The organism is Tolypothrix campylonemoides VB511288_2 (genome assembly GCF_045999855.1).
Lineage (GTDB): Bacteria > Cyanobacteriota > Cyanobacteriia > Cyanobacteriales > Nostocaceae > Scytonema > Scytonema bouteillei_A.
Genome location: NZ_JBFPMW010000003.1, coordinates 692,055 through 922,740, shown reverse-complemented (window position 1 = coordinate 922,740; position 230,686 = coordinate 692,055). Strand labels below are relative to the sequence as shown.

Below are 230,686 nucleotides of genomic sequence, written 5' to 3'. Positions count from 1 at the left end.
AGTTACAAAATTAATGGAGAATTTGGGGAGCCTATCTACATTTCAGCTGATAGAGAAAATCCATTTGTTCCTAATAATCCTGTATGGAATGCACATTTTGTTGGTAGAGAAAAGGAATTACAGTATATCCGTGAAGAAATTCATCAACAACATTTTCTACTTTTTGGTCCTCGACGGATTGGAAAAACATCTTTATTATTTCAATTAAAGGAAGAGTTAAAAGAAGGTTATATTCCGATTTATATATCTCTGCAAACGTTTAATTTTAATGTAATAGATAGTGCCTCACTTTTTGATGAAATTTTAAAGAAAGTAGCGATTGAACTACTAGAAATTAAAAAAATATTTTATTTTCATTTAGAAACTATTGATAATAAAATCCGGTATATTAAAAATTGTCTTGAAGATGAAAAGGTTGTCCTCCTGATAGACGAAATGGATGTAGGGCAAGGAGTAGAAAATTTTAATATTTTTTTGGAGCAGATGCGAGTCATAATGCAACAAGAAGGTTGGCTTCGTATTATATTGTCTTCCGGTCCATTCATTACCCGAAACTTAATTGATCCTCAGTCTCCTCTTTTTAATATGGTAAGTCATATTTCTGTAAATCGCCTTACAACAGAAGCCGCAGAAAAATTACTTCGACTTGCAGAGGATCAAGATATTGTATTTGAAGAAGATGTAATTAGAGATTGTTTACAATGGACTGGTAATCTTCCTTTATATCTTCAAATTTTAGGAGATCATATATATCAGTGTTTTAAAAATAAGAATATTTCAGAGCGAAGAGTTTCACAAAAAAATCTTATTCAAATCCAACAAATAATGAGAAATGATATTGTTGAGTGGGAACGTATGTGGAATATGTTAAACAATATTGAAAAAGCTATTATTGCCTTCTGCGCTTACCAGGATGACTTAATAGATATTCGTGAAGTTAAATACAATATTGAAAAAATTGTCAGTAATAATATTGCTTTTAAAGTCATTAGGGAAGGTCTAAATAACTTAGTTTGGTTTGGCCTTTTAGTTGAAGAAGAACATGGATATAAATTGACAGCTAAACTTATTCAAGACTGGTTAACTAATCAATTATATTATCCAGAAGAAATACAAGAATTGTTTATTGGATACTAACAATGAAATTAACCGAGAATCAAAATGCTCTGATTGAGTTTTTCGATCCAACAAGACCTGTAACATTGCCTCAAAACTTGAAGGGAAGAGAAAATGAATTAAAAGAGGGTTGGTTTCATCTTTTAAATGGAGAATGTTTTATTGTTCAAGGAACTCGAAGAATTGGAAAAACTTCATTTCTTTATTGCCTTAAAACATGGTGTTTAGAACAAGGTAAAAAGTGTGCTTATATATCCTTTCAGAGGATACCACAATATAATAGTTCAGCTTTTGTTTATTATCTAATTCAACAACTATGTTTAACATTTCAAATTACATATCTTGGATTATCCGAATATGAATTACTTAATTCACTTAAAGAATTAAGTAGAATTATTGAAAAACAACTAGATTATAATGAACGTATTATAGTTTTAATAGATGAATTTCAGGTTACAGAAGATTTAACAAAAAATGAAAAAACTATATTTTATAATCAACTGAGAAACGTTATTGATGAACGTCCTATACATACTGAATTAAATAAGTTTGTTTTTGTAATTGCAACATCTCAAAGCATATCGGAATTAAGCACTGGTATTTCATCGACTCTGGCATCATCTTTTTCAAGAAATTTTATATTGCAAACAATTTCCAATCATAGTTGTAGAGATTTAATTAGTCAACCTTTCAGTAATATTATTTTAATTGAAAAAAGAATTATCGATCTTATTATCTATGAATCTGGTGGCCATCCATATCTTATAAAATTGTTAATACATAATACTATAACTAAGAATATAGAGGTTATTTTTTCAGGTTCAATACACTATGATTTTTATAAATTAATTGAAATTCAGATACAAGCATTAGTTCAAGATTTAACACACCATCATTTTCAAATGCTTAAAGAGCTTTTAAAAGAGCACGAGTTATTCATTCTATATGAATTCTGCCAATTAACACATATTAATTTACTCGATCTTCGTAGAAAAGTTTCAGAGACCAATCAAAATAATGAATTTTCTTCTGTTAGAAAAACATTAGATAACCTTGAAAACTTAAAAATCCTTCGTAAGGAAAAAAATTTATATTACTTCTCTAACCAAATTTATAAAAAATGGTTTTCTTATTTTTTTAAACAATACTATGAAGATTACATTTCATTAAATAGTTTATGCAAGCAAGAAGATTTTGAGAGTAATAGCAAAATTTCAATTTTATTCCTATGTGCAGAGCCAGCGACTTCTACTAGAATACGTCTGTGTGAAGAAATACGTGAAATTAAAGAAAAACTACAGCTAGCAAAATTACGTAATCGATTTGAATTGAATGAGTATATGGCTGTACGGGCTATTGACCTAACACAAGCATTGTTGGACACAAATCCACAAATTGTTCACTTTTCTGGACATGGTATGATCGAAGGTACATTATGCTTCGAGGATAAATTAGGCAGAGTTCACTTAGTTGAGTCGGAAGCTCTTTCTGAAATGTTCAAGCAGTTTTCTGGTAAAGTGAAATGTGTAATTTTAAATTCATGCTACTCTAAAATTCAAGCTGAAGCTATTGCAAAATATATTGAATATGTAATTGGTATGAGCCAAGTAATTAGCGATCCAGCTGCCATAGCCTTTGCTACAGGTTTCTATCAAGCATTAGGTGCAGGACGATCAATTGAAGAAGCGTATAACTTTGGTTGCGTACAAATTAGACTACAGGGGATTTCTGAACATTTAACACCAGTTCTTATTAAATTTAACTTTCCTCCAAGCACAAATACTTAACTCTTTTCTAGAAAGACTTTCAAGGCTTTGTTAAATTGCTTGTAATGGATACAAATTGTCAAAGTGTGTGATTCTCTTTCAGGAGCTATTTCTATAATCTTTCCATTCAGCAACTCAAGGTGACGTTGTTCCAAAATTCCGGCTGCAATCATTCGGTGGTAATCTTCAATTGTCCACTTTGCAGTTGTTAAGGTCAGGGTTAATACCTCCGCATACCAGGGGAACGCTTTGCATCTTCCACTTTTATCCTACTTTGCTTTTTAGTTAAAATCCCCTGAGACAATGTCCATGTCTCAGGGGTGGAACCAAAAGGTTTCAAATCTTTCAGTTTTATATTCACGATTTCTGCCGAGTTAATTTCCGGTTCCTGCAAATTCATTCTTTAAGTCGTGGTGTTTTACCTCTAAACTACCGGAGCATTATTGTGGAGCTCCGGACGAGATTTGAACCCGTGTCCCACTGACGTTAATTTACAGGGATTGATGCAGAATGTGAAGTTTTACAGTAAGCTTGGAGCAATAACCTAAAACTAAACGTGAAACTAACTGTGTCGGGGAGTGCCTTTACCATTTGGCTATCCCTCGTTCAATAAAATCGAGGGAGTAGGACTCGAACCTACAAATACTCCTATAGACACTGAAACTAAATTTGTGCTCCATCTATATTCTATCTGATATTTGAGGGAGCGAACAAGTAACCAAAAATAGAACGAGCAACATGATTTTGTTGCGTCACTTCTAAACTATTTGCTTGTTCTCTAGCAAAAATGACCTCCTGCATTAATCTATCTACTCTTCGTAACAGTTCGTTTTGTCTGGCTGGGGAAATAGCCCCAGAAAACTTAACAGTTCGCCACGTTCCTTCTGGAACATCCTCAGAGGATTCCTTGACTTGTGCGGGATGTTCTTTCGTAGCTTCGTACAGCACGACTGGTTTAACAATTTTTTTGGTTTTTGTCGTGAATTTGGCTTCTGTGGCAAAGCATTCTTGCTGTGGATCGTAAATCCAAGATTCACTAGTATCCAAGACAGGTAGAGATGAGATGAACGTTTTAATATCAACTAACTGCTTTTCTAAAAACAACAGGTAAGAAACAGGAACTTCCCTAAGGATTGTAGTTCCATCAACGACTATATCAGCCTTAGCTTGAGAATTAGACCAGTCTTGAGTAGCACATAAATTAAACAATTCAGAACAAGCTTGTTCAAATTGACTGAGTAAATCTTCTGCTTTCAACTGCAGTGTTTGGTTTTCTGGAGGATAGACAAAACCATCTTCAGCCACTGGAGAAAAAGTGCGAGAAATACCTTGAAACATTGCACTTTTCTGAATAAGGTGATAAACGGCTGTTTTGGCTTTTGTCGAATTGGCTTTAATGGTTTGCAAAACTGCAATCACTTGATTTAGTTTCATTTTCTCCTCCAAGAATAAATATTAAAATAAAGAAAAAACACCGAGGATGCGCCCCATTGTGGCTATACAAGCTCATTCCGCGCAGGTGGGCTTTATTTGTCTAGCCTGAAAATTCTATTTTGAGAGCAATTTGTACGCATAGGAATGCTCTCAATAATTATAAGTTGCTTATCTACGTCTATGTGGAAATACGTAATAATAAAAAAAATATAATAATTCGCTACACTTATTGTCAGAGCTTTGTTTGTTTTACCTCATAACTTGTTGTATTTGTAGTATACATAGTACAAGATAAAATAGCAAGTACTGTTTGGTATGGTTGAACTGACGGCAATGTTCGGATAAACCCAATGTAGCGGCACTCACAGCAGTCGCATTGCTAGCGATCGCCTAGCAAACTTAATAAAGCAAAGGAGAATTCTCTATGCTTTTAAAAACTTGGAGTTTCATCACCATTATCCTATCTGCTCTTGTAACGGGAATGGCGCTGTGCCATGCGCTAGAACTCCCAGCCAAAATGCAATACTCTGCAACGCAATACATTGCAATTCAAAACAGCCTGTATGTCGCATTTGGACCTCCGAATATCGGCACATTCATTGAACTGGCTGCACCCCTCGCAACGATCGCCCTGACTGTTCTTGTTCGCAAAAGTCGTCCCGCTTTTCAACTTGCACTAATTGCTGTAGCATTCATGCTACTGGCATTTCCTGTCCTCTTTTTTGCATTTACAGAACCTGCAAATACAGTCATTCGTAATGCAACACCTGAAACTATTCCAGCAAACTGGGAACAACTTCGCGATCGGTGGGAATATTCACATCTAGCACGATTTTTCTGTCATTTAATTGCGTTTAGTGCGCTTGTGCTTTCTATCTTAGTGGAAACCTCTGCAGATCGCAGGCGAAGTCTTACTCAAAAACCGCTCCCAAATACTTCTTCCTAATCCACGGAATCTTCCTTGTTGAGATCTCAAATAGGACTGCTATAGAATTGCCGCAGCCATCCTAAATCCTGCATGAAAAATTTTAAGTACTGTAGAGAGGATATTGCCTACCACGTATGGCTTTTGGTAGGCAGTTCCTTATTTTTTTCTTTAAATAAAATTTATAGGTTTTTTAAAAAATTTAATATTATTTAATGAAGCGATAAATTAGTATTAACGGATACCCTATATTTTATTAGTAACTGTTTATGAGAAAACGAAATCTAAGACGTAAGAGACAAGGGTATTTGTTAGCCATAATAATAGCTTTAGGAATAAGCGGTCTATCGTTATACATTATTTTTATAACCGATATTATTAGAGCAAGAATTATCGATAGTAATAATTTAGAGAAAGCTTTTGAAATTCAAAGAGAAAAACAATTATACGATCCTAATTTTGTACCTAAAGTTGTTATCCAAAGAGGTCGTGAATCTGAGAAAGGATTTGATTTGAAATGTCTAACTTGGTCTACCAATAAAGTCGTGAGTGGTTGGACTAGAGACAAGCGAGATAGCGATTTTTTTATAGATTATTATGTACCTCCAAAAAAAGATGCCATTATTTGTGTATCTCCAGCTTTAGCAACCGCATTAACCGCTGCAACCAGCAAACCATTTGTCTATGAAGCTTACCCAACTGATTACGGTGTACGTATTCGTATCATCATTGGTGCTTCTGAAGTACGAGAAATGTGTCAGAGGTTGACAGGTGATATCAATTGTGCAAATTTTTTCCTGTCAAAAGAAGCAACTGTACGGTATGAGCCATAGCTCCCCTCTTGTGGTAGTTTAAAGTTAACTTCATATTTTGCAACATCTCACTTTAACCTTTATGACTGGAGAGAACAACCTTGGGAATAGAACTACGGAGTTTCGTATTTCTCGACAGCCTGCAGCCTCAACATGCGGCATATATGGGAGCAGTCGCTCAAGGTTTCTTGCCATTACCGGGAGATACATCATTGTGGATTGAAATTTCTCCTGGAATTGAAATTAATCGGATTACAGATGTAGCACTCAAAGCCGCTTCTGTGCGTCCTGGAGTACAAGTCGTCGAACGATTGTACGGTCTGCTAGAAGTTCATTCTGCTTCTCAAGGCGAAACACGAGCTGCGGGACAAGCTATTTTAGCGGCGCTAGGAGTCCGAAAGGAAGAATGTCTCAAACCACGGGTTGTTTCCAGCCAAATTATCCGCAACATAGATGCTTATCAAACACAACTTATCAACCGCACGCGAAAGGGGCAACTTCTACTAGCCGGACACACGCTATATGTCTTAGAAGTTGAGCCGGCTGCTTATGCTGCTCTTGCTGCAAATGAAGCCGAGAAAGCAGCATCGATTAATATCCTGGAGGTTCAAGCTGTAGGGAGCTTTGGACGTTTGTACTTGGGTGGACAAGAACGGGATATTTTAGCAGGTGCGGCGGGGGCTTTAACGGCAATAGAAAATGTAGCAGGTCGGACAAATCCTAAGGGTGGGCGTCAGGAGTAACAAGGAAATGGCAAATCAAAGGCATCTGGAGCTACTGAAAGCGGGTGCAGCAACATGGATGGAATGGCGAGAAAAATACCCTGCTGTTGAACCTGATTTGAGTGGTGCTGACCTTCAAGGGCTTGACTTGAGCAAAGTTAATTTCAGTCATGCTTCTCTTGTAGGAGTCAACCTAAGTGGTTCCGATCTCAGTGGTGCTATTTTTTATAGATCTAACCTCAGGGAAGCTACGTTAAGAGAGGCGAAATTAAGTGTTGCTAACTTGAGTGGTGCTCGATTAATACAGGCAGATCTCAGTGATGCCAATCTGATTGGCTCTGACTTAAGTGAAGCAAATTTTAAAGACGCCGCGATCGCAGACGCTAACCTAATTGGTACTGACTTAAGAGGTGCTAATTTAAGAGGTGCTGATTTGGGTAATGCAAAGCTCATTCGGACGAACCTCAGTTTTGCCAACTTAATCGCCGTCAACTTAACTGGTGCAGATCTCAGTCATGCCAATTTATATGAAGCAGAAGTGATGGGAGCTTATCTTTATAAAACTGACTTTTATAAAAGTAACCTCAGCAAAGCTCACTTAAGTGGTGCATATTTAGTCAGGGCTAATTTGAGTGAGGCTGACTTAGATCGAGCTGACTTAAGATGGGCTAACCTTAAAGGAGCAAATTTAACTAAAGCGAATCTTAGAAGCGCTAACCTGAGAGGGGCTAACTTGAGTGGAGTGAATTTTCAGGAAGCACTTATGCCGGAATCTTAACCAGTTCATACCAAATCCGTTCTTATACCTCTTAGCCCTAGCGATTGGAAATCGCGGCTATACAAACGAAGTCCGCTTGCGCGGACTAAATTATAAAGGGGGTACAAAACGCGGATTTAGTATCAATACTACTTCTGTTGATGTGCTGTAATTTCATCAAGCAAAGCCTCATCTGAATAAGAAGTTTCCCATTCACTCGGTAGTTCGAGCCGTACTGATTGAGCAGCGCCACTTGGAGTGCAGACAATCCACAATGTGTCTCGTGCTTCGTTTACCCGAGCAGCAGCTTGGTTTTCTGCCTTATCGGAAAGACCAGCATATGCTTGAACGCAACTCCAAGTAATTCCATCAGCATCGGTAACTTCTCGCGCCATTACTAGACCTCTTGTCGTTTTGCTTTGATTCGTTTATTTTCCCAAGTTTAAATTTGATATACATACCTCTAGAGTCTTAGCAGTACAAATTGGTCTATCCGCCAATATTGCAACCAAGTGATTGGCAAACAAGAACTCTGCGATCGCCATCACTACTATTCAGTGACAAAGATCACTCAATAGCGGTACCAGTAACACTACCAGTGGTGTTTATATGTTGCATTCTGGTAATAGAGGAATTACTGTAGTGCAACTAAAGTCTCAGTATTTTCTATCGTATATATGTACTAAGTAAGATTTATCTTAATTTTTTCTAGATTAATGTACTGTTAATAACATATAAAAAATTATTATTATGAATAAATATATACAAATACAACTAAAATTAAACACATTTAACTTCCTAAAGTTAAGCTTGATAGCGCTGGCAGTATTGTTTTCCTTTGGAACCTATACTCGAGCAAATGCTGAATCAGAGTCAGGAGTGGAAGTTATCTCTATTCCTCCGCAAGAAGCATATTATACGGAAGAGAAGATTGAAGACAGTTCTAGTGGCGATCGTTCTAAAGTAGAAAATAAAAATACCTCAGATAACAACAATTTCTACGTGCCAGACAATGTGGAAGATAGTCAAAATGTCAATATAGCCAATTCTTCTGTACCACGTATTCTTCCGATTCCTGCTGATAGTTAATTGAGGCTTACGGAAACGGCTAACACTGTTCTTTTTTGGAATGATTTGATAACATTCGTAGGGGCGCAAGGTCTTGCGCCCCTACGAGTCTTTTGAAAATTTTTGCAAAATTAGGTTCTAAACAGTTTTTGGTATAGTTGGGAGCTGACTTTTCACCGGATGTGGAAAAGAAGGAGTGGTTCGCATTCGTAACAAGTTAAAAGCAAGTGTCTTTTGTCAATACGTCTAAATGTAGGAATAAATTTAATAATAATAATCAATCGAAACGATAGGGGCAGAGACATTGAACAGCCGCCTCTCCCCCTCCTGTCAGTATAATCATTCTTTTCCGTAGCTATCTTTACTTAGTCTACAATTTCAGTTTTGATGCAAAAGGCTTATTAGAAGCTTATCAAGGAGGGCGGAGATTACAGCTTATTTATCTACTGAATGACTAATCTGATTTTTATAGTAAAAATATAGGCTTAATTACTGACATTGTTAATTTTGTTAGCTAAATTCATCATATAAATGGTTCCAGCATTGGAGGTCGAACCATGCCTGACGGGGATATTGTTCACGGGCTTTCAGGACTTTATCAGAAGCCATATCAAAGACTTTGTGAAGCAAAGTTTGATCTGAATGTATGTGTCTGAATAACGATACAAGGTTGAGGAAAAACATCATGGCTACCAACATCCTGAATAACATTGATCTGGGAACATTAGGAGAACTCCTACAACAAGCCCGTAAAAAATGTGGCATGACTCAGGCTGATGCAGCCAAGGTAATTGATGCTGCACGCACCACTATGATTGCAATTGAGAAAGGAGAACGCCGTCTCAAAGCCAATGAACTGATTAAACTGGCTCGTGCTTACGGACGTTCTGTGGGTGACTTTGTTCGTCCACGCCCAGTGGTGCAACCCTTTGAAGTACAGTTTCGAGCAGTTTATCAACGCAGTCAGGAAGAACAGATAGAAATTGAGGCATTCATCCTGCAATTAGAGGAATTATGCCAAAATTATTTAGAGCTTGAGAAGATTATGGACGCGCCGCTACCAAGAAACTATCCTCTTGAGTATCAGGTAGCAGATATGCCCATCAAATCTGCTGCGGAGAGTATAGCAGTGGCAGAACGTCAACGGCTCGGTTTAGGTGATGCTCCTATTCCCCAATTGCGGGACATCTTAGAGCAAGACGTTGGTTTACGTATCTTCTATTTGCAGATGCCACAAAAATTTTCAGAAGTGTATAGCTATAACGAGCAAGTAGGTGGTTGCATGGCTATCAATGCTAACCATCCAGAGGAGCGAAGACGCTGGTCAATGGCGCATGGATACCTTCATTTTTTGGCACATCGGCAAAAGCCTGAATTCCATTTTGATGGACAGTATCAAAGATTTCCCGAAAGTGAACAACTAGCGGAAACTTTCCCCAAATATTTCCTCATGCCCACAAGTAGTTTGCTTAAACGGTTCAATGATATGTACCGTACACATGGCAAATTCACCCCGACTAATTTATTTACACTAGCGCATTACTATGGAGTGTCCGTAGAAGCATTAGTTTATCGGTTAGAGGAAATGGAACTTTTACAGTCAGGAACTTGGGATAAATTGCAATATCGGGGTTTAAAAGTCAGAAAGGTACAGGAGGAACTGGGTTTAGAACAGATTCCGCAAAGGATTGATATGATGCCTTTGCACTATCAACATCTAGCAATTGAAGCACTAGATCGAGGTTTAATTACAGAAGGACGTTTTGCTGAATTTCTCCATGTTGACCGCTTAGAAGCTCGCCGCATCGCAGAAGCATTACGGAAGTATTCAAGCGGAATGATGGAGGAAGACACAGATTTTGATTTGCGTCAAATCCAAACAGGTGAGAAGTGAAGACAGTTTATGCAAATTACTCACTCTTACATTCTGCTTGATGCTTGTTGCGTTCTCAACCTTTGTGCGTCGGGTCAATTTTTAGCTCTCAGGGCAATTGACACTCTTTGGGATGCTCCCTTAAACAAGGGCCAAATAATTCCACAGTTGAACGATGCATGACCCCTGCCTCCGCTCAAACATATCGGCCATCGAATGTGTACACAAAGTAGCTAAATCACGGGACAGTTTTAATTGAATAACTGCCAATTTTCCAGGTAGTTCCAATAAAACTTTAGATTCTCCAGTTGCTAAATTCAGAGATTTTACTTTACCTTCTAGTCCGCAAGAGAGTAAAACGTTGCGCTGCCAGTCAAAAGCAATATCATAAGTTCTTGCCATTCTGTTAGGTGGATCGCCAAAAGTAACGACTTCACTAGAAGAAGCGACGACAGGGAGTGGCAATTTCGTCTTTGAAGAGAAAATTTCATTCCACTCAAATACTCGTACTCCTTGAGCCATTGCACAGAACAACCAACGCCCATCCGGGCTAAAGTCCATTTTGACAATGATATCGCTGTCATGAAAAGCATTTACCCCTTCACCTCGTTCGACACTCGCCCGCCATGCTTTCTTATCTAATGCTGCAGTTGATAAGACTTTAATGACTTTTTGAGTATTCAAATCAACAATAGCTAATTTTGATTCTCGCTCATCAGCCACTAGGTAGCGTCCGTTCGGATGAATTGCAATTTTAGATCCATGCCCAACTTTAATTGCTGCAATATCTTGTGAATTTTTGATAGAACTAAGGATAATCTCATCCCGCAAACGGCTGATAAGTATTTCCTCATTAGCACTTAATTGAACAATGTCAGTAGCTCGACTAAGAGGAATCATTTTGAGCAATTGTTTTTTTTCTAAGTCAAATACAGCTGCTTGCAAAGATTCACTTACATGACCTACGGTCAAAAACTTTCCAGATGGACTAACTTGCATCACATAAGCATTTTGTTCTAGTGGCAGCTCAATATTTTTTGGCTCATTATTCCAAGGAGCAGTATAGTGTTTTATTTCCAGAGGTTGATTCCACAGTCCACACCAACCTATAAAAAATCCATCCATCGGATCGGGAACAGAAATTGGTTCCTGTAAAAATTGCCCCTTTGGTGTAGGACGGGAGATTGTCAATAATAAGAGCCCCGATCTATTTAATTGAGTGAATACTTCATCTATCTTGGCTTTTTCTCTCTCCTTATGCGCTAATTCAATAGAGAGGTCTGGAACATGAATGAATTCTTCTCGGCGTTCAATATTTTCATCTTCCCCATCTTGAAGATATTCATAGCAAGTTGCAGCATTACTGATATTTAAAAGTTGGGCAAAGCTAGAAAATTGTATTGCTGCTGCAAAGCTTTTATCATCGATTAACTCTCTCATATCGGGATACTTTGAAAGATTTTGTAACCTTTGCAATAGTTCTAGGCTTCTTGGAGAGAGTTCTTCACCATCTTTTAGAAAGGGAATTTTCAAAAGTTCAGAAATATGTTCAATAGTTGTTTGATTGTTGGGGAGTTCAGCGAGTAAATCAGTAAATACTTCCGGCTTACCAGTTAATCTTAATTTTTCTTCTCTAGATATAGTTCCAAAATATTCTGGTGAGGAACTATATGTATCCATTAACTGATGTTTTCTATAATATTCGTAATAAAAAAAATCATCATGGTAAAGAATCAGATTAAGCAAATGACCGGAAAATTGCTTTGCGAGAACTGAAACAACTATAGGATTTTGCCCTTTTTCTGAAGAATAAACACTAATCCAACCGTTAATACATGGAGAAATTAAAAATTTTAGTTTTTCTTGTGCAGCCAGCTTTTTTACAATTTCTGTAATTTGCTCTGTTTGAGTTGAGCGAATGTGAATAGAACCGTAAAAGCTGCCCATATAAATTTTTAAAAGCTAAGTGGCTAACAAAGTTTTAACAAATATGTTTACCAACTGCCACCTCCACCTCCGCCATCACTCATTCCACCACCAAAATCGCTACCGCTACTGTAGCTTCCGCCAGAGTCACTACCCCAACTGCTGCTAGATTCACTACTCCAACTGCTGCTAGATTCACTACTACTGTAGCTATCTCCAAAGTCAGTACTCCAGCTTTCCTCAGAATCAGCAACAGAAACATCTGATTCTACTGCCGAACGAGATGATTTTGCTCTAGAACCTGTACTGCTTGTGTAAGTACGAATGTGTATTGTTGTTTCAGTCAGTTCTGGGTAGCAGGTAGCACAGTACCAACCAATTCGTTCTGTTTTATGAGATTGGGATGTTGCAGGGCTACCGCTTTTCGATCGCACTAAATCTCCCAGTATCAGATAAGGTCTTAGTTGTTTACCTCTAATTGCGGTCATTGGATTGCGACAGTTAGCACAGTGAACGGGACAATGTTTTTGTTCTGCAACACCATGCGATCGCCCTTGAGGCAAAATAAGAAGCGCATTCTTAGGAAGTTCCAGTGGCGGAATAGTTTCCTGGATATCGTTAGTGTATCCGCAACAATGGCACTCTTGTCTGACTCCACATTTACCTGCTTGCGTCCAAGTAGGCTCTTGTAGAACCTTTGAAGAACTTCGGACAACTGTTAACTCTTGGCAATTTGAGCAATTATCAAAAGAATTTTTGAAGGCAAAAGATGAATGTTGGTCTTGAATGTATGACTGTAAGTAAATTCCAGGTGGTGATAAGTGAGGTTGACATTTCGAGCACAACCAACCTTCAAAAGTGACACTACCTAGTTTTGCCGCTACCTGTTCTGCAGGTGTGAGGTACGTTGACAGCTTGTTCTTTGGAATAGGTTTCATGAGTTTGTGACAGCGATCGCACTGATATGTGGGACGAAAACTAAATCTTTTCCCTAACTGTTGAATTATCGGTATTATTCCCCAGAAAGCACGAGCATTTTGCACGGCAAACAGTTGCAAGGCAAACGGCACAGATGCTGTAGGTAATAAAGATGCGTTTTCCAAACTTGCATCGATTGCTCCTAGGGAGAAAAACATAACAATTGCTAACACCGTCATCCCTGTTAGAACCCAAAGGGACGAGCCAATCTCTTTTCGATCTCTAAAGATATTTATGCAGATAGCACCTGAAATTGAAGCTAAAGCCATCGCCCCACAAACTAATGGGAAGGGAAAGAATACAACAGCAGTCACTATAGTGAAAAAAAGACTAAATATTTTGGCTTGCCTGTATGGTAAAAAGTACAACAGACAAAGCCAAATGGCTTCCCCAAGTACAATTGCAGAATCCAGCCTACCTGCTTGATGTTCCTTTACAATCTGCCATCCCAAGCTATAAAATAGAGCAAATATTAAATTAACAAAGCTAATCACTAACAACCATTGACCTAGAGATGGCACCTCTGATGGCTGTGATAGAGACTGTGACTGACTGTGTTCGATGGCGCTAAAGCGCGATCGCCCGTCTGGTGGTTTAACTCCTAGAATTCGAGGATGACGGCTAAGTAGGAACAATCTACCCCCAAACCCAATAAATCCAACCCAACCCAAGCTCCCGACAATCCAAATATATCCAGGAACAGCAGGTAAATTGTTTTGATGTGAGTTAGATTGGGGGTGCGATAGATTTGTATGGGATATTTCTGCTAGTGTTGTGACAAGATTTTCTGTTCCCTTTAAAATCCCGGCTTCTGGATCTCCTTGTTGAAAACGGGGAATAATATCAGTTTCAATAATCTGTTGAATTTTGCGATCGCTCAGGCTTTTCTGCAAACCAGAACCCCTTTCAATTTCAACACGGCGATCTCGTGTTGATATCAAAAACAATACACCATTATTCTTATTTTTTTTGCCAATTCCCCAAGTATTGAATAACTCAGTTGCGAAAGCCTTAGGAGAAGTAGCAGGCTGAGTCTCCAAAACGGTTACTACCGCTATTTCAGTACTATTTTTGGCCTCTAAGTTAGAAATCATTGTGTTCAGTTGTACTTCTGCTTCGGGGCTGAGGATATTTGCCATATCCGTCACCCAACCTCCATATTGCTGTCGGGGATTGGGAATATCCTGTATTTGTAGTGCGTAGCTGACTGGAGGATATAGGATGAGGAACAAGCACAACGTACCGATCCAAAGAATTGGCTTAAGAGATTTAACTAACAATTTTTTTAACTCTTCTGTTGCAACTACTTTAGCTATTAAAGAATACAAATCTAAATAGAAGATTTACTGAAATCTCTGATAAATGAAAAGCAGTAGTTTGCCCGACCTCGTTCCCATGCTCCGCCTGGGAATACCTTCAAGCGAGGCTCCGCCGCCTGTTGTATCTAGAGTATTTATATCAAGGGTCTACCCCGATGAATTGGGTGATGAAGCAGATATAGTATTGTGCTTCCGGTAATAACTCCAAAGACGAGTCCTCCAACAATAGCTCCCGTAATCCAATCTACATTTCGACTTACTATCACGCCTGAGACAATACTAACGGCTGTACCGAGCGGATTAAACACAATCCACCAGTTTGCTTTAGTACTGAGTTCTCTCAACACAAACCATTGAGCTAGAGCCAGTACCACTCCAAATAAAATTGCTCCTAAAAGTACACGCAATATCAGAAATGAAATTTCATTTTGGAATAGAGCCGGAAATTTATCTGTATATTCGATTCTTGCGATCGCTTGCTGTATTAAAGAACCACCTATAGCCCAACCAATCACCCAACCAATAGGTGTTGCCAATAGCCACCAGAAGATTTTAGCAATTCGTTTTCTAAGTCCCCACCATTGGGCTACACCAGTTACAATTCCTCCAACTACAATACCAAAAAAAGCACTTCCAATACCATGAATACTAGTAATAAAACTTATAGCACTACCTATAGAAGTAAATAATATCCATTGCAGCCAAAATACTTTCTCTGTCACTAAGATAACAGTAAAAAATTCTTGTAAATTTCGATTAAAACCGATTCGAGAAGGATGACTTGAGTTAGCTTGGGGTTCATATCTGTTGGGCTTGCTCTCTGTCTTATTTTTTGATTCTTGTTTGTAGAGAACTGGGATTAAGTCTTTTTGAATATTTTCTAATTGTATTTCTACGCAAGCAAACTCGTAAGCATCCTCGAATGAACGCCCTGCTCCTAACGCTCTATAAAAACCGACAGCAAATGTAATTCCAGCTTGGTCTCCAATAGCTTGACTCATGCCAATAACATAAGGAATATGCTCGGCAATAACTCTTGCTTGAGCTTTTGAATAGCAAGCATTCAAAACTACACACTTCACCTGCTTATTGACTAACTTAAACAGATTAGCTAGTGCAACAGTTTGTACGGGTTGAGTTTGTCCTAAAACATTTTCAAAACACAGTTCTCCCGTATTTATACCATGTCCGGAGAAGTGAACAATCTGAGGTTCAGTATCAAAAATTGCTTGAGTAACGTCTCCCGGACGCACAGATTCCCGAGATTCTAAGACAAAATTGTCTCGTTGTTTGGAGAGTTGAAGCTTTTCGCGAATATTACGTAACTCTTGCCCTAACCGGAGTCGAGTAGAGTCACTAGGATCGGCTGCTAGGAATAGAATTTTTACCTTATCCATTAGAGAATTAACACAAAGTTTAATGTCCTTACGTATAGATGCTCCATCACTCACCTTGCAACTACGTTCTTAATCGATGATTTAGTAAGGTAATTATATTAGTATACGCAAAAAGTATGTTTTTGGTTGAGAGCATCCGAATTTGGAAAAAACATACTTGTGATTGAAATCACGCCTATACAGACTAAGTCCGCCTGCGCGGACTTATTTAAAGCCTGCGTAGGCAGGCTTTCTTTGTATAGACCCAGAATTCTATTCTGAGGGTAAATAGCAAATTTGGGATGCTCCCTTTTGGTTTCCGTGTATAAAACCTTTAACAAACCTGCTAAGAATTTTTAAAGGAAGAGGAATGACTTCTGCACTTGTCGTTCTTTCGTCAGAAGGTGATAATTAACGCTGTTAGATGTGGTGCATGGAGAAGGATATTTATGGAGCACAACTTTCAAGAGCTAGCCGAACTTTATAAAAATGCTCTCTTCAACGATGTACTTCCATTTTGGGAAAAATATTCGATTGACCGAGAGTACGGCGGTTATTTTACCTGCATCGATCGCTTTGGAAAAGTTTACGACACCGATAAGTTTATCTGGCTGCAAAACCGTCAGGTATGGACTTTTTCCAAATTGTACAACCAGCTAGAAAAGCGAGAATCCTGGTTGAACATTGCCAGCAATGGTGCTCGTTTTCTTGCTCAACACGGTCGGGATGATGATGGTAACTGGTACTTTGCGCTGACCCGTGAAGGAAATCCTTTAGTTCAGCCTTACAATATCTTTTCTGATTGCTTTGCAGCAATGGCTTTTAGTCAATATGCTCTTGCCTCTGGTGAAGATTGGGCAAAAGATGTGGCTGTGCAAGCTTACAATAATGTTTTACGCCGTAAGGACAACCCCAAGGGTAAGTATAACAAGACATATCCGGGTACGCGATCGCTCAAATCTTTGGCAGTACCCATGATATTAGCTAATCTCACTCTAGAAATGGAATGGTTGCTGCCAAGCGAAACTCTAGAGAACGTGCTTAACTCTACTGTTCGGGAAGTAATAACCGACTTTCTAGACTCACAACGGGGACTTATGTATGAAAATATTGCTCCCGATGGTTCCCATGTAGATTCTTTTGATGGTCGTCTAATTAATCCCGGTCACGGGATAGAAGCGATGTGGTTCATTATGGATATTGCCCATCGGCGCAACGACATAACAGTCATTAACCAAGCTGTGGATGTCGTGCTAAACATCCTTAACTTTGCTTGGGACTCTGAATACGGGGGATTGTATTATTTTATGGATGCAGATGGTCATCCCCCACAACAGTTGGAATGGGATCAAAAACTGTGGTGGGTGCATTTGGAGTCTTTGGTTGCACTGGTTATGGGTTATCGCCTGACGGGACGTGAGACATGTTGGGAGTGGTACCAAAAAATGCACGATTACACCTGGTCGCATTTTGCCGATCCAGAATATGGTGAGTGGTTTGGCTACCTCAACCGTCGAGGAGAAGTCCTGTTAAACCTCAAAGGTGGCAAGTGGAAAGGCTGTTTCCACGTACCCCGTGCTTTATACCTTTGCTGGCAGCAGTTTGAAGCTTTGCTCTGAACTTAGCATGAGTATCGTTTATGGTTATGTTTAATAAAACCAATCTTAAAAAAACTGCTCTAACAGTGGCACTTACCCGAATAAAGTTGTATATTTTGGAAATTATTCTTATAAAGGATAATGAGTAAAAATTTGTACTCGCGCAAGCTGGGGGTATAAGAGGGGCAGTATTTAACAATACTTAAAGATAAATAATTCTGAAGAATGACCACTTACTCAAATTTTTAGGTTACATTTAACCTAATGTTAACCTCTTGGCTGGATTAGGCTATCGGGTATAATGACCAAAACGAAAAGTAGTCGCAAGAGATTAAGTCCTGGGTTGCAAAAATCTGATGACTTAGTCTCTTCTCATCTGAAAGGCGATGAAGTGAAGAAAGATACAGAACAATCTGTTGGACAGTCAACAGAGCAATTGTCTTTAGACGAGTTGCAAATTATCCATGCAACATCAGGGCGTGTTCGAGTCCGTGCTATTGACGGGGGCAATAACTCAAAACTTGACACTATCTGCCAAAGTTTACATCGGCGAGATGGTATCAAGGAAGTTTATGTCAATGAGCGAACGGGCAGTTTGGTCATTAACTTTGATGAGCAGAGGCTGTCTTTGTCCCAAGTAATGGAGTTGCTCCAGTCATTTGGTGTAGAGCAGCCGTCTCACCATGAAAGCAAGACAGACCCTTTTGCTGCTTGGAAATCTCTAGATTTCTGGAAAGAACAGGGAATTTCGTTTATTCCCTTGTTTGCCGGATTAGCGGTCACCAGAAGGTTGGGGATCGTGGGTTTTGCTGCATTTCCTGTATACTTCATTACAGCAAATGCAACCCGTCGTGTCATAAGCTATGTAGAATCACAATTTTCAGCAGCAGAAAAAAGCCCATCTTCAAAAGATGGAGATAATACTGCAGTAAAACTCAATAAACTCGACCAATCGTTGTTATCAGAAGTGGAGCAAACATCTACAAACAGAGCAGCCCAGTCTGCAAAAATTACTTACAATGTCGTTCATGCCATTCCGGGACGCATCAGGTTTAATGTACCCCGCGTTGCTCGCGATCGCGCCTATGCTAAGCGACTTGAGAGATTGCTGAAGACAGACTCTTACGTGACGACTGTGCGAGTGAGTTGCGATGCGGCTTCGGTTGCTATTGGCTACGGAAATAGTCAAATACCAGTTTCTTACTGGGCGAATTTGATGCAGTTGGCTGATGAGACAATCCCGCAAACAGCTCCTGTAAAGACTCCAATTGAGCAACAACTTCCAGAACCACAGCAGCAGTCTACCCAATCGACACTATCCATAAGGACAAACGAGGAAGGAGTTTTGGAAGTCGTCGGTCTGTGGTCTGATTATAAAACTCCAGCTCTATCTGCAGCGCTATCCTTCATGGCTAACTTTCCATTAGATATGGTTTCATAAGAGTTTTGGAACGAATCATATTAAAGTGTTTGGTTAGTTAGAACTGTGGCTAGCAGGAACCAATTCTTAGAGCCTGGAAAAGAAGCGAAAATTTTGCAAAAATTCTATACTGACGGTACCGGAAGGGGAAGAAATATCTTCCTCCTATGAGTGTCCCGTTGAGTAGGCTCTAGAAAATCAAAAAGTTGAACGTCTTTATTTTTTTATGCGAGCGAAGAAATGGCAGAACTTAGTGTGCAAATACCAACCTCCAGATTTCATCTTGCTGAAGTAGCGCTACCTGAAAGAAATGGGAAAGCTGCTTTAAAAGAGAAAAATGGACACGCACCAACTCAGATTTCCAAAGTCCAGCACAATGTGGTGCATGCAGTTCCGGGACGGTTGAGGTTGCGAGTACCTCGCCTCCGTTATGATAAGGATTACGCACAGCGCCTCCAATCCTTGTTAGAAGCTGACGCCCTGTTTTCAAGTGTACGTATTAAGCCTACAGCGTCTTCACTAGCAGTAACTTATAAAATTGGTAAAGCCACGGAAGGCAAAATCCGATCGCATCTAAGTTATTTGCTTCAAGCAGCGAGTGACGTTATTGTTCTCAAGCCTTCCACTTTAAAAAAAGCTGCTGAAAGCGAGACAGAAAAACCTTGGCCTGGGATGCAACTCTCAGCTTTGACAACAGTTTTAGCCGTGCTAGCAGGACCTTTTGGGCTACCGATTCCACCCCTGATGATAGCAGCGACTATAGCAGTTACGACATTGCCTGTAGTCCAACGAGCTTGGGAAGGAATTACGGTAGAAAAGAAATTCAATATTGACTTTCTGGATTTTATGGCGATCGCCATCACAACGCTTCAAGGTCAATTTCTGACACCTGCACTCATGCTGGGGTTGATTGAAATTGGCGAGAATATACGCGATCGCACGGCTCGCTCGTCTGCCCAACAAACCTTAGATCTGTTAAGTTCCCTCGGACAGTTCGCCTGGATAGAACGTGATGGAGAGAAAGTCCAAATCCCCATCCAAGACGTGCAAAAAGGGGATACGGTAATCGTTTATCCCGGCGAACAAGTACCTGTTGATGGTACCATCGTGCGTGGAAAAGCATTACTAGACGAGCAAAAACTGACTGGAGAATCCATGCCAGTCTTAAAGAAGAAAGGACAAACCGTCTATGCTTCAACCCTAGTGAGGGAGGGACGAGTTTATATCCTGACAGAGCGGGTCGGTAACGACACTTGTGCTGGACAGAGCATTCAATTAATGCAACAAGCACCCGTTCACGATACCCGAATGGAAAACTACGCTGCAAAAATTGCCCAGAAAGCTGTATTGCCAACTTTACTACTGGGTGGGATTGTGTTTGCCACAACTCGCAACCCAGCAAGAGCCGCCAGCGTCTTAACCCTTGACTTTGCAACTGGAATCAGGGTATCGGTACCAACCACTGTTTTAGCAGCATTAACTTATGCAGCACGACGGGGCGTTCTCATTCGCAGCGGAAGGGCATTGGAAAAACTTGCAGAGATAGATACTGTTGTTTTTGATAAGACAGGCACTTTGACCAGAGGTGAAGCTACTGTCGTTCATGTAGAAAGTCTCAACCCAAATACTTCACCAACACGAGTACTGCAACTAGCAGCTGCAGCCGAACAACGTCTGACCCATCCAGTAGCAGAAGCGATCGTGCGCTATGCAGAAGAACAGAAAATCGAAATTCCTGCCCGTGGCAAGTGGGACTATCAACTTGGTTTGGGTGTACGGGCAGAGATTGATGGAGAAACCGTTTATGTTGGTAGCGAGCGCCTTCTAGAACAAGTTGGCATTGCAATGGAACAGCTTGACGGCAACGAAAAGAAAGCAACCTCAACAATTTATGTAGCAAGCAACGGTCAACTGCAAGGTATAATAAAATATAGTGACGTACTCCGTTCAGAAAGTCGGGAAGTTATTGCAAAACTGTTAACAGTCGAAGGTGTGGAGGTCCACATGCTAACTGGAGATAACAGGCAGACCGCTAGCGTTGTTGCTGCTGAACTTGGTATTGCCCCAACCCATACCCATGCAGAAGCTTTTCCCGAGCAGAAAGCAACAGTTGTCCGCGAACTACACGAACAAGGGAAAACAGTTGCGTTTGTTGGCGATGGTATCAATGATTCGCCCGCTTTAGCATACGCTGATGTTTCTGTTTCTTTTGCCAATGGCTCTGACATTGCCCGTGAAACAGCAGATGTAGTACTGATGCAGAATGACCTGCACGGTTTGCTAGAGGGAATTGAGATTGCTCGTAAAGCCAAGCAGCTCATTCAGCAAAATACAGCTATGATTGCTGTTCCCAATTTAGCCGCCTTAGTCGTGGCAGTTTTATTTGGTCTTAACCCCCTAGCAGCAACGATGGTGAACAACGGTTCGACAGTTGTTGCAGGAGTTAACGGTTTGCGTCCAATTTTGAGAAGTCGCGACCGCAAAACTCTCCCCGCAGCTAGATGAGATGGTTGTGGTAACAAGAGTACCTTAGTGTGTTTTACTAATTCCTGGAGGAAATAATCATGGCACCAAAAATTACTGATTTTGTTGAAGACGCAGGCGCACCCGGAATCATCGCCGGTATTGGTGCAGTCCTTCTTGCACCTGTCGTTATTCCTGTCGTTGCTGGAATTGGTAAGCCAATAGCCAAGTCTATTATTAAGAGTGGACTTGTTCTTTTTGAAAAAAGCAAAGGCGCTGTTGCAGAACTCGGCGAAAGCTGGGAAGACATGGTTGCTGAAGCAAGAGCAGAACTAGCTGAAGGCAGACAATTGCCAGCAGTTGATGTTGCAGGAACATCAGTTGATAATTCTGATAACGGTTTGTAAGTACCCCATCCCCAACTCTACTCGGTTGAGGGAGAAGGAAACCAGAGCGCTGACCTTTATACCCTCATTCCCATCTCGCCATCGCCACTTGGGAATGTTTTCACCCTTACCCCCTCGTTCCCAGGCTCCGCCTGGGAATGTCTTAGTCAAGGCTCCGCCTCCCCCAATTTTTTGCCTGTTAATTTGCTTGTTAAAAAGCCCTCCATGTATTGGGAAAAAAGAAATTGAATAACAACGGTTACACTCATCTAACTGAAATGCCAAAAATAATCCAAGAAGAATGTAGGAAAAAATCTACATCTCAACCCATATATACAAAAGTTGTCAGTTCTACTCCAGGGCGATTGCGTTTGAGAGTAGCCTCTCGCTACCGTCAATCGGGAGATATAGAGCGCATTGCAAACGCCTTACAAGCTCAACCAAATATTAATCAAGTCAGAACTAATATTCAAAATGGCAGTATCGTTATACAGCACGATACACAAGATGACAGCTTTGAAAATGTTCTCGCAACTTTAAAAGATTTAGGCATTATATTTGGTGATATAGCAGTAGGAAAATCTGAGGCTGCAGCAGGGGTATCTGATGCTGTGGTGGACTTGAATAAGCGGGTGAGAAAAGCAACAAATAACTCTGTTGATTTGCGATTCCTTTTTCCTTTAGGTTTGGGCATTCTTTCCATTCGGAAATTACTTGTGAGCGGGCTACAGTTCGAGATTATTCCCTGGTATGTATTGGCATGGTACGCCTTTGATAGCTTTATTAAACTCCACGGGATGACCCAGCACTCAACAAACGAGTCAGAAAATTAAGATAATTTTCCTGAGAAGTAGACAAAAATGGCTAATGGCTAATGGCTAATGGCTAACTACCAGTGGAACAATAGTATCGTTCTCCTAATTTCCATAGCTTCAAAGAAACGATCAGAAAAAGAATACCTGCTAGTGGCGAGACGTAACAAAACCATAAAGGTATTAAAAAAGCACGTTCTTTTTCCAGCACTGCTACCAAAGGAAAATAGCTGACACAACCAAAGGGTATCAAGAAAGTAAAGAATCGCTGAAACCACTTGCCATAAATTGAAAGAGGATACTGAGCAGTTTCCACTCCTCCATAAGTGAGGATATTCATAATTTCAAGAGACTCAATAGTCCAAAAGGTAAGCGTTGCTTGTATGATAACAATGCCAACAAAGAGTGCAACACTGCCAATAAATGAAGAGCCTAAAAGCCACAATGTTTTCACAGTAAAAGGAATATGGAGAGTTGAAAGCGACCACCCCATGACTACCAATCCTTGAGAAAATCGTCCTATTCGTTTCAAGGTAAATTCCATTCCTAAAAGTTGAAGTACGGTTGTGCGCGGACGCAGAAGCAAACGGTCGAAGTCACCGTTTTTAATGATTTTTGTGAAGGAATCAAATCCCCGTCCGAGAGCATCAGCACAGGCAAAAGAAATATTAATCGTGCCATAAAATAAAGCAATTTCGGCAAGAGTCCACGTACCAATACTGTTAAAACGAGTAAAAAGCGCCCATATTCCCAAAAATTCAATAACAGTTCCTAAAAATTGCCCTAAGACTTGAAGCCAGAAGGAAACTTTATACTGCATTTGCGACTTAAAAGATACAGAGATATATCGAAGGTAAAGTAAAAAATTATTCACCATTCACCCACCTTGAATAACAAGCTTTTTTACACCATAGTTCACTAAAAAACGTCCAAAGATAATAATAACAACTATCCAAAAAAATTGATGAAGCAATACATTAAACAATTCGTTTGGTGGGAGATTACCAGTAAAAAGACGAAAAGGTTTATCTAGAAGCCCTGAGAAGGGAAGGAAATTTAAAAACGGTTTGAGCCATTCAGGGAAAAGTGGCAGGGGAATAATCATTCCAGAAAAAATAGAAATCAGAGTGGGAAGTACACTATTGATTCCCTCACCAGAAATTGTCCACATCATTGAAACAGTTAGAAGCATTGTTATTGCAGATGAAAGCAGAATTGCACCAATAAAGGAGAGAAAAAAAGCAACTCCTGCAGCAAAGGAGGATGGCAAAAAAAGCGATCGCTCCGAAAACCCTAAAATGGGAAAAAGCAATATTGTGATACTAAGAAGTGGAATACCACGAAGTATCAGGGGTGCTGTACGAAGTGCTAAAGCGCGAGCCAACCAATAGTTATAAAGGTCAGTGGGTCGAAGAAGATCGTACCCCACCCCACCAGAACGGATGAGTTCTTGAATTTCTCTATCACCTCCCCAAGGGACGATCGCTATCAAAAACGCTTGTCCGAGCCACACGTATCCTGTAGCCTCGCGGAGAGTCATAGGTTGAGCGGAGATTGCATGAGTGAAAAATGCCTCAAGAACCATAACTTTTACAAAACCCCAAAAAAGTTGAGTTCCAACCCCTGCTAAAGCAGCAGTACGATACTGCAACAGAAGCGCAAATCTTGCAACAAACAATGACCAATATGCTTTCATATATGTTTTTCTTTGGTAATCTTAACGTTTCGTCGCTTTTAAGATACAGTAGATAAGTATAGATATGACTGAGTGCAGCCACTTCAGGTAGAATCGGGTCAGTAAACTATCCATTTGATGTCAAAATTCCTTCAGAGTTTGCGTACAGTTCGGCAATTATCTCCTCAATAGGTGGATTTTCAACGAAAAGATCCTCTACTTCGTATTTTGATGTAACCTGGGCAATTAGGGACGCAGCAGAAAGCTTTGCGGGATCGAAGGCAAGAGTTACGGTACGTCCTTCCTTGGAAATGATACTGACCCCTTCTTCCTCAAAGCAAAAATCATCCTTTATCAAGTCAATTCTTAAGTACCGACGTGAGGAAACTTGAGAACGCAACTTTGCGAGAGAACCGTCACAAAGAATCTCACCACCACCAATAATAATGACGCGATCGCACAACGCCTCAATATCATCCATATCATGAGTTGTCAGGATGGTAGTGACTTGATGGGTTTTGTTCAGCGTTTTGACAAATTTTCGTACTGCAAGCTTTGAAACTGCATCCAACCCTATAGTAGGTTCATCAAGAAAAAGAATCTCAGGTCTGTGAAGCATTGCAGCTGCAAAGTCACAGCGCATTCTTTGACCGAGGCTTAACTGTCTTACAGGAGTGGAGAGAAAGCTAGAAAGGTCGAGCAAATCGATCATTTCTGCTCGTGTCTTGAGATACTCTGAATGGGGAATGCAATAGATATCTCGAAGCAAGTCAAAAGACTCAATCGCAGGTAAATCCCACCACAGTTGCGTTCGCTGACCAAATACAACACCAATACGACCAACGTGCTCTATTCTATCTGTCCAGGGAGTTCGTCCGTTAATTATGCATTTTCCACCAGAGGGTACTAAAATACCACTTAAAATCTTAATGGTCGTTGATTTACCTGCTCCATTTGGACCTATATATCCTACAAGTTCTCCCTTCTCTAAGGAAAACGAAACTCCTTTCAATGCATGGACTTCTTTGGTTTTTCGCTGCACGAGCCCTCGTATTGAACCGAGAATACCAGAGGAGCGTTCGGAAATAAAGAAAGTCTTCTTGAGGTCTTCAACAAGAATGTGAGACATAATATGACTGGTTTGCGATCGTTTGAAAGAGTGTTATACCATATTGGATTTTAGATTAGCTAAACTTGACCGAGCTAAAGTTTAGTAACAGCGATCGCAGGGATAAGTTATTGCTGGCTCAGAGGATGTAGAGCTATTTTTTTCAAATAGAATTGCTCTCAAGCAAGTGTTAAGTTCGTCCAGCTAAACTTGCAACGACTGTGACTAACTCCGCAGGTTCAACGGGTTTGGGCAAATGTATTTGAAAACCTTCTTGTAAAGCTCGCAATCTGTCCTCTGTTCGAGCGTAAGCTGTTAATGCAGCCGCCGGAATTTTTGCACCTTGTTCGGAAAGCGGAATTTTGCCAGTCCGTTCGAGCGATCGCACTTCACGAATCAGGGTATAACCATCTTCATTTGGCATACCTATATCGCTTACCAAAACATCCGGTCTCCATTGTGCAATCACTTCTAACGCTTCCCGTACACATCCCACTGCTTTGACTTCAGCTTGACACTGTTGCAACACGATACTTAAAAAATCACGGGTGTCCGTTTCGTCATCTACAACAAGTACCCGAATACCCAGGAGGGAGGGTGTGGCGGTAAAAGTTCCCCTTGTCTCCCTATCTGCTTGTCCCCTTATCTCCCTGTCTTCCTCATCTTTCTTACCCAAAAGGGGTAGCTTGACTGTAAAAGTAGTACCTTGTCCTTTACCGGGACTTTCTACACTCACGATCCCACCATGTAGTTCTACTAAATGACTGACAATTGCTAATCCCAAACCCAATCCGCCAAAAGATCTTGTTGTAGAACTATCAGCTTGACGAAAACGGTCAAAGACGTATGGAAGAAAATCAGGACAAATACCAATACCCGTATCGCTAACCTGAATTTGGACATAGGACAATGGGAATTGGGAATTTAAGTCGCGCAACGATTCCTTATGCTTTACAACTGACAAGCGAACTTCAACATGACCCCCCTGAGATGTAAATTTTATGGCATTGGATAGTAAATTCCATATAATTTGTTGCAATCGTTCGCTATCACCAATGACTGTAAATTGGGAACTGAGGGCTGGGGACAGAGAAGTGAGTGATGGGTTACGAATGTCATTGTAGGAAGCCCCCTTCATATTTAAGCAACTAGCTTGGTTGCGAAATTTCTGCGTATTTTCTTCCCGATCGCCAGTCTCCTGTCCTGTCTCCCCTAAAACATAAAACTTTAAATCGATCTCTTTTGTCTCAGCTGCTAAACGAACTGTTTCCAGTGCAGTTTCAATAATAGACACTAGGTTGCAAGGACGAACATTAAGGCGTAATTTGCCTCTAATCATCCGCGAAATATCTAACAAATCTTCTATCAGTTGTGTTTGCGCTTTGGCATTGCGCTCAATAGTCTCTAATGCTTTTGATACTTTGGTTTCATCAAGTTGGCGTCGAGAACGCAACAACTGCGTCCAACCAAGAATTGCATTGAGGGGCGATCGCAATTCGTGAGATAGAATTGCCAAAAATTCATCTTTCATGCGATTTGCTTCTTTGAGTTGCTCTGTTTGCTGTTGCAAAGAAGCTATGAGCTTTGCACGTTCCATTGCAATAGCAATTTGATCGCAAACTGCTTGCATCATCCCCATTTCATTTTGGGTAAATTTCACCCGAGTAAGACTGCCAAAAGCAAGAGTTCCTAAAAGCTGTCCCTGAGCTATGAGAGGATAACTGTAATATGCCGTAATTCCAATAGAGCGGAGAAATTCTGTTTTTGTGTCAGTTAATTGCTGTACGTTTTCTAAGGCTATTGGTTGGCGTTGTTGCGATACCGTTCCACTCACTCCTTGACCAAATTCCAGCCACTCAATTTCTTTGACTTGTTCTTCAGAAACCCCTGTATAAGATGCTAGCTGTAAAATCTGTTTATCCTCATAAACTAAATAATTAAAATACGTATCCAAGCGAATTTGTTGTGCAAGTTTTTTAAACAAACTATCAATAAGTGCTACAGGTTGTTGGCTTGAGAGTAAATCGCTGGCTGTACCAAACAATAGCTGAAGTCTCTTGTAACCCAGCGACAGTGCTTTTTCCACCTGTTTTAAGTTAGTAATTTCTTGAAACACCAAAACACAGGTTGCAGGATAACCGTGCATAGCTGGTAAAGTATCGGCAAATATCAGTAGCGAGCGAATCCCTACTGGTGTATGCCAATCCAATTCAAATCCTTCAATACGTTCGCCGCGAGCCACTCTCACCCCAGGTGCTTCCTCTAGTGGAATGGGATTTCCCGCAGCATCAGTGGCATAATAGTATGTTTTGTAATCTTCCTGCGATTCTGCTTTGGGAAATTTGCCTCCAGCCACTTTATCAGCCGCAACGTTTGCAAAAGTCACTTTTGCAGTTCCCGGTTCTATCAACAGCATTGGCATTGGCATAAGATTGAGCAAATCTTCCAGCCATTTTTGTTGGTTGCGGAGCGTTTCTTCTACCTGTTTGCGTTCTGTAATATCATTTGTAAAAGCCAGAATTTGTTCGATGTTTCCCTTTTTATCTAATAGCGGTAAATATTTTATTTCTGTCGTAAATTCTCCGTAATCAGGTAAGTTCATTACGACTTCTATTTTTTGTAACGTTTTTGTTTCCTGCGCTTGAATCAAAGTGGAAAGGTAAGGTTTTGTCACGTCTGGTGGAAAGAGTTCCTCGTCTGTTCTACCAATTATTTCTTCTTTTGGCTTCTTAATACGCTGTAATGCTGCGGCATTAACAAACTCTAATTGCCGTTTACCATTGTAGATAGCAAAAACATCTGGGATATTATCTAGTGCTAATCGAAACCGTTCTTCACTTTGCCGTAATGCTTGCTCTACCTGCTTGCGAACGCTTAAATCTAGAATAAATGCAACGGATTCTTCTCGATTTTCTCCAACTAAGGTATAACCAACCAAAACTGGTATGCGGCTCCCATCTGTACGAATATATTCTTTTTCGTAAGGTGTACAAGCTCCTTTGGAGATCGCTTCAGAAATCCGTTCTGCATCTAAAGGTAAATATTCTGGCGGAGTAATATCAGTCCATTTAATTTTGTCTGCTTGTAAATCTTCTCTTGTATAGCCAATCATCCGCAAAAATTCGTCGTTAGCGTTGCGGACGCGACCGTGAATATCGCCAAAGAGAATGCCAATAACGTTAGAATCTACAAAGCTACTGAGTTTTTCTTCATTGACCTTCAGAGCTTGTTGGACGCGATCGCGTTGCTTCCCCAATTTTTCTAAAGCCGCTGCACTTTCCCATATCAATACACAAAAGCTGACAATTAGGACAACCACAAGCAAGGATACCGCCAATTCTGGTTCATACCACCTTGCTCTCAACCCTTGTAAAGCGATCCATCCCAGGACTAAAGGGACTGCGATCGCCGCTAACAGTAATCGACGTGCTAGCACACCACTATAGGTATCGCTAGTTATTAACCGCATCAACCCTTCATTGGGATGAACGGCTAAAATCCCAACGCAAAGCACTGTAACTATCAGTGCAGTATTCAGTGCCATTCCCTCATCTTGGGATGGAAAACTGTATAATATACTGACTCCGTAAGCATACCCAATAATAACCTGTAGGGATATTAAAGCAGCGATAAGGCTAAAGACTTGGGCATACCAATAGTTGCGACGGGTTTTGGGTTGATTCACCAGTTCCAAAGCCCTGCCAAGAACTATAAAGTTTAGTGCTGTATTTATGCCCATCCCTTCCCAATGGATTACCCCCAAACCATTTAGGAAGTCGCTATGCAGCAGTGCATCCACTCTCAAATCCCAGTGGAATACGTAGTGACTGACTCTCAACAAACCAATTGTTAGAACTACGATCGCACAGACTTTACTAATGACAGTCAGAGCAATTGTCTCTTTTTTGTCTCTTTCTTCTTTTAAGGACAGCCATAGAGATATACCAGATAAAAAGAAGCAAACTGCTGTATCAACCTCCATACTTCCCGTACCGAAAGAGAGGAACGATGTCAGCCACTTTTGATTCAACCACCAGCCAATAAATACCAATAAACCAAAGCTAGCAGCGATCGCACTTGCAGCCCGTGCAACCACTGAATGTGAAGAGAGTTGGTGTGAACTTTGTTGGTGCAAGCGACTTACTCTTAACATTTAAGGCTTTATTACCGCTATAGTCTGATACGGTAATTCAAGCGTTTTTTAAATATAAATCCATTTTTATTCTATATTCCCTGACATTTCCTTTTATTTACATCTATCTTTTTACAGATTGTTTTTTCGGCTTTTTTATGTATTAAAAGCCGAACTTTCAGAGCAAAAGGCAGAAGGTCGTTGAAGATCTAACTGTTAGCGACAGTAAGCATAGCAATTTAGTTCCAATACAAACGACTTCTACCCTTTACGCTGCTTTTTGCAACTCTTCAAGTCGAGCGAAAACTTCTTTACTATGGGTAGCAGGATTCACTTTCACAAAAGTCTCGCGCAAGACACCATTTGGATCGATGATAAAACTGTGGCGTACTGACACAAAGCTCATCCAGGAACCGTAGGCTTTGCTAACTGCACCAGTGGTATCAGCCAACAAGGGGAATTTTAAACCTTCTGAATCACAAAATTCAGCATGAGAATTGACATCATCAGCGCTTACACCAACAATCTGAGCGTTTTTTTGGAGATACTTTGGCAAGTCTTGCTGAAAGCGACGGGCTTCTATAGTACAGCCAGGAGTAAAATCTTTGGGATAGAAGTAAAGTACCACCCACTTACCACGTAGCTCGGCGAGAGAAAGTTTGCCATCACCAGTATTGGTTGGCAGTGTAAAATCAGGTGCCGGTTGATTAATGACTGGAAGTTTGCCACCAAGGGCATTAGCAACTGGGGCAAAATTCAACCAACTGATGATAGCAAAACAGCTAGCAAATAATATGTTCAAAAAAGTGCGGCGAGAAATCATAATGATTTATACCAGAAACACAACTTAATATAAGTTTACAATTTCTGGTCGCCATTCTGAGAGTCTCAAGATTCCGAAGCAGTCTCTACAGGTTCAATGTACTGACTATCAAGGAGAAAAGCGCCCCTTGCAAAGCGAACACCCCAGTATCCACCAGGACGACGGTCAATAACTATACCTTCTTCCCCAATGCGAATAACATCAGGAGGGCGCAGCATGGGCATGGGTTCGGCAGTTTTTACGTAAGGTGGTAGTGATACAATGCGTACTTTACTACCTACAGCAAATTCTTTGGACATAATGTTGAGTTAATTGCTAATGGCTAATTGCTAATGGCTAATTGCTAATTGTCCACTAATTATTAACTATTAGCCTAACTATTAGCCATTAGCCCTCCCTTGTATCTCAGTAGCGAAAATGCTATGTGCAAGGCACACGCTAAGCGCAAAGCGCACGCTCCGCGATGCCGAAGGCTATGCCCGCAGGGCTATACGCCCTCCCTTGTTCGCCAGTTGCCAGGGTGCGGGAAACCCGCCTGTAGCACTGGACTCACCATTAGCCATTAGCCATTAGCTATTAGCCATTAGCCATATTATGGTGCTTGCCAAATTTTTTGATGGTACTTTTCTATATCTGCATAAGGATCTTCGGGTGGATGGGTATGGTCGTCAGTGTGATGGTGGTGATGGTGGTCATGAGTGTGGGAATGCTCGTGTTTGTTATTTGCTAAAGCAGATAGACGGAATTTACACATCTCACAATTCATTTGTACTTGTTCTAGTTGAGTTTCAATTTCTCTTTCTCTCAGTACGGACAGGAGAACTGGATGTAATCCCATCTCTGGTAGACAAGTTATGGAAATATCTGGATGTTGCTCTTGCTGTTGAGCGGTGATATTAAATATCTTTTTTACTAATGCCCCTGTAAATAGGAAGTATGGCAAAACGATAATGCGTTTGGGCTGATAAAGCCGTGCGCGGGAAAATCCTTCTTCTAACCTGGGGTGGGTAATGCCAATAAAGCAGGTTTCTACGGTGGAGTAACCGCTTCCTTCCCAAAGAATGCGAGCGAGTTTGCATACGTCTCCATTAGCGTCGGGATCGCTCGAACCACGTCCAACAAATAAGAGAACGGTATCAGAACGCGATATTTGTTCGGGGTTGTGTTCGGGTTTGTCAAGTTCAGCTAGACGCGATCGCCACAGATCTACAATTACAGGAGTAATGCCAAAATGACGCCCGTAGTGAAACTTTAACTGTGGATGTCGGGATTTAGCACGATCGAGTTCATTTGTGACATCAAATTTATTATGGCGTGCAGCAAATAACAGTATGGGCAATACCGTCAGTTCAGTGTAACCTTGTGCCACACATTGGTCTATACCTTGCTGAATGGAAGGAACAGTCAGTTCCAAAAAGCAAGGCAAAACTGGACGTGATGTATCTAAAGCTTGGTAAAGAGTCGCAAAATCTAATAAAGCTTGTCTTCCTTCTTCATCCCTAGTACCGTGTCCAACCATTAACAAAGGACGTTGTATTGGTAGGGGTAACAGTTTTAGACTTTGAGCAGTTGAAGATTCTGAATAAAAGTGATTTGGAGTATTGGTGGTCAGCATCCAGTTATAAGGCTCCCTTCCCGTGCTACGCAGGAAATAGAGTGAGCAGGTAATAAATAGGCGTTCTGGCTAACGCAATTTTGGATTTTAGATGGCAATAATCTAAAATCTAAAATTCGTTTACAGCTGCGGCACAGCCCCGGACTTGCACCGGAGTTTCCCTATTCTGTTACAGTTCACGTTTGCTTTGCTATCTTAGCCGATCTAACTGAGTAACAAAATACGGGGGGAGGGGAGAGAATAAATATTGACGTACACGCCAAAGGCAAATATTAAAAATGCGAGTAAAATTTTAATCGCTTATGGAATAAATACGTATCACATATTATGTCTAATTTAACTCTACCGTTCGCTTCTGTCTACGGACCTGTAAAATCTTGGCGGTTTGGGCGATCGCTTGGCATCGATCCTATTGGTTGTATCTCAACTTGTTCTTTCAATTGTGCTTACTGTCAACTCGGGGAGATCGAAGTTCGCACCATCAAGCGTCAAATATTTGTTCCTACAGAGCAAATTGTTCGGGACTTACAAGCTTTTAAACCTTGGGAATTTGATGTTGTGACTTTAAGCGGGAGTGGCGAACCGACTCTAGCACTAAATTTAGAAGAAATTCTTACCGCTGTTAAAGAGATAACGCAACGACCTACAGTTGTGTTAACAAATAGCACTTTGCTCAACAGTTCAGAAGTGCGATCGGCTCTTACCCTAGCAGATACGGTTGCAGCTAAGTTAGATGCTATTTTATTAGAGCAATTGCAAAGGGTTAATCGCCATGTAGAGGGTGTAGATCTATCGTCTATTTTAGCTGGGCTGGAAAAATTTCACCAAGAGTACCAAGGAAGCCTAACTATCCAAACTACGATCTTATTTCCTTGGTCTTTGGAAGAACGCCTTGCTTACATTGATTTAGTACAGCACTTAGAGCCAGATGAAATTCAACTGAATACTCCTACACGTCCTCGACCATTAGTTCATCAATTAGAAGCACGAGGTAATGATACCGAATCTCTTCCTTATTCAACAAGAACTCTCAAACAAGTGAGTGCAACTTTTTTACAAACATTTGCGGTTCAGATTGAGGAAGCGACTGAGATTCCCGTGCGTGTTACACCTGTTGCTCCTTTGTGACCTATACCTACTCCGTGGGAACTCCAAAGCCAGCAGTTAAGGCAACTGTGGGGGATTTCCCCCGTTGTAGCACCAGGCGTCGCAAAGAATGCAAAAAATGTTGACTTTTTTTACATTCTCTCTAAAACATTGATTCCTAGTAAGGATAATCCAAGCTTCAAAGTTCTAGCTGTCACGTCACACAGTATGAGTCGCGATGTTCGCACGGGTTCTTCAGATTTCAGAACTGGGCAATTTTCAAAGAATTGATTGTACTTTTGGCTCAACTGATACAAATACTCGCACAACCGATTTGGCAGCAAATCTTTTTCAACTTCAGCCAGGACTTCATCTAACTGTAACAAATGTTTTGCTAAATTCAGTTCTAATTCTTCTTGCAGAATAATTGGTACATCTGCTCTGAGTTTGTCATAGTCAATGTTACCTTCACGGCTAATGCCTTGAGTTCTGACGTAAGCATAGAGCATATATGGTGCCGTGTTGCCTTTTAAAGCTAACATCTTTTCATAACTAAAAATATAGTTACTGGTACGGTTTTGGCTAAGGTCAGCATATTTAACAGCACTAACGCCAACTATCTGCGCTACGTCAGCAATGAATTCTTCTTTTTCTTGCCGTCCTTCTTCTTTGAGTCTGTATTCTAAATCTTTACGAGCGTGAGCGATCGCTCCATCTAATAAATCTCGCAACTTTACTGCTTCCCCAGAACGAGTTTTCAATTTTTGACCATCTTCTCCAAGTACTAAACCAAAGGGGGTGTGAACGAACTCGACATTGTCTGTAATCCAACCCGCTTTTCTTCCTACTTGAAAAATTTGGGCGAAGTGGTTGGTTTGTTCTGCACCTACTGGATAAATGACTTGTTGCACTTTCTCGACCTGAACCCGGTGGCGAATTGCTGCTAAGTCTGTAGCCGCGTAGTTGTAACCTCCATCGGATTTTTGCACAATTAAAGGTAAAGGTTCGCCTTCCCTATTTGTAAAACCGTCAAGAAAAACGCATTTTGCTCCTTGGTTTTCTACCAACAGACCTTGTTTATCAAGTTCTTCTACTACTTGGGGTAGTAAAGCGTTATAGAAAGACTCCCCCCTTTCAATAAAGGGAGCAATTCCTAACAAATCGTATATGACTTGGTATGCTCTGCTGGAGAGTTGACAGACAATTTTCCACGCTAGTAAAGTTTTTTCGTCACCAGCTTGTAGTTTGACAACTGATTGGTGTGCTGCTTTGCGGAAATCTTCGTCTGCATCAAACCGTTTTTTTGCTTCTCGGTAAAATGAGGATAAGTCGCCTAGGTTGAGCGTTTCAGTGGTTGTTAAAGCTTCCGGATATGCTTCTTCTAAATAAGCAATCAACATTCCAAAGGGTGTTCCCCAGTCACCTACATGACTGATCCGCAAAACTTCATGACCCATGAATTCTACAATTCGAGCAAGGCAATCTCCAATAATTGCCGGTCGTAAATGCCCTACGTGCATTTCTTTAGCAATATTTGGGCTGGGATAATCTACAATAACTCGCTTGGGATTCTTAGCTGGTGCTACTCCCAGTCTCGGATCGGCTTGAATGGCTTTGAGCTGTTCTACCAGGTATTCTGTTTCTAGCTTGAGATTGATAAATCCAGGACCTGCTATCTCTGGGGGTTTGCAAATACCTGTTAGGTCTAGTTTGCCAACAATTTGTTGTGCGATCGCTCTTGGCTGCTGTCCCAACTGTTTTGCTAGGGATAATGCAACATTTGCCTGGTAGTCTCCAAATTTTGGATTGCTAGCAGGTACTAATATTGGGTCTGCTTTCGCATACTCAGCGCCGAAAGCTGCGGCTAAAGCCTCTTGTAATTTCAGTTTTAGTTTTTCTTGTGTAGCTTTCATAGATGAATTTTTATACTCCAGAGAGAGATTTTCTCTCCAACTATAGGTTTTATCTGCTCGCAGACAATTTTTTGGGGAATTATTTGATTTTCATGCTTAAATCCAACCAACAGGATTGGGTCACGGGCGCACTACTCGAAATGTAGTCTACACCTGTCTCAGCTACAGGACGAATAGTTTCTAAAGTAATGTTGCCAGAAGCTTCTATTTTAACGCGGCTGTCATGTTGCCGAATACGGGAAACTGCCTGACGCATCAAATCAACCGACATATTATCTAACATAATGATGTCCGCACCATATTGTAATGCTTCTTTGACTTGATCTAAATTTTCAGTTTCTACTTCTATTGTTAGGGGATAGGGAATTTGGTGGCGTATGCGGGATATTGCTTTCCCAATTCCTCCTGCTGCTGCAATGTGATTGTCTTTGATCATGACGGCGTCATCTAAACCCATCCTGTGATTGACTGCTCCTCCTACGGCGATCGCATATTTTTCTAAAAGTCTCAACCCAGGTGTTGTTTTGCGCGTATCTACCAACTTGGTTGGGAGGTCAGCTATTTTCTCAACATATTTCCTTGTTAGGGTAGCTATGCCACTCAGACGCATAACTATATTAAGTGCAACTCGTTCACCCGTAAGCAGCGCATCTAAAGGTCCATTGATTTCAGCAACAACGTCTCCTCGTGCTCGACTTTCGCCTTCAGCCACAACTGGCACAAAATGGATTTTTTCGTTCAATAGATTGAACACTTTTGCTGCTATGGGTAACCCAGCAATGACTCCATCGGCTTTCGCTACCCAATTTGCCTGTCCTTCTTCACCATCAAGCAGTGCTTGTGTTGTGCGATCGCCTCGACCAATATCTTCTAATAACCACTCGCGCAGTAACGGTTCTAGCACTATTGTTGGTGGCAGTATTCCTAATTTATTCACGACTTTCAAATTTCCTCTAGCTCTGTCAAAATTACTTTACCCTAAAACCCTTCTCCTACGAGGCTTTCGGCCATATCAAAAAAATTTTTCAAAAAATCTTCAAAAAAATGTTGACAGTAGGAAGTGAGGTCGCTAATATAAAAAAGTGCCTGATGAGGCGGGCGCACAAACGAGCGACGCCAAAAGGTGCCGAACCTTGAAAATTCTATAGTTTGAAAGCAATTATACAGCTTTTACTTGGCGTAAGTAAAGAATAAACCCGTAGTTGAAGGGAAAAATTCAACAAAGAGCTAAACAAACACTTCAAAACGGAGAGTTTGATCCTGGCTCAGGATGAACGCTGGCGGTATGCTTAACACATGCAAGTCGAACGGTCTCTTCGGAGATAGTGGCGGACGGGTGAGTAACGCGTGAGAATCTGGCTTCAGGTCCGGGACAACAGTTGGAAACGGCTGCTAATACCGGATGTGCCCATGGGTGAAAGGCTAGCTGCCTGGAGATGAGCTCGCGTCCGATTAGTTAGTTGGTGTGGTAAGAGCGCACCAAGACGGCGATCGGTAGCTGGTCTGAGAGGACGATCAGCCACACTGGAACTGAGACACGGTCCAGACTCCTACGGGAGGCAGCAGTGGGGAATTTTCCGCAATGGGCGAAAGCCTGACGGAGCAATACCGCGTGAGGGAGGAAGGCTCTTGGGTTGTAAACCTCTTTTCTCAGGGAATAATAAGTTGAAGGTACCTGAGGAATAAGCATCGGCTAACTCCGTGCCAGCAGCCGCGGTAATACGGAGGATGCAAGCGTTATCCGGAATGATTGGGCGTAAAGCGTCCGCAGGTGGTTTATCAAGTCTGCTGTCAAAGCGTCTGGCTTAACTAGATAAAGGCAGTGGAAACTGAGAGACTGGAGTATGGTAGGGGTAGAGGGAATTCCCGGTGTAGCGGTGAAATGCGTAGAGATCGGGAAGAACACCGGTGGCGAAAGCGCTCTGCTGGACCATAACTGACACTGAGGGACGAAAGCTAGGGGAGCGAATGGGATTAGATACCCCAGTAGTCCTAGCCGTAAACGATGGATACTAGGCGTTACGCGTATCGACCCGCGTAGTGCCGGAGCCAACGCGTTAAGTATCCCGCCTGGGGAGTACGCACGCAAGTGTGAAACTCAAAGGAATTGACGGGGGCCCGCACAAGCGGTGGAGTATGTGGTTTAATTCGATGCAACGCGAAGAACCTTACCAGGGCTTGACATGTCGCGAATCCCGATGAAAGTTGGGAGTGCCTTAGGGAGCGCGAACACAGGTGGTGCATGGCTGTCGTCAGCTCGTGTCGTGAGATGTTGGGTTAAGTCCCGCAACGAGCGCAACCCTCGTACTTAGTTGCCATCATTAAGTTGGGAACTCTAAGAAGACTGCCGGTGACAAACCGGAGGAAGGTGGGGATGACGTCAAGTCAGCATGCCCCTTACGTCCTGGGCTACACACGTACTACAATGCTGTGGACAGAGGGCAGCAAGCTAGTGATAGCAAGCAAATCTCACAAACCACGGCTCAGTTCAGATCGCAGGCTGCAACTCGCCTGCGTGAAGGTGGAATCGCTAGTAATTGCAGGTCAGCATACTGCAGTGAATTCGTTCCCGGGCCTTGTACACACCGCCCGTCACACCATGGAAGCTGGTAGTGCCCGAAGTCGTTACTCTAACCATTCGTGGAGGAGGATGCCGAAGGCAGGACTGGTGACTGGGGTGAAGTCGTAACAAGGTAGCCGTACCGGAAGGTGTGGCTGGATCACCTCCTTTTAGGGAGACCAACTCAATTATGAATGATAAATTATGAATGATGAAATTCACAATTCACACTTCATAATTCAGAATTCATAATTCAGAAATCCTAGGTCGTGCGCGGAAGTAGAAGCAGCTTTCAAACTAGAATTCTCGGTTCGATTTCGGGCTATTAGCTCAGGTGGTTAGAGCGCACCCCTGATAAGGGTGAGGTCCCTGGTTCGAGTCCAGGATGGCCCACCTGAAAGAATTATGAATGATGAAGGATGAAGGATGAATTGACAATTCAGAATTTAGAATTTAGAATTCATAATTTCCTGGGGGTATAGCTCAGTTGGTAGAGCGCCTGCTTTGCAAGCAGGATGTCAGGAGTTCGAGTCTCCTTACCTCCACCTACCGCAGAAAATTGCCAAAAAAGACGAGTCAGAGAAAGCAGAAAAGGAAGACGAGTCAAAGGGGCTTGAAAGCGGAAAAACGGAAGAAAAGAAATGGAAAAATTCTAGCACCGTGATATCAAAGATATCAGACTGCTGGAAATGCTCCAGCTAGAACCTTGAAAACTGCATAGAGAAGCGAAAGTAACTGAAAGCTAAAAGCTAAAAGCTAATGGCTAATGGCTAATGGAAATTAGCGATGAGCAGTTAGCATTCAGCAATAGTGGTCAAGAGAAGAAGGGCTCATGGTGGATACCTAGGCACACAGAGGCGAAGAAGGACGTGGTTACCAACGAAAAGCTCCGGGGAGCAGGAAGCATGCAGTGAGCCGGAGATGTCCGAATGGGGCAACCCAATAACGAAAGAGCGAACCCAGTGAATTGAAACATCTTAGTAGCTGGAGGAAAAGAAATCAATAGAGATTCCCTCAGTAGTGGTGAGCGAAAGGGGAAGAGCCTAAACCAAAGTGCATGCATTTTGGGGTAGTGGGACAGCGAAATCGAATCTAGCGGTTAGGCGAAGCAGCGAAATACTGCACCAAAGAAGGTGAAAGTCCTGTAGTCGAAAGCTTAAGGATAGTAGCTGAATCCCGAGTAGCATGGGGCACGAGGAATCCCATGTGAATCAGCGAGGACCATCTCGTAAGGCTAAATACTACTGTGTGACCGATAGCGAACAAGTACCGCGAGGGAAAGGTGAAAAGAACCCCGTTGAGGGGAGTGAAATAGAACATGAAACCGTGAGCCTACAAGCAGTGGGAGTCCGATTCAACGGATGACCGCGTGCCTGTTGAAGAATGAGCCGGCGAGTTATAGGTACTGGTAGGTTAAGTTTGTTGACGAAGCCAAAGCGAAAGCGAGTCTGAAAAGGGCGCGTTATCAGTATTTATAGACCCGAACCCGGGTGATCTAACCATGTCCAGGATGAAGCTTGGGTAACACCAAGTGGAGGTCCGAACCGACCGATGTTGAAAAATCGGCGGATGAGGTGTGGTTAGGGGTGAAATGCCAATCGAACTCGGAGCTAGCTGGTTCTCCCCGAAATGTGTTGAGGCGCAGCGGTAACGGAAAAACTGAGGGGTAAAGCACTATTTCGGTGCGGGCTGGGAGACCGGTACCAAATCGAGATAAACTCTGAATACTCAGTGGAGAGTTACCAGTGAGACGGTGGGGGATAAGCTTCATCGTCAAGAGGGAAACAGCCCAGACCACCAGCTAAGGTCCCGAAATCATCGCTAAGTGGCAAAGGAGGTGGGAGTGCAAAGACAACCAGGAGGTTTGCCTAGAAGCAGCCATCCTTGAAAGAGTGCGTAATAGCTCACTGGTCAAGCGCTCCTGCGCCGAAAATGAATGGGACTAAGCGATGTACCGAAGCTGTGGATTTAGCAAGCCATCATTTAGCATACAGCCTCTTTTGGAAGACAGAGGGAGAGAGTGAGAGAGTGAGAGAGTGAGGGAACGAAGAATAGTTCCTCCCTCCCTCCCTCCCTCCTTCACTCCCTCGCTCCGCTCCAGAAGGTTGCATGCTAAGTGATGAGATTGTTAACTGGTAGGGGAGCGTTCCGTGGTAGGTAGAAGCAGTAGCGGCAAGCAGCTGTGGACGAGACGGAAGTGAGAATGTCGGCTTGAGTAGCGCAAACTAGGGTAAGAATCCCTAGCCCCGAAACCCCAAGGGTTCCAGAGGCAGGTTCGTCCACTCTGGGTTAGTCGGGACCTAAGGCGAGGCCGAAAGGCGTAGTCGATGGACAGAGGGTGAACAATCCCTCACTTTGATGTGGGAGTCAACGTAAGACGCATGAAAGATAGCAACGCCCTGAATGGATTGGGAGGTGTCTAAGGATGCCGAGTTGTAAATGATAGTGCCAAGAAAAGCTACGTTGGTGATGAAAACATCAAACCCGTACTCGAAACCGACACAGGTGGGGAAGTTGAGAAAACTCAGGGGCGCGAGATAACTCTCTCTAAGGAACTCGGCAAAATGGCCCCGTAACTTCGGAAGAAGGGGTGCCCACGCAAGTGGGTCGCAGTGAAGAGATCCAGGCGACTGTTTACCAAAAACACAGGTCTCCGCAAACAAGCAATTGGAAGTATGGGGGCTGACGCCTGCCCAGTGCCGGAAGGTTAAGGAAGTTGGTCAGGGGGAAACCCTAAAGCTGACGACTGAAGCCCCGGTGAACGGCGGCCGTAACTATAACGGTCCTAAGGTAGCGAAATTCCTTGTCGGGTAAGTTCCGACCCGCACGAAAGGCGTAACGATCTGGATGGTGTCTCAGAGAGAGACTCGGCGAAATAGGAATGTCTGTGAAGATACGGACTACCTGCACCAGGACAGAAAGACCCTATGAAGCTTTACTGTAGTCTGGAATTGGGTCCGGGCTTGGCTTGCGCAGGATAGGTGGGAGGCACTGAAGTATCCCTTGTGGGGGATACCGAGCCAACGGTGAGATACCACTCTGGCGAAGCTAGGATTCTAACCCACGATTGTCTATCCAATCGGGAGACAGTTTCAGATGGGCAGTTTGACTGGGGCGGTCGCCTCCTAAAAGGTAACGGAGGCGCACAAAGGTTCCCTCAGCACGCTTGGAAACCGTGCGTTGAGTGTAAAGGCAATAAGGGAGCTTGACTGTAAGAGCTACAACTCGAACAGGGTGGAAACACGGTCTTAGTGATCCGACGGCGCAGTATGGAATGGCCGTCGCTCAACGGATAAAAGTTACTCTAGGGATAACAGGCTGATCTCCCCCAAGAGTCCACATCGACGGGGAGGTTTGGCACCTCGATGTCGGCTCATCGCAACCTGGGGCGGAAGTACGTCCCAAGGGTTGGGCTGTTCGCCCATTAAAGCGGTACGTGAGCTGGGTTCAGAACGTCGTGAGACAGTTCGGTCCATATCCGGTGCAGGCGCAAGAGCATTGAGAGGAGTCCTCCTTAGTACGAGAGGACCGGGAGGAACGCACCGCTGGTGTACCAGTTATCACGCCCGTGGTAGACGCTGGGTAGCCAAGTGCGGAGCGGATAACCGCTGAAAGCATCTAAGTGGGAAGCCCACCTCAAGATGAGTGCTCTGACTACTACAAGTAGGTAAGGTCACAGGTAGAACACCTGTTCATAGGCAGTCGGTGTACGTGCAGTAATGTACTTAGCCAAGTTGTCCTAACAGACCGAGGTCTTGACCTCATCTCAATGATGAATTCTGAATGATGAATGATGACAATCTTCTTCAATTCACAATTCACACTTGTTTCGCTTTTCTGTGCAGTCTTCAGGGTTTTGAATTCCACGATGAGCCTTCCTTTTGATGAAGTTCATCATTCATAATTCATCATTCATCATTCATTCCTGGTGCCTATGGCTCAGTGGTCCCACTCTGATTCCATCCCGAACTCAGTTGTGAAACATTGATGCGGCGACGATAGTTGGCGGGTTGCCGCCTGCTAAAATAGCTCGGTGCCAGGTTGATTTTCATCGAAGAAGCCCTTCCTAAATTAGGAAGGGCTTCTTTTTAAGCACAGTACTTACATAAGTACTTACAAGGTTAAGGTTGTTGGAAATCAGCTTCCAATCGCGGGCGGTATGCCTGTTTTCAGAATTAAGCTACGGTTATTTCAGACGATAGGTAGACATCTTGGATGAGGTGAAATAGCTTCACACCTTCCTCAAAAGGACGTTGAAATGCCTTTCTACCGGAAATTAGCCCCGTTCCACCAGCGCGTTTGTTGATAATAGCTGTGCGAACTGCTTCTGCAAAGTCATTTTTACCAGAAGCCCCTCCAGAATTAATTAGCCCTGCACGCCCGCAGTAACAATTTAAAACTTGGTAACGTGTCAAATCAATTGGATGGTCTGTGGTTAAGTCAGTATAGACTCGCTCACTGCTTTTACCGTAACTTTTTCCAGTACCTTGGGCAACGGCTCCATACCCATTGTTGTTTTCTGGTAGTTTTTGTTTTATGATGTCAGCTTCAATCGTTACTCCCAAATGATTTGCCTGTCCTGTTAAATCAGCAGCTAGGTGATAATCTTGGTCTTGCTTGAAGGCATTATTTCGCAAATAACACCATAGAATAGTTACCATTCCTAACTCATGAGCTCGTTTAAAAGCGTGGCTGATTTCCTGAATTTGTCTGGTAGACTGGTCTGAACCGAAATAAATTGTTGCACCAACTGCAACTGCACCCAAATTCCAAGCTTGTTCAACTGAGGCAAACAGAATCTGGTCAAATTGATTGGGATACGTCAACAGTTCGTTATGGTTGATTTTGACAATCAACGGAATTTTGTGAGCATATTTGCGTGAAACAGCGCCCAATACTCCTAGAGTTGTAGCAACAGCGTTACAACCTCCTTCTATCGCTAGCTTGACAATATTTTCTGGGTCAAAGTAGATAGGATTGGGCGCGAAAGATGCACCCGCTGAGTGTTCAATTCCTTGATCTACAGGGAGAATCGATAAATACCCAGTGTTAGCAAGGCGTCCGGTAGAATAAAGGGTCTGCAAATTCCGCAAAACTTGAGGGTTACGATCGCTACTCAGCCAAACTCGGTCTACAAAGTCCGGTCCAGGTAAGTGTAATAAATCTTTAGAAACTTTTGCCTTATGAGTGAGCAAGTCCTCAGCTTCTTTACCCAATAGGGACTCAATAAAATTGGGCGCAGACAGCGTTGTTGTCATTAGGGTTTCCTCAGGGAATTTACAAGCGTGTCTTTGCCTTTATGATAGCTTTTAGAAGAATAAAGTATAAAAATTTTCTAAGACATAACCATGTATATTTCTTACTATATATAAATCCTTGATACTTTATATATCATTCTTGACAAAAGTGCGATCGCGTCCGTTTCTTTTAGCATGGTTGAGAGCTTCTTCTGCTGCATTTACCAAAATACTTGGTGACTGTTGCATTTGAGGAACTATAGAAGCGACTCCCAGAGTAACAGTAACAACACTAGCAGTCAGCCCGTAGATTGACTCATCATGAGCAAGAGCTAACTTTTTGACTTGTTTTCGGATTTTTTCAGCAGTTTTTAAAGCTATAGGAGCTGTTATCTTTGGTAAAATGACAGCAAACTCTGTACCTTTGTAACGAGCTGGTATTGCCGAAGTAGAATCATTAAAACTTTCAAGAACTTGGGAAATCACGTTAGCAATAAGTCGCAAACAATCGTTTCCTGCTTCTTGACCGTGAGAGGTGTTATAACTCTTAAAGTCATCGATTTCTAATAAAATCAGAGATAGGGGTTTGTTTTCTAAAGCTAATTGTTGCCACTGTTCTTGCAAAGAAGTGTTAAAGTAACGTTTATTTGCGAGTTCGGTAATTTCGTCTGTAATAGATATGCGCTGTAATTCTTGAATTTGTCTTTGCAAATGTTCAATCTGTTCTTGCCAATTCCACTTGCAGAGATTTTGAGTCGCAAAGTACTGCCGATATAAATCGCATGAAACCGTACACTGATTTCTGACTAATTTCACTAAGCCCATGCTTTCTAACTTGTATGCTAATATGTGATCTAATTCTACACTTGTAGTAGAAGCAATCACCTGCCCAAATGCTCCTGCTAATTCTGGGGATTTTTGCAAAATTCCTAGCTGTCGGCGTAAGTGTGCGCTATAAATTCCAGTCATTGTAGGCGCTTCTTGTAATAAGTTTTCTAGGCTTAGATTTGGAGCAGTCAATAAATGGTAAATAGCCAATCGCACGAGATAGGGGTGTCCTCCCACCATTGCTTGTAAAGAGCGTGCATTTTTTACACCTTCCTCATTTGTCCAATTGAGTCCGTATCGTCGTGCCAAATCCTGAACTTGCTCTAAATTAAACTCTGGTAAATGAACTGATAATCCAACATTAAAAGGGGATTCATTAATATTTAATTCAGTATAAAACTCTGTAGAAGAAACTACAAATAATCGAAGATTTTGCCAAATTTCCCATTGTTTTGCTTGTTCGTGCCACGAGCGCAGTAAAGAAAAAAAATCTTGGCAAATTCGGGGATATTCAAAAATACAATTAACCTCATTCAAGACTAACACTAATGGTCTTTGAATAGTTTGTAATAAATATTTTTGAAAATAAATAGTACAGCTAACCTTAGAACCTATATCTTCATCCCAATACTCATTAAGGTTTGAATTAAGTTGCAATTGTTGGCTTGCGTTAGCACAAAACCAACGCAAAAATTTCTCTAAAGTTGTAAAAACTTCTTCTTCTGCTTGCTCAAAATTGATGTAGATAGTCTTATAACCTAGATAGCGAGCATAATTCATAAGGCGGAGAGTGAAGGAAGTTTTACCCATCTTTCTAGGGGCTTGCATCCGAATTACACTTCCCGGTCTCATAATTTCTTGATATGTTAATTCCTCAACTGAGTAATGACTGATATAATAAGGGGAATTCAGGGGTTCGGGATCGCAGGGAAATTCAATGGTGGCTGAAAACTGCATTTGATCTCAACTCCAGATAATTAGTTATTACTAAAGCAACTATGCACGTGGTTTGAACATTTTCCTGTTCTTTGCTCTACAGTCATAATGATGAGTACCCTAGTAGACGTAATGTAGCGAGCCCAACTCTCCATAATATTCTTATCATCAAATGGGTATCAATCATTGAGAGGCTACACAGATGCTTTTCTTGGAGATATATCTATCTTTAGGTGTATTGAACCTATAAGCAATCTGCCTAAAGATAGATTTAAAATAGAAAATGAGTCAAATGCTAGGTGCGATCGCAGGTGATATCATTGGCTCTGTTTATGAAGCCAACAATATCAAAACGAAAGATTTTCCTCTTTTGCAAAGTGAGTGCCGTTTTACGGATGATACTGTGCTGACAGTTGCGGTTGCTGATACTATCTTGAACGAGGATTTATCTGTTGGCAGCAGCAAATACATTGATAAATTTAAGTCTTACTACCGTCGCTATCCCTTAGCTGGTTACGGGGGAACCTTTAAAATGTGGGCGGGATCGAGCAGCAGAGAACCCTACAACAGTTGGGGTAACGGTTCGGCAATGCGAGTCAGTTCTATTGGATTTGCTTTTAACGATCTCGATATTGTGTTACAAGAAGCACGGCATAGCGCTGAGGTAACCCACAACCATCCGGAAGGTATTAAAGGTGCTCAAGCAACTGCAACTGCTATCTTTCAAGCGCGGATGGGTCATAATAAAAACTCTATCAAGTCTTATATAGAAACTCATTTTGGATACGATCTCGGTCAAACTCTTGACCAAATAAGACCGAATTACCGATTCGATGTTTCTTGTCAGGGGTCTGTTCCCCAAGCCATCATCGCCTTTTTAGAATCCACTGATTTTGAAGATGCTATCCGCAATGCTATCTCTATTGGTGGTGACAGTGATACTATTGCTTGCATTACAGGTGGTATTGCTCAAGCTTTTTATGGTGGTGTACCAACAGAAATCTCTCAATGGGTGTTCGAGCGTCTAGATGAACATTTACGCAGTGTTACCCAACAGTTTATGTCCCAATACTGTTTATAAATAATGCCAACTCGAAGCAAAACCAAAGCCACTGTTTGGCTTATAGAAAACGGTAAAGTGCGATCGCGTTCCGATCAACTTGCAACCGAAGAACCGTTGGAAATTCGCCTTGCATTTCCACGTCAAACAGTTGCGGTAACGATGCGAACCCCCGGAGCAGATTTTGAACTCGCTGCTGGATTTCTTTACACCGAGGGAGTCATTGGCTGTAGAGAAGATATCCAACGCATAAGCTATTGCGTAGATAACTTGGTAGATGGAGAACAACGCTACAACATTGTCAACGTTACCCTTCGAGAAGGATTGAATCCCGATCTACAGCCGCTACAAAGGCATTTTTATACAACAAGTGCTTGTGGAGTTTGCGGTAAAGCCAGTCTTGAAGCCTTGCGTTTGCGTAATTACTCGCCTATTCCTACAGGGTTAGCAGTTGCATCTGACATCATTTACACATTACCTAATAAACTCAGAGCAGCCCAGAGTGTGTTTGATGCAACAGGTGGTCTCCATGCAGCTGCTTTGTTCGATACTCAAGGACAACTGCTAACCATACGTGAAGATGTCGGACGCCACAATGCATTAGATAAGCTAATAGGTTCAGCTTTGCTTAACGGGGAATTGCCTTTGAACGATCGTATTGTCATGGTCAGCGGACGTTCTAGTTTTGAAATTTTGCAAAAGTCTACAGCAGCTGGAGTTCCTATTGTCTGTTCTGTTTCTGCGCCTAGCAGTTTGGCTGTGTCAATAGCAAAGGAATTTGGAATCGCTTTAATCGGATTTTTGCGAGGCGAAAAGTTTAATGTATATGCTGGGTTGGAAAAAATACGATGAATCCCCCCCAATTTACTGACGCATTTGTGACTCTGGCAACTGTTCATTTTGACACTATCGTCAGTTTCTATACCCAATTTCTAGGTATACAACCAACAAGTCTTATTCCAAATGTTTATGCAGAATTTCAACTTAGGGGCTTAAAACTAGGTATTTTCCAACCAAAAAATTTAGATTCGTCTGAATTTGAAAACTCTGAAAAAAGTAAGATGAGCTTGTGTTTGGAGGTGCGGAACTTGGAGAGTGCGATCGCACATTTAACTGCATTAGGTTACCCCCCAACAGGAGAGATAAAAACTGCATCCCATGGAAGAGAAATTTATGCTTATGACCCCGAAAGCAATCGGTTAATTCTGCATCAATCTACCGTTCTTTCTGTTGAATTCCTTTCTGACTCACACCAGTAACAGAACCGCTTCCTCCAAACACAGAATCACTAACGTGTCCGGCTAAACTTTTGCTTGGTCACCAAACAAAATTTTGAGTTGTTCGGACAAATCTTCAGGGGATACATCCTCTTGATGCGTCGCAATCCACCAATGATTTCCGCTTAAATCTTTTAACCCTGCTTGGCGATCGCCCCAGAACTCATCTTTCGGTTCCATCAGTGAAGTACCACCTGCTTCGATCGCACTTTCGTAAGTTGCATCAGTATTCTCAACGTACAGATAAATCGAACTTGGCATTGGCTGAAACTCACCCGTCGCTTCACTCAGCATGATGAGCGAATCACCTATTTTAACCTCAGCATAGATGATACAGCCTTCTGGATTTTGGATGCGACGAATTTCCCGAGCTTCAAACGCCTGCTTGAGAAACTCAATTAAGGTTGCGGCTCCTTTTACGACAAGGGATGGCGTAACAGTGTGAAAACCTTCAGGGATTGGTTTGACTGCCATAATTATTGCCTCTGACAATAATTTAGTACACCTCTATGTTAGTACAAATGTATTAATAAATCTACAATCTTAAAAGACAGGCGATCGCGAGTCCTACAAGTTGGGAAAGTTGGAGTATTTTTTTTGTTGGAAGGCGGTTGTCGCCACCTTTAACTGCGAAAAACCCGCAATAGCATTCTTCAATGGCTACATTAGAAGATACAAGAAAGAAAAGTCGTTTTTTGCTTTTATTGACCAGGTACTCTTACACAATGATGAGTGAAGCAGTTATTATTTCCGATAACCCCTTACTAAAAGGTTCTGGCTTACCACCTTTTACACAAATACAACCAGAGCAGGTTGTACCAGCTTTTAACCAATTGCTGGCAGAAATAGACAAAGAACTCGTAACACTAGAAGCTAACGTTGAGCCTACATGGAGTGGTTTAGTAGAACCTCTAGAAAATCTCACAGAACGTTTGTACTGGAGTTGGGGTATTGTCAGTCATCTTATGGGTGTAAAAAATAGCCCCGAATTGCGCGAAGCGTTTGAAACTGTACAACCACAGGTGATACAGTTCTCGAACAAGCTCAGCCAAAGCCAACCAATTTACAACGCTTTCAAAGCACTCCACGCCAGTGATACTTGGGCAACTTTAAACACAGCCCAACAACGTATTGTAGAATCTGCTATTCGAGACGCAGAACTTGCAGGTGTTGGCTTGCAGGGAGAGGCAAGAGAGCGTTTTAATGCCATTCAGATGGAGTTGGCAGAAATATCTACTAAATTTTCCAACCATCTGCTTGATGCGACTAAAGCTTTTAGCTTGACTTTAACAACTCAAGCAGAAATTGATGGTTTACCCCCCAGCTTACTTAGCTTAGCGGCACAAGCTGCACGCTCTGCAGGAGAAGAGAACGCTACGACAGAAAATGGTCCTTGGCGCATTACTTTGGACGCCCCCAGTTATGTGCCTTTTATGCAACACAGTACCCGACGGGACTTAAGGGAAAAGCTGTACAAAGCTTTTATCGCCCGTGCTTCATCAGGTGAGTTGGATAATAACCCGCTGATTGAGCGCATATTGGAACTGCGTCAAGAACTTGCAGAGTTGCTGGGTTACCAGACCTATGCTGAATTAAGCCTAGCTAGTAAGATGGCTCCTAACGTCAAAGCAGTAGAGTCTTTGTTAGAAGAATTGCGTTCTCGCAGTTATGACGCTGCTTTGAAGGAATTGGATGAACTCAAAGCGTTTGCTGCATCTAAAGGAGCACCAGAAGCAAAGGATTTGTGGCAATGGGACATTCCATTTTGGGCAGAGCGTCAGCGAGAAGAAAAATTTGCCTTCACTGCTGAAGAGTTACGCCCTTACTTCCCACTCCCTCAAGTTCTTGATGGTTTATTTGGATTAGTCAATCGATTATTTGGTGTGACTGTTACCCCTGCTGATGGTCAAGCCCCCATTTGGCAGGAGGATGTAAGGTATTTTCAAATTGCTGATGAAGCAGGTCATCCTATTGCTTACTTTTACTTAGATCCCTACAGCCGTCCTGCTGAAAAACGTGGCGGTGCGTGGATGGATGTTTGTATTAACCGTGGCAAAGTCGTGCAAAATGGAGTGACAACTATTCGTTTACCCGTGGCTTATTTGGTTTGCAACCAAACCCCCCCAGTGGATGGTAAGCCCAGTTTAATGACTTTTGACGAAGTTGAAACTCTGTTCCACGAGTTTGGTCACGGCTTGCATCTGATGCTAACAAAGGTGGATTATCCTTCGGCTGCAGGTATCAACAATGTTGAGTGGGATGCGGTGGAATTACCCAGCCAGTTTATGGAAAACTGGTGCTATGACAGACCAACTTTGTTTGGCATGGCAAAGCACTATGAGACAGGCGAACCTCTGCCAGAACATTATTACCACAAGCTGGTGGCAGCAAAGAATTACATGACCGGTACTGGTATGTTGCGACAAATCCATATCAGTCTCCTTGATATAGAACTGCATCATCGTTACCGTCCGGGCGGTGCGGAAACTCCCAAGGATGTGCGATCGCGTCTCGCTAAAACCACAACAGTTCTGCCTCCATTACCTGAGGATGCCTTCTTATGTGCTTTTGGACACATATTTGCTGGAGGATATGCAGCAGGTTATTACAGCTATAAATGGGCTGAAGTTCTCAGTGCAGATGCTTTTGCAGCGTTTGAAGAAGCCGGTCTTGATAACGAATCAGCCATAAAAGCAACAGGTAGGCGCTATCGAGATACAGTGTTGGCGCTTGGTGGTAGCCAGCATCCGATGGAAGTCTTTAAGTCCTTCCGGGGTCGCGAACCGAGTACCGAACCATTACTCAAGCACAATGGTTTGGCTGTTGCAGCTTAAAAGTTTGTAAAGATGTAGAGACGCGCCACAGCGCGTCTCTACAGAAGGATGTTAGCGATCGCGTTAGCTTTAACAAAGTAGCATTGAGTGCGGCAAAAGTCTTTAAATTTTGTAAAAAATAGAAGTAACATTCATCATATTCTTGCAAGTTTTCTTTGCATTACTTAACCTTTGTTCTAATTAAAAAGAGTAAACATAGATTACAACTAATAAATTTAATAACCATTCATTAAGTTCATGGGTCAGAATTAATAGTAAGCTTAAATCATCAAAAACCCAGTTAATCCTTTCAAAAACTGGGTACCAATAACTTGAAATGTTAGTGGTTAGTGGTTAGTGGTTGTTAGAACAATCAGCTACTAATAATTAACTCATAACCATTAACTATCAGTCAGTAAATTAGGTAACCTGAACCCCAAGAAGATCTAAGATGATAGAAAAAATTTTGCTAGCTGTCTCTGGATTAGGTCACGCCGAAGAGATGCTCAAAAGTTTAAAGGATGTGCCATCAATTCAACGTGCAAAAGTAACCGTTTTGCACGTTGTACCAGATCAAGTGACTGCCGAAAACATGACAACTAAATGGGAAGAAGGCGGCAAAATTTTAGCGAATGCTATTCAGTATTTGAACCTAGATCCCAGTCGGGTTTCCTCTATTTTACGTCAAGGCGATCCCAAAACTGTGGTTTGTCAGGTCGCCGATGAAATTGAAGCTGACTTGATTATTATGGGTTCGCGAGGACTCAAACGCCTCCAATCTATTCTATCGAACTCCGTCAGTCAGTATGTTTTCCAACTATCTTCTCGCCCCATGTTGTTGGTTAAAGATGACGTTTATGTCAAAAGAATTAACCGGATTATGGTGGCAATGGATAACTCTGAAGCTGCCAAGCATTGCTTGACTTTAGCTCTATTCTTCCTACGAGATATTAAAGGAGGAGAGTTAATTCTAGCTAATATTAATACGGATTTGCGTGGTAAACCATCTGAAATGTATGAAATTAGTGCAGAACACAGCCCTGTTTTAGCCGCCGCCGCTACAGAAGCTAAAAAATATGGTATACCAGTTCGTTGTGTAGTAAGTAGTGGTAAACCTGGTGAAGAAATTTGTCGCTTGGCAGATGAATGGAAAGTAGATTTACTACTCCTTGGTTCTCCGGATCGCCGTCCTTCTATTGCTAAGAGTTTAGTAGATATAGACAGACTTTTGGGTGCATCTTTGTCTGATTACGTTCGAGTTAATGCAAACTGTCCTGTTTTGCTGGCAAGAACAGTAGATTAAGTAAAGTTGAACAATCGGTGGTTGATAAATAAAAACCCCTACGCTATAAATGTAGGGGCTTTATTCGATCTACAAAAAATTACTAAGCTGTCACGCCCGTAATTTGCACATAGCAAACAACCCTAGCAATCCTAATTCATTCGTGAAAGATTCTTATAACTGATAGGTTGGGAAATACCTTACCTACGTGTATTTCACAAATTAAACAGGATTGCTATAGGTAACTTGCTAGCTACAGTTCTCTTAATTTTGAATTTTGAATTTTGAATTTTGAACTGCTTTCTAATCTTTTTTACCTTCGCGGCTAGCAGTTTGAATGTAAAGAATTATTAAAAAGACGGCGGGAACGAGAACGAACAGAATGCTCGCTACGAACCCTAGATCGTTAACTTGCATGGGAAGACAGCCTCTCTTCGATATCTAGGTAACACTTTTAGGATACCATTCTATGGTTGAAAGAAGCATCAAGTACAAACACATAAAAACTGGCTTTCTCCCCACTTTAAGTCCGAGTGACTTTACACTCCATCGTTTATCCTTTTTTACGGCTTTGTTACTACACTGACTGCACCATGTACCAAAGTTTGACAAGCAAGACGACAATTTTCTGGCTTTTTCTTTAATAATTTGTTTTCTGCATCGGTACGGGGTGATAAATTTTCCAAACCTTCAACAATCTCTACCACACAGCAGCCACATTGTCCGTATCCTCCACAATTCATCATCTTGCCAAAAAGTTTGTATATATCAATGTTGTTTTGCAAGGCTCTTTCTCGTAAATTCGCGCCGTTAGCTGCTACGACTTCTTTGTTTTCTTTCACAAATGTAATGTTACCCATTTCTGATACCTCGTTTACTGTACTTAACTAAAAAAGCAATAAGGATAAAGGGTAAAGGATCAAAAGCTTATAGTTCGTCCTTCATTAGATACAACCTCCCGAATTTCACGGTAGCGGCGTTACCTGTCATACTTCGCTTGTTTATATATTACCCACTTATTTTAAGTTATTACAATTTCTTAAGAATTATCAACTTTGTTGACGAAATTTGAGTAAAAGAAAACCCGACAGCTAAAAATCGTCGGGTTTGGGGAGTATTGAGCCTATACTTAGGTCAAATGGTTTATCTAAAACCAATAGCGGCTTGCCAAACAAAAGCCAGCAACAAGAAGAAAACGGGGATAATTGGCAGAACGTCTACCAAAGGATCGAGAACTTGATAAGCTTCGGGTAATTTTGCTAACAACAATGCTGCTTCCATATTTATTAAATCCACCTATCCAACACAGCTTTCAGAATTGAGAAATATCTTAACACGCGTCAGTAGTTAGTGGTTAGTGGTTAGTAGTTAGCGATCGGTGGTTAGTGATTTTCCCTAATCCCCATTCTCCAGTCCCAAATCCTCAGCCCCCTGTTCCAGCCAAGAAGCAAAATCAATCGCAAAAGTATCGTTGAGTATTGCTTCTCGTATCTTTTGAGTAAAGCGAATCAACTCAGTGATATTGTGAATACTTAATAAGGTATACGCTAAAATCTCTTGCGCCCTTACTAAGTGTGATATGTAAGCACGACTAAAATTTCGACACGCGTAGCAAGGACAAGTGTTATCTATTGGGGTAAAGTCTTCACGAAACTTTGCATTTTTTAAATTCCAACGCTCGCCTTGCACCATTGCTGTACCGTGTCTCGCCCAACGGGTGGGAATAACGCAATCGAACAAATCCACTCCGGATGCGATCGCAATTGCAATTTCCCGGTATGTACCTACTCCCATTAAATAGCGAGGTTTTTCTGGTGGTAGCAGAGGTGCCGTTGCTTTGACCACATGAGAAATCAGTTCCGGCGGTTCACCGACGCTGACACCACCAATAGCGTATCCAGGTAAATCTAACTCTGCGAGCGCCAAAGCTGCCTGAGAACGCAAATCAAGATACACCCCTCCCTGTACAATACCAAACAGGGCTTGGTCTTGACGTTGATGGGCGCTTATACAACGTTTCAGCCAGCGGTAAGTCCGTTGAGTGGCAGCTTCCACTTCTTGGCGTGTGGCTGGATAAGGCGGACACTCATCGAATGCCATAATGACATCCGCGCCCAAAGTGTTTTGAATTTCAATAGAACGCTCTGGAGTTAAGTTAATAATTTGACCATCATGGGGTGAGCGAAAAGTAACTCCTTCTTCACTAATTTTCCTCATTTCACTCAAACTAAAAACTTGGAATCCACCTGAATCGGTCAGGATCGGTCCCTTCCAGCCCATAAATTTATGCAGTCCTCCACCTCCTGCTACAATTGCCTCACCTGGTTGGAGGTGTAGATGATAAGTATTGCACAAAACCATCTGCGCTCCAGTTTCCTCCAGTTGAGATGGAGTAATCGTTTTGACATTGGCTAGCGTCCCCACAGGCATAAAGCGTGGAGTTTCTACTATACCGTGAGGGGTAGAAAAAATTCCGACCCGCGCTTTCGTCTGGCTACAGTTAGCAAGACGTTGAAAAGAAAATTGTGCAGTCAAGAGAGAATTTGCTAATTGCTAAGGGCTAATAGCTAATAGTAACATCCAGGAATTGGAGACACGGGGGATAAGGGAGATAAGGGAGACAAGGGGGACAAGGTAGAATCAACTTCCTTGTCTTCCTCGTCCCCAGTTCCCAATACCCAATCCCCAATTAAAATAAATCGCAGTTATCATCATCCATTTCCGCATCCCACTTAGCCGAGAAAACTTGCTCCATCATGGCTTCTAAAGCACTGATGTGAAAACAACGTTCGCGTCTCTCTTCTAAAGAAGTTGAAAGGGGAATCAGTCGCAAACACATTCCTTCTTGAATAAGGTCAAAATAAGTTTCTTTTTCCGGAGACAGTTTTAATTCCAAGTAATCAAAACTATAAACATTCAAATAAAGCGTATGGTTGGCAACTAAGGTAGACCGTTGCGGATTGGCAAAAACTTCCATGACATCCCCCTCCCCCTCGCTCTGCAATTTTCCCTCATGGGTGTGGATATAGCGAACGCGACCTAAGTCTGTGAGTAATCGCCACATATCTTGCTTATTCACAACCACGCCTGTATCAATAATGCACGGAGCTGGTATCTTGGTATCGGGTAGATGGTTACTCATAAATTAAACAATTTTTGGAGCCCAGATGAGTTCAACATAGCTACACAGTCATTGTCACAGCTTTGCTGAATCCCTACATTTTAATAAATATCTTCACTTGTAGGACGATTGATTGAAAAGCTGCAATCAATAAATTTGCAAGCAACAGTACTACGGTACTGTCACAAACTTTTGAGACTGGCAAAGCTAATTCGCTTAGTGCTGATTTATACAAAAATAAAAAATCATCACTGAGCTTAGCATAACAAAATTTTTTCAATAAGTTCCCACCACTGATAAATCTTATTTAAAGCTTTAAAAAGGACGAAAGATAAAGTATCCGTATTTCTTGTCTTTGGTTCGATCTGTAAGCTACATTATTATCCTTTATACTTTATCGTTCAGATGACCGTTCGGCATCCGTGGTGGAAACAACATCTGTTAAATATGGCAGCTTCTATAGTATTCTATACAAGTATTCCCCTGCCATATCTAGAAGGATTGGACTTCCGGTATGTGGCCCGATATGCTCCATTAGTAGGGTGTGCGATCGGGAGCATTTTGGGAACATTAGATATTGGAATGAATTATTTGAATGTGCCAATATTTACTCGTAGCGCTTTGCTGGTCAGTATTTGGGTTGCCATGACTGGGGGATTGCACTTAGATGGAGCTATGGATACAGCTGATGGTTTGGCAGTGGGAAATCCCAAGCGGCGACTTGAGGTGATGGCAGATAGTGCAACAGGTGCATTTGGCGCAATGGCGGCTGTTGTTTTGGTGGTTCTTAAAATAGCTGCTTTAACAGATTTGGAGAAAAACCGTTGGTTGGCTTTAATGGCAGTTTGTGGGTGGGGACGTTGGGGTCAGCAATTGGCTATTGTCCGGTATCCTTACCTCAAAAAAACTGGTAAGGGGGCATTTCACAAAGAAGTTATTCGTTCTTATCAAGACTTGTTACCGGGATTGTTTTTAGTATTGAGTTTAAGTGGATTAGAGATATTACTGAACAAACAGCGTCTGTTGTTTGCCCTAGGAATGGCAATTGCAGGAATTGCGATCGCCACTCTTACGGGTGCTTGGTTTAACCGTAAGTTAGGCGGACATACAGGAGACACTTACGGTGCTGTTGTTGAGTGGACAGAAGCATTACTTTTATGCGTACTGACTGGGTTGGTGAGTGGTTAGTCGTTAGCGGTTAAATACAACCAACAACTACAACTAACCACTCTCTAACTCCCTTTAACTGGTTGCAGTCGTGTCACCTTAAGTTTAAAAGCGCCAATCCCGGTTTCTCCAAATGACCGAACGCGCACGATGTAACTTCCTGTCTCTGAAACTCGGGTAAAAAGCAGAGAATTGCTGCTACCATCAGGACCGTCATCGTTTTCTGCTACAGTGGTTCCATCAGGTGCTAGCAATGTAATGATAGCATCGAAGCTTTCAGAGACTAAATCAATGGCTAGATTATCTCCCTTACTCAACTTCACCATGTAATCGCGAGCATATCCGCCTTGACCTGTAGGAATATCCTTATCAGAGAGCATATCGGAAATTTCATTACTTAGAGGCAAAGGAATCGGACTATACAACTTATTTGCTGGTTGAGCAAAAGCTGCTGTTGTACTGAAACCAATGACCACTACCGTGGTACTCGCAATCGCGAGTTTTCTCAACCCCACTGCAAAAGCCTTACTTATCATCCCGAGACTCTTCCATGAAAACAGCGCCGTTTGGTTAATTATAGTTTTCCTTGCTCAAAATTGCCCATGTATGGTTTTTATCTGGGATTTTAACTGGGGGTGTTCTGGTTGAAGGTAAGAGCAACTGCTGCAATCCCTAAAACTCCAATTCCACACTGATTGAGTGTTTGGGTAGCAGATTTGGCAGTTGCTCCAGTGGTGTAAATGTCATCAATTAATAACACTGGGCTTTCTAAGGAATAAAGAAAATCTTGTCTTACTCGGAAAGCTTTTGCTAAGTTCTTTTGTCGCTCGGACACGGATAAACCATACTGTGCTTCAGTTTCTTCTACTCTCTCCAAACCGTTGACTTTTAATTGCAATCCTGTTGTTTCACAAAAGCTTTGGGCTATAAGTGCAGCTTGGTTAAAACCCCGCTTTTTTTGCTTATTCGGGTGGAGTGGAATTGGCACAACTGTGCATTTTGTATTCCGTGCAGGGCTACTCGATAGCCATGTGTTGCCCAGGTAATGACCTAAAGGACGAGCAATTTCAGGATGGTTTTTATATTTCATGGCAGCGATCGCTAATTTCAGCGTACCACCGTAACTTCCCCAAGCAAACACCGGAAGGGGCTCGTGCCAAAATACACTAGGATTGGGTAAATAAGCTCGTTGTAATTGCTGATGGCAGTTTTGGCAAAATTCTTGGCAAGTAGACCGCTGGCATAGAGTGCAACAGGATTTTAGGAAAATATTTAATAGACTTTGAAAATTTCTCTCCCAAACGGCCATATCTCACGTTAAATAAATTATAACTTTATTATTCTCAATATATATCAACTGATTTGGCTAACATTTGGTTGCTACTCAGGCAGTTTTATGTGCCCGAACATTCCCGGCATTAAATTTGTGGCTTTTTTAAGGGCTATTTTGGCAGTAAAACTACGGCTGTTGGGATTTGCAGAAAGAATAATTTGATTGACTTGTCCGCGCACAGAATGCTTGAGAGCATCTAGTTGCACTTCTACTTCATCTCCTGGTTTCACCAAGGACTTCATTGACTCTGGTACTGCAACGCTAAACTGCAAGCGATCGGTATTTTCCAATGTCACCAAAGGTTGTCCAAAACCCACTATTGCACCTACTTCTGTATGTTGCTTGGTGACGACTCCAGCAAATGGTGCTTTAACAATGCTGCGGTTCACGTTAGCAATCTTTGGCTTTACTTCTGCTCGTGCTTGCTGAACTTGGGAACGCGCCTGCTTTAATCCTGCTCGTGCTTGCTGGACTTGGAAGCTTGCCTGTTTTACAGCAGTTTTGGCTTGCTCAATTTCCCGCTTGGCTCGTTCAATCACAGCTTTTGCCTGTTGAATGCGAGCTTCAATTAATGCTACCTGGGTATTGGCTGTATCTAGTTGTAATTGGCTGACTGCACCATCTTTTCGCAGCGTAGCCATGCGTTGTTGATTTAACTGAGCGTCAGCTAGTTGTGCTTGTGCTTCCTGCAATTTGGTTTCAGCTTCCTGTTGACGAACCTCTGCTTGATTGAGTTGTGCTTCTGCTTGAGTTTTGTTTGCTAGGGCTTGAGTTTCGGCGAGAGTCGCAACTGTTACACCTGCCTGGGCTTGGGAAATCACAGCCGATGCTCGATCGCGTTGTGGCTGGATATCTTTGACATCAATAATGGCAATGATTTGACCTGCTTTAACTCTGTCACCTTCTTGCACCAGCAAAGTTTTCATCTGTCCCATAACGGGGCTGGTAGTAGTAACGGTTTCTACCGCTTCCAACGTACCATTTAAGGAAATTCTACCCAGACTGGATGCTTTCTCGGTCAGGGTCGTTTTTACTTCTATAGGTTTGATAGTGCTAGTTATAGGAGCAGTAGATTCCGCAGAATTAGAAAAAAAGGATAAAACGATAGCTCGCAAGCCTGTAATTGCTAAAAGGGCTGCTAAAAAAAACATATCGTATTTCATTCGCTTACCTTTGCTGTGATACTAACCCAAGACGAATTAAGGCGATCGATCGCTAAGGAATTTCTCTCCCTGCGCGATCGCACTCTATTTGGCATCACGCAGATGTTCATCCAGCACTGAAAACCTTGTGTGGCTCGCAATTGTAGGTTTGGCTGCGGTAGTAAAGTTTCATCTGCTGTTAATATACCTAAAACAGCAAACAAGATTTGATCTTCAGCAATCAAAATTCGATTGATGGGAACAATGCTGCAGTGCAGACAATTTAATCGTTATGAATTTGAATAGTTTCACCGTTGCTACGAGTAATACTCAGGGCTTTGAACTCATTGTCGTCATAGTTGCCAACAACAGTGACTTTTTCTCCTACAGAGAGGTTAATGGGTTGTCCTAACCGAGGTTCTGCTTCAATCATGATTTGTCCCTTACCATCGTTGAGAATGAACTCGTCATCTAAAAGCTTAGTAACTTGACCGGAAATACTGGTAACACGAGCATTAGGCAAATTCTCAATTTGGTTGGGCGTTTTCTGTGCTACTACCTCAAAAGGAATTAGCAACGCAAACAAACCGGTTAGGACAATACTGGGTGTAGGATTGAAATTCATTTGTTAAAACCTCCAATCTGATGTTTAATTCACGCTTATTTTCAGATTGCCAGATAAAAGTAACAAGAAAGTAACAGCACGATCTTCAACCAAGGAATTCCTTCATTAACAATCAAAATCTTTGCTTACCAGGTATTCTTTGCTGGTTATGGTCGGGGCTGAGTGCTGTTAACTAATATCTATGCAAATCTGTGTATGTCTGTGCTTTTTGCTGAGATATTAGCCGGATGACCGAAGGACGAATTGCGCGGAGCGCTTGACCGATGCACCCTACGGTTCGGATGAGTCTTTAACTTTGTCTACTTCTTCAACAACCCACGGTTTAAGAACAACACTAGCAACCGTGTTGTTTTCAATGTACTTTCAGGAGGACTGTCTATTTTTGTGGGCGTTTCTTTTTCTCCATTCAGGTGAAGATATTCTTTGATTTTGGACTTAATTCATAATTGACTGCCTCAACATTGAAGCATACAATAGATTATACAATTCTCAGGTTTTCGATGAGAAATCAAGATGACAGAGGTGAGAAAAAGCGTGCAGTCAGCTACTAGAGCGGTGACTAAAACTTATACAGAACAAATAGAGTTTTGGCATTGGGGCGAGATATCTGCTCTTGCTAATTTGGCATCCTCAGCACGTCATCGTAGAATATCTACATTTACCAAGAGAATGGGTCTAAAGCCTCGCTCTTCTAGGGCGACTTTATTTGTGTTATAATATTTTGCGTAGAAGTTTTCCACGGAAAATGATTGTTTTAGAATTCAAAGCCAAAGGGAAAACGACTCAATATACTGCCATTGATGAGGCGATTAGGACGGCTCAATTTGTTCGCAATAAGAGTATCCGTTTTTGGATGGATAATCGAGGCGTGGGACAAAAACAAATGTATCGCCTTAGTAAGTCATTGAGAAGCGAATTCCCGTTTGTAAAAGCTTTGAATTCTAGTGCTTGCCAAGCTTCTATTGAACGGGCTTATAGTTCTATTGCTCGTTTTTACGACAACTGCAAAAAGTCTGTTCCGGGTAAAAAGGGATATCCAAAGTTCAAGAAAAATTCTCGCTCAGTGGAGTATAAAACCTCTGGGTGGTCACTTTCCGAGACTAGGAAACAAATAACCTTCACCGACAAAAAAGGTATTGGTACGCTCAAGCTGAAAGGAACATGGGATTTAAACTTCTACCAATTAGAACAGGTAAAACGAGTTAGATTAGTTCGTCGTGCTGATGGGTATTATGTTCAATTTCTGATTAGTGTAGACAACAAATTAGAAACACAACCCACAGGGAAAACCATTGGTTTGGATGTAGGACTTAAAGAATTCTATACCGACAGCAATGGACATAGTGAACCTAACCCAAGGTTTTATCGCACAGGAGAGAAACGTCTAAAATTTAGACAAAAGCGCGTTTCTCGTAAAAAGAAAGGCTCTGCCAACCGTAAGAAAGCTATTAATAAATTAGGGCGAGTACACCTCAAAATAAGTAGGCAACGTGAAGAACACGCCAAGAGACTGGCGCGTTGCGTAATCCAATCTCACGATCTGGTATCCTATGAAGATTTGAGGATTAAAAATTTAGTGAAAAATCACTGTCTCGCTAAATCTATTAATGATGCTGGTTGGTATAAATTCAGAAAATGGTTGGAGTATTTTGGGGTGAAGTTTGGCAGGATAACTGTTGCGGTTAACCCCGCCTACACTTCTCAAGAATGCTTCAGTTGTGGCGCAATAGTCAAAAAATCTCTATCTACAAGAACCCATGTTTGCGAATGCGGCTTTGTCATAGATAGAGACTCGAATGCCGCTATCAATATTCTGAAATTAGCCTTGAGTACCGTAGGGCATACGGGAACTTGGATCTACTATCCGAACGCTTCAGGAGATTCGACCTCTACTCATACTGGAGAAATCCTGTATCAGCAAGTTGGGTCTGTGATTGAAGAATCTTCGCCCTTATAGGGCGGAGAGTGTCAAACAGTTATGCCTAGATTTAAATTAACGGTTTAGATGTGAATGGTAGTTTGATTTGAAAGGTAGAGCCTTCACCCAAACGGCTTTTTGCTAGAATTTGTCCCCCATGTACCCGCACAATCTGTTGCGCGATCGCCAATCCTAACCCAAAGCCTCCTGTATGGCGCGAGCGCACGCTGTCAACTCGATAAAACCGATCGAAGATATAGGGTAAATCTGTCTCTGGAATCCCAATACCGCTATCGAGTACTTCAATAACCACCCAATGAGACTGAAAGAAAACTCGCAAGCAAACTTTCCCTCCAGACGGGGTATAGCGGCAAGCGTTACTGAGAAGATTTGTTACCGCTTGACGCATTAAATCTGGATTTATTCTCAGCATTACCAATCGTTCGGGAAATTCGCTGATGAATTCTAAGTTTTTTGCCTTTGCTAAGTGGGTGTATTCCTCTACTAATGTTTCGAGCCAGTTAACCAAATTGATGAGGTTAAGAGCCTCTGGCTTTAATTGTCCTTCATTTCGAGCTAAGAATAATAGATCGCCAATCAACATTCCCATGGATTCAGCAATCCGATCGATATTTTCTAGGGAACTTTGCTGGAGACTGGGGTCAATTGGTTCGAGCAAAGCAAACTGAGTATTATTCCGAATTGCCTGAAGCGGTGTCCGTAGCTCGTGGGAAGCATCAGCTGTGAAGCGCTGTAACTGCTCGTAGGATTGACGAATTGGCTGCATGGCCATTCCACCAAGAAACCAACCCGTCAAACCAATTACGCTTAAGGCAATGGGTACACCTACGATTAAAAAAAGTCTCAGCGACCATAAAGTTTTTTCGACAGGTGCTAAAGAAGCAGCTATTTCCAGATAGCCGATTAATTGTTTATCCTGAAACACAGGAACTGTTAATTGACGCAGCAATTCCTGATGAGAAACGCTGGTAGAAAAGCGATCGCCTCCTTGAGGTGGCTTGTCTGGAGCATTGCCTAACTCAATTGTTTGAAACCCCAGTTTATTATTTAATTGCTCTGCTGGAGTCACACCAAAAAACTCTAGTAGTTGCTTTTTGGGAGTGTACCAACGGGCATAAATAATTTTACTGTCAAAGGGCAAAGCCTCACCACCCAAGATGGGCACATCTTCGAGACTAATGCGTTGCTGTTGTTGGTAAAGCCCATCTTCAACGCCAGCTGCCATCAGCTGAGTTGTATTGTAAAGTTCTTGGTCAAATGCTCGCAATTGCTCTTTGGCTTCTAAAAAATAAAGTATTGTTGCAAAGATCGCCAAAATGCTCCCCATAGACAGGGTAAACCAGCGAGCTAAATTACGCCGACTGCGACTGAACATATTAGGAATTAGCGATCGCATGAGTCAGGGTCAACTAATCTATATCCCATACCGTAAACAGTCTGCAGCCAATCTTCTGCTTTTACCATCTGCAAGCGTTGCCGCAGTCGATGCACTAACATCGTTATTGCTTTACTATCTGGTTGTATATTCCACTCCCAAAGTGCTTGTTCAATTTGCTCGTGCGTCAGTACTTGTCGGGGATGTCGCAGAAAATATTCCAGCAATTGAAACTCTCGACCTGACAATTGGACTGTAACTTCCTGCCGTTGTAGCGTTAGAGTATTGAGATGAAGTTGTAAGTCGGCTAACTTTAGCAAATCACCTTGCCAAAGTGGTGCTCTGCGTCCCAATGCTCGTACTCGTGCTAAGAGTTCGAGCAAACTAAAGGGTTTAACTAAATAGTCATCTGCACCAACATCTAGAGCAGATACTTTATCCAAAATTGCATCTTTGGCAGTGAGAATCAACACTGGAGCCGTTTTTCCTGCTTGACGATATTTTTGACACAGGCTAACACCACTAACCTTAGGCAACATCCAATCTAAAATTAACAGGTCGTAGTCTCTGTGAGTCATTAACCACTGGGCTATTTCACCATCTTCAGCCGCATCGACAATATGTCCCACTTTCGAGAGTGCGCCCTGTAGTGGTTGTAACTGAGTTATATCATCCTCTACAAGTAAGATCCTCATTCATTATTTGGCTGTAATTTCTTTTCAGTTTCCTATGATAAATTAATAATTAAGCTTTTTCTGCATTATGGCTCGACCCCGCTGGCTGCAATTTTTCGTTAACTTAGGATTGGAGTTTTGGCTGCCAATACCCTTAATCGGACTGTTTTTTTGGTTGAGTACGGGTTTGCTTACGCATCAAGTATTGAGCTATACCTATGGCACAACAACCCAAATCCACGCCAACTCAAAGCATCAAATTCAGTTTTCTGTTTCACTGGCCGTTATGTCGATTGAAGCTGTCATTCAACGCCAAGAAAAGTTGACTGAAGTTAAAGTTTACACTGCTGATTCAGTTTTAAAGCAGATGGAATTTGAGTTTCCCGTGACTGAATTTGCTCAAGTTGATGCAGCGATCGCTCAAGTTTTAGGATTACCAATCACGGGGATTAAACAGTTAATCCGTTATCGTATTGAGAACTAATACCAAATCGTACTTTTATAGAAATCCTATTTGATTTACTCAGATAACACCTGGGAATATTATACAAGCTATAATGTCAATCTTAAATTTCTTATGAATAATTTAGGATTGCTATGGCTTTAGCTCATTCGATGATGCAGAGTTTGCGATCGATACCCACCCAACTGAGATCGTTAAAGGTTAGAAATTTCTGTCATCTGACTTCTGGCTTCTACCTCCCAATCCTATTCTGTTCTCAGCGATAAATTTGGTGCAATTGATGTAGTGCTAAAGTCTACCATCCGAGATAAATCTTCTCCCAAAACAGATGGGCTCCTCTCCACAAGTTTGTTGTCAGGTTTGCGCCAGTAGTCGCGCTGTTTTTGAAAAGGTACGAGCCAAAGATGCTGTAGTGTGTTGTCATCAGGAGACGAATAAGCCGGAATTCCAATCTCAATTTCTGACTGAGGAACGTTCAGCCGCAGTGTTTGATGCAGTTTATCCCACCAAGGAAAAATAACAGAATAATTGGAATTGGTTTCGTCTTGAACCTGAGAGTGATGAACACCGTGCATCCTGGGAGTTACCAAGATTGTATTTAACCAGCGTTCGGTCCAAATGGGAAGACGAATATTGCTGTGATGAAACAGGGTATTTGCTTGATAAACTAATTCATAAAGAATGTAAGTTCCCTGCGATATACCAGTTAGAGCTATCTGAAAAACGCGAAGTCCGGCTGAGAGCAAAATTTCTACACCGTGAAAGCGAAAACCTGTGGAAATGTCTAAATCTGGATCGATGTGATGTACATTGTGAAAACGCCAAAGAAAAAGAAATCTGTGATTGGCTCTATGCCAGTAGTAGTAAGTTAAATCCATCAATAAAAAAGCCATAACGCTTTTGATGGCTGTAGGTAGTGGGACGAGATGAACCAATCCAAAGGACTGTAACTGCGTCCACTGCAACATAAATTGAGCAGTAGGTTGAACAACAGCCGCGTTTGTGGCAAAAGCTAAAGCAGTTATGCAGGAGTTGATAAACAACCTTTTTATAAGTGAATGCGTCTGCAATCGTAGGGGAAAAATTCTTTCCAGCAGAAAAAGGATAACAAAAACTGCCGTGAGGCTCGCATAGACATAGCTTAGTAATATTAACATTTTTGTCAACCAGTCTTCAATTAAGAATTTTGACTTGTTATTACACTCTAGGAGTCTATTTCTTTCTTTTCATTGTACCTACTAGCGATTTCCTGTTACTAAATATTGCTCAAACCACTCGCTCGACAACCTTGCAACTGCTTCTAGTGTTCCTGGTTCTTCAAAAAGATGCGTTGCTTCGGAAACGATCGCTAACTTCTTTTCTACTTGTAACTGTTCCAACACTTCTTGATTCATGCGAATCACTGGCGTATCTTTTTCACCAACAATTAATAGTGTTGGTGCTTGAACATTTGACAGAGACGCCGCCGCTAAGTCAGGTCTTCCACCACGAGAAACGATCGCACAAATACCATTTGGGTGTTTTGCAGCGGCTACCAAAGCTGCGGCTGCACCAGTACTAGCACCAAAGTAAGCAATTTTCGTTTTGTAAATCTCTAGATTTTGGGCAAGCCATTGTGTAGCATCAATGACACGTTCCGCTAACAAATTAATATTAAAGCGCAATTGTCCTGTTTGATTGTCTATTTCTTCTTCTTCTTGAGTCAGCAGGTCAATCAAGAGGGTAGCAAAACCTGCTTTATTTAATTCTTCGGCAACATAGCGATTTCTAGAACTGTGCCGACTGCTACCACTACCGTGAGCAAATAGTACAACTCCACGAGCATTTTCAGGTATCCTCAGATCCCCGTCTAGGTTAATTACACCTGATGGAACTTGAATTGAACGTTCTTCAAATCGCGATTCTAATGTTCTATCCATAAACCTTGTACTAAAATTTTTTTTTTCAACGGCTCTTCAATTTATACTTCCAAGAGCCTTTACTGAGGCTCATCCATCTTCAGTATGGATCATCTAGTCACATATTTTGGATATCTGTATAAATAAATTATTAACAGCGATCGCTTAAATAAGCGAAAATTGCTTTTGGGGGCTTTGTGTCATAAATTACATTCTCATTTAAAATCGTTATCTCTCTTTCAGCACTCAAGTCATATGAGTAACATCCCCAAAGAAAGAGGAGAAAGAACTTTCAGACATTTAGAATAAGCTCGTAATTACTTTTACAAGTTCAATAACAATAGCTCATTACACGACTCCTTTTACAGCCTTGAATATTAGAGGAAGAAATTTGTTAGCGATCGCGATGGGCTGTGAAAACGACTGTAACAGTCATTAGGTTTAGAATTATGGCAAATGCAAGCACAACGAAACTTGGTGATGTAGTGCGTCAAGCCGCTCATCCACTAATCGGCACAGCTGAAGATTATGACCCGTTACTAGACCTTATTGGTGATGCTCGATTTGTGCTTATTGGTGAGGCGACTCACGGGACCCACGAGTTTTACGAACAACGAGCCGAGATTACCAAACGCCTGATTCAAGAAAAAGGTTTTACGGCTGTAGCTGTAGAAGCAGATTGGCCTGATGCATACCGCGTCAATCGCTATGTACGCGGAGTTAAGGAGGATCGGACGCCCGTTGAAGCATTAAGAGATTTTCAACGGTTCCCAACTTGGATGTGGCGTAACACTGATGTGGTCAACTTCATTAGTTGGCTGCGTCAATATAATGATTCATTACCGCAGAATGCAACGAAAACAGGTTTTTACGGGCTTGACCTGTACAGTATGTATTCCTCAATAGATGAGGTTGTGGGTTATTTAGATAAAGTCGATCCAGAAGCTGCAAAACAAGCACGTCATCGCTACTCGTGCTTGGAACACTTTGGCGAAGATTCTCAGGCATATGGATATGCTGCTAGTTTTGATATGAGCGAGTCTTGCGAGCAACAAGTCATCAATCAATTAATGGAGTTGCAACGGAAAACTGGAGAGTACATACAGTGCGATAGTCGGGTCAAAGAAGATGAATTTTTCTATGCCGAACAAAACGCCCGACTTGTAAAGAGTGCTGAGGAGTACTACCGCTCAATGTTTCAAGGTCGGATATCATCTTGGAACGTGCGAGATAGGCACATGGCAGACACCTTAGATCGTTTAGTGACTCATTTTGACAGTCAGGGAAAGCGTACAAAAGTCGTTGTTTGGGAGCATAATTCTCATTTAGGGGATGCACGAGCAACTGATATGAGTTCTTTGGATGAACTAAATGTAGGACAACTAGTACGCGAACGTTACGATCGCGATGCTGTACTTGTTGGTTTTACTACGTATACGGGAACAGTTACAGCAGCTTCTCATTGGGGAGGGACAGCACAACTCAAACGAGTCCTTCCAGGATTACCTGATAGTTACGAAGCATTGTTCCACAATACTGGGTTACCTCGATTTCTTCTCAATTTGCGACAAGATAATCAAGCAGTGAAAGCACTTAATGAACCAAGATTAGAGCGAGCTATTGGAGTTATTTACTCGCCGAAAACAGAGCGTGTCAGTCATTACTTTTATACCAATCTTCCCAAACAATTTGATGCTGTTATTCACATTGATAGTACAACAGGCGTAGAACCTATTGATAGCTAATGGCTAATGGCTAATGGCTAATAGCTAATGGCTAATGGTTAATAGTAAAATTATGGGAGATGTTCATTATAGATTTTGGCAATAGAAGTTTATTTTTTACAGTTATTTTACAGATATTCAAGGGAGCAAATCAATAGCAATTAAACAACAATTTCAAAATTTTGAAGAATTATTATATAGTTCAAATTTACCCACACTAGTAGTGTTTGTATCGCCTCAGTGTGGTCCTTCTCACTTAATAGATACATGTTTGGAGCAAGTACAAAATCAAATGAAAGAACAAATTTTGATTGTCAGAATTGATAGTGAAAAATATTCCGATCTAGCCTCTAAGTATCAAGCCCATCCTTTACCAACACTCTTACTTTTTAAGAATGGTGAGATTGTAGCGAGAATTGAAGAAGAGCAAACCGAGAAATTAATGACAGCTTCAAGTTTGCTCCAGCGTTTGCAAAGCTTGCTTTAAAATGATTAATAATATTGGTAGCATACGCTTTATATTTAACTCTACATATCTAAAGGTTGGAAGTCAGCACGCTTGCCGAGATAAGCGCGATCGCTACCTAGCTTTTTCTCTGGAGGGGAATCTTTCAGTGAACAATCTCTCATATTCTGCCTTGACTCTACCGTAACACTCACAGGCAGTAGTTTCCAAACTTTTTCTGTCAAGAATCTGGATTTGTCCGCGCTGGTAAGAGATTAAGCCCCTGCTTTGGAGTTTACGAGCTGTCTCGCTTACTCCAGAACGTCTAATGCCAAGCATTGTGGACAGAAATTCGTGTGTGAGGGAAAGTGAATCCGATCCTATACCGTCACTGCTCATCAGCAACCAACGGCACAGTCTTGCTTCTATATAATGAAGACGATTGCAAGCAGCGCTTTGCGAACCAAAAACCATGACTGTATGTATGTAACGGTGGAGAAGCTTTTGCAGCGTACCCCCTCTGTCGAATGCCTCTTTGATAATTTGAGATTTCACACGCATCGCTTGTCCGGGGATTTGTGCGAGTGTCTGCATCGGCGTTATGCTTGCATCCAAAAAAATTGGTACACCTGCCATCCCCTCGCGTCCGATACAGCCGGACTCGACTGTAGAGCCGTCCTCCATGACCGTTACTAGAGAGAGCAATGAATTAACAGGGAAATAGACAAATTCAATAGCCTCATTCGGCACAATAATAGATTGTCCTCGTGAGAGTGATACGAGTTCCATATAAGGGCGCAAGTGTTCTAGCTCATCAGTGGGTAGTTTGGCAAGCAGGTGATTTTGTGTTAGAGGTGCATTTCGGTCAATAGACATCACTGGTTCTTAATTTATACATGAACCTAATAGTAATAACTTACTTGAAAATCAGACAGAGAAATAAGGGGAGACCGTGCCAAAAAAGGAAAAGGCTATTAATTGAAAATGAGTACGTAATAGCTAGAAAACCCAGATCTGAAGCGTTTACAACTACAAGGAGATAAAGTGCGCGGTTATTTAGTTAATCAAAAATTTTTTCCAATTTATGTTATGATATGATAGATAAACTATAAATACAACTACTAAAAGCAATGAAGGGAACGAGTAATCTCTAAGTCGGTGCTGAGCGAGTCAGGGACGGTGCGAGCCTGAACACACGGTAGAGACGAAGATCCTCCCCGAGCTGCTCTCCGAAAAAAGTGTTTGAAAAGGAAGTCTCTCAATTTGAGTCTCCCCCAAGCAAAGCTTTGAGTAGATAGAGACGTGTTCCGCACGTTATAGCGGGGCGCTCTTCCCGTTAGGGAGTAGCGATAGAGTCCAGCATCGTGAGATTCTGGAGAAGTTGGGTGGTACCGCGCTCACCTAGAGCGTCCCAATGCAAATGCATAAAAAGTGAAAAGTGAAAAGTAAATTTTCTTTTAACTTTTGACTTTTAACTGAATTTGGTGAGTGCGGTTAAGTATGTTTAGAGAAGTTCAACAATCAGTTTGCTTTCCAAATTTGGAGCAAGAAATTCTTGACTTTTGGAAAACGCACAACATATTTCGGAAGTCAGTTGAGAAAAAAGCTCCTGAAGGGAATTTTGTCTTTTATGAAGGTCCTCCAACGGCTAATGGTAAGCCAGGAGTGCATCATGTCATTTCCCGTGCTTATAAGGATTTGTTTCCCCGCTATAAAACCATGCAAGGGTACAGAGTCCAACGTAAAGGAGGATGGGATACCCATGGCTTACCTGTGGAGCTTGGTGTTGAAAAGAAGTTAGGCTTTACCAAAAAGTCGGATATTGAAGCGTTCGGTATTGCTAAGTTCAATCAACTCTGCAAGCAATCGGTCTTTGAGTACATCCAGGATTGGAACGCCATGAGCGATCGCATTGGCTATTGGCTGGACTTAGAAAATGCTTACATCACCTATGAAAACAGCTACATAGAGTCTTGTTGGTGGTTGATGAAATCCCTGTGGGAACGAGGTCTTCTCTTTGAAGATTACCGCGCAACTTGGCACTGTCCTCGCAACAATACCAGCCTCTCAGACCATGAAGTAGCGCAAGGGTATCGAGAGAATGTGGAAGACCCCTCCGTATATCCCAAATTTCCAGCACTCCGGGCTCAACTTGTAGAACGTGACATTGTTAAATCTGGAGAACGTCCCGTCTATATCTTGGCTTGGACGACAACTCCGTGGACACTGGCTGCAAATGTTGGTCTTGCAGTCAGAGGTGATGCTACCTATGGTTTGTTTGAAGCAGCCGCAAGCGATAAGCCGGGTACGGCTTGCGCCAAGGGCGAGCGCGATCTCGACCAAAAAGACTTATATATTCTGGCTTACCAACGCGCCAATGACGTCTTTGGTGAAAACAATTACCAGACACTGAAAACTTTTTCAGGTAAAGAACTGGTTGACCTGCAATACAGTCCAATCTTACGCGGTCGTATTCCAGAAGGGGAAGACCTCTCTCAAGCTTTCCGCGTCATCTTAGATGAACAAGTGACCATTGACGATGGAACAGGCGTTTTGCATATTGCTACTGCATATGGTGACCTAGAGCTTGGACGCAAGCACAATCTCCCCATGCTCTTCTCTGTCGATCTGCTGGGTAAAGTTTACCCAGACGTGAAATTGCTTGATGCACCTGCGGGTGAAGGTCGTTATAGTGGAACATTCTTTAAGGATGCAGATGAGCAAATTGCGAGAGATTTGTTAGAACGGGGCTTGCTCTATCGAAAAACTACCATCCAACATACTTATCCGTTCAACTACCGGGATGGAACACCACTCATCAACTATGCCAAAAAAAGCTGGTACATCCGCACGACAGCAGTCAAAGACAAGCTTATTGAAAACAATGAGAAGATTGCGTGGCATCCTGAATATATTCGGGACGGTCGATTTGGGGATTGGTTGAGAAATAACGTTGATTGGGCAGTTTCTCGCGAGCGATATTGGGGTGCTCCATTACCTGTTTGGGTGAGTGAAGATGAAAGCGAATCTCTTTGTATTGGAAGTCTTAAAGAGCTAGAAGATCTCACAGGGCGTGATTTGTCTGGGTTGGATTTGCATCGTCCTTACATTGATGAAATCAGCTTTGAGAAGAACGGGAAGTGCTTCAAACGAGTTCCCCATACTGTAGATGTTTGGTTTGAGTCAGGGGCAATGCCCTATGCACAATGGCACTATCCCTTTGAGAATCAAAATATACTGCCAGAGAATTTTCCAGCCGATTATATTTGTGAAGCAATTGACCAGACTCGCGGTTGGTTTTACAGCCTACATGCTTTAGCAACATTACTGACAGATACTGGTAGTCAAGACCGACAAGCGGGTGCTTTATCCGGTATTAAACAGAATTGCCCTGCCTTTAAAAATGCGATCGTGCTCGGACACATTGTTGATGAGAAGGGCGAGAAAATGTCCAAGTCGAAGGGCAATGTAGTTGACCCTTGGACAGTATTAAATATTCAAGGAGCAGACGCACTCCGTTGGTATCTTTATAGCTCAAGCCCAAGCGACAGCACCAAACGCTTTTCCCAAGCATTGGTTGAGGACACGTTGCGCGACTTCTTTATGACGCTATGGAACACCTACAGTTTCTTAGTTCTTTACGCCAATCTCGATAAACCCGATTTGACTTGTACGATTCCGGTGACAGAACGTCCGGCTATCGATCGCTGGTTAGTCTCCAAAACCAATGCCCTTATACGGGATGTCACAGATAAACTCGATGCTTACGATCCGACGGCTGCTAGCCGGATAATCCGCGACTTTGTGGTGAACGATCTCTCAAATTGGTACGTCCGTCGCAACCGACGTCGATTTTGGAAATCGACAAGCGATAAGCCAGGTACAGCTTGCGCTAAGAGCGAGCGCGATAAACTCTCGGCGTATAAAACTCTTTATGACACGCTCGTCACAGTTACTCAGTTAATGGCTCCTATGGCACCCTTTATGAGCGAGCACATTTATCAAAACTTAGTGCTGAGTCTCTATCCAAACGAACCAGAGTCCGTGCATTTAGCAAATTGGCCGCAGTGGGATGCCACCTCGATTGACGATTCTCTGATGCGTGACATGAATGTACTGGTGAGACTTGTCGAACTAGGACGGGCTGCACGAGCTACAGCTGGGGTCAAAACACGTCAACCTCTTCCTGAAGTTTTGGTACGAGTTCAAAGCGAGGCAGAGCTTGCAGGGTTGAAGAACTTAGAAGACTTGCTAAAAGAAGAACTCAATGTCAAATCAGTGACATACTTAGACGTAACAGCAGATTTTGTAGAGTATAGCGTAAAACCCAATTTGCCACTTTTAGGCAAGCGACTTGGGCGTTTGCTACCTGCGTTTAAGAAAGTGCTGGAAACCTTTGACAAAGGTAAAATTGTCCGTAACATCCGTGAAGGGAAGGAGACTGTTTTTGAACTGGATGGAAAACTTTACAACTTTGAACCTGAAGCGTTTCTCCTTCAAGCTCAAAGTCCAGATAATTACGTGGCACTTGAAGAATACGGTTATTTAGCAGCAATTAACACTCAACTTACACCAGAATTAATTCAAGAAGGGCTGATTCGAGATACAATCCGCTTGCTGCAAAATGCACGAAAACAGGCAAAGCTTGAAGTTTCCGCTCGAATTGACTTGGGCATAAAAACATCAGGAGCCGTTTTAGAGGCGCTTAAAGTACATCTTGAATTAGTTAAGAATGAAGTGCTTGCTAAGAATATTGACTTTGACGAGCTTGAGAACGCTGACTATCGCGAGCAGATAGACGTTAATGGGACACCATTAATTATCAGCTTTAACAAAACTTCTTAACCCTCTTTCATCACTTTCGCTGCTAGAAAATTTGAAACTCTATTTTTAGATTAGTCCGCGTAGGCGGTGAGTCCAGGGAAAGCAGGCGGGTTTCCCACTCCCTGGCGACTGGTGAGTCCAGCGCTGCAGGCGGTGAGTCCAGGGAAAGCAGGTGGGTTTCCCACTCCCTGGCAACTGGCGAACAAGGGAGGGGTTTCCCACTCCCTGGCGACTGGCGAACAAGGGAGGGCGAACCGAAGGGCGAACCCGGAGGGACTTTGCTTGTATAGCAGCGAATTCTATTCGCCTCAATTATTTTCTCTCCAGATTGACAAAAGCGTCCGAGGAAAGCGAGCACATTCCTAATGGATGTAAAGAAACATTTCTGTTTCTTAGAAGCAGCCCCACAGGCGGCACAAGCTACCCGCTACGAATGGAACAAACAAGCCAAATCCTCTTCCCTTCTGCCTTCTGCCCTCTGCCTCCTGCCTTGTTTCTTGAAAGAGGGTTAATTAATTGTCACCCAGACGGTATTTTGTCTGGGTGACAACGCGCTTAGCTAAATTCAAGTTATTAACCTGTTTGACATTGATGAAAAGTTTCTCGAGTAAAGTAGAGCGCATCACGGCTGTCAACTTCCATCCCGGCTCTATTACTGGTGCCCCAATGAGTTATAAACTTTTTCCCGTAATGACCGCGTTCAATAGCAACAGTAAAATTATGGCGGAGTTCTCGATAACATCCCTCTAAATGAGACAGAGTCAAATCAAGTTCTGGCACCTCAAATTTGTTCTCACCTTTATTGACAACAAAAAATCCTTCACGGCCTCGTTCCATAAGTAATACAGTAGGACTATCAACAACTGTCAGAACATTTTCTTTAACATTTCTTTTCTCATTTTCACGTTGATGCATAATCTGGCGAAACTTAACACCATATTTGATAAAAGCAGCGTCCGCGTTATCCCAATTGAGGACTAAAGGAGTGCCACTTTCTCTGGCTAGTACGTAGGCTGTTGCTAGATAAGAGTCAGAGTCATTGCTATAAGGGTTGATGGCATTGGAATTAAGAGAGCGAATATTATCGTGGTTTCTACCAAAGGTGACGCTACGCGGATCGAAAACAGCTCTAGGAACTCGCAGCGATCGCAAATCTCCACCAAAGGTGAAGGCATTTTTCATAGAGTGGTAGAGTAAAAAATCTGTAACAGCAGCTATCGAGTTATAGTTTTCTGGATGGGTGTCACTATCTGCTATTGCCTCAATATAATTCCACGTTTTTCCTTGGCTTTGTCGCTCTACGTAGCTAATGTATTCTTTGACAACAGAGTCTGGCATATGTTTAGCAGCATCAAACCGAAATCCATCGACTCCTAAATTTAGCAATTTCTTTAAATGAGCTTTTTGAATTTTTTTAACGTTATTGGTAAATATAAGGTCAGGAAGCCCTCCCAACCAACAATTGATTTCTGAATCTCTGTTGCCATCATTATAGTTAATATCACAAGGTTTTTTGCCCGGACTCTCTGAAGCGGAATGAAAATCACGGACAGAAAGATTGGGGAATTTACTTAAGTCTTCAAAATCCTCATTGTTATCCAAATTAGCCATGTGATTGAAAACAACATCAGCAATGACTTTTACATGACAACTATGAGCTTTATTAATAAGTTTTTTTAAATCTTCTTCGGAACCTCTACCTTCAATTACGCTATAGTCTACAGGTTGATAGCGTGCCCACCATTCTTGGCTGGGATTAGATTTTTGGGTTGGAGGAATTTGAATGTGAGAATATCCTTGCTGACCTAGGTCACAGACCAACTGTTCGATATTGCTATACTGCCCATCGAACGCATGAAAGATAGCAGTCGTTTTTTCTACTGCTAATGTTTTCATATGAAAAGCGCAAATTGTGCAGAGAATAACTGCATGAATAAAGAGAACTTTTATAAAATTCATGGCTATGCCCGTAAGGGCTATAGGCGGACTAACCTGAAAACAGGGTTTCAAATTTTCTAGCAGCGAAAGTGATAAAAGAGGGTTAAAGACTTATCAAGCCGTATCTTATACCCCTCTGACCACTTTAGTATAGCTGCCTTTCCCAGATAATACCAAGCTTGTGGAAAAACCTTATAATTGCAAGGAATAATGAAGTTAGCAGACCCCACGCAGCCTGCTTAAAGCATTCCAAGTTTTAAGACCAACAATGCCATCGGCTAACAAATTGTTATCGCTTTGAAAAGCTTTTATTGCGACTTCGGTTCTGGGTCCAAAGTTGCCATCAACTGCTCCTAGCTTGTATCCATTAGCATCAAGCCGTCGTTGAACTTGAGTCACGAGTTCACCAACAGAGCCACGACGCAGTGTTGGCAGATCTACAGGACTATCTGCACATAATGCTTTCCAAGTCTTGGGTCCAACAATACCATCTGCTGTTAAAAAGACCTGACATTGAAAGTTTTTGACAACTGTTTGAGTCTTGGAACTAAATGAATCATCAACGTTAAAGCCAGCAACACCTGCATCTGCAATTTCGCTACTTAAAAGAAGGTCTTTTAATGCTCTAACTGCTGAACCAGCAGAACCAACCTGAAGAACAGGTTTGTTATCAACCGAGCAAATTGGATTTTTCATAGGTCTTAAAAATGTGTTAATCAAAAAAATGTGGGTTCGACTCTTATACCAAATTCAGTTTTCTAACCCTTTTTAGCCCAGCAATTGGAAATCGTGGCTATACAAACGAAGTCCCTCCGGGTATCTCCTTACGGAGACGCTACGCGTTGCGAAGCTATGCCCGCAGGGCTATACGCCAGTTGCCTGGGCGTGGGAAACCCGCCTACAGCACTGGACTCACCGCCTACGCGGACTAGATTATAAAGGAGATGCAAGACGAGGATTTAGTATTACCTGAGAATCATGAACTACACAACCAAGTGTTAACTTTTCCGCTCCAGATTCTTAAATTACGCAATCAGTCAAAAAAGTTTACATTAGTGGATGTTGTCGCTTCAATTCCTCTGTTGGAACTCAGCTATTTGCGTCTTAGCTAGTTTGTTTTCAGAGATGTTAACAAGTTTCGGGTATTTAGTTTTCTTAAACCAAAGCCGATCGCTCAAATCTCTACATCTGCTATTGTGAAAAAGTTTTTTACGTGTAACAGTACCCATCAGGGTTATCTTCTGCCTTCTTGGGTATCCGCCGAGATACTCTTCTTCATCAAAATATCCTCAGGACAACAAAAAGATCTATGGGGTCAAAGTATTGAATACTTTAACCCCCGGCGTGACAGCAATTGAAGCGATCGCTTCAATTGAAGTTTGAATTTAGTATAGTAGTCCCCCACATTAATTTTAATGAGTTAATAGCCTAATGGCGGCTCAATGAGGGTTTGTTCTGACTTGCCAGCATTAGCTCCGGGCTTGTCTACAATTTGCACTGTAGATGCTTGAGGTCCTTCTTCTCCCATGACCATAGAGAAACGAACACCCGTACCTAGTTCTATGCGGTCAAAGTCATCATGGAGCACACTGTTGCGATGGAAGTAAATTTCTTGACCATCCAAGGCTCTAATAAAGCCATATCCATCCTCACGAAATAATTTGGTCACAAGTGCTGTGGTTTCCTCTGCATCTGTGTGAGTTTGAGATTTGTCGCTCTCTTGCTGTTGTTCGTTGAGTTTTTTCAATTGAGTGACAGCTGCTTTAAAAGCATCTCGAATCACCGCCTCTACAGGCGCATATTGGTTTTCATCTGTGGGATTACTTTCTGCCACAAGTTCATGACCGGGTGGTACAGTCATATCGATTCGCACTCGGTAAGGAGAACCACTACGCGGGCGATCGTGAATCTTTTCTATTGCAATGTGACAGCTACTAATGTGATTGCAAACCTGCTCCAACTTACCAATTTTTTCGTTGACTAAATTGTCAAGAGCATTTGTTTTATCGACATTGCGATAAGTAATCTCTGGTGCTACTTTCATATTTGTGTTCTTAGTTCTTATCTACTAGCAATTAGCAATTAGCCATTAGCCATTCTTTCCTTGCAGCCTTATCTAACAGGTTACGAACTTCTTCATCCGTTGTTTGCGGAAAATCTTCGTACCACAAGCCAACGCTGTAGAAGGGGTTTGGAGTTAACCCACAGATTATTTCATCTACTTTGGCTGCAAACTCGTCGTGAGTTTCAACTGCGGACACGGGTACAGCAACAACTGTTTTGGCAGGGTTGTATTTTTGTAATGCCATAACAGCAGCACGCATGGTAGCGCCTGTCGCCAAACCATCATCTACCAAAATCACAGTCCGTTCCTTCAGTTCTGGAAAAGGACGATCGCCTCGATATAGGTGTTCGCGTCGCTCTAGTTCTTGCTGTTCTTTTTCCGTGACTTGGTCTATTTCTGCTTCGGATATGTGTAGCGATCGCACAATATCTTCATTTAAGACCCGTACCCCACCAGAGGCGATTGCTCCCATTGCCAGTTCTCTTTGGTCTGGTACACCCAGTTTGCGTACTAGCAAAATATCTAAGGGCGTATTTAAGGTTTTGGCTATTTCAAAAGCGACAGGTACACCCCCGCGTGGAAGCCCTAACACCAAGGTATCTGGACGGTTAGCATAAGCAGCCAAATCCTTTGCCAACAATTGACCTGCTTGTGTTCTGTCTTTAAATCGCATGGTGTTACGCTCCTTTGTCCGAATTAATGGGTCTTAAGTTTTCACTCGCATCTTACTTTGACAGTTCAATTTGTCGTGTTGCACTTTCCCTCCCAATCGATCGCGAGCCACCACTAAGCGGTCAGTATCTCTCATGCTTTGTTTGTATTTTTAAGGTTCTAGATCGATATTAGAAATCTAAAAAAGCTCTTTCCTCTGACTAATGGAAGGTTGTGCCTTTTGTATCAGTATGCTTAACGAATGAAATATTGTTTGACAATTAGGGATGAGGGCATGAGGAAGATCTTCTGAGCGCGAGTTCCAAGCTCCTGCTACCATTAAAAATATCATTTCAGACATTCGCAATTGCTTTATCGTCAAAAAACGTCACAGGATTCAAGGGCATGCCAGTTCAAACCATTGTCGTTGGTGCAGGATTAGCAGGGCTGAGTGCAGCCTATGAATTGGTACTTGCAGGTCAGGAAGTTCAAGTTTTTGAAGCAAGAGAGCGTTTGGGGGGTCGAGTCCATACTGTAGAACTTAGCGCCGGACAGTATGGTGATTTAGGTGCTGAGTTTGTTGACGATCGCCATACTGCTTTCATGAATTATGCTGCTTCTTTCGATCTCAAACTCGATCCAGCTTGCCAGTTTCCCAATGATTTGTACTGGTCTGTTGAGGGAATGCTCAAAAATCGCGAGTCTTTTAGTACAGAAGAACATACTGCTTTAAAAAGTTTATTTGAAAAGCTTCAACTTCTGGTTGAAAAGCAACACGATCCACAGCAAACCCTTAATGAGTGGTTGGGGACAAACCAAATAGCGCCTTTTGCCAAATGGGTTGCGCGTTTATCTGCGCGATCGCTTTTTGCCACTGACCCGGAGTTAATTGGTGTTGGATTTTTTGCATATTCTCATACCCTTGGTGCGCCTGGTTATAATATGCGCGTTCGGGGGGGGAGTTCGCGTTTAGTTGATGCCTTAGCTAAAGTTTTAGGCGATCGAGTGCATACAAAAACTCCCGTGCGTCGCATTCAACAAACAGAGAACAATCTTGTAAGTGTCAGTATTGAGACTGCAAATGGTTTAGTTGAGGTGCAAGCGAGTCATGTCATAGTAGCAATTCCTTGGAGTGTGCTGCGTCAAATTCCGATAGATGCTCCATTAACAGACTCTCAGCAAGCTGCCATTTCGCATTTACCCTATGGAAGTTTAGTGAAGACACTGCTGCAATATCCGTATCGCTTTTGGTCTAAACCTAACCTTGGAATAACATTGCTAGATGGTGAATATCAAGTTATGTGGGAACCCAGCTTTGCACAAATGGGGACAGAAAGAATTCTTTCTTGTTTTAGTGGAGGGAGTCGAAGTGTAGAGTTAGGTGAAAACGCAGTTGACCGGGCGATCGCCACAGTGCGTACTGTGTATCCTGAAGCACTTTCAATTCTGACCTCTCGTTCCTATGATTGGGGTGCTGATGAATGGGCTAAAGGTGGGTACTGCTACTTTAGACCAGGAGATTTGGCTCGCTTTAACCCACATCTGATGCAAAGAGCAGGTCAAATTTTCTTTGCAGGAGAGCATACTGCTCCTGTGGAGTATCGAGGTTATATGGAAGGTGCTATCCGCAGCGGTCAACGTGCTGCTCAACAAGTTCTTGTATCTGGCTGAGCAATTAATCAACTCCATCTGGGTCAATACCTAACTCTCTCAACCTATGTGCCAACCTTTCGGCTCGTTGCCGTTCTTCTTCGGCTCGTTGCCGTTCTTCTTCGGCTCGTTGCCGTTCTTCTTCGGCTCGTTGCCGTTCTTCTTCGGCTCGTTGCCGTTCTTCTTCGGCTCGTTGCTCTGCCTGCTGCGCTCGTTGCAGTACCTCTTCTAAACGTCGAGAAATTTCTAAATAACCTGTAAATGGCTCGCCATTGGGACGATATATCGATAACTCATTTCCAGACAAATCAAAGCGAATTTTTAATCTTGGGCTTACCCAATTATGTACCGGGTCTATAACATCAAATCGTTCTGAAGAGCGCACCCAACCACTGAAATCATTTTTGTCTGGGTCGTATAAATAATATTCTTCAACACCATAGCGCTCGTAAAATACGAGTTTCTTATTCATTTCTGTTTGGGTGTTGCCAGGAGAGAGAATTTCAAACACTACCTGTGGGGGAATGTTGCCTTCTTTCCACTGCATATAAGAACCCCTATCTCCTTTAGGAGCGCCGAAGACGACCATAACGTCAGGACCGATACGAATGTTATTGCTCCCCTCAACTGGATACCACAGCAAGTCGCCCGCTACGAACACATCCGATTCGTTAGCAAACAGCCACTCTAAATTGTAGTAAATTACCGTAATCCAACGAAACTGCTTGGTATTATCCGACATTGGTTTACCGTCGCTATCGGGGTAAATTATATCTGCTTTAGTGGTAGATTCTAGTTGAGAAACCATATATTTTACTGAGTTTGAAAGACTATAACATTAATCTAACTCTCGGCGTCCTTCCAAGGCTCTTGCCAAAGTCACCTCATCGGCGTATTCCAAATCTCCACCTACAGGTAACCCAAAAGCAATCCGCGTGACTTTAGTAAATGGTTTGATAAGGTGACCGATATAAAGAGTTGTTGTCTCACCTTCGACACTGGGACTGATCGCTAAAATAACCTCATGGGGCTTTTGCTGGCTCACCCGTCGCACCAAAGGTTGAATAGTCAATTGTTCTGGACCAATGCCATCGATTGGGGAAATAACTCCACCCAAAACATGATACTTACCTTTGTACTCGCGGGTTTTTTCCAAGGCAATCACATCCCGAGGATCGGCTACGACACACAGAGTCGTATTATCGCGGTTGGCGTTGCGACAGATTTCACAAACAGGTTCAGAAGATAGGTGAAAGCAAACAGAGCACAAGCCCACCTGCTTTTTTGCTTCTATGAGAGCGTGTGCCAAAGCCTCAACTTCTGCCTCTGGTCTTTTTATGATATGCAATGCCAAGCGTTGGGCAGTTTTTGGACCCACTCCGGGTAAGCGTTGCAATTGCTCAATTAATCGTGCTAAGGGGCGTGCGTAAACCGTAGTTTTATCTCCAATTTTTACTATACTATGATGACATTGAAATGAAAAAAGCGTCTTCCTGTGGAGGACGCTCCTATTTTAGTAGAGGTGTTCGATCAACCAGGAGGCCAAGATAACTGCCGTCCACCTAAAATATGTAAGTGTAGGTGGTAAACTGTTTGACCGCCATCAGCATCCGTGTTTATGACGACACGGTAGCCATTAGTCAGCCCAGCTTCTTCAGCAACACGTTTAGCAGTTAATAATAGATGCCCGAGAAGAACAGTATCTTCAGAGCCAGCATCAGATAATTTGGCTATTGGTTTTTTAGGAATGACAAGAATATGAACGGGGGCTTGGGGAGTAATGTCTTTGAAGGCAAGGGCCAATTCATCTTCATAAACTATATTAGCTGGAATTTCCCGCTTAATAATTTTGCTGAAAATCGTTTCTGTGGTTTCACTCATGTCAATTGACTAGTTCTTCTGCTAGAGATTTTATAACGATCTCTAATCAATATTTAGACTTATGCTAGCTAGAGTCTGGAGCGCGTCAATTGTCGGCATTGACGCCGTTAAAGTCGGCGTTGAAGTGGATGTGTCAGGCGGTTTGCCGGGAATTGTCGTTCTAGGCTTGCCAGATGCAGCCGTTCAAGAAGCTAAAGAAAGGGTTAAGGCAACTCTCAAGAATGCTGGTTTTGCATTTCCCATCCGAAAAATTGTGATCAATCTGACGCCTGCGGATTTACGAAAAGAAGGTCCGTGTTTTGATTTGCCGATGAGTGTCGGAATTTTAGCGGCTTCAGAACAAGTAAGTGCTGAGTTATTGGGTGACTACCTTTTCTTGGGTGAGGTTTCTCTGGACGGTAGCCTCCGCCCGGTTGCTGGTGTTTTGCCGATCGCTGCTGCAGCCCAAAAGATGGGAATTGCAGGTTTTGTTGTTCCTGCTGACAACGCGCAGGAAGCGGCGTTAGTGGAAGGATTGCCAGTTTACGGCTTTAAAGATTTGTCTGAAGTCGTTAATTTTTTAAACAATCCCAAGCGGTACAAAGCCGTACAGTTAGATAATATAGTAGAAATATTGCACTCAACGTCAGGACAAGCAGATTTAAAAGACGTAAAAGGGCAAGCTCATGCCCGCCGTGCTTTGGAAATTGCAGCTGCGGGTGGGCATAATTTAGTGTTTGTCGGTCCTCCTGGTAGTGGCAAAACCATGCTGGCGCGTCGTTTGCCTGGAATTTTACCAGGACTGCAATTGAAGGAAGCTCTGGAGGTGACTCGCATTTATTCCGTCGCGGGTTTGTTAAAAAACCAAGGCTCGTTGGTTCGCGATCGCCCCTTCCGCAGTCCTCACCATTCTGCTTCTGGTCCTTCTTTGGTGGGTGGTGGTAGTTTCCCACGTCCCGGAGAAATTTCTTTAGCACATAAAGGCATCTTGTTTTTGGACGAACTGACTGAGTTCAAACGTGATGTCTTGGAATTCTTGCGTCAGCCCCTCGAAGACGGGTACGTCACTATTTCTCGTGCCAGACAATCTGTGATGTTTCCCGCTCAGTTTACCTTAGTTGCCAGTACTAACCCCTGTCCTTGCGGTTATTATGGGGATACTACCCAAAACTGTAGCTGTACGCCCAGGCAAAGAGAGCAATACTGGGCTAAGCTTTCGGGTCCTTTAATGGATAGAATTGATTTGCAAGTTGCTGTGAACCGTTTAAAGCCGGAAGAGATTACCCAACAACCAACAGGAGAATGCTCTAAAATTGTGAGAGACAGGGTGCAACAAGCACGCGATATTGCAGAGTGCAGATTCAAAAATGAAGCTCATTTATCTTGCAATGCACAAATGCAAAACTCCCATCTTCAAAGATGGTGTAATTTAGATGACAGCAGCCGCAATTTGTTAGAAGGGGCAATTAGAAAATTGGGTTTATCGGCCAGGGCAAGCGATCGCATTCTCAAGGTAGCACGGACTATTGCAGATTTAGCAGGAGATGATAACTTGAAACCTCAGTACGTTGCTGAAGCAATTCAGTATCGGACAATTGATAGAATGCAGTGAATATTTTCTTAGATAACTTAGAGAACAATGAGATATTTACAATGATTGCTCAACTCCAACATTCACTCATGACTCCCCAAGAGTATCTGGAATGGGAAGAACAACAACCCATTAAGTACGAATATATTAAAGGGGAAGTTTTCGCTATGACGGGGGGAACAATCCCTCATAACGATATTGCTCTCAATCTTGCTTCCGCATTGAAAAATCACTTACGAGGTAAGGGCTGTAAAGTTCAGATGGCAGATGCTAAAGTAGGCATTTCCCTTCAGGGACCTTTTCACTACCCAGATGTGATGGTTAGTTGCGATCCACAAGACATCAGAGCGCGTGAAGTTATTTATCATCCCTGTTTAATTGTAGAAGTATTATCTCCAAGTACAGAGGCATTCGATAGAGGAAAAAAATTTAGACATTACCGTCGGATTGATACCTTAAAAGAATACGTTCTTATTGAGTCAGATAAAATGAATGTAGAATGTTATCGTCTCAATGACAAGGGAAAATGGGAACTCACCTCTTATTCACTTGAGGAAACAACTACTAACGAAACAGAACTAGAAGTATTTTTAACCAGCGTTGATTTCCATTGTCCTATTTCTTTGCTGTATGAAGATGTTGTTTTTCCCGAAAATAATCCAGAAGAAATTTCTGATGACTAGGGCGTGTTTTTTTGGTGTAGTAGTAACGTGCTAGCAGGGTATCAGGGGTGGAAAGAAGAACAGGGACTATTTAGAAGCACTCTCATCCCTTGGAGAAAGAGTCTTTAAAAAAGATTCTAAATTTTCAATAGACACTAATTCATCAAACATTCCTGGTACTGTATTGCAGATTCTCAGATGGATTGCCCCACCCGATTTGTCTTCTAACCATTCGTAGATGAGACTCTTTTTAACCGCTTGGATGAGGAGGATGTAATGGGTCGGGAAGACTTTTCTAGCGCGATCTCGTTGGTCTAGTGATAAGGCAAACCACACTTTATCTTTTCTGTCGGGGTTTATTTTGGCGATCGCATCTTTAATTTGGTTCCAGTCAGCGTGCCCCATAGACGCTTCTAGAAGGACTTCAACGGCTTTGAGTTCTATGCTTGAGAGTTCTGATAGGGGAGTCAAAGGAGGAGATTGTTCCATGGAGAGGGAAGCTTGATATTGGGTAATTTTCTGTAGGGTTCTTTGGTGTTCAACAATTTCTAAGGAGGCGTAAGGGGGTTGGGATGTGGGCGATGGCATGGGTTTATCAAGTTCCAGAACGCACTGTTTGGTTGCGTCTAACAGTACAAAATCGCTTCCTTGAAAGCTAATGAGAGGAAGTGTTGGTTGTAGCGCGACCTTTAAGGAGGACATATTTTCTTCTACTACAGAAACTTTGAGTTTAATGTCTGCTGTAGGAAATTGTGATTTAATGTGGCTGCTAACAGCCTGTCGCAGTTCTATTGCTTCGACTGTAATGGTTTGAGGTGTCTTACCCTCACTTGCTGCCATGCGCTCTAGCGCAACACCTGCTTGGGAGTTGTCGTAAATATCCCCCGTATTAAAAAACTTTCCACCCTCACCCCAAATAGTATCTCTGGGTTGCTTGGATTTTCTTTCACGCTTTACTAGGGTTTTAGTGAGGTGTTCTATTTTTGCTGGGGTAATATCGGTTAAATTTTTTAGGGCTTCTTTGACAGGAGTCATTGAGGGGCGGGTTAATTTTTTTAGAGTTAAAATACCCAGTGCTGAAATTTCCTCCAAGTCGCACTCTGAGTACTCCTGTATCAGTTCTAAATATTCTTTAACATCTTTGGGGTTTTGCTGGCAGCGTTTGAGTTCCCGATTGAATTCAATTTTGCCAAGGCTCTTTTGGATAAGATCCAGTTCTGATGCGGCTTCTAGAAGTGCCAGGGTAGCTTCTTGGATTTGGGCGAGGCTTGAAGAAATATTTTTTTGTAGGGGGAGCTGGCAAAATACGGCTGAGGTTGCTATCATAGTCTCAACAAAAATATTTTGTATATGTTTATTGACCCCTGAGGAGCCGTTAACTCTTTGGGGGAATTTCTATTTATTATACAGCAACACCAGCTTTTTAAAACACATCTTAAAAAAACTAAACTCTTTCAAATACACAGTGACGCAATTAATTCAATTTTAAAAAAAATATTTACAATCTAGTCGTGAAGTTCTTTTGGGATATTGTTGTCCGTGGTGTCCCTACCAGTTACCCAGGCGGAGAGATTCTGCTTGCAGCAGGGTGGAATTATGTCTCCCAGGTTTTCCTTTATCAATACTGTAGAGAGGGTCATCTCCATTTAAAGGTTGAGGTGGGCAGTATGCGATCGCTTTTAAAGTTCTGTGGCTATCGCATTGCATAAGTTAGTTTCAATAACCAAGGTGGAGCTTGGACATGACCATCACTCCTTTTAATGCCGTGTTGCTTCTAGTAAACGAATAGTTTCTTTTGTAGATAAATGACGCCCCTTGCGGTTAGAAGTACGTATCTTAATGGCAGCAACGGCAAGGGCGAGCGATCGCATTCTCAAGGTCGCACGGACTATTGCAGATTTAGCAGGGGATGATAACTTGAAACCTCAACAAGTTGCTAAAGCGATTCAGTATCGGACAATTGATAGAATGCAGTAAATTAGAATGAACTCCCCCGCCCTAGTTCATTTAGGTGAAAACTGCTGTAATAACTTAAAGAATGTTCTAGCTTCTGTATGTTGGGAACGCTTTATTTTCCAATCCTGATAGCGGAGGGACACTCAGTGACAAATCAGTAATAGACGCAAGGAACTACAGTAATAACTGAGAACAAAAAGTTTTTCTTTAATGTTTTGCAATTCGTACTCGTTCAGAATAAATTAGTATTCATTTTTAGCGGTTATTTGTGACAATACTACCGTCCGGCATAGTAGTGTTATGGAGAATAACACTATCATTACCATCAAAACTCAGATGAGTTACATCCATTAAATTGGCATTGGTCAAGTCAACATTCTCGAAAGAAACGTTCTCCAGATTGGCACCAGTCAGGTTAGTATCCCTTAAGGTAGTATCTTTCAGGTAAGACCTATACAAATCAGCACCACTAAGGTCAGCGCCTGTCAGATTAACGCCCTCGAAAAGAACAGTCAGGGACGCATCTCTGAGGTCAGCAAGGGCAAAGTTAGCGCTTCCTCTCACATAAACACTTTCTAACCGTGCTCTTCTCAAATTAGCAAGGGTGAAGTTAGCACCCATTAATTCCGCGTCATTCAACCTGGCTCTAAACAGGTTAGCACCACTCAAATTGGAACCGATGAGATGAGATCTACTCAAATTAGCAAAGCTCAAGTTAGCCCTGCTAAGATTGACACCACTCAAGTCAGCCCCACTCAAATCAACCCCACTAAAGTTTCTCTCCCCAACAGCATACCTCTGCAATAACTCTGAAGAAGTTATTTTCATCTATATACTTCCACACGGATTAACACATTCAAAGATAACTCAGTCTCTTGATAGGCGATTGGCGATCGCTCAGGAAGTAATTTAGACATAGGCGTGAAAATTAATTACGCGTTCGTCAAAACCCTTAGTAGGGGAGTTGGCGAAGCCTGTCCACAGGACTCTTACATCATTTCTGGAGGTGTCTTTTCAAGTTATCCAGTGGATGGCAAAGATAAAAAAATTAAATCGACATTACAATCATATCGTTTGTAAGTGAGATAAAGATAACCCACTCAACCTCTGGCAATCACTATTTGACTAAATCTTCCGATGTCTCTGTTTTTTGCTCGGGTGATTTCTTCACAGCCGATTCTTGTACTTGCTTGAGATGAATATTATTCACCTGAGTAATAAAGTTCTCGATCGCTATTTGTGCCTGTTGTTGATATTGTGTTTCATTCGCTGCATCGTTGTAACGATAAGGTTCACTAACTCCCAAGACGAATTTCTCTTGTTCTGCTTCTAACAATTCAACGCTGGTGTTAGCGGCAATCCAATTCTCTTGGAAAGGAAAGGAGGTAACAATACTAGCGACAATAGAGGCGATCGCCTGTTCCGGGCTCATTTTCATCTCCCTTAAAAAGGCGCATGGGAAAATATGTTAAAAATTTTACTATCATTGCACCTAAGCCAATTTGGGTAAATTGCAAATTATATAGATGTCTATCAGATACTCTTTTTGATTCCAGCCAAATCGTTTCTACACTTACTGATGTCAATTGTGCATAAGTTAATTTTACTGACACATATATAACAGGGGATTGATATCCTCAATTTAGAAGCTTTTACAAGGTCAATATCTATGACTCAAAAAATTTACGCCTTACTTGCTGGTATTGATAAATATCATCCAGAATCAGGAGTCAACAATTTAAGCGGTTGTGTTAACGATATTGAAGCAATAGAAGAATATTTACGGAAACGAATTGCTAGTGAGGGGAAGTGGGAAATAGTAGAATCAGAGGTTCCTTGGAAACTCACCAATGAATTGGCAACACGTCAAGCAATTATCGACGGCTTTCAAAAACACCTGTCTCAAGCAGGTAGTGATGACGTAGTCTTATTCTACTACGCAGGGCATGGTTCCTTTGAACCAGCACCAGATGTGTTTCGCATGAAAGACTCAGACCGTCAAATTGAAACCTTAGTTTGTTATGATAGCCGCACAAAAGAAGGTCGTGACTTAGCAGACAAGGAATTAAACTATCTCATCGAGATAGTTGCAAAGAACAATCCACATATCCTCATTGTTCTAGATTGCTGTCACTCCGGTACAGCAACCCGAGATCCAAAAGTGGTGGAACGTCAAACCTCAGCAGATGGACGAGCAAGGGATTTAAAAGATTTTATTTTTCCCGAAGAATGGCTGAAATACCGTGTGAGCGATCGCTATGTGTTACCAAGACATGTTGCGATCGCGGCTTGTCGTTCCCATCAAACAGCAAAAGAGCACAGAGGTGAAGGTAATAAACCACGTGGTGCTTTTTCTTACTTTTTCACCCAGGCGTTGCAACGCACTCATGGTAGACTATCCTATGCAGATTTAGTGCAAGATATCAACGCTTTGATCCTCAGTAAGGTCAACGATCAATCACCCCAGATAGAAGCACCTGCAGAGGATTTAAGACAAACTTTCTTAGGAGGTGCAGCAGGTGAGCGATTGAATTACTTTACCCTAACTTATAATACTGAAGATTATGATGATTGGGTCATTAACGCTGGTGCTTTACACGGTATTCGCCCAGCCACAGAAGGAGAGACTGTATTAGCCATTTTCCCCCAGGGAACCCCACCAGAACAGTTGAGCGATATTTCCCATGCCATTTGTCACGCTGTCGTTACTACGGTCTTGACAGAAGTTAGCAAAGTTGAATTCATTACTGATAGCAGCGAAATATCTTTTGAAGAACCTTACTGGGCAGTTATAATCAGCGTACCTGTCCCACAATTAAAAGTCAATTTCGTGGGGGACGCTCGAGGTATAGAACTGGCTCGAACATCTCTTGCGACAGTCGAGCAAGGTGAAGCATCTTTGTTGATTCGAGAAGCAGAATCATCTGAAGATGCGAATTACGAGCTAGAAGCACATCAGGGTCAATACTGGATTAAACAAGCTAGCGATCGCAAGTCGATAGTCGCACCGATTCCACTAATACCAGATAACCAAGGATACACTCAGCAACGTGCAATGCAAATCATCAAACGATTAGAACACGTTGTGCGTTGGGCGAATGTTCTAGAATTGAAAACTCCACCCACCAGCCAAATTCAACCTGAGGATGTGGAGATGGAAGTGATCGTCATCTTTAATGGTCAAGAATATTCCTCAAAACAGGCGACTTCCGATTTGCGTGCAGAGTATAGTTTCAAAAATAAGCAGTGGATATCACCAGGCATAAAAATCAAAGTAACGAATCATAGCGACCAAGATATTTACTTTCAAATAGTAGAATTAGCAGGTAACTATTCAATAGGTACTCCTCCATTATTCATAGAGAAAGGTAGTATACTTTTATCGAAAAAATCGAGTGATGACCCTATGTTGTCCAGTAAAATGAGCCGCTCCTTAGCACTAAATATGCCTATAGAATACTTAAATAGTGGTGTTACTGAATACAATGAGGTTTTCAAGTTAATTGTCAGTACCAGAGATTTCAATGCGAGTTTGCTCACACAAAAAGGGCTTGATACTCCACCTCCTAAAGATCGTTTGGTAGGGGCTGGCTCTACAGGATTGTCAGGAACTCTCAATTGTTTAATGAACAACGTATATTCTCGTGAAGCACGCTTAAGAGACGCTGACCTGATTGATAACTGGATGACGAAGGAAGTTAAACTGACGGTTGTAAAACCACCAAGTGGAGTGGAGATTAAAACATCTGAACCCACAACTCTACAACCGGGTGTTGTACTGCACAATAACTCGAGTTTTCAAGGAAAAGTTGAAATCAACTCCTTACCACCAAACAGCCGGGATGCTAACAGTAATTTACTCCCACCCATTCTTATAAAAGCTCCAAATCTGTTTCAACCCTTTGAATTTAACACCACTCGTAGCGGTCTTTCTAAATTAAGTGTTTTGGAAATCACTAGCGTACAAAATCACGAAAGCGTCACGCCAGAAAATCCTATCAAGATAGTCGTTGACAAGTCATTGTCATCAAACGAATATGTTTTGCCACTCGCTTATGATGGAGAATTTTTCTTACCTTTAGGCACAGCTAAGGCAGAAAATGGTAAGACAGCAATTACCTTAGAACGCTTACCCGAACCAATAGCTACTAGCCGGAGTTTGCAAGGTTCAATTAAGATTCTCTTCCAAAAAATGGTGACTCAACCTTTCGGACAAAAATTTGTTTATCCCTTGTTAAGAAGTGCGGAAGTTTTACCAGATGGACGTGTATCTTATCAAGCGGATAAGGCAATCATCACGGCAAAAGTTACCGAAGCTAAGAAGATTTTACTTTATATCCATGGTATCATTGGCGATACAGAAACGGCAGTGAAAAGCACTCAGAATGCAAAGTTGACAGAAAACGGACAACAAAAAACATTGCAAGATAAATATGACTTAATTCTCGCTTTTGATTACGAAAATCTCAATACGACTATCGAAGAAAATGCCAAACTTCTCAAGCAAAGATTAGAAGAAATTGGATTAACAGCAAACCACGACAAACAATTAGATATTGTTGCTCATTCCATGGGGGGCTTAATATCCCGTACCTTCATTGAAAAAGAAGGTGGTAATAAAATTGTTCAACACTTAGTGATGTTGGGTACACCTAATGGAGGTTCTCCTTGGCCAACGGTTCAAGATTGGGCTTTTGCCGCTTTGGGAATTGGATTAAACCAACTCTCTTCGGTAGCTTGGCCTGCAGTTGCTATTGCTGGAATCTTAAAATTTGTGGATTCCAACATTAAGACTGTAGAACAGATGAGCCCGAGGAGCAATTTTATCCAAAGCATTGCTACCAATCCAGATCCTAACGTGCGGTATACCATCATTGCAGGCGATCGCTCAATTAAACCAGAAGCATTACAAACCGACTCCGGAAAACAATCAAGTGCGATAAAGCGACTGATGGGGAAATTATTTGGCTCGGCTCGAGAGAATGTCATCAATCTAGTCTTCTTCCAACAACCAAATGATATAGCGGTGACACTTGAAAGTATTAAAAGCGTGAGTGAAAACCGCTCTCCCAAGCCCAGAATTCTATCTCCAGATGCGACTTGCGACCATGTAACTTACTTCACCACCCAATCTGGTTTGGACGCTTTGGTAAAGGCGCTCTGTGAGGAGGTGTAAATCTCAGTGTTGGACTTTCTTGAATAGAGGTTTTTAAAGATGAATTCGGAGGATATTTGTAGAGTTTAGCATTGTACAAGATTCTCCCAGCCCCCTTTAAAAAGCTACGGTGGTGTACACAAGTCTTATATAGTGCATTAAAAGCGGTTTCGATCCCCCCTAACCCCCCTTAAAAAAGGGGGGAACTTCATTCCAATTCTCCCTTTTTACGATGTTTCATCTCTTTTCTAGAGATCTGTACACTACCGTAGCTTACAAAAGAGGAAATACTTTCACTCATCTCCCTTTTTAAGGGTGAAATACTCTTAAAGTCCCCTTTTTAGAGATGAAATACTCTTAAAGTCCCCCTTTTTAGAGATGAAATACTCTTAAAGTCCCCCTTTTTAAGGGGGATTTAGGGGGATCTAAAGTTTTAAATTCCTCAGCTACTACTTTTAAAACATTCTCTTAGGAGGTGCAGCAAGGGAGCATTTGAATTACTTGACTTTAACCTACAACACTACAGTCTATGATAATTAATAACACTAGCTGAATTACGCCAAGCTATAAAGCTTGGTTCAATGAATCCATGTCTACAATTACAATTACCGTCAAACTATTTGCTGCTTACCAAGAAGCATACGGTGTGCCAGAATTGTTGCTAGAATTTCCAGAAAGTACACCTGTTGCAGCAGTTCGCGATCGCATAATTGCGGAACATCCCAAACTTTCTCAATTACGGGATATCACTCGATTTGGGGTAAACCTCCAATTTGCAGACCCAGAGACTATCTTAAATGATGGTGACGAAGTGGTGTTAATTCCTCCTGTCAGCGGCGGGTGAATCAGTGCTGGAAGATAAGGGAGAATAAGTTACACTTAATGACCAATGACAAATGACACATGACAACAATGAATTTTGGCAGCAAAATAACTTTAGGCTTGAGCCTTGGGCTAACAACTACGACTCCCCAATAGATATAGAAGAACTGGCGTTAACTGAAAGCGAGGTAGATCCAACTGTAGAAACAGCAGACTGGACAAAGTTTTCTAGAGTACGACCGCAACCTACGTTACCCGAACGACTTATATTTATAGATGGTCGCCGTCGTATCGATGCGACTCTTATCGGTGGTAGCGGGAATACCATTGCTTATGGAGCTTTTGGAACAATAGCAGTAGGTGCTGTCCTAGTGGATAGAAAAACCAGTACAGCTACCTGTTCCCAGTTTCATATCCGGCGTATAATTGGGTTTGGAGGAAACCAACAAGCACCAGAAACCCGAATTCCTTGTCCTTTGGGAAGTCAAGCACAGTTAATTTACGAACCAGTCGATCCCTACGTAGAAAACAATCCCAATGTTCCCAAAAATCTGGTTCAGAATATCATGCTTAAGACAGAAGCACTTCTCGCAGCCCAACAGTTTACTCTTAACCCAAATACCTTAATCGTTCGTGACGGGCGGTTACCTTATAACTCCTTGAATTTCACAGTGGGCTATGTTAAGACAATGCATAAAAATTATCTAAGTGAAAAATATGCAGCCCTGTTGTGGGAATTGAAACCGGGAGAACGTACCCCTATTTTTTTAATAAAAGAACAAAACCGTCCCCACTGGAGTTGGTATCTGAAATCCGGTCACGCTCAAACCTCTTCAGATCGTTTTGGTTACCACAATTTACACGGAATTGTGAGATTGGAATTGTCCAGCGATATTCCTCTGACAACAGCCCAGACAATCGCGGATCAAACCGCCTATCTCATTCCTGAATACGCTTCCTATCCTTACAAAGACCCCCGCGCCCCACAAAACCTCACTCCTGTTGGCGCACTCGAACGAGAATTGGGGCGGCGTATGGGTGATGCTATTCTGATCAAAAGGCGCGTACAAAACTTTTTAGCGTCTGTAGGAGTTTTGCCAATACGCTATTGACTGAAAATGTCGTTTCAACAATTATTCAAACAAAAGATTCTTTAACTATCTTTTGAAATTAACGCTCAAATTCAATACCATCACCAATAAGCGCCCTTTTAATTTATGTCTGGTCTGGCAATAATGTCTTACGAATCTTTTTTTTGGTATAATTAGTAAACTAAACTGAGCTAGAGCAGCAATACTAAGGCTATTATCTTAATAGATAAGTGAGAGTTCAAACTTTATGGAAAGCAGCACTTTAGTAACATCACAAACTACTAATTCAAAGATAAATATTGTACTGGAAACTAGAGAAGATGGTAGCGCGATCGCATCTATTTTGGAACTTCCACAGTATCGTGTCGAAGCTACGAATCGCGAGCAGGCACTTGCAATACTGAAGGATCTCGTGGCTCAGCATAAGAACAAAATTGAAGTCATTACGATGGAAATCCAATTACCGCAGGCTGAGCAATCTGAAAGACCTTGGATGAAATTTGCAGGCGTGTTCAAAGACGATCCGGACTTTGACACAGTTCAGCAGTATATTCAGGAGTATCGTCAGGAATTAGATGCTGCTCTTAATATAGAAGATTTCAATCTTGAGAGGGATGCAAGTTGAGCATTTGGATTCTTGATACCGATTGTGTTTCTCTGTTTCAAAGAGGGAATTTAGAAATTGTTCGTCGCCTAAATAGTGTTGAATCTAACGAAATTGCGATTACAATTATTACAGTTGAAGAACAGATGCGTGGGCGATTTCAAGTCATTCGACGAGCTGCTTCTAATGAATTAGCCTCGGCTTATCAAAAGCTACAGGTAACATTTGATAGTTTGAAAAGTTTCAATGTCTTAAGTTTCACTACTGAAGCACAAGAAATATATACAGATCTCATCCATCAAAAGCTCAAAGTTGGTCGTCAAGATTTAAGGATTGCTGCGATTGCGCTTTCTATGAATAAAATTCTGGTCACACGCAACAATCAAGATTTTTCTCAAGTCTCCAATTTATTTTTAGAAAATTGGACTTTGTAAAGTAATAAGCAGGGGATATAGAGGCACAGGGGAGGCAAAAAAGGCAAAACCTAGTTAGTATTGGTACAATCTCTAACTACTATACGGGTGCAAAGCCGCCGCGCCCCTACTTACTACGTAGCAGGTGATATTTATGATGGGTGATGCTATTCCACTCGAACGACGCGTACAAAACTTTTTAGCGTCTGTGGGGGTTTTGCCATGACAACTCCCGTCGGTTTTATCCTCGGTACTCAGGAAGCAACCCCCTTGGAATTTTGGGTTGCAGTATCGCCCGGTCAAGTTTTGCGCCTTGATGATGTGGTGGAAGTGCAAACTCACCGTCCTGATGGGAGTGGTATTGTCAAATTTTATGGTGTGGTTGATTATGTCCGCACCTTACATGAAGGAACTCAGTTTGATACAGATACTTTCTTGGCAAAAAATGGTAGTTTGCCTGTGAATGTTTCCTATGCTGCTCATATTCAAGTGACGCGCATTGAACCAGAAGAATATTTGCCACCACAACCGGGGGATACAGTTCATTTAGCTGTTGATGAAGAATTAAAACGTGCTTTGCATTTTGATGGCATGGAAAAACGCATCCCCGCAGGTACAATGCGTAACAGCAGCCCAGCTTATTTTAACTATGAATTTATTGATGGCACAAAAGGCGCACATATTAATATTTCTGGTGTATCTGGGGTAGCGACAAAAACATCTTATGCTTTATTTTTACTTCACGGAATTTTTCACTCTGCTGCTTTAGGTTACCATCGTGCTAATACCAAAGCCTTGATTTTTAATGTCAAAGGTGAGGATTTGTTTTTTATAGATAAGCAAAATGCTAAGTTGAAAGAACAGGATTTAGCACAATATAATATATTGGGAATACCAGCAGAACCATTTAAAGATGTGCGTTTTTGTGCTGCACCAAGAAAAGGCAGCCATGATGTAGATCCGCATTTAGAACAACGGGCTGATAATATTTCAGTTTATTTGTGGAGTTTGAGGGAATTGTGTCGCGATCGCCTCTTCAGTTTCCTATTTGCTGGGGAAGATTTAGAAAGGGGAAATTTAGGTTTTTTAGTTTCTATTGTAGAGGAAAAGTTAGCCCGAATTGCTGAAGATAACGATAAAACAGATAAAAAAAATAACCGCAAGCTTGGAGTGCATCTAGATGTAGAACCTTATGGCTCGCCAGAGAAGAAAAAAGTCACAACATTTAGAGAATTAATTGAATTTTTAGAAGATAAGTTGGTTGAAAATGAAGATAACAGTTGGTTGGGACGAAATACCAACGCCACTGCTGAGGCTTTAATACGTCGCTTGTGGGGAATACGAGATGAGATAGGGCATTTAATTCGCGGAGATTTGCCTCCCGAACAAATAGCCAAATATCAACTCGATCCTCTATCACCCTCGCATCAAATAACGATTGTTGATATTAATAAGATAGGCGGAAAAGCACAAAAGTTTGTTGTTGGAATACTTTTACAAAGACTATTTGCCGAAAAGGAAAAGCGGGGACAATATCCGGTTGTTTTTATAGTTCTTGACGAATTGAATAAATATGCTCCTCGTGAAGGGCGGAGTCCCATTAAAAATTTGCTTGTGGAAATTGCAGAACGGGGTCGTTCTTTGGGAATCATCTTGATAGGCGCACAGCAAACAGCCTCAGAGGTTGAGCGTCGTGTTGTAGGACAAGCGGCAATTCGCGTTGTTGGTAGACTCGATTCTGCAGAAGCTGAAAGTGCAGAATATAACTTTCTCTCTGGAGGTTGTCGCAAGCGATCGCTCCTCTTAAAATCTGGAACTATGTTTGTTCACCAGCCTGAAGTTCCATCTCCAATTCTGATTAATTTTCCCTTTCCTCCTTATGCAACTCGTGATAGTGAAGTTGCAACTAATGATGAGGACGATGATATTGAATTTTAGTCAGGGCGCAATGCCTTGCACCCTGACTTCTTAGCGATCTTGCTTCCTTTTTCTTGATTTGCTGTTTTTGCTTATAAATTATCCTTGAGACATTAACGTAGCACTTAACAAGCGGTTAATCGGCTAGTGGTTGGCTGCAATGACTCTGCAGGAACAAATAGCGTATTGTGGTCAGCAAAAGCCGTCCAATTTTGGTCAGATAAGGGTTCTGAGGCAACAATAACTTGGGTTGGGTGCTTCGCATCATTGCAAGACCAATAAAGAGTAGAAGCTTCCATGCGGTAGGCATAGCGACTTGCTGCAAGCGATCGACCATCACTGACGATAACATTGGCACTAAAGCTGGTGTCGTATTTTTTAGCCAAGTCTGTCAATTTTTGCAGTGTCGCACGTAAGGCAGACAACAGAGTGCTATCTGGAGACGACTGCCACATTTCCACCAGTAGGGCGAAGATGTGTTCCGAGTCAGTCATACCCTTAATTAAACGATATGTGGAATCAGAAAGACTGTCACGTATCGGTCTGTAGAGCGTCTGTTGAAAGTTTGCTATCTCGCCATTATGCACAAACAACAACTTGCCACTGCGGAAGGGCTGACAGTTGCTAATATCGAGCGATTCCCCCATTCCTGCAAGTCGGACATAGCTTACTGCACAAGAAGATTGTACGTAGTGGCTCAACTCTTTCAGGTTGGAATCGTTCCACATGGGGATAGTGTTCCGATAAACAAATGGTCGATCGCTTTCATCGTACCAACCTACACCTACCCCGTCTGCACAAACGACTCCTGAGTTTAATTCGCGAGGGTTGTAACTTTGGTTGTAGAGCGAATGCTCTTGCTGGTAGAGTAACTCATCTAATCGGATGTTATTACCAAGGTAGCCAACTAATCTACACATCAGAAAAACAGCTCAATATAGCTAGATGTACTTCGTTAACGTAATGTTAGTACATAAAAATTTAGCAAACGAAATTTTATGTGCTATCTGACATAGGGGGGATTTGCTGCTAAAGCACCCTCTACAATGCTGCAAAGCAGCCGCTTCGCGAACGCTTAAATTATCCGTTGAAGGTTTCACCAGTTTTCGTTCTCGCGAAACTCCAGTATAGAAAATAAGAAGTCGGGAACACAGTCAATTAACGCAGCACCGAACTCACCGTTATTTAAGATACGGCATGATATCTTCTGGAACTTCTACCTGTTCGCTTTTTAGTTTCATCGAATACCCCAACTGCTTTGCTCTAGATGTCAAATCCTGTTCCTGCGGTTGCCATAGCTCGTGGCAAACCACCCAGTATTCCCAGTGACTGTCAGCGTTGTACCCAAATGTTTCACCTCCTGGGTTAATATAATGAACTATTGCTGAGTCAGGGATGGCGTTATCCTTAAATGCTACAAATGGTCTAGAGGTAGAGCATTGAATCAGGTCAGTTCTTCTAGAAACCCCACTATAACTGTTAGAGACTTCTACATTCGCTAGATACAGTCGCCTAGTTTCACCGTTTAATTTTACAGTCTTAGTAAGTTGCTTGTTCAAGAGATAGACTTTCCATGTCACCCCCTGGCGAGCGCCCTCAGATACCAATCTTTTGCTTTGTGCATGAGCGCTTAAATTTAATACCAATAAGAGTACTCCTGTGAGACTTGCCAATTTTAGTTTCATTTACCGATAGCTCTATGCTTTGTATCATTTGTATCACAAGATTGCTATCTACTCTAATTAAACCCTTGCGATCGGGACGGGCTGATGAATCATAGCAAATCTGCTGACTGCTACCCCCTTAATTCAGTTTTTGCAACACAACACAACACACAACTATATTACAGTGTTATTCATCCACATAACATATAATGATGGTAGGGAAAAAGGGATGCTGCAATTTATCCTTCTTCTGTTACTCTGGGAAAAGAAAAATAAGAGTCAAATTTTCAACTCTAGATAGAGCGGAAATTTGAGCGATTATTTTCTAACAAACTGGGATAAAATCAAGTTTTTTAGGAAAAGCCTTACGCTGTAAGCATTCTAGAGTATCTCTTCTGAAAGTGATAAAAGAGGGTTATGCCACGAATAATTTTCCAGTGTGAATTTTTCTCCTATAAAACTCGTGTCTTGACTCTATTTTTAAAGAAATAAGCGGTAGTTTTGCGTTGTGAGCGAAGAAGAATTTACTCAGTATCTAATTTTTATCCGTCAGCAGATAGAGGCGCTGTACGAATATATTGTGTTAGTACCAACAAACCAACAGCAACTCTTAGCGTCAGCAATGGAGGAAATTGCCACCTCTTTAGATAATCTGCAGTTATTTCAAGAGGAAATGCAGGCAAACTTAGAAACTATGGAGGTGATTCAGGAAGATCTGCTAGAGCAGAATGAGTACCTGGCAAAACAACATCAGCGTTATCACGACCTATTCGAGTTTGCACCTAATGCGTATTTACTCACAAATGCTCAAGGAATCATTCTAGAAGCTAACCGTGCTGCGGGAGCACTATTTAACGTATTGCCCAACTTTCTGGTAAGCAAACCGTTAGTCAATTACGTACACGAAATAGAACGTTCGGTTTTTCGTAGCAAACTCAATAAGTTGTCTTCTGCGTGTTCTTCTTTGCAAGAGTGGGAAATAACTATGTGCCCGCGTGGCAGTCAACCTTTTAATGCAGTACTGATGGTAGCACCCGATCGTGACTCTTCCGGATTGCTAGTTTCCCTACAAATAGCTATCTGGGATGTGACCGAGTACAAGAACTTGAATCAACAACAACCAGCAATTGTGACCGAACGCTTGGTACCAGAAGCAGAAGTTGTCTCGCTCCCTCACTCGCTCGATGGTTTGCAGGTACTGTTTGTAGATGATGAAGCTGATATTCGCGAGTTTATCACCGCAGTACTGGAGCAGCATGGGATATATGTGACAGCAGTTGCCTCAGTGGCTCAGGCGCTCGAACTGCTAGAGCAATACTCTCAGGAGGAGCCGCCTAAAGGGCGAACGCGTCCCGATGTGATACTCAGTGACATCAGAATGCCGGATGAAGATGGCTATGCTTTGATTAAGAAAGTACGGGCACTGGAGACAGAGAAAGGATGGCACATTCCTGCTGCTGCTTTGACAGCTTATCTTGCAGAAGACCGAGCAAAAGCACTCAAAGCGGGTTTTCAATCGCACTTGCATAAACTTGCTGAACCAATGGAGTTAATTGCAATGATTGCACAGCTTGCCGGGCGAGCTTAAAAGCGAGCACCTTGAGATGGACGTAGTAGGGAAGCAGGGAGAGAAAAGGGAATTCAAATTGTAGAGACTTTACAGCGATTGAAGCAGAAAGCCCACCCCTTCTAGGGGTGTGGGACGCGAATAATGCGGGAGGCAAAGCCACACCGCATTTTCGCTCATGAATGCGTTGCAGCTTTAGCTGCTGTCAAATTTATCTGAAATTGGGATTGCCAGTGTGAATCTTATACTATAAATAAGCACAGTAAGATTTACATTAAGGAGGTGAGGTTATCCATGTTAGTATTTGAAGCCAAGTTAGAAGGAAATGACGAACAGTATCAAAAACTTGATGGATCTATTCGTACTGCTCGGTTTATTCGGAACTCGTGTATCAGGTACTGGATGGATAACCGTGGAGTAGGGAAGAACGAAATTAGTGCATATACAGCTATCCTTGCTCAACAGTTTGAGTTTGCCGATCGTTTAAATTCTATGGCACGACAAGCTAGTGGCGAACGTGCATGGAGTGCAATTTCTCGGTACGACAACTGTAAGAAAAAGAGACCGGGCAAGAAAGGTTTTCCACGCTTTAAAAAAGAACAGACACATGGTTCTGTAGAGTACAAAACTACGGGATGGAAGTTATCTGAAGACAGAAGAAGCATCACATTCACTGATGGTTTTAAAGCAGGAACATTCAAGATGTGGGGAACACGCGACCTACATTTTTATCAGTTAAAGCAGTTTAAGCGAGTGCGGGTAGTGCGTCGAGCAGATGGGTATTATTGCCAATTCTGTATTAACTCTGAACGCCTAGAGAAACGCGAACCAACTGGTAAAACTATTGGGCTAGATGTTGGACTAACTCATTTCTATACTGATAGTGATGGGACTACGGTTGAAAATCCCCGTCATCTACGTAAATCCGAAAAGAAATTAAAACGCCTTCAACGACAGTTATCTAGAACCAAAAAAGGGTCTAAAAACCGCGTGAAGGCAAGAAATAAATTGGCAAGAAAGCATTTAAAGGTAAGTAGGCAACGTAAAGACTTTGCGGTAAAAGCTGCAAGGTGCGTAGTCCTGTCTAAAGACTTGGTAGCCTATGAAGACTTAGTGGTTCGGAACATGGTAAAGAATCACCATCTTGCTAAAAGTATTAGCGATGCTGCATGGACGCAGTTTAGAGAATGGGTTGAGTATTTTGGAAGGGTGTTTGGGGTTGCAACAGTCGCTGTGCCTCCACATAGGACATCTCAAAAATGCTCGAATTGCGGCGAGATAGTCAAGAAAACTCTTTCTACTAGAACCCATATCTGTCCCCATTGTTTCCACATTCAGGGGAGAGACCACAACGCAGCTCGCAACATCCTTGAGATAGGACTCCGTACCGTGGGGCACACGGGAACGTTAATCGCCTCTGGAGACATCGACCTCTGTTCTGGTGAGCCACTGCGTTGCGGTGAGCAGTGCGGTCTTGGGCTTTGCCCAAGAGGAGCAACTGCGGAGGGTTCCCCCCGTTGAAGCAAGTGGCGAACCCATAAGGGTGAGGAAACTCCTCAGAATAAGTCGGGTCGAAGAAAGAGGAACTCTCAGAAGTGATTTTGGGAATCCCACGTGCTTTAGCCGTGGGAGGATGTCAAAATAAAGGAGGAGCATTGTTCTAAAATTTCGCTCGCGCTAAATTATCAGCGATCGCGCCTACCCACTAAATCGACCAGTAAAGGCGATGCACCGACCTCAAAGAGAAACAATTACCATAGAGGATATTGTCATCACTGAAGAACTGTCCCGGAGAAACCCTCGGACTGCGGATTTTCTCTTGGAAAATCAAGCATTGCAGAGGTTGGCGCGGCAGTTGGTAAATCAGCCACAAACTATGCATCAAAGTATAGTTGACATGGCATTAAAATTATGCATTGCTGAAAGTGCAGGGATAAATTTACTAGAGATAGCACCAAGTGGGGAAGAGGTTTTTCGGACTCATGTATTAGCAGGAACATTAGCACAGTATGCAGGCAGCACTACAAAGCGCAACTCTAGTCCCAGTGGAGTTTGCCTGGAACGCGGTACTCCCGTGCTTTATTCCTATCCCGAACGCTATTTTACTGATTTACAGGTAGCGAATATTTCTATCGTTGAAGCATTAATACTACCGTTGATTGCTCCAGATCGTGCCCTTGGCACGATCTGGATTATGTCGCACTCCCTTGAGCGGCGATTTGACAGTGAAGATGTGCGGGTGATGACGAGTTTAGCAGACTTTACTGCTGCTGCACTGTTGATAAATCAGCAACAAAGCCAGTTGCGACAAACTGCACTATGCGATCGCCCAAGAGCGGAAATTGCTTTGCGCGTCTCGGAAGAAAAATACCGCACGCTGTTAAATTCGATGGACGAAGCCTTTTGCAGCATCGAAGTGTTGTATGACTCAGACGGACAGCCTGTTGACCATCAAATCCTTAAAGCGAATCCGGCGTTGGAAAAACACGCAGGCTTAATCGATGCGCGGGGTAGATTGGCAAGCGATGTGCTGCCGTTCGTCGAACAATCCTGGAACGACCTTTTTGCAAGAATCGTTGCCATAGGTGAATCGGAGCGACTTGAGCAGCACTCCCCCGCGTTTGACCGTTGGTTCGACATTGAAATTTTGCGCCTCGGCGACGAAACGCTGCGCCGTGTCGCAGTTCTTTTCCGGGACATCACCGATCGCAAACGCACGGAAGCGAACCTCGCCTTTTTAGCCGAGACGAGCGCGGATTTTGCACCCCTGTTGAGCGCCGAGGAGATTATGGAGCGGGTCGGCAAACGGCTAGCCGATTTTCTCAATCTCTCGCGCTGCAATTTTTCCATCGTTGATGAGGAAGCCGATCTCATCGAGTGCATCTATGCCTGGAGGCGCGACGACTCTATGCCCAACTTATTCGGCGCACACCGCATCTCGGCTTTCCTGAACGAAGAAGGCAGGCGACATTACGCGGCAGGTAAGCTCTCAGTTATCAACGATACGCGGACTAATTCGATGCTCAACCCGAAGTTGGAAATGTGGGACGAGCTTGGCTTCGGTTCGATTGTTGACGCGCCTTACCTCAAAGACGGGTGTTGGAAATTTTTGTTAACCATCGCACGCTCCTCTTCGGGCGAGTGGCGCTCTGATGAAGTCGAGCTGATTCGGGAACTCGCCGAGCGAATTTACATCCGCATCGAACGTGCCCGCGCCGAAGAGGCTCTGCGCGACTCGGAAGAAAAATACCGTTCGCTGTTCAACTCAATGGACGAAGCATACGCCGTTGTTAAGGTCATCCCTGACAAGGAGGGTGCTTGGAGCGACTTCCTCTTCCTAGAAGTGAACCCCGCTTTCGTGAAGCACACCGGGATGGAGTACCCCGTCGGCAGAACGGCAACCCAGATCCTCGGCACGCCGAACCCTCAGTGGGTGGGGATCTACGGCCAAGTAGCCGAGACGGGCGAGGCGGTACGCATTGAGATGACGGAGGACACCCTAAACCGGGTCTTCGACCTCAACGTCTTTCGGCTGGGCGATCCGGGAAGCCGCCGCGTCGCGGTGCTGTTCACCGACATCACGGAACGGAAGCGTGCCGAAGACGAGCGCCAACGCGCACAAGACGCAATGCAGGCATTTTTCAGTAATGTGAGTCATGAGTTTCGCACTCCTCTGACTCTGTTGCTGAGTTCGATTGAAGAGACCTTGAACGATCTGGCACATCCCCCCAGTTCCGCCCAACGATCGCAACTGCAATTGGCGCACCGAAACGCGGTGAAGCTGCTGAAGCTCGTCAATACTTTGCTTGACGTTTCCTGCATCGAAGCCGAGCGCATTCAGGCAGTCTATGAGCCGACAGATCTCGCAACCTTGACGACAGAACTTGCGAGTTCATTTGAGTCAGCCATCAAGCAAGCAGGCTTGCAACTGGTAATTGATTGCCCACCCTTACCAGAGCCAATATATATCGATCGCTCTATGTGGGAAAAGATCGTCCTCAATTTGCTCTCGAATGCGTTTAAATTTACCTTTGCAGGCGAGATTGCAGTCCGCTTAAGGCGGGCTGGTAATTGGGTTGAGTTAACTGTACAAGACACGGGCATTGGCATTGCCTTCTCAGAAACACCTCGCTTGTTCGATCGGTTCTACCAGGTGAAAGGAGCCAGGGGGCGGAGTTTTGAAGGATCGGGGATCGGCTTGTCTCTGGTGAAGGAGTTAGTTAAACTGCATGGCGGCACGATTACTGTCAGCAGTGTTGAAGGAGAAGGCAGTTGCTTTCAGGTATCCATTCCCACCGGGTTTGCTCATCTTCCCCCCCAACAGATTGGCTCATCTCAAACCTTGCCCTCAACGGCAACAGATCTACGTGCTTATGTGGAGGAAGCGTTAGGGTGGCTACCCCAGGAGGAGGGGGAGATGGGGAGATGGGGAGATGGGGAGAAAAGAGCTTTTAATTCCCCTCTGCCCCCCTGCCCCTCTGCTCCCCTGCCCAGTTCTGCCCGTATTCTCCTGGTAGATGACAACCCCGATATGCGTGCCTACCTGAAGCGGTTACTGGATGAGCGATGGCAGGTGGAGACAGCAGCCAATGGCGCTCTAGCCCTCACCCAAATTCAGCAACACCCACCCGACTTGGTGCTAACTGATGTGATGATGCCAGAGATGGATGGGTTGCAATTGCTGCAAGCACTACGTTCCGATCCTCAAACAAAAAGTATTCCGATTATTTTGCTATCGGCACGAGCAACAGAAGAGGCAACGGTCGAAGGTTTGGCAACGGGTGCGGATGATTACTTAATCAAACCCTTCAGTGCCCGCGAACTGATGGCACGGGTTGAAACTCATCTTCAATTGGCACGGCTGCGCTTTGAGCAATCTGCCAACCGCTTCAAAAATGAGTTTCTCTTGACCGTGACTCATGAACTGCAAGCGCCCCTAGCCAATATTCTCGGTTGGACACGCCTACTACAAAATCAACCTTTTGACAGTGTTAAGGCGGCTAGGGCACTTGCTGTCATCGAACGCAATGCAACTATCGAGGCAAAACTGGTGAAGGATTTGCTCGATGTTTCGGGCATTGTTTCAGGAAAGCTACAATTGCAATTTCAAGTTGTTGATTTGGTTTCTCTGCTACAAAACGTCGTGACAACATTTCACCAAACAGCTAAGGCAAAGAATATTCAACTCATCGAGGCGATATCGAATGTTGCACGGTGTAATGTTAAAGCAGATAGCGATCGCCTGCGACAAATCATCAGCCACTTGCTAGAAAATGCCATCAAATTTACGGACTTTGGGGGAAAAGTCAGCATCGGGTTAGAACATCTTGACTTCAATGTTCAAATTACTGTGACTGATACAGGTATCGGCATTTCTCCTGATTTTCTTCCCTTAGTCTTCGATCGCTTCACTCAAGCGGAAGTACCTAGCCGTCATTCACCCGGAGGAGTAGGTATTGGACTGGCGATAGCGAAGATGCTGGTGGAAATGCACAACGGTATAATAGAAGCAAGCAGTGACGGAGTTGGGCTGGGTGCAACCTTTACCGTCAAGCTACCGCAAGTTGGTGTTAGTCCTTAAGAAAGATTTAAAAAAACAGAGAGTGAACAATCAGATCCTTTTGGGTGATACTGAAGTTACGTTGTTCTGCTGTGGTAATGAATGAAACAATTGCTTCACACGTCACGGCAACGGTTAACATCACAAGGTTTCGTGTCAGCGGATAATCACAGACATCATCATTTACGTCGGAAGGAACGCGATAAAAGTCATTCCAGATCGCTTCTGCATAATCAGCCGATAGTCCAGCGTGAAGACAAGGTATGCTGAATTGTTCGGCATAATTTTTCACTGCAGTACGTGCCACACTATTGTCAAACACATCGACAATGAGCTGGCTGTCTTGGAGGAGTTGAGTTGTATTTGCTGAAGTCAACTCAAGTGTCTTAGCATTAACTTTAGTACCAATTGCTCGATATAAATTGTTAGCTAAAATCTTCGCCTTGAACGCCCCCACATCAGAACGGTAATAAGGCTGAGTTGAAAGATTTCGCTCCTCAATGCGATCGCGATCTATCACTGTCAGTTTATCAAAACCAGACCGAGCTAAGTTTTCAGTGATGTTAGCTCCTAATGCTCCCGCCCCACAAATTGTTACAGGATAGTTTTTTAACTTTGCCATCACACCAGTCGTGCGATAAAGCTGTTCGTGAAAAAAGATACTCATATTAATTTGTAATTAATAGACTCACTCCTCTTGTTGTTCCATCACACCCACTAGAGATTGCAAATCAAAATCGCTATCGCGTCCGCTCAGACAAATACCAGAACTCACAACAGTCAAATCGGCTTTAGCGATCGCACTACTATGGCGAACACCATCAGCCGTTGTCCAATCGACTGTCCAGTAATCACCGCGATCCTGAAATTGGCGTAATTCACCACCACCCATCTGCAATGCTTTTCTCAGTCGCTTTTCATCCTGTTGAGGTTGAGCAAAGCTCTCCATACGCCGAGTCGCTAATTCATACAGCGTGCGGATTTCTGGAGTCATACCTTTGAATTGCAATTCTTCAACAGGAGTCAGTTCCTTAACAGCTGATTGCAAAGTTTCTACAATAACCGGATCGGTACGGCGATCTACTTCTTCAAACCAACACGATTGTCCGTTCCAACGGGCAATAATTTGCTCAAAAACAACACCCTCAGTCACTAGATGTACTGCGAGCGGTTTAACGAAGTTCAAGCGCTGACGCATATCTACTTCATTGACAGGGTATGCTAACCAAGTTTGTCTTTGCAGTTGGTATGCCAACCGCAGCCGTATTTGGGGAAAGTGTTGCAAATATTCCGCAACCTGGGGTAAGTCGGCTTCTTCCACAACCGTTGCTGTCTTAGCATCTATCGCCTGAAAAATACCCCAACCTTCATATTCCCTGGGCTTCGGTGTGAAGGTATAGATCATTCCTGCTACTCGCGTGCGAACTCGTCCACCCCTGACACAGGGCGCAAGGAATTGGGTGGCATATAGCTGTGCTTCTGCGATCGCAATTTGATTGATTAGCTTGCGGATATCAGCCATAGCACCATCTCTCCATAAAATTGCTCAGATGACAGGAGGAGTTTTTTAGCCGTGCTGAACCAGGATATAAAAAGCTCGCGCAAAGGTAGAAAGAACAACTTTATACTTCAATTCAGCAACGTCACAAATGATTTCCCGCGTGCAAGTTGGTGGAGCATTGCGTGTTCTGAGTTACTAGAGGGACTCCTCTGGTAAGTTTTTACACACTCTTTCAAGGATGGCTACTTTTAAGCCCACCTCCCAGGTTCTTCGCACTCCCCGTTCACACACGCCCACTGTATTTGACAGCGTTACTTTTCCTCTCGTACTAGTATGTAGGCTTCACGAGTTGGGGCACGCAGGCTATTAATATAATACAATATACTACATAATATTAGAAGAGTTTTGGAGTTAGTATCGGGATGCGTTACAAGTGACTGTAACGCATCCTGATGTATTCTACTTATCGTCTCTTACAGGCAACGGCATATCCAAAATCTCCATCAGCAAATCCAGACGAGAGGGGCGCGTGAGCAGTGGAACGAGGTTTGGCAAGCTGTAGTAGTCACCCGCAAAAGTGAACGTATCTACGGGTGCTTGCTGCTGCTTCAGTTGATTTTCTACCCAGTTGTAATGAGTACCCACGCGGACAATCACCACATTGGGCATTACCGCTAACTCCCGACAGTAAGTCTTGTAGACTTCACCGAAGTAAGGACCGGTATTTTCGCCCTCATCCGTCACCACAATTATCTGGTCAACGACTTGCTTCTTCTTCCGCATTGCTTCCAATGCACAACCGATGCTAGTACTACCACCTGCGTTAATGTGCTGAAAAGCACGTTCCCAGTCGGTCAACTCCTTGCCTTTTGCCGTAACAGCGTAAGGAATGGTGTCGAAGGCGTAGACAAATAGTTCAGCTTGAGTGATACCAGAGATGAGAGCAGCCAGTCTCTTACCAATCTCAATCGCATTGTCCATTGAACCGGACTTGTCCACTAGTAGGGCGGTTGGACGTGCGATTACACCACGCCGCTTCACCTGCTCGTTAGTCACTTTTTCCAGTTGGGCAACGGTGTCTGCATCTAAAGAAGCTGTGTTTGCAGCAATCTGTGCTTTGAATGCTGCAACACGTCCGCTCGTAGACGCTTCTTCCAGCTTAGAATCAATCAGCTTCTTGACTTCTGGGTGCTCCATTGCACCTCTAGTTTGGAGAGACTTGAGGTTGTTGATCGCTTCTTGAGGAGTCATGCTGTTGATTAAGGCAACCAAAACAACTGGTGTAAGTTGTTTGATGGCACCAATTGCGATGGTGTAGGGAATGTTAAACTCCACAATCAGCCGTGCTTGTTCGGCAGCACTTTCTGAAGACGCAAGCTGCTTCAGCACATTTGCTAACGAACCCTCTGGAGGAGTATCGCGGAATAAAATCGCATTTGCCCGTTCATTTGGCTTAATGTGTAGCGAAGCATATAAGTGCTTCATTGCTTTACGACCTCGCAGTGCAGCGCGATCGAACAGAGCCGGATTGCTCTCCCGCGCCTTCAGGTAACGCCGCACTGCAGTCCGAGCCGAACGAGGCAATTTATTCTGCTGCTGCTTCATGAAATCCACCACACGAGCCACTTGATAGGGTGGAAATTCTTGCAACATTACAAATCCAGCATCTCGGTGTTCGGTTAAATTGCTGGTCAGCAAGTGAGCAACAAATACTTCCTTATGGTCGCGGACATCACCGTGACGCTGATACCAAACTGCTAAGTGTCCGTAAAAAAGCGGATCTAATTCAACAATTAACTTATGAATTTCTGCGACTTGCTCTAGCTTGCGGTGAGGAGTTGTCAGCAAACTGTTGAGCATTTCCAAGCGCAGGTCACGTTCTGCGGTATTCACAGTCATCTCCTCTAGTTGTGGTGAATGAGGAGACAGATGTTGCACGCGGGGCGATCGAATCACCGCGCAAGTTGTAGAAGCATGGTCTGTAACTTATGGAGAGTTATGTAAGCTTCTGCGATCGGGGCGCGGCAACAACTGCCAATTGAAAAATTTAATAAAATATCGAAATCAATGGTACTACTCCCTGAAAGTAGTAGTTGCGTAAGCTACCATCATATCTGCCACTATTGCGACAGCACTTTTTGAAAGCAGCGACCAGAACCACAAGGACAAAGGTCATTGTTACCAAGCTTTTCTTGTAGTTCTTTGTCACCATGAATAAGGCGAGCGCCACGTTTAACAGCTTTTTCCGATGGGTAGCCACGCCGACGTTTACTAGATGGTTCAAAAGCAGAAATCGTCAAAGTTGTCGAAATCTTCAGGCTCTCGATCGCTGTTGATGTTGAAAGAATTTATCTTCTTCATCATCCTCACCTCCATTTCTTCAATAGACATCAAAATTACTTGAGAGAAACTGGCTAATAGCTAATAGTCAAAAAGCAATCAGCAATTAGCCATTAGCCATTAGCAATCCAAATTTTTTACAAATGATTTAGGATTGCGATAGCAACCTCCAATGAGTTGCAGTTAACTCATAGTTGAAATAAATAGAGCACTTCATGCAAGTTGAAAAAGCTGTTGATTCATACACGGGATTTGAACCCGTAATTACCTGCTTTTAAGTCAAGCGCCTGTTCCAATTCGGCTAGTATGTAAGCTTTTTCGGTTGGGGCACGAAGTGGAAATTTTAGTTTTTAGAAAGTTGATGTAACATAATTGGAATTCCACGCAAGTTAGCAAAGCATTTTTCACAATTGCCTTTACCAATTAGGCTACGCTCCCATGAGTGGAAGCGGTAGGAATTGAACCTACAAATCCGTTGCCGGACAGTGTGTAAGCTTTACAAGTCAGGGCGCGGAATAAAATCTTTAATGATTCCGTGCAAGTTCAAGAAGCTTTTTACAGCTACGATCGCTCTTACCAAATATTGGCAGTGGGCACGCATACTAAGTCTGCGAGAGACTTAGAAATCTGCATCGCTTGTTCGATCGCTCGAATTTTACTACCTTAGGACCGTTATCAATGTGTATGTAAGCTTCTTTTGTTAGGGCACGGAAGACTCAGATCTTCAACCGTAGACAGCTTCAGGACGAACGATCAAATCCCCACTAGGACGACGATCTACTATATAAGCAGAGAGGCGATCGCTATTCACATCTAAATGCCGAGCAATCCGCTCCTTGACCGCCACATCATTCATAGAAGCTGCAATTCCCAATTGTGTTTCTGAGACATCAACAGAACGTCCTTCAAATCGAATATGAACCATTGGAATCACCTCTTTTTAATTACAAATTATTGAGTGGATCTGACCGGGATTGAACCGATACCCTCCCTGTGAGAGTTACACTCACACCTCATGCAAGTTGAAAAAGCTGTGGTAACACACGCAGGAATCGCACCTGCAACTTATCGTTTTAGAGACGATCGCTCTACTGTTGAGCTAGTATGTAAGCTTTTTCTGTCAGGGCACAAGTAACATCTGGGAACTCTACCGTTAGAGCTACAGACCCAAGGCACAAGTAATTGCGTTCTGCACCAAGCGCAGAACCGCAGATATTGCCTCAATTAGACCATTGCAACTTCAGTCAAAGTCGAGGCAAGTGGAGCCGTCGGGGATCGAACCCGACTGCTGCAACCGTCCGTTTGTTGGTTTCGGAGCAGCCGAACGCCAATCGCGGCCCCAAAAGTGGGATTTATGCAATTGTCAAGGTTCTAAAGGGTTTTTGTTTTGCCTTTTGAGGAGGCTTTTTTTCTATACTACAAATGTAGTATGCGTTTTACATGATGTCAAGGGGGTACTACAAATTTCATAATGAATGACTTGACTCTACTGCGTTAACGAGAGAGTTTCTGCACCTTGCCCTGTAGAGGTTCCTTTTTGATGAACCACTCGTGCAGGCTGGCAAGCCTTAATGCAACTTTTTGTAACAAAGCTTGTTTGAACGGAAATGCTCGCTAACGAGATAGACGAGTTGTAGGTTAGCGTATTAAAAATGAAAAGAATACACTAGATTCCCGATCGCTAATTCTATGGTGAGACGCGAGTCATTCAAAATCTAAAATCAAAAATTTATATGCGCTTAATCCATACTGCTGATTGGCATTTAGGAAAACGACTTAAAGGTGAAGACCGCACGCCAGAAATTGCAGCGGCGCTCGATGAAATACTCAAGCAAGCAAAAGCACGACAAGTGGATGCTGTTTTAGTAGCAGGTGATATTTATGATGTTCCAAATCCACCTGCTGAAGCCGAACAAGTTGCCTATAATTTCTTCTGTAAACTGAAAGAGGCAAAAATTCCTGCAGTTGCGATCGCGGGAAATCACGACTCTGCTTTTCGTTTTGATGGGATCGCAAAACTTCTCTCATTTGTGGGAGTCCAAGCGTTAGGGAGACCGCAACCGCCAAACAAAGGGGGTGTGATTCACGTTGACACTCCTAGTGGAAAGTTGTGCGTTGCAGCGATGCCATTTGCCTCGGAACGTAGATTATTGAAATATGAAGATTTGTGGGATAAAGATGATTTAGAACAACGCCAGCATTACCGCTTTCAGGTACAAAAACTTTTAGGTAAACTAGCAACTCAGTTCCGAGATGATAGCGTTAACGTTATCATGGCACACATGACCATTGAAGGGTCTTTACGAGCTTACTCAGAAGTCGATTACTATACGCGAGATACATATCTTATCTCCGGGCAAACTTTACCACCGACAGCCCAGTATATTGCCCTCGGTCACATTCACAAACCCCAAAAGATTTCTCACGCCGCACCGACTTGTTACGCAGGGTCTTTAGTTCAGATTGATTTTGGTGAAGCAGGGGAAGAAAAAGGATTTTATCTCGTTGAAGTAGAACCGGGACGCCCTGCAAAACCAGAATTTATTCCTGTTCCTTGCCAAAAGCCTTTAAAAGTTGTTCGATGTCATGAAAACGATTTAGAAGACACTTTAGAAGCTAATCGGACGCATCCAGGATTTTTAAAGTTGGTGGTTGAACTAACAGCGCCTAAAACGGGTTTAGCTGAGATGGTGCGTAAAGTTTGTCCCCAGACATTGATTGTCGAACCTCATTACTTAAAAACCGAGCAAGAAATTGCGACTGAGTACCGGGAAGACAATCAATTTGATGCTGTGGAAGAGTTTCGCCGCTACTACTTGCAGCGTCATGAAAACACGGTACCGCCATCGATATTAGAAGCATTTGAAAAACTATATCAGGAGATGAGTGATGCGAGCGCTTGAATTATCCCTTGAAGGTTTTACCAGTTTTCGCTCTCGCGAAACTCTCGATTTTTCCGAACTCGATCTGTTTGCCATCACGGGACCCACAGGCGCAGGCAAAACTTCTCTTCTGGATGCTATCACTTTTGCACTTTACGGTCATGTTGCTCGATTTGGAAAGGATGCGACTGCTAAAGAACTGGTGAGTCTTGGAAGCCAAAATCTGAAAGTCAGTTTTCGCTTCTCAGTCCGTGGAGTGGAGTATCGCGTCACTCGGACTTGGCGGGATCGTCCTAAAACTGCTGAGAGTAAAGTTCTGTTGGAATGGCTGCAAAATGACACCTGGGAAAAATTGGAGACAAAGAATGTCACCAAGCGAATCGAGCAAGTGTTGGCGATGGATTATGAAACTTTTACTCGTGTCATTTTATTGCCTCAAGGTAAGTTTGATGAATTTATTAAAGGAAGTAAAGTTAAACGTCGGGAAATATTGCGGGATTTAGCTGGCTTTCAGATTTTTGAAAGAATGCGCCAACAAGCTCAAGGACAAGCTGATGGTTTGAAAAAGGAATATCAAATTCTCGAGCGTCAGTTGGAGGAGTTAGAGTTACCCTCAACAGAGTTATTTGCAGAAAAACAACAGCAGTGCAAAACTCTCGAACAGGGGATAGTTGGGTTGAACGAAGCAGTCTTTAAAGCACAAAAAGCGCTGGATAAAGAAGAAAGTTTGTTAAAGCAAATAGAGCGGTTAAACGAGATGCGATCGCAGTTAGAGCAACTGATTTCTCAATCTGGAAAAATTGAAGAATATAAACTACGGCTGCAACAATCTCAAGCTGCTGACCAAATTAAGGACACTTATGCTTTGGTGAAAGCTGCTAGAGAGAGATTCACAAAAGCACAGGCTGAGGTTGTTTCTACACAAAAAAATCTCACTCAAGCCACGCAGGAATTAGAGCAAAATAAGACAAAACTTGATGAAGTTACAGAATACCAAAAACAGGTAGAAGCTCAGTTCAAGGTGAGAGAGGAAGCTTTAACCTCAGCGCGAAATTATGAAGAACAAAAACAGCAGTATCAAACGGAATTAACACGCAGCCGTCAAACACTCTCCCAAAGACAGAATAATTTAGCTTTAGCCAAGCAGGAATTAAGTAATGCTGAGAAGAAACTGCAAGCGGCTAGCCAGCAAGTTGAAGATGCGGAAAAGGAACTGACTCAATATTCTCCAGGTGGTACTCGGTTAGATCAACTTCAGGAGGTGTCACAACGGCTTGGTTCTTATAAGTTATTACAGGAACAGACTGATAATTTTCGTCAAAAATTAGAGCAAACAATTTTAGAACGGCAAAACTTAGAGAAAAAAGCTCGGGAAAATCGGGGAAAATTAGAAAAAGCAAAATTAGTTTTACAAGAAAAGCAAAAAGTTTTACAAGAAGCTGAAGCAGCGAATCAGATCGCATTACAAAGTAACCATGCTGCTGCTTTACGTCAGACATTACATGATGGAGATAACTGTCCTGTTTGTAATGGAACATATGTAACAGCAAGCCTACTAAGTTTACCAGAGATTGAGCAAGTTGATACAACAGAATTGTTATCTCAGAAAGAGGAAGCAGAAAAAGAGTATAAGGCAATAGAGAAATCTGTTGCTATAGCCGAAACAAATTTAGAAAATGCCAAGCAAAAAGAAGTAGAAGCTCAAGAGGAATTAGCTAATTCTGAGAAGCGATTAACCAAGTTAAAACAGGAAATTAGCTCTGTACTGGAAACAGATGGTTGGGAAATCAACGCACTGAATAAAGAATTTAAAGCATTGCAAGAAAGCGATCGCTTATATCATCAAACTTTATCCAAACAAAAAGATGCAGCAGCACGGGTGCGCGAAACTCAACAAGCATTAGAAGCCACTCGCAAGACTCATACAACAGCTGTAACAGAATGCGATCGGGCTCAACAGGAAGCCCAACGTTGGGAAAATCAATTGCAGGAAGTGGAAACAAAATTGCATGAGATTTCTGGGGGTAAATCCCATGCACAGCTGCAAACAGAATTAGAAAAAGACAAGCAGAAATTGGAAAAACAACTGAAACAGGTGACTGAGGCTTATCAAGTTGCAGAGAAAAAAGTGATTCGGTATGAAACTGAAGACAAAAAAGCTCGCGATGATGCAGATACAGCACGTCGTCAAGAACAACAGCTCGAATCCACTTGGCAAGTTGCACTTGTTTCTGAAGGGTTTACTGAGGAAAGTTTTCTAACGGCGCGGGCTGATTCCAAACAGCAAACTTTTTGGAAAGGAGAGATTTTAGATTACGATACAGGGAAAGTGGAAATAGAAACACGAGTTGAAGAAGCCAAATCACAGGTAGGCGATCGCACCACAACCCCAGAGACCATCCAATCTTTGCGAGATGCCAAGAGTGCAGCTGATGGAGAACTCAAACAAGCACAAAATCAACTGGCTCAATTAATGGCTTGGATACAAGATGCTCGATCGAAGCAGAAGCAAGCTGAAAAACGCCAAGAGGAATTGTCTTTAGTAAGGACACAAGCAGATACTTATACCAATCTCGCTCGCAGCCTCAAAACGGATGAATTTCAAGCTTTTGCTTTGGAACACTTAGAAAGAGAGTTGGTAACTCGTGCAACCCATGTTTTGCAAGAACTCACAGATTCTCGCTATGCGCTGAGAATTCAAGATGGAGATTACTCGGTTGAGGATAATTGGAATGGTGGTGACTTGAGACGAGTACAAACTCTTTCAGGTGGCGAAACATTTGCTGCATCTCTTTCTATGGCACTTGCTTTGTCGGAAAAATTATCTATGGGTGCAGAGTTAGGGAGTCTGTTTTTAGATGAAGGATTTGGAACATTGGATGCAGATACGCTAGAAACTGTCTACCAAATTTTACAATCTTTACGACAGCAGGACCGATTGATTGGGGTCATTACTCATGTTAAGGCATTGGGAGAGCGATTGCCACAAGTGAAGGTTTATAAGCGTCCGGAGGGCTCAAAGATAGAAGTTGAGATATTTTAATAGAAATACAATCTCTGCTTTTCTCTTTGTGTTCTCTGCCTTTGGCATGCATAAATAAATAGACATCTCCAAAAAACGGTGTAAAGACGCGCTGAATGAAAGCGTCTCTACCAAAAAACTTGAAGTCACAATATGCTACGATCGGCTGAACTGAAAGGAAAAATTGACTGTTTTCCCAGTTCAGCTAAGCCAAACAAGCCACTTGCGTAACCGTACTAGAAAAGGCTATGTCCCCAGATACCACAACCAAAGCGGAGACAAAATGGCCACAGGTTGAGCCATATGAAGTGCCAACACCACCGACAAATTTGATATTTGATGATGGAGAACCATTGGAAAGTAATCGCCACAGGATTGCCATAAATGTTTTGATTGAATCAGCGCAAGCGGCTCTCAGTGGACGAGAGGATTTTTTTGTAGGTGGCAATATGTTCGTCTACTACAGCAGCTTGCAGGTATTGAATCGCGATTTTCGCGGACCGGATGTTTTTGTGGTGCTGGATGTAGATGGGAAGCGCGATCGCCAAGGCTGGGTAGTATGGGAAGAAGAGGGGCGCTATCCCGATGTAATTATTGAGTTACTATCACCCAGCACAGCACGCGTAGACCGCGAGGAAAAGAAGCACTTGTATGAGCGAACATTCCACACAGCGGGTTACTTCATCTTCGATCCGTTCGATCCTCAATCTCTGGAAGGTTGGCAATTGGACAACAAGCAACGCTATCAACCGCTAGAGGCTAATGAGTTGGGTTGGCTGTGGTGCGAAACTTTACAGCTATGGTTGGGGACATGGGAAGGACAGATTCGTCGCGAACCCGCGCAAGGTACGTGTCACTGGTTGCGGTTGTTTGACCAACAAAAGAATTTAATCTTGTTACCAGAAGAAATAGCCGAACAAGAGCAGCAACGAGTAGCACAAGAGCAGCAACGAGCCGAGCAAGAGCAGCAACGAGCCGAACAAGAGCGACAGCGAGCCGAGCAAGAGCAGCAACGAGCTGAACAAGAGCGACAGCGAGCCGAACGGCTAGCAGCACGATTGCGGGAGCTAGGAGAAGATCCAGATGCTATCTAGATTCTTACTGAATCAGAGTGAAGACTGCTAATGGCTAATAGCTACTCCCTTTCCGCCGGAAGATTACCTATTTAAATGAACCGCAAAGACCAGCCAGTGCGTTGCGGGGGTTCCCCCCGTTGTTCGCGCAGCGTCTCCGTAGGAGATAGCATCTGGCGTCGCAAAGAGCAAGGGAGTAAGAGGAAAAGCAGATCTGCAATTTTAGAGCACCGAAGGGAGTAATGGTCAACAAGCCATTAGCTATTAGCCATTAGCCATTAGCCATTAGCAATCATTCCCACGCTTGTAATTGCTGGCTGGCATTGCGAAGTAAAGCATTCAGTTGTTCGCGACGAGTTTCAAAATTAGCAGCAATGGTTAGGAGTGCAATACCCACAAGCAAGCCGACAACCCATTTAAAAAATGAATATTGCAAACTCAACAGCACCAGTTGATAGAAACTCGTGATGAAAAAAGCAGTCACCCCAATATAAAGAAAAGCTCTGATTCGCAATCCCAATCCTGCAAAGATAGCAATGAGACTGAAAATTCCAGGGATGAATGGCTCATTCCGCGCAAAAATAACCGCCCAACCACAAATGATACCGCAACCTAGAAGCCGCAGAAGATGACGGTTGGCTTTCTTGCTTGGTAATTTCAAATCGGGGTTAAATTGAGCAATGTACAGCAGCGATAAAGCAATTGGTGTCACGTACCACAAACCCCCTGTAAAATTGAGAGCTATAAACCAACGGAACAATGCCCAATTTGCCAAAGCTAGGCTGATATATATCGAGCGGAATTTATTATCAATTTTGGCAACAATGGCATAAAAACCTGCAGCAACGAGCAAGCTGATTGGGAAAACTTCTACTTTGGTTTGCCATAAAAATATTAGCGGTAGCAAGTATGCCGCTCTGCGCCAAGGTGTTCGATCCCACCCCCAAGTTTCCCAAGGCAAAATGTAGAGAAAGTAAGCAACAATTGATGCGATCGCACCTTCCCATGGCAGCAACTGTTTCTCTAGCAATTCTAGTATTGGAGTGTCTGGTGCAAAAACCCTCAAACAAGCGATTTGGAGCAACCCAACATAAACCCAAATGGAAGATAAAGGGATTGCTTTCTCTGGAGTCTTTTCCGAGTGAGTTCTACCTTGAAAAATGGCATAACGAATTAAAAATAATCCCGTTCCCAAACCGAGGGTTTTTGCTTCTACAGGGCTAAAACAAGCAGCAACTAACAAACTACTGCTGACAACCCAGTGAATGTGAGCAACTATGTTGAGTTCTTGAGTTGTTAAACGCAAGTAATTCAACAGCCAAGGTGAAAGAACGCGATAGGCATACATAATACCAGTTCCCAGAACAGACATGGCAATAAAACCATCACCATATGCTCCGGACGATGCTTGTAAGAGTTGGTACAACAAAAGTTCGTATGCGGAAACCGAAACGCCAATCAGCCCCAAGTAAACCAATGGTTTGTATTTTTGGTGGCGTCTCCCCACACCAATAGCAATCAAAGCCACAGCAAAGGATGATAAACCCGTCCAGTTGGTCAAGGTTTGGGAGCGTAACAAAACCCCAAAAATCCCGTACACTAAGGGCAAAATATGCCAGCGGTTGGGTAGTTTTGCTAATTGGTGTCGCCTTTGCCACCACTCCCCTAAAAGTTGAGTCATCAAGCCTAAGGCTACATTGGCGATCGCAATCTGGATAAGAGAATGTTCGCCAAAACCAAGTAACCCAGCAATGAGTAATTCCAAACACCAACCAATGCCATAAAATCCCCAATCATTGGGTTGCCGCCAGCTACGATATACAATTGCTGATAACACGATCGCACTGGAAATTAAATACAACAATCCCGGCTCAACAAGGTTTTGGTAGACTAGCAGGGAGTGAGCACTGAGTAAGAATAACTCAGCACCGCACAGCGCGATCGCCCACCCATCAAATGCGATCGCGTAAATTTGTCGCAAAGTTGAAGAAGCCACGGGGCTTTCTTTATTCTCAGTGTCAACGCGTTTTTGTGTGTTTTTCTTATCAAAGAATGACCGCAATATCCACAAGATAGCAATCATCGCTGCCCCTACCAAAAACCCGCCTGGGACTGATAGTCTTGGGAAACCAGGTACTCCTTGCCATAACAAGGCTGCGATCGCACCCAACCCATAACCTACAGTCATGACTGCCCATGATTTTTGCCGCAAGTAATACGTGTTGACAAACATCAAAGTCGTGGCGACAGCCAAACCAATTAACCGACCTCCAGTTAAAGGCAAAGTCAGTAACTGAACAAGCCCTAAACTACCAATACTCAACCAAATGTTAGAGATGGAACGCCATGCAACGCGGGTTTTTGTTTTATACCCCCAACTTGCAAGACCCGTTAGTGTCATTGGAGTTGCCAGCCAAAGAAGACCCCACGTTTCACTGCCATTACCAGAACCAATCCAGGCGGGATTTGCATTTCCCCACAGTAGAACGTAGCTGAGCACCGCTAAAGCGATACCCATATGCCAAGCACTGCGTTGCCAGATTTCATACCCCGGACTCAACAACCACTCTGCGATCGCAATAACTAACAAAAGACTTGCCCAAGCTTCGTGAGTTAAAGTTGGCAATAGGCGATCGACAACCGAGCAAATTGTCAGCACAAGAGATATCTGAGTCATGTATACCAAATAATCTCTTGTGCGAGGGTGTTTTTGACTGACTCTCCATAAAGTTATTGTGGATAAAACTAAATTGACAGAACGCAATGTTGGATTTGCCAACCCGATCGCAGTCAGTAGAAGCCCAAATAGCAATGCCAGCAGTTCTGCAAAATGAGCCAATTTCGCCTTCTGGACGCGGTAAAACCTACGCGCCAACACCAACATAAAAATGACGTAGGGAAATAGCGCCACACTCAATAATTCCCAAGGTGCATTCAGGGAACCTACGAGTTGAGTTGCTTGAGTGACAAGACTTTGCTGGAAATTGTCCGGTACTAACCGCCAAAAGAGCCAAATTGTCTCCAGCCCAATAACAAAAATTGCTCCCACATCTGCTCTGACACCACCGTGTTGCAAGCGACGGTTGAAAAACCACAAACCCAAGCAACTCACGGCTGTCGCTTGCCAGGGAAATGGTGAACCCACTGATACCAACCATCCCAGCAATAATAAGATACCGCCAAGGGGTTCCCAAGCGAGATGAGAGGGCGGGGATGGGAAATCCCCTTTGGGTTTGGGGGTTGGGGGGGATGACAACCAAGTCACCAACCAACCGCAAATGCCAAGCGCCAATCCTAGTTGCTGAATATCGACTTTGGCAATGAATATTGCTCTTCCCAAGAGTACGATTAAGGCATAAATAATAACGATTGTATATAAATTGATACTGGCTTCTTTTGCTTGGGTAGGCGGAGAACTATCACTTTTTTGTTGAACGGGAGGCGAATTTTTTTCAGTATTATCCTGAGAGGAGGGATTGACCGGACTTGAGGAATTCTTCTGGTAATGAGCGCGATAAATACTAGCGATCGCCGTTCCTATAGTTGCAAAATATACTGCAATAAGAGGCAGTCCCAGTAATTGCCAACCCCAATGCAAGTACGATAGCCCTAAGATATTTAATAAAATTGATTTTGAAATTTTCTTTTTAGTTGCAAAGACTTGATTGTGCGTGGATAAGGCGGTGATAGCTGTCAGAACAGTCGAAGCTATAGCAATAACAATCCAATTCAGGGGATTTCGCCACAGTTGAAAACTATCTATTGCCCAGAAGTTTACTGGTACCAACAAAAGAGTCACAATCAGCAACGCTCGAGTTGTCAGGCTTAAATTAGATTGTTTGCCAGTCCAAAAACTAACTCCCCAAAAACTTAGGGTATAGGCAAGCAAAACTCCATATTGCCCCGAGGCGGGAAACTTATCCCATTGGCTAGCAGCAAGTACCCCAGAAGACAACACAACTAAGAACATCCCTAAAAACAGCAGCCAACGGACGCTTAATTCTTCTCCGAGCGACTGTAGCATTTGGGCAAGAATGTTGGGTTTTTGAGGTATGGGTCGTTTTGCTGGCGGTGGAGGTGTTACGCGTAACTTCTCTATATTGTTATAGGCGACTGGTTTTTGTGGTTTCGGTAATGTCTGAGGTTGCAATACCACGCGACATACCAAGTGTTCCTGACAAATCTGCCGAACTTGAGCATCAGATATCAAACCCATGTCCAGCCATAAATCGAGCCCTTGCAGTAATTCTGGATGAGTCGATGGCAGTCGAAGTTCTATTTTAAGCGGAGGATCGAGGTTTGGTGACATAAGCAGCACGCTAATGGCGCGACACTTACATCATCTTTGTGATTTAGGTAAATGTGCCACTATTTTGTGCCAGTTAATTCACTGAAAGATGTAAATTTTTGTAATACGGCTTGAGCTATTAAGCTTCGCTTATCGCGAAGCGCAAGCTGAAAGAGTGCTTATCAACACTCTTGGTGCTCTACCCATGTTGATAAATTTTTACTATCAATGGCGTTTTTGTAGTAATCTTTCAAAAACTAACGCGCTTAGCTGAAACGTTAGAGATAGCACTAAACGTTTCTCAATACTTAATAGAAATTAGTTTTTCAAAATCCCGATCGTCAAAACTTTGCTGTTTTTTGGAATACTTACCACAGACATCATAGTATACTTTATTTCTTTGTATCTTGAATAAATACCCTTCTATTTCGTCTGGTAACTGTTTAAGTTTAAACACTATTTTATTAGTTGTATATCTAGCATACTTATTAACAAGATAAGCAAAGCTTTCAAAATTCCCATTTTGAGCTTTTTCAAATTCTAATAAATTAGAATCAGTCACATTACTTTTTTTTTGAATCAATTCTTCTACATCTCTAATATTTTTGAGGTGATTAATTTTAAAATTACTATCTTCTCCAGTAAATGCTATAGTTTCATGGTAATTATATAAGATTCCAAGATCGCAACCAGTTTTTGTTAAATATCTTTGTATCTGATCGTAATGATTTAGCAAATTCGCATCTTCTCGTTTTACTTCCACAATGAGCAGAGGATTCTGATGAGGCTTAAAGCTATCATTGATTTGTTTTCTATATATTTCTATATCATGATTGTTGGATTCGACTTTAATACTAATATTCAAGGGAAATAATCCAGTTTCTTTAATTAAAAAAATCAGAAATATTTGCCTGACTAACTCTTCTGGTCTTCCATTAATAGGTATTTCTATTTCTCTAATTAAACATTTTGTATATTTTTTATGATTTTTTGTATATATATCAAGCTTTCGATAAATTTCTTCATTTATACAATACATAAAAATTTTAGAATTATCTAATGGTGAGGGAGTGTTTAAAGGACACAACTAAATATATTGTGCCCCGAGCTATGTATTAACTGTGGAATTGATAACTTTTCTATTTTTGTCCAAAGAAGCCTAGTATTTTAACAACTAATTTTTCCCAATGTTCTTCAGCTTTACTCTGGAAAAATTTATTCAAGTTTGTTTCTAATTCCAGTTCTCGCTTAAATGTCTGGCATACATTACCCGCAAAACTTTCTCCCTTATTCCTTTGCTTACCTTTCTCTGCAATTAGAGCATTCCAAAACTCGGATTTTCCGCTTTGAGGTGATAGTTTTATCTTGATTTCTTCTTCAATTTGTGTACCTACTTCGTATACAAAATTGTCATATAATACGTAAAATTCTTTAACTAATTCAGGAATTAATGTTTTTAAAGATTCATTTGTAAAAATTAGATCGCCTAAAATATTTTCTAACTCTTGCTTGACTTCTTTAGTAAATTTCTTCAACATTTCATCTTCATCTATTCCCTCTGCAACCACCTTTGCATCAAAATAAATATCTATGTCCCTTGGCTCATAATAACCAAAATTTCTATGGATAGCGTGTTTAGTGTTCCATGCTTTATAAGTATTACAATAGTATTCAAGGTATTTATCAATAAAATCTTCATAAACAAAACTAGGAACTCTTTTACCCAAGCGTCGTAAATTTTCTATCTTTTGAATTGCATTTTCAAGTGCTTTGATTTCTACTCCTGTCAAAGCATCACCGCTTTTAATTTTTGCAAAGCTTTCTTTAATATTCTTGATTTCGTTCAATAAAAGATTTCGTCTACGTTGTACTATATCTCCTATAGCTTTGATAAATTCATTTTTCTCTGCTTGTACATCTTCTTCATCGTAAATTTCATTTATCTTGACTATGTCATCACGATAGTATCTCAAGGAGTCATAAAACAAGACATTTTCTGGAAAGAAATCTAAATTCAAATTTCCGAATGCAGCTAGAATTTCTTCCTTTTTGATTTGAACTCCTAAATCCCAACTACCGTCGCTTCCAGTTGTTTTTTCAGGTTCATTTCTACGAGGTAATGCCACAGTTACAAATCTATGATGAAATTCTTTAGATTTAGATGTAAGGTGATAGCCCATTAATTTAGTAATATTAGCTTCAGGAGCAGCACTGAAGGGAGTTACAAAAAGACAAATGGTATCCTGACTCTCAATATATTTCTGTAAGTCTTTACGAATGGGGTTCTCGTCAAGTCCTTTGGTATCAACAACTGAATCGAACTGAGACAAGTTTGAGCCAGATAAAACATCATAGCTCACATAAAGATATATTTTTCTCGGTATAGCAAATTCCTTTAATAGAACATTATTGATATCAGAAAAGCTATTTCTTATCCATTCTTTCTCATTACCTTGGTTGTCAAATTCAAGTTGAATCTTAGTTCTGAGTTCAAGATTTGCATTATTTAACGCAACTTTTTTCAGTTCTTCTAGCCCTAATTTTTCAAATATTTCCTTTGCAACATCGTTTCTTATGATACTTTTTTTATCACTTTCAAAAACAGTGTTACTATTAATTCTAAGTTCTGTAATGTTCCTAATAGCTCTTTCAATCTCTTGAGAAATAATTATTTTCTGCTCTAAGTAGGGATGATCTTTATTTGCAATAGAATCGCAGAATTCAAAGATAAGGTTTTCCATCTCATCAACTGTATAGGGCTCTATCTCTATGTAAGTTTTTTCGGATGCCTTAAGAATAACCTCACATAGAGTAGTTCTCCCCGAACCTGTTGATAGTAATTCTTTAGTTTCGATTACATCTTTAGTTTTACTACCAATATTTTTAGAAACTTTAAAGTCACCAATTAAGTTAAATAGATGACAGATAGCTGTCGTTTTTCCTTGTCCAATAGTACCGATAAAAGCAATTTTATATTTATCTATATTAAGATTTTTTTCAATTTCTTCTAACCGTTCTAACTTTGATTCTAGATTATTAATACAAATATGTTTAATTATATTAATTTCTGAATCATCTGATATTCTGCTAATTTCACGTCTCAAGCTTTGCTGCAATGATGTAATTTCTTCTTGCCACTGTATCGTTAACATACTGTCTACCCTGTTTAGAGACTAATTGCTTGATATTTAATATACCCACTATGGTATGAATATCTAACAAAGTGCCTAGAAACCAGCTAATAAGCAATCACTTATCACCAAGGCACCCATTAATCAGGGGCTGCCCGTCATGACCACGCAACAAAAATTTACAGCAGCGCTACCCAGTCTTCGTACCAGGTACACTCCCAATACTGCTTGGTTAAGAGAAAATAAGGGGGGGCTCTTTAAGGATTAGATATTCTAAACTGAACCGTATCGACTTATAAGCAACAAGATCCCCAACGTCTTGGAGAGTCGGGGATCTGAGTCTTTCAATTTTTACCTTCCCAGATACCGACTTGCCATTTGCATAGCATCCATGATGTCAACATCGCCATCTCCGTCAGAGTCAAGGAAAGAATTGAGCACGGAATTTCCTCCTGCTTGGGGATTTTGGGCATTCGATCCCGATCGCAACAGATTTAGCACTAAGGGAACCAAAACTGGTAATAGTTGTTGAACCATACCAGCATTTAAGCCCGTGCGCTGAGCAACAACATCACTGACTTGTTGCTGTACAAAAGGAGGAAATAACGAATCAACAGCTTGAGGGTTGGGGGAAGTACCGCTGTATTGGTTTACAACCTCTTGTGCTGCTTCATTACCTTCCGTATTTCGCTTTTCTTGCAATGCAGAACGCACGTAGTTGCCTACAATACCCAAAGCTGACTGCATTGTTGAGGAGTCTGTACCAGTATTGCCACTGAGTTGCTGTACTGTGTTAAGAATATCACCCAATTGTCCGGTATTACCTTGTTGGTTGGGATTGTCAATTGCATTGATAATCTGGTCAAAAAGCCCCATAGGATCGTTTCTCCTTTGTTATGCGACCACCAAAACAAAATTGTGACATGCAAGTTGTCTTTCACATCTATAGGCATTCTAAAGGAATTGTAAATATACGGTGGTTACTTGTTATTGGTCATTTGTCATTGGTATTGCCATATAACCTGCGATCGGCTAGTAACTGCTTGAGCAGAAGGATAATACTTATAATGCAATACGGTTCAGTTAAAACTTGATCCCCCCTAGCCCCCCTTGAAAAGGCTACGGTGTACACAGATCTCTGGTACAAAGCCAAAATCATCGTAGATCCCCCTAAATCCCCCTTGAAAAGGGGGACTTTAAGAGTATTTTCCCCCCTTTTTAAGGGGGGTAGGGGGGATCAAAAGCCTGCGGCACAAGTTTAGAAGACTTGTGTGTACACCGTAGCTTGAAAAGGGGGGAATAAAGTTCCTCTTTCGATTGGGGAAGTGGGGCTCTTCAAGGATTAGATATTGTTAACTGAACCGTATTGATCTATATTGTGTCGATTTGAGGGTTTAGAAAACAGAGCAAGATGCATTGAGAGAAGTAGAATTGTAAAGTACCGTCCCAGGTGCTCCTGCGACTAAAACAATATCGCCATTGCGATCTATTACCCAATTAGAGGCTTCCACAATTTGAGTTGATAAATGTGTTGTGGCAGTGCCGCTTGCTTCTAAACTGGTCCTATTTACGGCTTCAGTCGTTCCCACATAAGATAGAGGTATCACCCATTGAGCAAGTACGGAGTCTTCCGTTAATGGTTCTATAGGAGAAGGTGGTAATCCTCCACGTCCGGTAGCAGTAAATGAATTCTTTCTTTGTCTCCCTCCTCGATTGCAACCAGTCGAAACTCGCTGTGTGGCATCTACTAAATTGACTGGCAGTTCAACTAAATTACCACTAGGGTCGATGTCAGGTGTGTTGATTTGCACCGTCCCGTTGATTCCAAACTGGGAACTAACGTTAATATCACTTAACTGAGTGAGAGAAGGGCGGTACTGTAACCCATAAATACCATTCGTGATGATATTTATGTTTCCTCCACGACCTTCAAAGGCATTAGCACTAATGTCACTGTTTTCTTCTGCAACAGCAACGATAAAGCCGTTGTTTGCATTAATTGTAATATTGCCACCATTGCCTTTACCTTGGTTAATACCTGCAGTTGCAGAAACCGTACCGCCGCGACGCAGTAGCAGCAAATCGGTGTTGAGCGTAATGTTTCCACCATCAGCCGTAAAAGACTCTGCGTTAATCTCACCCCTGTCTTTTACGCTAATGCGGGGTGAGTTTACGGTTAGATTTCCCGCCTGTCCCTGACCCCGACTGCGAACGGACAGAGAACTTAGGCGCTCATTTGTGTTGGAAATTCCTGTCACTTCTACAGCATCTTTAACATTAATGACCAGATTACCACTACTTCCGGTACTTGTCTGTGATGTCTCTGCTGCCAGAGAACCACCGTCACGAACAATTAAGCGTCTGGCGTTCAAATTTACATTACCTGCATCACCAGAACTATTTGTAGATGTTGCGATCGCACTACTCAAGATATCGTTAAAAGAGGTGCCAACAACTTCTACTATATTGGAGGCATCAATAGTTAAAGAACCCCCCTTACCTGCACCAAATGTAGCAGTTAATACTTGTGCCCCATCTAAAAGAAGCAAGGACTCAGTTTTCAGTATCAAATCTCCAGCATCCCCTGTTGAGTTTGGTATTGTAGAAGCATACAAGCCACTACCAAACTTACCATCAGTGCTTGTCCCAATTAGTTGCACGTTTTTAGCATCAATAGTTAAAGAACCCCCCTTACCCGCACCAAATGTACCAGTACTTACTTGTGCTCCATCTTTAGCAAGCAAGGAGTCAGTTTTTATGGTCAAAGAACCTGCATCCCCTGTTGAGTTTCGCTGTGAAGTGGCAGATATATCACCATCAATCAATTGTATGTTTTGAGCATCAATAGTTAAAGAACCTCCCTTACCTGCACCAAATGTACTAGCACTCACTTCTGCCCCATTGTTGATGAGCAATGAATCAGTTTTTATGGTCAAAGAACCTGCATCCCCTGTTGATACAGAGGAGGTTAACAAGCCACTAGCGAATCGACGATTACTGCTTGTACCAATTAGTTGCACGTCTTTAGCATCAATAGTTAAAGAACCCCCCTTACCCGCACCAAATGTACCAGTAAATATGACTGCCCCATCTTTGACAAGTAAGGAATCAGTTTTTATGGTCAAAGAACCTGCATCTCCTGTTGAGGATGAGGCAGTAGTTAAACTACTGAGAAATTGAGGATTTCCGCTTCTACCACTCAACTGCACATCTTGAGCATCAATAATTAAAAAACCACCCTTACCTGCACCTAATGTACCAGTACTGATTTGTGCCCCATCTTTGACAAGTAAGGAATCAGTTTTTATGGTCAAAGAACCTGCATCCCCTGTTGAGTTTAGTTCTGAGGAAGCAAATAAGCCACTACTTATACCAATTAGTTGTATGTTTTGAGCATCAATAGTTAAAGAACCCCCCTTACCCGCACCAAATGTAGCAGCACTCACTACTGCCACATCTTTAACAAGCAAGGAATCAGTTTTTATGGTCAAAGAACCTGCATTCCCTGTTGAATTTTGTTCTGAGAAACTAAATAAGCCGCTACCTCTACCTGTTGTGCCGCCTGTACCAATAATTTGTATGTCTTGAGCATTAACAATCAACGATCCCCCCTTGCCTATACCAAATGTACCAGCACCTATTTGTGACCCACCCTGAACCAGCAAGTTGCTAGTCCTAATATTGACATTACCTCCGTGTCCTTTTGCTTCTGGTTGTACAGCATTAATAATCGAACTAATATTGTTAAGATTGATAGCGACAGTTGCATGAATATCGATATTTCCTGACTGACTGCTATCAGAACCTATGCCTCTCGCTATGCCTGCGTATAAGCCACTTCTGCTTCTCATTTCTAAATTCCGAGCATTTATCGCGATACTTCCACCATCGCCTGCGATCGCATCCACTACAGATCCATTGCTCAGGAAAACATCACTTCTTTCTACACCATTGGGAAAATTCAAACTTAGATTCTGACCATCGACCTTCAATTCCACTGTCCCTACACCTGCCAAGCCACCTAGCTCCACTCGCCCGCCAAAAGCATATAAACTGCCACCATCCATTTGGATCTCACCGCCTACCAACAACAAACTCTTGCCATCTGGGACTCGCAAACCCCGAGCAATAAAACTAGAAGATGGATCTAATTCGGAAGGTGCAACGGAGTTATTGACGATCGCACCCGCGCTTATCTGGTTAAAGAGCAATGCATCGGGGTTGATAGTTAACACAGGTGGAACTTCGGGCTTGGTAGCGCTGAAGTTTCCTATTCCTCCAAAGCGAACTGCGTTTGCTGTTGTCGCTACAAACGAACCACCAATATCCAACCGAGCATTGGAACCGAACACAATTCCATTGGGGTTAAGTAAGAAGAGATTGGCACTGCCTTCGGTTCCCAAAGTCCCAAAAATATTCGATACTTGTCCGCCCGTAACTCTCGTGAGGATATTCTCCACCCCGCTAGGGTTCGCAAAGTACACTCTTTGATCATCATTAATATTGAATTGACTGAAGCTGTGAAAGAGATTGCCTCCCCGCCTAGCACCACCTTCAATACGATCGCCGTTCACTCCATTAATGATAATATTAGATTTAACGACTGAACTTTCCGCTCCTAAGGTATTATCTGGAGTCATTTGAGCGCGGATGGGTGTGCTCACCATTACTATAGCACTACAAAATAGTAACAACTGAAGCCAGTTTTGTCTTCTTAAATTGAGATGGTTAAGATCTTCTAAGTAGTTATTTTGGAGATGCATGGATATTAGTTGAACTGGGAGGATGTATTGAAATGTATTTCTCCTTACATTTAACTTACGCAAAATTTCGTGCCATGTCTAGCGAAAACTGACTGGCAATTGAAATCTTTAAATTTAATTTGTATTCTGCGCTATCTGTCACATACAAAAAGAAGCTAAAATAGACATTAAATTCTACGTAATAGTTATTGGGAATTCATTGGGAGAAAGACTGTAAACTCAGTCCCTTTATCTAACTCCGACTTGCAAGTGATTTTCCCACTATGTTTTTCCACCACAATCTGATAAGTAATAGCTAAACCCAAACCAGTGCCAATCCCTCGAGGTTTTGTCGTAAAAAATGTTTCAAATATTTTGCTCTGATTTTCTAACGAAATACCCGAACCGTTATCTCCAATCCTTACAACAACCATGTCTAAATCGCCAAGTTCGGTTGTAATCGTAATTTCGGGAATAACTTGAGAAGTGTCTGCATTTTTTTCTTCTAAAGCATCAACGGCATTAGATAATAAATTCATAAACACTTGATATAATAACCCAGGATAACCCGGAACATTGGGAATTTCTCCGTAGTTACGTACAATATTAATACCTTTTTTTAACCGATTTTGCAAAATTAAGAGCGTGCTGTTCAAACAAGCGTGTATATCTACAAATTGAATTTCTCCCTCATCCAATCGGGCAAAATCTTTTAAACTTCGAGCAATTTCACGGGTTCGATCGGCACCAAATTCTATAGAAGTCAATAGTTTTGGTAAATCTACTTCTAAAAAATCTAAATCTATCTCCTCAGCAAGTGCTTGGACGGAAACGGGGGGATTCGGTATTTCAGTTTTGTAAGTTTGTAACAAAGTGAGAATATCATGAGTGTAGTTTTTTGCATGGACAAGATTGCCAGAAATAAAATTAACAGGATTGATAATCTCATGAGCAACTCCTGCAAGCATTCTTCCCAAGCTACACATTTTTTCATTTTGAATCAGTCGAGCTTGGGTTTCCACATTTTGTTCTTCTAAAAGTTTCTTAACCTGTTGAATAAGTTGGTTGAGAGAGATTGCTAATTCCCCAACTTCATCTTCTGTAATGACAGGTACTTGTAAATCAAAATTGGCTTCTTTAGTGACTTGTTTGGCAACTGCTGTCACTGCTTTGATCGGGCGAGCAATAGTACGACTTGTGTAGAACGCAAATGCTGTAGCAAGTGCTGTAGATAACAGTATACTGCCAATAATAATTTGAACTTGCAGTGTCGCTACCTGATTTTGGGCAAGATCTGCTTGTTTTTGACGCTCCTGAATTGATAGAGTGAATAATTTTAATTCATGAGTAAATTTATTAAATTGAATTACATCTGGATGTTGATAAAATTGCCAGATGAGCGATCGCGCTTCCGATTCTTCTTGAGATTTGGCATTAGAATTCAGTTTTTGAAGTAGAAGTTGAACCTGTTGAAAATACTCCGTGAATGTCATCTCGTGCTTTTCTAGAAAACCCTGTAAATCCTTTTGAGAATGGGTTTTACTAAATTCTTGCAATCGCTCGATTAACTTTTTTGTTTCCGTTAGATGAATCAATAAATCAGAATTTTTTGCTTGCACAATCTGGGATTGTTTCAAAATAGGCACAATTTCTTGCTGGTGGCTTTGGATTTCTAATAAAGCGCCTTGCAGTTCACTTAACAATCCTCCTTCTTCATCTGCTACCATCATTTGAGCCCTAGCTTTTTGATAGTAGCGATTGCCGATTTCCAATCCTGCTATTGTCCCCAAAACAGCAATTCCCAACGCCAGACCATAACCCATCACAATTTTTTGTCGAATACTAAGTCGGTGGAATGTTCGTTTAACGAAGTTAGAAGAGCTTACCTGAGGTGTCAAAGTCATGCTGCACTCGATATTAATTTTTTTTAGCAACCAGTAGAGTAATAAAAACGAGGAACTAGTCCGTAAGGGCTATACGCTAAATTTTATACAAAATATTTGATAGTTTAGCAAATCACCATTCCTATATCTTGGTAAAAAATACGGAAACCATCCTCAAACTATTAAGATTGAAGCATTAGAATACGTATTCACAACCCTCAAACAGTATGCCTCTATCCCGTGCGATCGCGTTGATTGTTGGTCTGATCGTTATCCTGGGACTCAGCCTATGGTTGATTAATTCTCTTATTCAGCTTTACTGGCAATTATCTTGGAGTTCTCCCCTGCTGGGTAACTTACTGTCGATCTTAGTCGTTATTTGTATAGCAGCCTTAATTGGTGGATTTGTTTACTATATATTAGTGATTCAGGCAGGAGAGCAGCGTCAACGCCGCAAGCGCAGACAGCAAGCAAATATCCAAGTTCCAGACGCCAGACCCGAAGCAGCTTCTTCCACTTTACAAGCTGTGCGACAGCAGTTGGAGCAAGTTCAAGATGAAGTCACCCGTCAAGCTTTACTTAGCAAATCGCGAGAAATTGAAGCGAATCTTGCTCGTGGTGAGATTCAAGTGGTGGTATTTGGTACGGGGAGTGCTGGAAAAACCTCTTTAGTGAATGCAATTTTGGGACGCGTGGTTGGTAAGGTTGATGCGCCCATGGGAACCACTCAAGTTGGAGAAACTTACTGTTTGAGATTAAAGGGATTAGAACGCAAAATTTTAATTACGGATACACCAGGGATTTTAGAAGCAGGTGTGGCGGGAACTGAACGGGAACAGCTTGCACGAGAACTAGCAACGGAAGCAAATTTACTCTTATTTGTTGTAGATAATGATATTCGGCGTTCCGAATACGAACCGTTGCGATCTCTGGCAGAAATTGGTAAGCGATCGCTTGTTGTCTTAAATAAAGTCGATCTTTATACAGACGAAGATAAAGAAGTTATTTTGGCACGTTTGCGCGAACGAGTGCGCGGATTTATTGCACCCAGTGATGTTGTGGCAATTTCAGCCAATCCTCAAGTGGTGGAGTTAGAAGAAGGCGGTCTCTTTCAACCAGAACCCGAAATCTTACCATTACTCAAGCGAATGGCAGCAATTTTGCGAGCAGAGGGTGAAGATTTGGTGGCTGATAATATCCTCCTGCAATCTTTGCGCTTGGGTGAAGAAGCAAGAAAAATTATCGATGCTCAACGTCGCCGCCAAGCTAATAAAATAGTTGAGCGATTTCAATGGATTGTTGCTGGTGTGGTTTCCGTGACACCAATACCAGTGGTAGATTTGCTTGCAACAGCTGCTGTGAATGCCCAAATGGTGGTGGAAATTGGGAGAGTTTACGGTTGCGATTTAAATTTGGAGCGTGCAAAGGAATTGGCGCTGTCTTTGGGGAAAACTCTTGCTAGTTTGGGAATCGTTAAAGGAGCGCTGCAGTTACTTTCTGTGGCATTACAAACAAATATTGGGACTTTTATTATTGGTAGAGCCATTCAAGGCGTAACAGCTGCCTATCTGACGCGAATTGCGGGGAAAAGTTTTATTGAGTATTTTCGCAATGACCAAGATTGGGGCGATGGCGGTATAACTGAAGTTGTGCAGCGTCAGTTCCAACTGAACCGTCGGGATGAATTTATGAAGTCATTTATTCAAGAAGCGATCTCACGAGTTGTTAAACCGTTACAAGAAGAAAGCGAGCCGTGATAGGGGGGACTACTCGTTCTTGACCAAACGTTTCTCATCGATTGAACAGTGCGATCGCACTACTCAATATCTCGCTAAAGACTGCCCTAGGGGAAAGAACTCACGAAAACTATAAACACGCTATTATTCTTTTTATACTCTAAATTTTTGTTCTTTTCCTTTATTATTAACTCTACTTGTTTTTATCTAAGTAATACTCAACACTGTTTTTTCTAATTTTCTCCGTAAAAATAACTATACTATATGTTATTGTTAAATAAGGACATTACATTGTTCATTTATTTACAGGGCATTCCGGAAACAGGGGGCAAAAATAGAAAACCTATATAAGCAGTGACTCAGTAGCTAGCTAATGACAAACTATATGATAGGCAAGGTACTACAAGGACGTTACCAAGTTGTCCAGAGCTTGGGGGCTGGGGTATTTGGTGAAACATACGTTGCTGTAGATATCGAAAATCCAGAAAACCCTAAATGCGTCGTTAAACAACTCAAGGTTACTAGTACACAACCTAGTTACTTACAAATTCTAAGACTGCGGTTTCTGACAGAAACCGAAACACTAAAAAATCTCGGACATCACAACCAAATTCCCGAACTCCTGGGCTGTTTTGAGGAGAACGAACGTTTCTATTTGGTACAGGAGTTTGTTGAAGGTCACTCAGTCGCAGCAGAACTACCCATTACACCAGAATTGGGCTATCTGTGGAATGAGAGTGAGGTTGCTGAGTTTTTACAAGAAGTTTTGAGGATTCTGGATTTTGTTCACTCTCATGGTGTCATACACTGTGATGTCAAACCAGAAAATTTAATCAGACGTGCTTGTGATGGTAAGCTAATGCTGATCGATTTTGGATCGATTCAGCCTATTGATTTTGGCTCAGATACAGTTTTGCCCATTTATCGGATACCTGTCACTTCGTTGGGATACATACCACCGGAGCAATTTATCGGTCAGACGCAGCCCAATAGTGACATTTATGCTTTGGGTATGATTGCTATACAAGCTCTGACAGGACAAACACCCCTACAGTTGAAGGTCGATCCCACCACTCAAGAGATTGTTTGGCGTTCTAGCACTACCCCGGTGAGTGATTACCTAGCTGCAGTAATCAGCCAAATGGTTCGCCACAACCACAAAAACCGCTATCAATCTGCCAATGAAGTCTTGCGAGCACTTCAGCAAATGCCAAGTGACACTTGGGACTCGCAGACAGTCGTAGATGTAAAGTATAGTGTTTCAGATACAGATGACAACACTCATCCAAGAGTCAGTACCGACAGCAGCCCTTCTTCAGCGAAATCGTCTCCACTTTTAACGGGGATGAAGGTGGGATTAGCAGCTAATTCTTTGGTAATGGGTTTTGGTGTTTATTCGATTATTTACAACACTCCTGCATATTCAGAAACAGAAACTTTATACAAAGCAACCGAGCAATTTCAATCTGGTGACTTGCAAGAAGCTATTGCTTTAGCTAAGTCAATTCCCTCAAATAGTAATGTTTATCCTGAAGCACAAAGTAGTATTGATGAATGGGAAAAACAATGGCAGACAGCTGACGAACAGTACAAAATAGCTGAAAAAGCCTTTCAAGAAGGTCGTTGGGCTGAAGTTCTTCGCGCTGCCTCTAAAATGCCTGATAATATTTATTGGCAATCAAAAACTGACAATTTAGTCGAGCAAGCCCAATCACGCATCGAAGAACAAACAAAAAATTTACTTTCTAAAGCTTATGAAAAGGCAACATTAAAAGACTTTAACACTGCACTAAACTATCTCCGCCAAATTCCTGAAGAATCTTCTGAAGGAGCACTCGTTCAACAGAAGTTAGCTGAGTACAATCGGAAGAAAGAGGTGAGAGCTTCTTATTTATTACAAAAAGCTTATAACAAAGCTTCAGAACGCGATTTTCTAGGGGCTGTTCAATTTCTCCAACAGGTTCCCAAAGATACGCCCGTCTATGCTACAGCTCAAGTTAAATTACTTGAGTACACGCAAAAGCAACGTACACAAGCTGAAGGTCAAAAACTAGCTTCCTCAAAGTTAACGAATACTTCTTTAGATATGGTTCAGCCCTTTACAGATAGTAGTTCCGCAACAAGTTTACAAAATCTCGATCTGGATAATGAGTTGCATGAAGTCAATATAAGATAGTCAATGGTTAAAAAAAACTTTAGACACAGTAGAGAGAACTCATGGTTTTTCTCTACTGTGGAGGCGGACTGTTGGGCGTTTCTACAGTGTCTTGACTTGGTAATAATAACTGTTCCCGTGCTCGATCGCGAGCATCGATTGCTGGTTGATAATCCGGCTTAAGTTTAAGCGCTTTGTTGTATGCTGAAATGGCATCTTGATAGAGTTTCAAGTTCAACAAAGCATTACCTTTGCTATACCAAGGTTCGTAATGATTCGGTTCTTGACTGATGGCTCGATTGTAAGACGCGATCGCATCTTGATATTTTTTCAAGTTATACAATGAATTTCCGCGCCCGTACCAAGCTTGATAGTTTCCGCGTTTGAATTGAACAGCTTTATCATAAGAGATCACTGCTTCTTCATAACGTTGCATTTGATGAAACGCCCAAGCCCGTCCATACCAGGCTTGATAGTTACTGGGATTATATTTAATGACTTCCTCAAAAGAGTCTACAGCTTCTTGATATCGTTGCAAACTGTTGAGTAAATTTCCTCTAGATAGCCAAGTCAAATAATCATTTGGTTTGTATTGTACTGCTTTCTCATAAGATGAAATTGCATCTTGATAGCGTCGTAGATTGACCAAGACATTACCGCGACTGTACCAAGCGCGATCGTAAGCAGGTTTTAATTCTGTCACTTTATCATAAGCCACAAGTGCTTCATCATAACGTCTCAAATTATTGAGAACTAGCGCCTTATTATACCAAGCCTCATAATAGTCCTGTCTTAATTCAATAGCTTTATTATAAGAGTCAATAGCCTGGTCGTATTGTTTGATTTTTGTTAAAACCTCTCCTTTTTTATTCCAAATTTCCGGCTGATTCTTATTGAATAACAAAGCTTTATCCAAGGAAGAAACAGATTCTTGGTATCTTTGCAATTGATTTAAAGCAAAGCCCCGACCGCGCCAAGCTTCCAGATGATCGGGCTGTAGTTGGATGGCTTTATCATAAGCAGCCAACGCCTCCTGATATTTTTTCAATTCATATAATGTTTTCCCTTGACCGTTCCATGCTTTAGCATAATCCGGTCTGAGTTCTAATGCTCTGTCATAGGTTGAGAGCGCATCCTTATAACGTTGCAGATCGTAAAGTGTATTGGCTTGCTGATACAATTCCGTTGCATTTGTTGAATTAATCGCATTGACAACATAAATAGAACCTGCTGTACCCGTACCTATTAAAGTGATAGCAGCTAAAATTTTTATAAATATATTTTTGCCAGATTTGCTACTAGTTTTGCTCTGAGTTTTTATATTTTGTTTATTTATAGAAGGCGGACTCAATGCCACAGTTTGAGACTGAGATTTTTTTAATTCTTTCAGGGCTTGCAAAGCAACAGAAGCTGAAGAAAAGCGCTGTCGAAAGTCATAGCGCACCATTTTATCTAAAACTTGCGCTAAATCCTCATTCACTGAAACCCTTTCGCGCCATATAATTTCGCAAGTCTCTGCGTCTTTTTCCAATTCTTCAGGAGACAATCCAGTCAATGCTTGAATACCCAAAATTCCAACAGCATAAATATCGCTGCTAAATTTGGGATTTCCCTGCGCTTGCTCGCTAGGAATATAGCCAGGAGTTCCAATAGCAACAGTAAATTTTGTGTGGCGATCGGGGCTAACAAATTGCGTGGCGATTTGTTTAACAGCACCAAAATCGATAAGGATTAACTTTCCATCAGAACGCCGTCTGAGGATATTATGAGGATTGACATCGCGGTGAATAACCTTTTGTTGGTGAACAAAGTCTAAGATTATCAAAATTTCTTCTAAAAGAGCAATAACGCTATCTTGAGAGAGAGGTTTTTCGGGTACGATTTCACAGCTGAGATTTGACCCTTCAATAAACTCCTGTACGAGATAGAATTCCTCGTTCTCCTCAAAGTAAGCTAAAAGTTGGGGAATGCTGTCATGAGTTCCCAATCTAAATAAAACTTGAGCTTCCGTATCAAATAAACGTCTTGCTGTTTCTAAAGTAACAGGGTCATTCGCTTGAGGTTTAAGTTTTTTAACAACACATTGCGGAGAGCCGGGTAAATGGGTATCACTAGCGATAAAAGTTTCGCCAAATCCACCTCCTCCCAAGTGACTGATAATTTGGTATCTTCCAACAAGCGTGCTTCCTAACATTCGGTTTACCCAGCCTAATCCTGATGATTCCGATCCCAATATTGCCACAGCTAACCACTAACTACTAACTACTAACCACTAACTACTAACTACTAACCCAAAATCAGCATGATTCCTATTGGTGATAACGTTTTCTTTTTCACGCGCCGAAAGCCAGTCATTATTTATGTGCTGATTGGCATTCATCTTGCTTTGTTTTTGTGGGAACTGAAACTAGAGTTAAGCGGTGAACTCGGCGCTTTTGTCAATACTTGGAGTATAGTACCAGCACGGATAAGTGATGCGATCGCAGCAGGGCTTTCTGGCAATCTGGCCGCTTGGTTAGTGGTTCTGATGCGTGCGACTTGTCTGGTGAGCGGAATGTTCCTGCACGGAAGTTTTAGTCAAATTTTAGGTAATTTAATATTTCTATGGGTTTTCGGTAGAACCATTGAAAGTATTCTGGGATATGGGTGGTTCTTGTTACTTTACTTGCTTTCCGGTCTTTTGACTGGGCTTTTACAAGTTTTAGTTGAACCTAGCTTAACAATACCGTTGATTGGCGCAAATGGGGCTATTGCAGCTATTTTAGGAGCTTATGTTCTGAAATTTCCCCAAACAAAAATTGACACGGTTTTACCTTTATTGATTATCTTTATCCCCATACAACTACCAGCTTTTTTCTTCCTATTTTGGTGGTTTGTGCAGCAATTGTCTTATGGTATTGGCAGTTTAAATATTCCAGGTGGTGTTAATCCCTTTAGTCTTGGTTACTGGGCTCATGGTGTGGGAATAGTTATCGGTGCAGTTTTTATGAAATTCTTATCCAAGAAACACAAATGAAACTCCACCATGTTACTCTGAGGGCAATTTGCTTATTCATTCTGGTTGTTCTGAATCTAAAAGCGTACCTTCTAAATTAGCTCTTTCCAAATTAGCTCCATTCAAATTCGCATCTTGCAGTTCCGCTTGACTCAAATTCGCATCTGTTAAGTCAGCAACAACTAGATCTGCTCCACTCAAGTTTGCTTGCTCCAAATTTGCAGCCATTAAATTTGCTTCATGCAAGTTAGCCTCGTTGAGAGTTGCAGTTATTAGGTTAGCAACAGTCAAGTCAGACTGACTTAAGTTAGCATTATCTAGAATGGCTCCATCTAAAATAGCTCCATCTAAAATGGCTCCACTTAAGTCGGCTCCACTCAAATTTGCCTGAGCTAAATTCGCTCCATTGAGATCTGCATTTGTCAGACTGGCTTGGCTGAGATTTGCTCCATTGAGATTTGCTCCATCAAGTAAAGCCCCATCCAAAATAACTTCACTGAGATCGGCTCCTGCGAGATTTACCTCACTTAGTTCGGCTTGTGTAAAATCTCTAACACCTGCTACATATTGTGAGAGGAGTTCTGTTGCTTTCATGACTCTTACCTAACTCAAATGACTCACAACGACTGATTTTCTAAAAGACTATTACTGTAAGTCTTTATTTAGAAAAATGAAACCTTTTTTTGAATATATAGCAGTCCAAAATGAAATACAAAAATAAGAGTGAAGACTGCTAATTGCTTTTTGACCATTAGCCATTAGCTATTAGCTATTAGCAATCCAAATTTTTTACAAATAATTTAGGATTGCCATATAACTGCAATTGTTCTAAAGTACCAAAAATAGCCCCTAAAATATGTCTATCTAAAGTTATAAATGTGGCAATCCTATTGAAATTTTGAAAAAAGTAAGTGGAGATTGCCCATCCTACAGGACTTAAAAATTTGCATGAATGATTTAGGATTGCTATGGTCTCTACATATAGATAGAGACAACAAAGAAATCATGGTAAAATTGTAGGCATTTGATTGAGAATATGACACAGTTATTAGACAAAGTTGTATGGATAACTGGTGCTTCTTCAGGCATAGGAGAAGCACTTACTTATGAAATAGCACGACAAGGAGCTAAAATTATTTTGTCGTCCCGCAGAGAACGGGAATTACATAGAGTTAAGAATCATTGTCCCGGAGAATCCGATAATTATAAAGTTCTTCCTCTTGATTTAACTAAAGCAGAAACATGGAAATCATCTGCGGAACAAGCCGAAAGCTTTTTTGGTCGGGTTGATATTCTTATTAATAATGGAGGAATCAGCCAGCGCTCTCTTGCTAGCAAAACCAGCATAGAGATTGAAAGAGAAATTATGGAAGTCAATTTCTTTTCTGCGATCGCTTTAACAAAATATATTTTACCAGGAATGATAGCCAGACAATCGGGACATATTATTGCTATCAGCAGTCTTGTTGGCAAATTTGGTACCCCTTTTCGTTCCACATATGCTGCTTCCAAACACGCATTGCATGGTTATTTTGATTCTTTAAGAGCGGAAGTTTGGCAAGAAAACATACAAGTTACGCTCATCTGTCCCGGCTATATTCAAACCAATGTCTCCCTTAACGCATTAACAGAAACGGGAGATAAATATAATATCATGGACAAAAACCAAGCAGAAGGATTACCCGCTTCTCAATGTGCCAAAGCAATAGTTAAAGCCATTCAATTAAATAAAGAAGAAATTTATATTGGTGGAAAAGAAATCGCCGGAGTGTATCTCAAACGACTTTTTCCAAATTTATTGTCAAAAATTGTACGTCGAATACAACCTTAAGCTAACAGCAGGAGAGATCCTTCGGGTTCTTACCTGAGAGAGGTTCAGTTATCTTTTCTAACGGTTATCATTCCAGAAACAGATTCAATAGAAATTTAACACAACTGCTAAGCCATAGGAGAAGGTAAATGAAATTGTCACCCCTTCCCCAGAATTGTTTACTTGCAATTGTACTGCTATCAAGCACGTTCACGATGCCAAGCAGTCAAACTCGAGCACAAAACGCCAACTCTCAACCATCAAAACTTAACTCAATTTCTGCATCTCAGGCTCGAGTCATACGTAAAGATCTATTTGTCACTAGTGCTCTGGGAATTCGCATTTTTGTGCGAGAGGTGGGATTTAATAACAATTCCGCTAACGCTGGTACTCCCATCTTGTTGATTCATGGAGGCGGTGGAGGCGGTCTTGCAACCTTTGATGTGAATGTACCGGGCTACTCTCTGGCTGAAAAATTCGCTAAAGCAGGACATCGGGTTTATGTGATGAATGTTCGAGGGTGGGAACGATCGACCCGTCCTCCAGCCCTGAATGCTCCTCCCAAAGCCAATCCACCAGCCGTGACTTCCGAGGAAGCAGTTCAAGACATTAATGCAGTCGTGGATTGGATAATTGCCCGCAATCAAGCTCGTTCTGTTGCACTTGTTGGTTGGGCAACAGGAGGACATTGGGCAGGTATGTATACCAGCCGCAATAACGATAAGGTAAGCCATTTGGTACTGCTGAACAGTCTGTATGCGGTAAATGCACCTTGGGAATATCGCAAAAACTTTGAGAATTCCGACCGTCCGGGAGAGTTTGAGCGGGATGCTGGTGCTTACCGATTGGTAACAGCCGATGGACTTATAGCAAATTGGACAGAATCGATTCCAATGGCGGACAAAAGTTTGTGGCGTGTCCCTGCAGTTGCACAAGCCTATCAACAAATCACTCTAGCAAGCGATCCCACGAGTGGAATGCGTCAACCTCCAAGTGCAAGAATTCCTGGGGGGTACCGTTTGGAAAGCTACAACCTCTCACGCGGTCAAAAATATTGGAATGCTTCAGATATTCGCGTTCCCACTCTGTTAATTCGGGGCGAACAAGACCATTGGTCAAGACCGGAAGATATCACAACTTTGAAAGCAGAGTTAGTGAATGCTCCTAGCGTCAAAACTGTTGTCATTCCTAACAGCGGTCATTTTTTGTTACTAGACAGACCAGAACGAGGTCGCGATCGCTTTATAGCTGAGACAATCTCATTTCTTAAATGAGTTTTTTAACCTCACACTTGTCACGTAGCAATCCTACTCGATCTTTGACAATTAACTGCGTCTAAATCCCCGACTTCGTTAAGAAATCGGGGATTTAACTTTTAATAATTCAATCCTCGTCTTCATCTTCCTCATCCCCAAGAATGTTGAACATTGTGCCCATACCTGCAACTAACTGTTGTGCAACATTCATCAGCTGCCGAGCATCTTCTTCTGAAGCGATGTTGACATAGAGGCTTTCAGTATCCAAGCCTGCATACATGGGATGATATATAGCAAAAACTCCATGACTCGGGTTTTCGTAAAGTTCGATTTCCGTGTAACCCAATGCTTCTCTATTAATTAATTCATAACCGTTTTCCTGCAGCCAGCTTGACCAGTTACCCTCGCCAGCACGAGGTAATTCTGATAACTGCTTGGTCTGCCAGTCCATCACTTTCATGGGATTCATGGTTTATTTCCTTTGCCCTGCGATTGCATTTTCTCAAAAATACAATAGCAAGTGGAATGCCAACGCTTCCAAGCATCTAATTCCCTGTCATTATCCACTCGCGTGCAGCCTTTTCTGCGGCTTCAGGAGCAAAGTAGAGCTTGCGTTCGCCAAAGACGACACCGCCAGAGCTAATAACTCGAAACTGCCAACAGTCAGCTTCAGTGTAAAAAATTACAAGTATGTAATTGCGGATACCAACAACTGCGTGAACGAGAGTATGAGTCATGTTGTGGCAGACAGAAGCATGGTCTTTGACACTCTCCGCCCTAAAGGGTCGGAGATTCTTGGTTCATTGACTCGCCGTTAGACGACAGGTTTGCACCAATCGCCCAAGAGGGCAAATCTCCCCAAGCGTAAGTTCCCATGTGCCCCACGGTACTGAGTCCCAATTTAAGGATATTGATGGCTGCGTTCACGTCTCTATCTTCCACAAAACCGCAATGTGGACAAACATGGGTTCTAGTGGATAGAGACTTCTTCACCTTCTCACCACAATTAGAGCAATTCTGGCTTGTGTTATGGGGAGGTACGGCAACTGTAACCTTCCCACATTTGTGACCAAAATACTCTAACCATGACCGGAAAGTTGACCAGCCAGCGTCAGATATTGACTTAGCCAGATGACGATTACGTACCAAGCCTTTCACATTCAAGTCTTCATAGGCTACCAAATCGTTAGATTGGATGACGGAGTATGCTAATTTCTTGCAATACTCTTTTCGTTGCCTACTTACTCTTAAATGTTTACGGGCATATCGATTTCTAGCTTTGTGGTAGTTGGTTGATTGTGTCTGTTTCGCTTTTTTCTTTTTGGGGTCGTACTTCTTGGATTTTTTGCGGTTAGCACGGTTCAACTGTTTTTCAGACTGGCGATAAAACTGGGGAGATTGTTCTACATTGCCTTTGTTATCAGCAATGAAGTACTTCAATCCCAAGTCAATACCTACTATTTGACCTGTCGGTTGAGTCTCAACTTTTAGGTCAACATCGATGGCAAATTGAGCATAGTACCCGTCAGCACGACGCACTAATCGGACTCGCTTAATTTGTTTGAGCTCATAGTAGTTAAGGTCATAAGTTCCCTTTAATTTTAAGGTTCCTATTCCTTTCTTGTCAGAGAAAGTTATAGCTTTGCGGGTATCAGAAAGTTTCCATCCTGATGTTTTATATTCAACAGAACGGCAATGTTTCTTGAACTTTGGAAAACCCTTCTTTCCTTTAACTTTCTTTTTGCAGTTATCATAAAACCGAGCGATCGCCGACCATGCCCGTTCTGCCGCAGATTGTCTCGCCATTGAGTTAAGTTCGTCGGCAAAAGAAAACTCAGCAGCAAGAACAGCACAATGCTTATTCAAAGCATATTTATCTACTTTCTTGTCCTTGTTATCCATCCAATGTCTGAGACATTTGTTTTGAATGAACTGACTAGTACGAATAGCGTCGTTTATCGCCCTATACTGCCTGTCTTTCCCTTCGACCTTAAACTCGTAGATTATCATCGGCTCGACCTAACCAACTCCATCTTTATGCTACTATGTTTTGCATAAAGTCGCCCTAGAAGGGCGAGGTTTTAAACCCAAATTTCTGATAAAAGCTCTCTGGGGAAGCTAAATCTTTCGCAAGGAGAATTTTGAACCAGAGTGAAAACAGGATCTAACCTATGGTATAATACATTTTACCAAAAACAAATTCTGCGGTATTTTGTCCGCTACTCGTCATGCATTTTAGAATTTTAGTTGTAGGAAGCGAGATGGCTTCCCAAAAGGAGGATGACCGGCGCTAAATGTTCCGGTCACCGTCGGCTCGACGTTGAGGCTGCGTTAGCCGAAGTTAAAAAGCTTCAATTTGACCGCAAATATCGTGATGCCTCTGGATTGTTTTTCATCGAAGGTGTACGGAATTTTGTGCAAGCAATTGACAATGGCTTTGATGTATCTACAATCCTGTTTAGTGAGAAACTGCTGACAGCACCTATTGCACGAAAGCTAGTTCGCCAAACTCGGCGCAAAGGCGCGAACAGCGTCTCCATCACACCAGAACAATTTCGACAAATCTCTCATACCGAACGTGCTTCAGGTGTTGCGGCGATCTTGCGTCAGCGCTGGTTCAAGTTGCATGATGTTTCTCCACAAACTGGTTTGTGCTGGGTAGCTATTGAAACTGTGCGCTCGCCGGGAAACTTAGGAACCTTAATTCGTACTTCTGAGGCTATAGGTGGTGCTGGATTCATATTTATTGGTGGGAGAGTCGATCCATTCGATCCGGATGTTATTCGAGCATCTATGGGCGCACTCTTCCGTCAGAAGTTTATACGCACCGGATTTTCTACACTGACTGAGTGGATAAATCGCCACTCCTGTCATGTCATTGGTGCTTCACCAGACGGAACAATTGACTTTCATCAATTTGATTATCCTGGTTCGACTGTTCTGTTCTTAGGTGAGGAACGTCAAGGTTTAACCCAACAACAGAGAGATTTGTGTCAGCATCTTATACGGATTCCAATCGTAGGGACTGCTGACTCTCTCAATCTCGCTGTAGCAGGTAGCCTCCTCATGTATGAGGTTTATAGGTCAAAAGTTTTCAATATCTAGAACCACAGTATTTTCTTATAGAAAGGGTATCTCGTATCTGTTCTCGCTGGAGGGGATGCGAGAAACCCTTTGATGATTTGGATAGAAACTGAGGGAACACTGAAGATACACATCTTCGTTCGTATGCAAATTCCTCATGAAAATAATGGCGCAAACGAGTACCAGGCTTGTCATGCGGCACCGACCTCTGGGAAAGTGGTGGCAAGGTGGGTTAATTTTTGCTTTTAGCTTGGTTTTTGTGATTTCCGGACTGTTTGTTACGCCTGTTTCGGCTAGTTTCAACTGTCATCGCTTCTCATCCAACCAAATCAATTGTGAATTAAAGCAATTTAGAATACTGGGAGGTACAAAAAAACAACGTATTTTCGATCCTCAAATAGCAAATATTAGAACCAAAAGTGGCAGTCGGGGAGGAAGCAGGTATCAGGTCGTTATTTCAAGCCCACAGGGAGAATTTGAGATTCAGTCACCTACTCACAACTACGAACAAAATCAGCAAGTTGCTTCCCAAATAAATAGTTTTATTAGCTCTCAGCAAACAGACTTCTCAGTTAGGCAAAACCAGTGGCATGATTACTCTTTATATTTTCTATTCATTCTAGTGCTAATGACAATTGGAATGTTCTTAATCACATCTCCTGTTGAAAACTGTACTTTCTACAAGAGTCTAAATAAAGTTGTGATAGAACGCAAAGGTTTACGCGATCGCAAGCTCGTTGAATATCCATTTTCAGAGATTTTACGTGTTGACATAGAATCAAAAAGCGAACGTTACGGCAAGCGTTACCGACTTATCCTGATTTTGAAATTTTTACAGGAGATTCCAATTCATCAAAACTATACCAACAAAGAAGATGTTTCTCATTGCCTTTTCAACATCCATTTATTTATGGAGCACAAAATTTAACTGGGGCATTTATGCAAAAGTCTCTAGACACAATTAACAGGTTCAACAGGATAGCTCTCCACTCAGTCTATGATGAAACATCGGCTTACGTACTTATACTGTCAGAATGTTCCGTCAATCAGTGCTAGCCGCCGCCTTTCGTGGCGAACTCGTTCCCGAAGACCCCAATGACGAACCTGCATCTGTCCTGCTAGAATGCATTCGCGCAGAACGTGCCTTACTCCAAAACCAAACCAAAACTGCTAAGAAATACACACCCAAAACTGGTGGACGGCGGGGTAAAAAAACCCAACAGTCAGAACCAGAACCGGAGTCAGTGCAGTTAGAGTTATTGGAATAGCGTATAGGGCGAGCGCTCAGGCGTGGAGTAGTTTGGCTATGGCTGCACACAAGGGCTTAGCGAGCACTTTGGGTTGCTTATACCAACATCTGCATATTTAAATCGTTGAAGCAGTGTTCCATTCAGAATTAAAAAACATCGAATCTTGTGTATCAGATTCCAAGTGAGCCGCTTCATTTTTTGATAGGTCATTCAGAGATAACCCTATGATAAGACTTTGCCCACCACTTAAAAGCATGAAACGACGGTGTTCTTTATCAGATTTTAATTGCCGGATTTCTCCTAAAGAGTTTAGCTCTTTAAACCATGATTGAATATAAGGCTTAGTTAATCTATTACCCACTTTGCTTGAGGTAAGCAGGCGTACATTTTGTGAAACAGAGACTCCAAGTGTTGCTAGTGTTAAAATGTGGCTCAAACCTTTGTTATCTAAATAAGGGTCAAAGACTGCTTCAATTGTAGATGTGGCAATTAATCCTACTAACTTGCTAAAATTTGTGGTAGGTTCATTTTGGTAAAGACGTATTGACGTTGGAGTTGAAGACCATAACAATGCCGTTGAAGTGAATGGAATTCGATTTGAAACTTTAGTCCCCGAACGAATGATACACCTTCCTAAGCATGGAGACGAAACTCCTGTTCAGTTTGGAGTTCGGATTACCAATCAAACGTCAATTCCTTATCGTTTTGAGTTGCAGCGGTTTCTACCAGAACTTTCAGATTCACATGGACGGCTAATGAAAGTAGAAGGCGTAAATCGGAATACTAGTACTGAAACTGAAGAATCAGATATTCCGCTGATTACACCCGGACAGAATTTGGAATTTTTAGTGAATGCCCAATTCAGTTGGTACAGCAAAGACTGCCTTACGCTTTCAGGTAAAGCATTTTATGGAGGTGTTTGGGAATTATATAACTTCAAATCTGGTACATACCAAATTAGGCTTAATTATGAAAATTATCTGGTAAAAAAGAAGATGTTTTTATCAAAAGGAAGAATGGAAGTTGATAGTTTTTGGGTAGGAAAAGTTGCCACAAATTTAGCTCAACTGTCCCTCAGATAAAACTGAATACTGTCTAACTAATGATGCAGAAGTAATACCATTTTGGGTCATTTACTTATACATAGCTCAAGCAGCCAATTTGGAGGATGCTGTTGCGATGATACGCACTCAGTACCCAGAAGTGGTGGAGACCTTGGAAGTCGTGACTGTGGGCGACGTGCTAGCACCTAATCAAGTCATTGCTTTAGACTACAGTCAGTTACTATCAAATTGACATCTCCAACCAGCCTTAAATGCCGTCCCGTTATATTCACTCCCGCCTAGAACGAATGCGCCGAGTGGATGAATACCCTTTCCCAAAGGGAACTAAGGGGGGTAGTAATGTGATGAAAATGACAGCTAACCACTTTTCAAACATCTTCTTAGATACCTTTCCGGATATCACAGAACAATCGCCATCTTCAAAACGGTAGTTATTGATTGCTCTTTTCTTACATATTAGGACAAGTTGGCATATCATCTCCAACAAGTAGTCTTGCAAGACTGGGCAATGCCTCACCGTAAGTTGGGTGAATGTGAACCGATTGTTCGAGTACCTGCCAAGTTGCTTTAGCTTCCATAAGTGACAAAAAGACATGCACGAGTTCCGCCGTTTCGTACCCAACCAACGTTGCTCCTAAAATCAAATTTGTGTGTGTGTCGATAACCATGCGGTAGAAACCCAGATCGTGCCCCCATTCAATGCTACGGGCGATGTAAGCCATCGGCAGGGTGACTTCGCGGGCGGTAATTCCCTGTTTTTGAGCCTGGTCTAGCGTCATCCCTACCCGACCCACTTGCGGCTCTGTGTAAACGGCATAGCCTAACACTCGATCGTTGCGTGTCCGGTGTTCGCCACACAGAATGGCTTTCAATCGACGATAGTCTTCCCAAGAAACATGGGTAAAAGCAGGCTGCTTGGCAACGTCTCCGATCGCATAAATTCCAGAATGAGTTGTTTGAAACCGCTCGTCGATTTTAACAAACCCTTGTGCATCTAATTCAACGCCTGTCACTGCGGTATTTAATGCCTGAGTATTCGGTTTGCGCCCAGTCGCAATCAGCAATGCTTCCCCATTAAGTACTTCACCATTATTCAGCGTTAGGGTAAACACACCATTGGTATAAGCAACCTGCCGAACAGTCACATTGAAATGCAGTCCAATTCCGTCTTGCTTAAAGGCATCGGCAAGCACAGCACTGACATCGGATTCTTCTTGAGCCAGCAAGCGATCGCCCCGCACAATCAATGTGGTTTGGCTCCCTAAACGTGCCATTCCTTGCCCTAACTCTAGGGCAATATAGCCACCGCCGACTACGAGCAATCGTGGGGGAATTTGCTGCAAATCAAAGAAATTTCGGTTGGTGAGATAAGGCGTTCCAGCTAAACCAGGAATGTCAGGAATAGTAGAGGATGTTCCCGTGTTGATGACCACGAGCGGAGCCTGCACGGTTACACCTCCTCCGCTCACAGTTCGTTCTCCGGTGAAAGCGGCTTCAGCGCAAACAACTCTAACCCCTGCACTCTCTAATCGGCGCTTAGTACCCTGGTTAAACTGGCTGCGAATACTACGCACACGCTCCATCACAGTAGAAAAATTAACTTCAACCTGCGCGTGTATGCCTAGCTTTGCCGCTTGTCGAGCGCGACCTGCGGCATGGGCAGCTGCTAAAAAGGCTTTAGAAGGAGTACAGCCATAGTTTATGCAACTGCCGCCCAATGCATCGCGCTCAAATAGAACGACATTTCGACCTGCTTTGGCAAAGTCAACCGCAAGTGGAACTCCGCCCTGACCGCTTCCAATCACAATTACATCTGCTGTTTCCATGGTTACCTCTGTTAATAGCTACTACTTATTGCAGTTTGTCGAGTATGACTAGCTTTAATTAAATCAGTGAGAAGGTCGCCGATTGCGATCGTTGGTGCGTTTGTATTGCTTGTCCTCAGCATTTATGATGGAGGAATTGAGAACTTGTGAGTCCTCAATTCCATGTACTCGTAATTCTGAGTTTACCACTGCCATTGAGTCAGTACTCCGGAATGCAAGTTAGTGTCCTGCGCTCTGTCCCCCATCGACATGAAGGATTTCACCCGTCACGAAGTTAGCTGACTCGAGGTAGAGAACCGCATCGACAACATCGGAAATCTCGCCCATATGACCGATCGGGTGCAGGGCATCGAGCTGTACGTGGGTTTCGACAGGATGCATTGGCGTCTTGATAGTACCCAGCGCCACTGCGTTCACCCGGATACTGCGCTTGGCATACTCGATCGCTAGCGATTTGGTCGCAGCATTTAGTCCGCCCTTTGTCAGCGACGCAAGCACGGACGGTACGCCAGCGATCGGGTTGTCAACCAAGCTCGTCGAGATCTGCACGATATGACCGCTGCCCTGCTTCTCCATTTCGGCGATGGCGAATTGCGTCATGTGAAAGAAACCAGCGATGTTGGTGCCCAAGTACGCTGCGTAGTCAGCTTCGGTGTATTGGGTAAATGGCTTGGAGATGAAGATGCCAGCGTTGTTGATGAGGGTATCGATGCGCCCGAATCGAGCCACGCCTTCGGAAATGGCACGCTCGGCGGTTTTTCGCTCGGCGATGTCACCAGGTATCACTAGGACTTCATCATCATTCGATGGCTCGATTGAGCGCGAGGTCGCCACCACCCGATAATTGCGATCGCGGTACGCCTTGACGAGGGCTGCGCCGATGCCTTGCGATGCCCCGGTAATCACAACAACTTTCTGTTCAGTGCTCATAGTAAAACTCCTTTATGCTTTTGAGGGTGTTGCAATTCTGACCTCATCATTTGGAAAGAACAGAAAAAACCTCTTCCATGTAACGGTCAGCAGCTGCGTCAGCTTCTTCTGGACTGCTGCCATTTTGACGTGCCTTTAGATAAGGTGTGTACCAATCCCACCAGTGATGCTCGGAGTGAACCTTCTCGTAGCGATCGTGGTGCTCTGCCGTCTCGCGGAGAAGAGTTGCAAAGGTTGCAACGTCCATGTCTCGTGCTTGCGTCAACTCCCACTCGCGACCGGGAAGTCGTTCCTCGATCTCCTGGAGCAACCAGAGATTCCCTTCTGGATCTTCAAACGAGGCAAATGAGAAATAAGAACGACCTTGCGGGTCGCGTCCGCCGACTCGCGGGTTCTCAACAGCGTTGTTAAAGGGTCCGCCAGCGTAGTGGAAAATCTCGCTCACGTTGACACCACGAGCGATCAAGTCTTCGCGGGCGGCGTCGAGGTCGTCCACGGCTAGAACCAGGTTGTGCGCCGAGCCAATATTGTTCGGAGTCACTCCTTTGCCGAAGATAATCGAGGCTTCCGAGTTGTGGGGCGTCATCTGCACGCCACGGAAGTCGCCCTCCACCACGTCGATGTCGAACCGCCAGCCGAGATTCTCGTAGAATGCCTTCGCACGGTCAACGTCGGAAACGCTGAATACCACGACTTCGAGTTTCATGTTTTGACTGCTTAAGCGATTGCTACTCATTTCGATCTCCTTTATTGTTGATGGATTTGATGTTCAAATTGATTACTTTTCATTCTTCTTTAATCGCCCAATATAAACCACTCAAGTTATTTGAGTTAAAACGCGATTTAATTGTTCTTTGCTTGAAGCAGGCTACCCTAAGTGAGCCACAAGCAATATCAACACGTTGATGGTCAAAGTCGTATTTACTATTTTTCAATCCTGATAATGCTTTTTCGTATTCTGCCTTTTCTGCCTACACTTAAGATTAAAGTGTACTTATCCCCTTGTCCAAACATTTTGATTACAACATGAATTTTCTCTCATGGAGGCGTCGCTTGCGTGGAAAACAGCTGACAAATCAAAAATCGCCAGATGCATCGGCAGCAGTCCCCCTACTTTTTCCTGGGGTAGCGGTAGATGCAGATGAAGTTTCTCTGTTCCATCAGACCATCGATCGAGGCATAGCCAAACGAGAATTGCAGTCTGGCAAACTGCTGTGGACTGTGCCAACTCCGGGAGTACCTCTGGCAGTAGTGGGGCAAAATGTTTGGCTGATAGAAGGATTGGGTAGTCAATTTTGCATCCTAGCACTGAATACTGAAACTGGTGAAACAGTCCACACCTCGACTTGGTTCAATATGCTATTGGGCTTGCCTGCCATCTTTGACTATAACCATTATCAGGGACTATCCATTAATGTTGAAGCAGCCCAGCAAGCTTCAACACAAAACCTTTGGATACGCATTGATGGCAGAACCCAATACGCGGGAGGAGCCGTTCCCAGCCCGCACATAGAAGCTGAAAGTTATAAAGCAATTTCTATGTTGGTGCAAGTTATTCCAGCAACAGCAAATGTCTCGTTAGCTAAAACCGATCGCATAGATGGCTTCACAAAGTTCATGGAGAACCAGCAGGATAATCAACTGCCCATTCCTTTTCCCAGCGACTGTGTTGGGGGAGTGCCAGTCAATTCGTCTTTGATGTCGTCCCAGAAACATTGGGTGGTTCGCTCTGCCCAACTCTCTAACTGCGTTGTGTTGCTGCAGATTTTACCTGTCGATAACTTTAGTGCGCCTTTTTTGCTTCTGCGAGTATTTTCGTCAGATTTAAAGCGCTTGCTGTGGCAGCAACCCATTAGTAATTACTACGAATCCCCAGCCCGCTGCTAACAACTGATGGAATGCGAGCACTTGAGGAGTAATAACATTACGTGAAAAAACAATAAGTAGTTTGTTAGATATCTCCAGAACAATTGCATTTTTGAATTGAAATTCCTATAAACCCAAGTAATAGGGGAGAAAAGAAACAAAATACTCATGACTCCCCTAGTATCAGATTATTAACTTTTTTAGGCTTCTACAGGATTAGATCTATCTCGTAACCATTGTTCTAAATCAGCAACAGTCGAAAAATCCAGTAATGCTTCTGCTAATTCTTCTAACTGTGCAACAGGTAATTTACAAATTTGCTCAATGAATGGGGCTTCAATCTCACCAAGACGACGATTGAGTTGTCGTATAATGACTTTCTGCTCACCTATTATTTCGCCTTCTTCCCTACCTTCTTCCCTACCTTCTTCCCTAGCAAGTTGTACAGTTGGGCTCACCAAAGCCATTTTCCTTTCCTCCTCAAAACGATTGATTTTGGCAACTAATCTTTTTTGTAGCTGTTCGGGCAGCGTCATCATTGTATCAATTATGTCAAAGAGCTTAACAATTTGCTGTTTTGTCAAACCCTGCTCATAAAGTCCGCAAATTAAATGCCATTTCCATTCTTCCCTTTGAGTCAAATTACTCGTGGTTGCTTTAGTTTTTAGATGTGCCATCGTAATGATGGCAAATGGATTACTATTGGATTCTAACTCATGCCAACTCTGTTCGTAATCCATAAGCTTGACAGAGGGAAATGTGAAACTCAATGAGCAATCTAAAACAGATTTAGCATAGCGGTTAGGTCGCCATGTAGGAATAGTGTCACCTAAAACCGCCAAACTAACAACAAATTTCTCATAAAGTTCGGCGGCGCGGTAATTATAAGTGTAAGTAAGTCAGCGTTAAAAAATCAAACTATGTAACGACATATAAAATCAACAAAGAGCCTATGAATACGTCGTTCTAAGGTTTTTACAAAACTCAACATACATTGGTTTTATCGCGCCGACTTACTTATATTCGCTTTTCCAAGTTAACATCATAATCACTTTGCACTTCAATGTGGATTAAAATCCAAGCTTCTTTTTTGTCCAACAACCGAACTTTATACAGTTTATCAGCTACTCCATCTCCCGCTTGTGCTGAAGCGGTAATATTTTGAAGCTCTTTATCCAGAGATTCAGGAGGTTGTGTCCAATCAATTGCTGTGTGTGCTGAGGGGAAGAAAAAGGATAAGAAGTCTTCAAAATATTCGTTTAAAGCTTCTTTCCAGGATTTATCATAGTTGGCTCTTACTTCAGTCATTTTGCTTTTGGTAAATGATATTCACTTGAAAAAATTGGTTTTAGCTTAATATTTTAAGCCAGTAGCTGTCTGGCTTTAATAAACTTAATAATTATATTTTACTCTATTAAATTTTATTCTAATTTTCTAATTTTTTACTTTAAATTTATAATTAAAAAATTTATCTATTAATGATTCATACTAAACATTCTTAAGCTGCTTTATCAAAAAACTTATCAAGCTGCAGAAGAATTTTGGCTCAACCTAACTATCAAGAAGGCCATCCACAGACACAACACCTACAAACTTTCGCAAAACCCTATGACAAGCATCTACGGTTGTTTTTTTATTAGACAGAATTGGCTCTCCTGTTGCACCAACTTGTGTGACTCCTCGTTCACGCTAAAATTCATTTCCGGGTTCGCTAGTTACCTGGGCGTGGGAAACACGCCTGTAGATCTGGACTTACCGCTTACGCGGACTCAATTATAAAGAGGGTATAAGACGCGGATGTATAATACATTTGAAAGGTCGAGTTAAATGCAATTAGGATATGCCAAAAAATCACATAGTAAAGCTAACGCAAGAACAACATCAACAATTAGTTGAAATAGTGAAAAAGAAAATTTATTCTAATAGAGAGAAATAGGAAAATGATGCATGAAAATGAAGAACGAATCCTGAATTCATGGAACCAAAATGCCTTGTCCTGGACGCGGGTGATTCGGTACAATCAAATTGAAAGCAGGGTTCTTGTTACTAACAAGAGCATACTAGAGACTCTAACTGGGCTGAATCCGACAACTTTTTTGGATGTAGGATGCGGAGAAGGATGGTTGTGTCGCGAACTTTTTGCTAAGGGAATTGATGGGTGGGGCGTAGATGCTTCTTGCGCTTTGATTGAAGCAGCACGGGAATATGGAGATTCTCGCTTTCTTGTAAGTTTATACTCCGATCTGGGAACGCAAAAATTTGGTAACATCGATCGTTTTTCTTGCTTTATCTGTAACTTTTCAATTCTCGGACAAAGAGACTTGACTGATATCGCTGATGCCGGTCACCGTCTTCTAGAACCTTGTGGTAAAATCATCGTTCAAACACTTCACCCGTCTACTGCTTGTGGTGACACTGAAACCGCAGATGGCTGGAGGGAGACTTCGTGGCAGGAGATCGGAAACGAGCCATTTCACCCTGCTCCTTGGTATTACCGTACTGTTGAATCTTGGATTGAGGAATTTTGCACTCGCGATTACCGACTGCTGAATTTACGAGAAATGTACCATCCGGTAACTAACAAACCTATCTCAATCATTTTTGTTTTTGAGCGGAACTGAAGCGCAATTTTCATTCTTACTTGAGGCTGTGCAGGTGACACGCACTTGTATTAAATTCTGTTAAGTAGTGTCAAGAGCCATATCATGAAGTATATGTGTATTTGGAGCCAGCAATGCAAACTGTAGGGAAAGCCATCGAGCCGACCAAGCCAAAGGTAATTGCGATCGGGGGTGGAATAGGTGGTTTGACTTTAGCACGTGCGTGTCTTGACGTGGGAATTGAAGTGAAGGTGTACGAAAAGCGAGAACTTGACACCATGTTATCTGGACCTGGAGGTATATTTATTCAGCGTAATGCCATGCGGATTTATCGCCTTCTTTGGGGAGGCGAGATTTTCAACCGTTTTTACAAACAAGGAGGCAAAATTTTAAAGGGTGGGTTCTCTAGCAAAACTGGAGATCCTTTATACATTAACTCCCCAGAATTTGTGGGTGAAGAAGATTTAGGTGTATGTCTTCTCAGACCTGAACTGCAACGGATTTTATATGAGGCTTTACCTGAGGGAACAGTACAAACTGGTGTCGCCTTTAAAAGCTTTGAAGATACTGGAGATAGTGTAAAGGTTTACTTTCAAGACGGAAGTACAGACATTGGAGACATTTTAGTAGGTGCTGATGGTCTGTACTCAAAGGTGCGTGCTTGTCTGAACGGTAAAGAGTTTCTCGAAGATCCAGTTTATAGTGGTACGTGTTGCTGGAGGGGATACTTTAACAGAGGGAACATACCTCTAGATGCACAATATAGTTGGATGGAATACTGGGGTCAGGGAAACCGCTTTGGCTATTTTGATGTTGGCGGCGATCGAATTGCTTTCTATGCTTTTAGCCACAGCAAATCTGGTGGTAATGATGATGCAGTTGGCGGCTCCATTCAAGCATTACGAAAAATCTTTGCTGATTATGCCCAACCAGTACCTGCCATTATTGAGGCTCTAGACGATAAGAAGATTTACCGAGATGATATTTTTGATAGGGAACCTTTGGGTACTGAGTGGGGAAGAGGTCGGGTCACCTTACTTGGAGATGCTGCTCATCCGGTACAACCAAATTTAGGTCAAGGTGGCTGTATGGCAGTAGAAGACGCCTTTGAAATCGCTAAGTTACTAAATCTCAGTGCTAACTACAAGGCAATTCCGTCACTGTTGCGTCAGTATGAAAGCAGCCGCAGCCAAAGGGTGACTCGTGTCTTTAATGTATCCCGCCAAGTAGGTGCTCTCGGTCAAACTAACTCTTCTCTAGGATGTTTTTTTCGCAACTGGATTTACAAACTCACTCCAACGTGGCTGGGTGATTTGCAATTTAAATGGTTGTTTGATTACGAACCTTCATGGGAAAAGGTTCTATCTAAACTCGATCTATAATTTTTGGTTGCGATCGGGATTGGCAATTGAAATAGATAGCAAGCATCGGCTCTCTCCAATCCCAACACGCATACTTGTTATAAGTAATAATAAAATACAAAAGTTTACGGAGATGCGTGCAACTTGTAAAGTATCATCATACTGTATGCCCTGCGTGTCTGTAACGGGCAAAACACCCGTTCTACAAGTTTTTTGTATTACAAAAGTTCGAGAAATCGATCTACACTTATGCGGGCTTGTTTCAAAATACGAGCCAGAGTTGAACGTTTAACGGGGCGATGAGCTGGAACTGTCAATTTGAGAACTTCATCAGATAGTTCTTTTTCTAATCGAATGTGACTCCCTCGTTGACGAACGACTACCCACCCATCTCGTTCCAAAGCAGCAATAATTTGTTGATATGGAACGCTAGGAACCTTACTCATAGGACTAACTCTCGAATGATAATGCCTTCTGTTGAAGAAACTTCGTCTTCTACAGGCTCAAGGTAAAGTTCTATAGCTTCTTGAATATTTGCTAACGCTTCATCAATATTCTCACCTTCACTAATACAACCAGGTAACGAAGGAACATAAACAGTGTAGCCACCTTCATCACTAGGTTCAAGAATAACTCTGAGTTTCATATTTTTATGAGAGTTAAACAATCTATTGGTATCATAACAAAGAGCAATCTTGGGACATCTGTATGGTTTGAGTAGTAATCAACTAAGAAGGATTACAGAAACGGTTTTGGGATCGCATAAATTTATAGCTTTTCTGAGACTGCTGAGGATAAATTTATCTGCGTCTATCCACGTTCATCTGCGGTTAATTCTTTTTTCCTGTATCTGAGCAAAGTAGTAACTGCTATATCTTACTGGCGGTGGAGCCTCTCATAAGGCATTACCAGGCGGAGCCACCGGATCGAGATGGTCTGGATCTTGGTTACCAGTCAGCGATCGCGCGATCGCCGACTGGTGACTTCTCACCGGTCACTGCTATCCCATCATATTTAGGGGATCGACATCAATTGTGAAACTCACTGACTTTTGGCGGCAAAGTTTATCTATCTCCTCCCAGTCTGGCAGATAGGGCGGTGTTTCGGGAGCGAGCTTTAGCAAAATTTGCCAGCGGTAGCGATTGGCTACTCGTAAAATACTCGCCGGTACGGGTCCTAAAATTTCTAACCCTTCTTGTGGCGGTAAAATTGCTGCTACGACTTTTGCTGTATTCTCAACTTGAATTGGGTCGGTACTGCTCAAGCGTAATAAAATTAACCTCCCATAGGGTGGGTAATTGAGTGCTTGCCGTTGTTCTAGTTCTTCATTTACAAAGGAATGGTAATCGTGATTTTTTACCGCCTCGATCGCGGGATGTTCTGGAGTATATGTTTGGACTATAACTCTTCCCGGTTCTTCTCCCCGACCAGCACGCCCTGCAACCTGAGTCAGTGTTTGAAATGCTCTTTCGCTAGCACGATAGTCTGATAAATGTAGCAACCCATCTGCAGAAACAACTCCCACAAGTGTCACTTGTGGCAAATCTAAACCTTTGGTTAGCATTTGCGTACCCACCAACAGATCGGCTTCTCCATTAGCAAATTGGGTAATGAGGTTGCGGTGTGCGCCTTTGTTTCTTGTCGTGTCGCTGTCAAAGCGGATGCAGCGCAAGTCGGGAAATTGTTTGGCTAATTCTTCCTCAACTTTTTGGGTTCCACTCCCAAAAAATTTCAAATAGGGAGAACTGCATTCCGGACAACTTCGGGGATGCGATCGCGTGTAATTACAATAATGACACCGCAAGACTGGCGTTGCTTCTTCCGTGTAGTGATATGCCAGTGATACATCACAGTGAGGACATTCTATAACAAACCCACAACTCCGACAAGACACAAAAGTACTGTGTCCCCGTCGGTGAATAAATAAAATTCCTTGTTGGTTGCGTTCTTTGAGTTGCTGTAGTGCTTTTTGCAGGGAACGACTAAATATGGAACGATTTCCCTCTTGCAATTCTCGCCGCATATCCACAATTTCTACGGGTGGTAAAGGGCGGGCGTTGATGCGTTGGGGGAGAGAGAGGTAGTGGGTAGGGAGTAGGGAGTGAGGGAGTGAGGGAGTGAGGGAGTGAGGGAGGGATAATTCTCCCTTGTCTCCCTTGTCTCCCTTGTCTCTAACATCTACCCAAGTCTCTAAAGAAGGTGTTGCGGAACCAAGAATGAGAGGACAATTTTCTAATTCTGCTCTCCACTGAGCGACGGTACGGGCGTGGTAGGTTGGGGCGGGAGAATCTTGCTTGAAACTGCTATCGTGTTCTTCATCGAGGATAATTATGCCTAAGTTTGGTAATGGGGCGAATACGGCGCTTCTCGTACCTATGACGATCTGGGGTTCTCCTGCTAGCATGAGCCGCCAGGTATCATATCTTTCTCCTGCAGAAAGGGCGCTATGGTAAACAAGTACGGGTGAGGTTCCGTTGACTCCTACACTAAAACGAGCGCGAAAACGATCCGTTAACTGCGGCGTGAGTCCGATTTCCGGGACTAGAACGAGGGCTGATTTTCCTTGAGCTAACACTGGAGCGATCGCCTGCAAATAAATCTCTGTTTTTCCGGAACCTGTAACTCCGTGTAAGAGTACTTTAGCATATCCGTTCAAACGAGCGATCGCATCTAACACTTTTGACTGATCGGGTGTTAATATCTTTGTTTGTTCTGTTCCTCGCATCCCTCCAACAGGAGAAGAACTTTCTGTTCGCAATACCTCCCTTTCTTGGATGACAACATAACCTTTTTGTTCTAAATTTTTAAGGATTGTAGAGCTTGTGTTACTAATTTGCAATAATTCATTTTGCCATAACTCGCCCCCTCGTCTTCTTAAGACTTCTAGCACTTCTCGCTGGCGAGAGGTTAAATCTCGGTCAAACACATTTCCCACTAGGGTGACTGCTTTTTCGTATTTGGGCCGAGCTAATTGTGGAGGTTCTAAATAACTTTCTACCAAACCTCGTCGTAACAATTCTTTGACTGCTTTGTGAGCGCTTGGAACTTGACGCTGAAGATATACAAAGCTATAGTCTCCATTTATCTGTTCTTGAAGAAGTTGCAATATTTTATTTGCAGTTTTATTACTGATATTACCAACTGACTGTTGAAATATTAATAATGTCAGCAAGTGCTTATTCTCAATAACCTTTAATAAATAAAAATGGCTTGGGAAAGAATGAGACTTTTGTACATTGGTAAAACTCAGAATTGGACGGGAAACATCTATCGGGTATTTCTCTACCACAGTGTTTGTTTCGGTAGAAACTGCTGCGCCTGCAACAGTTAAACGAATACGTCGCTGCGATCGTCCCAACAAGCCTGGAGGTAGAGTCATGCGAACCACTTCAATCAAGCGCGTACAATAGTAAGATGCAACTCGATTTACCAGTTCTGTGTATGCCAATGGAAAAAAGCCCGCACTGACCACTTCTTCCACATCACGAATTTTTTCCAGTGGTATATCCGCTGGAGGTTGTGTTAGAAAACGAATGGCAACTCCCCCTATCAATTGAGACCCAAATGGCACGCTTAAAATGTCCCCAGGTTTTATTGCCAATTGTTCTGGCGCTCTATAAACGTAAAGCTCCGAACCAGATGGACTATCTACCAACACGTCTATCCAGCGATCCCTATTGATTTGTGTATTATAGGATTTGCCTGGTTCAGCAACCGTCATAGGGAGCAAACTAACATCATTCACATACATAATCTTTGCTTGGGAGGAGTCTAAATAATATTCGTCCATCTGTTTTGTTTATCTTAACCTTGCCAACTGACTCTAACTGTTTGCAACCCTTTCATCAAAAATGTAATTGGCAATACTGTCCTAAGACATAATACTTGATAAGTTTCCTCTTATGTAATCCGGTAGATAAATTTATCTCTACTTTAGATAGCGGTAAATAAACGGATGCCAGTTCGGATCAAAATAGGCAATCTCCACTTTTTTCGCTTAATTTTCTCCGGATACTAAATGGAAAAGAAGCCTTTTCCGCCTAATGATAGATATTCAACCCTTGAAGTCTGTGAGATCCTTTATCAGAGATGTCATTGCTAAAGTTTTTACCGCTCAATGTGGTGCCACCAGGGGGAAGCTAACAGCAATGCAAGATCCTGCACAAAAAAGCTTAGATATCTTATGGTGGTTACCCAAGCAGAAAAAGTCAATTTTTTTAGAAAATCATATGAAGATTTAAGGATCGCTCGGTAAAAAGATAAATTATGTAAAAATAAAAAAAATTTAATTGAGAGGGGGTTTGAAATAGCTTCTTTTTAAGAAAAAATGAGAAAGATATATGTCAGTGGTCTGACGGAATATCTATAAAGCGTAATAGCGAAATAAGTTTAAGAAAGTATCTAGTTGTAACCAAAAGATGAAGACAACTCTATGGTTTAAGTGTTAAAGATGAAGTATGAAATAAGTGCTGTCAATTAAAAAAACAGTTTGTATGCTAGTGTTCCCTATAAATTCTTCATACTTCAACCTTATTCCCTACCTGTGACACCCTCGCTAGAGTTGTTAGCTTAAACAATTTAACTAAAGAGGGAACTTTTGGTAATGACAAGCAGATACTCAACTTTTACCAACCATATAGATACTGGTAAAGCTTTATATTTTGCACTTAAAACTCACCCCTAAGTGCGTATCTCACTGAAAAAAGAGAACAAGCATTCCTAAGCATCTGTCACTATCACATTAATTATGTACCTATGTACCAAACAGAGCAACAAACCCTAATAGAAACCATGAATATTGCTGACTTAGGCACTATCGAATTGGAAACTGCTACTGATAATGAAGAATTAGCTTTCAATTTAGATGCAGTAGTAGACGCCGCAATAGATGCAGCAATAGAAGCATCCGGAATCGCAGACAATTTAGAAACCGAAGACCGAGACGGAGACGGCATGGCAGCAGCACGTCCTTCGGGGTATAATAAAACCGAGTATGATGATGCTGTAGGTGCATTTTTTAAAGAAATGGCGCGTTACCCACTGCTTAAAGCAGATGAAGAGGTGGAATTAGCGCGTCGAGTTAGATTTTTAGAAGAATTTAGAGATTTACAAGCTTCTTTACATAAAAAACTGGGATATCAACCGGGTAAGTCATTAGTCGCAGCCCAATTAGGGATGACAGAAAAACAACTAGAAAATCGCTTATACCAAGGTCGGGTCGCGAAACGCAAAATGATTCGCTCAAACCTAAGATTAGTTGTTTCCATCGCCAAACGCTACTTAAATCGCGGAGTTCCTTTCCTGGATCTCATCCAAGAAGGTGCAATGGGATTAAATCGTGCAACAGAAAAATTTGATCCCGATAAAGGGTATAAGTTCTCTACCTACGCCTACTGGTGGATCAGACAAGCCATTACACGGGCTATTGCCAACGATGCGCGAACAATCCGCTTACCCATTCATATTGTTGAAAAACTTAATAAACTCAAAAAAGCACAAAGAGAACTCAAGCAAAAACTTGGTCGCAATCCTACAGAGTTGGAGATGGCGGAAGCTTTAGAAATTCCCGCACCACAACTACGCCAGCTTCAACAATTACGACGTCAAGCCCTTTCTCTCAATCACCGTGTTGGTAAAGAAGAAGACACGGAACTTATGGATTTACTGGAAGATGAAGACAACCAATCTCCAGAAGCAAAAATGAATGAGAGTATGATGCGCCAAGAAATCTGGGAAGTTTTGGGTGATGTGCTGACTCCAAGAGAAAAAGACGTTATTTCTTTGCGTTATGGGTTAGTCACTAGCGAACCCTGCACTTTGGAAGAAGTAGGGAATATGTTTAACCTCTCCCGTGAAAGAGTTCGACAAATCCAAAGTAAAGCCATGCGGAAGTTGCGCCGTCCTCATATCGCTAAACGTTTGAAAGGGTGGTTAGTCTAGTCAGAAGTCAGAAGTCAGAAGTCAAAAGTCAAAAGTCAAAAGCAAATATTGACTAATGGCTATTGACTGTAGACTATTGACTGTGGATAACTGACTATGGATAACCAACAAATGAGCGCAAATACCAAACTGGTCTTACGTTTTGCTGAACCAACGGATTGCGATGCACTGTTTGAATTAGTTAAAGCGCTAGCAGAATACGAAAAGCTATCTCACGCTGTCACAGGCAATGCTTCCTTATTAAAAGAACACCTGTTTGGAACGCCAAAATACGTAGAGGCAATAGTAGCAGAATATGCGGGGCAAACTGTAGGGTTTGCCCTATTCTTTTATAATTATTCAACATTTTTAACAAAGCCAGGAATATATCTGGAAGATTTGTTCGTTCTACCGGAGTACAGAGGACAGGGTGTAGGAAAATCTTTGCTGACAAAAGTTGCTCAGATAGCTGTAGAAAGAGGTTGTGGACGATTGGAATGGAGCGTTTTAGATTGGAATGAGCCAGCTATTGCATTCTATCGCCGTATGGGAGCCAGCATTTTGGATGATTGGCGAATTTGCCGTGTCACGGGAGAAGAGTTGACTCGCTTAGGTGGTAAATAGAGTATAAACCCTTCTAGTTTGACAGCTTGTCTTTTGACAATAGCTCTTACCATCCGTAAGGATACATATGCTCTGACAAAAGTGATTGTTCTTTATACATTCATAGCTGTAATTGTCAAGAGCATGAATTGATAATTTGGTGTGGTGAGGCAAACAATGAAATTGGGTGTTCTAGTTTTCCAAGTGATATTAGCTAATCTGGCTTTGGCTTCTGTTAGCGTTGCGGAAGATCTTAAGTTGTCTAAACAACAGACAGTTGTATATAAAACCTCAGATATCCCATATTTAAACGAGATAGAACACCCATTAACTAGTGCAAAATTACTCATAACTCAAACACCAACAACTCCAACCAAAACTCCTCAAACAACTGACGATCGCAACTCTCCTACAGAAGAAGAGTCAGAACCTAGCAATAATAATGATGAAGCCGACATCATTATAGATGTGACGGGAAAAGAAGACAGTCTCCCTCAATCGACTCCAACATATGTCATTCCAAAAGAGGAGATTCAAAAACAAGGTGCAACCAGTGTTGCGGATGTTTTAAAAAAATTACCGGGGTTTGCTATCAATGATGCGGGTTATGGTGCTGATATCCATACTGGTACTTACTACCGAGGCGCTTCCATCAATCAATCTGTCTTCTTAATTAATGGCAGACCTATTAATAATAATGTCAATACCTATCACGGAACAACAGATCTCAATAGTATCCCTGTTGAATCTATCGAACGCGTAGAATTATACAGCGGTGCAGCTTCTACCTTATATGGTTCCTCAGCCTTTGGAGGGGTGGTTAATATCATTACCAAACAAGGCGATATTGTTCCTCGATTGAATGCAGCTGCAGAATTTGGTTCTTTAAATCTCAATAACCAACAATTTAGTTATGCAGCTTCAATTAATTCTTTAAGATACAACTTTAGCTTTGAAAGGTTTTTTGTTGATAATCGTTATCGCGTTCCCGTCGGTGCAGCAAATCGCGACAGTCAAGGATACTTATTTAACGCAGATACATCAACAAGTACTTACTTTGGAAGTCTTGCTTTAGATGTAAATAAAAAGAACACTGTTAGTTTAGATGTGACTAAATTAAGCAGTCGTAGGGGATTGATTTACTTTGGATTTCCTTTACAGCGCGATCGCTTAGACCATGATGGGTTAAACATTGGTTTATCTTGGAGAAGCCAACTGAGTAATGATAATAGCTCTATTTTGACAACCTCAATAGGCTACAACCAAGATTACTTCAACACTTACGGTCCTAGCAACCAGTTTTATCGTACTGGAACGTTAGATACTCAACTTCTTTCCGCTAGAGTCGATCATGATTGGCGGATAACAGCAAATAATAAACTGCGATGGGGCTTGGATTTGAAAAATACTTGGTTGACTGGAGATATATTAAGTACAGTTCCCGATCGGGTTGCTTTGAATGAAACTCAGAATAGAAGTTTATTAAACGCAGCACTTTTCGCCGTTACGACTTGGAATATCAGCGACAATTTTTTATTAGATGTAGGGCTGAGACAAAGTTTTGACAGTCAATTTGGAAACTATCTCAATCCTAGTGTGGGATTAAAATACGATATTAATTCAATCCTTTCTTTTCGAGGAAGTTGGGCTGGAGGACAGCGCAATCCCGGACTAGACCAGTTGTATGTCTATGATACAGTGCATGGTTGGTCACCCAATCCCAATCTAGAACCAGAAACTGGTTCTTCTTGGACTGCGGGAGTAGATGTGAGATTCTCTGAGAGTTTGACAGGTCAATTTACTTACTTTGGAAGTAGTCTAGATAATCGATTGGGAGTTATACAAGGAAGATGGGCAAATATTGGTTTAGTGGACACGAATGGTTTAGAAGCAGCCCTGAAGTGGAAAGTTGGTTCTGGTTGGTCAACATTTCTCAATTACACGTACACAGATGCACAAATCAAAACAGGAACGGAAAGAGGATTGCAATTAGGTATGCTCCCTTACTCTGTAGCGTCTTTTGGTCTCGGTTACGAAAGTAAAGGTTGGCAAGCAAATTTGTACGCCACTTACTACAGTGGTGCGCGTCGAGCATTCTTTACAAGACCGGGAGATAAAATTACAGATTTCAGTCCATCTTTCTTTAATTTAGATTTTAGCGCTCGCATTCCGATTACGAGAACTTTGGGATTAACTGTTTATTTAGAAAATTTATTTGATGAAAAATACGAGCGCGTAAATCGTACTTATAGTCCTGGTTTTACCTTCCGTATGGGTTTGTCATCTAATATTTAATTGAATTTTAGAAACTGGGTATTTAGTTCCCAGTCCTGATGACATATTTAAAAGTGATGTCAATCGCTTGTGCTGCTTTAACCAAATTTTGCAAGCTTCTGTAGTCAGTTGTACATCTTCAGCAGTTAAAACCTCATCCGGTGTTTCGGATGCTAAAATCTTAGCAACTCGTGCAGCATGAGAGTAACTCACTCCGTGTTTGACAAGCTCTGTGTGAAATAATCGTTCTTTCTCTTCAACTGAGATAGATAATACTCGATGCATGAATCAGAAATAGCAAATGAGTAACAACTTTGAGGTTACTCGATTAACAGGAAAGACCGCCACCCGCTTTAAGGTACAAAAACATTTGACTCATCTTACTACTTTCGGTAAATTATAATCTTTCTTATGAGAGCCAAAATTGACAACGAAGTTCTTTTTCTTCACCATGAAGACGTGCCAGAGTATAAGAAGGGCGGGTCTGTTGTTAGGAATAGCTATTTTTGGGCATTGCGTTCTATTGCTGGTAAAGCTTCGCGTTATAAAGATTGGGAATACGAGTCAGAGGTTTGGTTTGCACTCACGCGAATGCTCTTATCTTTTGCTGAATCCAGGTATTTAGGTTTGAGCGAAACAGTTCTGGAATTTCCCTTGTCTCAAGGGGAAATTCCTGAGGTGCTGCGTCCTATATCTACTTGGGAATAAAGTTTGGGAAGATGGCAAAGAGCACTTTAAAGGAAAAATGAAGTTAAAATCTCAATACAAGAGACCAAATTTCAGATTACCAAAAAAAAATGAGTGTCAATTTAGCCCAGCAGGTTCGCGAACTGCAAACTACCCTAACAAAAATGCAAGTGACACTAGATGCGATCGCTGATGCCATAGTATGGGTAGGGCAAAATGGACACGTCCAATGGTGTAACTCTAGCTTTGAGCGCTTGGTAAAACAACCGCATAAAAGTATTTTAAATCAGCCCTTAAATGACTTGTTACTTTTGAAGCAAGCAGGGCAAGAAATTGGTTGGGAATTTTATCCTTGTGCTGGAATTTTCGCCGGAAATTACGAACCAACAGAATACGAGCTTGACCGGGGCGAATGTGTAAAAGTGCTGCAATTCTTTGGTCATTGCTTGAATCTTGCAGAAGAAGACAAAATTGCCATACTGACTATTCGAGATGTAACACAGCAAAAGCATTTAGAAGCAGAACACAGACAAGTCATGCGGGAACGCGAGGAATCCCTATCACAGTTAAGAGCAACCCTAGATTCTACAGCAGATGGAATTGTGCTTGTAGATTTAGAGGGAAATACTCCGGTGTACAACCAAAAGATTATGCAGATGTGGTCATTACCAGAGTATCTCATGTTACCCGGACGCGGACAAGAACGAGTGCGGTTTATAGCCGAGCAAGCAAAAGATCCGGAAGCATTTCTTGGCAAAATTCGGGAACTGTGTGTGAACCATCCAGAAACATCAGTCCTAGATATCGTAGAATTAAAGGATGGTCGGGTCGTCGAGCGTTACTCCCAACCCCAGTGGCAAGGCAATCAGATTATTGGGCGTGTTTGGAGTTTTCGAGATGTAACCGAACGCATCAAAGCAGAGCAAGCCCTACTTCGCGATCGCGCTTTACTGCAAGCGTCTACAGAAGCAGGTATGGACGGAATTTTGGTCATTGATGAAAATCGAAAAGTAGCACTATACAATCAGCGCTACTGCCAAATATGGCAAATTCCAGAAGCAATACTCCAGTCTAGCGATTCCCAAAAACTGTTGGAACTATTGCTAGATAAGCTAGAACAACCCCAGGAGTTCGTTAATAGAGTAGAGTACCTCTACAATCATCCCGAAGAGACTTGTCATGATGAACTGACGCTCAAAGATGGACGAACTTTAGATAGATACAGTACGGCTGTGCGATCGCCTCAAGGAGAGTATTACGGCAGAATTTGGTATTTCCGAGACATTACTGAATGTACCAAAGCAGAGAAAGCTTTGCAGCAGAGCGAATCAAAATTTCGTACTATCGTAGAAACAGCCAACAGTATTATTTTACGTTGGGATAGAAAGGGAAACATTAAATTTTTAAATGAATACGGTCTGAGGTTTTTTGGCTTTAATATTGACGAGATTAAAGGACGAAATGTTGTAGGAACAATTGTTCCCGAAACGGAAACATCCGGGCGCGATTTACAGGATTTAATGGATGATATTTGCCACCATCCAGAAAACTATATTTTTAACGAAAATGAAAATATTTGTAAAAATGGAAATCGGGTTTGGATTGTTTGGGCAAATAAACCCATATTAGATGAGCGTGGTCAATTAGTAGAAATTCTCTCAGTAGGAACAGATGCTACAAAACGCAAACAAACAGAAGAAGCACTACGCCGCAGTGAATTGAAATACCGCCGGATCTTTGAAAACTCTTTAGTAGGAATTGGTCGTTCCCGTCTTCAGGATGGGCTGTTTTTGGATATCAATCAACCTTGCGCGGAAATTATCGGATACAGTAGCGTGACAGACCTCATCGGTAAACGTTATGCTCCTGATTTTCACGTTGATTCAGAGATCCGTCCTTGGATATTAAACCAACTGCAACAGCATGGTGAAGTTCGCAACCTTGAAATTCAATTGCGCCGTCAGGATGGATCGATCGCTTGGGGTTTAATGTCTGCTAGGATCAACGCTGAGGATTCCTGCTTGGAATTTATGATTGCTGATATTAGCGATCGCAAGCGCCTTGAAGAAGAACGCCAGCATGCAGAACTAGAGCGCAAAAAAGCTGATGAAGCCCTGCAAACTCGGGTGCGAGCAGAAAGTCTACTCAGTAGTATATCCCGGCAATTCATTGACCGGGAGTTCAACACGGCTATTACTTTTACCCTAAAAGCCATCGCCCAATTTATTGGTGCAGAACGAGCGTGTATTTTTGAGTATACAGAAAACCAAAGCCAAGTAGGGTTAATTTATGAATGGTCTCTACCCTGCATTCAACCATTGTCCCTCAGCGGACAAGGCGGGGCTGTGGAACGTTTTTCTTTATTGTCTGAAATTTTACATAACAAAGCTTTCGTAGTCAATTGCGTTACCGAACTGCCAAAGAACTCAACGGAAAGAGCACTATTTGAAAGTCACTCAATTCAGTCTGTTATTGCAGTACCGATGACTCACAAGGGTTCTGTCGTTGGGTTTCTAGGGGCTGATGTTGTTAACTATTCTAAAAACTGGAGCAAAGAAGATATTAACTTACTAAAACTAGCAGGTGAACTGATTGCAATTGGTAAAGCAAGACATCAAGTAGAAGAAGCCCTGAGAGTTGCTAAAGAAGCGGCTGAAGCTGCTAACCGAGCCAAAAGTGCTTTTTTAGCAAATATGAGCCACGAACTTCGCACGCCTCTAAATGCCATTCTTGGTTTTGCCCAATTAATGGAGCGAGATACTGCTTTAACAACCAAGCAACGGGAATCTTTAGCTACTATCAATTGCAGTGGCGAGCATCTGCTTAACCTGATAAATGATGTGTTGGAGATGTCTAAAATTGAAGCCGGACACAGCGTTCTTCATCCCGAACCCTTCGACCTACATCACTTATTACAAACACTACATGAAATGTTTCTACTGCGAACACAAGCAAAGCAGTTACTCCTTAAGTTTGAAATCGCTTCCGATGTTCCTCAATACGTATATACGGATCAAGGCAAACTCCGCCAAGTTCTTATTAACTTACTCGGTAATGCTGTTAAATTTACCCATACAGGAGAAGTGACACTGCGTGTGAAGTTGGGGATTGGGGACTGGGGCATGAGGGCTGGAGACAAGGGAGATAAGGGGGACATACTAAGAAATAATGCTCGATCCCCAATGCTCAATCGCCAATATTCAATCGCTTTTGAAATAGAAGATACCGGGCGGGGAATTGCACCCGAAGAAATGGAACATCTCTTTCAACCTTTTGTCCAAACAACAAGCGGGACTCAAGCAAAAGAAGGAACTGGGCTGGGGCTGACAATTAGTCGCGAGTTTGCACGGTTGATGGGGGGAGATATTTACGCCGAAAGTACCCCAGGGCAAGGAGCAATTTTTCGATTTAAGATACAATTGACATTAGCAGAGCCACAAGAAGTTACAACACTATCAACTCGCGGGCGCGTTCTCCAACTAGCACCCAATCAACCAAAATATCGTATTTTAGTTGTTGATGACCGTCGTGAAAATCGGGATCTGATCGCCCAACTTCTCAGTCTTGTAGGGTTTGATGTTCAATGTGCTACTAACGGACAAGAAGCGATCGCTTTATGGGAAACTTGGCAGCCACATCTCATTTGGATGGATATGCGAATGCCTGTCATGAACGGCTATGAAGCAACTGCGGAGATTCGGCGCAGAGAACAGCAATGGGAAACACAGCAACGGGGGCTAACAACTTTCAATTCCCAATCACTGACTCTCAATCCCCGATCTCAAACCACCATCATTGCTCTTACCGCAAGTGCTTTTGAAGAACAACAAGCAAATATCTTGGCTGTAGGCTGCGATGATTTAGTTCGCAAGCCATTTCGAGAACAGGTTATTTTTGAAAAAATGGCTCAATATTTAGGTGTTCGCTATCTTTATGCCAAGGAGCCAGAAAAAGTCACGATACAGGCAAAGGGAAATAGAAAAGCAGAACAAAGTCTTAAAGTTTCAGATTTAAATAAAATAATGCCTTCTGAATGGACCTTACAATTACATCAAGCTGCGATCGAAGTTGATGGAAATCGAATTGCTCAACTTCTAGAAGAAATTCCTGAGACTCATTCAGAAATAGCAGGGATTCTTACAGAGTTATTGCGTCACTTTTGCTTTGATGAAATTCTTAATTTACTTGAAGTCAGTGACGCCAAAGATTAAGGTCGCGATCCCGACTTATTAAAGAAGTCGGGGATCGTGCAGCCCCTTATGATTCATAAAACTTACTGCTACCTCCCCCTACTTCTGATTCTCAACCTTATGGGTATTCTTGGCATAACAAAGGAAGAGGTTTGACGAAATTGCGTTCCTAAGCCTAAATTTACGTGTTGCTTGTATATGTACCAAGTTTCTTGTCTGCCTTCATTTTGGCGATTGCGACACTTAACAGGCGGTTCTTGAAGAGTCACTTCCCAGTAATCTTCAGGTCGTTCAATATTACCCAAGTAGGGTGAGTTTCCATTCGTGATTTGAACGGGAGTTAAATTATCAGGTTCTCTATAAGACAAAGCAACCAGTCTCTCGTTGTAGCTAGCGTGGCACTTTGCTCTTTGGGAGTCGTAAATTTCAGGAGATTGTCTGTACCAATTTCTTTGTTTTTTTAAATAAGTCCCTTGATAAGCAGTGACTCTAAAGGATATGGGAGATTCCCTTGGAGTCGTTTGAGATGACACACTAGTAGGGATTGCAGCACCTATTACACCACACGCCGCAGCCAAACAAAAAAGCAATCTTTTAGGGTAGATTTTGGTACTTTTTATATTCATAAACAAATTTTTAAAATATGCAAATTCTTTTTACCTGTCTTGTTTGAGCACAAGTAAAGACAGAGTAGTTTGGATGAGTTAATACATGACTACACACCCAAACAGCATATTTTCCGAAAAGAACTCGATCGTTGACCGGGTAACCAATCACGGTTGACCGATCGCCGAAGGCTGTTAAGAATCTTTACATACTCGAGCTGGTAATATTTGACTGTAGCGGCGAAACTCTGCAAGATACTGCTCTAAAACAACAAATTGAGGTAAATTCAGGCTGTAGTAAATCCAACGTCCTTCTTGACGTGCTCGAACCAAACCTGCTTCCCTAAGATTTTTAAGATGGAAAGACAGTTTTGACTGGGTAACTCCCAAGGTATCGCATAAGTCACACACACAAAGTTCTTTATCTCGCAAGAGTTCCACTACATTAATCCGTATAGGATCGGAGAGAGCATGGAAACCCGCAACAACAACATCTGAAGTAGCAACTGAGGAGCTTTGCATCAATTTATTTTGATAGAGATATCTATTTCTATTTTGAACTAGAACTAGCGATCGCTTCTGCTTAATTATTGCGATCTTACTTACAGTTTGAGATTCATGCCTACGAGTGGAGTTTTGATGCTGTAGGTGAGGCAGTATTTATGTACTTAAATATTCCTTATTAATAGAAAAATAACCGCCTTGAAAGGGCTAGGGCGTATTTTCAAACGACTTGATTGATGGTTTTAATTGCCATATCCAACCAATCAATATAGGTCTGCTCTTGTCTTAGCACGAGTTCCAGTACTAACCTTTGCATAATCCGTTCGCGATGGTTAGCAAAATCCTCAATCGGTGGTAGCTCGAGTGCTTTACATTCATCTAGTTTTTCACACCGCACTGCTCGTTGTTGCTCTAACAGTTTAATAATGGCTTCATTTGATAACTGAGCGGCAAAATACATCTGAATGAGTAAAGGATCTCGCACAGTAGGTAGAAGTTGAGCTTCTTGAAGCCATCGTGTTAATTCTGCTTGTCCTGCTTCCGTCAAACGGTAAACTTTACGATTCGGGCGATCGCGTTGAATCTCAACTGTACAGTTAATCCAACCCCGTTGTTCCAGTTTCTCCAAAGTTCTGTAAATCTGTGCTTGGTCGGCTGGCCATAAATGGGCAATAGTGCGATCGAAGCAGCTTGTTTTGAGGTCGTAGCCAGTCATTTCTTCTTGCTGAAGCAGACCCATAATTGCATATGCCAGAGACATAATACGGTTTTCCGAAAAATAATGTTCGCTTAATGACACTGTCATTTAATATATATGTTTGCGCTAATATAAGATTAATCATATATAAAGTATATCACTCTAAAAATGAACTAGTTGTTCGCACGGGCTGTTTGTCACGAACACCGAAGCTGAAATCAAGAGAGCATTTGCAGATTATCGTAACGGAAGGATGGGTACTATTAATGTCTGACAACCTTTTACAACCAACACTTCAACGTTTGTCCCTTCTGCGTGGCAAACTGCTCGACTTACACAAAATCTTGCTTGATGCAGAACGCACGACTTACGAGCAAGTTCGCGGACGGGTGTCTAGAGGAGAACTGCTACAACTCCTAATTTCTAACGAGCAATTTGCTTGGTTGCGTAACATTTCTATGTTAGTAGTAGAAATCGATGAAGCCTTAAATGCAGATGAACCAATTACCTTGGAAGATGCTCAAAGTTTGCTGGATAGTGCTCGCCAGCTGCTGACACCTGCTGAGGATGGCAATACCTTTGAGAAAAAGTACTACGACTCTCTCCAAAGCGAACCTGATGTTGCACTAGCACATGCAGAGATAACACAAATTCTTGCTCAGAAATAATGGGTTTAAGACCCTTAAATCAGAGATTTAAGGGTCTTAAATTAAAGGGGGATTCGCCCCCTTTAATTACCCACAATTCAAACTGTAAGGTATATGGTTTACCAAGATAAGTTTGCTACAGCCTTTTGTCTCAAACCAAAACTATACCGGGTTGTTTGGATGTTCGTTATGGAGTGAAAAGGTCGCTCAAGGGAGTTGAAAAACCCTGGTGCTCTTAAGAAAATAACATGACCGGGCGTGCTGTCAATTTCCATTGAATTTTTACCAGAGCGATCTGCACACAAGCTAAATTCTCCAGCTCCTGCTATATTAAAAATGCAAACTAGGTTAATTGTGCTTAATCTGTCCCGATGCGGCGTGATACCCAACTCCCCTGGCTCGTACTTTTGCAGCACCATTTTATGAAATTCTAAAGGGGTCGTGAAAGGATAGGGAACAACAGTGCTGAACTGTTCTACCAGGAGGGATTGAAATGCTTCTTTTAATTTCAAATACAATGATGAAGATGGAAACGCATCAAATGAACTGTATTGCTGTCTAACAATGCGAGAACCCGTTCCCACAACCTCAGTTTTTTGCGTGTAAATGTAGCTTTGAGCTTCTTTGAAAAGAGCCAATCGGGTTGTTTCGTCGAGCATGGGTACAGACATCGCCCCGACTGTCGAGAGTTCCTTTATCAAGAGATGAATATCAAAGTGATTTAGATAGAAGAAGACAGCCTCCTTTTGCAAGCTATTAGATAAATATTAGCTTACAAAAATTTGAACAGATGGGGTTTCAAGCTGTCAAAATCGGATTTATTTTACAGAAAACCCGCGACGTGTAGGCTTAAGAGTCGCAAACTCTACTTGAAAAGTTACGCGATCGCTCATTCCACCACTGCTTGCTTCCAACACCCACCGACCGGGACGCATATTCCAAAAGATAGAACCAGACGAATCAGTCGCTAGCTTTTCACCATTCAACCACCACTCTACGGGTGCTTTTGATGTCCCTGCTAATTTGAACTCCAGTTTTTGTTGTATTTCATCACCCGGACGGAGTAAGAACAAATCCCCCTCATGAGGAGAGACAATCTTAAGCTTGCTTGAACTCAATCCAGATTGCTCTTGCTTTGCCAACCAATTATCATACTCGTGGGATAATTGAAATTGGTTTTGACGCTGGTAATCTTGGATGTTTTCCGGATAAAAATACTCCTGTACCACTGAGGAACAATCTGGTGTTGGTTTTAACCCAGAAACAGCACAAATAGGCAGTTGTACCATACCCTTTGGAGGAGTAAAACCTACAGGCTCTCGTTTCTCGTGTAGGTGTAACATAATTCGGTTCCAGAGTGGTGCTGCGCCAGTCACGCCAGAAACCTGACGCATGGGATCGCCATCAAAATTGCCTACCCACGTCGCTACAGTGTAGTCAGTCGTAAATCCAACCGTCCAAGTATCGCGAAAATTAGAGGAAGTACCAGTTTTAACAGCAGTCGGAAACGGTAAATTCAGGACTGAATCTACACCAAATGCAGTCGCACGCGCATGGCGATCGCTCAACATATCAGTTATAAGTTGCCATGTTGTTGGATTTTTGATTGTAGATTTATTTTGGTTCGAGGAATGAGAAACTTCAGTCAGTAACTGCATGGTTTCCCCTTTCCTTGCCATAGTAACGTAAGCACGGGCTAATTCCCACAAAGTCACTTCACCACTACCTAGAGTTAACCCCAACCCATAGTACTCTGGTGACTGGGTGAGGTGTTCAAAGCCCAATTGGTGAAGGCGATCGAGAAAAGTTGCCACACCCACCTTTTCTAAAACCCGTATCGCTGGAATATTCAAAGAATTCGCCAAAGCAATACGCACCCGCACCGGTCCTAAAAAACTTTTGTTATAGTCTGTGGGGCTGTAAAGTTTTGCTCCGGGAATTGCGTAGTGAGCGGGTACATCTGCCAAGATTGTATTGGGACGGATGACACCTTTTTCCAAAGCCAACTCGTAGAGAAATGGTTTGAGGGTAGAACCAGGTTGGCGCAGTGCTTGTACTCCATCATTGCGCCCTAGCTTTGTTTCATTAAAGTAGTCAGGCGAACCGACATAAGCCAAAACTTCTCCGGTACGGTTGTCAATGACCAAAGCCGCTGCATGATGAACGTTGTTATTAGCAAGGGTAGCAATTACCTGCTGTACCTGCGCTTCCACAAACTGCTGTAAAGGACGGTCTACAGTCGTTAGAATTGGGTTCGATTTCCACTCCGGCTTATCCTTGTGGGAAGGGGTTGGGCGGATCTGACGGGACAACCAAAACAAAAAGTGCGGTGCAGCAATAATTCCCCGTTGACGGGATTGAAACACAATGTCTTCCGCATATGCTCGTTTTGCTTGTGAGGGAGTGATATATCCGTCCTGTTCCATGCGATCGAGGACGTATTTCTGGCGCTGTTTCAGACGTGGATAATGCTGAAGTGGATCGAAGTAAGTGGGATTATTGGGAATAGCAGCAAGGAGACTTGCTTGAGCAAGATTGATGTCACTCGCTGGTATGGAAAAATAGGTACGAGCCGCTGCTTCTACACCATAAATATTCCCTCCCATTGGCAGACGATTGATATATGCAGAAAGAATTTCGTCTTTACTCATTCCTGCTGTTAACCGCCAAGAAAGCCAGATTTCTTCAATTTTACCTGATAAAGTCCTAGGGACAGGATTGAGCATTCGTGCTAACTGCATGGTCACTGTAGAAGCACCGGAAACAATCTTTCTAGTGGATATGGCATCTTTCAGTGCGCGGGCTACAGCTTTTAAATCCAACGCTCCATGATGATAAAAGTCTCCATCTTCTGCTGCTAAAATAGCTTGGATAAAAAGAGAAGAAACTTGATTCAATGGCACTACAGATGTATGCTCGCGATCGCGGGTCAGCAATGTTCCTAAAGGTAGCCCATTGCGGTCAACAAATTCAAGTGCTAGATGTTGTTGAGCAATATCTGTAGGGCGAATGGGTACAAAATATGGCAGTACGCGTACTGTCAAGCATATCAACAGCAACGCTAGGATAACTTTGCAAGTTCTGCGGTTCAACAAATACCACAGTTTCTTTTTAAAATAGATAAGCGATCGCGAATCCAGTTTCATCTGTATATTCCTTGCAAAGACCTATCTCAAGTTTTGCGTTGCATTGACAAATACATCAGGAAAGAGATTCCTCAATTATAGTCACGCTCAAAAGTCCTTTGTAGCTGAACTTTAATTGCGCCAACAGACTGAGTACTGATGTGTTAAGGTCGTGAATATTGGGCAACAAAAGAGGAAATGCAGTGAGCTACTACGACTTTCTCAAAAATAGCTGCATGGGGATCGCGATCGCGAGTTTGTCTCTACTCAGCAGTGGGCTGACTCCATCTGTTTATGCACAAACTACTCCTACTTCCACCGTACAAAGTAACCCTAAAAGCTCAGTGGACTTTCTCTACCGAGGACGCGAAAGATTTCAGCGTAAAGACTATAAGGGAGCGGTAGAGGACTTCGATCGGGCAATCATCCTCAATCCTAATGATGCTAACGCCTATTATTATAGAGGTCTTCTTCTACACGAGCTAGGAGACAATTTGGGTGCAGTCTTAAACTTCGATCGCGCATTGCAACTCAATCCCCGCTCTGCTGACGCTTACTTTCGCAGAGCCGGTGCTCGTTATAGTATTGGCGATCGACCCGGAACAATTCAGGACTTACAACTAGCAGCTAAGTTCTTTCAATCGCAAGGAAACGCAAAGGGCTATCAACAAGCACAAAATCTCATTAAACGGCTTAGCACCTGGTAAATTGATTTGCCATACTCAAGATTTTTTGAACCACAGAGGCGCAGAGTACGCAGAGGAAAAATAAGATAATGCTTCACTATCAAAAAATCTGACGCTCCGTACAACGATTGCGATCGCACTCTGTTTGCAGAGAAAGCTACAATCTCCTAGATTTGCCTTAAAGTTTCGGCATCAGTAATTGCTGAGCAGTCAGGTTAATTTGGGGAAAAGTTTGCGATACGATTCTTTGATTGCCACTAAATACTGTTTGCTTATAAACTGAACCTGCTAGCAAACAGACTGTTACTTTATCTTCTAACGGATCGACAATCCAATATTCATTAACACCAAAGGCAGCGTACTCTAATGTTTTGATACTATAGTCACGGTCAACAGATTCGGGCGATACGACTTCAACAATGAGTGGTGGTGCAGTTTTAAGAATCGCCAATTTCTTTTCAATAGACATAGCTTGTTGTTGAGTCATAACCAATATATCAGGACGCCTAATTTGTGTGCCTATCATAACTTCGACACCATTGGAACGCGGTTCTAATGTAAGTCCCAGTCGTTGTTTTTCTAAAATAAACTGAAATAATACGAACGTGATAATTGCTTCATGATTACCAGTCCCTGGAGGCATTTCGACCAATACCCCCGAATCAAGTTCGTAACGCTTGTCTGTGCCATCATTGTAGGTTATATACTCCTCTACTGTCATTTTTAAGGGTGTTTGGGACATAATTGCCTCCTAATATATAGTTAGTGGGGGCGTTCAAGAGCAGATGTCCTTATGATAATTAAACCACCGAGTTGGTGTGAGATCGCTTAAAATGTTGCGCGTAGATCCGGAAGAAAGTATTGATAATAATTACTGTAAAAGTTTTGCCGTCCATGAATTGATTAAGAATTGTATTGATTTTCTGGAAACAGTGGCGAGAATTAGCTATCTATAGGAATCCTCTTTTTTCTCTGCGTTCTCAGCGCTTCTGCGGTTCAAAAGTAATTTATTGAACGCAGAGGACGCAGAGTACGTGGAGGTAAGGAGAGAGAGCGCTATTAATTTCCTGAAGTTTTTATCTACTTTGACAGGGCGCTTCTGTGTCCATCTTACAAAAATCGATAATTTTAGAGCGGAAAGGGCGTAGCGAGTTATTGATGCTTCTCCCACTAACAACTAACAACTAACCACTAACCCACCCCTGTATGTTCCCAAGAATTTTGCTGCGCTTCCTGCTTGTCCTGACACTTATGCTGGGGATAGCAGGATGTGGTTTTGTCAGCATCGCCCCAAGAAAAGAGCAGCTTCCCACAGTTTCTGTACTCAACCCACCACAGTTACCGGACTGGATAGAACAGATAAGCCCGTTATCTGATAGCGAACCTCTTAACCAAATTCGCATCCGGTTTAAAGAGGCTTTAATTCCTGTTGAGAGTCTTGATAGCGCAGAACAACAGGGGTTATTGAAAAAGTTTGAAATTGTGCCATCTATCCCAGGTCATTTTCGATTTTTGACACCACGGATGGTGGGATTTCAAGTAGAGGAAGCACTTCCAAAAGCAACGCGATTTCAAGTGACGCTCAAAGCAGGTTTAGCAGATTTAAAAAATCACCGACTCAATCAAGATTTGGCTTGGACTTTCAATACCGAACTCATCAAACTCACAGATCTTCCTGGAAAAAATCCCATTGAAAAGGATGAAATCGAGCCAATTGATTTACAGCAAAAGCTACAATTCACTTCTAATACGGAATTAAATTTAGCTTCTGTACGAAAGCATTTGCAACTTCTTGTAGAAAACAAAACTCAGAATGTACCTTTTAAAGTAGAATTGGCAAAAGAAGAAAAAACTTCAGAAACTCAAGATCCTTTAGAAAAATTTGACCCTTCATCTCGTCAATGGATTTACAATCTCATTCCTCAAGAAAGTTTGCAAAAAGCAACTCATTATCGTCTGGAGTTTTCTCCAGGTTTACTTCCTGCTTATGGTAATTTACCGAGCGAACAAACCTTTGCGAGTAAACTGTCAACTTATTCTCCCTTGGAATTTAGGGGACTTCAGTTTTACGGTCAACCCGATGCAAGTGGAACGTATGGTAGATTTGTTCAAGGTGCTCCCCAACTTGTCTTTAATAATGAATTAGCAGCTAGTTCAGTTATTGAAAATATTAAAATTAATCCCGCACCCCAAGCAATTTCTCGAATTATTCAAGCCAACGATAGAGAAAAAGTTATTAATATCAATCCTTATGCTTTCTCACCTTCAACAAGCTATACAATAACTATTGGTGCTAATATTAAAGATAAATTTGGTCAAACTCTGGGTAAGCCCATAACAGTTAAATATGAAACGGGAGATTTAGCTGGGGATTTATGGGTTCCTGAAGGTTTGAATATTTTTCCTGATGGAAAAAACTTACAACTTAATATTTCTACAGTGAATCTGCCAGATTCCAGTTATAAAGCAGCTTATCAAGTTGTTCAACCAACAGATTTGGTTTATTTTAATTCGGCTTATCCTAAAAGCGAAGGAAACAATCTATTACCTCAAATTTCAGACTGGAAAAGGTTTAAGGTATCGGGGAAAAAAAATCAGTCATTGGAATTGAGCGTTCCCATACGAGAAAAACTTGGTGCTGCTACGGGAATGTTAGCTTATGGGGTGCAAGCACGCACAAATACATATAAAGAAAATGGGAAGGAACTTTGGCGAGAACCTGCGACTTACGGTATGGTTCAAATGACAAATTTGGGCGTCTTTACACAGTGGTTTCCAGAGTCTGGCTTAATTCGAGTCCACCATCTTTCTGATGGCTCGCCCGCAAAAGCAGCTGCGATCGCAATCTATCAATCCAAATTAGAGGCAAAATCCCGTCCTCAACCCGTACCTTGCGCGTCTGGAAAAACTGATGAAAATGGGACTTTAAGGCTCGCACGTGACGATTTAAGAGAATGCTTTGCTGGTTCTCAAAGTTCTACCAAAGAACCGCTGTTGCTGGTTATTGCACGGGAAGATCGAGATTGGGCATTTGCCCGTACTGAAGAATACAGCGGTGCTTATGGCTACGGAATTGATGCGAGTTGGGAAGATAGCAAATTTGTATCCCGTGGAGTTATCTTCTCCGACAGACAGTTATATCAGCCGGGAGAAAAGGCTTGGTTGACTGGTTTTGCTGACTACTTACAAAATGGCGAAATCAAACAGGATAAAAATGCTATTTACCAGTTAACTCTTATAGATCCAGATGGGCAAAAAATAGATTTAGGGACTAAAAACACGAATGAATTTGGAACGTTTTCTCTAGAACTACCTATCAAAAAAAATCAACGTTTGGGCTACTATACAATCCAAGCAAAGGGAAAGAACGGGCAAGAAATTTCTGGAGAGTTGCGCGTTGCTGAGTTTAATCCACCTAATTTCAAAGTAGAACTGAATTTAGATAAAGAATTTGCTTTTCTTGATGACAAAGTAGAAGTTCAATCTACAAGTCAATATTTATTTGGTTCTCCTGTAGAAGGGGGACAAGCTAAATATTTTGTGACTCGCCAGCAGACAAATTTTGTTCCTAAAGGATGGGAGGAATTTACTTTTGGCAAACAGTGGTTTTGGCCAGAAGAACCCCCTTCTGTACCTAGCGATGTTTTGCAAGCAAATGCATCACTTGATGCTAACGGGAAAAGCAATCAAACGGTGGTGGCAAAAGATTTGCCCTATCCCATGATTTACCGCGTGGATGTACAAGTTGCAGATGTTTCCAATTTATCTGTGGCAAATTCCAAAACATTTACAGCATTACCCAGCGATCGCCAGATCGGGTTAAAAAGCAATTTTGTTGGTGAAGCTAGCAAAGATTTTCCTTTTGAGGTTATTGTGACAGACCATACGGGAAAACCGCAAGAAGGTCAACGGGTATTGTTGGAACTTCAACAAATGAAGTACAGCAACGTGACTCAATTAGTAGAAGGGAGTGCAACGGGAAAAACCCAAGTTGAATATAAGACAGTCGAGAAAGCAGAAATTACATCTGCAAACAAGCCCCAATCCGTAACGCTAAAACCCAATGAATCCGGTTCTTATCGCATCAGAGCGAATTTTAGCGATGCGAGAAATGATACCAGCGCAACAGATATCCAAATTTGGGTGACAGGAGAAAATCCGGTATTTTGGGGTAACAAAGAAAAAGACCGTTTGGAAATTCAACTGGATAAAACAACTTTTAAACCGGGTGAAACGGTGACGGCTCTGATTCAGTCTCCTTATTCGGAAGGAGAGTTGTATTTTGCTGTTATTAAAGACAAACCTCTCTATCAACAAATTGTTAAAGTTAAAGGAGGCGCACCGAAAATTCAATTTCAAGTCACACCAGAAATGCTACCAAATGCAGCTATTGAAGCTGTATTGGTACGACAGGGTACGCCTCTCGATCGCGTAGAACCAAAAAGTCTAACTAACTTAGCTAGGATTGGCTTTGCTCCTTTTAAAGTGAACTTGGATGATAAGTATTTAAAAGTACAAGCAACTCCAGTACAGGCGTCGCTCGAACCCGGTGCAGAACAAACAGTACAACTGGAACTTAAGGATAATCGGGGAAATCCCTCCAAAGGACAGTTCACAGTTATGGTGGTTAACGAGGCTGTGCTGCAACTTTCCGGTTATCGTCCGCCGGATTTGGTAGCTACAGTCTATGCTGAACAACCGATATCAACTCGCTTTAGCGATAACCGCCAAAATGTAGTGGTAGAACAACAAGCATTAGCTGAACCCAAAGGTTGGGGTTACGGTGGTGGGTTATCAGCAGGTACGGCGAATACCCGCATTCGTAGAGACTTTCAAGCTTTAGCTTACTACAATGGTTCTGCGATCGCCGATTCCAACGGTCAAGCACAAATTAGCTTTAAAGTCCCGGATAACTTGACGACATGGCGAGTGATGGTTGTTGCTACTGACGGAAACCTCCGTTTTGGCAACTCCGAAGCAACGTTTATCACAACCAAGCCATTAGTAACCAATGCAATACTGCCACAGTTTGCCCGTCCCGGCGATACATTTCAAGCGGGTTTATCTGTGACTAACAATACTCGGACAACGGGAAATCTCACTATCAATGGTGAAGTCAGCGGTACAGTTCAGTTTGTTGGAAATAACCCCACATCTGCTGCTTTACAAACCCAGAGCGATGGAGCTACTCGTGCTTATCGCTTTCCCATGGTTGCAAGTCGTGTGGGAGAAGGTAAAGTTCGCTTTACCACTCAAATCAATAGCGCCTCAGCAGATGCTTTTGAAGTTCCTTTGGCGATTCAGCAATTGGAAATGACCGAGCAAGTTGTTGAAACAGGTGCAATTGTTCCTCGAAAGAATGAGGTAAAAATTCCCCTGAATATTGAGAAAAATACTTTTCCTGAAGGGGAAGGTTTAGATATCAATTTAGCAAGTACTCTCATACCAGAAATAAAAGCACCAGTACAACAGGTTTGGGAAAATGATGACTTTCCTTTTGCAGAACCTTCAGCAAGTCAACTTTTTATTGCTGCTGGGTTGCAAACTTTGTCTGAAAAATACGGTCAGACATTTGCAGCGTTTAATCCTAGCAAACGTGCTTACCAAGCTATTGAGAAATTGCAAAAACTCCAACTTGCAGATGGTGGCTTTGCTGCTTTCCCTGGAGAACAAAAGGCGGACCCTTGGGTTTCTTCCTATGCTGCTGAATCTCTGGCAAAAGCAGATCGATCTTTCCCCGGTTTGGTAGATTCAAACATGGTATCTCGTCTCAAAACTTATTTGCAAAAAACTCTGGCAAATCCAGGACAGTATGAATTTTGCAAAAAACAGCCTTGTAAAAGCCAACTGCAACTCAACGCTTTGATGGCTTTGGCAGAATTAGGAGACAAGCGCAATACTTTCCTCGCAGATATTTACCGTCAGCGCAATGCTTTTGATTTATCAACTCAGATGAAGCTGACGCGATATTTATCTCAATTTCCAGAATGGCAAAATGAGTCCAAGCAGCTGTTGAGCAAGTTGCAGCAGAATGTTTACTATACGAGCCGTGACGCATCTGTCAGTTTACCTAGCTCTTGGGAATGGATGAATTCACCAACGGCGATACAAGCACAAGCTTTGCGGTTGTTTATCGCCCTGCAGTATAAACCAGAAGCGATCGATAGGTTGTTGCAAAGTTTGCTGGCGTTACGTCGCAAAGGGACATGGCAAACTCATTATGACAATGCTCAAGCGCTGACGGCTTTAGTGGAATACAGCCAACTGCAGCCAACACCGCCCAATTTTGTAGCTACAGTGCGCTTGGCTGGTCAGAAATTGGGACAACAAAAATTTGAAGGTTACCGCAATCCCACCTTGGAAGTGAAAGTTCCAATGGCTGAGTTACCTCGCGGGCGTCATGATTTACAACTGCAAAAATCCGGACAAGGAACGTTGCATTATCTGGTTGCTTATCGCTATCGCTTGCAAGGAAATCAACCAGGAAGATTTAACGGTTTGCGGGTGACAAGGGAAATTAGCCCTGTAGGTCAAGATAAAGTATTGCAAAAAGTAGGATTGTATGCTAAAGATAAACCGTTGACTGTCACGACAGGGCAAGTGTTTGATATTGGTTTGGAAGTGATTGCAGATCGTCCCGTGAATCATTTGGTAATAACTGACCCCTTACCTGCAGGTTTTGAAGCAGTGGATGAGAGTTTTCAAACTGCTACAGCTGCATTACAAGCAAAAGCCGACTCTTGGCAACTTGGGTTCAAGGCGATTCATCGCGATCGCGCGATCGCTTATGCAGATAGTTTGGAACCGGGTGTTTATCAGCTTCATTACTTAGTTCGTTCTGTTACCCCCGGTACATTTCTCTATCCTGGAGCGCAAGTCCACCTGCAATATGCTCCAGAAGAGTTTGGGCGTACCTCTGATGCTACATTGGTGGTTCAGTAGCCGCAAAAACCTCAACGGGCGTAAATAGAGATGTTGATGGGTCAGTGAGACCAATGCGCGAGCGAACTTATGAGTGCTTTCTTTACAAAGGCAATGTTAGAAAATGCTCGCAGTCGGATTTATTTGGGGATTCATTACCAATTTGATTCTGATGAAGGAATGAAAGCAGGAATAAGAATCGCCGATTATGTTTTTGACCAAAAGAATGGGATGCAAGCCCCGTCCTTCTAGGACGGCTTTTCTTGATTTCTAATGTATTGCGTTAGTATTTCAATTGGCGCACCTCCAACGGATACAGCAAAATAACTGGGACTCCATAAAGCTGCGCGTGTTGCCGGGGGGATACTCCCCCCGGCAAACTCGCGCAGCTTTATGGGGCTTTATGTATCCAGCTTGTCCATAACGACGACTAGAAACACCTTTTAAGGCATTAACAATTTGAGAAATAGACAATTTAGGCGGATATTCGATAAGTGCATGAACATGATTGTCTTCACCGTTGAACTCAATCACTTCAAAATCCATCTTCTTGGCTACTTCATTAAACGAGTTTTTAATCAATTCAAGACTTTCGGACGTGAAGACAGACATACGATATTTGGTAACACAGACCAAATGAATCTTAAGGTCTGTAACACTATGTCTTTCACGGCGAAACTGGCTTGTCATGTTTTGTAGATCAAAGTATAATTGTCTTACAGACCAATTATAACACTGTCAGTGAAAGCCAGATACCAGTTCCGATTCTACCCGACAGACCAACAGCAACAGCTTTTAGCTCAGTTGTTTGGTTGTGTTCGTGTGGTTTGGAACGATGCTCTTGCTATCTGTAAGCAGTCTGAAAAGCTACCGAGTAACAACGACTTGCAAAAGTTAGTGATTACGCAAGCCAAAAAAACTGAGAAGCGGTCATGGTTGTCTGATGTTTCTAATATTCCATTGCAGCAATCTGTAGCTGATTTAGGAGTCGCCTACAAAAACTTTTTTGATTCACTTAAAGGTAAGCGGAAAGGTAAAAAAGTTGGCAGTCCTAAATTCAAAAAGAAGACTGCACGACAATCAGCACGATTTAGAATTGGTGGTTTTTCTATCAAAGGAGATAAAGTATATTTAGCCAAAATTGGTAATATTAAGCCTATTTTGTCTAGAAATTTACCCTCAACTCCATCAAGTGTAACAGTCATTAAAGATTGTGCAAATCGTTATTTTCTCAGCTTTGTTGTAGAGGTGGAACCTGTTCAATCCGATGCCAAAAACCAAAGTATTGGTATTGATTTGGGAATTAAAACCTTTGCAGTTATGAGCAATGGAGAGAAAGCAATAAGTCCCGATTACTCAAAGAAAGACCGCAAAATTCGCAATCTACAACGTCAGCTAGCAAGACAACAAAAAGGTTCTAAACGTCGTGAGCGTACCCGTCTAAGAATTGCCAAAAAACACAACAAACAAGCAGATACTCGCCAAGATTTCCTACACAAGCTATCAACCAAAGTGGTTAGTGAAAACCAAACTATTATTTTGGAAGATTTGAATGTGTCAGGGATGGTTAAAAATCGCCAGTTAGCAAGAGTGATTAGTTTACAGGGATGGAGAGAATTTCGGGTATTTTGTGAAGCTAAGGCTGAAAAACTTAACCGAGACTTCAGAGTAATTAATAGATGGGAGCCTACTAGTCAAACTTGCTCTTGCTGTGGGTATCGTTGGGGCAAAATTGATTTGTCTGTTCGCTCAGTACTTTGTTTAAGTTGTCGTACTGAGCAGGATAGAGATGAGAATGCAGCTAAAAATATAGAAATGGTCGGCATGGGGCATCGGCACGACCTTAAACGGACGGGGAGTGATTGTCAGACTACTTCGGTAGCTATTTGCTGTGAGCCGTCAAGAATCACCGACCCTTTAGGGCGGTGAGTATGTCAAAATTATCTCAATTCTATGTAATCGGTTGCGTTCTTTCTCTGCCTGGAGCGGTTTTTGTATTCAGTGGGGCAAAGGAGTATCAGCGCTCGAATGAGTTGGTAGTTAAAATGTATGCGTTTACCGCTAGGTGAACGCTTCTTGTATCAGGAGTTTAATTGCTCCAAACTGGTAATCACGGGCAAGTTGCTTCAATTGATTTGCTAAAGGAGCGTGAGAGTCTGGAATGTCCTGAAGAAGTTGTTCAATTTCTTCTTCATCGCCAATTTGGGCAGCGGTATACAGCGCAGTCAGCCAATCGGCACCCATGACAGAAAGATTTTGTGCTGTCAGCACAGTAGAGGTGTTTTGAGCAGTTGTTATGGAACGGTCATCCGAGCCCTCTTGACTTTCTGTATAGAAAAATTGCAGGTTTAAATACTCTGCCATCTTCCTGTAGAGAAAATTTTCATCAAAGGGTTTGATGACAAAATCGTTGCAGCCAGAAGCTAGGGCTAGGGTGCGATTGCTGGTTGATGCTTGAGCTGTCAGTGCAATGACAACAGGGAATTTTCCCGTAGAAAGGGCGCGAATTTTTTGAGTGGCTTCATAACCATCTAGTACGGGCATTCGGAGATCCATCCAAATCAAATGCGGTTGCCACTGTTGCCAAAGGGCAATCGCTTCTTGTCCGTTGGTTGCCTCTCGGATCTCCATTCCTAACTGAGTCATTAGTGTCGTCAACAGCAAACGGTTTTCGGCGAGATCGTCCACAATGAGAATGCGGTACTTGGGTTGACCGGGAACTAGCCCAATTAGCTGTCGCTCTTGTTTGGAAGCAGGAACACTTCCTCTTGAAGGAATTTGAATGGGAAGACGAACAAAGAACGTACTGCCTTTTCCCACTACACTGCTAACTGAAATGTCACCGTTCATTAAACGAGCCAATCGACGACTGATGGTTAACCCCAGCCCCGTTCCACCCGAAGCCATTTTTCCAGAGCCACTTTGCACAAATGCGTCGAATACTACTTCAATCTCATCGTCTGCAATTCCCACACCTGTATCTTCGATTTCAAAAATTAAAAGAGTTGTACGATCTGCCCGAGCCATTGAAGATTCAGAGGATTCAATAATGCTTTGAGCGATGGCTTCTGCTTTTACTCGTAGTGTTACGCCGCCTTTCTCGGTAAACTTGATGGCATTGCTTACCAAATTAATTAAGATTTGACGCAATTTTTTAGCATCTGTGGTGATGAACTGAGGAACCTCTGGAGCAATCTCGAAGCGAAACTGTAAGTTTTTGGATGCCGCTTTGTGGTGCAGCATATCTTCTAAGGCTCTTAGAATCTCGAAGAGATCGAAACTGATTTTTTCTACATTAATGCGGTTGGCTTCAATTTTAGAAAGGTCAAGGATATCTTCGATCAGGCTCAGCAAGTGCTCTCCACTGCGGTGAATGGTTTGAATTGTTTCTTTTTGAACAACCGATAAGGATGGCTCGCGGCTCAGTACTTGGGTAAAGCCCAAGATGACGTTCAGCGGTGTTCGTAGCTCGTGACTCATGGAAGCCAAAAAGGTACTTTTTGACTGGTTCGCCGCCTCAGCCGCTTCTTTGGCCTGTTGCAGTTCCAGTTCAATGCATTTGCGATCGCTAATGTCTTTATGAGTTCCTATCATTCGTAGAGCATTGCCTTGTTCATCACGGGCAACAACTTTGCCATAATTCGCAATCCATTTCCATTCACCTGATTTGGTTTTAACGCGGTAGTCAAACCCATACGGAACCGAGCTATCTTGCAGGTGAGCATTGAGTGTACCGAATACCCAGGATTTGTCATCCGGATGAATCCATGTGTTCCAAGTGTCAGGATTTATGGACAGTTCATCTGCCTTGTAACCCAGCATTTCTTGATAGCGAGGACTGACATAAACCGTTTGGGTTGCAAGATTCCAATCCCACAATCCATCTCCAGATGCTTCTAGAGCCAGCTGCAAGCGTTCCTCACTCTGTCTGAGGGCTGCTTCCGCTTGTTGGCGTTCGGCTTCAATGCGCTTGCGAACGCTAATATCGCGGCAGATACAAATTAGTATGTGTTCATTTTCCAAATCTACATTGCTCACACTAATTTCTACTTCATATAGTGAGCCATCTTGACGACGATGGACTGTTTCAAACGGAGCATTGATAAAATGAGAGCTTTGAATAATTCGCGCCAGTTCTTCTTTACTCCATTGAGCATCCCAATCAGAAACGTGGAGCGTTGCAACTTCTTCTGGGGTATAGCCAAGCATCTGGGCAAAACTTTCACTGGCTTCGATGGCATTTCCAAGTCGATCGAGAACAACAATTCCGTCAAACGATGCTTTAAACAGCACTTTGCTGCGGAGAAGTTCTTTTGCTAATGCTTCTTCTGTACGCTTGCGCTCGGTAATATCTAATGCGGTTCCCAATATGCGGATGACCCGTCCTCGTTCATCTCGAATTGCTTTACCTCTAGCTTCCATGTACCCAAGTGTACCGTCACTGTGGAAGAAGCGCAGGTCGATTTTATAAGGGGTTCCGTTTTTCGTGGTTTGCTCGAGATGTTGTTGGAGTAAATGGCGATCGTCAGGATGAATACAGTTGAAATGTTCGGTGTATCCCGGTTCTGGATTGGCTGGATCGAAGCCAAACATCCGAAACAATTCTTCTGACCAGATAATTTGCTGGGTCATAAGGTCTAATTCCCAATTGCCAACGCGAGCGATTTGCTGCGCTTCAATCAGGGCGGCTTCAGAGCGGCGCAGTTGTTCTTCAATTTGTTTGCGATCGCTGATATCGGTATGAGTTCCAATCACCCGCAATGGACGATCCCGTTCATCGCGGCTCATAACTAAGCCTCGAGCTAAAATCCACTTATAAGTCCCATCTTTGCATAAGATGCGATGTTCGCTCACATATTGGGGAACTTCACCCCGAAAGTGTTGTTCAACTTCGGCATCCACCCGCTCTTTGTCGTCTGGATGGACTCGCTTATCCCATTCGCTCAATTGATTTCCAATTTCTGTATCCAAAAACCCCAACATTTCTTTCCAGCGATGGGAGAAAAAAACTTCATTCGTTTGAGTATTCCAATCCCACAAACCATCCCCGTTTCCTTCCAAAGCATATCTCCAGTGTTCTTCGCTGGCTCTCAAAGCTTCTTCAGCACGTTTTAAGTCTGTAATGTCTTGAATTTGAGCAATAAAGTGTAAGGGATTTCCCTGCTTATCTCGTACCAGAGATCCATTCAGAAGAATCCTTACAATATGTCCAAGCTTGTGGAAATACCGTTTCTCCATCTGGTAGGTGAAAATCTCACCTGCTAATAGCTGATGCACGTAATACAGATCTGTTGCTAAATCATCAGGATGGGTAATGTCTTGGAAGGTTAACGCTAACAACTCTTTTTCGAGGTAGCCAACAATCCGGCATAAGGCAGGATTAACTTTAACCCAGTGTCCGTCAAGTGACACGATCGCCATCCCAATGGACGCATCTTCAAAGGCATGGCGAAACTGCTCTTCACTATTTCGTAACGCCGCCTCAATTTGTCTGTATTCTTGTTCAGCGCACTTGCGCTCGGTGATATCGCTGCCAATGACTAAAAATCCGGTTAAAGATCCTTTTCTATCGCTTAATGCTGTCACCGAAAGCAGCACTGGAAACCGAGAGCCATCCTTACGAATGTAAGACCACTCAAATTCTTCAACCTCTTCCCGCTTGGCTTTAGCAACCAACACTTCAAATCCCGGTTCAATCGGTACTCCCAATTGTTGAGAGAGATCTCCTGCGCGATGGACGACCTCTTGAGAATCGTGAAATATGGCAGGAGTCATTTTACCAATCGCTTCTGCGGCTGCGTAACCAAGCATTTTTTCAGCACCGGCATTAAAACTGGTAATTGTACCGTCTACCGTTGTTGAAATCATGCTGTAATTTGCACTGTTAAGGATCGCCTTTTGCAACATTAGGGTCTCTTGTAACTGTCGCTCTGCTTTTTCTCGTTTAAAGAATGCCTGTTGCAAACGCTCGTTGGTTTGTTGCAGTTCACCCGTGCGCTCTGCAATTCGCTGTTCTAATTCTAGATTGAGCTGGTTCGCTCTCTGAATTGCCAAACTCAGGCGTTGCTCGCTCGAAAGCAGTTGGGCTGTGCGCTTTTCTACCCGCCGCTCTAAGTTGACATTTGCTTGCTGCAACTGGCGTTCAACTCGTCGTCTTTGCAGATCGATCCGATTCAGAGATCGCGCTTTCCAACTCAGCAATCCTGTAAAGAGCAGAATATCCAGCGTGCTGATTAACGCTGCTTCAATTGCTTCTTCATAGAAATGCAAATGATGACCCAAGGCACAGGCTCCACCTACTAGAACAGGCAGAGTGATTGTCACGGGTAGCAGTCGCCGCATCATCATGCTTCCAGCTCTGTTGCCAGTCAGAAGGGGTATTAGCCCGCTTTTGGGAAGCGAAAAAAAAATGCCGACACTGAGTAACTGAAAGGCAATCGCGGTATGAATTCCCATTCCAGTCAAAGGCTCTATTGTATAGAAAGACACATGTCCGTAAAAATATCTCAGTAAGCCGACAGAGCTGAGAAACCACGCTATCACCATCATGCCTTGAGCCAATCCAACCATGGAACGGCGATCGCTCTTTAGCAGCAGGAGAGCCAACCCAGATGCTAAGAATGCTACTGCAGTATTAGGAGCCATGCGACCCGGTATTGCAATGCTACCCGTTAGTTCTGGTTGTTGCATCAAGAGTTGATCGATTCCCAAATTGACGTTAAACCCGTATTCAATTAAGGTCAACGAGGCAACCAAGATAATTAAAAATGCACAAGAAAAAATGAAAAATTGAGTTTTTCTTTTTAATTTTAAATTTTGAATTTTAAACTGTTGATGCCATGTCCTCAAAGCTGTTCCTGCCAGGATAAAACACAAGGCTGTATTCGCCTTCATGGTGGGCAAACCGGGTAACCCGCTTTTAAGCAGGGGAATATTGAATATCCATCCCAAGATGCTAAAAAAACCAATCAGTATCACTGCGAGGCTGAATTTGTTAGAGAGCGATCGCAGTGATAAAATTGGTAGAGAAGTTTGATTCTTGGGTTGCTTTTTCATAGCCAATTCAATTGCAATTTATCATGAAATATTCCCAGCGAAAATAATGAACTGAATAATAGCGAAAAAACAATCAACGGTTTATGACATCTGACTCGCGGATTTTTATGGCGAGCAACGCCCATCAACAATAGGATTTCATCAGGTAAAGACTGCATCCGCTTTCTCCATTCTAGAGATCGTGTTACCAATTGAAGTACTCAGACAAGGCTGTTTGTAGGAGCAGTAACGATTTCGCCCCTCATCTTTTGCTGTATATAATGCTCGGTCTGCGAATGCAATCAGATTGTCAAAAGAGGATTCATCTGTAGGAATTAAAGTAGCAACGCCCATACTGAGAGTCACAATACTGTTTACTTGAGAGCGTGGATGAGAAATGTTTAAATTCGCCAGTGTTACCTGAACCCGCGCTGCAACATTAAGTGCTTCTTGAGTTCCTGTGTTTGGAAGGATAACGGCAAACTCTTCCCCACCATAGCGAGCAGCCAAGTCCCCAGGACAGCGAATGCTTTGAGCGATCGCTTGAGCCACCTGTTTTAAACAATCATCTCCTGCCTGGTGTCCGTAGTGGTCGTTGTAGGCTTTGAAAAAGTCGATATCGCATAGAATAAGTGATAGCGGTGCTTGTTCTCGCCCTAGCCCCTTCCATTCCTGTTGTAAAAATTCATCAAAATAGCGGCGATTGGCAATCTGAGTCAACCCATCAAGGTTGGCTAGACGCTGCAATTCTCGATTAGCCTGTCTGAGACTTTCCTCTGAATGCTTGCGCTCCATAAACCCACCCAATTGCACGGCGATCGCACTCACCAGTTGAACTAGCTTTGTATCCAACTCGTTTTTGCTCCGCTTAAAGAAAACCATAATTGCCAAGACTTGCCCATCTAGAACTATCGGCACAGCAAAAGCTGCTTTGAGCCCAACTGCACTGGCATCTTGCGATCGTAAAAATACGGAAACGGGTGTAGGAGACAAATCAGCAATCCACTCTGGTTGCTGGGATGCCCAGACCCTACCCACCAGACCCGCATTGCAACTAACCATATGAAACTGGTTAGTTTCAACAAAGTGCCGCAGTTGTAAATCTTGTGAATTGTAACAAGTCCGGTTTAAGTAGAAGGCTGTTCCATCAGGTGTAGGTGTCCAAGCTTCGCCGTAGTCCCACGCGATCGCCAGCCTCACTTTGCACAGCATTGCACCTAGAGCCGCCTCAAAATCTAATGCCTCGCTCACCGCCTGAATTGTGGTTAATAACAGTTGAGTCTCTGCTTGTGCCTGTTTTCGCTCTTGGATCTCTTGTTGGAGTTGTTGCTTTTGCCATTGGAGTGTGAGTTGTTGCTGAACTCTCGCTAAAACCTCTTCAGCCTCAAAGGGCTTTGTGATGTAGTCTGCACCCCCAACGGTAAAAGCTTTGACCTTATCTGCCGTGCTATCCATAGCACTGAGGAAAATCACGGGAATCTCACATATTTGGGGCAAAGACTTCAACGTCGAACAAACTTCATAGCCATCCATTTCTGGCATTTTAACATCTAGCAAAATCAAGTCAGGTGGTTGAATCTGAGCCGACTCCAGCGCAGTGGCTCCGTTTAATGCCTTCCTAACCTTGTATCCTTGCTGACTCAAAATGGATGCCAGTACCCGCAAATTGTTGGGTTGATCGTCCACAATGAGCAAACTCCCAGCACCTTGCGCCATAGTTCACCTTCCTTAAGGGGTTTTTTAATTCAGAAAAGACCAGTCCGATACTTAAAGATGACCTTTTAAAAGGTTAAACCTCAACCGTAAATTTTCTATTTTTACGTAAATTTTCGTAAATCTTTTAACAATCGAGCAAAAGCCAACCCGGTCCAAAACCCGTAGTATGCCTTAAATTCAGTTATGCTACAGTTACTTTTTTTACCGATTCTATATTTTGATTTTCCAATGAAATATTCAGAACCGAAGTATTGCGGTTTAATAAAGATACCCTAAATTTTAGTATTTTCTATAAGTTTTATAATGGGTTCAAATTTAAAATCATTCACAAATTCCTGTAAAGCAAAAGCTAAGGTAACAAATTTCTCTGGAATTTGTTCGATGAGTTGAGCTATTTCTTCGTCATCACACAACTGTGCTGAACGATACAATTGCTTCACCCAGTTTGACGGCATTTGAGATAACAAACACTGTAGTTCGCTCTCAGACGATTGTTGTGAAATTTCTTCCTTTTGTTGTGCATAAATATATTGCAATCCCAAATAGGCTGTCATTTTAACATATAAATATTCTTCCCTAACAGGTTTGGTGATATAGTCATTGCAACCGAGAGCAATTGCTAAAGCGCAATCCCTTTGTGAAGCATGGGCTGAAAGCGCAATAATGACAGTTTTATCACCTCCATTTTCCGCACGGATTTTTTGTATGGTTTCATAACCATTCATGACTGGCATTTGGATGTCCATCCAAATGAGATGGGGTTTCCACTCTTGCCACAGATGAAATGCTTCTTGCCCGTTACTGGCTTCGCGCACTTCCAAACCCAAACGAGTCATGAACTCTATCAAAAGTAAGCGATTTTCCGGTTGGTCATCCACGACGAGAATCCGGTATTCTGGTTTGGTGGCCAGCCCTATGACTTGACGGTGCGATGGCTCTTGTGGTATTAATGCTACAGGCACAATGCGGACGGGAATTTCAAAGATAAACGTACTTCCTTTACCGAGAGTGCTGCTTGCAGAAATATCACCGCCCATTAACTGCACAAATTTGCGGCTAATCGCAAGCCCCAACCCAGTGCCTTCTTTCGATATCTTTCCCGATTGGCTTTGCATAAAAGCATCAAAAATTTGCTCGAGTTCATCAGTTGCTATACCAACTCCAGTATCTTTTACCTCAAAGCGTAAAATTTGGGAAAACGGTTTGCCTGCGCCTTGTCCCGACGCCGAAGTCCCTAGTTTCAGCCTTAACATCACACCACCCTCAGTTGTAAATTTGATGGCATTACCTAACAGGTTGAGGAGTACTTGACGCAGTTTTTTGCAATCTGCAATAATGTATTGGGGTACGTCTTTGGCAATTTCTAAGCTGAAGGATAAGCTTGTGGCATCTGTCCGCTGTTTCAGCATTGCGGCTACAGATTCTACCAAATCAATTAAGTCAAAACTGATTTCATCTAACGTGAGGCGATCGGCTTCTATTTTAGAAAAGTCCAGTACATCGTTAATCAGATTGAGTAAGTGATCTCCACTGCGGCTGATAATCTTTAAATGTTCTTGCTGCTGGGGAGTCAGGGTTTTGTCATGGCTCATAACTTGGGCAAATCCCAAAATCACATTCAAGGGAGTACGCAATTCATGACTCATGGCAGCTAAAAAAGCACTTTTGGCTTGGTTGGCGGCTTCGGCTGTGGTAGCAAGTTCCTTTGCCTTGGCTTCACTTTCTTGTAAATCCCGAGTGCGGTCAAAAACGCGTTGTTCTAGTTCCGCATTGGCTTGCTGCAAACTCTTTTTTGCACGGTAGTTTTCTGAGACAATTGCTAGGACGGCCATTGTAGTCACAGAGATGGTGCCCATAAACAGTTGCAGGAACAGAAGAGTATTCTTTGTGAGAGCAACCTGATAAAAAAAACCTAATTTGTAAGAGGTAGTAATGGCAGCAATCGTGGCAATGAACATGACACCAAAAGTGGCAATTTTTGCGCCAAAACGAAAGGCAGCCCAAAGCAATGGTGGTAAGAGGAGGTATTCTACAGGTTGGTTTTTGCCAAAGGTGAAATAGGCAACGGCAATTAAGCTCGTACAAGCAACTAACACCTCCCAATGCAGCCAAGATTTGGTTGTGGAATCTCGTTGCGATCGCCCCCACGCTATAATTAAGGGAGCATACACCAAAATCCCAATGGCATCACCAATCCACCAATTGTAGAAAACTTGTAGAAAATTGTGCCAAGCTGTAAACCCATTCAGAGTCACTCCGACTACGCCAATGGCTGATTGCAGGATTGTTCCGGTAAATAGGCTGCATAGAGTAAAAACCACTACATGGCTGACTTGAGTAAAGGGATAAGTCGTACCGATGAAGCGTAAAATCAGAGTGACTGAAATGAACGACCCAAGGGTTGTACCAGCAGCCAAGAAAGTAGCAATTGGTAAATTAGCTGAGTTAAGGAGATTACCACAAAATGCTCCTAAGAAAATACCCAGCCAGCGCGATCGCCCCCAAAGTAACAATAACCCAACTGCGAAGCCCGCACTGGGCCACACGGGTGAACCATACTTTGAAATAGGTAGTTTATAAAGCACTAACCACGCGGTTGTCACATAAACAACAGCAATAACGAGAACTTGAGTTAACCAACGGGTATTATTAATTTTCAAACCAAGACGAACAAGAAACCGGGATAAAAGTAACAGGTGGTTTTTCAACATCATAGGTGGGTGCAAGTAAAACGAAAGCAGAGCGGTAAAACCTGTTACAGTTTTATCAAAGGTCTGAAAGTACCCCAAATTATCGACTCGAAGGCAGAAGGTACTAAAAGCACGCCTTACTAACTTTTAATTCGTCTGAAAAATATTTTGCACCATTTTTTTTCCCGAACTTTCCGCCATACGATCCAGCTGTGCAACCTCACCAGCATCTAAATACCAGCCCAAAGCACCAATATTTTCCCTTGCTTGCTCTACAGATTTTGCTCCAGGAATCGGAATGGTTCCTTTACTCATACACCAGTTGATTGCCACTTGCGATATGGTCTTGTTTCTGACTTCCGCAATCTCTCGCAAACAGGCTAACAACGGATGAATACTCGGTAGTAATTGCCTAAATAATAAACCACGAATACCTTTGGGAAAAGGACCTTTTTCCGAATATTTTCCTGTCAATAACCCTAATGCCAAAGGGCTATAGGCAATCAATTTAATTCCAAGTCCATCACAGATCTCTTTCAAACCCAGTTGGGTTACGGGATAGGTAGACAAAAGTGAATACTGAACTTGTAAGGTTGCGATTGGTACGCCTCGCTCTGCAAATCTTTTATACACCCATTGGAGCCGTTTGGGACCATAGTTAGATAAACCCACTCCTTTCACAAGCCCTTGTTGGTAAAGATCGGCAAGACCATCTAAAAGTTTACCCTCTTGCCAAGGAGCATAATTTGCTGTAGACCAATGCATTTGCACCAAATCGACATTTCTTCCCAAGCGTTGGGCTGAGGATTGACAAGCAGACACTATGGATTTTCGTGTCAACCTCCACGGATAAGCAGCAAGTTTTGTGGCAATGCAAATATCGTTTTTATTGGAACCCACGTATTCTTTGGAAAAACGTCCCAACAGTTGTTCGCTTCGCCCGTTTAATCTTCCTGTTCCGTAGGAGTCCCCCGTATCAAATAAGGTCACGCCATGACTGACGCACAAGTCAAAAACAGCTTGCAACTGGCTATCCATACTTTCATCGTACCCCCAGAGCAATCGGTTACCCCATGCCCAAGTTCCACAGCCCATAGTTGAAAGGGAGAGTTGGTGATGCATTTTATACTTATCCTTTACACAAGCTTATTCAAAAGTTCATCGTTAGACCATCCAGTTAACAATATCAGCATCCATAATATGACATATTGACTAACTACTTATCAGACATCTCCAAAAAACAATGTAAAGACTGGCTATGCTTGGTCTCTACAAAGATTGTAGATGACGAACCATTCATTATCTGGAGATATCTATTCTCTAGATAAGAATCAACACTGGCACAACTAGCTTAATATCTGCGTCTACCACCTCAAGTATGCTCCATCTTTTTCAAGATCCCATGCAGAAACATCAATGCGTCAGCTTAAACAAACAAACACCATCGCTTTATTCTTTAATAAGCAGAAATGCTTGTAAACTATAAGATTGGTGGGTTGAATCAGAAAAACACGCGGTGGAGCGTGTGGTTAGTTACAGCATTCTTTAAAGCTATGAAATTGACATCACGTTTCATGACTCAAGGTTGGCGGCGAATACTCAAATCTCTGTTCCCCATCCTTGTTGTACTCTCGTTTACTACGGTACTGCTAGTAGATAGCTTAACTCCGACACTGGCACAACTTCCACGTCACGAAATTCGTGGTGTCTGGATGACCAATAACGATTTCAATGTCATGAGAGATCGTTCTAAAGTACAGGGTGCAGTTACCCAACTGCGGAAGTTGAACTTTAACACGATTTATCCTGTTGTATGGAATTCGGGCTATGTCATGTATCCCAGTGCAGTAGCCAAACGTGAGGGAATTCAGCCTTTTGTCTTGAAAGGCAATGATGGACGTGATATACTTGCAGACCTGATTGCCCAAGCCCACAGTCAAGGTTTGTTTGTGATTCCCTGGTTTGAATTTGGATTCATGACTCCAGAAACATCAGAACTAGCCATGAATCATCCAAATTGGCTGACTCAAAAGCGTGATGGCAGTAAAGCTTCAGTTGGTGCAGCTGGCGAAGTCGCATGGCTCAATCCATTTCATCCAGAAGTACAGCAATTTATCCGCGATCTTGTACTGGAAATAGTGACTCAATATGATGTCGATGGCATTCAGTTTGACGATCACATGAGTTTGCCCTCGGAATTTGGGTACGATAAGTACACAGTTTCACTGTACAATCAAGAGACTAAAAACACTCCTCCGAGCAATCCTCAAGAACCATCGTGGTTGCGCTGGAGAGCGGATAAAATCACAGCATTTATGGTACAGCTCAATCAAGCTGTCAAAGAAAGAAAACCAAACGCAATTTTTTCTGTTTCCCCCAATTACTACGATTTTGCCTATAAGTTTCACCTGCAAGACTGGCTCACTTGGGTGCGGATGAATATCGTAGACGAACTGATCGTGCAAGTTTATCGACCCAATCTGGACAGTTTTATTCAAAAGATTTCCCGCCCGGAAATGCAAGAAGTGCAACAAAAGATTCCTACCGGGGTCGGTATTATGGCGGGGTTGCGGAATAATCCAGTTCCCATGCAACAAATTAAAGCTCAAGTGCGAGCTGTTCAAGAACGCGGTTTGGGTGTCGCCTTCTTCTACTTGGAAAGTCTGTGGAATTATGCGCCCGAACCCACTGCACAAAGACTGGCTGGGTTTCAAAGCTTGTTTCCTTATCCCGCCGCCCGTGCTAGGGCTGAAGTCCGTTCTGTTAGTACAACTGAGACTAACAGAGACTTGGAATTAGAAATCCGCGAGCAGTGATCGTTGAGTGTCAGTTAGGGCTGAATTTTCACTTGACTTGCGGCTTTTGTTGCTTTTTCTCTGGCTTGTTGCACGTTTTCTCCTTTGGCTAAAGCAACTCCCATCCTTCTATAAGGATGGGCATTTGGTTTACCAAATAGTCTAATATCTACGTCTTTTTCTGCTAGCGCTTCTGCTACACCGATGTAGTTTATACTGTCCGAACGTTCGCTAGCCAAAATAACAGCACTAGCAGAAGCTCCAAACTGTTCTATCTTGGGTATGGGCAAACCTAAAATGGCTCTCAAGTGCAGTTCAAATTCGTTGAGGTTTTGCGAGATTAATGTCACCATACCAGTATCGTGGGGTCTGGGGGAAAGTTCGGAAAATATGACCTCTTCTTTTGTAATAAAAAACTCAACGCCAAAAATTCCCGCTCCACCTAACGCATCGGTGACTTTTTTTGCTATTTCCTGCGCTTCTAATATCTTTGTGTCTGTCATTTCTGCTGGTTGCCAAGATTCTTGATAGTCTCCTCTTTCTTGGCGGTGACCTATAGGAGAACAAAAAATTGTTGGTGCGTTCCATTGCTTTATTGTTAGCAATGTAATCTCAAGTTCAAAGTGAATGAATTCTTCAACGATGACTTTTTGGCTGTCTCCTCTAGAACCTGCGATCGCATAATTCCAAGCTTTCTCTACTTCGCTTTGGTCTCGCACGGTAGACTGTCCTTTCCCTGAAGATGACATCACCGGTTTGACAACATTGGGAAATCCAATTTTCTCAGAAACAGCGATCGACTCGTCTAAGGTTGTTGCATAACCGTATCTAGCAGTCCGAATCCCTAATTCTTGATGGGCTAGCTCTCTAATTCTATCGCGATTCATCGTATAGTTAGTTGCAGCCGCAGTTGGGACGATCGCAATTCCTCGTTGCTCAAATTCGAGTAGTTTTTCTGTTCTAATGGCTTCAATTTCTGGTATAATGAAGTCAGGCTGGTGTTTAACGACAACAGCTTCTAGATCGTCAGGGTTTAGCATCGAAATAACTTCATTGGCGTCGGCAACTTGCATTGCTGGAGCATCAGGATAGCGATCCACAGCAACAACATAATTGCCAAGTCGTTTTGCTGCAATGACAAATTCTTTCCCAAGCTCTCCCGAACCCAGCAACATTAGTTTTTTTGGCAGCTTGATGGAACTCATGATTTTTTCCTAGCTATATCGCTTGTGTCTGTTGAACAATTTACCATCTGACCCGATCTTGCGGTGCGAGTGTTTGCGATCGCCCCGAGCGCAAGAAAATGTACACATATTCGCTGACTCTGTGAGTTAGACTCTATAGTACTGGGGCTAATTTCACATCTGATGCCAATACAGGCTCGCTATGCTAATCTGCCAAAATCCTGAATGCTCGAACCCGTTTAACTCTGATGGCAACAAATTTTGTACTAGCTGCGGACAGAATCATTTTAGCAATCTCCTGAGACATCGGTACTGTGTGAAAAGATTGTTGGGGGAAGGGGGTTTTGGCAGAACATATGCAGCTGTAGATGTTGACAGACTCGATGCACCCTGTGTTATAAAGCAATTTTTCCCACCAGTGCAAGGAACAGCACGTATTAAATCAGCAGAATTGTTCAAGGATGAAGCCAAGCGGCTTTACGAACTCGGAGAAGATCACCCTCAAATTCCGCGATTGCTTGCTTACTTTGAACAAAGTACGAGTTTGTATCTCGTTCAGGAATTTATTGAAGGACAAACTCTCTTACAAGAAGTCAGACAGCATTCCTTTGAAGAAAGTCACATTCGAGATCTTTTATTGGATTTATTACCAGTTCTGCAATTTATCCACGAACGTAATGTTATCCACAGGGATATTAAACTGGAAAATATCATTCGCCGCAAAAGTGATGGCAAACTCGTATTGATTGATTTTGGCGGTGCTAAGCAAGTGAGCCAAACGACTTTAAAACCGGGTACGGTTATTTATACTCCCGGTTATGCGCCTGTAGAACAGATACAAGGATATGTCTGTGAAGCTAGCGATTTATACGCTTTGGGTGTAACTTGCGTCCGTTTGTTAACTCAATGTTTGCCTTCAGCAGATGTATCGGGAAATTTCTCGGATAATCTCTACGATGCTTACAATGCTCAATGGTTGTGGCGGGAACGTTTGCAGGAAAAAGGTGTTAGCGTTAGCACTGAGTTAGAGCAAATTTTGGATAAGTTGCTGCAACATTTTGCTAAAGACAGGTATCAATGTGCTAAAGAAGCTTTACAGCATTTGAATGGCAAACAAAAACTTGAATTAAAATCGTTTAGTTTTTATGTAGTGACTGTCGATGCAAGAGGTCAAGAAGTCAGTCGCGATCGCCGCAATGCAAACTTTTTTGTTCAAGGCTTGGGTAACGAAGTCACTTTAGAAATGGTGGAAATTCCCGGTGGGAATTTTATGATGGGATCGCCAGAAAATGAAGGGTTTCATGATGAATATCCCCAACATCTTGTTACGGTAGCACCTTTTTTCATGAGTAAATTTCCCATCACTCAAGCACAATGGGAAGCTGTTGCAGCGTTATCTTCTGTCAATAAACCATTAAATCCAGAGCCATCAGGTTTTCGAGGTGCAAATAGACCCGTGGAAAATGTCTTATGGTATGACGCACAGGAATTTTGTGCGAGACTATCGCAAACAACCAAACGAAATTACCGTTTACCAAGCGAAGCGGAATGGGAATATGCTTGTCGTGCTGGAACTTCAACACCGTTTCATTTTGGCGAAGCAATAACGACGGATCTAGCCAACTATAATGGAGATTTTGCTTATGCAGGAATTCATACCTTTAAAAAGTCAATCACAGGTAAATACCGCGAGCAAACAACACCAGTAGGTAGTTTTCATGCCAATGCATTTGGATTGTACGATATGCATGGCTTAGTTTGGGAATGGTGTGCCGATCCCTGGCACGATAATTATCTTGCTGCGCCAAATGATGGGAGCGTGTGGGAATCGGGAGGCGATAGCGATCGCTGGGTGCTTCGAGGCGGTTCATGGTATGACCACCCTGCAAAATGTCGCAGCGCAAATCGGAGTAAAAATGGATCGGGAGGATATAGCAATTATGGCTTTCGGGTGGTGTTATCTTCTTTAACTTGATTTGAGCAGGTCATTTTATTCTTCTTCATCCCAAGCTAGAGGCTGAGAACGAGAGGACGAGAAATGAAAAACAAAAAAGGCGAGCAATTTGCTCACCTGAAAGGAAGTCGAAATTGAGACTATAGAAAATCTCTAAACCAGTTTCAAATCTGGATACTCAGCTAAGATGTCATCAGAAGTGAGGGTATCCCCAGAAGCTTGTGGAGTCCACAGCACTTCCATAGCTAGGAGTTGCTCCCCAGGAATACTTCCCATAACGCGTAAAGCTTGACGCAAATCATCAGGGCTGTTAACTTCTGGAAGTTGAAATTTACCCAGTGTTGCAGCGAGTAAGGTAACGATAATGTATTCCCCAGGACCTTCTGCAATCAATTTGGTAGGATTGTCGAGTTCACCCCCTGCAGCAGGTAAAGCATCTTTAGGTGTTGCTGCTTTCAGCTGGTTATTAACGTTAGTGAGAGTTTCTTCACTAAATTTGCTGCGTTCTGCTATTGATAAACGATTAAACTGTGACTCAGCAGCATTTAAACGTGCTTGTTGCGTTCCCGAACCAGCATAAACCCAGTATTCTGGATGGCGTAACAGGGCGAGGCTTGCTTCTTGTAAAATTTCTGCTCTACCTTCAGGAGAGTTGGTGTCAGCAGTTTCAGCAATGTAGTTGAGTTCGTTTTGCAAACCGCGAGCGCTAGCTAACAAACCAACTTGCAGGCGGGTGACGGAAACATTTGGGTTGCTTCCAACTTCTGTTTCACCACTACCACCACCCACACGGCGGAAGGTTTGGACAAAAAAGTTTGCGATCGCTATAAATATGAACACGCTGAACAGAGTCCCTAACCCACCCCCAAATCCAAAAAAGGGTATCAGGAAAGGAAAGCCAAAACCGCCACCACCACCATAGGGATAGGGAGCGTAATATCCTCCACCGGGGGGTGCATAAGTCCGGGGAGATGAGTAAGGACGGCTCGAAGGGACTCTGAAAGAACCACCTCCGATCCTACCTCCACTAGCGGCTAACGCTCCATTAGCTTGACCGAATGCTAATGCGAACACAAGGCTTAGGAGGAACAGGGTTTTTAAAACGGGTTTGATAGCTTGTTGTAGTTTTTTATGCATAATCCAGTCACTTGAAAAACAGTATTGGTTATTTTTTCTCCCAATCCTAATTATGAAGGTCTGTGGGTGACGTCAGCCTGTAGCCCTAAGGGGTTGTTGGTTTGAAAGGCACATTTCCAATGTACTGTCTTCGCTCTGTGCTCAACAGCGAACTTTGGGGGGATTTCTGGAGTTGATAACCGAACAACATAGTGATTGGGGACTGTAGCATCCTATTCGAGAGCCGAACACGGGAGACAAGAAAGAGGTGTTTGTAACTCCCACACGGACTCCTGTCTTCACTTGCTCTGCCTTTGGTTGTATATCCTACAGATACTTGTTCTCCACAAGTAATTTTTTTTACTTATTTTTTAATATTCTAAATTTTAAATAATTTTAAGCACAACGAGCAATCTATACCAAAATAAGGTGACTGTTGAAATTGCTCATCCTAAAAAATAAATTTTTATAACTATAGTTAAATCTCTATAGCACTTGGTTCTAGGCTTCTTTAAGAAGTTAGGACTTTCAGCAAGAAAAATAAAATATTTTTTTGTAAAAAAAGATAATTAAGAAAGGTAGCTTTTTGGCATTTTGGCATAAGATATAAGTGGTATTCAGATATTCTAAGAACAATAGTAAACCAGCGTAGTTTCAACAGGAGTCGGTTGCTGTGTATTTTACAATCACGGCTAACTCTTTTGGTTCAAGTCCAAAAAGCAATTATTCAGCAGATCGAACTTCGATATCAACTTAAGGTCAAGGGGTAACCTATGAACTCTCGAACTAATCCTTTAGATGGAATAGAATTTTCTCAGGAACCCACTAGACTAGTGATTGGTTTGAGCTAAACGTTACCCAACAAGCTAAAAATACATTTTCAATTCTATTGATAATATTTCGTGTTTCAGCTTTCCTGATGTTGAATTATTCAGATGTCTGATGGAAAATATTTCACGAATAAGTGCTCCCACTAGAGCTAAAGCTGCATCTTACCCGGACATCCTGGTGATATCTCGTTCCTTTCAACCGCAAGAAGGAGGAATTGAGGAGTACGTTTACAATCGTTGTCTGCAAGATCCAGAACGAGTGGTTGTTTTAGCCGCTCGGTGCGCGGGGGATCGATTGTTTGATAAAGCTCAACCGTTTCCTACATATCGCTGGCCTATTTCCCGCCTGTGGTGTGGTAATGTTTTCGGGAATCTAGTGCAAACTCTCCTTAACTCGGTCTGGTCGTTTGTACTAGCTATTAAACTCTACTTTCGCTATCACTACCGCTATATTGAATGGGGTCATGGCTACCATTTTCTTTCTCTTTTGCTCTTAAGCTACCTCCTCCCCGTTCGCTGTTTCATCTACCTACACGGTCAAGATATTCTCCATCTATCACGTCACCCCATATTGCGCCCTTTGTTTGAACTGACATTGAACCGAGTGCAAGGGATTGTGTGTAGCAGTTCTTGTACGCAAGATTTTTTGGCGACTCATTTTAATTTTAATACTCCTACTCATGCCATTAAGCCTGCTGTCAGAGGAGAAAAATTTGGTGTGACCACTCCAGATAGCATTAGGAATTTACGCGCCCACCTCCGCTCTGGATATAAAATTCCAGAGACAGCAGTGGTCATTCTTTCAGTAGGACAGTTGACAAAGCGTAAAGGCTTTGACCGCGTTATTGAAAACTTGACACTCCTGCTAACTTGTGGGATAGACGTGTACTACATCCTGTGCGGGCGGGGTTCTTATGAGTCTGAACTGAGAGCGTTAGCACATCGCTTGCGGGTACAGGGGCGGGTTCATTTTGCAGGATATGTCTCTGACCGCGAATTAACAAGTTATTACGCAGCTTGTGATATATTTGCAATGCTAAGTTTGTGCGATAATCAAAGATTATCTTGTTTTGGTGGTGGTAGCATGGCTTGCTTGGAAGCAGGTTACTTTGGTAAGCCCGCGATCGCCTCGAATTTAGGGAGCCTATCAGATATCATTTACCATGAGGACAATGGTATTCTCGTCGATCCCAACTCCGGGTGCGAAGTTTTCCAAGCGTTTAAGCGTCTTTGTCAGGAGCGGAACTTGCGCGAAGCATTGGGACGCAGAGGGAAACAATTGGCCGAGCGAAAAACTCTCCATCGATCGCTCTATGTACCTGAGTCCCACTACTCGACTTGGTTAACTTAGCCACCACCAACTATGGTCACAACCTCAATGCGATCGCCTTGTTGAATTCTCGTCTCGGACCAAAACTGACGGTGTAAAATTTCACCGTTGTATTCTACTGCAACCAAACGGGGATTAAAACCCAATTGTTGGAGTAAGTCTGGTAAAGAAGTTTCAGGGAGGCAATTGCGGGTTTCGCCATTCACCTGAAGTGTAATTGGGTTAGATATAGGGCTTACCATGTTCCGGTCTCACACGATTTGTCAGCTGAGAGATAAAAAATTGTGTCACCAAGGTGGGTTGTTCCGCCTGTATGAGACTGCGTACCACAGCTACGCGATTTGCTCCTGCATCAATAACATCATTGATGTTGCTTGTGTCGATCCCACCGATAGCAAACCAGGGGATATGGCAATTTTTAGCAGCATAGCTGACGTATTCTAACCCAGCAGCTGCCTTGCCCTCCTTTGTAGGAGTTTCATAAACCGGTCCGACACCAATGTAATCTGCGCCATCCGCAATAGCCGCTTGCATTTCTTGCAAATTTGTGGTGGAACGACCTATCAAGCGGTGAGGACCGAGTAATTGACGGGCAACAGCAACAGGTAAGTCTTGTTGTCCGAGATGCACTCCATCTGCATCGACTGCCAAAGCCAGATCCACGCGGTCATTAATAATAAAAATAGCACCGTAGGTACTGCATAACTGCCGCAATTTCTTGGCTTGCTCCAGACGCTTAGTATCATCAGCTAGTTTGTCGCGGTACTGCACCAAAGTTAAGCCTCCTTTAAGAGCGGCTTCCACAGTGTCGAGCAATCGGTCGCTCGGGGAGGTGACTAGATACAAATGCGATCGCAGTAAAAGTTGCTGTCTGTGATAGCCCATCAGACGACTTTCTAGGGTATAAATACGGTAGCGCATCTGCTTAAAAGCTTTCCCCATATTGGGGTTATAAAGCTTCCCGTACTCTTCTAAAACCCTCAAAGCTTCTTGCACCCGGCAAAAATTAGCTTGCAGGAGCGACTTAACGTCCGTGCGTTGTTCTTCTTGAGGGTGAGTCAGATCCGTTCCGGGGTCATCAGGGGTATTTCGCGCCGCCCGCAATTCAGCCGTATGCCAGCTTGCCAATTCTTGTCGCTCTTTCTTACATTCCCCAACCAGTTGGGCGCTATTCAAGCCAAACCGACACCATTCCTCAATGATACGCAAACCCTCGCGAGCTCGATCCAGATTGGCATCTAGTATCCGGTAAACAACCTGCTGAATATGTTCCTTTTGGCTGTGGGCTTCGACCATTACAACAACCCCATTTGTGTTTTCATCGTAACAGCCAGCCTCTTTCATATTCGTAATATTCTTTGTATTTCAATAGGTTCTTTCTTAAATTACTTTGTATCAACAATCCCCATTTGGTCAACATACGAGTACTATTGTGGTCATATCTACGTCTAAAGAAGTATAGAAAGTGCTAGTTAGTTAAAGGAGTTTGTAAAAGTGAATTGCCCCCACGTTATAACTGAGCCTTGTTGGACATATGCCTTACCAGCAACGTCGATCGCTAAAAGCAGCAAGTCACGTTCTTTCATTCATATGTCAATGATGTCAGTGATTCGTTCTTCAATTTTATTGTGTACCGTTAGCATGGGAGTGGCATTTTCAGGATTGCTAGAAGCAAGTTGGAATGCCGCTCTTGCTCAGCTACCCCCCACCGAAATTAGAAATGCAGGGCAACCCGATGTCAGAACAATGTCTCAGGTAAATGTACTCTTTGTCAACCCAAGTATCGGAGATGACAAAGCAGGAAACGGAGGTGAAAATGCTCCTTTTAAAACAATTACTCAAGCACTACAAGTTGCTGGTTCCAATACAGTTATTATGCTCTCAAAAGGAACCTATAGTGCCCAGACAGGAGAAAAATTTCCGTTAGTTCTCAAACCAAATGTCTCAATTCAAGGGGACAATCGCAGTAAAGGTCGTGGTATTTTAATTACTGGAGGAGGCAGTTACCTCAGCCGTACCTTTGGAGGTCAAAACGTCACTATTGTGGGTGCAAACCAAGCAGGCTTGAGTGGAGTCACTCTTAGCAATCCCAATCCACGCGGTTACGGTTTGTGGATTGAATATAGTAATCCGTTAATTGCAGAAAATACTTTTACTGGCAGTACCCAAGATGGGATTATTGTCACGGGCAACAGTACGCCCGTTATTCGTAATAATTTCTTTTATGAAAATGGAGCAAACGGAATCACAATTTCCGGTTCCTCTCGTCCGGAAGTCCGAGAAAACGTATTTCAACAAACAGGTTTTGGCATTAACGTTGCTCAAAACTCTCAGCCAGTTATAGTAGGTAACCAGATTCAATACAATAGAGTTGGCGTCATCGTACAAGCAAAAGCTCGTCCCATCTTGCGGAATAATCTCATCCAGGGTAGCAAAGAAGATGGGTTGGTTGCTCTTGCCTTAGCGGTTCCCAATTTAGGAAGCACGTCCGAACCGGGAGGTAACGAGTTTCGCAACAACACCCGCCACGATATCAATGCCAGTGCAGCCAAAGAAATTTTTCCGGCTTTCGGCAACAAAATCAATCAAAATCGCATTGCAGGTAAAGTTGATTTTACAGGTAATGTTGCGATCGCAGATGCAACCACTCCGGGTCGTGGAGGAGAAGTAAATTATACAGAAACCAGAGTGATGACCTCTGTCTGGGCGTCACCACCTCCCCCTCTATCTTCCAACAGATCCCCCCGCAGTACTTCCACACCAGTTAACAATCGCGTATTACCATCATCGCCGGATAATTTTCTACTTTCGGCAACCCCTGCAAACAGGCAACCTTTACCCAGAAGCACGGGAATAACCGCACCTAATGTACAGACAGGATATCGAGGGCAGCCTTTACCCACTAGAACGATCTTACGTCAACCTGCACCTTTCCCCAGCAGACCTCCTCAACTACCTGTCAATAATTCTTCAGAAGCTTTACAGTCAAATTATACACGTATTTCTCCTGATACTATCGAGTTTGCTGCCCCACAAGCAGATTCTCAAGTGTCAAATACCGTACTTGCACCCGCACCAGTGCAAAGAGCAAGGTCTCAAGCAGCATCAATGCCCGGTATAGAAGCAGCCCCTTTAGGTGAGTCAGCCCTTCTACCAGTTCCCGATGCCAATATTCCCGTGGGTAACAGTCGCGGTAGGCGAAAAGCACCACCTCAAAATTCTTCAATAGGAGTTTACAACACAGCTGCGGCATCAGCAGCCCAAGAAGAGCGAATTAATTTACGTTATCGAGTTATTGTTGAGATACAGAATGGGAAAGACCAAGAACTAGTAAAATTTCTCGCACCGGGTGCTTTTCGGACTCTCTGGCGGGGTCGTGATGTTATGCAAGCAGGAATTTTTAGCACTCGTTACAACGCCGATAGTATGGTGAAAATATTTAACAACAATGGTTTGAGAGCCTCTGTTGAACCAGTCAATTAGGGATTGGGATTGGGGATTGGGAATGAGTTATTAGTATTTCCCCCTTGTCCCCATTGTCCCCCATTCCCTATTCCTCATTTCCCAGTCGCCAATAATAACGATTCCATTCATACATTCCTTGAATTTCGTATTCTTCTCCGGTGTTGAAGCGAATAATGCAATTTGTTGACGAACCGCTACTGTCATTCGTTTTATCAATTCCAATTACAATACAATTGTACCATTGGCGACTGCACGGACCATCATCTTGTACCCATTCCCACAAAGCATTACACACTTCAATCCGAGCACCAACTTTAAGCATTGGCGCGTGCTCACAAGCATACTTTTGGAAATGACTGTCTTCGACGCGATTTAGCCATTGTAAGCCATAGCGATCGCGAATAAACTGCACTGCACCTGAGTCCTTTTCAAGCAGCCAATCGTTAAGTAGCTGTGCTTTCCAGGAAAGGTTTTGTGCTTCTTGAGACTTGACAAATTCTAACAGCGCTCGTAATTCCTCTTGTGTAAGTTCATCTAACGGATTTAAAACATCCGATATGTCTAGTTGAGAGCTTTCTTTAACTTTCTCTACTATTTGTAGTAGTATTTCTTTTTGTGTATCTGTGAGAGGGCAGCTAGCTGCATCGCAACGATAAAACGCTACTTGCAAGGCTACTTGAATCTCATCTGGACTCATAGGTGGTATAGCAATTGAGGACTTGATGAACCCTCAGCAAATAGCTGAGAGCTTTATTTAATAATTATTACAAAATTAAAAAAGAAGTCTCCCATACCTATAGAGCGAAATTCCTGTAAGCTGGGGTAAGTGTAGCTTATGATTCTATTTATCCACGGCGTCTTTATATGCAGTTGCGATCGCTCACAGTTCTTCTTGTTTCCTGTATCATTTGGGTACTGTCATGGGCATTTACCCCTTTTGCTGAAGCACTGACACAGGTTAAGCTATACGATCTCTCCTACCAACAGTGTCCGCTAGAACTAGCACAAGGAGCTGTGACAAGTGGTGGAACGACAATGGCAGCCAACTGCTTTATTGTGACAGGCAAAGCTAAAAATGATACTAATAAGACCGTCTATGATGCGGATATTTTTGGTCGTATTTATGATGCTAACAACGATCCGGTGATGCAAAACCGCACGCGTCTTGGGTCTATTGAGGAAATTCCTCCCGGTGTCAGTAATTTTGAATTGCGAATTTCCGTAGCAGCAAATCAGCCCTTACCTCTCAAGCTCAAGCAATTTAAGGCAGCAGGGTTCAGCGCTCAGATTCGGAAGTAGCAGATCGACGACTGAAGGGCAAAAAAGTAGAGACGGTTTTCTAGCGATCGTCTCTAAATCAATGAAAAATCTCTAAGTTGTAGAGACGCTTTCACTCAGTGCGTCTCTACGTTGTTTTTTGGAGAAACCTATTGAAGCAGTTGCCAAACTTAACCGACTATGGAAAAGCGTGCTAAAGACAGGAGCAAAGAACTCAAGACGTTTAGCAGTAGAAAAGCCAGTATAGGAGAAAAATCCATCCCACCCAAGGGGGGAATTATGGAACGGAACAGATTGAGGTAAGGGTCTGTAATTTGGCTGAGGGCTGCAAATGGCTGGTTCCCCCAACTGATGTTAGGGAACCATGACAAAAGAACTCGGATAATCAGTAAGATACTATAAATTTGTACGAACTGATAGAGTGTGTTGATCAGTAGATTCATGGATGGGTTGGATTCCTGTTAAGTGTTAAAAGCAGTCTTATCTTTGATTCTAATTTAGCGCCTGCCACAGCGTGTGCAATTACAATTATCTACCTTCAGTTACCAGCTATGATTTTTCAATCAGTCGATTTGTCAATCAATCGCCGATTGCTGTCTTACCGTAACTCCTCAGCACGGGGAGAACGGTCGTTGATGGGTTGATTGGCATTGCCATTCACATTTCCCAATTGCTGCCGCACTTCATCAATTGTGGCATTGAGTTGAGCAATTTTATCTTCTAGAGATCGCCGTGCCATCTCCATATCCATGCTGTCCTCCTCAGAAGCTTGGATAGGACGCTTTTTCGTTGCTTTTTTAACTTCTGTTGCGCTAGAGGTTAACTGACGCTCTTCTTCTGGTAATTCTTCAGGTTCTCGTTTGTAAGCAACAAGCGCACCCACAATCCCACCTACTACACTACCAACAATTGCTCCGGTTAGAAAACCACTTGCAAAACCATCTCGCTGACTCATATTTTTATCGCCTCATTCTCCTTTACAGTTGTCAGTTATCAGTTATTATTGTTCACTGGTCACTGGCACTGTCCCTACGTGCATACTAGCTTAAGTTCCAAAAATGCGATCGCCGGCATCTCCCAAACCTGGTACAATAAAACCCCGATCGTTGACCATTTGATCGATGGTGGCAGTGTAAACAATTAAGCCAGGATAAGCATCATTTAATTTTTGCAGAGCTGGTGGAGCTGCCACTACGCTAATAATCCGAATCAGAGTTGGATCGGCACCCCGTTGTGTTAATTCTGCCATAGCTGCCATCATAGATCCACCCGTTGCGAGCATAGGATCGGTAACCAACACTCGTGTTTGTGGTTGAAATTTTTGAGGCAACTTATTTAAGTAGCACTGAGGCTGTAAAGTTTCTTCATTTCGCACCAATCCTAAATGATAAATTGATGCTAGAGGGAGAACTGTTTGTGCCCCTTCTAGTAAGCCCAGTCCGGCTCGTAGAATGGGTACTACTGCCACAGGTACGGTTGGATCTATCAAAGTGGCAGGACAGGAATCTAAGGGAGATTGCACTGTTGTTTCTTGAGTGGGTAACCATTCTCGAGCTGCTTCATAAGTCAGCCACCGTCCTAACTCCGTCATTGCACTGCGGAACAGCACAGACGGGGTTCCAGCATCACGAGCAACTGCCAACCAGTGCTTTATCAGGGGATGAGGGGGAACGTATACGCGCAATTGTAGCGTCATAGCCGGAAATAGCCGCTTTTTCTAATAAATAACGACTGAAACATCATAATACTTTTTACCGAGCGCGGGTTTCCACTCTGAAAACTACTTTTTATTTGTTGATAATAACTTGCATTTACAGTTGACAAGAATTCTCAATCAAGGGTATATTATTGTTCAGTGTTCTCCTCTCTTTAAGGATCGGCAAACGGGATTGGTCAGCTTTCTTCTGGCTTGTCCCTCTTTTTTGTGATTAGTTAGTGGTTAGTGGTTACCACCAACCACTAACCATTAACCACTAACAATTATATGGATGTCATAGTTATTGGATCTGGGATAGGCGGTTTAGTAACAGCAACTCAATTAGCCGTAAAAGGGGCTAGAGTGCTGCTACTAGAACAATATTTAATTCCTGGAGGTAGCGCTGGCTATTTTGAGAGACAGGGTTATCGATTCGACGTAGGGGCATCCATGATATTTGGATTTGGGCAGAAAGGAACAACTAACTTGCTCACTCGCGCTTTACAAGCTGTCAGCATTAACTTAAAAGTGATTCCCGACCCCGTTCAAATTCATTATCATTTACCAGAAGGTTTGGACATTAAAGTGAATCGGATTTATGAGGAATTTTTGCAAAATTTAATTGCGTACTTTCCACATGAAGACAAAGGAATTCGTCAATTTTACGATGAATGTTGGCGAGTCTTTCATTACCTTAATAGCATGGAGTTGCTGTCATTGGAGGAACCCCAGTATTTACTACGGAGTTTCTTTCAGAAGCCCCTGGCGTGTCTTGGGCTAGCAAAATATCTACCTCAAAATGTTGGCGATGTAGCAAAGCGTTATATTAAAGATCCCCGATTGTTAAAATTTCTTGATATAGAGTGCTATTGTTGGTCAGTCGTACCTGCCCGAATGACACCCATGATTAATGCTGGAATGGTTTTTTCAGACAGGCACTACGGAGGTGTGAACTATCCTAAAGGTGGGGTAGGACAAATTGCTCAAAAATTAGTGGAAGGGTTGATTAAAGCAGGCGGTCAAATTCAATATCAAGCTAAAGTCGCGAAAATTCTCATAGAAAATCGACAAGCCGTGGGCGTACAACTGACTAACGGTCAAGTGTACCGTGCCAAACGAATTGTCTCAAATGCTACACGTTGGGATACCTTTGAGAAGTTACTCAATCAACAAGAAATTCCATCTAATGAGAAAAGATGGCAGCTACGCTATCAAAAGTCACCCAGTTTTTTAAATTTACACATGGGAGTCAAAGCAGAAGTTTTGCCTTCAGGAACAGAGTGCCATCACATTTTGTTAGAAGACTGGGAAAAGATGACAGCGACAGAAGGAACTCTCTTTGTGTCAATTCCGACGTTACTCGATCCAGAGTTAGCACCTTCTGGCTATCACATCATTCACGCTTTTACACCTTCCTGGATTCATGAATGGCAAGGTTTATCACCTAGTGAGTATGAAGCAAAGAAAGAACAGGCTGCTTGGAGAATAATTGACCGTTTGGAAAAGATTTTTCCAGGGTTGGATACTGGTTTGGATTACCTAGAAGTGGGGACACCTAAAACCCATCGTCGCTTTTTAGGTCGTGATGATGGTACTTATGGACCAATCCCCCGATATAAGTTGCGGGGATTGTTGGGAATGCCATTTAATAGAACTTCGATTTCAGGGCTTTATTGTGTAGGAGATAGTACGTTTCCCGGTCAAGGTTTAAACGCAGTGGCATTTTCAGGATTTGCTTGTGCTCACCGTATTGCCGTTGACTTGGGGCTGTAGTACAAACCCTGGAATAGAATAGTAGGTTGGCTGAGAAGGGAGTTTTGCGAGCGGGGGTTCTGGTGGTTTACCTTCTCATCTGGAGGAAGCTTTGATGTCACGACTGCAACTGAGCTTTACTTAATATCTGCTCGATCGCGTTGAAACTCTCACGGCAAATCACTACGCGACAAACCCCCAGTCTGTGTCCGCTCAAAAACATGGTAAAGGAGAATCAATACTACAAGGGATAAGAATTAGCTGAGCCTCGCGATATCGGAGGCTCAGCCTTGCACCCTTAATCTGTTCCTGTTCCTCAAATAATAGTGACGATTCGACCCACAATACTTGTAACTAAATTAATTGTTCTGAGAACAGCAACTGTATTGTTAATTTTTTCCAGTACATTGGTCAGTTCGTTAAGAGCATTTCTCAGATCGTTTTCTTGCGCCTTTAAACGCAATCCAATATCTTCTAAAACTGCATTCTCTAAGTTTTCACGAGCTTCTTCATAATTTTTTCTGACATCCAGCAATTCCTTTTGCCGCTTTAGATCGGGTTCGTTTTGGATTGCCATATTCATTTCTGGCGAAGTCAGTCTTTTTTCATGCTGCCTCATCTTAGCTAGTAGTTGCTCTCTGGCTTGTATGTTTTGGTTCATTATATTTTCCATGATACTAATCCTTCTATTAATTGATTAATTTTTGTTTTCAACAAGTGCTAAAAATGTATCTATATCTTTCAAAAGATGATTGAGTCGTGCCACATTCAATTCACCGGATACTGCAGCCTGGTAAGCGGTTTTAAATTCCCCTAAAGCCTCGCCTGCATTCTTCAGTTCTTCGACTTTTCTATCCATCGTGAGAATTTTTCTTCTATCTTCAATCCATTGGCTTTGCTCCTGAATTTTTGTACTACTAGTGAGAGGTTCTATAATCAGGCGTTGCTCGCGTGCAGATTGAATCATCTCAACATCATGTTGCAAACTCTCGCTCAGGTAATTAAGCATCTCTTGTTGTATTGTCAATTCTTTTAGAATTGTTTGATGCCGTTTTTCCAACTCTTCTTTTAATGCACCTTTGATTTTAGAACTAATGACGGCATGAGTGACTGCTTGAGCAATTCCTTGATTTCTCGAAGAAAATAAATCGCTGTTTTGCAGAATTTGACTGCTCTTGTTAAGATTTTGAGTAATACTTGCAATTTCTGACTGAGCGCTAGCAGGTGCATCAGAAGTTGCTAATTCTTGAAGTGTAGAAAAGTATTTTTTTAAAAGAGTGTTGTGATTGCGAACTTCTTCTATGACTTGCAGTCGTTTTAGATCGGACTGAGAACGCTGCGTATAGTTTTCAAGACTTTGATTGCTCTGTCTGTCATCGCGCAATATTTGCTCTGAGGTTAGATCGATTCTAATATCACCAGCAGTTGTCAATAACTCATTAACAGCTTCAGCATACTTAGTTCCTGCATCTGTTAATTTTTTATATTCTTCGCTAGAGCGACAGCCAGTTGTTAAAGTAGCTATAACAGTAAATATGATTACTGTTTTAGAAAAGTATTTTTTCATGGTAAAACTTACGAGATAAGTTAACTTTGCAATTCTTGAGTCTGCAGATTTACCTGCTGTGTTGTTGGACTGTTAACTGGTTGCTGTTAATTGCTTTGTCAAGCTTCTGTCTGTAAATAGCTTTGCTCAAACTTATCTTATGCAGGGAGAAATTTTAAAAATCAGAGAAAATTGGGTATGAAATACAAATAAGGGGGGCAATACAAACTCTGTCAGCCCGAACAAATAAACTACTCAAGTAAGGGCTGAAACCTGCTCCTATAGGGGAGTGAAAAATATTGAAGTCTCTGCGCTAAGGTTTCGTTCAGCCAGAAATCTAGTAAGATGTCAAACTAAAAGACAAAGATTTGACAGAGGTTTTTAAGGATGCACATTACAGACCAACTAGAGCAAACATGGCAGGATAGAGCACTTGATAGCATTATAAATATAGTAAGAGCACCTGATGGTGACTTTGAGAGTATTGGCGAACTTGCAGATGCCCTTGGCGATCGCCAAAGCTTACAGAAAGTAGTAGAACTTCTTTGTGGCACCCCACAAGGGGAACAAGCATTTCAAAAGCGCCCTAGATTGGGTGATATCAATCTACAAAAACTTTACAGTTTACCAACTGATACTCTAGGTTATGCATATGCTAATCATATGCTCAAAAACAATTTGAAACCTTTATATGCAGGACACGTAGAGAACAATCTCCAATTCTTAGGAGCGCACCTTACAGAAACACATGACATTTGGCATATCATCACTGGATGCAATACGAATATTCTTGGAGAAATTCAATTAGAAGCTTTCTACGTTGCCCAACTGTACTTTACGCGTTTTTGGCTGGCATTATTAGCGAAGAATCTTGTTAAAGCTACTATTTACGATATTGAGGTTTCAACAAAATATATGGACGCGATGGCTAAGGGATGGTTAATGGGAAAACAAGCCAAGCCTCTGTTTGGTGTTGAATGGAATCTGTTATGGGAACAGCCATTGGAAAATGTCCGTACTTCGTTCAACATCATTCTTTCTGATACTTGTGAATGAACGAGCATAAGTTATTGTGGAACGGGCGAGACGCTTGTAAACCAGAACGAGCGTCCCGCTCGTCCCACAATTATAAGAGCTTATCTGGTGTAATAGGTAAATGGCGGATGCGCTTACCCGTAGCATGGTAAACTGCATTACCAATCGCCGCTGAAACACCAGTAATTCCTATTTCACCGACACCTCTTACACCCGCCGGATTAAAGTTGAGATCGGGTTCCCCAACAAAAGCAACCTCAATGCGAGGAATATCTGCGTGTGCGGGAAAATGATAGGTAGCAAGGTCGTAAACCACTGGATAACCGATATTTGGGTCAAAGTGGCACTCTTCCATCAATGCTTGCCCAAGCCCCATAATAACACCGCCCCGTACTTGAGAAGCTGCCGTCTTAGCGTTGATAACGCGTCCGATATTCATTACGGATACCCAACGCGTCACTTGTAGGCGTCCAATTTCTTCATCTATACTGACTTCACAAAAATGCGCCCCCCACGATTGAAATGCCCATTTCTTTCCTTCAGCTCCGGGCGCTGACGATGCTGTTGCTTCAACAGCAGCTCGTCCGGACTGGCGGAGGCTGGAAAATACTTCCTCAGCAGTCTTGGCTTTGGCAGATTTTAGAACCTCCTGACAGGCTGACATGACTGCTGGAAGGAGAGATGCTGTCATCATGGAACCACCTGCCAAACCGCCATCTGGTAGCAATGAGTCACCCAGATCTACCCGTACCTTTTCTACAGGTATCCCCAAAACTTCTGCGGCTGTAGAGGCAACAACCGTATACGCACCAGTACCCATATCGTTTGCAGCAGTTAAAATATGTGCTGTACCATCCGGTAGTAACCGTACTTTCGCGGATGCCGCACCCCTACCACCAGGGAAAGTTGACCCTGCCATTCCCCAACCTATAAGCTTACCGTTGCGTGTCAGCGATCGCACTTGAAATGGTCTGTCTTTCCAACCAAATTGTTCTGCACCAAAGCGCAAACATTCAGAGAATGCTTTTGCTGAAAATGGCAGCCCTTTACGCTGGTGTTCTTTAGTTTCATTTTTCAAACGCAGTTCCACAGGGTCCATCTTGAGCTTCCACGCCAGTTCGTCCATTGCTGACTCTAATGCCCAAAGACCCGGATTTTCTCCTGGTGCTCGCATGAATGTTGGCGTCCCGGTGTTTATCACCGCCAGTTCTTGCTTCAAGCGCAAATTCGGCGCAGCATACATGACTGGAGTAATTCCCGTACAGGGCTCTGTAAAAACATCTACTAGGGATGTACAAGATTTGACATCATGTTCGACAGACATGAGGTTACCATCCGCAGTGGCTGCCAAGCGGATAGTTTGCTCTGTTTCAGAACGGTGCCCTGCATTTGCGGTCATCTGCGCTCGTGTCAGAACAACTTTGACGGGGCGTTGGAGTTGGCGAGCAACTGCAGCACAGAGAATACCGTGGGGCCAAGGGAAGGCTTTAGAACCAAAAGCCCCTCCAATAAAAGGAGTAACAATACGCACTCGTTCTTTTGGGAGCCCAAAAAGTTCTGCATAAGTACGCTGGGTACCCATCACCCACTGGGAGGGTTCGTAAATTGTCAGAGAGTCAGAACCTTGCCACTGAGCAATAGTCGCATGGGGTTCCATGGGCGCGTGCAATTCAGTGGAAGTTTTGTAGGTAACTTCCATCTTTGCTGTTGCACTTGCCATCCCTGTGGTAAAGTCTCCCTTCTGGAACTTCATCCCCTCACCAAACATGGATGGAGCTTCTTTAAAAGTAGCCTTTGCAGGATCTATAAGGGGTTTTTCAGTTGCGTATTCAACCTTTACCAACCGTGCTGCATGACGCGCTCGTTCAAAAGTATCTGCTACCACCAAGCCAACGATCTGTCCTGCGTAATAAACCTTATCATCAGATAACGGTAGACGAGCCTCGTAAATTTTCGAGGTCATGAAATTATTGGTTGGCTTAAATATCTTGGGTGGGTTTTTATGGGTAAATACAGCGATAACACCTGATGCTTTTTCTGCTGTACTGGTATCTATACTTTTAATTTGTCCGTTAGCAATGCTGGCTGTGACAAGGTAACCGTGAACAAGATTGGGAATTTGATGCTCGGCTGCGTAAGTCGCCGTACCCGTTACCTTTGCACGTCCATCCTTGCGGCTGACCGCAGATCCATTAACTTTGTTCATATCACCCCTCCTCCTTTAGCTGAAATTGTCAGTGCACGGCGAATGGCTCGTTTTGCCATATCAACTTTGAAACTATTGTGAGTTAGGGGTTTTGCTTCCCGAAGTGCAATGTCTGCTGCTTGTTCAAATATTGTCACGTCGGCACTCTTGCCAATTAAAAATTTTTCTGCTTCCGTCGATCGCCAGGGTTTGTGGGCTACACCACCCATTGCTAGGCGAGCATCTTTGATTTTCTCTCCTGAAAGGTTAACAGCAGCAGCGACTGATATTAATGCAAAGGCATAGGAAGTGCGATCGCGTAATTTCAAGTAAACTCCGGACTTAGCCAAGGAAATTGGCGGTAGGATAACAGCAGTAATCAACTCACCTGGTTCTAAATTTGTGTCTCGCTGGGGAGTATTTCCTGGCAATCTGTGAAAATCTACCATCGGTATTTGCCGCTTACCTTTGGAACTTTCTACAACAACGACAGCATCTAAAGCAGCGAGAGCAACACACATATCTGAAGGATGAACAGCCAAGCACTGGTCGCTAGCACCTAAAATAGCATGACCGCGATTAATCCCCGTTGCTGCGGGACAACCAGTTCCCGGCTGGCGTTTGTTACAAGGGAAAGCGGTATCGTAATAGTAAGGACAGCGAGTGCGTTGCAACAAGTTACCTCCTACGGTTGCCATGTTGCGGATTTGCTGAGACGCACCAGAGAGAATGGCGCGGGATAAGATTGGGTAGTCGCGACGAATATCGGGATTATCTGCAACAGCTGTATTGCTGACAAGCGCTCCGATTTGTAGACCCCCATTAGTGGTGCGAGAAATGCGCTTCATCTCCAATCGGGAGATATCTATGAGTTGAGATGGCTCATCTAGAAAACCCTTGAGGCGATCGACCAGATTTGTACCACCTGCTATGTACGCAGTATTTTTGTTAGCTGTTGAGCGTTGGATGGCATCTTTTACGGATGTCGCCCGAATGTAAGTAAAATTATTCATGCAGGCAACTCCTCAGATTCGCGAACCAAAACAGTTGCCACGGGAGAGGGTGTTTTTTGTCCTGCGACTTGTTGTACTGCGGCGACGATACCGTTGTAAGCACTGCACCTACAGAGATTACCGCTCAATCGCTCTTTGATTTCCACTTCAGACAGTTCGGCTAGTTGCGGGGGACTCGACAAATCTGGAGTGACAACACTGGCACAACCGCGTTTGACTTCGTTAATGAGGGCAACAGAAGCACAAATTTGTCCTGGCGTGCAATAGCCGCACTGAAAACCATCGTTGTCAATAAAGGCAGCTTGCATGGGATGGAGAGTATCTCCCTTTGCCAGCCCTTCGATGGTAACAATTTCTTTGCCCTCTTGCATAATTGCTAATGTCAGGCAGGAATAAACTCGCTCGCCATCAATCAAAACAGTACAAGCTCCGCACTGTCCGCGATCGCATCCCTTTTTGCTACCCAACAGTCCCAAGCGATCGCGCAAAGCATCCAAGAGCGTAACGCGAGGCTCAATAGAAAGGGTTTGCAGTTTGCCGTTAACATTTAGTGAAACAGACATTTCACCTCCGGAACTTTGAGCAGATGCCTTTGCTGCATTTGCCTGTTCGAGCAATGAAGGAGCCGCAATAGCTGCTCCAGTTGCGGTTAGTGCTTGTCCTAAAAAACCACGGCGGGACGTTTTTCCCCCACCCTTGTTATGGTTTTGCATGATTCTCTTCCTCTGGATCGGAAAGTGCAGAAATGCACTCTCGCTTACATTATCATTGTTCTCCAGATTCAGCGTTCCTTTTCTAACCAACTCACTGCCCAGTCAACAGCGCTTCTCAACAGAAAAAGCTTGGTTTGCGCGTTACCGACGTGAGAACTTTTCACATGACCCGCTTGTTCAAAAGCTGTACCCATTTCCTCAAAACATTCCCCCTTCAACTCAATATCCCTGTAGGTTTTCCAAACCCGTTGTTCTCCTTCAACAATCGGTGAACCTTGGGTAATTTGTTTTACTTTGGTAATTCGATACTCAGCAAGATGAAAGCAAGTGTTGGAATCGTACCCAACCCCTAAGAGCAAAACCGAAGCATTTAGGTCATACAAGCGAGCCAATGGCGATTCATTACCCAAGCAATAATCTAAGCTGTGATTGTTGATAATCTCTGGTGCATGTTTTCCCCATGCAGCAAATGAAGACGTGGGATGGGAACTCCGCACAACATCAGGGAAAGTCCGAAAAGTTTCAGCAATTTTACCCATTCCGCGTGTGGGAGTCAACCGCGCATCAAAGGCAGGCATGGTGTCTCTAATTATCTGAACCCATTCACTTGGTACGGGTGGATTTTGCCACTCTGCGGGATCGGAGTACTCGCCAGAGTGACTGGGCATAACGAGAGTACCTGTAGTCGTTAGTACATCCATAAAAGCCTGAATGACAGTGACCGGACCGCCACAAACCCATCCCAATGACTTTAGTGAAGAATGGACCAGTAGAATCGCTCCGGGAGTTATACCAATCTGGCGCAAATCAGCGGCAAGACTTTCGCGAGTGCGGGGTGATGGTGTTTGAAAAATGGTTTCTGCTTCACTCATATTCAGGATGATAGTTGAAAACGAAGGCAGAGGGCAGAGGTCACAAAGAAGGTCTGAAGTAAAGAGTTACGCGATCTTAAACTGCTCCTTTGTAGATTGCTAATGCTCGTCTGACTGCGGCATCTGCATTGATAAACCCACTGCCATATACAGTATCGTATCCCGACCCACCCAAGTCGTAGCTTGTCTCAGACAGAATTTGCTTGATTTGAGTAGCATTCAGGTTAGGGTTGACACTCCAAACTAAGGAAGCAACACCTGTCACGTTGGGAGTTGCTGCTGAAGTTCCATTAAAGCCCATATAAGTACTGGGATAGTAGTCAAAACCAACTGTACCGTTTGATAAACGATATGCTCTAGTGGTGGGAACTTCCGACGGTCCCATCAGTGTTAAGCCAGGTCCATATTGAGAGTAGTTAATTCGTTCGCCTGGTGTTGCATCATAACCGTAACTATCGACCGTTCCCCAAGAAGCACCTACAGCGATCGCATTACTATACAGCCCTGCTAGTGTTGCTGGATATGAGAGACCGCTTACACCTTTATCACCGTCATTACCTGCTGCAATCAAAAATAGGACGTTGGGATTATTCGCGACGATTTGATTCAATTCTGGATCGAGGTTCGTTTGACCAAACGCACCAGTGTATCCCAAACTCATATTAATGACTAAGCGCTGTCCGTTTTGGCTGGCATGACCGATCAGACTGCGGGTGGCTTCAGATAATGATAAATCATTTCTATTGCCACCTAAAACATCAATGTTAAAGACTGGCGAATTCCAATTGATCCCTGCTATTCCCAATCCATTATTACTATTGGCAGCAATGATACCTTGAACAGCAGTACCGTGAGAGGTGGAAAATACATCATCTTGGAAGTTGGGAGTAAAAATAGTTGTTGTGCGTAGATCGTCATGAATATAACCGTTGCGATTGGCTGCTAGACCCGTGTCTTCAATTCCAATCAACACCTTATTCGAGCCTGTGGTGAAGCGCCATGCATTTTGAACACCCATCATATGGAGGTTCCATTGTTGTCCAAACAATGGATCGTTGGGGAGCACTGATAAGTTCAAATGACTGTCTGCAAACACAATGCGATCGATCCCTTCAAATAGGATCTGACTGCCATCATTTAATGTAATGGCATCAAATAAACGGGTTCCATTACCAGGGTTGTACAGAACGCCGCCGCCGTTACTAGCATTACTAAATGTGACTGTACTTGAGTAGATGCTGGAAAGATTCAATAAATCCTTCCATCCATCACCAAAGTCTACATTGCCGTTCCCAGAAATAACAGTACGACTAAAACCAGTTTTATATGTAAATTGATTGGCGTCGAGGGTTCCAAGTACAGTACGCGTATTGTTGGCGATTGATGTGGCGGATAATCCCAAGCGATAACTTATACTACTATCATATTGAAAAACTTTTACGTAATAAGTACCGGCTAGTAAAGTACCGTCCAGCCATTCCATATTTGTGCTACTATTCACTGACTTCTCAACAAGTGACCCGTTCGCGTTATAAAGTTCTACATCTGCATCTCCAGTTAAACCATTTAAAGATAAGTTGAAGCTACTGTGACTGGAAAGATTAAAGCGATAGATATCAACAGGATCGCTATAGCCGACAAAATCTGTAAAGGTTTGAGGACCCTTTAAAGTGCCTATATTGTAGGCATTGCTAAAGACACTACCAGGATCTGGTGCAACCAGCGGGCTGAGTTCTGATGAAGACAGCATATATGGGCGATCGGTATCATCAAAAACGCCGTCAATTGAGAGAAAGTCAGCATAATCAGTACTTGAACCCGAAAATTTTCTCACCGCTGTAGCGTCATTCAGTCCTTGCAGAGAGCCTGATGATAATCCTACAAAGGAATAATTGAAGCCCGTGTCTGGATTTGATTGTTCGCTTAAGTCAAAACCGTCTAACATATGCACTGTCCTCATTATGGTAGATACGTTGTACTCTTAGCAGTTGTCTTCTAGTAGTTCACCACATAAGTTTTGATGACCACTTACCTCGTTCCCAGGCGGAGCCTGGGAATGCCTTACAGGAGGCTCCGCCTAGGGTGTCGCGAGGCTCTCTCTGCCTCGCCGACTGCGTTCCCTGGTAGAACCACCGGAACGAGAGTGGGTAGTGCGTTCACTGACCCATCGAAAATTAATGGGACAGACCACTAGTAGCAAATATCACAATTTTTGGTAGGTCTTGACTTATAGAGACCCACTTATGAAACCATCTCCCTCAGCATCAACTGTACAGATAGTTTGCACGGTTATTTCTACTGGTAATTCTGGAAATCGATCGCAGAAGATTGTATTGAGCTAAATTAGCTTATTCGTTTTATTCAACTTTTTTGCCGGGTGAATTTCTTCTACAGCAACTGCATTTACTTTTACTAGAATTCTCCGAAATAGTAATATCATACGCCCGAAATAGTAAATTTTATTCTACATCACAATTAGAAGGTTCTTATTGGTTTGCCTTGAAACGAATCTTCAAGAAACCCAAAGAATAATGAGCTTGGGATATCCCAAACCCCAAACATTAACTCCAAATTGTTAACTATGACTCCATAACAAACAGAATTGATTGGATGGCTATAAAATTAACACGATTTCCAATGCAATGGCCATAAACAAAAATTATTTAGACAAGAATAAATTAAATTAAGATTAACTTGCAGCGTCACAGTTTTTAGTGACACATAAGACTCCAAAATGAAGAAGCAGGATTCCTGATTTGATTGAAATTATTTTTTTGAGAATGTTTTAAAAATCTCAGACGATTTCCAATCGCAAAAATGGTACCAACTGGGGCTTGACAAACGTCCTCTTGGAGAGGTATTTACCTGTATCTGTGGTTGAAAAAATTTTGATGTCAGCAAAGGGACTCATTCTGAATCAGTAAAATTGTATAATTTATAACAAATAATTATTGACTGACTGCAAAAGATACAGAGTGTATAGTAATACACAAATTAAAAAATGCGATCGCAATTAATTGTTTGAGATTTTCATGTAAAACTTTTTCAGATCAACCAACTTTACTGCTAAAACTTTCCGTCAAGGGAGGGTTGAATTTTTTGATCTTACCACTACTCTTAAACTGAACGAGCGCACTTGGGAAAGAGAAATGCCCACTTCTCATAAACCGCTCTTATCCCTAGAGCTTCCCCTACCTTCGCCACTCCCCAAGTAAGTGCATAAGGTCAACACTACAACATCTATTTCTTATTGCAACTGTAGAATTAGGTCAGTTCATCACAGGAGAGCATACAACCTATGGGTGCTTCATCCAGATACTGGAAAATTTGGCGAATTAATCCAGCCAGCGAACAAGCGGGGTACAAACTCTTCTTAGTGGCTCAGGCTCAGGATTTTTGCCAAAAACAGTTGTCACGTTCCCAGAGTGGAGATGTAGAAACTGCTCTTTACGCTTTTTTCTACAATCAAAAACTTGAGGTTGATGACAAAAATCGTGCTGTTGCTGGGCTTTGTCTCAGATGTTACATTTCCGATCCTATACTAAAAGCTTGTCAAAAAATTGACAATTTATTTGGTACGGAAAAGCACTTTACGTACCAAGATTTACTGCCTTTTGTTCTTAATGATGATGGTGAAAGCCTGCTCGTTCTGGATAAAGATGGCAAAAATCAACTGCTTTTAGATAAAAGCGGCGAAGCTAAAACAGCAAGTTTTAAATTCTTTTCTCTTAGGGTTCTGCAAACTTACAAGCCAGACTCGCAGTCTCGAATGAGCTTAGAGAATTGGGCTTATTTGCAAACCAAACAAAATCCAGAGCTAAAAGATTTTTTATCGGAATTTGGTTTTCAGCATCTGAGCGACTGGGCGCTGTTGAATCGTGCTAGACCCAAACAGCTAGAACGCTTCTCACAACGCGAACGTCATCTAGTAGAAGTTTTTCATGGTGTTTATCGTCGCGACAGACAACAGCAGCGTTCTTATCAAACTAGACGATGTCCCGATCCTACTACCGCTCAACAACAAGAAATGCTTGCCCAGTTGAAACAACGAAATGTTATTATCAATGACTCAATGGAGTTAATGAAAGAACTCAAACTCGTTGTTGCACAACTCAGGCAATACGATATCTGGAGCTACCGAGAATCGATAGAAATTCAAGATCCGGAAACTGGAGGTTACACACTTAGATCTGATTTACCTTATGAATCCCTAAGTGAAGTTGATGTGGAACAGCGAGAACTTTTAGAGTTTTTGCACGAGCAACTACAATTAGCTTTGCTAAAGGCTATTAAAGAAGAAATTCAAGCAAGTCTTAACCGATTGGAAAAAAGCAAAAAGTATGCGCCCCTAGCTCAAAAGTTTATTCCTGGATTGAAATTATATTACGGTCAAGGATTAGCTCTAAAAGAAATTGCTCCTCAATTAGGAATGAGTAGCTGGGATCAAGCCAGACGAATCCTAAACCCTGGTGAACTTCTAAATAAGGTACGCTATGTCACAGTTGAAAAACTCATTGATAAAATTTTACAAAAAGCGGAGGAAAAAGGTTTAACTAAAATTCCTCCACAACCAGATTATCTCAAAGCTATTTCCGAACAAATCGAAGCTTTTGTTGATGAAGAAGTTTTTACTGAAGCATCAGAGGAAATTAGGGTTGGCAAAAATCGCTCCATGAATAGCGTATACGCACGAAAACTTTTTCAATACATAGAACAACGATAAACACAATTTCAAATGAGGAGAGAACTTAGTATGTCCCAGTTATCGCTTAATTCAACAAGTGTCAGGTTGATTTTGCCAGAAAGTATATGGTTGGAACCGGAACATTTTTACCAAGCAATACAAACTAGTAACCAAATTATGAATGAATCACAACAGTGGCAAATTTATCTTAATAGCTTGGGATTATTGGGGTTTGAACAGTGGCTGACCGCACGCCTTCCAGAACAACTTATTCAAAAACATACTCATGTCATTGAAACCTGCGCTCAACTGCAACTCGGAGAATTCAAATTTTGCCTGATTTCTACTGAGAATATACTTGATGAAGTTGTAAATATACCGGAAAGTACGATTCACCAACACGAACAACTTGCTCATTTTTATGTTGTGCTAGAAGTTTCCGAAGAACAGGAAGAAGTGATTATTCGAGGTTGTTTGCGTTACGATCGCCTTATTACTTATTGCAGTAGCGATTTCTTACAAGATGGCTTTTATCAATTACCTCTATCGGTATTCGATCCAGAACCCAACCATTTGTTACATTACTATCTTTACTTAGAACCTAGCTCTATTCCCTTACCTGTAGCGACACCCGAACAAGTATCAGATAAAATATTAACATACTTTAATGAAACGAGAACTAAATTGAGCCAATGGTTCTTAGGAGCTTGTGATGAAGGATGGGAAATTATTGATAGCATGCTCGATCGCGAAACGAATTTGGCATTTAATACCAGGAATGCTCAATCAGGTATTAAGAGAGCTAAATTAATTGATTTGGGAGTGCAACTCGGCAATCAAACAGTAGCTTTGTTAGTTAATATCACAGAAGAAACTGAGGAAAAATTAGGTGTTTTGATTCAGTTGCATCCTACTAATGGAGAAAGAGTATTACCATCAAACGTTAAATTAACACTATTTTCTAAAGCTGGAAAAACCCTTCAAGAGGTGACTTCTAGAACTCAAGATAATTATATTCAACTCAAGCCTTTTAAAGGGGAAACAGGAAAGCGTTTTAGTTTAGAAGTCAGTCTCGAAGAGACTAGAGTCAGAGAGCACTTTGAATTGTAAAACAGCTTTCTCAATCAAAATGCTATAACTTTGGATCGCTTAACCACACAGGCAAAATCTTTAGGTTCCTGCATTCTGTTTCTTGATGCTCCTCCCACACTTATCGTTTCTACCAAAGCCCGTCTTATCTGTACAACACGGCAATACAAAGATATGGTATAAAAGTAAAACCCATTACAATCTCGGACAATCAAGTGCATCTTTGAATGAGCAAGTCGATTGTTATTAATTTAGGTCAGGGTAACTTAGATCGGGGATTTCCAAGAGTTACTGTTCAGCTATGGGGAGCCGATTATCCTCTTCCAGAGCAATTTATTGGCGGCTTACCCCCAGCACCAGATCTCGTTGAACTTTGTAGAAAGTGGCAGTCAATCTATCAGAATATTTGCGAACGCAAACAGTGGCGTTCTTCTCCAGTTGATGATGAAGATGATGAACTAGAGATTGATGAAGGTGCTGTTACCAATGTCTCGGTTCTAGATTTTCACAGTGTCTGTAATAGATTACAGCAAACAATGAATGATTGGTTGCAATCTCAAGGAATTCTTAAGATTAGCCAACAGTTACGTTCTGCACTTAACCCAACAGATGAAATTCGAGTCATTATTCAAACAAACGATTTACTGCTGCGAAAATTGCCCTGGCATCGCTGCGATTTCTTTCAAGATTATCCTTTAGCAGAAATAGCGCTTTCTCGCCCGGAGTACAAACGCGCTCAAATTTCGTCGCCACCTAAAGTCAAGAGAGAAAGAGTGAGAATTTTGGCGATTCTGGGGAACAGCTTTGGACTCGATTTGGCTGTAGAGCGTCAATTTCTCAACAATTTAGCAGACGCAGAAGTTGTATTTCTTGTCAAACCATCAAGACAAGAATTAAATACGCATTTATGGGACTCAACAGGCTGGGACGTTTTATTTTTTGCGGGACACAGTCAAACTGAGAGTGACACTGGCAGACTTTATATTAATGAAAACGAAACCAATAACAGTTTGACGGTTGAACAGTTAGAAGAAGCACTCAAAGCAGCTATTGAAAAAGGTTTAAAGCTAGCAATTTTTAATTCTTGTGATGGGTTGGGATTATCTTTAGCGTTAGAAAAATTGAATATTCCCACAGTTATCGTGATGCGGGAACCAGTTCCAAACTATGTTGCTCAAGAGTTTTTCAAACATTTTTTAGAAGCTTTTGCGGTTGAACGGCGTTCTTTATATCTCTCGGTACAACAAGCACGCAGAAAATTGCAAGGTTTGGAAGATGGTTTACCCGGTGCTTCATGGTTGCCAATAATTTGTCAAAATCCCGCTGTCAAACCCCCGACTTGGCTCACTCTGTATGGAATACCCCCCTGTCCCTATCGCGGGTTATTTGCGTTTCGGGAAGAAGACGCACGCTTATTTTTTGGACGGGAAAAGTTTACTCAGGATTTAGTAACAGCAGTGAAAAAAAAGCCATTTGTGGCTGTGGTCGGTTCTAGTGGAAGCGGTAAGTCCAGTGTTGTGTTTGCCGGATTGGTACCCTGCTTGCGACAAAATACAAATATTAATTGGCAAATTATCTCTTTTCGTCCTGGAAATAAACCAATAACAGCCCTAGCAGAAGCTTTTGCACCTTTAAGCAATGCACAACCCACTGACAGTGACAGATTTCACAGTGGGGGATTGCAACTGACAGCGCAAGAGAATTATCAATTGGTAGCGGGTGTAGATTCTCTGACTGACAATTCATCACTCACCAATGAAAACTCCCGTTCCTTAATAAATTTGGAATTGGAACTGATACTCGAACAGGACAACACTGCTTTATACAAAATCATTGAAACCTTTGTTCAACAAAATCCTGGAACTCGCCTAGTGCTCATTGTCGATCAATTCGAGGAACTTTACACCCTTTGCCCCGAACATGAACGCCAGCATATCTTAGATTTATTACTTAACGCCTGTACCCGCGCCCCCGGATGTACCTTAGTCACAACCTTGCGAGCGGACTTTTACGGCTATGCTCTTTCTTATCGTCCTTTAAGCGAGGCCTTACAAGGCGCAGTGCTCAACCTTGCACCGATGTCCCGCGAAGAATTGCGCGATTGCATTGAAAAACCTGCAGCACAAATGCAGGTGGAATTAGAAAAAGAATTGACAAATCAGCTAATTTCTGCATTAGAAGGACAGCCGGGGCGGTTACCCCTGTTGGAGTTTACCCTGACTCAACTTTGGTCAAAACAAAGGGAAGGATTGCTGACTCTTAAGGCTTACGAAGAGATTGGTGGTGTAGAAGAAGCACTCGCCAATCATGCAGAGGGAGTATACAGCCAACTTTCCGAAACAGACAGACAGCGATCGCAACGCGTATTCATGCAGTTGGTACAGTTAGCAGAAGGTGGTGAAGCAACCCGGAGGTTAGCCAGTCGTGCTGAAGTCAAAGAAGAAAACTGGGATTTGGTAACCCATTTGGCATCAAAGCGTTTGGTGGTGACAAATCTGAAGGGACACACCTATTGTGAAACAGTAGAAATCGTGCATGAAGCATTAATTAAAAGCTGGGGACGCTTGGAATACTGGCTGGAAATGGATGGAGAGTTTCGTAACTGGCAAGAAAAGTTACGAGTCGCAATCCGTCAGTGGGAGAGTAGCAATTTAGATGAAGGAGCATTGTTGCGAGGAAAACCTCTTTCCGATGCAGAATATTGGCAAACAAAACGGTGGGAAGAACTGAGTGTTAGCGATCGCAATTTTATTCAGTCTTCTATAGAACTGCGGGAACGAGAGGTCAAACAGCACAAGCAACGACAGCAAATAACTATTATAAGTCTTGCCAGTGGCATGGCGATCGCATCCATACTTGCCGCTTTTGCTGGGTGGCAGTGGCAAAAAGCCCAAATTAATGAAATTCAGGCAACCGTTAAATCTTCACAAGCTCTATTTGCTTCCGACAACAGATTGGATGCTCTGGTAGAAGCACTCAGAGCCAAGAAAAAATTCCGGACAATTGGCACGAATATCCCAGAAACAAAGGCTCAAGTTGATTTGGCACTCAGGCAGGCAATATATGGAGCCAACGAGTACAACCGCCTCTTAGGACACGGTGCCAAAGTACACAATGTCACGTTCAGCCCTAACGCTGAAACCATTGCCACAACGAGCGCAGACATGACAGTCAAACTGTGGCAGAGAGACGGTCGTTTGCTCAAAACGCTTACAGGGCACAGAGGAGCAGTTTATGGAGTGGCTTTCAGCCCTGATGGTTACACCATGGCTTCAACAAGTGACGATCGAACAGTCAAATTGTGGAATCTAGACGGCACTTTACTCACAACTCTCCCTCACAAATCTGAGGTGTACTCAGTTGCATTTAGCCCAGACGGGCAAACCCTTGCCTCAGGAAGTTGGGACGGTAGCATTCACCTATGGAAACGAGACGGAACTTTGTTGTTAACAATTCCAGGTCATCAAGAAAGTGTAGATGCTGTCGCGTTTAGCCCGGATGGTAAAACCATTGCTTCAGGCAGTTGGGACAAAACAGTTAAACTCTGGAAGCTTGACGGCACTTTAGTCACAACTCTTCAGCATAATGACAAAGTTCTGGCGATCTCCTTTAGCCCCAACGGTCAGTTTCTTGCCACAGCAAGTAGCGACCAAACTGTGAAACTCTGGAAAAACAATGGTTTGGGAGGATTTGAAACGCATCCCCACCAAATTTTCAAAGGTCACGACAGCCAAGTTCATGGAGTTGCCTTTAGCCCTGACAGCCAGATCGTCGCTTCTGTCGGTTGGGACAAAACCGTCAGACTTTGGCAGCTTGATGGTACTGAGATAGCCGTACTCAAAGGTCACAGTGGAATCATTTGGGGCGTTACTTTTAGCCCAGACGGTCAAACAATCGCCACCGCTTCTGATGACAAAACTGTCAGATTGTGGCGGTGGAAAAATCCTTTACTGACTGCGCTCAACGGTCATAGTGCTGCGGTTTATGCAGCCAAATTCAGTCCGGATGGAAAGTTCATTGCGGCTGCTTCCGAGGATAATACCGTAAAATTATGGAGGTCGAATGGCAATCCCGTCACAACCTTCATCGGTCATAGGAATGCTGTTTGGGATATTGCTTTCCATCCCAGTAGTAAAACCATAGCCACAGCCAGTTGGGATAAAACAGTTAAACTCTGGAAGCTTGATGGAACTTTAATCAAATCTCTTGTCGGTCACCGCTTCTATGTTAACGCAGTCGCTTTCAGCCCAGACGGTCAGATGTTAGCGTCTGCTTCTGATGACAAAACCGTCAAACTTTGGCAACCCAACGGTATTCCAATTGCCACTCTCATCGGTCATACTGATGAGGTGTGGGCTGTTACCTTTAGCCCCGACAGTCAAACGATTGTTTCGGCTAGTCGAGATAATACACTCAAGTTTTGGCGGCGAGATGGAACTCTTGTGAGAACTGCAAACGCGGGTTCCCCCGTGACCTCAGTTGCTTTCAGTCCCAACGGTCAGCTAATTGCTACAGGAAGTTGGGACAAAACGGTAAAGCTGTGGAAACCTGATGGCACATTGGTGACAACCCTCAGAGGTCATAATGCTGAAGTTTTTGGGGTGGCGTTTAGCCCCGATAGTAAAATTATTGCCTCAGCAAGTGGCGATAAGACTGTGAAATTATGGAGAACAATAGATGGTAAGGAGCTAACAACTTTTAAGGGACACAATGCAACTGTTTGGAAAGTTGCGTTTAGCCCCAATGGTGAAACAATTGTCTCTGGTGATGAAGACAAGAGAGTGCTGGTATGGAATTGGAAACGTTTTTCCCAACAGGATGAACTACAGGTTTACGGCTGTGAGTGGTTGAGAGATTATCTTCGCACGAATACCGATTTACCACCCAAAGATAACCGTCTCTGTTCTTAAATTTGAGTTGTTTTGAAGCTTGATTAATTTAGGAGGATAACATGACTATTAGGGTTGCAAATCTACCTTTAGAATTTACAGAGCAAGATTTAGAAAATTTGTTTGCGGAATATGGAGATGTTCAAATTCAATCTTTGTCTGACGGTCAAGGAAAAGTAAACTTAGACAATCAAGAAACTGAGAATCGTGCTATTGCAAACCTGAATGGTAGAGAATTTAATGGCAATATACTTTCAGTCTCTGCTGATGAGGAAGATAGTAGAGGGTTAAAACCAGCAAGCCATGGAACTGGTAGTCCACCACCAAAACGTACTAGATAGGTCGTCGCAAGCGATCGCGTTTGTAGTAGCAATACTAAATGTTTTGTGAGAAAATACGTAGGAATTGTTTCTGCTGTTGATGTCAAATTTCATTCAGCCTTAGCGAATAGAATTAACCGATATACAGACAAAACCTTCCTGTGCAGGTTTTTTAGTAAAGTCCACGTAGGTGGTGAATCCAGTCCTGTAGGCGGGTTTCTCGCGCCCTGGCGACTGGCGAACCCGTATAGCCCTGCGGGCATAGCTTCGCAACGCGAAGCTTGTGCCTTGCACGTAGCGTCTCCGCTCCTGAGATAGGGTGAACCCGAAGGGACTTTGTTTTTATAGTTGCGAATTTTATTCGCTCTAGGAAGTGTAAGTTTCCTAGAAATGATTTAGGATTGCGTATAGTAGCGATGCATGAGAAGATAGCGCAACTACAAACCAAATATTTATTTCATCGACCGCTATTAAGTATAAAAAATATTTATGCAAATAAAAGATAAATTATCAATCTATAAATCAGTCGTTATTAAATTAGGAAGTGGGGATTTAATAAACGGATTTTCAAGAGTTACCTGCCAATTGTGGTCAGCAGGGTATTCTCTTCCACAACAATTTATTGGTAGCTTACCAGCAGCAGCACATTTAAGCGACCTCTATAGAAATTGGCAATTAATTTATCAAAATCTGTGCGGTCGTCAACATTTGCGTTCTTCAGATGATCCAGATGATGATGAACTAGAATTGGATGACGGTGGAGTTACAAATGTTTCTCAAGTCACTTTTGACGAGCTGTCTCAAAAAATGCAGCAAAGCATTGATGATTGGCTTGCATCTAAGGAGTTTCTGAACATTACCCAGCAACTGCGATCGCAACTTAATCCCAAAGAAGAAATCAGAGTCATTATTGAAACCAACGATGAAATATTACAGCGCATACCTTGGTGTCGTTGGAATTTTTTCAACGATTATCCTAAAGCAGAAATGGCTCTTTCCAGACCAGAGTATAAACGTTCGGAAATAGGAGAGTCACAATCGCTAAGAAAGAAAGTTAGAATCTTAGCTGTCATGGGTAACAGCAAAGATATCAACTTAGAAATAGAAACCCAATCTCTTGAGAACCTAACAGATGCAGAAGTTGTTGTTCTGAATAACCCCTCTCGTTCGCAATTCAATTCCCAGCTTTGGGACTCACAAGGTTGGGATATCTTGTTTTTTGCAGGTCACAGCCAAACGGAAGGTGAAACGGGCAGAATATACATTAATGAAAATCCAACAAACAACAGTTTAACAATTGAACAATTAGAAGAAGCACTGAAAACAGCCATTGAAAAGGGTTTACAACTAGCGGTCTTTAACTCCTGCGATGGTTTGGGATTGGCGTTAGCACTAGAAAAACTAAACATTCCTACAGCGATCGTCATGCGGGAACCCGTTCCCAATTCTGTAGCAGCAGAATTTTTTCAAAATTTTTTATACGGTTTTGCACTACAGCGACTACCCCTGTATCTTGCTGTTCAGCAAGCACGCCGAAAATTGCAAGGATTGGAAGATGACTTTCCCGGTGCTTCATGGTTGCCAGTGATTTGTCAAAACCCAGCCGTAGAACCACCTACGTGGTTGGAGTTGGGTGGAATATCGGTCTGTCCCTACCGAGGATTATTTGCTTTTAGCGAGGAGGATGCAGATCTATTCTTTGGAAGAGAGGAGTTTACAAAGGAATTACTAGCGTCGGTTAAAAGAAAGTCGTTAGTGGCTGTAGTTGGTTCTAGTGGAAGTGGGAAGTCGAGTACAGTTTTTGCTGGATTGGTTCCGCAGCTAAAAAAAGATACTTTGGTTGATTGGCAAGTCGTTTCCTTTCGTCCGGGAAACAATCCAATAGCAGCCTTGGCAACATCCCTTTCCTCTTTGAAACTCACCAGTCAAACCGGGAACTACCACCGAGCTGAGGAAGGAGGATTGCAGTTCCCCAACAAAGAACAATATCAATTGATAACAGGGATAGATATTATTCGCGATCGCCACTTACCGAGAAGCGATCGCAACACCCGTCGCTTAGTAGAACTGGAACTAGAAGTTGCACTCAGTCAGGATGGCAACGCTTTATACAAAATCATAGAAAAGTTGGTTCAGCAAAATCCCAAAAGTCGCTTGTTACTCATAGCCGATCAGTTTGAAGAACTCTACACTCTTTGCAGTGAGAAACAGCGCCAGTACTTCTTAGACTCATTATTGACAGCCGTGAGATTAGCTCCAGCATTTACTTTAGTAATGACTTTACGAGCTGACTTTTATGGATATGCTTTATCTTACCGCCCATTTAGCGATGCTTTACAGGGAAGAGTTTTGAACCTCGGACCCATGAGTTGTGAAGAATTGCGCGATTGTATTGAAAAACCAGCAGCCCAGATGCAAGTCAAACTGGAAAATGGCTTGACAAATAAACTCATTTCTAACGTAGAAGAACAACCAGGACGGTTACCATTGCTGGAGTTTGCCCTCACACAATTGTGGTCAAAACAAAACCAAGGATTGCTAACCCATCGAGGTTATGAAGAAATTGGCGGTGTAGAGCAAGCACTGACGAATCATGCTGAAACAGTCTATACCCAGTTAAGTGAGACAGATCGAGCCAGATCGCGGCAAGTGTTTGTGCAGTTAGTACGTTTGGGGGAAAATACAGAAGCCACTCGGAGGTTAGCCACTCGCGATGAAATCAATTCAGAGAACTGGGATTTAGTAACACATTTAGCGTCACACCGTTTAGTTGTTACAAACCGCAATGAGTTTACAGGGGAAGAAACGGTAGAAATTGTACACGAGGCGCTGATTAAGAATTGGGGACGCTTGGTAGATTGGCTGCAAAAAGACGGCGAATTTCGACACTGGCAAGAGCATCTGCGAACGATCGTCCGTCAGTGGGAAAGCAGTAGCAAAGACGAAGGCGGGCTGTTGCGAGGAAAGCCTTTAAATGATGCAGACTACTGGCACCAGCAACGTTATGAGGAACTGAGTTCTGCGGAAAAAGAATTTATTCGTCTTTCCTTAGAACAAAGGAAGCGAGAAATCAATTTGCAAAAACGCAGGCGACACATTGCTTTTTTGAGTCTTTCGAGCGGTTTAGGAATGGCAATGTGTCTCGCTGGAATTAGTTGGTGGAACTGGCAAAATTCTATAAAAAATGAAATAGAAGCCCTGAGCAAATCATCTCAAGCACTATTTGCTGCAAACAATGGCTTGGAGTCGCTCATCCAAGCAGTCAGGGCAGGGCAAAAACTGAAAACATCAGGCGTGGCATCTCCCGAAACTCAGATGCTGGTGAAATCAGCTTTGTGGAAAGCAGTGTATACAATGCCAGAGCGCAATCGCTTTTTGGGTCACACAGCCAATGTCTACGATGTCAAGTTCAGTCCCGATGGCAAAATACTTGCCTCTGGCAGTCAAGACAAAACTATTAAAATTTGGAGCCCCAATGGTGAGTTAGTCAAAACCATCACCGGGCATCAAGACAATGTCACAAGTATAACATTTAGCCCGGATGGCAAAACCCTTGCTTCTAGCAGTGATGACAAAACTATCAAAATTTGGAGTCGCGATGGTGAGTTACTTAAAACCATCACCGGGCATGGTGGTGGCGTCACAAGAGTGACATTCAGCCCGGATGGCAAAACCCTTGCTTCTAGCAGCGATGACAAAACTATCAAAATTTGGAGTCGCGATGGTCGTTTGCTAAAAACTCTTATTGGACATAATGATACTGTTACAAGTGTCGCATTCAGCCCAGATGGCAAAACCCTTGCTTCTAGCAGTAAGGACAAAACTATCAAAATTTGGAGCCGCGATGGTCGTTTGCTAAAAACTCTCATTGGACATAATGATGCTGTCACGTGCATTACTTTTAGCCCAGATGGCAAAATTCTTGCCTCTGGTGGTAAAAACAGCACGATTAAAATTTGGCATCTGGAGAATGGGAAATCCGAAACTTGGAACGGACATAAAAGTCTTGTCGCAAGTTTGAGTTTTAGCCCAGACGGCAAAACTCTTGTTTCTGCAAGCTGGGACAATGACATTAAGATTTGGAATCTAACTGGTAAAGTAGTTACCACTTTTTCTGGCTATACCCAAAGATTCTTTAGCGCCAGTTTTAGTCCCGATGGCAAGACCATTGTTAGCGCAAGTGGGGACAATACTATCAAAGTTTGGTGTGTGGAATGCCAGCAACCGCAAATCCTGAAAAAACATACAGGTGCGATCGCCAGTATCAGTGTCAATCGCGATAGTAGGATGTTTGCATCCGCTAGTGATGACAGCACGATCTTGCTCTGGAGTTCAAGCGGTCAGTTACTTCATACCCTTCGCGGTCATCATGATGTCGTTATAAGTGTTGTGTTTAGCCCTGACGGTCAAACTCTTGCCTCTGGAAGTAAAGACAAGACTGTCAAGCTTTGGAATCGGAACGGTCAGTTACTCCAAACTTTTGTAGGTCATAACGATGCGATTTCAAGTGTTAGTTTCAGCCCTGACAATCAAACCATTGCCTCTGGAAGTGCTGACAAAACTATCAAATTATGGAGTAAGAACGGTCAGTTACTTCAAACCCTTAATAACAATGGTGCGATTTCAAATATTGTTTTTCATCCGGATGGTGAGAGCATCGCTTTTGTCATAGATAATGAAATTAAACTTTGGAATCTCAAAACTCAAGAAATCAAAACTGTAGGTCACCACGAGTTACCAATTAGAAGTATCAATTTTAGTCCCAATGGGAAACTTTTGGCTTCGGGAAGTGATGACCTTACAGTCATACTTTGGAGCCTAGATGTTGAGAAACCCAAGATTTTTGGTAACCAT

The 230,686-nt window shown here is 42.5% G+C and carries 176 protein-coding genes, 3 tRNA genes, 3 rRNA genes, 2 pseudogenes, 1 riboswitch and 1 other annotated feature (2 of these 186 only partly in view); of the genes and pseudogenes, 83 read left to right on the top strand and 101 right to left on the bottom strand.

From position 1 onward, the window contains the following. Both AB0756_RS12495 and AB0756_RS12490 read left to right on the top strand, forming a co-directional pair. Positions 1 to 1,137, top strand: partial view of an ATP-binding protein gene (locus AB0756_RS12495; protein WP_038079331.1) — the 3' portion only. It extends 1,776 nt beyond the left edge of the window; 1,137 of the gene's 2,913 nt are visible here — the last part of the coding sequence; its start codon lies off the left edge, out of view; it ends in the stop codon at positions 1,135 to 1,137. Positions 1,138 to 1,139: 2 nt separating this feature from the next. After that, positions 1,140 to 2,903: a CHAT domain-containing protein gene (locus tag AB0756_RS12490; RefSeq protein WP_408019894.1), complete on the top strand. Its 1,764-nt coding sequence runs from the start codon at positions 1,140 to 1,142 to the stop codon at positions 2,901 to 2,903. 199 nt (positions 2,904 to 3,102) lie between these two features. On the opposite strand, the gene AB0756_RS12485 is transcribed toward AB0756_RS12490, so the two are convergent. Together AB0756_RS12485 and AB0756_RS12480 are read right to left on the bottom strand one after the other, a co-directional pair. After that, positions 3,103 to 3,282 (bottom strand): hypothetical protein, encoded by a 180-nt coding sequence (locus AB0756_RS12485; RefSeq protein ID WP_038079332.1) that lies wholly within the window; start codon positions 3,280 to 3,282, stop codon positions 3,103 to 3,105. 287 nt (positions 3,283 to 3,569) lie between these two features. After that, a complete protein-coding gene (locus AB0756_RS12480; RefSeq protein WP_038079333.1) occupies positions 3,570 to 4,316 on the bottom strand; it encodes a DUF7873 family protein in 747 nt (248 codons plus the stop codon). Positions 4,317 to 4,740: 424 nt separating this feature from the next. Here AB0756_RS12480 and AB0756_RS12475 point away from each other — a divergent pair, with 424 nt between their 5' ends. The 4 genes from AB0756_RS12475 (at position 4,741) to AB0756_RS12460 (ending at position 7,553) form a co-directional block, all read left to right on the top strand. Next, positions 4,741 to 5,262: a DUF1772 domain-containing protein gene (locus AB0756_RS12475; protein ID WP_038079337.1), complete on the top strand. Its 522-nt coding sequence runs from the start codon at positions 4,741 to 4,743 to the stop codon at positions 5,260 to 5,262. Between the two features lie 248 nt (positions 5,263 to 5,510). After that, positions 5,511 to 6,074, top strand: a complete 564-nt coding sequence (locus AB0756_RS12470) for a hypothetical protein (protein WP_038079343.1) — start codon at positions 5,511 to 5,513, stop codon at positions 6,072 to 6,074. A gap of 80 nt (positions 6,075 to 6,154) precedes the next feature. Beyond that, the gene (locus tag AB0756_RS12465; RefSeq protein ID WP_038079344.1) at positions 6,155 to 6,796 is read left to right on the top strand and encodes a hypothetical protein; all 642 of its coding nucleotides are present in this window, start codon (positions 6,155 to 6,157) and stop codon (positions 6,794 to 6,796) included. Positions 6,797 to 6,803: 7 nt separating this feature from the next. Continuing rightward, positions 6,804 to 7,553 carry a pentapeptide repeat-containing protein gene (locus AB0756_RS12460; RefSeq protein ID WP_038079345.1) on the top strand — a complete coding sequence of 250 codons (750 nt, stop codon included), beginning with the start codon at positions 6,804 to 6,806 and terminating at the stop codon, positions 7,551 to 7,553. Between the two features lie 128 nt (positions 7,554 to 7,681). Here AB0756_RS12460 and AB0756_RS12455 read toward each other — a convergent pair whose 3' ends face one another. Further along, positions 7,682 to 7,927: a hypothetical protein gene (locus tag AB0756_RS12455; protein ID WP_038079346.1), complete on the bottom strand. Its 246-nt coding sequence runs from the start codon at positions 7,925 to 7,927 to the stop codon at positions 7,682 to 7,684. Positions 7,928 to 8,282: 355 nt separating this feature from the next. Here AB0756_RS12455 and AB0756_RS12450 point away from each other — a divergent pair, with 355 nt between their 5' ends. Together AB0756_RS12450 and AB0756_RS12445 are read left to right on the top strand one after the other, a co-directional pair. Next, positions 8,283 to 8,621, top strand: coding sequence for a hypothetical protein (locus tag AB0756_RS12450; protein WP_038079351.1), 339 nt, complete (start codon positions 8,283 to 8,285; stop codon positions 8,619 to 8,621). A gap of 664 nt (positions 8,622 to 9,285) precedes the next feature. Continuing rightward, complete coding sequence (locus AB0756_RS12445; protein WP_038079354.1) at positions 9,286 to 10,494, top strand: XRE family transcriptional regulator; 1,209 nt, start codon at positions 9,286 to 9,288, stop codon at positions 10,492 to 10,494. Positions 10,495 to 10,614: 120 nt separating this feature from the next. On the opposite strand, the gene AB0756_RS12440 is transcribed toward AB0756_RS12445, so the two are convergent. The 3 genes from AB0756_RS12440 to AB0756_RS12430 form a co-directional block, all read right to left on the bottom strand. Then, the gene (locus AB0756_RS12440; protein ID WP_038079355.1) at positions 10,615 to 12,420 is read right to left on the bottom strand and encodes a WD40 repeat domain-containing protein; all 1,806 of its coding nucleotides are present in this window, start codon (positions 12,418 to 12,420) and stop codon (positions 10,615 to 10,617) included. A 47-nt stretch (positions 12,421 to 12,467) separates the two neighbouring features. Further along, positions 12,468 to 14,705 (bottom strand): TPM domain-containing protein, encoded by a 2,238-nt coding sequence (locus tag AB0756_RS12435; RefSeq protein WP_063779466.1) that lies wholly within the window; start codon positions 14,703 to 14,705, stop codon positions 12,468 to 12,470. 125 nt (positions 14,706 to 14,830) lie between these two features. Beyond that, positions 14,831 to 16,093 (bottom strand): CHAT domain-containing protein, encoded by a 1,263-nt coding sequence (locus AB0756_RS12430; protein WP_050045429.1) that lies wholly within the window; start codon positions 16,091 to 16,093, stop codon positions 14,831 to 14,833. Positions 16,094 to 16,521: 428 nt separating this feature from the next. On the opposite strand from AB0756_RS12430, the gene AB0756_RS12425 reads away from it, so the two are divergent. The 5 genes from AB0756_RS12425 to AB0756_RS12405 all read left to right on the top strand — a co-directional run bounded on the left by AB0756_RS12425 (position 16,522) and on the right by AB0756_RS12405 (position 22,772). Then, positions 16,522 to 17,691 carry a n-acyl-d-glucosamine 2-epimerase gene (locus AB0756_RS12425; protein WP_050045428.1) on the top strand — a complete coding sequence of 390 codons (1,170 nt, stop codon included), beginning with the start codon at positions 16,522 to 16,524 and terminating at the stop codon, positions 17,689 to 17,691. A gap of 280 nt (positions 17,692 to 17,971) precedes the next feature. After that, a complete protein-coding gene (locus AB0756_RS12420) occupies positions 17,972 to 19,111 on the top strand; it encodes an HMA2 domain-containing protein (RefSeq protein WP_038079358.1) in 1,140 nt (379 codons plus the stop codon). Positions 19,112 to 19,330: 219 nt separating this feature from the next. Then, positions 19,331 to 21,595, top strand: a complete 2,265-nt coding sequence (locus AB0756_RS12415; protein WP_038079359.1) for a heavy metal translocating P-type ATPase — start codon at positions 19,331 to 19,333, stop codon at positions 21,593 to 21,595. A 59-nt stretch (positions 21,596 to 21,654) separates the two neighbouring features. Continuing rightward, on the top strand, positions 21,655 to 21,960 hold the full coding sequence (locus tag AB0756_RS12410; RefSeq protein ID WP_038079364.1) for a DUF5132 domain-containing protein: 306 nt from the start codon (positions 21,655 to 21,657) through the stop codon (positions 21,958 to 21,960). Positions 21,961 to 22,217: 257 nt separating this feature from the next. Then, positions 22,218 to 22,772: an HMA2 domain-containing protein gene (locus tag AB0756_RS12405; RefSeq protein ID WP_050045427.1), complete on the top strand. Its 555-nt coding sequence runs from the start codon at positions 22,218 to 22,220 to the stop codon at positions 22,770 to 22,772. Between the two features lie 52 nt (positions 22,773 to 22,824). Here the strand turns inward: AB0756_RS12405 and AB0756_RS12400 are convergent, their stop codons facing one another. The 7 genes from AB0756_RS12400 to AB0756_RS12370 all read right to left on the bottom strand — a co-directional run bounded on the left by AB0756_RS12400 (position 22,825) and on the right by AB0756_RS12370 (position 32,104). Beyond that, on the bottom strand, positions 22,825 to 23,571 hold the full coding sequence (locus tag AB0756_RS12400; RefSeq protein WP_237265797.1) for an ABC transporter permease: 747 nt from the start codon (positions 23,569 to 23,571) through the stop codon (positions 22,825 to 22,827). Between the two features lie 57 nt (positions 23,572 to 23,628). Then, positions 23,629 to 24,447 (bottom strand): ABC transporter permease, encoded by an 819-nt coding sequence (locus AB0756_RS12395; RefSeq protein ID WP_038081807.1) that lies wholly within the window; start codon positions 24,445 to 24,447, stop codon positions 23,629 to 23,631. A 106-nt stretch (positions 24,448 to 24,553) separates the two neighbouring features. Then, the gene (locus AB0756_RS12390; RefSeq protein WP_038081806.1) at positions 24,554 to 25,555 is read right to left on the bottom strand and encodes an ABC transporter ATP-binding protein; all 1,002 of its coding nucleotides are present in this window, start codon (positions 25,553 to 25,555) and stop codon (positions 24,554 to 24,556) included. 169 nt (positions 25,556 to 25,724) lie between these two features. Next, positions 25,725 to 29,687, bottom strand: coding sequence for a hybrid sensor histidine kinase/response regulator (locus tag AB0756_RS12385; protein WP_038081805.1), 3,963 nt, complete (start codon positions 29,685 to 29,687; stop codon positions 25,725 to 25,727). Positions 29,688 to 29,934: 247 nt separating this feature from the next. Next, positions 29,935 to 30,489 carry a peroxiredoxin gene (locus AB0756_RS12380; protein WP_038081803.1) on the bottom strand — a complete coding sequence of 185 codons (555 nt, stop codon included), beginning with the start codon at positions 30,487 to 30,489 and terminating at the stop codon, positions 29,935 to 29,937. A 65-nt stretch (positions 30,490 to 30,554) separates the two neighbouring features. After that, complete coding sequence (gene sipA / locus AB0756_RS12375) at positions 30,555 to 30,788, bottom strand: regulatory protein SipA (RefSeq protein ID WP_038081802.1); 234 nt, start codon at positions 30,786 to 30,788, stop codon at positions 30,555 to 30,557. A 293-nt stretch (positions 30,789 to 31,081) separates the two neighbouring features. Beyond that, the gene (locus AB0756_RS12370) at positions 31,082 to 32,104 is read right to left on the bottom strand and encodes a sirohydrochlorin chelatase (protein WP_038081801.1); all 1,023 of its coding nucleotides are present in this window, start codon (positions 32,102 to 32,104) and stop codon (positions 31,082 to 31,084) included. A 38-nt stretch (positions 32,105 to 32,142) separates the two neighbouring features. Next, a riboswitch (cobalamin riboswitch) is annotated at positions 32,143 to 32,310 on the bottom strand. Positions 32,311 to 32,431: 121 nt separating this feature from the next. On the opposite strand from AB0756_RS12370, the gene AB0756_RS12365 reads away from it, so the two are divergent. Continuing rightward, positions 32,432 to 33,232 (top strand): radical SAM protein, encoded by an 801-nt coding sequence (locus AB0756_RS12365; protein WP_038081800.1) that lies wholly within the window; start codon positions 32,432 to 32,434, stop codon positions 33,230 to 33,232. 110 nt (positions 33,233 to 33,342) lie between these two features. Here the strand turns inward: AB0756_RS12365 and argS are convergent, their stop codons facing one another. Together argS and nadC are read right to left on the bottom strand one after the other, a co-directional pair. Next, positions 33,343 to 35,103, bottom strand: coding sequence for an arginine--tRNA ligase (gene argS / locus AB0756_RS12360; protein ID WP_038081798.1), 1,761 nt, complete (start codon positions 35,101 to 35,103; stop codon positions 33,343 to 33,345). Between the two features lie 79 nt (positions 35,104 to 35,182). After that, positions 35,183 to 36,040, bottom strand: a complete 858-nt coding sequence (nadC, locus tag AB0756_RS12355) for a carboxylating nicotinate-nucleotide diphosphorylase (protein ID WP_038081796.1) — start codon at positions 36,038 to 36,040, stop codon at positions 35,183 to 35,185. A gap of 305 nt (positions 36,041 to 36,345) precedes the next feature. Between nadC and AB0756_RS12350 the strand changes: the two genes are divergently transcribed. The 5 genes from AB0756_RS12350 (at position 36,346) to rrf (ending at position 41,705) form a co-directional block, all read left to right on the top strand. Next, a 16S ribosomal RNA gene (locus AB0756_RS12350) occupies positions 36,346 to 37,834 on the top strand. Positions 37,835 to 37,982: 148 nt separating this feature from the next. Further along, positions 37,983 to 38,056, top strand: a tRNA-Ile gene (locus AB0756_RS12345). A 79-nt stretch (positions 38,057 to 38,135) separates the two neighbouring features. Beyond that, positions 38,136 to 38,208: transfer RNA gene (locus AB0756_RS12340), tRNA-Ala, on the top strand. 267 nt (positions 38,209 to 38,475) lie between these two features. Beyond that, a 23S ribosomal RNA gene (locus AB0756_RS12335) occupies positions 38,476 to 41,426 on the top strand. Positions 41,427 to 41,587: 161 nt separating this feature from the next. Continuing rightward, a 5S ribosomal RNA gene (gene rrf, locus AB0756_RS12330) occupies positions 41,588 to 41,705 on the top strand. Together the 16S, 23S and 5S rRNA genes with 2 tRNA genes alongside form the textbook arrangement of a ribosomal RNA operon. Before the next feature lie 133 nt (positions 41,706 to 41,838). Here the strand turns inward: rrf and AB0756_RS12325 are convergent. Continuing rightward, on the bottom strand, positions 41,839 to 42,921 hold the full coding sequence (locus tag AB0756_RS12325) for a class I fructose-bisphosphate aldolase (protein WP_038082704.1): 1,083 nt from the start codon (positions 42,919 to 42,921) through the stop codon (positions 41,839 to 41,841). 126 nt (positions 42,922 to 43,047) lie between these two features. Next, positions 43,048 to 44,685, bottom strand: a complete 1,638-nt coding sequence (locus AB0756_RS12320; protein ID WP_167844593.1) for an AAA-like domain-containing protein — start codon at positions 44,683 to 44,685, stop codon at positions 43,048 to 43,050. A gap of 271 nt (positions 44,686 to 44,956) precedes the next feature. Between AB0756_RS12320 and AB0756_RS12315 the strand changes: the two genes are divergently transcribed. The 3 genes from AB0756_RS12315 to AB0756_RS12305 are packed head-to-tail and all read left to right on the top strand — an operon-like array spanning position 44,957 to position 46,983. Then, positions 44,957 to 45,745, top strand: a complete 789-nt coding sequence (locus AB0756_RS12315) for an ADP-ribosylglycohydrolase family protein (protein WP_038082701.1) — start codon at positions 44,957 to 44,959, stop codon at positions 45,743 to 45,745. Positions 45,746 to 45,748: 3 nt separating this feature from the next. Next, positions 45,749 to 46,576, top strand: a complete 828-nt coding sequence (fdhD, locus tag AB0756_RS12310; protein WP_038082699.1) for a formate dehydrogenase accessory sulfurtransferase FdhD — start codon at positions 45,749 to 45,751, stop codon at positions 46,574 to 46,576. After that, positions 46,573 to 46,983, top strand: a complete 411-nt coding sequence (locus AB0756_RS12305) for a VOC family protein (protein ID WP_038082698.1) — start codon at positions 46,573 to 46,575, stop codon at positions 46,981 to 46,983. Before fdhD ends, AB0756_RS12305 begins: the two co-directional genes overlap by 4 nt. 42 nt (positions 46,984 to 47,025) lie before the next feature. Here the strand turns inward: AB0756_RS12305 and AB0756_RS12300 are convergent, their stop codons facing one another. After that, positions 47,026 to 47,475 (bottom strand): VOC family protein, encoded by a 450-nt coding sequence (locus tag AB0756_RS12300; RefSeq protein WP_038082696.1) that lies wholly within the window; start codon positions 47,473 to 47,475, stop codon positions 47,026 to 47,028. Positions 47,476 to 47,729: 254 nt separating this feature from the next. On the opposite strand from AB0756_RS12300, the gene AB0756_RS12295 reads away from it, so the two are divergent. Then, positions 47,730 to 49,835: a M3 family metallopeptidase gene (locus tag AB0756_RS12295; protein WP_038082710.1), complete on the top strand. Its 2,106-nt coding sequence runs from the start codon at positions 47,730 to 47,732 to the stop codon at positions 49,833 to 49,835. Positions 49,836 to 50,265: 430 nt separating this feature from the next. Further along, complete coding sequence (locus AB0756_RS12290) at positions 50,266 to 51,117, top strand: universal stress protein (protein ID WP_038082694.1); 852 nt, start codon at positions 50,266 to 50,268, stop codon at positions 51,115 to 51,117. 282 nt (positions 51,118 to 51,399) lie between these two features. On the opposite strand, the gene psbM is transcribed toward AB0756_RS12290, so the two are convergent. From psbM to AB0756_RS12265, 5 genes are all read right to left on the bottom strand, one after another. Beyond that, entirely contained in the window at positions 51,400 to 51,513 is a 114-nt protein-coding gene (psbM, locus tag AB0756_RS12285) for a photosystem II reaction center protein PsbM (RefSeq protein WP_017746279.1), read from the bottom strand. Between the two features lie 146 nt (positions 51,514 to 51,659). After that, positions 51,660 to 51,956 carry a 2Fe-2S iron-sulfur cluster-binding protein gene (locus AB0756_RS12280; protein ID WP_038082692.1) on the bottom strand — a complete coding sequence of 99 codons (297 nt, stop codon included), beginning with the start codon at positions 51,954 to 51,956 and terminating at the stop codon, positions 51,660 to 51,662. Between the two features lie 283 nt (positions 51,957 to 52,239). Next, complete coding sequence (locus AB0756_RS12275) at positions 52,240 to 52,377, bottom strand: photosystem II reaction center protein K (RefSeq protein ID WP_063779436.1); 138 nt, start codon at positions 52,375 to 52,377, stop codon at positions 52,240 to 52,242. 114 nt (positions 52,378 to 52,491) lie between these two features. Continuing rightward, positions 52,492 to 53,631: a tRNA guanosine(34) transglycosylase Tgt gene (gene tgt / locus AB0756_RS12270; RefSeq protein ID WP_050045092.1), complete on the bottom strand. Its 1,140-nt coding sequence runs from the start codon at positions 53,629 to 53,631 to the stop codon at positions 52,492 to 52,494. A gap of 154 nt (positions 53,632 to 53,785) precedes the next feature. Then, a complete protein-coding gene (locus tag AB0756_RS12265; RefSeq protein ID WP_038082689.1) occupies positions 53,786 to 54,238 on the bottom strand; it encodes a hypothetical protein in 453 nt (150 codons plus the stop codon). A 384-nt stretch (positions 54,239 to 54,622) separates the two neighbouring features. Between AB0756_RS12265 and cobS the strand changes: the two genes are divergently transcribed. Further along, the gene (cobS, locus tag AB0756_RS12260; RefSeq protein WP_038082687.1) at positions 54,623 to 55,405 is read left to right on the top strand and encodes an adenosylcobinamide-GDP ribazoletransferase; all 783 of its coding nucleotides are present in this window, start codon (positions 54,623 to 54,625) and stop codon (positions 55,403 to 55,405) included. 44 nt (positions 55,406 to 55,449) lie between these two features. Here cobS and AB0756_RS12255 read toward each other — a convergent pair whose 3' ends face one another. The 5 genes from AB0756_RS12255 to AB0756_RS12235 form a co-directional block, all read right to left on the bottom strand. Then, on the bottom strand, positions 55,450 to 55,920 hold the full coding sequence (locus AB0756_RS12255) for a PPC domain-containing protein (protein ID WP_038082685.1): 471 nt from the start codon (positions 55,918 to 55,920) through the stop codon (positions 55,450 to 55,452). Positions 55,921 to 56,009: 89 nt separating this feature from the next. Beyond that, positions 56,010 to 56,693, bottom strand: coding sequence for a ComF family protein (locus AB0756_RS12250; protein ID WP_038082684.1), 684 nt, complete (start codon positions 56,691 to 56,693; stop codon positions 56,010 to 56,012). A 71-nt stretch (positions 56,694 to 56,764) separates the two neighbouring features. Next, positions 56,765 to 57,880 carry an HlyD family secretion protein gene (locus AB0756_RS12245; protein WP_050045094.1) on the bottom strand — a complete coding sequence of 372 codons (1,116 nt, stop codon included), beginning with the start codon at positions 57,878 to 57,880 and terminating at the stop codon, positions 56,765 to 56,767. Beyond that, positions 57,877 to 58,104, bottom strand: a complete 228-nt coding sequence (locus tag AB0756_RS12240; RefSeq protein ID WP_050045095.1) for a hypothetical protein — start codon at positions 58,102 to 58,104, stop codon at positions 57,877 to 57,879. The genes AB0756_RS12245 and AB0756_RS12240 overlap by 4 nt, the downstream gene beginning before the upstream one ends. 38 nt (positions 58,105 to 58,142) lie before the next feature. Beyond that, positions 58,143 to 58,484 carry a hypothetical protein gene (locus tag AB0756_RS12235; RefSeq protein ID WP_050045096.1) on the bottom strand — a complete coding sequence of 114 codons (342 nt, stop codon included), beginning with the start codon at positions 58,482 to 58,484 and terminating at the stop codon, positions 58,143 to 58,145. Between the two features lie 513 nt (positions 58,485 to 58,997). Here AB0756_RS12235 and AB0756_RS12230 point away from each other — a divergent pair. Continuing rightward, entirely contained in the window at positions 58,998 to 59,201 is a 204-nt protein-coding gene (locus tag AB0756_RS12230) for a hypothetical protein (protein WP_137986067.1), read from the top strand. A gap of 28 nt (positions 59,202 to 59,229) precedes the next feature. After that, on the top strand, positions 59,230 to 60,441 hold the full coding sequence (locus AB0756_RS12225) for an RNA-guided endonuclease InsQ/TnpB family protein (RefSeq protein WP_038080764.1): 1,212 nt from the start codon (positions 59,230 to 59,232) through the stop codon (positions 60,439 to 60,441). 31 nt (positions 60,442 to 60,472) lie between these two features. On the opposite strand, the gene AB0756_RS12220 is transcribed toward AB0756_RS12225, so the two are convergent. Then, positions 60,473 to 61,819: a sensor histidine kinase gene (locus tag AB0756_RS12220; RefSeq protein ID WP_408019892.1), complete on the bottom strand. Its 1,347-nt coding sequence runs from the start codon at positions 61,817 to 61,819 to the stop codon at positions 60,473 to 60,475. Continuing rightward, positions 61,807 to 62,493 (bottom strand): response regulator transcription factor, encoded by a 687-nt coding sequence (locus AB0756_RS12215; RefSeq protein WP_038079781.1) that lies wholly within the window; start codon positions 62,491 to 62,493, stop codon positions 61,807 to 61,809. The genes AB0756_RS12220 and AB0756_RS12215 overlap by 13 nt, the downstream gene beginning before the upstream one ends. A 67-nt stretch (positions 62,494 to 62,560) precedes the next feature. Between AB0756_RS12215 and AB0756_RS12210 the strand changes: the two genes are divergently transcribed. Then, positions 62,561 to 62,956 (top strand): hypothetical protein, encoded by a 396-nt coding sequence (locus AB0756_RS12210; RefSeq protein WP_038079778.1) that lies wholly within the window; start codon positions 62,561 to 62,563, stop codon positions 62,954 to 62,956. A 224-nt stretch (positions 62,957 to 63,180) separates the two neighbouring features. Here the strand turns inward: AB0756_RS12210 and AB0756_RS12205 are convergent, their stop codons facing one another. Beyond that, positions 63,181 to 64,092: a sterol desaturase family protein gene (locus AB0756_RS12205; RefSeq protein ID WP_038079776.1), complete on the bottom strand. Its 912-nt coding sequence runs from the start codon at positions 64,090 to 64,092 to the stop codon at positions 63,181 to 63,183. A gap of 81 nt (positions 64,093 to 64,173) precedes the next feature. After that, a complete protein-coding gene (locus tag AB0756_RS12200; RefSeq protein ID WP_038079773.1) occupies positions 64,174 to 64,854 on the bottom strand; it encodes a dienelactone hydrolase family protein in 681 nt (226 codons plus the stop codon). A 428-nt stretch (positions 64,855 to 65,282) separates the two neighbouring features. Here AB0756_RS12200 and AB0756_RS12195 point away from each other — a divergent pair, with 428 nt between their 5' ends. Together AB0756_RS12195 and AB0756_RS12190 are read left to right on the top strand one after the other, a co-directional pair. Beyond that, positions 65,283 to 66,578, top strand: coding sequence for an erythromycin esterase family protein (locus AB0756_RS12195; RefSeq protein ID WP_050045098.1), 1,296 nt, complete (start codon positions 65,283 to 65,285; stop codon positions 66,576 to 66,578). A gap of 91 nt (positions 66,579 to 66,669) precedes the next feature. Then, entirely contained in the window at positions 66,670 to 67,044 is a 375-nt protein-coding gene (locus tag AB0756_RS12190; protein WP_408019896.1) for a thioredoxin family protein, read from the top strand. 93 nt (positions 67,045 to 67,137) lie between these two features. Here the strand turns inward: AB0756_RS12190 and AB0756_RS12185 are convergent, their stop codons facing one another. Further along, on the bottom strand, positions 67,138 to 67,878 hold the full coding sequence (locus AB0756_RS12185) for a Crp/Fnr family transcriptional regulator (RefSeq protein WP_038079769.1): 741 nt from the start codon (positions 67,876 to 67,878) through the stop codon (positions 67,138 to 67,140). Positions 67,879 to 68,123: 245 nt separating this feature from the next. Continuing rightward, positions 68,124 to 68,419, top strand: a binding site (T-box leader). Between the two features lie 83 nt (positions 68,420 to 68,502). On the opposite strand from AB0756_RS12185, the gene ileS reads away from it, so the two are divergent. Then, a complete protein-coding gene (ileS, locus tag AB0756_RS12180; RefSeq protein WP_038079767.1) occupies positions 68,503 to 71,847 on the top strand; it encodes an isoleucine--tRNA ligase in 3,345 nt (1,114 codons plus the stop codon). A gap of 552 nt (positions 71,848 to 72,399) precedes the next feature. Here the strand turns inward: ileS and AB0756_RS12175 are convergent. The 4 genes from AB0756_RS12175 to AB0756_RS12160 form a co-directional block, all read right to left on the bottom strand. Further along, a complete protein-coding gene (locus tag AB0756_RS12175) occupies positions 72,400 to 73,722 on the bottom strand; it encodes an alpha-amylase family glycosyl hydrolase (RefSeq protein ID WP_202048569.1) in 1,323 nt (440 codons plus the stop codon). 258 nt (positions 73,723 to 73,980) lie between these two features. Beyond that, complete coding sequence (locus tag AB0756_RS12170; RefSeq protein WP_038080468.1) at positions 73,981 to 74,460, bottom strand: peptidoglycan-binding domain-containing protein; 480 nt, start codon at positions 74,458 to 74,460, stop codon at positions 73,981 to 73,983. A 724-nt stretch (positions 74,461 to 75,184) separates the two neighbouring features. Further along, complete coding sequence (locus tag AB0756_RS12165) at positions 75,185 to 75,808, bottom strand: HPF/RaiA family ribosome-associated protein (protein ID WP_038080470.1); 624 nt, start codon at positions 75,806 to 75,808, stop codon at positions 75,185 to 75,187. Positions 75,809 to 75,839: 31 nt separating this feature from the next. Beyond that, positions 75,840 to 76,502, bottom strand: a complete 663-nt coding sequence (locus AB0756_RS12160; RefSeq protein ID WP_038080472.1) for a phosphoribosyltransferase — start codon at positions 76,500 to 76,502, stop codon at positions 75,840 to 75,842. Between the two features lie 383 nt (positions 76,503 to 76,885). Between AB0756_RS12160 and AB0756_RS12155 the strand changes: the two genes are divergently transcribed. Further along, the gene (locus tag AB0756_RS12155) at positions 76,886 to 78,151 is read left to right on the top strand and encodes a flavin monoamine oxidase family protein (protein ID WP_038080473.1); all 1,266 of its coding nucleotides are present in this window, start codon (positions 76,886 to 76,888) and stop codon (positions 78,149 to 78,151) included. A 4-nt stretch (positions 78,152 to 78,155) separates the two neighbouring features. On the opposite strand, the gene AB0756_RS12150 is transcribed toward AB0756_RS12155, so the two are convergent. From AB0756_RS12150 to AB0756_RS12140, 3 genes are all read right to left on the bottom strand, one after another. Continuing rightward, complete coding sequence (locus AB0756_RS12150; RefSeq protein WP_167844595.1) at positions 78,156 to 78,938, bottom strand: Uma2 family endonuclease; 783 nt, start codon at positions 78,936 to 78,938, stop codon at positions 78,156 to 78,158. 30 nt (positions 78,939 to 78,968) lie between these two features. Next, positions 78,969 to 79,580 (bottom strand): recombination mediator RecR, encoded by a 612-nt coding sequence (recR, locus tag AB0756_RS12145; protein WP_202048698.1) that lies wholly within the window; start codon positions 79,578 to 79,580, stop codon positions 78,969 to 78,971. Positions 79,581 to 79,660: 80 nt separating this feature from the next. Next, a complete protein-coding gene (locus AB0756_RS12140) occupies positions 79,661 to 80,011 on the bottom strand; it encodes a histidine triad nucleotide-binding protein (RefSeq protein WP_038080478.1) in 351 nt (116 codons plus the stop codon). A gap of 61 nt (positions 80,012 to 80,072) precedes the next feature. On the opposite strand from AB0756_RS12140, the gene AB0756_RS12135 reads away from it, so the two are divergent. After that, positions 80,073 to 81,602, top strand: a complete 1,530-nt coding sequence (locus AB0756_RS12135) for a YifB family Mg chelatase-like AAA ATPase (RefSeq protein ID WP_038080480.1) — start codon at positions 80,073 to 80,075, stop codon at positions 81,600 to 81,602. 41 nt (positions 81,603 to 81,643) lie between these two features. Continuing rightward, complete coding sequence (locus AB0756_RS12130; protein ID WP_038080482.1) at positions 81,644 to 82,264, top strand: Uma2 family endonuclease; 621 nt, start codon at positions 81,644 to 81,646, stop codon at positions 82,262 to 82,264. Between the two features lie 66 nt (positions 82,265 to 82,330). Here the strand turns inward: AB0756_RS12130 and AB0756_RS12125 are convergent, their stop codons facing one another. Then, positions 82,331 to 83,569 carry a hypothetical protein gene (locus tag AB0756_RS12125; protein ID WP_050045100.1) on the bottom strand — a complete coding sequence of 413 codons (1,239 nt, stop codon included), beginning with the start codon at positions 83,567 to 83,569 and terminating at the stop codon, positions 82,331 to 82,333. A 222-nt stretch (positions 83,570 to 83,791) separates the two neighbouring features. After that, complete coding sequence (locus AB0756_RS12120) at positions 83,792 to 83,950, bottom strand: hypothetical protein (RefSeq protein WP_153021606.1); 159 nt, start codon at positions 83,948 to 83,950, stop codon at positions 83,792 to 83,794. 132 nt (positions 83,951 to 84,082) lie between these two features. Between AB0756_RS12120 and AB0756_RS12115 the strand changes: the two are divergent. Beyond that, positions 84,083 to 84,220: pseudogene (locus tag AB0756_RS12115) on the top strand (magnesium chelatase subunit ChlI family protein); the annotation flags it as partial. A gap of 234 nt (positions 84,221 to 84,454) precedes the next feature. Here AB0756_RS12115 and AB0756_RS12110 read toward each other — a convergent pair. Together AB0756_RS12110 and AB0756_RS12105 are read right to left on the bottom strand one after the other, a co-directional pair. After that, positions 84,455 to 85,027, bottom strand: coding sequence for a pentapeptide repeat-containing protein (locus AB0756_RS12110; RefSeq protein WP_038080487.1), 573 nt, complete (start codon positions 85,025 to 85,027; stop codon positions 84,455 to 84,457). Between the two features lie 289 nt (positions 85,028 to 85,316). Beyond that, positions 85,317 to 85,631: a DUF4231 domain-containing protein gene (locus AB0756_RS12105; protein WP_050045101.1), complete on the bottom strand. Its 315-nt coding sequence runs from the start codon at positions 85,629 to 85,631 to the stop codon at positions 85,317 to 85,319. Between the two features lie 237 nt (positions 85,632 to 85,868). Here AB0756_RS12105 and AB0756_RS12100 point away from each other — a divergent pair, with 237 nt between their 5' ends. The 6 genes from AB0756_RS12100 to AB0756_RS12075 all read left to right on the top strand — a co-directional run bounded on the left by AB0756_RS12100 (position 85,869) and on the right by AB0756_RS12075 (position 94,222). Next, entirely contained in the window at positions 85,869 to 89,375 is a 3,507-nt protein-coding gene (locus AB0756_RS12100; RefSeq protein ID WP_038080489.1) for a caspase family protein, read from the top strand. A gap of 568 nt (positions 89,376 to 89,943) precedes the next feature. Further along, positions 89,944 to 90,198: a MoaD/ThiS family protein gene (locus AB0756_RS12095; protein ID WP_038080490.1), complete on the top strand. Its 255-nt coding sequence runs from the start codon at positions 89,944 to 89,946 to the stop codon at positions 90,196 to 90,198. 52 nt (positions 90,199 to 90,250) lie between these two features. After that, the gene (locus AB0756_RS12090) at positions 90,251 to 91,288 is read left to right on the top strand and encodes a hypothetical protein (protein WP_038080491.1); all 1,038 of its coding nucleotides are present in this window, start codon (positions 90,251 to 90,253) and stop codon (positions 91,286 to 91,288) included. Positions 91,289 to 91,514: 226 nt separating this feature from the next. After that, on the top strand, positions 91,515 to 91,892 hold the full coding sequence (locus tag AB0756_RS12085; protein ID WP_038080494.1) for a hypothetical protein: 378 nt from the start codon (positions 91,515 to 91,517) through the stop codon (positions 91,890 to 91,892). Then, positions 91,889 to 92,305 carry a type II toxin-antitoxin system VapC family toxin gene (locus AB0756_RS12080; protein ID WP_038080496.1) on the top strand — a complete coding sequence of 139 codons (417 nt, stop codon included), beginning with the start codon at positions 91,889 to 91,891 and terminating at the stop codon, positions 92,303 to 92,305. Before AB0756_RS12085 ends, AB0756_RS12080 begins: the two co-directional genes overlap by 4 nt. 201 nt (positions 92,306 to 92,506) lie before the next feature. After that, complete coding sequence (locus AB0756_RS12075; protein WP_038080497.1) at positions 92,507 to 94,222, top strand: ATP-binding protein; 1,716 nt, start codon at positions 92,507 to 92,509, stop codon at positions 94,220 to 94,222. A gap of 104 nt (positions 94,223 to 94,326) precedes the next feature. Here the strand turns inward: AB0756_RS12075 and egtC are convergent, their stop codons facing one another. Together egtC and AB0756_RS12065 are read right to left on the bottom strand one after the other, a co-directional pair. Further along, positions 94,327 to 95,121 (bottom strand): ergothioneine biosynthesis protein EgtC, encoded by a 795-nt coding sequence (gene egtC, locus AB0756_RS12070; RefSeq protein WP_038080498.1) that lies wholly within the window; start codon positions 95,119 to 95,121, stop codon positions 94,327 to 94,329. A 261-nt stretch (positions 95,122 to 95,382) separates the two neighbouring features. Further along, a complete protein-coding gene (locus AB0756_RS12065) occupies positions 95,383 to 95,886 on the bottom strand; it encodes a hypothetical protein (protein WP_038080503.1) in 504 nt (167 codons plus the stop codon). Positions 95,887 to 96,373: 487 nt separating this feature from the next. Here AB0756_RS12065 and AB0756_RS12060 point away from each other — a divergent pair, with 487 nt between their 5' ends. The 3 genes from AB0756_RS12060 (at position 96,374) to AB0756_RS12050 (ending at position 103,013) form a co-directional block, all read left to right on the top strand. Next, a complete protein-coding gene (locus tag AB0756_RS12060) occupies positions 96,374 to 97,453 on the top strand; it encodes a response regulator (protein ID WP_038080504.1) in 1,080 nt (359 codons plus the stop codon). A gap of 273 nt (positions 97,454 to 97,726) precedes the next feature. Then, positions 97,727 to 98,953 carry an RNA-guided endonuclease InsQ/TnpB family protein gene (locus tag AB0756_RS12055; protein WP_237265799.1) on the top strand — a complete coding sequence of 409 codons (1,227 nt, stop codon included), beginning with the start codon at positions 97,727 to 97,729 and terminating at the stop codon, positions 98,951 to 98,953. Positions 98,954 to 99,158: 205 nt separating this feature from the next. Next, positions 99,159 to 103,013: an ATP-binding protein gene (locus tag AB0756_RS12050; RefSeq protein ID WP_038080505.1), complete on the top strand. Its 3,855-nt coding sequence runs from the start codon at positions 99,159 to 99,161 to the stop codon at positions 103,011 to 103,013. 7 nt (positions 103,014 to 103,020) lie between these two features. Here AB0756_RS12050 and AB0756_RS12045 read toward each other — a convergent pair whose 3' ends face one another. From AB0756_RS12045 to AB0756_RS12025, 5 genes are all read right to left on the bottom strand, one after another. Continuing rightward, entirely contained in the window at positions 103,021 to 103,659 is a 639-nt protein-coding gene (locus tag AB0756_RS12045; protein ID WP_038080509.1) for a ThiF family adenylyltransferase, read from the bottom strand. A gap of 21 nt (positions 103,660 to 103,680) precedes the next feature. Next, positions 103,681 to 104,514, bottom strand: coding sequence for a hypothetical protein (locus AB0756_RS12040; RefSeq protein ID WP_038080511.1), 834 nt, complete (start codon positions 104,512 to 104,514; stop codon positions 103,681 to 103,683). A gap of 438 nt (positions 104,515 to 104,952) precedes the next feature. After that, complete coding sequence (locus tag AB0756_RS12035) at positions 104,953 to 106,386, bottom strand: vWA domain-containing protein (RefSeq protein ID WP_082051565.1); 1,434 nt, start codon at positions 106,384 to 106,386, stop codon at positions 104,953 to 104,955. A gap of 227 nt (positions 106,387 to 106,613) precedes the next feature. After that, positions 106,614 to 106,793 (bottom strand): YecA/YgfB family protein, encoded by a 180-nt coding sequence (locus AB0756_RS12030; protein ID WP_202048570.1) that lies wholly within the window; start codon positions 106,791 to 106,793, stop codon positions 106,614 to 106,616. Positions 106,794 to 107,073: 280 nt separating this feature from the next. After that, positions 107,074 to 107,144 (bottom strand) — tRNA-Leu (locus AB0756_RS12025). Positions 107,145 to 107,368: 224 nt separating this feature from the next. On the opposite strand from AB0756_RS12025, the gene AB0756_RS12020 reads away from it, so the two are divergent. After that, entirely contained in the window at positions 107,369 to 107,500 is a 132-nt protein-coding gene (locus AB0756_RS12020; RefSeq protein ID WP_272899684.1) for a hypothetical protein, read from the top strand. Between the two features lie 57 nt (positions 107,501 to 107,557). Here the strand turns inward: AB0756_RS12020 and AB0756_RS12015 are convergent, their stop codons facing one another. Further along, positions 107,558 to 107,758, bottom strand: a complete 201-nt coding sequence (locus tag AB0756_RS12015; protein WP_038080516.1) for a hypothetical protein — start codon at positions 107,756 to 107,758, stop codon at positions 107,558 to 107,560. 808 nt (positions 107,759 to 108,566) lie between these two features. Here AB0756_RS12015 and AB0756_RS12010 point away from each other — a divergent pair. The 3 genes from AB0756_RS12010 (at position 108,567) to AB0756_RS12000 (ending at position 113,831) form a co-directional block, all read left to right on the top strand. Further along, positions 108,567 to 109,736: a metallophosphoesterase family protein gene (locus tag AB0756_RS12010; RefSeq protein ID WP_038080517.1), complete on the top strand. Its 1,170-nt coding sequence runs from the start codon at positions 108,567 to 108,569 to the stop codon at positions 109,734 to 109,736. Next, the gene (locus tag AB0756_RS12005; RefSeq protein WP_038080519.1) at positions 109,723 to 112,758 is read left to right on the top strand and encodes an AAA family ATPase; all 3,036 of its coding nucleotides are present in this window, start codon (positions 109,723 to 109,725) and stop codon (positions 112,756 to 112,758) included. The genes AB0756_RS12010 and AB0756_RS12005 overlap by 14 nt, the downstream gene beginning before the upstream one ends. 227 nt (positions 112,759 to 112,985) lie before the next feature. Then, positions 112,986 to 113,831: a Uma2 family endonuclease gene (locus tag AB0756_RS12000; protein ID WP_038080521.1), complete on the top strand. Its 846-nt coding sequence runs from the start codon at positions 112,986 to 112,988 to the stop codon at positions 113,829 to 113,831. A gap of 271 nt (positions 113,832 to 114,102) precedes the next feature. Here AB0756_RS12000 and AB0756_RS11995 read toward each other — a convergent pair whose 3' ends face one another. The 6 genes from AB0756_RS11995 to AB0756_RS11970 all read right to left on the bottom strand — a co-directional run bounded on the left by AB0756_RS11995 (position 114,103) and on the right by AB0756_RS11970 (position 127,875). Further along, entirely contained in the window at positions 114,103 to 118,119 is a 4,017-nt protein-coding gene (locus tag AB0756_RS11995) for a hypothetical protein (protein ID WP_050045104.1), read from the bottom strand. 280 nt (positions 118,120 to 118,399) lie between these two features. Further along, on the bottom strand, positions 118,400 to 119,137 hold the full coding sequence (locus AB0756_RS11990; protein WP_038080522.1) for a type I restriction enzyme HsdR N-terminal domain-containing protein: 738 nt from the start codon (positions 119,135 to 119,137) through the stop codon (positions 118,400 to 118,402). A 100-nt stretch (positions 119,138 to 119,237) separates the two neighbouring features. Further along, the gene (locus AB0756_RS11985) at positions 119,238 to 121,250 is read right to left on the bottom strand and encodes a hypothetical protein (protein WP_038080523.1); all 2,013 of its coding nucleotides are present in this window, start codon (positions 121,248 to 121,250) and stop codon (positions 119,238 to 119,240) included. A gap of 330 nt (positions 121,251 to 121,580) precedes the next feature. After that, a complete protein-coding gene (locus AB0756_RS11980) occupies positions 121,581 to 122,105 on the bottom strand; it encodes a DUF937 domain-containing protein (RefSeq protein ID WP_038080525.1) in 525 nt (174 codons plus the stop codon). 518 nt (positions 122,106 to 122,623) lie between these two features. Next, on the bottom strand, positions 122,624 to 125,992 hold the full coding sequence (locus tag AB0756_RS11975) for a two-partner secretion domain-containing protein (protein WP_050045107.1): 3,369 nt from the start codon (positions 125,990 to 125,992) through the stop codon (positions 122,624 to 122,626). A gap of 185 nt (positions 125,993 to 126,177) precedes the next feature. Beyond that, positions 126,178 to 127,875, bottom strand: coding sequence for a sensor histidine kinase (locus AB0756_RS11970; RefSeq protein WP_038080529.1), 1,698 nt, complete (start codon positions 127,873 to 127,875; stop codon positions 126,178 to 126,180). A 206-nt stretch (positions 127,876 to 128,081) separates the two neighbouring features. On the opposite strand from AB0756_RS11970, the gene AB0756_RS11965 reads away from it, so the two are divergent. Together AB0756_RS11965 and AB0756_RS11960 are read left to right on the top strand one after the other, a co-directional pair. After that, complete coding sequence (locus AB0756_RS11965; RefSeq protein ID WP_038080531.1) at positions 128,082 to 129,611, top strand: YcjF family protein; 1,530 nt, start codon at positions 128,082 to 128,084, stop codon at positions 129,609 to 129,611. 352 nt (positions 129,612 to 129,963) lie between these two features. Further along, positions 129,964 to 131,766 carry a protein kinase domain-containing protein gene (locus AB0756_RS11960; protein WP_038080534.1) on the top strand — a complete coding sequence of 601 codons (1,803 nt, stop codon included), beginning with the start codon at positions 129,964 to 129,966 and terminating at the stop codon, positions 131,764 to 131,766. Positions 131,767 to 131,818: 52 nt separating this feature from the next. On the opposite strand, the gene AB0756_RS11955 is transcribed toward AB0756_RS11960, so the two are convergent. Next, positions 131,819 to 133,939, bottom strand: a complete 2,121-nt coding sequence (locus AB0756_RS11955) for a serine/threonine-protein kinase (RefSeq protein WP_038080536.1) — start codon at positions 133,937 to 133,939, stop codon at positions 131,819 to 131,821. 108 nt (positions 133,940 to 134,047) lie between these two features. Between AB0756_RS11955 and AB0756_RS11950 the strand changes: the two genes are divergently transcribed. Beyond that, the gene (locus tag AB0756_RS11950) at positions 134,048 to 134,761 is read left to right on the top strand and encodes a rhomboid family intramembrane serine protease (RefSeq protein WP_038080538.1); all 714 of its coding nucleotides are present in this window, start codon (positions 134,048 to 134,050) and stop codon (positions 134,759 to 134,761) included. A 36-nt stretch (positions 134,762 to 134,797) separates the two neighbouring features. Here the strand turns inward: AB0756_RS11950 and AB0756_RS11945 are convergent, their stop codons facing one another. Beyond that, on the bottom strand, positions 134,798 to 135,334 hold the full coding sequence (locus AB0756_RS11945; protein WP_038080540.1) for a pentapeptide repeat-containing protein: 537 nt from the start codon (positions 135,332 to 135,334) through the stop codon (positions 134,798 to 134,800). Positions 135,335 to 135,776: 442 nt separating this feature from the next. On the opposite strand from AB0756_RS11945, the gene AB0756_RS11940 reads away from it, so the two are divergent. Further along, positions 135,777 to 136,571: an SDR family oxidoreductase gene (locus AB0756_RS11940; protein WP_038080542.1), complete on the top strand. Its 795-nt coding sequence runs from the start codon at positions 135,777 to 135,779 to the stop codon at positions 136,569 to 136,571. A 128-nt stretch (positions 136,572 to 136,699) separates the two neighbouring features. Next, positions 136,700 to 137,824 (top strand): alpha/beta fold hydrolase, encoded by a 1,125-nt coding sequence (locus AB0756_RS11935; RefSeq protein WP_038080544.1) that lies wholly within the window; start codon positions 136,700 to 136,702, stop codon positions 137,822 to 137,824. Positions 137,825 to 137,933: 109 nt separating this feature from the next. Here AB0756_RS11935 and AB0756_RS11930 read toward each other — a convergent pair whose 3' ends face one another. From AB0756_RS11930 to AB0756_RS11920, 3 genes are all read right to left on the bottom strand, one after another. After that, a complete protein-coding gene (locus AB0756_RS11930; protein WP_050045109.1) occupies positions 137,934 to 138,275 on the bottom strand; it encodes a hypothetical protein in 342 nt (113 codons plus the stop codon). Between the two features lie 76 nt (positions 138,276 to 138,351). After that, positions 138,352 to 138,543: a hypothetical protein gene (locus AB0756_RS11925; protein WP_038080548.1), complete on the bottom strand. Its 192-nt coding sequence runs from the start codon at positions 138,541 to 138,543 to the stop codon at positions 138,352 to 138,354. Between the two features lie 40 nt (positions 138,544 to 138,583). After that, positions 138,584 to 139,816 carry an RNA-guided endonuclease InsQ/TnpB family protein gene (locus AB0756_RS11920; protein ID WP_038080550.1) on the bottom strand — a complete coding sequence of 411 codons (1,233 nt, stop codon included), beginning with the start codon at positions 139,814 to 139,816 and terminating at the stop codon, positions 138,584 to 138,586. Positions 139,817 to 140,086: 270 nt separating this feature from the next. Here AB0756_RS11920 and AB0756_RS11915 point away from each other — a divergent pair, with 270 nt between their 5' ends. The 3 genes from AB0756_RS11915 (at position 140,087) to AB0756_RS11905 (ending at position 142,158) form a co-directional block, all read left to right on the top strand. Further along, positions 140,087 to 140,911: a TrmH family RNA methyltransferase gene (locus tag AB0756_RS11915; RefSeq protein ID WP_038080552.1), complete on the top strand. Its 825-nt coding sequence runs from the start codon at positions 140,087 to 140,089 to the stop codon at positions 140,909 to 140,911. A 145-nt stretch (positions 140,912 to 141,056) separates the two neighbouring features. After that, entirely contained in the window at positions 141,057 to 141,818 is a 762-nt protein-coding gene (locus AB0756_RS11910; protein ID WP_237265800.1) for a hypothetical protein, read from the top strand. A gap of 106 nt (positions 141,819 to 141,924) precedes the next feature. Then, entirely contained in the window at positions 141,925 to 142,158 is a 234-nt protein-coding gene (locus AB0756_RS11905) for a hypothetical protein (RefSeq protein WP_038080556.1), read from the top strand. A gap of 97 nt (positions 142,159 to 142,255) precedes the next feature. On the opposite strand, the gene AB0756_RS11900 is transcribed toward AB0756_RS11905, so the two are convergent. Then, entirely contained in the window at positions 142,256 to 142,711 is a 456-nt protein-coding gene (locus AB0756_RS11900; protein ID WP_038080557.1) for a hypothetical protein, read from the bottom strand. Between the two features lie 10 nt (positions 142,712 to 142,721). On the opposite strand from AB0756_RS11900, the gene AB0756_RS11895 reads away from it, so the two are divergent. Next, entirely contained in the window at positions 142,722 to 143,222 is a 501-nt protein-coding gene (locus tag AB0756_RS11895) for a hypothetical protein (RefSeq protein ID WP_050045110.1), read from the top strand. A gap of 431 nt (positions 143,223 to 143,653) precedes the next feature. Here AB0756_RS11895 and AB0756_RS11890 read toward each other — a convergent pair whose 3' ends face one another. From AB0756_RS11890 to AB0756_RS11875, 4 genes are all read right to left on the bottom strand, one after another. Further along, the gene (locus tag AB0756_RS11890; RefSeq protein WP_038080566.1) at positions 143,654 to 145,030 is read right to left on the bottom strand and encodes a dihydrolipoyl dehydrogenase family protein; all 1,377 of its coding nucleotides are present in this window, start codon (positions 145,028 to 145,030) and stop codon (positions 143,654 to 143,656) included. 63 nt (positions 145,031 to 145,093) lie between these two features. Then, on the bottom strand, positions 145,094 to 145,225 hold the full coding sequence (locus AB0756_RS11885) for a hypothetical protein (protein ID WP_272899685.1): 132 nt from the start codon (positions 145,223 to 145,225) through the stop codon (positions 145,094 to 145,096). A 24-nt stretch (positions 145,226 to 145,249) separates the two neighbouring features. Next, the gene (locus AB0756_RS11880; RefSeq protein WP_038080567.1) at positions 145,250 to 145,960 is read right to left on the bottom strand and encodes an SDR family NAD(P)-dependent oxidoreductase; all 711 of its coding nucleotides are present in this window, start codon (positions 145,958 to 145,960) and stop codon (positions 145,250 to 145,252) included. Positions 145,961 to 146,006: 46 nt separating this feature from the next. Continuing rightward, entirely contained in the window at positions 146,007 to 146,696 is a 690-nt protein-coding gene (locus AB0756_RS11875; protein ID WP_038080569.1) for a VOC family protein, read from the bottom strand. Positions 146,697 to 146,986: 290 nt separating this feature from the next. On the opposite strand from AB0756_RS11875, the gene AB0756_RS11870 reads away from it, so the two are divergent. Beyond that, entirely contained in the window at positions 146,987 to 147,847 is an 861-nt protein-coding gene (locus AB0756_RS11870) for a hypothetical protein (RefSeq protein ID WP_038080571.1), read from the top strand. Positions 147,848 to 148,026: 179 nt separating this feature from the next. On the opposite strand, the gene AB0756_RS11865 is transcribed toward AB0756_RS11870, so the two are convergent. Both AB0756_RS11865 and AB0756_RS11860 read right to left on the bottom strand, forming a co-directional pair. Next, entirely contained in the window at positions 148,027 to 148,668 is a 642-nt protein-coding gene (locus AB0756_RS11865) for a DUF4351 domain-containing protein (protein WP_050045111.1), read from the bottom strand. Between the two features lie 175 nt (positions 148,669 to 148,843). Then, positions 148,844 to 149,134, bottom strand: a complete 291-nt coding sequence (locus AB0756_RS11860; RefSeq protein WP_038080640.1) for a hypothetical protein — start codon at positions 149,132 to 149,134, stop codon at positions 148,844 to 148,846. 632 nt (positions 149,135 to 149,766) lie between these two features. Here AB0756_RS11860 and AB0756_RS11855 point away from each other — a divergent pair. Both AB0756_RS11855 and AB0756_RS11850 read left to right on the top strand, forming a co-directional pair. Next, positions 149,767 to 150,447, top strand: coding sequence for a class I SAM-dependent methyltransferase (locus AB0756_RS11855; protein WP_038080573.1), 681 nt, complete (start codon positions 149,767 to 149,769; stop codon positions 150,445 to 150,447). A 113-nt stretch (positions 150,448 to 150,560) separates the two neighbouring features. Next, complete coding sequence (locus AB0756_RS11850) at positions 150,561 to 151,808, top strand: FAD-dependent monooxygenase (protein ID WP_038080575.1); 1,248 nt, start codon at positions 150,561 to 150,563, stop codon at positions 151,806 to 151,808. On the opposite strand, the gene AB0756_RS11845 is transcribed toward AB0756_RS11850, so the two are convergent. The 4 genes from AB0756_RS11845 to priA all read right to left on the bottom strand — a co-directional run bounded on the left by AB0756_RS11845 (position 151,803) and on the right by priA (position 155,538). Then, positions 151,803 to 151,979 (bottom strand): hypothetical protein, encoded by a 177-nt coding sequence (locus AB0756_RS11845; protein ID WP_153021607.1) that lies wholly within the window; start codon positions 151,977 to 151,979, stop codon positions 151,803 to 151,805. The genes AB0756_RS11850 and AB0756_RS11845 overlap by 6 nt on opposite strands. A gap of 26 nt (positions 151,980 to 152,005) precedes the next feature. After that, positions 152,006 to 152,233 carry a type II toxin-antitoxin system HicA family toxin gene (locus AB0756_RS11840; protein ID WP_038080577.1) on the bottom strand — a complete coding sequence of 76 codons (228 nt, stop codon included), beginning with the start codon at positions 152,231 to 152,233 and terminating at the stop codon, positions 152,006 to 152,008. After that, entirely contained in the window at positions 152,230 to 152,433 is a 204-nt protein-coding gene (locus AB0756_RS11835; RefSeq protein WP_038080579.1) for a type II toxin-antitoxin system HicB family antitoxin, read from the bottom strand. Before AB0756_RS11835 ends, AB0756_RS11840 begins: the two co-directional genes overlap by 4 nt. Before the next feature lie 354 nt (positions 152,434 to 152,787). After that, complete coding sequence (gene priA / locus AB0756_RS11830; protein WP_038080642.1) at positions 152,788 to 155,538, bottom strand: primosomal protein N'; 2,751 nt, start codon at positions 155,536 to 155,538, stop codon at positions 152,788 to 152,790. A 1,004-nt stretch (positions 155,539 to 156,542) separates the two neighbouring features. Here priA and AB0756_RS11825 point away from each other — a divergent pair. The 3 genes from AB0756_RS11825 to AB0756_RS11815 all read left to right on the top strand — a co-directional run bounded on the left by AB0756_RS11825 (position 156,543) and on the right by AB0756_RS11815 (position 160,604). Further along, positions 156,543 to 157,727, top strand: a complete 1,185-nt coding sequence (locus AB0756_RS11825; protein ID WP_038080586.1) for an RpoD/SigA family RNA polymerase sigma factor — start codon at positions 156,543 to 156,545, stop codon at positions 157,725 to 157,727. Positions 157,728 to 157,823: 96 nt separating this feature from the next. Next, entirely contained in the window at positions 157,824 to 158,330 is a 507-nt protein-coding gene (locus AB0756_RS11820) for a GNAT family N-acetyltransferase (RefSeq protein ID WP_038080588.1), read from the top strand. Between the two features lie 156 nt (positions 158,331 to 158,486). Next, entirely contained in the window at positions 158,487 to 160,604 is a 2,118-nt protein-coding gene (locus AB0756_RS11815; protein ID WP_038080590.1) for a TonB-dependent receptor plug domain-containing protein, read from the top strand. Here AB0756_RS11815 and AB0756_RS11810 read toward each other — a convergent pair. Beyond that, positions 160,590 to 160,868, bottom strand: a complete 279-nt coding sequence (locus AB0756_RS11810) for a hypothetical protein (protein WP_050045113.1) — start codon at positions 160,866 to 160,868, stop codon at positions 160,590 to 160,592. The two genes, AB0756_RS11815 and AB0756_RS11810, sit on opposite strands and share 15 nt — an antisense overlap. Positions 160,869 to 160,994: 126 nt before the next feature. On the opposite strand from AB0756_RS11810, the gene AB0756_RS11805 reads away from it, so the two are divergent. Together AB0756_RS11805 and AB0756_RS11800 are read left to right on the top strand one after the other, a co-directional pair. Then, positions 160,995 to 161,291, top strand: a complete 297-nt coding sequence (locus tag AB0756_RS11805; protein ID WP_038080591.1) for a hypothetical protein — start codon at positions 160,995 to 160,997, stop codon at positions 161,289 to 161,291. A gap of 89 nt (positions 161,292 to 161,380) precedes the next feature. Beyond that, positions 161,381 to 165,481 (top strand): PAS domain S-box protein, encoded by a 4,101-nt coding sequence (locus tag AB0756_RS11800; RefSeq protein ID WP_167844597.1) that lies wholly within the window; start codon positions 161,381 to 161,383, stop codon positions 165,479 to 165,481. Between the two features lie 68 nt (positions 165,482 to 165,549). On the opposite strand, the gene AB0756_RS11795 is transcribed toward AB0756_RS11800, so the two are convergent. The 3 genes from AB0756_RS11795 to AB0756_RS11785 all read right to left on the bottom strand — a co-directional run bounded on the left by AB0756_RS11795 (position 165,550) and on the right by AB0756_RS11785 (position 167,329). Beyond that, the gene (locus AB0756_RS11795) at positions 165,550 to 166,086 is read right to left on the bottom strand and encodes a hypothetical protein (protein ID WP_050045116.1); all 537 of its coding nucleotides are present in this window, start codon (positions 166,084 to 166,086) and stop codon (positions 165,550 to 165,552) included. 174 nt (positions 166,087 to 166,260) lie between these two features. After that, positions 166,261 to 166,587 carry an ArsR/SmtB family transcription factor gene (locus AB0756_RS11790; RefSeq protein WP_038080592.1) on the bottom strand — a complete coding sequence of 109 codons (327 nt, stop codon included), beginning with the start codon at positions 166,585 to 166,587 and terminating at the stop codon, positions 166,261 to 166,263. A gap of 202 nt (positions 166,588 to 166,789) precedes the next feature. Continuing rightward, on the bottom strand, positions 166,790 to 167,329 hold the full coding sequence (locus AB0756_RS11785) for a PadR family transcriptional regulator (RefSeq protein ID WP_038080646.1): 540 nt from the start codon (positions 167,327 to 167,329) through the stop codon (positions 166,790 to 166,792). Between the two features lie 127 nt (positions 167,330 to 167,456). On the opposite strand from AB0756_RS11785, the gene AB0756_RS11780 reads away from it, so the two are divergent. Further along, on the top strand, positions 167,457 to 167,540 hold the full coding sequence (locus AB0756_RS11780) for a pirin-like C-terminal cupin domain-containing protein (RefSeq protein ID WP_072040698.1): 84 nt from the start codon (positions 167,457 to 167,459) through the stop codon (positions 167,538 to 167,540). Then, positions 167,533 to 167,934 carry a hypothetical protein gene (locus tag AB0756_RS11775; RefSeq protein ID WP_237265803.1) on the top strand — a complete coding sequence of 134 codons (402 nt, stop codon included), beginning with the start codon at positions 167,533 to 167,535 and terminating at the stop codon, positions 167,932 to 167,934. The genes AB0756_RS11780 and AB0756_RS11775 overlap by 8 nt, the downstream gene beginning before the upstream one ends. 98 nt (positions 167,935 to 168,032) lie before the next feature. Here the strand turns inward: AB0756_RS11775 and AB0756_RS11770 are convergent, their stop codons facing one another. Beyond that, positions 168,033 to 168,584 carry a hypothetical protein gene (locus tag AB0756_RS11770; protein ID WP_038080593.1) on the bottom strand — a complete coding sequence of 184 codons (552 nt, stop codon included), beginning with the start codon at positions 168,582 to 168,584 and terminating at the stop codon, positions 168,033 to 168,035. Positions 168,585 to 168,731: 147 nt separating this feature from the next. After that, the gene (pbpC, locus tag AB0756_RS11765; protein ID WP_038080594.1) at positions 168,732 to 171,059 is read right to left on the bottom strand and encodes a penicillin-binding protein 1C; all 2,328 of its coding nucleotides are present in this window, start codon (positions 171,057 to 171,059) and stop codon (positions 168,732 to 168,734) included. A gap of 182 nt (positions 171,060 to 171,241) precedes the next feature. On the opposite strand from pbpC, the gene AB0756_RS11760 reads away from it, so the two are divergent. Beyond that, complete coding sequence (locus AB0756_RS11760) at positions 171,242 to 171,745, top strand: tetratricopeptide repeat protein (RefSeq protein WP_137986069.1); 504 nt, start codon at positions 171,242 to 171,244, stop codon at positions 171,743 to 171,745. 157 nt (positions 171,746 to 171,902) lie between these two features. Here AB0756_RS11760 and AB0756_RS11755 read toward each other — a convergent pair whose 3' ends face one another. Further along, positions 171,903 to 172,466: a Uma2 family endonuclease gene (locus AB0756_RS11755; protein ID WP_038080595.1), complete on the bottom strand. Its 564-nt coding sequence runs from the start codon at positions 172,464 to 172,466 to the stop codon at positions 171,903 to 171,905. A 464-nt stretch (positions 172,467 to 172,930) separates the two neighbouring features. On the opposite strand from AB0756_RS11755, the gene AB0756_RS11750 reads away from it, so the two are divergent. Then, complete coding sequence (locus AB0756_RS11750) at positions 172,931 to 178,666, top strand: alpha-2-macroglobulin family protein (RefSeq protein ID WP_038080596.1); 5,736 nt, start codon at positions 172,931 to 172,933, stop codon at positions 178,664 to 178,666. A 69-nt stretch (positions 178,667 to 178,735) separates the two neighbouring features. Then, positions 178,736 to 178,897: a hypothetical protein gene (locus tag AB0756_RS11745; protein WP_167844598.1), complete on the top strand. Its 162-nt coding sequence runs from the start codon at positions 178,736 to 178,738 to the stop codon at positions 178,895 to 178,897. On the opposite strand, the pseudogene tnpA reads toward AB0756_RS11745, so the two are convergent. Beyond that, positions 178,894 to 179,335 (bottom strand): annotated as a pseudogene (gene tnpA / locus AB0756_RS11740) (IS200/IS605 family transposase). The gene AB0756_RS11745 and the pseudogene tnpA sit on opposite strands and share 4 nt — an antisense overlap. Before the next feature lie 51 nt (positions 179,336 to 179,386). Here tnpA and AB0756_RS11735 point away from each other — a divergent pair. Next, a complete protein-coding gene (locus tag AB0756_RS11735) occupies positions 179,387 to 180,574 on the top strand; it encodes an RNA-guided endonuclease InsQ/TnpB family protein (protein WP_050045229.1) in 1,188 nt (395 codons plus the stop codon). Between the two features lie 132 nt (positions 180,575 to 180,706). Here AB0756_RS11735 and AB0756_RS11730 read toward each other — a convergent pair whose 3' ends face one another. From AB0756_RS11730 to AB0756_RS11715, 4 genes are all read right to left on the bottom strand, one after another. Next, positions 180,707 to 185,701, bottom strand: coding sequence for a PAS domain S-box protein (locus AB0756_RS11730; RefSeq protein WP_050045118.1), 4,995 nt, complete (start codon positions 185,699 to 185,701; stop codon positions 180,707 to 180,709). Between the two features lie 141 nt (positions 185,702 to 185,842). Continuing rightward, on the bottom strand, positions 185,843 to 187,396 hold the full coding sequence (locus tag AB0756_RS11725; protein ID WP_050045119.1) for a diguanylate cyclase domain-containing protein: 1,554 nt from the start codon (positions 187,394 to 187,396) through the stop codon (positions 185,843 to 185,845). A 272-nt stretch (positions 187,397 to 187,668) separates the two neighbouring features. Then, the gene (locus AB0756_RS11720) at positions 187,669 to 190,110 is read right to left on the bottom strand and encodes an MASE1 domain-containing protein (protein ID WP_137986071.1); all 2,442 of its coding nucleotides are present in this window, start codon (positions 190,108 to 190,110) and stop codon (positions 187,669 to 187,671) included. A 123-nt stretch (positions 190,111 to 190,233) separates the two neighbouring features. Further along, positions 190,234 to 191,208, bottom strand: coding sequence for an aldo/keto reductase (locus AB0756_RS11715; protein ID WP_038079240.1), 975 nt, complete (start codon positions 191,206 to 191,208; stop codon positions 190,234 to 190,236). A gap of 431 nt (positions 191,209 to 191,639) precedes the next feature. Here AB0756_RS11715 and AB0756_RS11710 point away from each other — a divergent pair, with 431 nt between their 5' ends. Then, complete coding sequence (locus tag AB0756_RS11710) at positions 191,640 to 192,902, top strand: glycoside hydrolase family 10 protein (RefSeq protein ID WP_237265804.1); 1,263 nt, start codon at positions 191,640 to 191,642, stop codon at positions 192,900 to 192,902. Between the two features lie 14 nt (positions 192,903 to 192,916). Here AB0756_RS11710 and purT read toward each other — a convergent pair whose 3' ends face one another. Beyond that, positions 192,917 to 194,089: a formate-dependent phosphoribosylglycinamide formyltransferase gene (gene purT / locus AB0756_RS11705; protein WP_038079238.1), complete on the bottom strand. Its 1,173-nt coding sequence runs from the start codon at positions 194,087 to 194,089 to the stop codon at positions 192,917 to 192,919. Positions 194,090 to 194,267: 178 nt separating this feature from the next. On the opposite strand from purT, the gene AB0756_RS11700 reads away from it, so the two are divergent. Further along, on the top strand, positions 194,268 to 196,040 hold the full coding sequence (locus AB0756_RS11700) for a bifunctional serine/threonine-protein kinase/formylglycine-generating enzyme family protein (RefSeq protein ID WP_038079236.1): 1,773 nt from the start codon (positions 194,268 to 194,270) through the stop codon (positions 196,038 to 196,040). Between the two features lie 132 nt (positions 196,041 to 196,172). Here the strand turns inward: AB0756_RS11700 and AB0756_RS11695 are convergent, their stop codons facing one another. After that, entirely contained in the window at positions 196,173 to 197,156 is a 984-nt protein-coding gene (locus AB0756_RS11695) for a DUF1517 domain-containing protein (protein ID WP_038079234.1), read from the bottom strand. A gap of 921 nt (positions 197,157 to 198,077) precedes the next feature. Here AB0756_RS11695 and AB0756_RS11690 point away from each other — a divergent pair. Then, complete coding sequence (locus AB0756_RS11690) at positions 198,078 to 199,316, top strand: glycosyltransferase family 4 protein (RefSeq protein ID WP_038079232.1); 1,239 nt, start codon at positions 198,078 to 198,080, stop codon at positions 199,314 to 199,316. On the opposite strand, the gene thiS is transcribed toward AB0756_RS11690, so the two are convergent. After that, complete coding sequence (gene thiS, locus AB0756_RS11685) at positions 199,313 to 199,525, bottom strand: sulfur carrier protein ThiS (RefSeq protein WP_038079253.1); 213 nt, start codon at positions 199,523 to 199,525, stop codon at positions 199,313 to 199,315. The genes AB0756_RS11690 and thiS overlap by 4 nt on opposite strands. Next, complete coding sequence (locus AB0756_RS11680) at positions 199,518 to 200,639, bottom strand: thiamine phosphate synthase (RefSeq protein ID WP_038079229.1); 1,122 nt, start codon at positions 200,637 to 200,639, stop codon at positions 199,518 to 199,520. The genes thiS and AB0756_RS11680 overlap by 8 nt, the downstream gene beginning before the upstream one ends. Positions 200,640 to 200,891: 252 nt before the next feature. Here AB0756_RS11680 and AB0756_RS11675 point away from each other — a divergent pair, with 252 nt between their 5' ends. After that, positions 200,892 to 202,778, top strand: coding sequence for a DUF1565 domain-containing protein (locus AB0756_RS11675; RefSeq protein ID WP_408103994.1), 1,887 nt, complete (start codon positions 200,892 to 200,894; stop codon positions 202,776 to 202,778). Positions 202,779 to 202,845: 67 nt separating this feature from the next. Here the strand turns inward: AB0756_RS11675 and AB0756_RS11670 are convergent, their stop codons facing one another. Further along, the gene (locus tag AB0756_RS11670) at positions 202,846 to 203,457 is read right to left on the bottom strand and encodes a hypothetical protein (protein WP_038082030.1); all 612 of its coding nucleotides are present in this window, start codon (positions 203,455 to 203,457) and stop codon (positions 202,846 to 202,848) included. A 167-nt stretch (positions 203,458 to 203,624) separates the two neighbouring features. Between AB0756_RS11670 and AB0756_RS11665 the strand changes: the two genes are divergently transcribed. Further along, positions 203,625 to 204,059: a hypothetical protein gene (locus AB0756_RS11665; protein ID WP_038082029.1), complete on the top strand. Its 435-nt coding sequence runs from the start codon at positions 203,625 to 203,627 to the stop codon at positions 204,057 to 204,059. Between the two features lie 149 nt (positions 204,060 to 204,208). Here AB0756_RS11665 and AB0756_RS11660 read toward each other — a convergent pair whose 3' ends face one another. The 3 genes from AB0756_RS11660 to upp form a co-directional block, all read right to left on the bottom strand. After that, positions 204,209 to 204,481, bottom strand: coding sequence for a YggT family protein (locus AB0756_RS11660; protein ID WP_038082028.1), 273 nt, complete (start codon positions 204,479 to 204,481; stop codon positions 204,209 to 204,211). Positions 204,482 to 204,636: 155 nt separating this feature from the next. Next, the gene (locus tag AB0756_RS11655) at positions 204,637 to 204,993 is read right to left on the bottom strand and encodes a hypothetical protein (RefSeq protein ID WP_038082027.1); all 357 of its coding nucleotides are present in this window, start codon (positions 204,991 to 204,993) and stop codon (positions 204,637 to 204,639) included. A gap of 90 nt (positions 204,994 to 205,083) precedes the next feature. Continuing rightward, positions 205,084 to 205,734: a uracil phosphoribosyltransferase gene (gene upp / locus AB0756_RS11650; RefSeq protein ID WP_038082025.1), complete on the bottom strand. Its 651-nt coding sequence runs from the start codon at positions 205,732 to 205,734 to the stop codon at positions 205,084 to 205,086. Between the two features lie 288 nt (positions 205,735 to 206,022). Between upp and crtH the strand changes: the two genes are divergently transcribed. Then, on the top strand, positions 206,023 to 207,507 hold the full coding sequence (gene crtH, locus AB0756_RS11645; protein WP_038082024.1) for a carotenoid isomerase: 1,485 nt from the start codon (positions 206,023 to 206,025) through the stop codon (positions 207,505 to 207,507). A 295-nt stretch (positions 207,508 to 207,802) separates the two neighbouring features. Here crtH and AB0756_RS11640 read toward each other — a convergent pair whose 3' ends face one another. Continuing rightward, complete coding sequence (locus tag AB0756_RS11640) at positions 207,803 to 208,159, bottom strand: hypothetical protein (protein ID WP_038082023.1); 357 nt, start codon at positions 208,157 to 208,159, stop codon at positions 207,803 to 207,805. A gap of 24 nt (positions 208,160 to 208,183) precedes the next feature. After that, entirely contained in the window at positions 208,184 to 209,053 is an 870-nt protein-coding gene (locus tag AB0756_RS11635) for a hypothetical protein (protein ID WP_038082021.1), read from the bottom strand. 366 nt (positions 209,054 to 209,419) lie between these two features. Here AB0756_RS11635 and AB0756_RS11630 point away from each other — a divergent pair, with 366 nt between their 5' ends. Beyond that, positions 209,420 to 210,088 carry a Coq4 family protein gene (locus AB0756_RS11630; protein ID WP_038082020.1) on the top strand — a complete coding sequence of 223 codons (669 nt, stop codon included), beginning with the start codon at positions 209,420 to 209,422 and terminating at the stop codon, positions 210,086 to 210,088. 70 nt (positions 210,089 to 210,158) lie between these two features. Here the strand turns inward: AB0756_RS11630 and AB0756_RS11625 are convergent, their stop codons facing one another. The 5 genes from AB0756_RS11625 to AB0756_RS11605 all read right to left on the bottom strand — a co-directional run bounded on the left by AB0756_RS11625 (position 210,159) and on the right by AB0756_RS11605 (position 216,795). Then, positions 210,159 to 212,273, bottom strand: coding sequence for a xanthine dehydrogenase family protein molybdopterin-binding subunit (locus AB0756_RS11625; protein ID WP_038082018.1), 2,115 nt, complete (start codon positions 212,271 to 212,273; stop codon positions 210,159 to 210,161). Beyond that, the gene (locus AB0756_RS11620) at positions 212,270 to 213,265 is read right to left on the bottom strand and encodes an FAD binding domain-containing protein (protein WP_038082015.1); all 996 of its coding nucleotides are present in this window, start codon (positions 213,263 to 213,265) and stop codon (positions 212,270 to 212,272) included. Before AB0756_RS11620 ends, AB0756_RS11625 begins: the two co-directional genes overlap by 4 nt. Then, positions 213,262 to 213,978 (bottom strand): 2Fe-2S iron-sulfur cluster-binding protein, encoded by a 717-nt coding sequence (locus AB0756_RS11615; protein ID WP_038082033.1) that lies wholly within the window; start codon positions 213,976 to 213,978, stop codon positions 213,262 to 213,264. The genes AB0756_RS11620 and AB0756_RS11615 overlap by 4 nt, the downstream gene beginning before the upstream one ends. A gap of 68 nt (positions 213,979 to 214,046) precedes the next feature. Continuing rightward, complete coding sequence (locus tag AB0756_RS11610; protein ID WP_038082013.1) at positions 214,047 to 214,850, bottom strand: aminoglycoside N(3)-acetyltransferase; 804 nt, start codon at positions 214,848 to 214,850, stop codon at positions 214,047 to 214,049. A 76-nt stretch (positions 214,851 to 214,926) separates the two neighbouring features. Then, positions 214,927 to 216,795: a S8 family serine peptidase gene (locus AB0756_RS11605; RefSeq protein ID WP_050045122.1), complete on the bottom strand. Its 1,869-nt coding sequence runs from the start codon at positions 216,793 to 216,795 to the stop codon at positions 214,927 to 214,929. 1,353 nt (positions 216,796 to 218,148) lie between these two features. Here AB0756_RS11605 and AB0756_RS11600 point away from each other — a divergent pair. The 5 genes from AB0756_RS11600 to AB0756_RS11580 form a co-directional block, all read left to right on the top strand. Continuing rightward, the gene (locus AB0756_RS11600) at positions 218,149 to 219,573 is read left to right on the top strand and encodes a hypothetical protein (protein WP_038082012.1); all 1,425 of its coding nucleotides are present in this window, start codon (positions 218,149 to 218,151) and stop codon (positions 219,571 to 219,573) included. A 30-nt stretch (positions 219,574 to 219,603) separates the two neighbouring features. After that, positions 219,604 to 220,644 (top strand): DUF1822 family protein, encoded by a 1,041-nt coding sequence (locus AB0756_RS11595; RefSeq protein ID WP_038082010.1) that lies wholly within the window; start codon positions 219,604 to 219,606, stop codon positions 220,642 to 220,644. A gap of 206 nt (positions 220,645 to 220,850) precedes the next feature. Beyond that, positions 220,851 to 225,533, top strand: coding sequence for an nSTAND1 domain-containing NTPase (locus AB0756_RS11590; RefSeq protein ID WP_038082008.1), 4,683 nt, complete (start codon positions 220,851 to 220,853; stop codon positions 225,531 to 225,533). A gap of 41 nt (positions 225,534 to 225,574) precedes the next feature. Beyond that, positions 225,575 to 225,853, top strand: a complete 279-nt coding sequence (locus AB0756_RS11585; protein WP_038082007.1) for an RNA recognition motif domain-containing protein — start codon at positions 225,575 to 225,577, stop codon at positions 225,851 to 225,853. Between the two features lie 468 nt (positions 225,854 to 226,321). Beyond that, positions 226,322 to 230,686, top strand: partial view of an nSTAND1 domain-containing NTPase gene (locus tag AB0756_RS11580; protein ID WP_237265805.1) — the 5' portion only. It continues 318 nt past the right edge of the window; only the first 4,365 of its 4,683 coding nucleotides appear in the window; it begins with the start codon at positions 226,322 to 226,324; its stop codon lies off the right edge, out of view.

Coding starts and splice junctions, on each gene's coding strand:
- AB0756_RS12490 (WP_408019894.1), top strand. CDS start 1,140: ATGAAATTAACCGAGAATCAAAATGCTCTGATTGAGTTTTTCGATCCA.
- AB0756_RS12485 (WP_038079332.1), bottom strand. CDS start 3,282: ATGAATTTGCAGGAACCGGAAATTAACTCGGCAGAAATCGTGAATATA.
- AB0756_RS12480 (WP_038079333.1), bottom strand. CDS start 4,316: ATGAAACTAAATCAAGTGATTGCAGTTTTGCAAACCATTAAAGCCAAT.
- AB0756_RS12475 (WP_038079337.1), top strand. CDS start 4,741: ATGCTTTTAAAAACTTGGAGTTTCATCACCATTATCCTATCTGCTCTT.
- AB0756_RS12470 (WP_038079343.1), top strand. CDS start 5,511: ATGAGAAAACGAAATCTAAGACGTAAGAGACAAGGGTATTTGTTAGCC.
- AB0756_RS12460 (WP_038079345.1), top strand. CDS start 6,804: ATGGCAAATCAAAGGCATCTGGAGCTACTGAAAGCGGGTGCAGCAACA.
- AB0756_RS12455 (WP_038079346.1), bottom strand. CDS start 7,927: ATGGCGCGAGAAGTTACCGATGCTGATGGAATTACTTGGAGTTGCGTT.
- AB0756_RS12450 (WP_038079351.1), top strand. CDS start 8,283: ATGAATAAATATATACAAATACAACTAAAATTAAACACATTTAACTTC.
- AB0756_RS12445 (WP_038079354.1), top strand. CDS start 9,286: ATGGCTACCAACATCCTGAATAACATTGATCTGGGAACATTAGGAGAA.
- AB0756_RS12440 (WP_038079355.1), bottom strand. CDS start 12,420: ATGGGCAGCTTTTACGGTTCTATTCACATTCGCTCAACTCAAACAGAG.
- AB0756_RS12430 (WP_050045429.1), bottom strand. CDS start 16,093: ATGGATAAGGTAAAAATTCTATTCCTAGCAGCCGATCCTAGTGACTCT.
- AB0756_RS12425 (WP_050045428.1), top strand. CDS start 16,522: ATGGAGCACAACTTTCAAGAGCTAGCCGAACTTTATAAAAATGCTCTC.
- AB0756_RS12420 (WP_038079358.1), top strand. CDS start 17,972: ATGACCAAAACGAAAAGTAGTCGCAAGAGATTAAGTCCTGGGTTGCAA.
- AB0756_RS12415 (WP_038079359.1), top strand. CDS start 19,331: ATGGCAGAACTTAGTGTGCAAATACCAACCTCCAGATTTCATCTTGCT.
- AB0756_RS12410 (WP_038079364.1), top strand. CDS start 21,655: ATGGCACCAAAAATTACTGATTTTGTTGAAGACGCAGGCGCACCCGGA.
- AB0756_RS12405 (WP_050045427.1), top strand. CDS start 22,218: ATGCCAAAAATAATCCAAGAAGAATGTAGGAAAAAATCTACATCTCAA.
- AB0756_RS12400 (WP_237265797.1), bottom strand. CDS start 23,571: ATGCAGTATAAAGTTTCCTTCTGGCTTCAAGTCTTAGGGCAATTTTTA.
- AB0756_RS12395 (WP_038081807.1), bottom strand. CDS start 24,447: ATGAAAGCATATTGGTCATTGTTTGTTGCAAGATTTGCGCTTCTGTTG.
- AB0756_RS12390 (WP_038081806.1), bottom strand. CDS start 25,555: ATGTCTCACATTCTTGTTGAAGACCTCAAGAAGACTTTCTTTATTTCC.
- AB0756_RS12385 (WP_038081805.1), bottom strand. CDS start 29,687: ATGTTAAGAGTAAGTCGCTTGCACCAACAAAGTTCACACCAACTCTCT.
- AB0756_RS12380 (WP_038081803.1), bottom strand. CDS start 30,489: ATGATTTCTCGCCGCACTTTTTTGAACATATTATTTGCTAGCTGTTTT.
- sipA (WP_038081802.1), bottom strand. CDS start 30,788: ATGTCCAAAGAATTTGCTGTAGGTAGTAAAGTACGCATTGTATCACTA.
- AB0756_RS12370 (WP_038081801.1), bottom strand. CDS start 32,104: ATGCTGACCACCAATACTCCAAATCACTTTTATTCAGAATCTTCAACT.
- AB0756_RS12365 (WP_038081800.1), top strand. CDS start 32,432: ATGTCTAATTTAACTCTACCGTTCGCTTCTGTCTACGGACCTGTAAAA.
- argS (WP_038081798.1), bottom strand. CDS start 35,103: ATGAAAGCTACACAAGAAAAACTAAAACTGAAATTACAAGAGGCTTTA.
- AB0756_RS12325 (WP_038082704.1), bottom strand. CDS start 42,921: ATGACAACAACGCTGTCTGCGCCCAATTTTATTGAGTCCCTATTGGGT.
- AB0756_RS12320 (WP_167844593.1), bottom strand. CDS start 44,685: ATGCAGTTTTCAGCCACCATTGAATTTCCCTGCGATCCCGAACCCCTG.
- AB0756_RS12315 (WP_038082701.1), top strand. CDS start 44,957: ATGCTAGGTGCGATCGCAGGTGATATCATTGGCTCTGTTTATGAAGCC.
- fdhD (WP_038082699.1), top strand. CDS start 45,749: ATGCCAACTCGAAGCAAAACCAAAGCCACTGTTTGGCTTATAGAAAAC.
- AB0756_RS12305 (WP_038082698.1), top strand. CDS start 46,573: ATGAATCCCCCCCAATTTACTGACGCATTTGTGACTCTGGCAACTGTT.
- AB0756_RS12300 (WP_038082696.1), bottom strand. CDS start 47,475: ATGGCAGTCAAACCAATCCCTGAAGGTTTTCACACTGTTACGCCATCC.
- AB0756_RS12295 (WP_038082710.1), top strand. CDS start 47,730: ATGAGTGAAGCAGTTATTATTTCCGATAACCCCTTACTAAAAGGTTCT.
- AB0756_RS12290 (WP_038082694.1), top strand. CDS start 50,266: ATGATAGAAAAAATTTTGCTAGCTGTCTCTGGATTAGGTCACGCCGAA.
- psbM (WP_017746279.1), bottom strand. CDS start 51,513: ATGCAAGTTAACGATCTAGGGTTCGTAGCGAGCATTCTGTTCGTTCTC.
- AB0756_RS12280 (WP_038082692.1), bottom strand. CDS start 51,956: ATGGGTAACATTACATTTGTGAAAGAAAACAAAGAAGTCGTAGCAGCT.
- AB0756_RS12275 (WP_063779436.1), bottom strand. CDS start 52,377: ATGGAAGCAGCATTGTTGTTAGCAAAATTACCCGAAGCTTATCAAGTT.
- AB0756_RS12265 (WP_038082689.1), bottom strand. CDS start 54,238: ATGAGTAACCATCTACCCGATACCAAGATACCAGCTCCGTGCATTATT.
- cobS (WP_038082687.1), top strand. CDS start 54,623: ATGACCGTTCGGCATCCGTGGTGGAAACAACATCTGTTAAATATGGCA.
- AB0756_RS12255 (WP_038082685.1), bottom strand. CDS start 55,920: ATGATAAGTAAGGCTTTTGCAGTGGGGTTGAGAAAACTCGCGATTGCG.
- AB0756_RS12250 (WP_038082684.1), bottom strand. CDS start 56,693: ATGGCCGTTTGGGAGAGAAATTTTCAAAGTCTATTAAATATTTTCCTA.
- AB0756_RS12245 (WP_050045094.1), bottom strand. CDS start 57,880: ATGAAATACGATATGTTTTTTTTAGCAGCCCTTTTAGCAATTACAGGC.
- AB0756_RS12235 (WP_050045096.1), bottom strand. CDS start 58,484: ATGAATTTCAATCCTACACCCAGTATTGTCCTAACCGGTTTGTTTGCG.
- AB0756_RS12230 (WP_137986067.1), top strand. CDS start 58,998: ATGACAGAGGTGAGAAAAAGCGTGCAGTCAGCTACTAGAGCGGTGACT.
- AB0756_RS12225 (WP_038080764.1), top strand. CDS start 59,230: ATGATTGTTTTAGAATTCAAAGCCAAAGGGAAAACGACTCAATATACT.
- AB0756_RS12220 (WP_408019892.1), bottom strand. CDS start 61,819: ATGCGATCGCTAATTCCTAATATGTTCAGTCGCAGTCGGCGTAATTTA.
- AB0756_RS12215 (WP_038079781.1), bottom strand. CDS start 62,493: ATGAGGATCTTACTTGTAGAGGATGATATAACTCAGTTACAACCACTA.
- AB0756_RS12210 (WP_038079778.1), top strand. CDS start 62,561: ATGGCTCGACCCCGCTGGCTGCAATTTTTCGTTAACTTAGGATTGGAG.
- AB0756_RS12205 (WP_038079776.1), bottom strand. CDS start 64,092: ATGTTAATATTACTAAGCTATGTCTATGCGAGCCTCACGGCAGTTTTT.
- AB0756_RS12200 (WP_038079773.1), bottom strand. CDS start 64,854: ATGGATAGAACATTAGAATCGCGATTTGAAGAACGTTCAATTCAAGTT.
- AB0756_RS12195 (WP_050045098.1), top strand. CDS start 65,283: ATGGCAAATGCAAGCACAACGAAACTTGGTGATGTAGTGCGTCAAGCC.
- AB0756_RS12185 (WP_038079769.1), bottom strand. CDS start 67,878: ATGTCTATTGACCGAAATGCACCTCTAACACAAAATCACCTGCTTGCC.
- ileS (WP_038079767.1), top strand. CDS start 68,503: ATGTTTAGAGAAGTTCAACAATCAGTTTGCTTTCCAAATTTGGAGCAA.
- AB0756_RS12175 (WP_202048569.1), bottom strand. CDS start 73,722: ATGAAAACATTAGCAGTAGAAAAAACGACTGCTATCTTTCATGCGTTC.
- AB0756_RS12170 (WP_038080468.1), bottom strand. CDS start 74,460: ATGAAAAATCCAATTTGCTCGGTTGATAACAAACCTGTTCTTCAGGTT.
- AB0756_RS12165 (WP_038080470.1), bottom strand. CDS start 75,808: ATGAAAGTAGCACCAGAGATTACTTATCGCAATGTCGATAAAACAAAT.
- AB0756_RS12160 (WP_038080472.1), bottom strand. CDS start 76,502: ATGCGATTTAAAGACAGAACACAAGCAGGTCAATTGTTGGCAAAGGAT.
- AB0756_RS12155 (WP_038080473.1), top strand. CDS start 76,886: ATGCCAGTTCAAACCATTGTCGTTGGTGCAGGATTAGCAGGGCTGAGT.
- AB0756_RS12150 (WP_167844595.1), bottom strand. CDS start 78,938: ATGGTTTCTCAACTAGAATCTACCACTAAAGCAGATATAATTTACCCC.
- AB0756_RS12140 (WP_038080478.1), bottom strand. CDS start 80,011: ATGAGTGAAACCACAGAAACGATTTTCAGCAAAATTATTAAGCGGGAA.
- AB0756_RS12135 (WP_038080480.1), top strand. CDS start 80,073: ATGCTAGCTAGAGTCTGGAGCGCGTCAATTGTCGGCATTGACGCCGTT.
- AB0756_RS12130 (WP_038080482.1), top strand. CDS start 81,644: ATGATTGCTCAACTCCAACATTCACTCATGACTCCCCAAGAGTATCTG.
- AB0756_RS12125 (WP_050045100.1), bottom strand. CDS start 83,569: ATGATAGCAACCTCAGCCGTATTTTGCCAGCTCCCCCTACAAAAAAAT.
- AB0756_RS12120 (WP_153021606.1), bottom strand. CDS start 83,950: ATGCAATGCGATAGCCACAGAACTTTAAAAGCGATCGCATACTGCCCA.
- AB0756_RS12110 (WP_038080487.1), bottom strand. CDS start 85,027: ATGAAAATAACTTCTTCAGAGTTATTGCAGAGGTATGCTGTTGGGGAG.
- AB0756_RS12105 (WP_050045101.1), bottom strand. CDS start 85,631: ATGAGCCCGGAACAGGCGATCGCCTCTATTGTCGCTAGTATTGTTACC.
- AB0756_RS12100 (WP_038080489.1), top strand. CDS start 85,869: ATGACTCAAAAAATTTACGCCTTACTTGCTGGTATTGATAAATATCAT.
- AB0756_RS12095 (WP_038080490.1), top strand. CDS start 89,944: ATGTCTACAATTACAATTACCGTCAAACTATTTGCTGCTTACCAAGAA.
- AB0756_RS12090 (WP_038080491.1), top strand. CDS start 90,251: ATGACACATGACAACAATGAATTTTGGCAGCAAAATAACTTTAGGCTT.
- AB0756_RS12085 (WP_038080494.1), top strand. CDS start 91,515: ATGGAAAGCAGCACTTTAGTAACATCACAAACTACTAATTCAAAGATA.
- AB0756_RS12075 (WP_038080497.1), top strand. CDS start 92,507: ATGACAACTCCCGTCGGTTTTATCCTCGGTACTCAGGAAGCAACCCCC.
- egtC (WP_038080498.1), bottom strand. CDS start 95,121: ATGTGTAGATTAGTTGGCTACCTTGGTAATAACATCCGATTAGATGAG.
- AB0756_RS12065 (WP_038080503.1), bottom strand. CDS start 95,886: ATGAAACTAAAATTGGCAAGTCTCACAGGAGTACTCTTATTGGTATTA.
- AB0756_RS12055 (WP_237265799.1), top strand. CDS start 97,727: ATGTTAGTATTTGAAGCCAAGTTAGAAGGAAATGACGAACAGTATCAA.
- AB0756_RS12050 (WP_038080505.1), top strand. CDS start 99,159: ATGCACCGACCTCAAAGAGAAACAATTACCATAGAGGATATTGTCATC.
- AB0756_RS12045 (WP_038080509.1), bottom strand. CDS start 103,659: ATGAGTATCTTTTTTCACGAACAGCTTTATCGCACGACTGGTGTGATG.
- AB0756_RS12040 (WP_038080511.1), bottom strand. CDS start 104,514: ATGGCTGATATCCGCAAGCTAATCAATCAAATTGCGATCGCAGAAGCA.
- AB0756_RS12015 (WP_038080516.1), bottom strand. CDS start 107,758: ATGGTTCATATTCGATTTGAAGGACGTTCTGTTGATGTCTCAGAAACA.
- AB0756_RS12010 (WP_038080517.1), top strand. CDS start 108,567: ATGCGCTTAATCCATACTGCTGATTGGCATTTAGGAAAACGACTTAAA.
- AB0756_RS12005 (WP_038080519.1), top strand. CDS start 109,723: ATGCGAGCGCTTGAATTATCCCTTGAAGGTTTTACCAGTTTTCGCTCT.
- AB0756_RS12000 (WP_038080521.1), top strand. CDS start 112,986: ATGTCCCCAGATACCACAACCAAAGCGGAGACAAAATGGCCACAGGTT.
- AB0756_RS11995 (WP_050045104.1), bottom strand. CDS start 118,119: ATGTCACCAAACCTCGATCCTCCGCTTAAAATAGAACTTCGACTGCCA.
- AB0756_RS11990 (WP_038080522.1), bottom strand. CDS start 119,137: ATGTATTGTATAAATGAAGAAATTTATCGAAAGCTTGATATATATACA.
- AB0756_RS11985 (WP_038080523.1), bottom strand. CDS start 121,250: ATGTTAACGATACAGTGGCAAGAAGAAATTACATCATTGCAGCAAAGC.
- AB0756_RS11980 (WP_038080525.1), bottom strand. CDS start 122,105: ATGGGGCTTTTTGACCAGATTATCAATGCAATTGACAATCCCAACCAA.
- AB0756_RS11975 (WP_050045107.1), bottom strand. CDS start 125,992: ATGCATCTCCAAAATAACTACTTAGAAGATCTTAACCATCTCAATTTA.
- AB0756_RS11970 (WP_038080529.1), bottom strand. CDS start 127,875: ATGACTTTGACACCTCAGGTAAGCTCTTCTAACTTCGTTAAACGAACA.
- AB0756_RS11965 (WP_038080531.1), top strand. CDS start 128,082: ATGCCTCTATCCCGTGCGATCGCGTTGATTGTTGGTCTGATCGTTATC.
- AB0756_RS11960 (WP_038080534.1), top strand. CDS start 129,964: ATGACAAACTATATGATAGGCAAGGTACTACAAGGACGTTACCAAGTT.
- AB0756_RS11955 (WP_038080536.1), bottom strand. CDS start 133,939: ATGTTAGGAAGCACGCTTGTTGGAAGATACCAAATTATCAGTCACTTG.
- AB0756_RS11950 (WP_038080538.1), top strand. CDS start 134,048: ATGATTCCTATTGGTGATAACGTTTTCTTTTTCACGCGCCGAAAGCCA.
- AB0756_RS11945 (WP_038080540.1), bottom strand. CDS start 135,334: ATGAAAGCAACAGAACTCCTCTCACAATATGTAGCAGGTGTTAGAGAT.
- AB0756_RS11940 (WP_038080542.1), top strand. CDS start 135,777: ATGACACAGTTATTAGACAAAGTTGTATGGATAACTGGTGCTTCTTCA.
- AB0756_RS11935 (WP_038080544.1), top strand. CDS start 136,700: ATGAAATTGTCACCCCTTCCCCAGAATTGTTTACTTGCAATTGTACTG.
- AB0756_RS11930 (WP_050045109.1), bottom strand. CDS start 138,275: ATGAATCCCATGAAAGTGATGGACTGGCAGACCAAGCAGTTATCAGAA.
- AB0756_RS11925 (WP_038080548.1), bottom strand. CDS start 138,543: ATGACTCATACTCTCGTTCACGCAGTTGTTGGTATCCGCAATTACATA.
- AB0756_RS11920 (WP_038080550.1), bottom strand. CDS start 139,816: ATGATAATCTACGAGTTTAAGGTCGAAGGGAAAGACAGGCAGTATAGG.
- AB0756_RS11915 (WP_038080552.1), top strand. CDS start 140,087: ATGACCGGCGCTAAATGTTCCGGTCACCGTCGGCTCGACGTTGAGGCT.
- AB0756_RS11910 (WP_237265800.1), top strand. CDS start 141,057: ATGGCGCAAACGAGTACCAGGCTTGTCATGCGGCACCGACCTCTGGGA.
- AB0756_RS11905 (WP_038080556.1), top strand. CDS start 141,925: ATGTTCCGTCAATCAGTGCTAGCCGCCGCCTTTCGTGGCGAACTCGTT.
- AB0756_RS11890 (WP_038080566.1), bottom strand. CDS start 145,030: ATGGAAACAGCAGATGTAATTGTGATTGGAAGCGGTCAGGGCGGAGTT.
- AB0756_RS11885 (WP_272899685.1), bottom strand. CDS start 145,225: ATGGCAGTGGTAAACTCAGAATTACGAGTACATGGAATTGAGGACTCA.
- AB0756_RS11880 (WP_038080567.1), bottom strand. CDS start 145,960: ATGAGCACTGAACAGAAAGTTGTTGTGATTACCGGGGCATCGCAAGGC.
- AB0756_RS11875 (WP_038080569.1), bottom strand. CDS start 146,696: ATGAGTAGCAATCGCTTAAGCAGTCAAAACATGAAACTCGAAGTCGTG.
- AB0756_RS11870 (WP_038080571.1), top strand. CDS start 146,987: ATGAATTTTCTCTCATGGAGGCGTCGCTTGCGTGGAAAACAGCTGACA.
- AB0756_RS11860 (WP_038080640.1), bottom strand. CDS start 149,134: ATGACTGAAGTAAGAGCCAACTATGATAAATCCTGGAAAGAAGCTTTA.
- AB0756_RS11855 (WP_038080573.1), top strand. CDS start 149,767: ATGATGCATGAAAATGAAGAACGAATCCTGAATTCATGGAACCAAAAT.
- AB0756_RS11850 (WP_038080575.1), top strand. CDS start 150,561: ATGCAAACTGTAGGGAAAGCCATCGAGCCGACCAAGCCAAAGGTAATT.
- AB0756_RS11840 (WP_038080577.1), bottom strand. CDS start 152,233: ATGAGTAAGGTTCCTAGCGTTCCATATCAACAAATTATTGCTGCTTTG.
- AB0756_RS11835 (WP_038080579.1), bottom strand. CDS start 152,433: ATGAAACTCAGAGTTATTCTTGAACCTAGTGATGAAGGTGGCTACACT.
- priA (WP_038080642.1), bottom strand. CDS start 155,538: ATGTATGTGAATGATGTTAGTTTGCTCCCTATGACGGTTGCTGAACCA.
- AB0756_RS11825 (WP_038080586.1), top strand. CDS start 156,543: ATGTACCAAACAGAGCAACAAACCCTAATAGAAACCATGAATATTGCT.
- AB0756_RS11820 (WP_038080588.1), top strand. CDS start 157,824: ATGGATAACCAACAAATGAGCGCAAATACCAAACTGGTCTTACGTTTT.
- AB0756_RS11815 (WP_038080590.1), top strand. CDS start 158,487: ATGAAATTGGGTGTTCTAGTTTTCCAAGTGATATTAGCTAATCTGGCT.
- AB0756_RS11810 (WP_050045113.1), bottom strand. CDS start 160,868: ATGCATCGAGTATTATCTATCTCAGTTGAAGAGAAAGAACGATTATTT.
- AB0756_RS11805 (WP_038080591.1), top strand. CDS start 160,995: ATGAGAGCCAAAATTGACAACGAAGTTCTTTTTCTTCACCATGAAGAC.
- AB0756_RS11800 (WP_167844597.1), top strand. CDS start 161,381: ATGAGTGTCAATTTAGCCCAGCAGGTTCGCGAACTGCAAACTACCCTA.
- AB0756_RS11795 (WP_050045116.1), bottom strand. CDS start 166,086: ATGAATATAAAAAGTACCAAAATCTACCCTAAAAGATTGCTTTTTTGT.
- AB0756_RS11790 (WP_038080592.1), bottom strand. CDS start 166,587: ATGCAAAGCTCCTCAGTTGCTACTTCAGATGTTGTTGTTGCGGGTTTC.
- AB0756_RS11785 (WP_038080646.1), bottom strand. CDS start 167,329: ATGTCTCTGGCATATGCAATTATGGGTCTGCTTCAGCAAGAAGAAATG.
- AB0756_RS11775 (WP_237265803.1), top strand. CDS start 167,533: ATGTCTGACAACCTTTTACAACCAACACTTCAACGTTTGTCCCTTCTG.
- AB0756_RS11770 (WP_038080593.1), bottom strand. CDS start 168,584: ATGTCTGTACCCATGCTCGACGAAACAACCCGATTGGCTCTTTTCAAA.
- pbpC (WP_038080594.1), bottom strand. CDS start 171,059: ATGAAACTGGATTCGCGATCGCTTATCTATTTTAAAAAGAAACTGTGG.
- AB0756_RS11755 (WP_038080595.1), bottom strand. CDS start 172,466: ATGTCCCAAACACCCTTAAAAATGACAGTAGAGGAGTATATAACCTAC.
- AB0756_RS11750 (WP_038080596.1), top strand. CDS start 172,931: ATGTTCCCAAGAATTTTGCTGCGCTTCCTGCTTGTCCTGACACTTATG.
- AB0756_RS11745 (WP_167844598.1), top strand. CDS start 178,736: ATGAGTGCTTTCTTTACAAAGGCAATGTTAGAAAATGCTCGCAGTCGG.
- AB0756_RS11730 (WP_050045118.1), bottom strand. CDS start 185,701: ATGAAAAAGCAACCCAAGAATCAAACTTCTCTACCAATTTTATCACTG.
- AB0756_RS11725 (WP_050045119.1), bottom strand. CDS start 187,396: ATGGCGCAAGGTGCTGGGAGTTTGCTCATTGTGGACGATCAACCCAAC.
- AB0756_RS11720 (WP_137986071.1), bottom strand. CDS start 190,110: ATGATGTTGAAAAACCACCTGTTACTTTTATCCCGGTTTCTTGTTCGT.
- AB0756_RS11715 (WP_038079240.1), bottom strand. CDS start 191,208: ATGCATCACCAACTCTCCCTTTCAACTATGGGCTGTGGAACTTGGGCA.
- AB0756_RS11710 (WP_237265804.1), top strand. CDS start 191,640: ATGAAATTGACATCACGTTTCATGACTCAAGGTTGGCGGCGAATACTC.
- AB0756_RS11700 (WP_038079236.1), top strand. CDS start 194,268: ATGCTAATCTGCCAAAATCCTGAATGCTCGAACCCGTTTAACTCTGAT.
- AB0756_RS11695 (WP_038079234.1), bottom strand. CDS start 197,156: ATGCATAAAAAACTACAACAAGCTATCAAACCCGTTTTAAAAACCCTG.
- AB0756_RS11690 (WP_038079232.1), top strand. CDS start 198,078: ATGGAAAATATTTCACGAATAAGTGCTCCCACTAGAGCTAAAGCTGCA.
- AB0756_RS11680 (WP_038079229.1), bottom strand. CDS start 200,639: ATGAAAGAGGCTGGCTGTTACGATGAAAACACAAATGGGGTTGTTGTA.
- AB0756_RS11675 (WP_408103994.1), top strand. CDS start 200,892: ATGATGTCAGTGATTCGTTCTTCAATTTTATTGTGTACCGTTAGCATG.
- AB0756_RS11670 (WP_038082030.1), bottom strand. CDS start 203,457: ATGAGTCCAGATGAGATTCAAGTAGCCTTGCAAGTAGCGTTTTATCGT.
- AB0756_RS11665 (WP_038082029.1), top strand. CDS start 203,625: ATGCAGTTGCGATCGCTCACAGTTCTTCTTGTTTCCTGTATCATTTGG.
- AB0756_RS11660 (WP_038082028.1), bottom strand. CDS start 204,481: ATGAATCTACTGATCAACACACTCTATCAGTTCGTACAAATTTATAGT.
- AB0756_RS11655 (WP_038082027.1), bottom strand. CDS start 204,993: ATGAGTCAGCGAGATGGTTTTGCAAGTGGTTTTCTAACCGGAGCAATT.
- upp (WP_038082025.1), bottom strand. CDS start 205,734: ATGACGCTACAATTGCGCGTATACGTTCCCCCTCATCCCCTGATAAAG.
- crtH (WP_038082024.1), top strand. CDS start 206,023: ATGGATGTCATAGTTATTGGATCTGGGATAGGCGGTTTAGTAACAGCA.
- AB0756_RS11640 (WP_038082023.1), bottom strand. CDS start 208,159: ATGGAAAATATAATGAACCAAAACATACAAGCCAGAGAGCAACTACTA.
- AB0756_RS11635 (WP_038082021.1), bottom strand. CDS start 209,053: ATGAAAAAATACTTTTCTAAAACAGTAATCATATTTACTGTTATAGCT.
- AB0756_RS11630 (WP_038082020.1), top strand. CDS start 209,420: ATGCACATTACAGACCAACTAGAGCAAACATGGCAGGATAGAGCACTT.
- AB0756_RS11625 (WP_038082018.1), bottom strand. CDS start 212,273: ATGAACAAAGTTAATGGATCTGCGGTCAGCCGCAAGGATGGACGTGCA.
- AB0756_RS11620 (WP_038082015.1), bottom strand. CDS start 213,265: ATGAATAATTTTACTTACATTCGGGCGACATCCGTAAAAGATGCCATC.
- AB0756_RS11615 (WP_038082033.1), bottom strand. CDS start 213,978: ATGCAAAACCATAACAAGGGTGGGGGAAAAACGTCCCGCCGTGGTTTT.
- AB0756_RS11610 (WP_038082013.1), bottom strand. CDS start 214,850: ATGAGTGAAGCAGAAACCATTTTTCAAACACCATCACCCCGCACTCGC.
- AB0756_RS11605 (WP_050045122.1), bottom strand. CDS start 216,795: ATGTTAGACGGTTTTGACTTAAGCGAACAATCAAATCCAGACACGGGC.
- AB0756_RS11600 (WP_038082012.1), top strand. CDS start 218,149: ATGGGTGCTTCATCCAGATACTGGAAAATTTGGCGAATTAATCCAGCC.
- AB0756_RS11595 (WP_038082010.1), top strand. CDS start 219,604: ATGTCCCAGTTATCGCTTAATTCAACAAGTGTCAGGTTGATTTTGCCA.
- AB0756_RS11590 (WP_038082008.1), top strand. CDS start 220,851: ATGAGCAAGTCGATTGTTATTAATTTAGGTCAGGGTAACTTAGATCGG.
- AB0756_RS11585 (WP_038082007.1), top strand. CDS start 225,575: ATGACTATTAGGGTTGCAAATCTACCTTTAGAATTTACAGAGCAAGAT.